Below are 230,686 nucleotides of genomic sequence, written 5' to 3'. Positions count from 1 at the left end.
TGTCAACTGATTAAAGAAAGGCAGGGAAATGGCCACAATCAACAATCCTACTATTAGTGCAGCAATTGCCAGCAGAACCGATTCAATCAAAAATTGGTGCTGTAATTGCCTTTTTACTGACCCCAATACTTTGCGTACTCCTATCTCACGTGAACGCCGCACTGCCGTGGCTGTTGACAGGTTCATGAAGTTCACGCAGGCAATCAGCAACATAAAAGCCGCAATGGCCATAAGTACGTATACATATAGAATATTTCCACCCGGGGTTAACTCTGTTCCGCCGAATGTGGAATATAAATGTATTTTAGTGAGTGGCTGAAGAAAAATCCCAAAGTCATTACCCTTCTCACGAAACTGTTTTGGGCTAAGATGTAGAAATTCCTGTAATTCACCTCCAATTTGCCTTTCAGCGAGCCGCGTAACTTTAGCCTCCAACTGTTTATAATTGAATTTCTCAGGCAGCACCACGTAGGTGTAATAGTTTATGCTATACATCCATCCTATATGTTGCTCGTCATCATCAGGTGAGGAAACCAGCATATCAAACCGAAAATGGGCATTTGTAGGCACATTTCTGACCACACCTGTAATTCGATGAGGTATTTTTTCACGGCTGAATAATAACACCTTTCCAACCGGATCCTGATTGCCAAAGTATTTCTGTGCAGTTTCTTCTGTCAATACTACCGTGTTTGGCTCTGTCAGTGCCCGCTTGGGATCTCCTTTCAGAAATGGAATGGTAAATACCTCACAAAAGTTTGAGTCGGCATATAACAGATTATCTTCTTTAAATGAACTGGTCCCGTTGCTGACAAACTCACCTCCCTTCAGAATGCGCGTTGCTTTTAATATTTCCGGAATTTCCTGTTGTAAGTCGCGGGCAGCATTCGGGCCTAACATAGGACCACCCACATCCTCACCGTTTAGCTTCGCCATAAGCCCGACACGGAAAATCCGATCTGCCTTCTCATTATAGCGATCATAGGATAATTCATCCTGAATATAAAGCATGATCAGTATGCAGGTAGCCAATCCGATAGCTAAACCAATTACATTAATGCTGGTCGCAACTTTTTGTCGTTTCAAACTCCGAAATGCGATTTTGAGGTAATTCTGGATCATCGTGGATTTTAAACTTAAAGTGGGCCGGTAATCCGGTTGTTGATAATATTGTTTATCCGTGTTTCTTCTGCGTACAAATGGAGGGATCACCGACACTACATTCAGGAGATAACGTAGTGTGGCCTGCGTTTTACCTGAACGCTTATACCAGTACGTATATAACTCATCCAGATCACCAGTTACTTCTTCCAGCGTATTGTCAGGATGTAGTCTGCTGAGTAGCCATCGTGCCCAGCGGGGCGGTTGAACAGGGGATTTCATACGTTACCAGGTTGAAGCATGTCAGGCGGTAATAACAACCATAGATTTTTGCGTAGTTGTTGGATTTCCTGAAGCGCCTGATTTCCCAGGGCAGTGATCCGGAATATCCGTTTACGTCGTCCTCCGCGTTCGGCCGTGGCCCCACCCAGTTCAGATGTCACAAACCCTTTCTCTTCCAAACGGATCAGCGTATTATGCACCGTACCAAATGTGACGATACGTCCTGTATGCTCTGCCAGGGCCTCACTTATCGTCACACCATACCCTTCTCCGTTCAGGATGGCGACCATCAGTAAAATCATTTCTTCAAATTCACCCAAATATGTTCTACGCATATGTCTAGGTATTAGTTTCTATTTTATCGAACAAAGGGGGTGCCAACTCAACAAACAGCCTGTTTCTCAATAAAAACGACCTGTTTATGTGTAGTGAAAAGCTTGTAACTGTCCGCAAATGGGCGTTTTCTTGTCCGGTGCCGGACAATGTAAGGTGAGATATCTTACAGTCAAAATCAGCTGGGACATGACCGACAAATTCCATTTTACCTCCCGAATGCAAAAAGCCTTCAGATTCAACATCTGAAGGCTTCAAACTTTTGCTAACCCGTCCTTTTTATTTAACGGAATGAGGGGCAGAACTTTCGAACCAGTTTATGGAAGATGTATCTAAATTCAATTCTTTATTTTGATTTCAAGGTTGAAATCAGGTAAAGACTAAATAACTATTAAAGGCTTTGGCCGAAAAGTTTAAACTTCGGTGTGTGTCGTGAAAACGCTTACTCGCTATATGAACATAAGCGACCTAAAGGCAGATAATAGCCAACAGCAGCCTCAAAAGTCTGATTCAAAATATGAGTCAGATTGCTGTTATTTCAATGTATACATCACACCCAGTTTATCTACTTCATCGCCAGCGTTACCAAAGAAACCAGTAATTTTATAACCTGCTGGTGCGGAATAAGTAACAATATCTGAATTCTTTGTACCTGCCTCCAGCGTACGGCCTGTGCTGGTGGTAAGCTTCAGGTAGAAGATACGGGTAGTATTGTTATACTTGCCTTCACAAAGCATAATAGAACTAAGGGTTTCACCACTTTGCAAAGTCAATGTTTGCGCAGTTCCACCTGTACCGCCATGTGTCAGTGTTGTGCCGTCAGCATAAGTAGCACCCACCGCATCAATACGGTTGCCACCTCTGATAGTGAAAGACACCGCATTACTGCTTTCAGTGAGAGTAGCCATATCGTTAAATGGCGTGCCATGTGGACCACCAAACAAATCGCTCATATGGAAAGAGCTGTTCAGCTGGTAAGTGAAGTTGCAGGTAAGCGGCAGGTGATCGCTCAACTGCTTGCCATCTGCATTCACAAAAGTGCTTACTACATTGTAGTCAGCCGCAGTTAATTGAACAAACTTGCTGCCGCGGTAATAGATTTTATCAACTATTTCGCAGGTATTGGTAACATTCGGGAAATCACATACAATAGGATCTGCACCCAAAGCAGGAATATTGCCACCGCGGATCAGTTCAACCCAGGCATCTTTGGTCCCATTGGCAGTAAGCAACAAACGCAGGTTATTATCGCGTGTATAACGACCATTGGTATCCCCCATCACAATTACCGCGTTTCCTGCAGAATTAGCAGCAATGTAATTGCTTAGCTGTAACAGGTTATCGGCACGGGCATCAATGGAAGCAGCATCAGATTCTGCATTGGTATGCAGGTTATATACATCAATATATACACCTTCTGCTACGCGGTAACGGCAATAAGTAAATCCTTTAGGTGTCAATGCATTTTCATTAATGCGTTTATTCCATGTAACGCGGGTAAAATCTGTCATTGGAAAATAGGACAGTGAGTTTAAGCCATCTCCGATGCCAGCCCCACCACTGGTTGCAGAACGGTAAGGATGAACATTGCCTTTGTCGTACAGATAAGCATGATAATTAAAGTCTTCCTGCACATGTACAATATCATAGGCATTAATCAATCTGCCAATCAATGAGGTACTGGAATCTCTTGGAGTAGAAGCACTCGACAATATCTGGGGCAGGCCGGCAATATTGTATGTAAGAACATTAAAGGTGCCTCCGGTAGCGGTAGTGGTAGCAGTGGCTTTGCGGGCATCATTACCGGCTGCCAGGGTAGGCTCCGTTTGTATTGATTGTTTGCTACAACTGGCGGTAACTACAGACACAGCAAGAACAAGCAACTGAAAAAAAACATTAGGTCTTTTCATGGTTTTTTTTATTTAATAATTGCATAGAATACCTGTACGCTCAATGTGATAAAACTGAGCATTGGTAATACTTAAAAAAATTAAACATTTACTCTACACCAAAAAATCACAAGTAAAAAGCCGGCGTTCTTAACTTACATCCGATAATAATTCGTTTCAATTAGGGGAATGCCCTAGTGCTTAACAATTAGTTAATGAACGGTATTATTTCGATTGCGTTGTGGCAAAGCCCGTTAGGTGGGGAAGATAAATTACTCCAGATGTCGGTAACCCGAGTCCTGACAACAGTCTACGAGGAAATATTCTATCCGTGTTAGTTTGGTTTTAGACCGGGGAAATCTCAACATCAGGCATTGGAGGAATTATCCAGAGAAGTGAGCGTAAACCGGATGCGCTATATAATAGACGCTGACATGCAAAACTACTTTGGCGGTATCAATTATCAATGTTTGCGGGAGTTCCTTGACCTGAAGATAAAAGATAGCGTGATAAGGAAAATGATCGACAAGTGGTTAAGTTCAAAGCGCAAACCCAGCCACTATTGAGAGGAAGCAGCTTTATCATCCGCTATGCGGATGACTTTCTGTTGGGCTTTACAAACAGGGAAGATGCTTTACGGGTGATGGAAGTCCTGCCAAAGCGATTAGGGAAATTTGGCTTGACCTTACACCCTGGAAAGACCAGACAAATTGATCTGGAAGAAGAAAAGAAGGGCGGAAATCATCCAATTAAAACGTTTGACTTCCTGGGATTTATCCATTACATGAGTAAAATTCGAAAAGGAAAACCAATCCTGAAGCGCAAAACAAGCAATAAGAAACTGAACCAGGCTTTGAAACGCTTAAGCGACTGGATCAAGTGCTATCGGCATAAGTTACCGATAAGGGAACTTATCGAAGAGCTGAACCAAAAGCTGCGTGGCCATTATGCTTACTAGTCTGAACAGGGAATAAGATTGCAAAGCTGACTACAGAGTGGATGCCACTTATACGACCAAAGATCTATCACAGTTATCAATTAGCGAAACCGTAAATAGAGCAACCGTGTGCAGGAAATCTGCTCGCACGGGTCTGTGGGGAAGCGGGGGTGGTAATGAACCGCTCTACCCGTAACCGGTTTTTGGACGATTTGTCTAAAATTCATGTTTTTATTAGTGAAATTTCTTATTAAACAATTATAGAAGATTGTACTGTACTCATATATTCTCCTATCACTAAAACTCAGAAACTAGATCGTCTTCTGCTTCGATTGACCAGAATTAATGCTATCAATGGGGCCTTATGTCTTACTTTAACATATATATTAATGATGAATATTTTCGCCAAATTATAAGCTTTTGCGGGTTATAACACTCAGTGTTGTCCTCTTGTTGAATTAAATAATAAACCGAAGCTCGGAATATTATCACCAATATTTGTATTTTTGGTGAAAATATGCATCAAAATGAGGTCAAAAAAGCATATTCTTTTCCCTAAGCAACAGGTTCTACTTGAAGAGTTTGGTAATAGGATAGCGCTTGCAAGGAAACGTCGGAGGTTAACTGCTACTCAAGTTGCAGAGCGTGCAGCTATTGATAGGGGGACACTAAGAGCGATAGAGCAAGGCAGCCCCTCTGTTTCCATTGGCGCGTTTATCAATGTATTAAAAGTGCTAGGTCTTCAGAATGAAATAACAAAATTGCTTGAAGAGGATCCTGTTGGAAGAAAATTACAGGATTTGAGATTAATGAATAAGAACTAATTGAAATGGCCAAAACTGACATTTGGGTATATGCACATTGGAAAGGCATGGCTCAACCTAAGCTCATTGGTTCGCTTTCCGCAGATTTAAGTAAAATGGGGCAACAATTCAGTTTTAAATACCATAAGGACTGGCTTGAGTCTGCAGAGCAGTTGTTGCTGGATCCTGAAATAGGATGGTATACAGGCACACAATATCCAATCGAAAAGGAGAACTTTGGTGTGTTTGTAGATTCTATGCCAGACACCTGGGGTAGAAGATTAATGCAGAGAAAAGCAGCACAATCAGCAAGAGAAAAAAATGAGCACCGACCACGTTTAACCGATTTGGACTATCTCCTCCAGGTTAGTGACTTTACAAGAATGGGAGCATTGCGCTTCAAACTTCATCCTGATGGTCCTTTTTTGAACAACAATAATGAAAAGCCCATTCCCCCATGGGCACATATTCGTGAGCTGCAGAAAAGTGCAGAAAAATTTGAGGCAGATGAAGAAGTTAGTAATGAATGGCTTGAATTATTAATTGCTCCTGGTTCTTCATTAGGTGGTGCAAGGCCCAAAGCCAATATCATTGATGAAAAAGGGCAACTCTGGATAGCTAAATTCCCGGCAAAGAATGATACAATTGATAAAGCAGCCTGGGAATATCTTACATACCGTCTAGCTGTGAAAGCTGGTATAAAAATGTCAGATTGCAAAGTAGAACATGTTTATGGACCATTTAAGACATTCCTAACAAAACGATTTGATCGGGAAGGTGCTGATCGCATTCATTTTACTTCGGCAATGACAATGTTGGGATATACAGAACAGCTACTTCGCGACAAAACTCCCAGTTACCTTGAAATTGCAGAGTTTATTCAATATCAGGGAGCCGCTCCGGTAGAGGATCTTCATCAACTTTGGCGCAGAATTGTTTTCAATATGAGTGTATCTAATACGGATGATCATCTGCGCAATCATGGTTTCATTTTGACTGAAGCAGGGTGGCGGCTATCGCCGGCTTATGACTTAAATCCATCAATCGATAAAAATGGTCTTGCATTGAATGTCGATTTGGATGATAACGCATTGAACTATAAACTTGCTTTTCAAGTCGGGGATTATTTTCAATTAGGGCAAACTGAAATGACCAGAATTTTAACAGAGGTAACCAACGTTGTTAATGATTGGGAACAGGATGCAAAGGAAATTGGAATACCCCGAGCGCAGATACAACAGATGGTGCAAGCGTTTATTACCGAATTAATTTAAGCTTATAATTAATAAAATCTTCATATTCGATCTTTAAATACAAGTCTTACCTACCTATAAGATAGAGCATATATTCAGCCAATCGCCATGATGGTATACCTTAAATACCGGAAAAACCCCCTCTTTCAAACTAATAGTAACCCCATAACTTCGTGTCAGAAAACGCTCGAATTTTTTAAATCGAAAATTTAATTTTATGGCCGATGCTCTGGTTACTTGTATTAACAAAAATCCCCGGGACAATACCCATGAAGGAATTACTCATTTAGGTGGTTATAAATGGAAATGGACAAGAAGCGAAGTAATTAAGTCTATTGAAGAAGGAACTAATACCTTTTATACCTTTGTAAAAGGTAAAAGGGCTGATATTGGTGTTGTAAAAGGTACATATGGGAAGTATTTGAGAACATATGCGGATGGCCAATGGAACGATAATTTATTAGCTTTGCCGGAATGCTCTTAAGAGCATAATACCCCAATTATATTGTATCTACAAAAAGTGCCATTAGCAGCACCTCTTGGTTGCTAATTCTAAAAGCAAAAAACATTATATAATGTTCCGTCACTTCACAATGCGTATCTATCTTATAAGCATTATTGCATTCATATTAATGTCATGTAATACCAATTATTCCCCCAATTTATCTGTTACCCAAAAGTCAAATCAGTCTAAATTATACACGCTAACTGAAAATGGAATTATTCTGAGAGCTGGTCCTGGAGAACAATATGAAAAGATAATAAATGAAAAGGCTAGTCAGATAATAAAGGATACAGAATATGCAGAAGTAGATAAGAGCGTATTAGTAAATGTTGAAGAAGTGAATCAACAATGGTCAAAAATAAGAGTAGTTCGACCTGATTGGTTGACAGATTCTCATGTAGGCTGGGTGCAAACTAAATACCTTATAGATCCAGAAAATGTGCCGAAGCCGGCAACAATACCAAGGAAGCTAAATATTTTTAATAATATCAATGTCATGCGCCAAAAACTATCAGGAAACGATATTGGAAATCTTCATGACTGGATAAATGATGATTTGGGTTATATGAGTGCAACTGATTATTACAGGTTTGGAAACTCCAATATTCAAAATGGAATGTATAATGATCTAGCCTATTATTTAGAAAGTGAGAATGAGAATTATGTAGAGACCCTAAGTTTGGTTCTAAACATTTTTAATGATGCAGAAGAAAAGCTAGCAATGGAAAAGTTTAATCAAATAGCGGAGAAAACATTCTTTTCACTAGGAATTAAGGCTCCACCAGGTCTTCGGATGGCTATTTTAAATAAGAAGGAATTTTCAAACAAAGGTAATATGTTTAATACAGAACTGATACTTAAAAAAAGTAAAATTGATACGTGGGAATTAACAATCTCCGCTAAGTGATGTTAAAGATATCGATATAATTATTGAATAAATGTTTAACTAATGAGCACAGTTACCAACACATTCCCTTGGATAGATCAATTGAATGAAATAGATCTGGCTTTGTCTAATGAAGCCGGCAGGCTAGGCCAATTAGCCGATAAACTTATTTTTGAGTATATAACGGAGTTTGAACTCAATAATGATGTACCTCCTATTCCTCGTGCAGTAACACGTAAGCAGGGAGTTTATTTATTTGAGATACAAAATAATAATCTTTCCCTTGATAAAGATAGTTGGGCTGCTGCATTTGAGGAATTATGGAAGAATACTGATGTAATTTGGGTGCCTGGCATGAAAAAATCGCGTATTCATGCACATAGTCATTTTAATGAATGGATACCCTTATATATAGGAAAATCCAGAGATATTGGTGGCAGAATTACAGAACATATTCATCAAGTGAAAGACCGTAGGACATTTTCAATGAAGTTAAAAGCGAGAACTAATTTGCACGGAAATGTATTGAGAGTAAGTTGGATCCCGCTAGATGTTGTAAACTATGATATGATAGCACCTGCAATTGAAAGCATGTTAAGGGATCGAATTAATCCTATTTTAGGAAGACAATAAGAAACGCCATGTGATGATGGGCTCATTTCCACCAATTGTTGATAAAAATAGCAAAATTCTTATTCCGGGCACTATGTCTTGTAAAAGATCATTACAATTACAGCAATACTATGAACATAAAGGGAACCAGTTTTGGAAGTTGATTTTTGCGATAATTGGCAAACCTTTTTGTAACGACTACGATGGGAAAAGAAAATTATTATTAGATAATGGTATTGCTTTATAGGACATTTTTCAGCATTGTGAACGTTTCGGTAGTGCGGATAGCGCAATTAAGAATGAATGTTCAAATAATTTTAATGCCTTCTATCAGGAGTACCCAGATACACAGCAGGTTTTCTTTACCAGCGGCAAAGCGCGAGAGCTATATCTGAAGCATGTAATCAGACATGAGACTTTAGTGTACCACCGATTACCATTACCTGGCAGTGCTAATACATGGAAGACATTTGATGAAAAATTTGGCTGAATGGAAGGATTTATTGACTTATTTATAATTATGCCAATCAAAAAAGCCTCCAAATCTTTCGACTTGAAGGCTTTTAAAGCTTGCGGAGAAGAAGGGATTCGAACCCTTGAAACCCTTTCGAGTTTACACACTTTCCAGGCGTGCCAGTTCAACCACTCCTGCACTTCTCCTTGGTTGAAGGTTGAATTTTATTTCGGATGGCAAAGGTAGCCATTTCAACCACATTTCCAAAATATTCTCAAAAGAATAAACCTGATCTTCGTCACCACTCATGATTTATCGGTGTCAGCTCCCCTCTCAACGATGTCTCTATCATCTCCCTGGTAGCCGCCGCATCCAGGTTCTGCCCCAACACAAACATCAATTTCGTAATCGCCGCCTCAAATGTCATATCATGCCCACTTATCACCCCTATCTGCGCCAGCAGCGAGCTCGTCTCATACTTACCCAACTCTACCGATCCCCCATCACACTGCGTGATATCCACTATCACCACCCCCTTATCGATCGCCTTCTTCAAACAATCTATAAACCATGGCTGCGTATTCGTATTCCCACTCCCAAACGTCTCCATAATCACCCCTTTCAGCCCCTGTACCCCCAATATCGCTTCCACCGCCTTCCTCGTAATCCCCGGAAACATCTTCAGCACCGTCACATTATCATCCATATGCTTATGCACCTTCAATGGTGCCGTAGGCAATGGCAATACCGCCTGCGTCTTATACTTGATATCAATCCCTGCCTCCGCCAGCGGCACATAGTTCATAGAATAAAACGCCTCAAATTTCTCCGCATTATACTTCTTGGAACGATTCCCCCTGAACAAAGAAAAGTCAAAATAAATACATACCTCCGGTACCACCACATGACCATTATGACGGGTAGAAGCTATCTCCATCGCCGTAATAATGTTCTCCTTAGCATCCGTCCTGATCTTACCTATCGGCAACTGCGATCCTGTCAAAATCACCGGCTTCGCCAGGTTCTCCAACATAAAACTCAACGCCGATGCCGTAAATGACATAGTATCCGACCCATGCAGGATCACAAAACCATCATACCGGTCATACCTGTCCTCAATAATAGAAGCCAGTTCTACCCATATTTCCGGCTGCATATCAGACGAATCAATAGGTGGATTGAATGCATACACGTAAAAGTCTATGCCCATGCGGTATAGTTCGGGCAAGTTGTTCCTGATCTCGTTAAAGCCAATCGGCCGCAAAGCCTTTGTCTTTTCATCGTAGATCATACCCACTGTTCCGCCCGTGTAAATAATCAGGATTTTACTCATTGCAAGCTGCTGTATCTGCTGTATCTAAAATGCCTGCAAATTTACCGCGTAATCAGTTAGTTAGTTTTGAATAATTTCAAGGCATTGCTTGTCGTTATTGCAGCCACATCTTCAATTTTTAGATTTTTTATATCTGCAATTTTTTCCCCGATCAATGGAATATACGAGCTCTCATTCCTCTTCCCCCTATATGGAACAGGTGCCAGGTAAGGCGCATCTGTCTCTAATACAATGTGTTCTAAGTCTATCTGCGCAAGCGTTACATCCAATCCAGACTTCTTAAAAGTCACTACTCCACCAATACCCAGGTAAAAGCCTAGATCGATGATCTCCTTCGCCTCCTCTACCGTACCCCCAAAACAATGAAACACACCACTCAACCTGCCATCCTGTAATGCACGCACCTCATCTATACACTCCCTCGTGCTCTCCCGGCTATGAATCGCCACCGGAATCCCATATTGCCGCGCCAGGTCCAATTGCCGCCTGAATGCCTTGTACTGCTGCGCTGTAAACGTCTTGTCCCAGTAAAAATCCAGCCCAATCTCCCCAATCGCCTTAAAAGACCGCTGCTCCAGCCAGCTTTCCACCACGCCCAATTCCACATCCACATTATCATTCACATAACAGGGATGTACCCCCATCATAGGTATACACACCCCCGGAAACTGCCGCTCCAATGCCAGCATCCCATCAATCGACTGACTGTCAATATTGGGCAATATTAACTGATATACGCCCGCCTGTATAGCACGCTCAATAGTCGCCGTCCTGTCATCCGAAAAATCTTCCCCATACAAATGGGCATGTGTATCAATCCATTGCATTTTATCAGAAATATTAATTTTTTCTAAGAGATTACTAAAAATATTATATTTGTATTTATTAAATATATCAGCGATCTCCCGTACAAAAGTACGGCCGCAAAACCTCATTAAAAATTATACTTATCCTATGAGAAGCTATTTTTGCTTTAACCGTATCCTTGCAGGTGTTGTGTGCCTTTTATTGACAGCCACTTTATTTTATGCTTGTTCCAAAAGCACTACCGATGTAAAAACAAGTAATACAAACGATAACCTGACTATTTCCGCCGCCGGCGATCAGGCTGTTGTATACGGCTATTTCGATGATCTCTTCGCAGTTGCGCTCGAAGTATGCCAGGATGCCGGTTATAACCAGACTGGCCGTAAAGCCGCAAATAATGAAATAGCTTCCAAACTGGGCTCCTGCTATAGCTACTCTGTTGATAACGTACAAAATGACAGCTGGCCTAAAACTATATTAGTAAGCTTCGGTGCTGGTACTAACAACTGTGCTGATTCCGATGGCCGTGTACGCGCAGGCAACATCCAGATTACCATGTCCGGCTACTTCTATTACACTGGTTCCGTAATCACCATCAAACCACTCACTTACACCGTAAATGGCAAGAGCGTAACCGGTACACAGACCATCACCAATACCAGCAATAACAGCACTTATAAATACCTCTCCGTTATCTCCGGCGGCTCTGTAACCCTGGATACTACAATCGTAGGCTTCGGTGGTACGGGTACTTATACCCAAATTTCCGGTACTGCAACCCTGGGTAATGTAAGTGATGATATCTTTACGTATGTAGGTACTGACTCCCTGGTGTATACAACAGGTAAAGCTGCTTATATCACCGTGTCAGATTCTTCCGCACTGGAAAGAAAACTGAATTGCGCTTATATCGGCAAGGGTAAAGCTGCTGTTTCATTCAACTCGCTGACTGCTGTGCTGGATTATGGTAACGGGGTATGTGACGACTCTTTAACAGTATCAGTAGGCGATAAAGTGAAGACTATCAAACTGCCTTTGTAATAAAATTTGATTATGGTAACGGGGTATGTGATGACTCTTTAACAGTATCAGTAGGTGATCAAGTAAAGACTATCAAACTGCCTTTGTAATAAAATTAAATCTGACTGCCCAGGTTTCTGATTGCCCGAAAGCGCGAATGCCACTAGGGGAGCAAGGAACCTGGTTTTTTTATTTTAGCCCTATTATACCGGTATCGCCTCCATCCCCAGCCCCTTCTTCTTAAAATACTCCATCACCCTCGGCAATGAATACTCCAGCCTGTCCCAGGCCTTCGTACTGTCATGAAACACTATGATCGACCCCGGCTTTGACTTAAACACCACATTCTGCACACACGCCTCTCCATTAATCTCCGTATCAAAATCCGCACTCAATACATCCCACATCACAATCTGCGCCCCCGGCACCAGCCGCTTAATCTGCTTAATCTGGAATGGCGTAATCCGCCCATAAGGTGGCCTGAACAAGGTAGAATTAATATACTTCCTCGCCTCCATCACATTCTCCACATACTTATCCGTCCCAGTTTTCCACCCATTCAGGTGATTATGCGTATGATTCCCCGTCGTATGCCCCTCCTCCAATATCCGCTGATAAATCTCCGGATGCTCCACCACATTCTTGCCAATACAAAAGAAAGTGCCCTTTGCATTATACTTCTTCAATAAATCCAGGATAAAAGGTGTAGCTGTAGGATGCGGACCATCATCAAAAGTCAGGTACACCGATGGCTTTGCCGGAGAAAGACTCCAGGTACAGCTACTATAAATGGCTTTCAGGATAGCCGGTGTCTTGGTCAGATAAAACATGGATGGGTTCGGATTTAATTTTAAAGGTAGCATAAATTGAACCGTAATTCGTAATTCCATTTTACCTTTGCGGCATGCAACAACAGAAAGTTCGGGTACGATTTGCGCCCAGTCCTACCGGCGGATTACACCTGGGTGGTGTACGCACGGTCTTATTCAATTACTTATTTGCAAAACAGCACAATGGTGATTTTGTGCTCCGTATTGAGGATACCGACCAGACACGTTATGTTCCCGGTGCAGAGGAATATATCATGGAATGCCTGAAATGGTGCGGCCTGAATGCAGATGAAAGCCCGCTCGTAGGTGGCCCTTATGCCCCTTACCGCCAGAGCGAACGTAAACCTATCTACCGTGAGTATGCAGAACAACTGGTAAAAGCAGGCTATGCTTACTATGCCTTTGATACGCCTGAAGAACTGGAAGAGATGCGCACCCGTCTCAAAACTGAAGAAAATCCGTCGCCACAATATAATCATGCCGCCCGCGCACAGATGAAGAACTCCATTTCTTTGTCCGAAGCCGAAACGGCAGCACTGCTGAAGAATGGCACCCGCCACGTCATCCGTATAAAAATGCCGGATAACGAAGAAGTAAGCTTTACCGACCTGATTCGTGGTCATGTACAGTTCAATACCAGCACTGTCGATGATAAGGTACTGCTCAAAGCCGATGGTATGCCTACCTATCACCTCGCCGTGGTAGTAGATGACTATCTCATGAAGATCACCCACGCTTTCCGTGGTGAAGAATGGCTGCCTTCTGCCCCCGTACACCTCCTGCTCTGGAAATACCTGGGCTGGGAAGCAGACATGCCGCAATGGGCGCACCTGCCACTGATCCTGAAACCTGATGGCAATGGTAAATTGTCTAAGCGCGATGGCGACAGACTCGGTTTCCCGGTTTATGCCATGAACTGGACCGATCCTAAAACCGGCGACCTCACCAAAGGCTTCCGTGAAAACGGTTTCCTGCCTGAAGCTTTTGTCAACATGCTGGCCATGCTGGGTTGGAATGACGGTTCCGGCCAGGAAATCTTCTCTATGGATGAACTGATTGCCCGCTTCTCCCTCGATCGCGTAAGCAAGTCAGGTGCTAAATTCGATTATGAAAAAGCAAAATGGTTCAACCACCAATACCTGCTGAATGCGGATAATAACAAACTGGCTACCTTGTTCGAACCTGTGCTGAAAGAAAAAGGTATCACTGCTGCGCCTGAATACGTAGCCACCATCGCTGGTTTGGTAAAAGACCGTTGCGATTTCGTAAATGATATCTGGAACCACGGTTTCTTCTTCTTCCAGGCTCCTGAAACATGGGATGTAACTGCGGTGAAACCCAAGTGGAATGCTGATAAAACACAGTTCTTTATGGACTGGGCTTCCGTACTGGAAACATTGTCCGATTTCTCACTGGCATCTGTAGAAGAAAGCTTCAAAACACTCGCTACTTCTATGAACATTAAAGTAGGTGAACTGCAATTGCCCTTCCGCATTATGCTGACAGGTGGTAAATTCGGTCCTCCTGTCTTCAATATCGCTGAGACATTGGGTAAACATGAAACGATTCAAAGAATCATGAATGGCCTGAAAGCCATCAACGCATAAAGTAGTCAATAAAAAAAACGCTTCTGCCAACCAGCAGAAGCGTTTTTTTTATTTAAAAGTCAGCTTATTTCTTTGCCTCCTTCGCCCAGGTATCCTTCAGGGTAACCGTTCTGTTAAACACCATCTTCTCCGCAGTACTATCAGGATCCACAGTAAAATACCCCTTCCTCAGGAACTGCAACTTATCTCCCGGCTTCGCATCTACCAATGATGGCTCAATCAGCGCATTCGGAATCACCGTGAGTGAATCAGGATTGATATAAGACTTGAAATCACCTTCCTCATTACCAGGATCCGGCGTATTGAACAGGCGGTCATACAGTCTCACCTCTGCAGTCTTTGCATGCGCTGCACTCACCCAGTGGATGGTACCTTTTACATTCAGACCAGAAGTATCACCACCACTCTTGCTCTCAGGATAGTGAGTCGCATAGATAGTAGTGATGTTGCCATTCTCATCCTTGTCAAAACTTTCTCCCTTGATGATATATGCATTCTTCAAACGCACTACCAGACCAGGTCCCAGACGGAAGAACTTCTTAGGAGGCTCCTCCATAAAGTCTTCTCTCTCTATATACAAGGTCTTGCTGAAAAGTATAGTACGTGTGCCGGATGCAGGATCTTCCGGGTTATTGTCTGCCGTCATTTCCTCCACCTTGTCATCCGGATAATCAGTGATCACCAGTTTCACTGGGTCCAATACGGCCATTACACGATTCGCTGTTTTGTTCAGCTCATCACGTACCAGGAATTCCAGCAGACTTACATCAATCACATTCTCACGCTTCTGCACCCCGATTCTTTCGCAGAACTCACGGATGCTTGCAGGCGTAAAACCTCTTCTGCGAAGACCGCTGATAGTAGGCATACGAGGGTCATCCCATCCACTTACATGCTTTTCATTTACCAGCTGCAGCAATTTACGTTTACTCATCACAGTGTATGTCAGGTTTAACCTGGCAAACTCATACTGACGGGAAGGGAAAATGCCCAGCTGTGCAATGAACCAGTTGTACAGCGCACGGTGAGGAATGAACTCCAGCGTACAGATGGAATGGGTGATTCCTTCAATGCTGTCACTCTGGCCATGGGCAAAGTCATACATCGGGTAAATACACCATTTGTCACCGGTACGGTGGTGATGTGCATGCTTGATGCGGTACATCAACGGGTCACGCATATGCATATTGGAACGCTCCGGAGAGCCTTCCTCAAATTGTTCGGTCTCTATTTTTGCACGCAGTACTTTTTCACCATCCTTGAATTCTCCGTTTTTCATACGCTCAAAGAGATCCAGGTTCTCTTCAATGCTACGGCTACGGTAAGGAGTAGGTGTACCGATCTGGGTGGGTGTGCCTTTGGATGCAGCGATCTCCTCCGGAGTAGAATCATCCACGTAAGCCAGGCCTTTTTTGATCAGTTGTACAGCGAAATTGTAGATCTGCTCGAAATAATCGGACGCATAGAGTTCCTGTGCCCATTGGAAGCCCAACCATTGGATGTCGGCTTTAATAGACTCCACATATTCAGTGTCTTCGGTTACCGGATTGGTATCGTCGAACCGAAGATTGGTCTGGCCACCATATTTCTTTGCCAGTCCAAAGTTCAGGCAGATGCTTTTAGCATGCCCGATGTGCAGGTAGCCATTGGGTTCAGGTGGGAAACGGGTGAGTACCCTTCCGTCATTGACACCGTTGGCAATATCCTCTTCGATGATTTGTTCAAGGAAGTTCAAGGACCTTTCTTCGCTCATAAGGTTTAAATTATTTCGGACGACAAATGTAACGAAATCTGCCAAGCTGACCGCAGAACACCGCTATTTAAGATAGAGTTATCCTGCCTCAGGGGAAAGAATTTTCTCTTTTTAAGCGAATACTCTTTTTCAGAGAATCGTACATTTAGGAAATAAATTCACGGAAAAACTACAAAATACAATGGTCACCCCTCCGCAACGCCCTATCCGGGTACTCGTGGCTAAAGTTGGCCTCGATGGCCATGATCGCGGCGCTAAAGTAATCGCCGCCGCTCTCCGCGATGCCGGTATGGAAGTCATTTACACCGGCCTGCGCCAAACCCCTGAGATGGTGGTCAGCGCCGCCCTCCAGGAAGATGTAGATGCTATCGGTGTCAGCATCCTCTCAGGTGCTCATATGACCGTATTCCCCCGCATCATGGCCATTATGAAAGAAAAAGGTATGGACGATGTACTGCTAACCGGCGGCGGCATCATTCCCGAAACAGATATGCACACACTCCATGAGATCGGGGTCGGCAAACTGTTCCCTCCCGGCACCCGCACAGCAGATATCGCTACTTATATCAACGAATGGGTAGCCACCCACAGAAATTTCTAAAATTGCTGTAACCTTTTGTTCACTCACTCGTCTTTTCCTGAAAAAGAAGCAAGAATGAATATAAAGACATCCCTGTTTACCCTCGTATGCTGCCTGTGCCAATTGGCTGTTTTTGCCCAGGATACCACTGCTCAAAAACCAACCAAACTCCACCAGCACGTATATCCATCCATTGGTGGAGACGGGCCGATTCTCACGTTTGGCGATGTAAAATATGGTGGCGAACATGTAAGCACCGCCCCCCGCTTTACCCTCTTCTTCAATATGGGCCGTAATTACAATTACGACTTCTCTAAGTGGATGGGTGTCTTTTCGGGCATCAACATCAAAAATATAGGTATCATCACCAAGGGTAGCGATACCCTCGATATAAAGCTAAAGCGCCGCGTTTACACCCTGGGTGTACCTTTCGGTATTAAAATTGGCGATGTAAGAGGACAGAATTTCTTCTTCTTCCTGGGTGGTCAGTATGACCTGGCCTTTAACTATAAAGAGAAGCAATTCGTAGATGGCAAAAAAGTAAAGAAATTCAATGAATGGTTCAGTGACCGCACTCCCCTGCTCATGCCCTCACTGTTCGCTGGTTTCCGCTTCTACCCCGGTATTGGACTGAAAGTACAGTACTATCCCAATGACTTTTTCAACAAAAATTATAAAGAAACGATAGCAGGAGTAGCCACCTACCCTTACCGTAATGTGGCATCCAAAATGTTCCTGGTGACACTGACCTACGATTTCAGGGATCCCTTCATAAAAAACTATGGGCATTTTAAAATGATCAGGAATTAAACTGGTATTATTTTCACGTGTTCGATGCTCTGCCGTTGCTTCTTCGACGCGAATTCGACGCTAGTTCGACGCTTCTATAAGCTCATACCTTTTGCTGAGTAATAAATTTGTAAATCCTTCTTTGTCAATAACTAAGAAGGATTTTTTTGTGAGTAGTAGTAAGATATTATCTAATAATTAAATGTTAAAATCCTATCAGCGGCGGGCCGTAAAAATTCCTTACATTAGATATCCAAACCGAAAAACCATGTACCAGACGATCAATACTACCATAGAAAACAATACCTTGTTCATCTACATCAACCGCCCGGATAAAATGAATGCCCTGAACCAGCAGGTGATGGCAGAACTGGCGCTTGCCATAGATGAGGTATACAAAAATCAGGAAATAAAAAGTGCGGTCATCACTGGTACTGGAGAAAAAGCATTTGTAGCCGGCGCAGATATCTCGGAATTTCTGCGTTTATCTCCTCAACAGGCCGTAGAACTGGCCAATAAAGGACACATGATCTTCAAGCGCATCGAAGACAGCCCTAAACCCATCATCGCAGCTGTAAATGGTTTTGCACTGGGTGGCGGTTGTGAACTCGCCATGGCTTGTCACTTTCGAATCGCTGCGACCAATGCAAAATTCGGTCAGCCCGAAGTAAACCTCGGCATCATCCCGGGATATGGTGGTACCCAACGTCTCACCGCTCTCATAGGCAAAGGTAAAGCTATGGAACTGATGATGACTGCCGATATGATCAATGCTCAGGACGCATTGCAATGGGGACTCGTGAACCATGTTGTAGCACCAGAAGAACTACTCACAAAAGCCAAAGAAATATTAGCAAAAATTCATGCAAAAGCACCGCTGGCAATTGCCAGGGTGATCAAATGTACGAATGGTGCAATCGACAAGGATATAGATGGATATGAGCTGGAAATCAATGAATTCGGTGCCTGCTTTTCTACAAAAGATATGCAGGAAGGCGCTGCCGCATTCATTGAAAAACGACCTGCTTCATTCATTGGTGAATAAGCAACATCTGTACTTTAAATGCCAATATCCGTGTATAAAAATTGATGAGAGTAACCCGTTGCGATAACTTCATGTGCATATTTACCAATATAACCATAAAAGCCTACTCATGAAGAAAACAACCCTTGCCCTCAAAACATCAAAAAAGCTGAAATTGGGAAAAATAACAATTTCAAAACTGAACACACCTCACTTATCACCCATTCTTGTTGAAGGCCCCTCTTCACACCCCGTGTGTGAGTTCACACAAACGCCGACGGTGATTGAAGTGCTGACCCTTTAATTCATTTCACACTATCAGGGAAACCGGTTTCCCTGATAGTTATGTTGACCATGTATGATGACACGCTACTTAATAACCATTTTTCTAAGCCTGGCTGTATGCCCCGCTATAGCACAGGACTGTGCCTGTAAGGCAAACCTGCAATTCCTCATCGATAAAGTAGAGAAGAATTATATCGGCTTCCCCGACAAAGTCACTGCTGCAAATAATAAACAATACCATGCACTGACTGATAGCTTACTACTGGTAGCAGATACCGCCACTATGCCCGTCTGCCTTAGACTATTGCAGCAATGGACAGGCTTTTTTCATGATAAACATTTAGTAGTTGTCGTCAACCGTGGAGGTAAACATCCTCTACTGGATACTTATTTCCCTAAAACACCGCTACCCCCCGTAGCAGCTCCCTCTTTTAAAATATTGAATGATCAAACCTGTCTGCTCACCATTCCCAGTGCCCGTTTGCAATTCAAAGGCATCATTGATAGCCTGCTTGCACTACACAAAGAACGGCTGAACAAAACACCACATTTCATCATCGATCTTAGGGAAAACAAAGGAGGATCCACCATCTGTTTTGATAGTCTCTTACCCTATTTATACACAAACCCCATCATCTCAGAAGGGGCCACTGTACTGGCTACAGAAGAGAATATCCGCAACCTCTACGATGTCACGGACTATCCGAATATAAGTGATAGCATGAAAGCCGTTTTCCGGAAAGAAGCCGCTGCACTACGGGCACATCTGGGCACAGCATACCAGTTATGGAACAATGATACAATCAGGATGAACCAGGTCTTCCCTTATCCGCAAAAAGTATCACTCATCATCAATCAGAATGTAGGGAGCAGCACAGAAATGTTTGTATTGAAAGCCCGGCAGAGTAAAAAGGTACAACTGTTCGGTACCCATACTGCTGGCGCAGTAGACTATTCGGATGTAGTGCCGTATAAGATGCCCTGCACATTATTCGCGCTGGGTATACCCAGTTCCCGCACACTTCGCATGCCTGCAGAAGTGATAGACAATATTGGCATTGCTCCCGGCGTTGAAATCCCTGAAAGCTGCACTGACTGGGTGCAGTACGTAATGGAACATCGCTGATTAATTTGTTTATCTTTAGACAATAATGGAATCGTCGAAGAAAACCCGGACCCTTTTTAGATTAATAATCTATCACCTCTTAGCATGGTCGATTTATATCACTATTGGATTATCCCGAAAATTTTTAAAATCTGATTATACTTTCGATCTGTTGGACTTCGTGTTCACAGAGATTCCGGTTGTGTACATATTTTACGGCAACTACTACGTCCTCAAAAAATTCCTTAGCACAAAAAGATATATTTTACTGATTGCTGCTGAGATCTTCCTGTATTTTTCTGCTGCAGGTTTATACTGGGCATGTGGTACCCTCATCAGGCCCTATGAACCACCCGGTACCATACCGCCTTATATATTCTCAGAGCTGATAGTAGATCTGCTGTGGATCTTCCTGATCTACGAGTTTTTCTCCTTTGGCTATTACTTCGCCATGGAGTCCGTCAGCAAGGAAAAACGACTACGTGCTATGGAACTGGAAAAGGCCCGTATTGAAGCCGATCGCCTTAAATCAGAATATGCTTTTCTACGGGCACAGATCAATCCCCACTTCCTGCACAATACCCTGAATCTCTTTTATGCCAAATCCTTACCAGTGAGCGAAGAATTGTCAGAAGGCATCCTGACCCTCTGCGAAATCATGCGCTATTCCATGCATACCGGTGAGCAGGATGTAGATACCGTGCTCCTGTCAAGAGAAATTGAACACGTACAGAACGTGATCAAGATCAACCAACTCCGGTTTAGTAACCGGCTGCAGGTCGTATTTGATATCAGTGGCGATATCAATGAAATCCGGATTATCCCCCTGGTCATCATTACCCTGGTAGAAAACGCTTTTAAACATGGAGAACTGAATAATGACCAGCACCCCCTGGTCATGCAACTGAAAGTGTCAGAGGAGGACGGAACCATTTACTTTTCCACGCACAACCGTAAGAAAACAGGCCCAAAAGAGTTGTCCAACGGTATAGGCATGGATAACATCAGGAGAAGGCTGGAAGCTACCTATAAAAACAACTATTCCCTTACTACCACTGAGGAAGCGGACAATTATACCGCCTCCCTATGGATCACCGTATCCTGATCCCCGAATTTTAAAAATACCTGCAATCCTGCTATCCGTACCTTGAAAAGATGGATCGGTGTAATGTATTTCCTGCACCTGGCAGGCATCCTTACCTTTGATTCATCGATTCCTTTAACCCCTATACCGAAAGTCACATTACAAGTTGGGGGGACAACCCAACAAGCCCCCCTCCCGGGAAGTGCGCCAGCGGAATTAACCGCACCGGGAGGGAAGGCTGACCTTAACAAGGTTGATTAGTCTCAGCCGTTTGTATGACCCCAAATGATATTAAAGGCAGGTTTTCGTCCATTAGATAAACCCGGAAGCTTCCTGTCAACTTTATTTCATCCGTTCGCCCCCGAAAAAACAGCTGGTACTGGCGCTCATTGACACTTTTTCGTCCATTCGCCCCCGAAATATTAGCCGGTACCAGCACTCATTCATCCATTCGCCCCCGAAAGTTATTGCCTGCAAAAGGCATCTATTCATCCATTCGCCCCCGAAAGTTATTGCCTGCAAAAGGCATCTATTCATCCATTCGCCCCCGAAAATCATTGCCTGCAAAAGGCCTGTTTCATTCATTCGCCCCCAAAGATTTTTTGCCGGTCCGGCCATCCATTAACCTGTTTTCATTCATTTGCCCCCAAGCCCTTAGGCCCTAACAGGGCCTTTTTTATCCATTCACCCCTACCTTTTTAGACCTATCCTATACCTGACCATTGTCCCCAGAGCCCGCTTGTACAGGCCATCCATTGTCTACACCCCATTGGCCTCTTTTCATTCATTCACCCCAATTTTATAGCCTGTACAAGCATTTTTTTACTGACATTTAGTACGTTTGTACCGCAAAAAATCAAGCATTATGGAATATAGAATAGAGAAGGATACGATGGGCGAGGTACAAGTACCAGTAGACGCTTATTATGGTGCTCAAACCCAACGTTCTATCGACAATTTCAGGATAGCACAGGATATTAATAAAATGCCTAAAGAAATCATCCAGGCATTTGCATACCTCAAGAAAGCCGCAGCACTGACCAACCTGGATGCCGGCGTTCTCTCCCAGGAAAAAGCCACCCTCATCAGCAATGCCTGCGATGAAATTCTCGCTGGTAAACTGGATGACCAATTCCCACTGGTAGTATGGCAAACCGGTTCCGGTACCCAGTCTAACATGAACGTAAATGAAGTGATCGCCTACCGTGCCCATGTCAACAATGGCGGTAAGCTCACCGATAAGGATAAAGCAATACACCCGAATGACGATGTGAATAAGTCACAATCATCCAACGATACTTTCCCGACTGCAATGCACATTGCAGCTTATAAAATGCTGATCGAGGTAACCATCCCGGGCATTAAGAAGCTCCGCAATACCCTGGCTGAAAAGGCTGAAGCCTTTAAGCATGTCGTGAAAATAGGTCGTACCCACTTCATGGATGCTACCCCACTCACCCTGGGTCAGGAGATCAGCGGTTACGTATCTCAGCTGGACCACGGTCTGAGAGCGATCAACAATACCCTGGCTCACCTGAGCGAACTGGCATTGGGCGGTACTGCCGTAGGTACCGGTATCAATACCCCTAAAGGCTATTCTGAGAACGTAGCAAAACACATTGCAAACCTCACCGGCCTGCCTTTCATCACTGCTGAAAACAAATTTGAAGCCCTGGCCGCTCACGATGCAATCGTAGAAGCACACGGTGCGCTCAAAACCGTAGCAGTAAGCCTGATGAAAATCGCAAACGATATCCGCATGCTCAGCTCCGGCCCACGCTCCGGTATCGGCGAACTCCACATCCCTGACAATGAACCAGGTTCTTCCATCATGCCAGGCAAAGTGAATCCTACACAGTGTGAAGCTCTCACCATGATCGCAGCACAGGTAATGGGTAACGACGTAGCTATCAACATCGGTGGTGCTACCGGTCACTTCGAACTGAACGTGTTCAAGCCTGTAATGATTTACAACTTCCTGCACTCTGCACGCCTGATCGGTGATGGCTGTGTAAGCTTCAATGATAAATGTGCGACTGGTCTCGAGCCAATCGAAGCAAATATCAAAAAGCACGTAGACAACTCCCTGATGCTGGTAACCGCACTGAACACAAAGATTGGTTACTACAAAGCTGCTGAGATTGCGCAAAAAGCACATAAAGAAGGTACTACCCTCAAAGAAATGGCAGTGAAACTGGGTTACGTAAAACCAGAAGAATTTGATGCCTGGGTGAATCCTATCGATATGGTGGGAGAGATTAAATAATCAGTCTCAATAAAGGATAAAAAAAGAGGTTGTAATTACTACAACCTCTTTCTTTTAAAATGATGCATTAACTTTTTTTAATGATGCATTAAAGCCATTATGATCGTTCGTAAACTGGTCAGGATAATTAGTATTCCTACCATAATCATCAGCGGCTTGCGCTTGATCTTCCTCACCAGCAAGGCTGCAAAAGGAGAAGCAATCACCCCCCCGATAATCAGTCCGATGATCACCGGCCAACCGGTAATAGCACCAAACAGCAGGAAAGTACCCGCACTGCTCAAAGAAATAAAGAACTCCGCAGCATTTACAGACCCAATGGTATAATGTGCTGAACGGCCTTTACTCAACAAGGTAGATGTCACAACCGGACCCCAGCCCCCACCGCCGATGGCATCCATAAAGCCACCAAACAAGGCCAGCAGCCCCAGTCGCTTGGTTTTGCTCTTACCTTTTTTATGCTGAAATGCTTTGCGCAATACGATGATACCTAAGATCAACAGGTAGGCACTCATAAATGGCTTGATGATGTCGCCATTGATCACCTTGGATAATAAGAACGCACCCGTTACTGCGCCAATGATACCAGGTACCAAAAGACCCAGGAACAGTTTCTTATTCACATTACCAAACCTGAAGTGAGAGATGCCCGAGGCACCCGTGGTAAATACCTCTGCCACATGCACACTCGCACTGGCAATAGCCGGAGGAATACCCAAACCCAGCAGTAAGGAGGTAGACGTAGCACCATAGGCCATACCTAAAGCACCATCCACCATCTGAGCTGCCAGACCTACACAAATGTAGAACAGCACCTCCCTGGTGAATATAGAAGCCGTAAACTCATAGATGCGGGTATGCTCAGCCTCAGAAGTATTGAAATAATACAATATCCCTGCTCCAGCAAGTACCGCTACCGCAATGAGGCCGATCAGCAGCCATAAACCTGGCTTCTTACGGTTGTCATCATTGACAAGGTCAATAAGGACCTCCTGGCGTTCAGGACTGGCCACTTGATTCTCTAATTGCTCTATCTCCTCGTTATGCGACATTATTCTCTGGTTATATAGTCTATAGATAAGATAGACTAAGTTAGGGTGAATAAACGGTTTATCCAAGTAGCAAACCTTAAAAAGTTATTAGAAAAGGAAAAATATAGGAAGTTTAATGGGTGCGGCGGCCGGCAGGCCATTGTCCTAAACAAAAAAGCGTTTGCCATTGGCAAACGCTTTTTTGTTTAGCTCTTATATTATTTCTTCGCAAAAGGCAAATCGTAAGTAATCGCCACATAATACAATCCCTTGATCGTCGGCCCGCCTACATACTGGAAGTAAGCCGTATTAAAGATGTTCGATCCTCCCACTTTCACAGAAGTATGAATCTTAGGCATACCATAAGTAACCTGGGCATCCACCGTACTATAAGCAGGTACATCCCCATTACCAAACAGGTTCTGCCAGTAGAATGTATCCTGCCAGTGCCATACCACATTGAAACCTACATTCTTCAACACCTGCCTGTTACCAAAGCTCACATTCGTAAAGTACTTCGGCGTGTTGAAACCCGGAATCAACGCATCGTCCTTCGTTTTATCCTGCGTCAGGTTATTATAATTAAGGTTACCACTCAGCGTATAGCCTTTCTCGAAATTGTAAGTAACTCCCAGCGCAAAACCATAGTTCTGTACGGTAGACTTACTGTTCGTCCACACCCTGTACCTGTTCTGGTACTGCTTATCATACATCTGATCCAATACTGCCTGTGTCAGGTCATTCACACTACCCGTCTTCGGTACCGCAACCTCCACCTGGCCGATGAAGTTCTTGTAACTGTTAAAGTAAGCATCTACATCGATAAACACTTTATTATCAAACAATACACTCTTATATCCAGCCTCAAAAGAATGAATCTGCTCTGGTTTAATCGGATCCAGGTTCGCTACTTTCAGCACACCTGCACTCCGTTGCTCTGCCTCTGCCCTGGTCACAGATGCATCTGCATTTGTAATCTTATTCACAGCTGTAGTAAACGCGGTTGCACTGGAAGTAAGGAATGAATTCTTGAAATAACCCAGGCCTTCTTCAATAAATGCGAGACCACCTACACGGCGCACCCCACCATTATTCACGAAAGAATATGCCTCAAACAGGGATGGGAACCTAAAGCCATTCTGCCAGCTGGCCCTGAAGTTATGACGCTGATTAGGCGTAGTATACACCGCAGCCACACGTGGGTTGAACTTACCATCAAACTGCTGACTCTTATCATATCTCACAGATGCTGTCAGTTTCAGCTGATCGTGAAAGAAAGTCTTGCTTCCCTGCACAAAGCCACCCACCTTACCATACCAGATATGCTTACCCCCCGGGGTATTACGGTCAGCCAGTGCTTTCGTGAAATCCACAAAGTTGTTACCATCAGGAATGATCTCGTAAGTACGATAATCAGCACCTACCAGCACATCCGCAAAATGAATATACTTACGCAGGTTCCAGGTACCTTCCGCATGATAGAAATGGCTCATCTGCAACAGGGCAGCTCCCCCACTCTTGTTCGTACTATCCTTGGAAGTTGGGTAAATATCCCAGTCATTAATACTCTTGATCAAAGCTACCTGCTTGTCAAAAGCAGCAGTACCCGGTGTCCATCTGCCATTATCAGCAGCCGCACGGGCAGCACGGTGCGCAGCAGCAATATCATTACCCGCATCCAGTGCACTGTTCAGTGCCTTGGTATAATCCGCCTGCCAAACCTTATCAGTTTTGAAAGACTTCTCCAGGTTATCAGCCAGCGGGTTCATATTATAGGAGTCACCGGTATTTTCGAGAGACATATAAGAACGGATGGTGAAATCCTGTCCCTGCAACTCGACTTTATGATTCTGCACCACTACGTTTTTCAAACCAATGCGGTTACCACGCTGGAAGAAACCATCCATCTGGCCCACACGGTAATTATAGGAAACCTGCAGTTTAGGCGTGATCTTATAATAAAGACCTCCATCAAATTTCAGGTTACGTACAGTATAATCACCTACCAGGTCTTTTTCCCAGTAACCGGTACGGGATACATTATAAGACTTACCATTTTTATCGGTAATCGGGAAAGTACTCTGGTCAGCATATTTATTCCATGCATCGTTAGCCACGTTATTCACTCCCACGAGTGTAGGGAAGTCAGGATTGGCTTTGGTACCGGGGTTGAAGTCATTATGACTGTCAGCATACCAGTCAGTACCCTGCATGTAAGAGAAGTTGATCTTGAAAGCAAATTTGTCCTTGAAAGCCTGCGCATATCTCACAGAAGTTTCAGTCAGTGCCTTAGGTGAGCCACCACTACCATCAAAGTGGTTAGCACCTATTTTCTGATAGACGCTGATACCCTGGTATTGGAAAGGGTTCTTGGTAATCAGGTTCGACATCCCGTTAATCGCATTCATACCATACAAGGCAGATGATGCACCGGGTGTGACTTCTATGCTCTGGATGTCCAGCTCAGTAGGTCCGATGGCGTTACCCAGAGGTACCCCGAGGGTGGCTGCCTGGTTATCCACACCGTCTACCAGCTGCATAAAGCGGAAGTTGTTCGGTACATTGAAACCACGGGTGTTGAATACCTTGAAGGTCAAACCTGCAGTAGTCATCTGTACTCCTTTCAGGTTCCCGATCGCATCGTAGAAAGAGGCGGCGGGCGTTTCTTTCAGTGCTTTCACATCCAGTTTTTCAATCGCCACCGGTGATTTCATCAGTTTCTCCTGTTGACGGGAGGCGGATACCACCACTTCGTTCACCAGCAGGTTCTGTGTCACCAGTTGTATCTGTAAGCGGCTATCGCTGTTCTTCACGTCGAACTCCTGGGGTTGATAACCCAGGAGACGGACCACCAATTTGAAAGGGAATTTTGTGTTAGCGGTGAGTTGGAAAGCACCGGTACTGTCAGTAATGGCGCCGAAGGAGGTACCTTTAATCTGCACGGAAGCACCTGCCAGCGGTTCCCTCGCATCACCGGTGATCTTCCCGGAAATAATGTAGGAACCATTTAATTGTGCCTGCGCCATAAGTGGCAGGAGGATGGTCAGGAGCCACAGGTAGATTACACGTACGGGGCGTCTGGTGTTTTGCATATAATTTATATGTATTAGTAAAAAGACTTCAGTCGCGGTGAATGTTTAATTAATTACAGGTCAGTATTTTATCTCTAGCGTCCTTTATTACGTCTATTAGTCTATAGAATTTGTGGACAAATGTAATGAGGGGATTTAGTATTTCAAAATTTTTAATCAAACCCGGCATAAAAAAAGCTCCGGTCATATGACCGGAGCTTTTCTATATAAATAATATTAAACGCTTATTTGCTTACAGCTACATGTTCTCTTTCTTTCTCCGCTCTTTCTTTTTCATGGTGTGCCGCAAAAAATTTCTTCTGGAATACCAGGATGGTGATCACCCCTACTGAAATCGCAGCATCAGCCACATTGAAAATAGGTCTGAAGAACACGAAAGATTCACCGGCATTGATTGGGAACCAGGTAGGGAAGTGTCCTCTCAGGATCGGGAAGTACAGCATATCTACCACGTTACCATGCAGGAAAGAACCATATCCACCACCTGGAGGCATGAACTGTGCTACATCAGCATAATTGGAAGAAGAGAAAATCATTCCGTAAAACAGACTATCGATCAGGTTACCGGCAGCACCTGCCAGGATGAGGGAACCGCAGATCAGCAGACCCTTGCTGTAATCCTGCTTCACCAGTTTCTTCATATATCTGAAACCAATGACTACCGCAAATAAGCGGAATAAGGTCAGGATTATCTTGCCAAAATCACCACCAAACTTCATTCCGTAGGCCATGCCATCATTTTCTATGAAATGAATCCTAAACCAGTTAGGGAAGACAATGATCTCATCAGAGAAATTCATATGGGTTTTGATCCATACTTTTAATGCCTGATCTACTACCAGCACCAGAACTACAATCAATATTACGTGACGATATTTCAAAGGGTATAATTTTTATCAAAATTAATAATAATGTGCAAAATCGGAATTTCCAATCATTCCTGGAAATATACCCGCTTCACACGCTGCGAAATTCCTGTTAATATTTCATAGGGAATAGTACCTGCCCAGGCCGCCAATTGCTGTACAGGTAAGGACTCGCCAAATACTATCACCTCATCGCCTTCTGTTATATCCGGAATATGTGTTACATCCAGCATCACCATATCCATCGCAACCACACCTGCTACCGGGGCCAGCTGCCCTCTCACAAGCATCTTGCCTACTCCATTGCTGAGCCTGCGTGGATAACCGTCTGCATACCCGATTCTCACTGTTGCCGTTATAGCAGGACCTTTCGCCCGCCACTTAGCACCATAGCCCACGAAATCGCCGTCATTCAGGTGCTTTACCTGTGAAACGGTAGTTTTCAATGTGCTCACCGGTTTCAGCTGGGCCTGCATTTCCTCACTGCTGTCCACACCGTACATCCCGATTCCTAAGCGTACCATATCCAGCTGCAGGTCAGGATGACGTAAAATCGCCGCACTGTTGGAAATATGTCTGATCACCGCATAGCCGAGTGCCTTTTGCAACTCATAGCTCATTTCATAGAAAAGCTTACCCTGTTGCCTGGTCAGCTCATCCAGTTCCGGATCTTCACTGCCAGCCAGGTGGCTGAACATAGATTTGACTGTAAGGTAATTATTATCTGTCAGCATAGCGGCCAGCTCCGGAATGTCTTTCTTCTCAAATCCGAGCCTGTGCATACCGGTATCCAGTTTTATATGCACCGGGAAACCGGTCTTGCCTGCTATCTGGACTTCTTCTTCAAACTGCTGTAACAAATGCAGGGAGTAGATCTCGGGTTCAAGGTTCCACTGCAGGATCGCATCGAATGAACTAGGTTCGGGGTTCATGACCATGATCGGCATGGTAATACCTGTCCTTCTCAACTCAACACCTTCATCAGCATAAGCAACGGCAAGGTAATCTACGCCATGGAACTGCAACAGGTTTGCAATCTCAAAACTTCCACTGCCATAGGAAAATGCTTTCACCATCGCCATCAGCTTAGTCGTAGGTTTCAGCAATGCCTGGTATTGCCTGATGTTGTGCGCTACCGAACTGAGATTGATTTCGAGAATGGTCTGATGCACTTTTTGCTCCAGCAACTTGCCAATACGCTCAAACTCAAATACCCGGGCCCCCTTCAGCAGAATGGTTTCATGCTGAAAATCCTGCTGGTTAAATTGCTGAATAAACTCCTCAGTAGTGAGGAAAAATGAACTCTTCAATCCCTCTACCTGCTGGAAACACTTCTTTTCACGGAAGATGTTTTTTCCGATACCAATCAGTTTGTCGATCTTCTTTTGTCGCATCAGGCTGGCCACTTCTTCATAAAGAGAGGCATCGCTCTTACCGCTTTGCAGAATATCGCTGAGGATCACGGTACGGGTAGGGTGCTGTTGCTGCTGTTGCAGAAAATCCAGTGCTATATTGAGAGAACCTAAATCTGAATTGTAACTGTCATTGATCACCGAGCAGTTGTTAATACCCTGTTTCAGCTCCAGTCGCATCGCGATATTACCCAGCTGATCCATGCGTTGCTGAATCACCTCCTGTGGGATCTTCAGGTGCAGCATCAGTACCCAGCAGTGAATGGCATTCTCAATAGAACCCTCATCCACAAAAGGAATGGTAATACTCAGGGTCTCATTTTTGTGCAAAGCCTCGATACGGGAATGGGTGCCGGTCTTCTCCACACTCATTACCCTGAAATCGGCCTCCGTCTTCCGGGACCAGGTACACAGCTGTAATCCGCCTTCCTGGTTTTCCTTCTTCCCTACAAGGCTGTTGAACTGGAGCACACACTCGTTCAATACAGGATAATCCTTGCAGTAAATGAGAATTTCGCTCTTGGAAAACAACACCAGTTTTTCATTGATCTTCTGGCGGATGTTCAGGAAACCCTCATTATGGGCTTCACCAATATTTGTAAAAATGCCAATAGTAGGACGGATAATCTTTTCCAGGTGCTCCATTTCTCCCGGTTGGGAAATGCCTGCTTCGAAGATGGCCAGCTGGTGCTCGGGTTTCATTTGCCAAACCGAGAGGGGTACCCCTATCTGTGAGTTGTAGCTCTTAGGACTACGTACAATATTGTAATCTTTTTCCAGCAGCTGGTACAACCACTCTTTTACGATGGTTTTACCATTACTCCCCGTAATACCGATCACCGGAATATGGAATTGTTGTCTGTGCCAGGCCACCAATGAATGGAGCGCCGACATTGTGTCTTTTACTAATATGAAGTTGGCCGCAGGATATTGGGCCAGTTCCGGTGCTTCACTTACAATGAAGTTGCTGACCCCCTTTTCGTACAGTTCTTTAATATATTGGTGAGCGTTCCTGCGTTGACTTACTAAAGGAATGAAGACAGAGGTGGCCGGATATATCACCTTCCGGCTATCCAGCAGCACATGTTCAATCTCCGGGTTCCCTGTTTGCTGTAATAGTTCACCTTTCAGCACCTTGCTGATACTTTCTGCGTTGTACACTTGTGGTTAATTTATTTTGCCGGAACAATGACCTGCGGACAGTCTCATTGTTCCACTTCCCTTAATAGAATTAAATAAAACAAAGTTGACGTCTACTGCTAATGTGGGGTCATGGTTACCGCAATTTTAAAATGAATGAATGGCAAATATATGGGAATAACCGTTAGCACATTGTTATAAATGTGTGCTTCCCGGTGGTAACCACGCTATTACTAATGGCCTTATCGTTCGAACTTCCGCTGCCTGATGAACTGGAAAATCACCCTGAACAAGAGTATCAGCAGAACGGGAACAATGACGCAAATAGCCTGCCATACAGACTTGTTTTGTTTGATCTTTTCAGCATCCAGGAGGCGCAGTGTCAATTCTTTGTTACGCGCTTCCATTATTCCGGCATTGTTAGTCAGGTATCCCAGCGAGTTGAGCAGGAACTCCTTGTTGGCATACACCATCGAGGGGTCGAATAGGTTAACGCCCATTTGCATAGGACCGTTTTTCTGGGAAATCGCATTGGTGAGGAGATCGCCATCACTTACGACGATCATTTTATTAAATTCACTTTGTTCTTTAAAAGGTTTACGGGTTACCTGTGCTATCAGCTGCTGCTCATCGGCACTCAGCCGGTTGCGGAACAGGGAGGTGAACTGCCCCTCCAGCAATACTGCCACCGGCAGATCATGCTGGCGGAACTGGCGTGGATTTGGTTTTACACGCAGGTCATTCCAGCTCAGCTGCACAGGAGCCCGCTCTGTTTTAGAGTTGGCAGAAGATGCAAGTAAGACTGTTTTGCTGATGTCTCCACCTTTTACCGTATCGATAGAGCTGGCAAAATGGCTCAGTACCAGGTCCATATTTTTAACAATCGGATGGGCACCAGTGGGTGAAAGCAATGGGAAATAAGGGAAGGGCAACAGGTCAAACTGTGGTTTATCCCCAACATGGCCCACTACCTGTGGAAGGCGATCACATTGCAGATCCTGGATCAGGTCCTGGTTGATCCTCACCCCATAGCGAAACAGGATGTCTTCCAGGTTCAGGTCACGATCCATGGCTACATAGGTATCATGCTTCTGCAGACTATCCATGCCTACATTCAGCTCATCTACAAACCAGAGCACTTTACCCCCGTTCATCACATACTGGTCAATCTTCAGCTTGTCTTCATCGCTAAAGCGGTCCAGGGGCTTGGCAAATACGATGGCGGCAAAGTCCTGCGGAATGTGAGAAACGTATTGTAAGGTAATGGTGTCAAGAAGATAGCTGCTTTGCATGCTGGTAAGGGCATCCAGTACTTCGGCCCCCAACAGTTCATGATGGCCGAGCATGTAGCCTACCAGTGGCAGGTGGTTTTGTTTTAACTGGTAGATCGCGTTGGCAAACTGGAATTCCAGCAAGGCTTCGGAGTTGTTCATTGTTTGCATCGGATCCTGGCCACCCTGGTTTTTCAGGAGATTGATGCCAAGGGTTTTGCTGCCATAATGTACCAGGGCACCCGGGAAGATCAGTTTTTCTGAATATCCCTGGTTCGCATCTTCCTGTACCTGCATATTGAATGGCATGATCCCCTGCTCAGCCAGTGACTGCTGGAAAGCCAGGCGGTCGGAGTCATTCATGCCCTGACCGGGGTTGAGGAAGGAAAACTGCACACGGCTACCGCCTACTTCCCGGAATTCCTCCAGCATTTCCTGGGTAGACTGCGCCAGTTGACGGAAGGAAGCAGGGTAATCACCCTTGAGGAATACCTCGATGGTGACAGTGCTATCCAGGCCCTTGAGCAGCTGGCGGGTACTGGGAGTAAGGGTAAATCTCTTTTCGGCGGTAAGGTCCCATCTTGTATGAATGTACATGGCCAGGATGTTAACGCCTATCAGTATAGCTATGACGAGTATTGCCCGTTGCAGGTATTTTTTCTTACTGTTAACCACAATATGATTAATTACTTAGTATGACAGTCTTATTTTCAATCCCAGATTCTTCTTTGTAATGACAACCTCGTTAAATAGAGCATCAATGCAATAATACTGAAGAAGTAAACTACATCCCGGCTATCAATGACACCCCTGCTGATAGAGGTGTAATGGAAGCGGATACCGGCCATTTGCAGGTAGTAGTCCGCCGAACCGCTGAAGGCAGGCAACTTACTCAGTGAATCGAATCCATAATAGAATATAAAACAGGTGAAAATTGCGGTAAGGAAAGCAACCACAGAGTTTGTGGTAAGAGAGGATGCCCACACACCAATGGCGGTGAAAACGGCTCCCAATAGGAAAAGACCGATGTAGGAACCGGCAATGCCACCGTTGTCCAGCACCGTATTTTGAGCGCTGAGCTTGCGGATAGCAATATAATAAACGAAAGTAGGGATCAGTGAAATCAATACGATCAGCAAGCCTGCAAAGAATTTCCCGTTCACGATCTGCCACCAGCTGAGGGGTTTGGTACTCAGGAGCTCCATAGTGCCTGATTTGAATTCATCGGCAAAGGAACGCATGGTGATAGCGGGAATAAGGAGCAGGTAAATAATCGGTGCCAGGTTGAAGAGTGGATCCAGGTTAGCATAACCATAGTCCAGCAGACTGGTGTCCGGGAATACGAATAGCAATAAGCCATTTGCCAGCAGGAAGAGGATAATAGCGATATACCCTGTGATGCTGCTGAAAAACTGATGGATTTCCTTTCTGAATATTGCTAGCATAGTAATTTGACTGAAAGTACAAATATATATATTATTTAAGCTGCAAGCGTTAGAATATAATTGATCCGTTCCGGGCAATGCATTTTACCTGCCGCAGGCCAAATAATAAATCCCCTATATAGCGCAGAATTCAGAAAAATATTGCAGAGAGTAAACCTTATCAACCGGGGGGAGCCCCCGGATGTATACAAAAGACAATCTTGAAAAAAAATCAATCAATCCCTTTCGTCATAATAGTCGGCTGGTTCTTCATACTCTTCCTCCGCAGGCTCCATTCCATTCTTCACCCGATAATCATTAATTGCAGCCCGCACAGCATCCTCAGTCAAAATCGCACTATGAATTTTTGAAGGCGGTAAACTTAAGGCTTCCACAATCTCCATGTGATCTAAACGGAAAGCCTCTTCAATTGTCTTCCCCTTAATCCATTCAGTAACGATAGAAGAACACGCGATAGCTGAACCACAGCCAAAGGTCTTGAATCGCGCGTCCCTGATTACGTGAGTGACAGGGTTTACTTCCACCTGAAACCTCACCACATCAACGTATTCCGAGACATGTACCAACCCCGTACCTACATGCTGGGAACTTTTATCCAGCGTGCCGGCATTCCTGGGGTTGTTGTAGTACTCCAGTACTCTTTCAGCGTAAGACATAAGCATAAGTATAAAGCATCAAATAATCCAGAGACCCGTTTCTCTGTCGGCCGTTTATAGTTGGTTTATGCAATCATTCGGCCAGATTTTTCCGTATTGTCAATGATGCGACCATTCGATCGCGTTCATGTCCACTCCCTCCTTGAACATTTCCCACAGGGGACTGATTTCGCGCAGTCTGTTCACGGTTGCTGTTACAGCATTGATGGTATAGTCTATTTCTTCTTCAGTAGTGAATCTCCCCAACCCAAAGCGCAGTGAAGAATGAGCAAGGTCATCCCCCAGGCCCAATGCTTTCAGTACATAGCTGGGTTCCGGCGAAGCAGATGTACAGGCAGAGCCGGAAGACAATGCGACTTCCTTGCCAAAGCCCATCAGCAGGGCCTCTCCTTCTACATACCTGAAGGATATATTGCTTACATGTGGCAGGCGATGTGTACGACTACCATTTACATAAGTCTCTTCCAGTTGTAATAACGCATTTTCCAGCTTATCCCGCATAGCAGCCAACCTTTTTCCTTCCTCCTCCATTTCCTGCAAAGCCAGCTCACAGGCCTTACCAAACCCTGCAATAGCAGGCACATTCAGGGTGCCGGAGCGCATACCACGTTCATGTCCCCCGCCATCCATTTGCGCAGTTACCTTTACCCTGGGTGATTTACGCCGAACATATAATGCCCCGATCCCCTTAGGACCATATAATTTGTGTGCACTAAAGGCAGCCAGGTCAATCCCATCTTTATTTACATTCACAGGAATCTTACCTGCAGCCTGGGTGATATCGCTCATCATCAGTACACCGTGACGCTTGGCAACGGCACTGATTTCGCGGATAGGATTGATGGAACCAATCTCGTTATTAGCGTACATTACAGCTACGAGAATCGTTTTAGCAGTTATAGCAGATTCAAGCTCTTTCAGGTCAATCATACCCTCATGATTCACTTTCAGGTAGGTCACAGATGCGCCCAACTTTTCAAGATGCCTGCAGGTATCAAGTATAGCTTTATGTTCTATTTCGGTAGTAATAATATGGTTTCCCTTGTCAGCGTACATTTCAAATACACCTTTGAGGGCGAGGTTGTCAGCTTCAGTAGCACCGGAAGTGAAGATGATTTCTTTAGGATCCGCGCCTATCAGGGCAGCTACCTGCTCCCTTGCCAGATCTACCGCAGCTTCTGCAGCCCATCCATAAGCATGATGACGGCTGCTGGCGTTGCCAAAGTGCTGTGTAAAGTACGGAAGCATCGTCTCCAGCACCCTTGGATCCAGGGGCGTAGTAGCATTGTTATCTAAATACACAGGCAGTTGCAACATACACAAGATTTTATACTACAAATTTAACGAATTGCTATCATCAAGGTACGAATTCATGGCGAACAGGATTTAGCCATTTTGTGTTAATTTGCTAACATGTTGAAAGTAGAACATATAGGTATTGCTGTACAGTCATTACAAAATTCAATTCCCCTGTTTGAAGCACTGCTCAACACTTCCTGCTATAAACAGGAGCAGGTAGACAGTGAAGCAGTCCGGACCGCTTTCTTCAGGAAAGGTGAAACAAAAGTGGAATTACTTGAACCAACAAGCCCCGAAAGTGTGATAGCGCGTTTTTTGGAAAAGAAAGGAGAAGGAATGCATCATATCGCTTTCGATGTCGCTGATATTCATGCTGAAATGGCTCGCCTCGCTGCCGCCGGATTTACCCTGCTTCACCCGGAACCAAAGAAGGGGGCAGACAATAAGTTAGTGTGTTTTTTACACCCCAAGGGTACCAATGGCGTACTTGTAGAACTATGCCAGGAAATATTTTAAAAATTTCCAGTTTTTTTAAATCCACCTTTTATCTGGTTACGTAGATATATCAGACTCTGTAGCAGACACGTTAATTATAAATTGAAAAACATTTTTTAAACAATAGTCATTATTATTTGTTAAGACTTGTAGCTTGGGAATGTTCGGGAAATGCAAATTATCATTATCGATATACCTAAGAATTTAAATTACACAACCAAAAGCAACTAAACACTACTAATAATCACCTTAAAAATATTGTATCTCCCCTCATTCATTGAAAAATGAAGACGGGCATGGTATATAAAAATACTCTAAAGTTGGCATAGGTTATGAACACCTGCGGGCTTTTTAGCTTGCAGGTCTCTTTTTTTATAGAGAGATCTATTCCCGCCTGAAGCAGGAATAGATCTATAAAGAACTTACTGAATCACCTTCTCCATACCCATACTTCTCGATCCCTTGATTAATATATACGTATCCGTAAACTCCTGCTGCTTCAGCCATTCAGCTGCCGCTGCTGCGTTTTCCATATATATATACGGGTGCTTTACCTTACTGAAGTCGCCACCTACCAATACTACTGCATGCCAATGAGTTCGCTGGAGTAAATCTACCAGCGCCTGGTGCTCAGCAATACTGTCAGGCCCTAATTCCATCATACCGCCGAGCAACAATACTTTCTGTGCTGCTTCAATCCCGGCAAAGTTTTCGATTGCCGCTTTCATACTGGATGGGTTGGCATTGTATGCATCCATAATCACAGTATTACTTCCCTGCTTAATTACCTGCGAACGGTTGTTCGAAGGAATATATCCCGCAATGGCTTCACGAATAGTTTCGCCCGGAATATTGAAGTATAGACCTACCGCCACAGCGGCCATAACATTCGGAAAATTATAAGCACCTACCAGTTGTGTAGGAATCAATCCTGCCGCTTCATTACTCGTTACTTTCACACTCAGCAATGCACTGTCAGCAATTGGCTCACCTGTATAGGTAGCATCTTTCTGCCCATAAGTAATAACCTGTGGAATACCCTTGCTCATCTCAAGCAGGTAAGGATATTCATTGCATAAGAATACCGTGCCTTCGTTCGCTCTCAGGAAATCATACAACTCACCCTTTGCACGACGCACCCCTTCCGGACTACCAAAGCCTTCCAGGTGAGCCTTCCCGATATTGGTAATAATTCCATGAGTAGGCAGTGCTATTTTGCAATATGCTTCTATTTCATGTTCATGATTCGCACCCATTTCAATCACTGCAATCTCAGCATCTGCAGGAATACGCAGAATAGTCAGCGGCACACCAATATGATTGTTGAAATTACCAATAGTAGCAGTTGTTTTGAACTCCGCTGCCAGTACAGTACTTACCAGCTCTTTGGTAGTAGTTTTACCATTCGTACCAGTGATCGCAAGAAATGGAATCTTCAATTGCCTGCGATGATGTAATGCCAGCTGCTGCAGCGTAGACAGCACATCAGTAGTCAACATCATTTTGTCCGGCTGAGTATTATATTCAGCTTCATCTATAACTGCGAGTACAGCACCTGCTTCCAGTGCCGCTGCTGCATAGGCATTCCCGTTAAAATTGGGGCCTTTCAAAGCAAAGAAAATGTCGCCCTGCTTAAGCTGGCGCGTATCAGTCTGGATAGATGGATGATTGCGGTAAACTTCGTATAACTGCGCTATGTTCATAAAAACAAATGTAACATATAATGAAATATCTTGGTAAGCGGAATACAGCACTTTTGCATGCGATCAGGAAACTGAAATGACTGTAAGTGAAGTACAGTTTTTTCAGGTATTTCCCTCAAATAAGGAGTAATCCACACTTTTTACACCGCAAAAATCCCCCCAAATTTCCCGTGAAAAATAAAATATTATTTATAAATATATCTTCTATATTTGTTCCAACATATAACCATATCGCGACTCAAATAACCATCACTCGACCATATTAAAAGACCTGGCTGGACAAAACCAGCTATAGCATGACCAAATGAATAAACCTATGCAAACACTTGCGCTGGCAGTGTTATTTCTTAGCCTGCTCGTCTACGGATGTACTGCTGAAAAAGCGCCAGCCCCTGACTCAGGAATCACTGTTACTGCCTGCGACACCGCCGTTATCACCTCTGCTTACATTCTGACTGCCGTTTCAGATAAATGTACAAGCAGGGGATGTCACAAAGGAACCGGTTCTACCGCATCTACGAATTTCACTACCTACGCAGGGATCAAAGGTTACATTACCAGCAATGAAGCCCTCTGGAAATCACGCGTTACAGGTGCTGATGCCGACATGCCTCCCGGTTCTACAAAATTGACCCAGGGCATGAAAGATTCCATTGACTGCTGGATCTCTCATGGAATGCCCGAATAAGTTACTATTCAAAAAATCCTAAAAAAGTAAAACAATGAAACATTGCATTGTGCTGTTGACAACCTTGCTCTTGTTACAGCTGCGCACGATCGCCCAGGACATCTATTCCTGCAAAAACACAACCCTGTCTTTCTTTTCTGCTACTCCTATGGAAGACATAGATGCTGTAACCAACAAAGCCGTATCTGCTATCAATGGAAAAACAGGCGCTGTCTACTTTAAAGTCGCCATCAACACTTTTAAATTCAAAAAGTCACTGATGGAAGAACACTTCAATGAAAACTACCTGGAGAGCGACAAGTATCCTACTGCGGAATTCAAAGGTAAAATCCTGGAAGTACCAGACCTGCACAAGGATGGCACCTATCCTGTAACAGTAGAAGGCACCATGAACATGCACGGTGTGGATAAAGTGTATCGCGAAAAAGGAACCATCACCGTCAAAGACGGCAAACCAACCCTCGATGCCAAATTCAATGTAAAGTTGGTAGATCACAAAATTAAAGTACCTACACTCGTAGTAAAGAACATTGCAGAAGTAATAGAAGTCACTGTAAAAGGTGCCTACCTGCCCGCTTCCTGAACCATTTAAAAACACACAACACACAACTCTTCTATGAAGCAAATATATTTGTTATTGCTGGCCTGTTGCTGCAGCCTGAGCTCTTTTGCGCAGGATGAACTGGCAAACATGTTTCAGGATAGTACTAAGCAGCATGAACCTGTTATTGCAACATTCAAATCAACCCGTATCATTCAGGGCAATTCTATCGAGACCCTCAAAAAGCATGAACTGGATTTCCGCGTAGATCATCGCTTTGGCGACATCGGCGGTGAATTCGGTGGCGGAAAAACAGCCTTTGGACTTGATAACTCTTCCGATATCCGTATCGCTTTTGAATATGGGATTACAGATCGCCTGATGGCAGGCATTTCCCGCTCTAAAGGCTCTGGTGGACTGACACAGCTCTATGAAGGATTAGCGAAGTACCAGCTGATCACGCAAACCACTGATGATCATATACCTGTCACGGTTACACTTTTTGGTAATGCTGTGGCAAGTGGTGCCACATCCAGCACCGTAAAATCCGATGCTGCATATTTTGATAAATTCAGTGACCGTGTATCTTATACCGGCCAGGTGATCATCGGGCGCAAATTCAATCGCAGTCTGTCGCTGGCACTATTGCCAACATTAGTACACCGTAACCGCGTGACCTATATGGACGAGAATGACATCTTTGCATTAGGCGGTGGCGGCCGTCTGAAATTCAGTAACCGCATGGCACTGCTGGTAGAATATTTCTATCCTTTCCGCAGTCAGGAATCGAAAGATTATTTTAAATCCAAAGGCCGCGAACTGTACAATCCACTCTCCGTAGGATTGGAAATAGAAACCGGCGGACACGTATTCCATATCAACTTCACCAACTCTACTGCCATCCTGGAAAACCAGTTCATACCTGAAACCACCACTTCCTGGTTACAAGGTCAGTTCAGATGGGGATTCAACATATCCAGAAGATTTTCATTATAGAAGTATAGCTGCGTGCCGGATCCAAAAGAGGCTCTATCAAAAGTAATCTGAAGGCATTGAGAATTACAAAAACGAAAATTCTCTCCATCAGATACCCGGATTAACCCCCGGGAATTTTACTTTTGATAGAGCCTCTTTTGTGCTTATAAAGCCTGTGCACGATTTTTGCCCCTGCGACTGGTATAAAGAATAGATTCGTATTTTTATAAGGTAATGGAAAAGCTTGTTTGCCATATCAAAGAAGGTTCATTCATAGCCCGTCTGGCTGCCCGCCGGATGAAAAGCCCGAATATGGCCATGGTGATTGGAAAAACTATTCATCTTTATGGAGTGAGCCGCAAGGAATTTTTGCGTCAACCCTGGTGGGTTCGCCACGAAGTGTGTCATATTATGCAATACCAGGAGCTGGGACTGATCCCCTTTCTCTGGCGTTACCTCTGGGAATGCAAAAAAGTAGGCTACTATGCGAACCGTTTTGAAGTAGCTGCCCGGGCCGCCGAAAACAATGCCAGCATCACTAACAGGGTGGTTTTTAGTTAAGTACTTGAAAAACAGGGATTTGTTGAATTCGCAAGAAAGTGTTAAAGTCTGAACTCATATTAATTTTTTGATAACACTGGATTTATTTTGCTTATTTTTACGTGAAACGGAGGTGTTCTATGGTAAAAAAAGTAACAGACGGAATCACCATCAGCGTGGAAACATTTTATCAACCGGATTATTCTAATCCGATTGGTAGTGAATTTATGTTCGCCTACCGTATCACTATTGAAAACAATAATACCTTTCCCATAAAGTTATTGCGCCGTCACTGGTACATCATTGACTCCAACGGTACACACCGCGAAGTAGAAGGAGAAGGTGTAGTAGGTGTACAACCACTGCTTGCCCCTACTGAGAGCTATCAGTACGTATCAGGCTCTAACCTGCGTACAGAGATCGGAAAGATGTATGGTACCTACCAGATGGAGAATCAACTTAACAAGAAACTTTTCGAGGTGAAAATCCCGGAGTTTCAAATGATTGTGCCCTTTAAGCTAAATTGATTTACTGATTTATACAGGTCTTATTGGTCATGGCAACAGATTGCCATGATATCTCATTTTTTGAAAAGTTCAAACCATTAATGACTGAAAATAGGTTTCATACCCAATATGAATGCCCTTTTTCATGAATAATTTGTTCGCACAGGTCTACCAAAATCAAGATATCATGTCTCGTACCTTCCTCATGCTCCTGCTGGTACTAAGCCAGTGTAAACCATCTCCTGTACATACCATATTACCTACTCCTGATCCCGATAATGGAGGACTCATTTTACCTGATAGTTTTGCTGCCGTAACAGTTACCCAGGGCATAGGGCCCGCCCGCCACCTGGCTGTAAATGAAAATGGAGACATCTATGTGAAACTTGCCTACAATGAGCAGCTCGAAGGGCGTGGTGGCACCGTAGCCCTCAGGGACAAAAACGGTGATGGCAAAGCCGATATAGTGGCCTATTTTGGTGACTACCAGGATGAAGGAGGACTGCCCGCGGGTATGAATATTTACAAGGGATACCTGTATTTCTCAACAGTGAAATATGTATTGCGAACCAAACTCACACCAGGACAATTAATTCCTGATGCCCCCACAGATACTATCATTACCGATACAGATACCGCACTTTTCAAACACTGGCATAGCGCAAAGCCCCTGGTCTTTGATCATGATGGCCATATCTATGTACCATTCGGCGCACCTACAGATGCTGCACAGGATATCAATACCGCAGGTCCGGGTGGTATGCCCGGCGGCAAAGGCGTAGATCCTGCGCCAGACCTGCAAAGGCATGGAGGTATATGGCGCTTCGATGCCAACAAAAAGGGGCAGACACAGGATGACGGAGAACTGTATGCTACAGGTATCCGAAGTGCATTAGGCCTTGCCTGGAGCCCTTTTGACAATACATTGTATATCGCCATGAATGGTATGGATAACTTTCATAACCGCTATCCCGGCATCTTTTCTGCCTGGCAGGCAGCCGTATTGCCTTCGGAACCTTTATTGAAAGTAACACCGCATTCCAACTTCGGTTGGCCCTACGCTTACTACGATCATATACAAGGCAGAAACATACTCTCCCCCGGCTATGGCGGCGATGGTAAGATCACAGCCAGAGCTGATAGTTTTGATGTGCCGGTAATGGGCTTCCCGGGCCACTGGGCACCGATGGATCTCCTGTTCTACGAAGGCAACCAGTTTCCGGATCGATATAAGAATGGTTGCTTCGTTGCCTTCCATGGTTCTACTGACAGGGCACCCTATCCGCAGGCAGGTTACATCGTTTGCTTCGTTCCTTTTGACAAAGGTAAACCTACCGGCAAGTGGGAAGTATTCGCAGATGGCTTCACTGACACCGATACCGTATTCAATACCAGCGATGCCCGCTATCGCCCTATGGGCCTGGCTACAGGTCCGGATGGCTCCCTGTACATAGCAGAATCCAACAAAGGGAAAATATGGAGGGTGATGTATAGAGGTGACAAACAATCATTCAATCCGTCTCAACTCACGGCGATGGAAGCACGAAAGTCACGCACTTATATCAAAACCCCGGATCCTGTTTTGGATATGGTGGGCAAAGGCAATGAAATGCATGGCCGGATGCTGTACAATTCATACTGCGCTACCTGTCACCAGCGTGATGGGAAAGGAGATAATAACCGCTATCCACCCTTAGCCGGCTCACCCTATCTCGCAGGTACAAAAGAACAGTTGATCAATATCGTGCTGAATGGATTAAAAGGAAAGATCTCTGTGAATGGAAAAACTTTTGATGGAATAATGCCGGCGCATGGCGCATTTCTGGATGACCAGTCGGTGGCATCCATCGTAGCATATATCAAGGACCGCTTCAATAATGAGGAAACAAGCGTAACTGCAGAAATGGTAAAGAAAGTAAGAGGTAAATAAGCCGTTTATTCCGACCTTGTAACAGTAAATCCTTCCGCAAAAAATTCCTGCGGTGTCATTTCGAGTCCATCAATGATCTTCAGGAGGGTGCTGAGGCGGATATCATCAAACTTCCCTGATTCGTACCTTGACATTCCAACACGGGAAATGTCGATATCATAGGCAAATGTTTCGTAAGACCTGAATCCCCGGTCTTTTCTTAAAAATTTTATGCGTTTTCCTAATTCTTCGAGGAAAATGTCGTGATCAAAATGACCAAGAACCGCCTTCTTTTTAGGTTCCTTCTTTTCTTTACCCATGTTGCAATTAACAAACTAAGTTTACTACAATCAACTCAACAATACAAGTGGTATTGTGATATGTATATTATATTGTACATTTTTCAGAAATAGTATTTATATTTGTATCGTAATCGTTAGATACACAATCAAATCATTATAAGCAATAAGAGGGTATACGTTTATAGAACATTTTGGGGTTAACTGATATGCTACAGGCGCTGAAATTTTTATTTCAGCCCTCTTCTTTCAAATGGAATTGCATTGGTGATTAGGCAAAAGGTATTTCCAATGCATCGTAGCTTCGCCGGAAGGCTGAATCTTCCCAATCCGGCTTCTATTTTTACGTTGAGCCAGATACGGTGGCCTGATTTTTCAGAGCCACCGTTTTTTATTTAGGTCTATATTTGGATTGCTGGAAGATGCTCATCGCATCTTTATTCTCCATCAGCTGTTGTAAAGTCACATCAGGGTGCGATTTCATATATGCCTGCACGATTCTCCAACCTACAAAAGAGCCAATTCTGCCAGGAGAGCCTTCCGGCATTCCCTGTGTAGAAGGGCCATCGTTCATAAAGTGCATATTGTTTTGCCAGTCAGATTTATACAACAAATCCTGCTGTACAAAATACTGCCAGATCATCTGCTCATTGTCAAAGCACCACTTCACCTGCTCCCCGGTATAACCCAGTCTCAGGCTATCATCTGTATAAGGCATCACCTGCTCCATAAAGTATTGGTGCTTACCTGCATTCACCAGCTGTATCACCAGTTTATCGCCTGGCTGGCCACCAGGATATAATTGCTGCGCCAGTACCTGTATACAGTTAGGCACCAGGTATTCAGAAGAAAACTTCCTCACCATATACCCCGGGTAATCAGGCAACATCCCATAAATCGGGAAATCCGCTCCCAGGTACATATCCAGTCCGATCCCTAAAGTAGAGTCTATCGTCACCGCACCATAATTACTGATCATAGAACTGAAAGTGACAACCCTGGTAGGCGGCTGGAACTTTGGGAAATAGTATTTGATGTACTTAAAGCTCTGCGCCAGATCGTCTTCAATCTGCTTTACATCCTTGTAATGCGCGTTGATAGAATCCTGCAAAAGACGGAAATCCTTGTTGCCTACCAGCATTTTTGTTTGCAATAAAACCATCTGGCTGGTATCGGAATAAGGGCCGAAATTCATAATATGCTCAATATAACCAGGCAGGAAGGTAGGATATTGCTGATCCAGTTTTTGTAAGGCAAACGTGATGTTCGCCGTATCCAACTTGTCCAGCGCCTGATCAAAACGGTCAATATGTACACTGATGGCAATTTTACTGACATCTGGCACGTTTTTATGTGTACATGCTGTCAGGCAGAACAATAAGAGAACATAGGGCAATAGCTGCTGACAAATACCGGTTAATTTATTAGTCTTATTTTGCATACTTCTACTAAACTACTGAGCGGTAAAAATATTATATACCTTGTATTAAAAAAAAGATAAAATTATCATGAGAAAGGCATTTTTGGTGATCCTGTTTTTAAAAATTGCATTGATAAGCAACGCACAACGCGGTTATTATGTAAAGGAGCACCGGGTAAGGCTGGGATTTAGGCTGGATCCTACAGTATCACTGCTGGTGCCACAGGAGTCAGGTATTGATAGAAATGCAGGTCGCCTGGGAATAAGTTTTGGGGTAATGGCGGACTTCCTCCTGGATGAGGCAGGGCATTATGCCTTTGCAACAGGTTTACAGATCACCACCGCAGGTAGCAAACTGAAATACGATGCCGGCAAAGGCCTGGATGACTATAAAGCAAATCCCGCTGAATATAATATCAAGGCAACTTATGTAGAAGTACCCCTGGCATTGAAACTCAAGGCAGAAACTGCCCCGGGAATGAATATCTTTGGCCAGTTCGGTACCTATTTAGGATTCCCGGTAAGAGGTCGCGCTGACGTAGTGAGCCTGACCCAATCTTATGACAAAGTAAATGTGCTGAGAGATTTACAGCCCGTAAACATTGGTTTGCTGGTAGGTGCAGGGGTAGAATATCCCCTTGGAGAAAACCTGACAGGCCTGGTAGGACTGGATTACAGAAACGGATTCATTGACGTGACCAGGAATGCAAAGTGGAATGATGGCAAGGTGAATATGAATAGTATAGCACTGAAATTGGGATTATTCTTTTAATAAGGATAGGGCATTTGCCCATAAAAAAACGCTCCTGCCAAAAGGTAGGAGCGTTTTTTGTTATAAAATTCAGGAAATTTGTGTCAGTCCAACGCTATTACAGATGAAAATTATCCTGGCTCAACAAAATTATCACATAGGCAATTTCGAATGGAACACCCAGCAGATCCTGAACGGGATCAAGACGGCTGAAGCGCAGGGCGCAGACCTCGTAGTCTTCTCTGAACTTTGTGTAAGTGGCTATCCTCCCAGGGATTTTCTGGAATTCGAGGACTTCATACAACAATGTTATGCTGCTATTGACAAGATCAGGGCATATACTCAAAATATAGCAGTGCTGGTAGGTGGCCCCTGCCGTAACCCTGCACCGGAAGGCAAAGACCTGTTCAATGCCGCCTGGTTCCTCTACGAAGGTGAGGTAAAGCAGATCATCCACAAAACCCTGCTACCTACCTACGATGTATTTGACGAATACCGTTATTTCGAGCCATCATTCGCCTGGAATGTCATCCCATTCAAAGGAAAGAAACTGGCTGTTACCGTTTGCGAAGATATCTGGAACCTGGGCGATAACCCACTCTATCGGATCTGTCCAATGGATCAGCTCATGGAACAACAGCCGGATGTAATGATCAATCTTTCTGCATCTCCGTTTGATTACGATCATGACGAAGACCGCAAAGAGATCATCCGCGCCAATGTACGCAAGTACAAACTGCCTATGTTCTACTGTAATACAGTCGGTTCTCAAACAGAAATCGTATTCGATGGAGGTTCCCTCATCTTCGATGCACAGGGCAATATCGTAAAGGAATTCCCTTACTTCACAGAAGCCATCGACGGCCTGGAACTGGAGCCTTTGCAGAATGCAACGAACACCGTTGCCGTAAAACCATATGTACCTGTTACAGAACTACTCTTCGATCACAACATAGATCGCATTCACCAGGCCATCCTGCTGGGTATCAAAGACTATTTTGGTAAGATGGGGTTCAAAAAGGCCATCCTGGGCTCTTCCGGTGGTATTGACAGCGCAGTGGTGCTGGCCCTTGCCGTAGAAGCCCTGGGCAAGGAAAATGTGCGTGCCATCTTAATGCCTTCTCCTTATTCAACCGAGCATTCCGTAGATGATGCCGTGGCTTTATCTAAAAACTTAGATAACCCATACGACATCATTCGCATCAATGATATTTATGAAAGCTTCCTGCAAACCCTGCAGCCATATTTCCAGGGCCTGCCATTCAACGTAGCGGAAGAAAACACACAATCCCGTATCCGCGGCAACCTGCTGATGGGATTGTCTAATAAATTCGGCTATATTCTGCTGAATACTTCCAATAAGAGTGAGCTGTCCACAGGCTATGGTACCCTGTATGGTGATATGGCTGGTGGCCTTTCTGTATTGGGAGACGTGTACAAGATGCAGGTCTATGCACTGGCAAGGTACATCAACCGCAATGGTGAAATCATTCCGCAGAACATTATTGACAAAGCTCCTTCAGCCGAATTACGTCCTAACCAGAAGGATAGTGATAGTCTGCCTGACTATGCGGTACTGGACAAAATACTTTACCAATACATAGAGCGCAGACAAGGGCCTAAGGAGATCATCGCACAGGGATTTGACCCAGCCCTGGTAGCGCGTACACTCAAATTGGTAAACAATAATGAGTATAAGAGGAACCAGTTTTGTCCTATTATTAGGGTGTCATCGAAGGCATTTGGCGTAGGCAGAAGGGTTCCGATCGTAGGGAAATATTTAAGCTAAATCTTTAAAAGCCGGCCGCCGGCCCCGCGATACTCAAAGAAACCTCTTCTGCTGAAGGCGGAAGAGGTTTTTTCATGCTTTCTCTTATCTTTGGCAAAATTTAATTGATCGTACAATGTTACAAGTTCCGTTCATTCGTCAAAACAAAGAACTGGTACTGGAACGTCTGGCTTTGAAAAACTTCAAAGAAATCCAGCTCGTTGATGAAGTACTGGCACTGGATGACAAGCGCAAAAAGCTGACGCTGGAATATGATGAAACCCAAGCCCAGGTAAACTCCGCTTCAAAAGAAATCGGTAAACTGATGGCTCAGGGTCAGAAAGATACTGCTGATCTGCGCAAATCGGAAGTAGCATCATTAAAAGAGAAATTACAGCCTATCAATGAAGAACTGATTGCCACTGAGAAGTTGCTGCACGATACATTGGTACAACTCCCTAACCTCCCCGCTGCCATCGTGCCTCCCGGAAAAACCCCGGAAGAAAACCTGGAAGTAGGTAAAGGTGGTGACATCCCTACCCTCTACGAAGGTGCGGTGCCTCACTGGGACCTGGTTAAAAAATACGACCTCATCGACTTTGAACTCGGTAATAAAATCACCGGTAGCGGTTTCCCTGTTTACAAAAACAAAGGTGCCCGTTTACAGCGCGCTATGATCCAGTACTTCCTGGATTACAACATCAGCAAGGGTTACACCGAATACCAGGTGCCTCACATGGTAAACGAAGCCTCTGCTTATGGTACCGGCCAGTTGCCAGACAAAGAAGGACAGATGTACCACATCGGCGAAGACGGGTTCTACATGATCCCAACTGCCGAAGTACCACTCACCAACATCTACCGCGACGAGATCCTGAAAGATACAGACCTGCCTGTACGCATGACAGGGTATACCCCTTGTTTCCGCCGCGAAGCAGGTTCTTATGGTAAAGATGTGCGTGGTCTGAACCGCCTGCACCAGTTTGACAAAGTAGAACTGGTACAGCTCGTTCACCCTGATAAATCTTACGAAGTACTGGACGAAATGGTAGCACATGTAGAAGGCCTGATTCAGTCCCTGCAACTGCCCTACCGCATTCTGCGCCTTTGTGGTGGCGATATGAGCTTTACCTCTGCCCTCACTTACGACTTCGAAGTATACAGCACCGCACAGCAGAAATGGCTGGAAGTGAGCTCTGTATCCAACTTCGAATCTTATCAGACTAACCGCGCCAAGATCCGCTTCAAAGATGGTGGTGGAAAACCTCAGCTGGTTCACTCCCTGAATGGTAGCTCCCTGGCCCTGCCACGTATCCTGGCATGTATCCTGGAAAATAACCAGACGGCAGAAGGTATCCTGATTCCGGAAGTGCTGCGGCCATATTTCGGCAGCGACAAAATCGCATAATGTAAGATCTCATTATAATGAAAAGGCTATCTCAGCAATGAGATGGCCTTTTTTTATGAGTAGAAATATCTTAGCCCCATTTCTTATTACATTTGTATCTAATATGCAGCATTTTCTTCCCAATGGCCAAACCCTGGAAATCCGCCAGGCCGTACCGGACGATGCGCCCGTACTCCTATCCTATTTTCGCCAGTTGATCAGCGAAACGGATTTCCTGCTCTATACCCGCGAGGATGCAGCCTCCTGGACAGTGGAAGATGAAAGAGATTTCATTCATTCTTTTTCTAATCACACAAAAGACCTGCTGCTTTTAGCCTTTGCCGGCCATCAACCCGTAGGCACCCTCTCTATCCGCCAGAACACCTTCTCAAAAGAAGCCCATCTTTGCAATTTAGGAATCGGTGTACTCCATAGCTATTGGAACATGGGCATTGGCAGACGAATGATGACTGCGGCTACCCGCTGGGCGGAACAACATCCACAATTAGAAATTATTCAGCTGAGTGTACTTGCTAATAATGAAAGAGCAATTCAGTTATACCGTAACTTTGGCTTTATGGAATATGGTCGTATGCAAAAAGGTATACGCCAGCCAGATGGATCTTATGTAGATAATATCCTGATGTCGAAACGAGTAAAGCCATTGTAACATGAGGTATGACAGACATTTGAAACTGGAAGGATTTGGTCCTGCCAAACAAGAATTATTAAACAACGCAGCTATATTAGTAATCGGAGCCGGTGGATTAGGTGTGCCTGTATTACAGTACCTAACAGCAATGGGTATAGGTAAAATCGGAATTGTAGAACACGATACAATTTCTATCACCAACCTGCAAAGACAGGTCTTATACCATACCGCCGAACAAGGCCAGCCTAAGCTCTTTACAGCCATCAAACGCTTACAGCAACTCAATCCCGAAGTACAGTTCATACCGCACGATACCTGGCTCTCGCGGGATAACGCGCTGGAAATTTTAAAAGCCTACGATGTCATCGTCGATTGCTCTGACAACTTCGGTACGCGCTACCTGGTAAACGATGCCTGTGTACTGTTGAACAAACCATTTGTATACGGCGCTATTCATAAATACGAAGGACAGGTAAGCGTTTTCAACTATAAAGAAAGCGCTACTTATCGTTGCCTCTTCCCTGAACCACCGGCACCCGGTACTATGCAGAACTGCAGTGATATCGGTGTATTAGGCGTATTGCCCGGCATCATTGGTACCTATCAGGCCAATGAAGTCGTGAAGATCGTGTGTGGAATAGGAGAACCATTGAGCAATCAGTTACTGACCATCGATACATTAAGTAATATTCACCAGGTATTTCAGTTCAAACCTGTCAGACAACCCATCACAGCACTTATGGAAGAATACGATATCCCCTGCGATACAGGTGGTGTGCAGGCACTCAGCGTGCAGGAATTACATCAATGGTTGGAAGCAGGAAAAGAGGTACAGTTAATCGATGTGAGAGAACCTGATGAATGGGAGATTTGTAAACTGCCGCAGGCCGTCTTCATCCCTATGCGCATGGTAGGTGGGATGCTCCCCCAGCTGAGAAGAGACATTCCTACAGCCGTATTATGCCATCATGGAATGAGGAGTATGATGATCGCACAACAACTGGATGCTGCCGGCTTCCCTAAAGTATACAATGTAACGGGTGGTATACATGCATGGGCTTACGATATAGACGAAAATATGAACACGTACTAAATGAAAGAGGGATTGCAAAAGTAATTTGATGGTATTCTGTATTCAATAAAAGAAAATGCCCTCCATCAGGCATCCGCATAATGCCGGAAATTTTACTTTTGATACAAGCTCTTATTATTGCATTTAAGCGACGACAGATTTTTGTCTGGTTTGTTTTTTTACTATAGGTTTCTTGTGCTTCTTCCCCCACCAGATCAGGAATCCCGTCACCGGCAGCGATGCAGCTACGAGTGCACATATAAAAGCAAGGATCTTAGTAGGCCAGCCAAACAATCCTCCTGTATGTATAGGGTAAACCAGTCTTCTCGCCTGCGTGCCCCTGGTATCATTGGCAAATAATTTATCGCCTACAAAGGTACCGCTGCCTGGCTGGAAATAAAGTACATCTACAATGTGCGTAGTAATCCTGTCTGTATTCTCTTTACCTACAGTAATAGCCTGGTCCTTCTTTTCAGGGAAGCGAATATTTACAATACCATTGTAAGTAAGTCTTTGGTTGGTAGCAGCAAAGATCTTATCTAACCATGCAACGTCATTAATTTTTTCAGCCTTGCTTACAGGTGCTTCCACCTTGGATTGCGGCTTGCCATCAAATGCATAGAACAGCAGGTTATTCACCCATTTGTAACTCCAAATCAAACCAGTAATGGCGGTAATGAAAATAACCACATGAATGTAAAAACCAAAGACCGCATGCAAATCCCAGTTCAATCTTTTAAAACTGGCATTCCACTTTACTTTCATTCGCTGCTTACGGGCATTCTTCTTAGGCCACCATAGAATCAATCCACTGATGATGAGGAGGGTAAAAATGCTACAGGAAATACCTGTAATCATCTTACCGGTTTCACCCATGCACAGGTATCTGTGCAGGTTCTTTACCACTACAAAAAAGCGCTTTTGCTGCTCGCCGGAATAAATAATCTTGCCGGTATACGGGTCCATTACTACCATCAGCAAATCACCCTTGGCCTTCCCTTTTTTCAGGTAAAAAGTGACGGTGCTATTTGCTGCAGGTTGAATTTCAATATTATTAAGCTTGTTCTTTGGGTATGTATCCCGGATGGTCGCCGCGAGGGCATCCAGCGACATCCTTTCTGCACCTGCCGGTGCCTGTACACTAAAAAGAGAAGGTTCAAAAAGGTGTTCCAGTTCATCTTCAAACACCAAGAGGCTGCCACTCAGTGCAACCACGATAACCACCAGACCCGAGGCAAGCCCCAGCCAGAGATGTAACCAGCCAATTAATCGCTTCATTATCAATATGATCCCATATCAGACCTTACACAAGGTACAGCAGGAAAAGAAAGAGGGTTACTCGAATCGGGAAATTATATTTATCCGCCAATCACAGACATACTATCCCAGTGTTGGTTTTGGCGTTCAGCTTCAAATCCATCGGCTGCCCTGTTCCCCAGCGCGTTACGGATCTCGTTCATAATGAATGCATTGCTGGCTCCGCTACGCAGCAGATCCCTTACGTTCAATACATCACTTCCATACAGACAGGTTTTTAATCCTCCTGTAGGTGTAATCCTGAGCCGGTTGCAGGTACCGCAAAATGTTCTGCTGTAAGCGGGGATGACTCCTATCTGCCCCAGATAACCGGGTATCTGGTAATTAATACTTGTACTTTGTGGCGTACCAGGCAAGTGTTCCAGGGCATAGTATTCCCGTAATGAATCGAGAATGCGCAGGTAATTCCATTGATGGCCTGAGAAATCATGTCCCTGCCCGTTGAACGGCATTTCTTCGATGAACCGTACAGATACAGGTGTTTGCTTAGTCAGCTCTGCAAAGGCTTTTAGCTCATCCGTATTCACCCCACCCATGATCACCACATTCAATTTTACCAGCATATCATGTTCCAGCAGACTATACAAAGTCTGCATCACAGCCGGAAACTGGTCTCTTCGCGTGATTTCCAGGAAGCGCTCCCGCTGCAGGGTATCCAGGCTGAGGTTGATTTTCCGGATCCCTAAGGCTTTTAATTGAGAAATATAGGGCTGGGTAAGCACCCCATTAGTAGTGATAGAGATTTCAGGTATGAATGCTGTCAGTTCCGTCAATAAGGGCATCAGGTCTTTCCGGAGGAAAGGTTCACCTCCCGTAATCCGTAATTTATCAATCCCTGCAGCAGCCAGTGGTTTTAGCAGGGTGAGGATCTCCTCGTTCGTGAGCAGTTCCCTCCTTTGCAGAAACTGCATCTGCTCCGGCATGCAATAGGTACAGCGCAGGTTACAGCGATCAGTCACTGCCAGCCTGATGTAATTAATAATACGGTTATGTGCGTCTGTCAACATATCTTAGCAACGCTGAGCGGGATTCTCGAAAGCCTGGCTTTCGTCCTCATCTCTTTCGGTCAGACATTTAAAATCTTTTTCTATCAGCAGGTGCAATACAGATCCATCTGCATTTGGCAATTCATGTTTAAAACCTACCTGCTCAGTTGTGATCCAGGCAGCAACCTGTTCCACAGGCAGGAATAATTGTACACCATTTGGCTCCAGCTTAATAGCCGGAACGCCTGCCCTGGCGTGTATAGAAAAGTGCAGGGTACCAGCGCCAATCGTTGTAACTTCTGCTACCTGCTGCTGTTCCTGCAGGGTAGCGATATCAGCCTTATCCAACCGGTAGCGGATACTATTCCCGCGAATTCTTATTTTCATCCCGTAAAAAGTTTGACGTATGTAAATTACTACATTATCGTAGCTTTATCTATAACTATGCGTGTGTTATTATTTGGTATTGCAAAAGATATTGCGGGAACACCGGCTATCACCACTACGGCAGTTGCAGATGTAGCAGCCCTGAAAGAATGGCTGTATACACAATATCCTGCATTACGGCAACTAAGATCGCTGATGATAGCTGTGAACAAAGTATATGCAAACGATGAGCAATCATTACTGCCCGGTGATGAGATTGCCGTAATACCTCCCGTAAGCGGAGGCTGAAAAATGTAAGTATGAACGTCCTCGTAAAAATCGCAGCTGATATCAATGTGCAGGAGGCACTGAACTTTGTAGAATCACCGGATTGTGGTGGTGTAGTACTCTTTGTAGGTAATGTGCGCAATGAAACACAAGGGAGGAAAGTAGTGAAGTTATTCTTTGAATGCTACGAACCTATGGCCATTGCCGAAATGGAGAAAATCGCGCAACATACTATTGCTACAATGGGCATCAGCCGCATCGCCATCCTGCACATCACAGGTGAAAAATTTCCCGGCGAAACGGTTGTAGTCATTGCCGCTGCCGCTCCACACAGGGGTGTAGCCTTTGAAGCATGTGAATATGCCATCGATACGTTGAAACAAACAGTCCCTATCTGGAAAAAAGAATTCTTTGAAGATGGGGCTATCTGGGTAGCTGCGCATCCATAATCGTTTTCAGCGCTTCCTCTCTTTCCGAAGGTGTATTTGCATTAAACTGCTCTATCGCAAATGGATTTTCAATCAATGCGATATCCGCTTTCAGCAGGGTTTTGCGTGGGCAGCCTCTTTCCTCATCCAACCTTTTCAATCCCTTCGTTTCCCAAATCGTCATCAATGGTTCCGGTGATTGCCTGAAAGAACTGATGAAGGCAGTCGCTTCTTTGCTAACATCTCTTGAAGCTATCAGCAAGGATAAACTTTGTGCACTGACTAAAGGCAGATCACAGGCCAGCACCAGCCAGGCCCTCTCCGGAAATGCCTTGTATGCACTCAGGATCCCTGTAGCCGGACCAGCATCGCCTACACTATCAGTGATCACAGTTAACTCCGTATTTAATTGCTGATCTTCACGACAGGATAGAAATACCTGCTCTGTTAGTGGTGCCAGTAACTGCGCTAAATATTGCCATTGCGGCAAACCATGGTAATTCAGCTGGCTCTTATCCTGCTGCATGCGCAGGCTTCGCCCGCCACATAATATCAATCCATATAAAGCTGACATCAGAAATCGCGTTTACCGCCTGTTTTGCTGATTAATTTTGTTTGCCTGATCTCCATTTCATGAGAGAATGCCTTGCACATATCATAGATGGTCAAAGCTGCAATGCTGGCCCCCGTCAATGCTTCCATCTCCACACCTGTTCTGCCCGTGGTTTTGATCGTACATCTCACCACAGCCTCTTCTCCTTCCAGTTCAATATCTACCTTACAACCGTCCAGCAATAATGTATGACAAAGCGGAATCAGATCTGGCGTTTTTTTTGCAGCCATGATCCCAGCCAGGATCGCTGTCTGAAACACTGCTCCTTTTGCCGTATGAATATCCGATCCACTGAATTGTTGCCGGATGATCGCCGGCAAAAAGACCCTGCTTTCCGCTACCGCCATTCTTTCTGTCACCATTTTACCGCTTACATCTACCATGGTTGGTTGATCGGCTGCATTCAGGTGAGAAAAACCTTGTTTACTTGAATCATTGCTCATAATAGAATAAATTTACAAAGAAAGCTGTTAACATATGCTAATGGATGTCATAGCTGCCTATGCTGCCGTCATGGGAGTAGCCAGAGACTTCGGCATGGAGCAGGTACCATTTACTGCCGCTACAGGAAGAGTCCTGCGCGAACCCGTATTATCCGATCGTGATTTCCCTCCTTACGACCGCGTTACGATGGATGGGATTGCCATCAATTTCGAAACCTATGCCAAAGGGCAAATCGTATTTGGCGTAGAAGACATTCAGGCCGCAGGTATGCCGCGTAAACAACTTGGTAGCATGGCCGATTGTATAGAAGTGATGACTGGTGCTATCCTTCCGGAACTAACAGATACCGTGATCCAGTATGAACATCTTGAAGTTTCGGAGCATGATGGCTTTCGCCGCTTTACCATCAAAGCGGGTGTAGAACAGGGCCAACATATTCACCGTCAGGGTGCCGATGCTGCCGCAGGTCAGGTATTGATCGCAGCAGGTACCCGTATTTCTGCTGCGGAAACAGGGGTACTGGCATCCGTTGGCAAAACGATGGTCAGCGTAAGCCGTCTGCCCAAAGTGGCCATCATCACCACCGGCGATGAGCTGGTACCTGTATCAGAAACTCCTGACATCCACCAGGTACGTACTTCCAACTCTTATACACTCGCCGCTGCATTGCAGGCTGAACTGGGTATTCAAGCCTCCTGCTATCATGTCAGCGATGATTTAACAGCAATACAACAGTTATTAGGATCGTTATTAGACCAGGACGTATTAATTTGCACAGGAGCCGTTTCCGCAGGTAAATACGATCATCTGCCGCAGGCATTGGAAGAGCTGGGCATGCAGCTGGTATTTCATAAAGTACAACAGCGCCCCGGCAAACCCTTCCTGTTCGGCCATTTTGAAAATGGCCCGGTCGTATTTGCATTGCCCGGTAACCCGGTTTCCGGGTTCATGTGTTGTTATCGATATGTGCTGCCATGGCTCAAGGCATCTTTGCAAATTACTGCTGCACCTGAGCCATATGCCGTGCTGGGTACCGATGTCCACTTCAAACCACCATTGACCTATTTCATGCCTGTGCGTTTGCACCCTGTAGCCGGTGGTCAGCTCATTGCCTTGCCACCTCCCTATCACGGTTCCGGAGATCTGGCAGCTTTATTGCAGGCAGATGGATTTCTGGAATTGCCATCAGAAAAGGAAATCTTTGAGAAAGGTAGTAGTTATCCCGTGTGGAGATTCAGATCCTGATCTAAAAATAAAACTATGGTCCCTGAGAAATTACAGATGCAGCACCTTGCCTGGAGGGCTGGCTTTGGAGAACGCTATCCCGTAATAGCTGATTGGACCCACAAGCGCCGTAAACAAATTGTAAGCAAGATCCTCATTGGTCCTGCTAAAGATGAGACTACGCCAATTAAGATCATTGACCAGTCCGACCTTCCTGACTACAGGAAGAAAAAAGACCTGGACGCGGAAACCCGCAAGATGGTGCAGCAAATGAATACACAGGGCATCAAAGACCTGAACGTATCCTGGGTAGACGAAATGGTGCGCAGCGCACATCCCCTCCGTGAAAAAATGGCCCTCTTCTGGCATGGACATTTTGCCTGCCGCACACAGAATGTGCTCTTCAACCAGCAATTGCTGGATGTGATCAGGATCAATGCCCTGGGCAATTTCGGCGACTTACTTACCGCCGTTTCCAAGACACCTGCCATGTTACAGTTCCTGAATAATCAGCAAAATAAAAAAGCACATCCCAACGAAAACTTCGCCCGCGAAGTAATGGAACTCTTCACCATGGGACGTGGTAACTATACTGAAAAGGATATCAAAGAAGCCGCCAGAGCCTTTACCGGTTGGGCATTTGATGAAGATGGCAATTTTGTATTCAAAGAAAAGACACATGATGAAGGTGTGAAAAACCTACTCGGCAAACAAGGCAATTTCAATGGCGACGATGTATTGAAAATACTCCTGGAGAAAAAGGCGACCGCACAATTCATCACGGCTAAAGTGTATAAATTCTTTGTGGACGAAGAAACACCCGACACTGAAAAAATCAACACACTCGCTGATAAATTCTATAACTCCGGATACGACATCAAAGAACTGATGCGCAACATCTTCATGGCGGACTGGTTCTACGATAGTCAACTCATCGGCACTCATATCAAATCACCGATAGAATTACTCGTCGGTTTTCGCAGGACAATCCCTGTTGATTTTGAAAGGGAAGAAGTGATGATCTCTTTTCAACAAGTTCTTGGGCAGACTTTATTCTACCCGCCAAACGTAGCAGGGTGGCCCGGTGGTCGCAACTGGATAGATAGTTCTAGCCTCATGTACCGTATGCAGTTGCCCTCCATGATCCTCTATGAAAAGGATTTCAATATCCAACCCAAAGAGATCACTCCTGAAATGGGAATGGGTAGTTACAAAGTCACACAACAGGTAAACGAGGCAGCAAAAAAACAATACGCAAAAAAGATAAAAGGCGTAATTCACTGGGATGATTACCTGCAGGATTACAAAGATGTAACGCGCGATGAACTGGCTGCTACCATTGCCAACACACTCCTGCAAAACAGTAAAAATGTAAGCAGACAAATCCTGGAAAACTATGCTGACATCACATCCAGGGAGCAATTCATAAAGACAGTCACCATCGCTGTGATGAGTACACCCGAATATCAATTGTGTTAAAACTTATTGTATGTTAATATTAAACAGACGGCGTTTTTTACAGGCGGGTTCACTGGCCTCGGCATCCTTGTTCGTGCCGAAGTTCCTGAAGGCATTGGAGAATCCTACAGCTGCCATGGTGCCGCCGGGCAATAAGGTGCTTGTGATTATCCAGTTGTCCGGTGGTAATGATGGCCTTAATACCGTGATTCCATATCGCAATGATATCTACTATAAACTTCGTCCCAGCTTAGGTATACAAAGAGAAAAGGCACTGTCTCTCACCGACGAAACAGGGCTGCATCCTGCGATGGTAGGTATGAAAGCATTGTACGATGACGGGGGAATGGGCATCCTGCAAAACGTAGGCTATCCTAATCCCGATCGCTCCCATTTTCGCTCCATGGATATCTGGCAATCTGCCAGTACTTCATCCGACTACTGGGGCAATGGCTGGGTAGGCCGCTACCTGGATGCGCAATGCAGGGATTGCGATAAACCCGTGCAGGGACTGGAAATAGATGATACGCTCAGTCTCGCCATGAAGGGTGAATTTCAAAAAGGACTCGCCTTCAATGACCCCGGCAGATTAAGCAGTGGTATGAATGCAGGACTTTACCGTGACCTGATGCACCAGCACCGTGATGAGGAGCCAAATGTAGATTACCTGTACAAAACACTGGGATCTACATTGTCATCAGCCAATTACATCCAGCAGCAATTTAAAACATACGATACTAAAGAAAATTACCCTTCCACACATCTTGGTAAGAGTCTGCGTACGATTTCAAAACTCATCATGTCCGACATCAGTACCAAAGTATACTATGTTTCTCATGGCAGTTTTGATACCCACGTCAATCAACAGGCGCAGCAACAAAACCTGTTCAAACAACTGGATGATGCCGTAACAGTATTTACGCGGGACCTGAAGAACAATAACCGTTTCCAGGATGTGGTAGTCATGACCTTCTCTGAATTTGGCAGAAGAGTGGCGCAGAATGCCAGCAATGGTACAGACCATGGCACGGCAAATAACATGTTCCTGATCGGTGGCGGGTTAAAACAACAAGGCTTACTGAATGAAGGTCCTGACCTGCTGAACCTGAAAGACGGAGACCTGCAATATAAAGTCGATTTCAAGCGTGTATATGCCACACTGCTCAACAAATGGTTGGGTGCAGATGACAAGACGATCTTAAAACAACACTACGATTATTTATCTTTTATTTAGAGTGTATCTCTCACATAAACTGCCCTGAGATAACCTTTTTCCATTGGTTTGGGAGAGATGGTGCCGGTGGTATCAATCAGCTCACCATCAAAGGTGGCTTCGATCAGCGTATCAATAACGCTGGTAATATGAAAGTTCAGGGTACCATAGTTGTAATTCGCCTGCAGATTGTAGTCAAGACCTGCAAAACCCAGGCGAAAGCCATTGCCCTGGATAGTAGAAGAGTAATCACCGGTTCGGATCGTTTCTGATTCAGAGATCAGGGAGATCTTCACCGTTTCACCATGATTGCCGGTAGCGAGAATATTGAGAACGGGGTAATCATTCGTAGCGTCATCGTCAGTGAGATTAGCTGGAGAAAGCACAGCAGTGGGGTTTTCAGCAATTACAATCAGACTGTCTACCTGGAAGGAGGTAAATTTTCTGATGGGTTCGTTATCATCGTGCTTGCAGGCGCTAATCAACAACAGAACTCCGGCTATGGCAAATAATGGGCGCATGTGATTTTGGGTTTATATAGCTAACGAAAATGTAAGGGTCTAATTGTCAATCGATAACTAAAAATAAATAAAAAAGCGTTTTTGACCATCGGCCAAAAACGCTTTTTATATTTTAATAGAAACTTTACGCCTCTTTATTCCTTGTCGCGATGCGATACAGCACCCATCCCATGAAGATAAATCCTACTACTCCAAGTATATAATACCCTTCTTCACCCAATGAGCCAGAGAGTGCATTCTCCATATTCATCGCATTCAGGGCATTAGCAGTACTATTGAAACCTGCGAGGATCGCAATGATTACCCCAGCGACGGCCCCACCGGCTACCAGGCCGGTAGCAAACAGATTACCTTTGCCCAGCTCCTCTTCTTCAGCGGAAACTTTAATATTCTTCTTCTTGTTTTTCATTTCTACCAAACCACGAATCGCACCACCAATGGCAATTGGTAAGGTGGTAGATAATGGCAGGTAAGCACCTACTGCGAAAGACAATGATTTAATACCACAGAGCTCCATTACGATAGACAGGAATACACCTACCAGTACGAACTGCCAGTCAAGGTTCTTAGACAAGATACCCTTAGCCAGTGTCGCCATCAGTGTACCCTGTGGAGCAGGGAAATAAGTACTACCAATAGCGTGATCAGTAACTCCATTCGCAATCATGACAGCAGTGGGCTTATCGAGGAATTTAACAGTCAGACCAATGACGATAGAAGACACGATCGCACCAATGAAGAGTGATAATTGCTGGTACATAGGCGTAGCACCTACAATGTAACCCGACTTCAGATCCTGCGATGTACCACCTGCATTTGCAGCAGCGATACAGATCATACCACCTACTACCAGTGCCATTGGTTCATAAAGTTTACCACTCCAACCCACAGCGATAAATACCAGACAGGTACCCATCAGGGTAGCGATGGTCATACCTGAAATAGGGTTGTTGGAAGAACCGATCAAACCTACGATACGGCTGGATACAGTTACGAAAAATGCACCAAATATTACTACCAGCAAACCTACCAGCAGTTTCTGGCCAATAGACTGACCCGGCAGCTGAGGCAGGAATGCCATCAGGATGATCAGGGCAATGCTACCGAACAATACCAGTTTTACATTCAGGTCTCTTTCAGTACGTGGTACTTCCGCATTGCTAGTTGCAGCACCTTCACCCTTCTTCAGAGACCCCAGGCTACCTTTGAAAGAAGATATAATAGTAGGAATTGTTTTGATCAGGGTAATGAAACCACCGGCAGCTACAGCGCCAGCACCTATCTGACGTACATAGGCAAAGTAGATAGCGGCAGAGTAATCAGTGAAAGTGTGTGTAGTTGGGTTCCAGTTTCCTTTGCCACCAGGCGTAGCGAGATCAGCCAGGTAACCCAGTTTTACCAGTTGGGTAGCAATCAGGTCACCGGGCAGCAAACTTGCCAGCAAGGGAATCAGTACCAGCCAGGACAATACACCACCCGCTACCAGTACACCGGCAATGCGGGGGCCAATGATATAACCTACACCCAGGTATTCAGGCGTAATGTCAGCACTTATTTTGGCAGATGGGAAGAACTTATTGACCTGTTTGGTCATATAGGCAGGTGTTTCCGAAATAACATGGAAAACCTTTTGGAACAGTGCATACACCACTGCGAAGCCCAGGCCATAGAAAGCAGTTTTAGCAAAGTCACCCCCTTTTTCACCTGCTATCAGTACATCACCACAGGCAGTACCTTCAGGGTAAGGCAGGGTGTCATGCTCTTTCACAATCAGTGAGCGGCGAAGGGGAATCATCATCAGGGTACCCAGGATGCCACCAAAGATGGCGAGAATAAGGATCGTGATGTAATTAAAATACTGGTCACCATTCTTGTCAGACAGGAACAAAAAGCCCGGTAACGTAAATACCACACCTGCAGCAATAGATTCACCAGCTGAACCGGTGGTCTGGATAATATTGTTTTCCAGAATAGTGGTTTTGAAGAATCTCCGGCCAAGCGTAATAGCAATAACGGCAATCGGAATAGACGCGGAAACCGTTAAACCCGCTTTCAGTGCAAGATACACCGTTGCGGCACCGAATATAATACCAAACATGCAGCCCAGTAAAATGGACTTGACCGTAAATTCCTTCATCTTCACCTCTGGTGAGACAAAAGGCTTAAAATTATCTGCCATAGTAAGTGTTGGTGGGTATAGTTAGATTTTGTTCGGGGGGCAATATAGCATTATATGCCCTTTTATCCATAAAAAAACGCTTCTGCCGGCCGACAGAAGCGTTTTTTCCACAAAAGTGGACCTATTTTTTAAATCTTTAAATCCCGCCAGTCTTCTCTTTCACAACACCGGCAATCCATTTGCTGATCATCATCATGACCACAAAGGCAATTGCTGCAGCTACGGTCAGAATCATGAAGTATACTTTCTTGTCAATAAAGCTATCCCAGAAAGTACCCATCATACCAGCTACCTTACCGGCAATGGAGTTCACCAGGTACCAGCCACCCATCATCAGCGCGGTGAGGCGTGGAGGTGACAGTTTGGATACCATTGATAACCCGATCGGGCTTACGAGGATTTCACCCACGGTGAAGATGGCGTAAGTTCCTACCAGGAAGGCCATAGAGCTCTTATCCACGTATACATTCGTCATTGCCGCGGCAAAAATCATCAGCAGGGAAGATAAACCGGCAATAAAGATCCCCATTGCCACCTTTACAGGAGTCGTTGGTTCCTTGCCTCTCTTCGCCAGCCATCCGAACAATCCGAGGACTAAGAGTGTGAATAACACAATGAATCCCGGGTTGGCAGATTGGAAAATCTCTGTAGAAATCAGTTTCATTTTCCCGCTGGCAGGCCATTTATCCCTGGGCAGATTCTGGAAGTAAGGATCCGGACCCTGTACGGTAATCGTATTACCCTGGCCATCAGTCACTGCACGGAATTGTGCATCGATTTGTGTTACAGGATGTGGATCAGTGGTTACTGTTTGCAGCATCCCCATTGGTTTGGCGATCTTTTCCACAGCTGGAGACATAGAGCGGTCAGTATACTGATCTGCCCAGATAGTAAGACCTGTACTGTTCTGGTTGTAGATCACCCAGAACACGATTGCTACCACAAAGAAAGCCAGCAGGGCACCCAGGCCGCGCTTATCTTCCTTATTAGCAGTGGTATACAAACGGATATAAAATATAATAATCGGTACACAGGCAAACATGAATGCATCGATGGAGGAGGTACCGAATAAAGGATGTCCAATGAATTTGTGCATGAAATAACCGAGTACGGCAGCGAGAAAAGCAGGCAGCAATACGAGCCCGAGGATCCTGCTCATCGGCATATCATCTTTCTGTACAGGCTTGCGGATATCACCTTCGGCAATCACATTGGATTTGACAATGAAGATGATTAACCCAATCAGCATACCTACACCGGCAGCAGCGAAGGCATAGCCCCATCCCAGTGAGTTACGGAGGTAGGCAGCAACGAAATTGCAGATGAAGGCCCCGATATTCACACCCATGTAAAAGATGTTGTAGGCAATGTCTTTCTTAGGTTTCAGGTCTTCCCTGTTGTAGATGTTACCCAGAATGGTACCTATATTAGGTTTGAAGAAGCCATTCCCGATAATGATCAGGGTCAGGGCAATGTACATCGCTAATTCTCCTGGAAAAGCCAATGTAAAATAACCGGCTGCCAGGAGGGTGCCCCCCAGGATGACCGCTTTGCGATAGCCGAGATACCTGTCGGCCATTAAGCCCCCGATGAACGGCGAGAGGTAAACCAATGCAATGTAGGTACCCACGAGGTCAGAAGCATGGCTGTTAGAAAAGCCTTTACCGCCATTGGCAGTAGGATCTATCAGGTATAGGAAAAAGATCCCAATCATCAGGTAATACCCGAAGCGCTCCCACATCTCAGTAAAAAAAAGAACATAAAGGCCTTTATGATGGCCGCCATTCTGTTTTGGTGTAATTACAGGCTGCTCAACAGCAGTTTGAGTCATAATTGGTCAGTTTTGTTGATAAGTAAGTCCTATGAATGCGGCAAGATAAATAAATTAGGCTTTTTATCTAGAAAAATGGTGTTTTTGGTTAAATTTTGGCCTTTCTTTGCAAAAAATTTGGAAGAACGGGGCAGAAATGGCTGAATTCGCTCAAATTACACACTGAACATACAATATGAAGATTTTACTATTAGGAAGTGGTGGCCGGGAACACGCCCTGGCCTGGAAAATGACTCAAAGCACTTTATGCGAGCAGTTGTTCATCGCCCCCGGGAATGCCGGTACTGCCCAACATGGACAGAATGTAGACATCGCGGTGTCCGACTTTGAAAAGATAAAGGCTTTTTGTCTTGAAAACGCCATTACCCTGGTAGTACCTGGTTCTGAGGAACCACTGGTAAAAGGGATCTACGATTTCTTCCAGCAGGACGAAGCGCTGAAACACATCCCTGTTATGGGGCCTTCTGCATATGCCGCTCAACTGGAGGGCAGCAAGGCATTTGCGAAGCAGTTCATGAGCCGTCACAATATTCCAACTGCCGCCTACAGGGAGTTTGACGAAAGTACCTATGAAGAAGGGGTAGCTTACCTGCGTCAGCACACCACACCAATCGTACTCAAGGCCGATGGCCTGGCTGCCGGTAAGGGTGTAGTGATCCTGGAAGACCGCGAAGCTGCGGTGACTGAGTTCACCCAGATGATCCGCGAGGCGAAGTTTGGTGATGCCAGCAAAAAAGTTGTCGTGGAACAATTCCTTTCTGGCATAGAATTATCTGTATTTGTGCTCACGGATGGCAAAAGCTACCAGCTGCTGCCTTCCGCGAAAGACTATAAACGTATTGGCGAAGGCGATACCGGCCTGAATACCGGTGGTATGGGAGCTGTATCCCCTGTTCCATTTGCTGACAAAGTATTCATGGATCAGGTGATCGAACAGGTTGTCAAACCTACGGTAGACGGGTTGGCCAAAGAGAATATAGTTTACAACGGCTTTATTTTCTTTGGATTGATCAACGTAGATGGTGCTCCATTTGTGATAGAATACAACTGTCGTATGGGAGATCCTGAAACTGAGGTGGTGATGCCACGCCTGCAAAATGACCTGCTGGAGCTGTTTCAGTCAGTGATAGACGGTAAACTGTCTGCACAAAAAATTTACGAGGATAGCCGCGTAGCCACCACAGTAATGCTGGTAGCCGGGGGGTATCCGGAAGCATATGAGAAGGGTAAGGTCATTACCAATATTCCTGCCCCTACGCAGGATCAGCTGGTATTCCAGGCAGGTACAAAGGCATCCGGTGGTGAGATCCTCACCAATGGGGGCCGGGTACTCACCATCACTTCACTGGCTTCTGATCTGGGTATTGCGTTGTCGCATAGCCGGCAAACCGCAGAATCTATTGATTTTGAAGGCAAATATTACAGGAGGGATATTGGATTCGAGTTCGTGTAAGCCCAGCAGGAGGTGGCCTGTGGCTATGCAGGCACCGCTACTGTCGCATAACTCATTCATTCATAGAGAGCAATACCATACTAACAAACGAGGGATCGTTTAAGCGTTTTCGAGAGTCATTACTATACCGGCAAACAAGTTGTTTTTAACTGTTACAACTACTAACCGGCTCATCAAATACAATAAATAACATTTTTTAATATTATAGTTGTATTATTGAGAAAACATACAATTTTAAGATTGTATATTCGTTGGAATTATTCATTTTTGCACACAATAATATTTTGACCATATTAAGCAATGGGGTTCTTTAATTTTTTAACTCAGGAAATAGCGATTGACTTAGGTACAGCTAATACGCTGATCATTCACAATGACCAGGTGGTGGTGGATGAACCTTCCATTGTTGCTATAGAACGCGCTAGCGGAAAAATCGTGGCTGTTGGTAAAAAAGCCATGATGATGCACGAGAAGACGCATGAGTACCTCCGTACCATTCGTCCCTTGAAAGATGGTGTGATCGCGGACTTTAACGCAGCAGAAGGTATGCTTCGTGAAATGATCAAACTGGTGTATCCAAAGAAACCTTTGTTCTCTCCTAGCTGGCGTATGGTAATCTGTATTCCATCCAGCATTACAGAAGTAGAAAAACGCGCCGTACGCGACTCTGCTGAACAGGCAGGCGCTAAGGAAGTGTTCTTAATACATGAACCGATGGCCGCTGCGCTGGGTATCGGTATTGACGTAGAAGAGCCGGTAGGTAACATGATCATCGATATCGGAGGTGGTACCACCGGTATTAGCGTGATCGCCCTCGCTGGTATTGTGTGCGACCAGAGTATCCGTATCGCCGGTGACGAATTCACTGCCGATATCATGGAAGCCCTGCGCCGCTATCATAGCCTGCTGATCGGTGAAAGAACTGCTGAGCAGATCAAGATCCAGATCGGTTCTGCACTGAAAGAACTGGACAATCCACCAGATGATGTAGCGGTAAATGGACGTGACCTCGTAACCGGTATTCCTAAACAAATCATGGTATCTTACCAGGAAGTAGCCGAAGCACTGGACAAATCCATCTTCAAGATCGAAGAAGCCATCCTCAAAGCACTGGAAACAACTCCTCCTGAACTGGCTGCCGATATCTACCGCAGAGGTTTATACCTGACCGGTGGTGGTGCCCTGTTACGCGGTCTGGACAAACGTCTGACCCAGAAGATCAAATTGCCTGTACACGTGGCAGATGATCCACTGCGCGCCGTAGTAAGAGGTACCGGTATCGCACTGAAACACGTAGGTAAGTATCCGTTCCTAATGCAATAAAACAGAGAGGCCTGCAAGGCAGAAAGTGAATCAACAACTCAGCGCTTTGCAGGCTTCTTTATAGAAATAAAATCCTGTGCGTAATCTCATCATTTTCTTAAGGCGCTACTTTAATTTTTTTCTGTTCTTGCTGCTGGAAGTGATCTGTTTAGTGCTGGTCTTCCAGAACAACGATTTTCAGAAAACAGCTTACCTCAATTCCGCCAATAACATTAGCGCCAGGTTATACGAACGTTACAACAACGTAGAATACTACTTTCACCTGAAAGCTACAAATGACAGTCTGGTAAAAGAGAATGCCCGCCTGCACAATATGCTGCGCACAAGTTTCGACACTGTTATCCTCGACAATATTGTAAAAAATGATACGATGCGCCAGTATAGTACTGATACCGCCCGCAAGGTGATCAGCACTTCTGTACGCCGCTACCTTTACAAAGCCGCCAAGGTTGTCAACAACTCCGTTACAAATCCGATTAACTATATCACCATTCACCGTGGTAGTGCCGATGGCATTCGTCCAAATATGGGCGTTGTCGGCCCAAGCGGTGTTGTAGGTATCGTACGCAGCGTAAATGAACATTACGCAGTAGTGCTCTCCCTCCTCTCCAAAGGTCGTAACTTCGGTACCAGCGCCCGCCTTAGCCATAGCAAGGAAATGGGCATGGTTCGCTGGCACGGCGGTGAAGCCGGCTATGCCACCATGGAAGACGTGCCTAAAAGCGTACACCTCGTAAAAGGGGATACCGTAGTCACCAGCGGTTACTCCGCCTTCTTCCCTGAAAATATCCCGATCGGTTACGTAGAATCAACCGAAGAGGTAGACAAAGCCAGCACCTCCTTTAACATCAGGATCCGCCTGGCTACTAACTTCTACAACCTGCAATATGTGTATGTAATTGACAACCTCTTGCAGGATGAACAAAAATCTTTGGAGGATTCAACTTACAAGCTGATCAAACAATGAGCATACTGTTAAGAAATATAATCCGTTTTGTGCTTTTGCTGTTGTTGCAGGTTTTTGTTTTAAACAAGATATTGCTGCATCAATCGGTTAGCTTCAACATCTACATGCTTTTCGTGTTGCTGCTGCCCTTTAACCTGCCCCGCCCGGCACTCATGCTGCTGGCACTGCTCATGGGCCTTACTCACGACATGTTTATGAATACCATGGGTATGCACGCCGCTGCCTGCGTATTCATTGCTTACCTGCGACCTTTTATTATTAACATCCTTTCACCACAGGGTGGTTTTGAAACTACACAGAAGACCCCTTCTATGACTAGTATGGGCGTATCCCAGTTTCTGATCTATGCTGCTATTCTGGTATTCCTTCACAATCTGGTCTTCTTTTCGCTGGAGGTGTTCAATGTAGGCAGCTTTTTGTATCTGCTGTTAAAGATCATCTTCTCTACCGCCGCGAGCATTTTCCTGATCGTGCTGTATGAGCTGTTGTTCTTTTCGAGGAAGTAAAATGTATAGTATCTTTATAAAGAAGGATACTTTTTTTAATAATGCATCTCCGGGGAAATGTCTGTCTATAATCAACCCAGAAAACGGGTCATACAATTTATATTCCTTGGCATGGTCGTATTGATCATGACAAGGCTTTTCTTTTTACAAGTTGTCGAAAAAAAATACTCTAAGCTGGCAGATGCCAATGCGGTACTCCGCAAAGTAGTTTACCCCAGCCGGGGTATCATCTTCGACCGCAAAGGTCGTAGTATCCTCAGCAACGATATTATGTACGACCTGGTCGTGACCCCTATCAATGTCAAAAACATCGATACGGCCTACATGTGCCAGATCCTGAATATCACCAAAGAAGAATTCAGAAAACGTATCACCGCCTCCATCCTCAAAAATGGTAGCCGCCGTGTATCCGTATTCGCTCCCCTGCTATCCCCCGAAGCCTTCGGAAAACTGCAGGAAAGCATGTATATGTTCCAGCCCGGATTTGAACTGGTACCCAGACAAATCCGTTCTTATCCCTTCGCTGCCGCAGCAAATATCTTAGGATATATCGGTGAGATCTCCCCCCAGATGATGCAACGCCCGCAGTATGCCGACTATAACCAGGGTGATTACCTGGGTATGACCGGCCTGGAAAGAACCTACGAAGAAGTGCTGATGGGACAACGTGGTATTCAATACCTCGTAAAAGATAACCTGAACCGCCCCCAGGGCCCTTACGAACACGGGGAATTCGATACCGCCGCCATCGCCGGTAAGAACCTCCGCCTCTCTCTCGACGTTGACCTGCAGGTACTCGGCGAGCACCTCATGCGTAACAAAATCGGTAGCGTAGTTGCCATCGACCCTCAGACAGGTGGTATCCTCTCTATGGTAAGTGCACCTACCTTCGACCCGAACCTGCTGACAGGTTCTTTCAGAGCACGCAACTTTAGCCGCCTCTTTACTGATACAACCAAACCACTCTTTAACCGTGCTATCCAGGCTGGATACCCACCGGGATCTTCTATGAAACCGCTGACAGCACTGATCGCACTGGATGAAGGCGTAATTACTCCCAGCTATGGTTTCCCATGCTTCGGTGCATATACGTACTGCGGCCGCCCGATAGCCTGTACCCACCACAATGCTGGGCACGCAGCCAACCTGCGACTGGCCATCGCCAACTCCTGCAACGCCTACTTCGTACACCTTTACAGGCTGGAGGTAGACGCGCCTAAGTGGGGCGGTGTGAAAAAAGGACACCAGAAATGGCATGACTATATCTCCTCCTTCGGCCTGGGACACAGACTGGGTATTGATATTCCAAGTGAATCAGGTGGTAAAGCCATCGATACCGCTGGTATGAATAAACTCTATCGCGGTCAGTGGAACTCCTGTTCAGAGCTGTATGTAGGTATGGGCCAGGGCCAGGTGGTAGCCACACCATTACAGATGGCAAATGCGATGTGTATCATCGCCAACCACGGGTCCTACTATGTACCTCACTTCGTGAGCAGCATAGACAATGATAATACACACCTGCTGGATAAATACAAGGAAAAACACGTGGTAGCCCACGTATCAGATACTTCTTATCGTTCAGTAATATATGGTATGGAGGATGTGGTGGAGAAAGGTACTGGTATGATTGCCCGTATCGACAACATCATCGTGTGTGGTAAAACAGGTACTGCGGAAAACAATGCCATTGTAAACGGTAAGCTCACCAAACTGAAAAACCACTCCGTATTCGTAGCATTTGCACCTAGAGACAATCCTAAGATTGCCATTGCCGTGATCGTGGAGAATGCAGGTTTCGGGGCCACTTACGCTGCCCCTATCGCCAGCTTAATGATTGAGAAATACCTGAATGATACCATATCATTGAAACGCAAACCACAGATGATGAAGACACTGAACGATGTGACCATTGACCCTGTGGTAAGAGAAAAATCCAAGCTGGATTCCCTGAACGGAGCTTCAGCTAAAATGACGACAGAACAAATACTTAAACTCTATTTCCCGAATAACTAATGATGAACCGCCGGCAGCAATTAAAGCTTACAGAAGGTATTGACTGGCCTATCATGGGTCTCTACCTGGCATTGGTGTTCGTTGGCCTGTTATCGATCTTTGCTGCTGAGTACAGAGAGGGCGATAATATATGGAACGATATCATTCACCTGAATAAGAACTATTCCCGTCAGATCATGTGGCTGGGTGTATCCGCTATCCTGGCGACCATCATCTGGCTCACGGATAGTAAGTTCTTTACTGCCACGGCAAACCTGCTGTATGCAGGCGGTATACTCTTATTGCTGTTGGTAATAGCCATTGGTAAAGACGTAAAAGGATCGCATTCCTGGTTAGTGATAGGTGGCTTCCAGTTCCAGCCTGCAGAGCTGACCAAGCTATGTACCAACCTGGCACTGGCCAAGTATCTGTCTTCATTGGAAACAGATTTTACCAAACTAAGGTCGCGGTTAATTGCAGCTGCCCTGGCTTTGATTCCCTGCGCCATCATCATCCTGCAGGATGAAACGGGTCTGGCACTCGTGTACTTCTCTTTCTTCCTGGTCATGTACAGGGAAGGTTTGCCGGCAGTACTCCTGGTGATTGCATTCTCGGGAATCGTGCTGGTATTGTCAGCATTATTGGTGGATAAGAATATTCTCTTTTACATCTTCACAGGTATTACAGCACTGGTCATTTATTTCATGCGCCGTGATATCAGAAGACATCGTTCCAAACTGGCGCTGATCCTGGGTGTCTATGCATTCTGCTCGGTATTCGTCATGTTCATCGTGCCCTTTGCATTTACCAAGGTGCTGAAAGATTACCAGGTAAAGCGTATCAACGTAATGCTGGGTAAAGAGAACGACCCGAAAGCTACTTACAATACAAGACAGAGTATGATCGCCATCGGTTCCGGTGGTGTGATCGGAAAAGGATACCTGAAAGGAACCCAGACGAGATATGATTTCGTACCGGAACAAAGTACTGACTTCATCTTCTGTACCGTGGGGGAAGACTTTGGCTTCCTGGGCTCACTGATATTTATAGGCTTATACGTCGCCCTGCTCTTACGGATTATTTTTGTCGCGGAGCGACAGCGATCGACGTTTAGCAGGGTGTATGCTTATGGGGTGGCCAGCATCATCTTCTTCCACATGGCCATCAATATATCGATGACGATAGGTCTGGCACCGGTAATTGGTATTCCACTGCCCCTGGTGAGTTATGGTGGTTCCTCCCTGATGACGTTTACGATGTTGATCTTTATAATGCTGAGACTGGATGCCGACAGGCAGATGGTACTGAGATAAGACCGGCCGCAGGCCGCTCTAAAAAAAGAACGCTCCCGCCTGAGGCAGGAGCGTTCTTTTTTTATTTCGTACCTTTGCATCCTCACTTTGGCACTAGAAACTATGGCACGTATTATTCCATTATCAGAAGGGTCTTTCACTGTAGATGCTACAAAAAAGTTCGTACCTTATAATCCATCAGTAGACACTATGCAGCAGAGAACTGGTGGTTCATTACTGGTAGAGATCCAACCTTTTCTCGTTATTACCAATCAGGACTTCATCCTTTTTGACACAGGTCTGGGTCTTCGCAATAAGGACGGCGTACTGCAACTACACCAACACCTCATCGATAATGGCGTGAACCCCATGGAAATCACCAAAGTACTGATGAGCCACCTGCACAATGATCACTCTGGTGGAGTTTCTTCTGTTGATCCCATCACCGGCCAGCGGGAGCTTACATTTCCTCACGCTACCTATTATGTGAACAGGCAGGAATTCCAATATGCACTGGAACACAATGGTAAATCATACAATGCTGAGTATATCTCCCTGCTCCAGAATTATGACAACGTTATCTTTACAGAAGGCAATGGCACCATCGACGATTATATCTCTTACGAGGTAACCGGTGGGCACTGCCCTTATCACCAGGTCTTCCTGATCGATGATGAAGATGGTAAGATCTTCTTCGGTGGTGATGAAGCCCCTCAGATGTCTTATATGCTCCGCCGCTTTGCAGCCAAGTATGACTATGATGGTAAGCGTGGCCTGGAACTCCGCGAGCAGTTCAAGCAACGTGGCATTGCCGGTGACTGGACATTCCTCTTCTATCACGATACAAAAACACCTTTCAACCAATTCAAATAAATGTATACCGCGTATGATAATCTCTGTTTTTCCGGTCATGCACACATGCAGGCCTGGGGACAGGGATCATACAACTGGGCTGCTTACAGCGAATACAATCGCAAAACAGATCATGAAGTATACACACCTGTCAGCATCCTCAACCTGGTGATACAGGGGCAAAAGCGCATGTATGATGGGCAGCGTATTCACCATCTGCATGCAGGCGACGTATTCCTTATCCCGGCAGGTACATTGCTCTGCTCTGAAATCCTGGGCAGGAAAGAGGGTTATGCGAGTATCAATGTGGTATTGCCGAATGAAATAATTGAACAATTACCCCTGCCCTCCTCAGCAATGGAAGTGGCTAGCTGCCAGCTACAAAAACAAGCTCACTGGGAGGATTTCTCCTTAGAAATATTCAATGCATTTAAAAAATCATCTCCCTTAGATCCTGAATATATCATATCAAAGGCAGTTGACCACTTACCTCTGGCAGCCTTGCAAATGCTCCGCCAGTCCTTATCCAGCGATCTCCCTGTGCAAACTATCGGCCGGGAACTCGCTGCTCCTTTACAAATAGAAGACCTGGCCCGCCAGAGTTACATGAGCAAGGCCACGCTGAAGAGGCGTTTTCAGCAACGCTATCTCAAAAGTCCCATGCACTGGGTATGGGAAAAACGCCTGGAGAGAAGCAGTTTCCTGTTAAGGACTACCACGCTTTCCATTCAGGAAATCGCTTACAGCAATGGCTTTGAAAACATTCCTCACTTTTATCGCCTGTTTCGCCGAACATATGGAATGACACCCAAAGAATGGCGAACGATAAAATGAGCTTTTCAGCAAATAGTCGGCGCATCCCGCTAGCTATCTTGTTTTTAAAAAAGTAATTATGAGCAATTTCGCGCAGGAATGGCTGCAGGCCTGGAACTCCCATCAGCTGGAAGCTATCATGTCTCACTATGCAGAAGATGTGGTTTTCTACTCTCCTTTTATCATCAAAATCAACAATGACCCTGCCGGCAATCTCCGTGGTAGGACTGCCTTGCAGGCCTATTTCTCAAAAGCATTGACTGCTTACCCCGACTTGCATTTCGACCTGATACAGGTATTGGAAGGTGTGAATTCAGTGGTATTGTATTACCGGAGTGTGGGCAACCGGCTTGCTGCTGAAATGATGGTATTAAACAAGGAAGGGAAGGTAGTAGAGGTAAAAGCGCATTACGCCTAAAAAACAAAGCCTCCCAGGTCGGGAGGCTTTGTTGACTTATTCCTTATATAACATCTATAGTTATCAGTTTCTCCATCTACGTGGGCCGGGACCACCCATATTTCTGACTTGTCTCTCTTTCAGCTGCTGCAATAATACTTTTCTGAATTCTCTTTCTGACCTGAACACCGACCCTGCTTTATTTGCTGGCAGTACTTTCTGAAATTCCTTATCGTAATGGTTTTTGATATCCAGCATGCGCTGGTCGTATTTTAATTCCTGATCCGGGGCGGAGACTTTATCATCCGTTTTTTGCGCTTTGGTAGCGGTTGCACGGTTATTTCTTTCAGCGATCAGGATTTCTACTTCTTTAGTATACTGGTTATACACCGGCCAGAATTTCTGAGCTTCATCTGGTGTAAGGTCGAGCTTCTGAGCCAGGTAGGCAATTTCTGCCGCCCGGATCTTGTCTTTTATCTCAGCATCGCTGCCGCCGGTCTGCGCCATACCCGGTGAGGGGCGACACAGCAGGGAGGTGATAAAAAGTAAGCACAGTATGTAAAAATGTTTCATTTAGTTTGTAATTGGACTTTCTTCTTTTAAAGAACCAGTGTTTTCCAGGTAGCTTTCGATGTCCTGGGTAGAGAGTTCACCAGGCAAAGGTGTACTTTCCGTAGCTGTCGTCGTCGTTTTCGGAGTGCCTGCTGTTAATCCCATGAGTTCTTCCTTATCAAAAGCATCCATGTGGTTCTGCAGGTATTCCAGGATTTCCTGATCACTTACATCTGATAAACTAGCTTCGGCCAGGTTGATGGTCGAAGCAGACGCTGGCCTTTGTTGGGTGTGTAACATGTAATATAAGCCGCTGGTGCCTACCAGTGCAATCATACAGGCGGCAGCCGCCCATTTGTAGAACTGCATTCTGCGTGGGCGCATGTTCACCACTTTGGTTGCTTGCTGTGCAATGGCGGCTACCTGTGTATCCAGCTGATTGAAGTAATCAGTTGGTACAGAGAAAGGCATTGCTTTTGGTGCGCCTGCCAGCAGTGGAGATATTTCAGCCAGTTCATCAGCCACTTCCTCACTTCTTACCTTTTGCATCACCTGGGCAGACAGCTGCTCAAAGTAGCCTTCAGGCATAGAGAAAGGCGCTGTTTTGGTCAGCTCGGCAAAAGGTGATATGCTTTCCTCTTCCTGGATCTGCTGGAGTAAGCGGGCAGGGAGCTGCTCAAAATACCCTTCAGGCAGGGAGAAAGGTGTCGTCTTCGACAAAGATGCCAGCAATGGAGAGATCGCTGCCAGTTCGCTGGCGGCTTCTTCCATTTTTATCTTTTGCATTACCTGTGCGGACAGTTGCCCAAAGTAGCCGTTTGGAGGAGGGGTAAGGGCAGATATCCGGGAAAAACCAGTCAGTTCCGGCTCCTGGATCCGTGCAAGGATCGCCGCCGGTAATTGCTCAAAATACCCTTGAGGCACAGCCATCGGGAACGTCTTTGGTGCAGTAGCCAGCATGAGAGAAATGCCTTGCAGCTCTTCCTTCACATCTACCTGATGCACTTTATCAAGGATGATCGCCGGCAGCGACTCAAAGTAACCAGCCGGAACCCCAGACAGGGGAGCCTTTTGTGGCCATTGAGCGCCAGGAATAATCTCCTGAAGTTCGTTCGCAATATCGTGACCTTTGGGTATCATTATGGTAATTAGACAGCAGAAGATATGAATAGTTTAAAGACTTACACGTTTCGTCTTTAAATTTTTCATTTTCATCTCAAAAATTAACGCTTTCACCTCAAAAATTCAGCAAATGTCGCAATTTTAGCTGTTCTTAATAAATTCTTCAATTTTTTTTACGGCGTGATGGTAGGAGGCTTTCAGGGCACCTTCTGAGGTATCCAAAACACGGCTCATTTCTTCATAGGGCATCTCGTCATAGTATCGCAGGTTAAAAACGATCCTTTGTTTTTCGGGTAGTCCCAGGATAGCTCTCTGCAGTTTCCATTCCAGTTTATTTGCATCGAACTGACTATCAGCTTTCAGCGTATTACTGAGTCCTGTTTCTACATCGGACAGGGACACAGATGTATTCTTCTTTTGTTTTTCCAGGAAGGTCAGGCACTCGTTAGTCGCTATCTTATAGAGCCATGTGTATAACTGGGCATCTTCCCGGAAGCCTTCGAGGTTTTTCCACACTTTTACAAATACGTTTTGTAATACATCGTTCGCATCGTCATGATCCAGCACCAATCGTCTCACATGCCAATATAAGCGCTCCTGGTATTTCTGAATGATATACGTGAATCCCTTTTCCCTTGTGGCAGGATCCCGGTACAAACTCAGCAATGTCTTATCATCCTGGATAATGGCCATACTAAGGTTAAATGGTTAAAGAATGGAATTTAATTAAAAACCACTTATTAAGATTGTTTTTTCCTGCGAAAGTTTAATACTGTCAGCAGGGGGAATGAGCAATTTTTTAATCCAAAGCCTTAGCCTCAAAAAAATAGGCTGACCTTATCAGTCAGCCTACAGTCTTATAAAAAGCTTGTTAATATCTCTTACTTAGCCTTTTTTCTGGCGATTGCCTTTTCAGCAGCAGCTACGATATGGTCTGCATCCAGGCCATATTTCTTCAGCAGTTCCAGTGGTTTACCACTTTCACCGAAGGTATCTTCCGTACCTACATATTCGATAGGCACTACATGGTTACGTGCAGCTACCTGTGCGATGCTGTCACCCAGACCACCCAGTACGTTGTGTTCTTCAGCAGTTACAGCACAACCGGTCTTCTTAATAGAAGCCAGTACAGCTGCTTCATCCAGCGGCTTGATAGTGTGGATATTGATGATTTCCACGCTATAACCTCTTTCTTCCAGGATCTTACCTGCTTCGATAGAGAGCCATACCATGTGACCACAAGCGAAGAGGGTAACGTCAGTACCTTCGTGCAGGATCTGCGCTTTACCTACTTCAAATTTCTGATCTTCAGGGGTGAAATTAGGCCATTTTGGACGACCAAAACGCAGGTACACAGGACCATGATGTTCTGCAATTGCGATAGTGGCAGCCTTGGTCTGGTTGAAATCGCAAGGTACGATCACAGTCATACCAGGCAGCATTTTCATCATACCTATATCTTCGAGGATCTGGTGAGTAGCACCATCTTCACCCAGGGTTAAACCTGCATGGGATGCACAGATCTTCACATTCTTGTCAGAATAAGCAACGGACTGACGAATCTGATCGTATACGCGTCCGGTTGAAAAGTTGGCAAACGTGGTAGTGTAAGGGATTTTACCGCCGATGGTCATACCAGCAGCGATGCCTATCATGTTGGCTTCTGCAATACCGACTTGTACAAAACGATCCGGAAATTCCTTAATAAAGGCGTTCAGTTTCATAGAGCCCAGCAAATCAGCAGTCAGTGCTACTACATTTGGATTTCTACGGCCAGCCTCCAGGATTCCTTCTCCAAATCCTGCGCGGGTTTCCTTCTCATTTAACGGTTTAATATCTTTTACCATAGCCTTTATTATAAGTATTGAGCCTTAAAAGTAATAAAAAAGATGAGCATGTTATACCTTTTTATTAAAGGCAAGGACATGCTCATTTTAATTGTCTGGACTACATTAATTATTAAGTACCCTGTCTCTCAGTGCTACTTCCCATTGCCATGCAGTTCTCATCATATCCTCAATGCCTGTTTTAGGCTCCCAGCCCAGTTTGGATTTGGCTTTGGTATTATTTGCATAGATGGCTATTACATCACCCGGACGATCAGGTCCCAGTTCGTAATTGAGTTTCACGCCAGAGATCTTTTCGAATGCCTTGATGGCTTCCAGCACGGTAACCCCATTGCCGGTACCCAGGTTGAAGACCTCACAATTGGTCGTATTTTTCTTATCGATCAGGTATTGTAATGCTCTGGTATGTGCATTTGCGATATCCATTACATAGATATAGTCACGGATACAGCTACCATCGCGGGTATCATAATTATGACCGAATACAGTCAGCTTAGGGATTTTACCAATTGCTGTCTGGGTGATCACTGGCACCAGGTTATCTGGTTTACCCAGTGGCAGTTCGCCGATCAGGGCAGAAGGGTGTGCACCAACCGGGTTGAAATAACGGAGCAGGATAGACTGGGTGCTGTTTACACGGCTATAGTCTTCAATGATCTGTTCACCCATTTGTTTGGTACGTGCATATGGAGACTGTGCCTCTCCCAGCGGAGTTTCTTCTACTACGGGCAGTGCAGTGGTATTACCATACACAGAGCAGGAAGAAGAGAACACCAGATTAGGAATGTTGAATTCCTTTACACATTTCAGTACGTTAGTCAGTGAAGTGAGGTTGTTGTGGAAATATAACAGGGGCTCTGCCACCGATTCTGGTACTGTTTTCAGGGCTGCGAAGTGAATGACACCTACGATGTCACGGTTTTCGTGGAATACGGCGTGGGTATCTTCCAGATTGCAGAGGTCAACTTTGTAATTGCGGACTTTTTTACCTGTGATTTTTTCTACGCCTTCCAGCAATTGTGTACTACTGCGGATATTGCTGTCTACAGAGACTACGTCAAATCCATTGTTAATCAGATCTACGATAGTGTGAGAGCCAATATAGCCACAACCGCCGGTAACAAGAACCTTCATATGATTTGTTTTTAGAGTTGGTATCAAAGTAACAAAAAGCGAATTACGAATTTATGTCGTAAATACCATATTCTCAAAATATTGGTCAGCCGGGTAGTGTAACATTTTCATTTTCCTTCACAAAACAGTTGCATTCTCTCAAAAAAATTACATGCTCTTCCATTCCTTTACCCCCTTTATCGCAAAAAATCGCTTTTACCTGGCGGCAAAAGCGATTTTTTGGTGTATGATCTCAATATTATTGTTTCAATAAAGACTCCAGGTAGTTGCCATAACCGCTTTTCAGCAGCGGAGTAGCCAGTTTATGCAACTGCTCTATGTCAATAAACCCTTGTCTGTAGGCGATTTCCTCGATACAGGCGATCTTAATCCCTTGCCTCTGCTCTATCACCTGTACAAACTGGGATGCCTGCATCATAGAGTCGAAGGTACCTGTATCCAGCCATGCGGTGCCACGTGGCAGGATAGATACTTTCAGTTTACCCGCTTCCAGGTAAGCTTTATTCACATCTGTGATTTCGTATTCGCCACGTGCACTTGGTTTCAGGTTAGTGGCAATCTCCACCACATTGTTGTCATAGAAGTACAGACCAGGTACAGCATAGTTACTCTTTGGCTTAGCCGGCTTTTCTTCGATAGATACAGCCTGCATTTTGTCATCGAACTCCACTACACCATATCTTTCAGGGTCTGATACCTGGTAGGCATAAACGATACCACCCTGCACATTTACGTTGTTGGCCAGCTGGGTACCCAGACCTGCGCCATAGAATATATTATCACCTAATACCAGTGCGACATTGTCATTTCCAATAAAGTCCTTTCCGATCACAAATGCCTGGGCCAGACCATTTGGTTCCGGTTGTTCAGCATAGGCAATATCCAGTCCCAGTTGCTTACCATCACCAAAGAGGCGCTTGAAAGCCGGCAGGTCATGAGGGGTAGAAATGATGAGAATTTCCCTGATACCAGCCAACATCAGCGTAGACAATGGATAATAGATCATCGGTTTATCATACACCGGCATGATCTGTTTACTGATGGCATAAGTAATGGGGTGTAAACGGGTGCCGGAGCCCCCGGCTAAGATAATACCTTTCATTGCGGTTTATTATATGATAAACAATCGTCAATAAGAGCTTGCCTCAAAAGCGAGAGTACCTGATGGAGAGAATGATTACATGCCGGCCTTCAGGTGACGCTTGTGGAAACCTCCTTATTGACATAATAGGATACTGGGTCTTCCAAAAGCCTTACAAAAATAGGGGTATGGGGGAGAAAAAAAAGCGGCAGTGGGAAAATATCCATAAAAAAAGCCGGCGTGAGAAATATCCTTAATATTCCCACGCCGGCCCGGATATATCGATCCGAAGATCGCTTACATAAACAGATTCACTATGAAATACACAACAGCAGCCAGTAAAGCACTGATCGGAATAGTCAGGATCCATGCCCAGAGCAGGCTCACTGTTACCCCCCAGCGTACTGCTGAAAGACGTTTTGTAGCACCTACCCCGATAATAGAACCGGTAATAGTGTGTGTGGTACTTACAGGAATGGCCAGTGCTTCAGTGAGGTAAAGCGTAATGGCACCTGCGGTTTCTGCGGCTACGCCTTCCAGAGGAGTTACTTTCGTGATACGGGAGCCCATGGTCTTTACGATCTTCCAGCCACCACTCATGGTACCCAGACCAATCGCAGCGAAACAGGAGAATGGCACCCAGTTGGGTATATGCATCAGATCGGGGATGATACCATGCGCAACCAGGGCCGCTGCTATGATACCCATTACTTTCTGGGCATCGTTACCACCGTGGGCAAGGCTCAGCGCACCTGAAGATACCAGCTGCAGGCGTTTGAACCAGCTTTCTGCCCTGTATGGGTTGGCCTTGCGGCAAACGTTCATAATTATAATGGTAATCACAAAGGCGACGGCCATGCCTATGAAAGGAGCCAGCGCAATAAAGTAAATGATTGGCATTACTTTACCATAGTTGATTACATCAAAGTTACCATGAGCAGCAGCTACGGCAGAACCAATAAAACCACCGATCAGGGTATGCGACGAGCTGGATGGAATACCATACCACCAGGTAAGCAGGTTCCAGATGATAGCAGCTACCAGGCCGGAAAAAATCACTTTCAGGGTGATAAACTGCTCAAATATTGATTTGGCAATCGTATTACCTACCTTAAATTCCCCGTAAACGTACTTTGAAATAAAAAAAGCGGCAAAGTTGAATATAGCAGCCCACAATACGGCCTGAAACGGAGTCAGCACTTTTGTGGATACGATCGTAGCTATAGAGTTGGCAGCATCATGAAACCCGTTGATAAAGTCAAAGATGAAGGCCAGTATAATGATTGTGACAAGTAAGATCATTAGAATAAAGTTTGCATTGAGCCATTACATGACCGGGCTACTATGCATATTTAATGATGATGGATTCGATCACATTCGCACAGTCTTCGCATTTATCGGTAGCGATTTCCAGTGCCTGATACAATTCACGCATTTTCAGCAGTTCACCTGCATTGTTGGATTCCTTCTCGAACAGATCCGCAATAGCCATGTCATAAATGTCATCAGCATGGTTTTCCAGGCTGTTGATTCTAACACAGGCATCAGTGATATTACGCATATTGGACATGGTTCTCAGTTCAGGGATCGCTTTATGCAGCTCCAGGGTACCCTGATAAATCAGGTCAGCCAGTTTACGAACGCTATCATTGATCTCCACTACTTTGTACAGATCAAGCCGCTTTGCAGAACCATGAATGTAATCTGCTACGTCATCCAGGGTAGCTGCCAGGTGGTGAATATCTTCACGGTCAAAGGGAGTAATGAAGTTCTGGCCCAGTTCTACGAATATACGATGGGTAAAATCGTCATTTTTGTGTTCTAATCGCTCGATCAAATGCGTCTTATCCTTCCTTACAGCAGGGTCTGTAGCATTTACCAATTCAATCAGTACCTTCCCCATTTCTACCAGATTGGCAGCTACATCTTCAAATAATGAATAGAATACCCTGTCCTTAGGAATAAACAATTTTACAAAGGAATTAAAGCCTCCCATACGCTATATAGTTTGAATTTGCCGCAAAAATAGCTTTCCGCGACCAATACCTCCAAGAAATAATTTTTCTTAATGATTCCTTAACACTGGATTAATATAAAAGTAATATAGCAATTTTTTCTTTGTATTGTTAAAATCTGCATTGTATGAGCCTGGTTTTCAAGGATCTTCTGTCCCGAAAGCGCCCAGCCACGCAGTGCAGATCCACCTACAGCGAGCGAACATCTTTTTTTTATCACCATTAGAACAACGAACCTGGCTTTCCGGTTCACCAGCGTAAACAATGTCCGATAAACGCCCACTTGATATAGTCGTTATTTCCGATGTACACCTCGGAATATACGGCTGTCACGCTAAAGAGCTTGTCCAATACCTAGATAGCATCGATCCTAAGATCTTGATTCTCAATGGCGATATTATCGACATCTGGCAGTTCAGCAAACGCTATTTTCCTAAAGCCCATACTAAAGTGATTCGCAGAATCCTGAAAATGACAGGAAAGGGCACAGACGTTTATTATCTCACCGGCAACCACGACGAAGCGCTCCGCAAATTTGCAGGGTTCGGCCTGGGCAACCTCACCATCGATAATAAACTCATCCTGGACGTAGACGGCAAAAAGCACTGGTTCTTCCATGGAGACGTTTATGACGTGACCATGAAAAATTCCAAATGGCTCGCGAAACTGGGGGGTAAGGGCTATGACCTGCTCATTATTATCAATCGCCTGGTGAATAATATCCTGGAAAGCATGGGACGGGAAAAGATGAGCTTTTCCAAAAAGGTCAAACATGGTGTAAAACAAGCAGTGAAATTCATCTCCGATTTTGAACAGATCGTAGCTGAGATCGCTGTGGACAAGGGATTCGATGTAGTAGCCTGTGGACACATCCACCAGCCAATTATTAAGGAAATGGTGCACAACGGTAAATCCGTCACCTACCTGAACTCCGGCGACTGGGTGGAAAGCCTTACCTCTCTCGAATATGTAAATAAAGAATGGACCCTCTACCAGTACCCAGTCACCAAAACTAAAGTGATACTGCCGGAAGAAGAGGAAGATCAGCAAATATGGGGGGATCTCGATCTGTCAAAAGCGGTGACTTTCCCAAATTCATAAAAATTAGTTTTTACCTATTGCCTGGAAAGGCAATAGGTAAAATTCTTATACTTATATATGTTATACTTTAACATATATTTATGATTATATAACACGCCCTTAATATTCACTTAATACGCAGGAACTAAGTTTGCAAACAATTCAGTAAGACTGGAAATAATAATCCAAACGTGAAATGAAAGTATTGAAGTTACATCCTTTAATGACAGTATCCCTTTTGCAGATGCAGTTCCAACGGTTACTCTCGTGTAACATTGCTGTTTATATGCGGAACTCCCCGGCGAATGCTTTCGATACATTGCAGGAAGCCGGCTTTCTGGAAAATATGCTCATTGAATACCCCATTGACGAAACCCTGAGTCTTCGCGAATTCGAAGAAGAGCTGGAAGACAGATTCAACTTCACCCTCGAACTCTGTAACAAAGACAATAAACCGTTTACCAACAAAAGCATGCACCTATTCCAACTGATCAAAGGTATCAGTGATCACGCAAGACCAGGTTATACTAACGGTAACGAATATAATATCCAGCTCGAGAAATTAATTAACCTCCATAATAATAACAGACAAGGACCACAACCTTTCTCCTGTTAATTATTATATACAACATCTGTGTAACCTTTATATTCCTATACCTATAACGCACCTACGTAAAACTGTTAACATACAGGTAACCCTCAGTTAACATTGAGGTTATATACCCCCTCTACTTTTGCCCTACTATCAATCTATATAACGAACGAACAATTCTACTGTGAAGCAACTTTTTGAGTCCGCACGCTTGTGTGTATACCTGTTATTTTGCATTGTCATGCCATCCTTTGCCTTCGATAATGGAAGAATTACTGGTAAAGTAACCGACCTGAAGACAGGTGAACCATTGATTGGTGTAACTGTGTTAATCCAGGGGACCTCGCAGGGGACGGTGACTGATGTAACGGGCAACTATACACTAAATATTGCACCAGGTACTTATACAATCGAGTTCAAATACATGGGGTATCAGACCAAAGCAGTCACTGAGGTGATTGTGAAGGGAAGCAATGCTACCAGCCTGCCCGTGGTGATGGATGAACCCACTTCCAAGAACCTTGCGGAAGTAGTCATCAAAGGCTCTTTCAGACAGGAAACTATCAACGCATTATATACATTGCAGAAAAATAACGCCGCTGTATCAGACGGTATCTCTGCCGATGTAATTAAGAAATCACCGGACCGCAGCACTGGCGAAGTATTGAAACGTGTAAGCGGTACTACTATCCAGGATAATAAATTCGTTATTGTACGTGGTCTCAGCGATCGTTACAACGTAGCACTGGTGGACAATGCAAGTTTGCCAAGTACAGAGCCGAACCGTAAGGCATTCTCCTTCGATATTATCCCTGCGAATATGATCGATAACATTGTTATCACCAAATCTGCTACACCTGAATTACCCGGTGACTTTGCAGGTGGTGTGATCAATGTACAGACCAAAGAAATCCCTGCACAGCAGTTCTTCGATATCTCATTGGGTACCGGCTTCAATACCGTTTCTACTTTCCAGCCTTTCAAAACTGGTTACAAGACAAGCACCGATATCTTAGGATTTGACAATGGTGGTCGTCAGCTACCATCAGCTTTCCCTTCTACTACCGCTATCAAAAATGGCCAATTGAGCCTGGAACAGACACGCGCCGCTGAAAAATCCCTGAACAATGACTACCGTGTAAGAGAACGAAACGGTGCACCATCCATCAACTTCCAGGGTAGCTGGGGTAATCACTGGGATACAAAGAAACATGGCAGCCTGGGTATGATCGCAGGTGTGACTTATTCACACAATGAGACGGTGGCGAAAGACATGATAAGACACTATGACAACTTCGATTATATCGATAATGTTTATAAGTATTCTTCTAACCTGGGTGCAGTAGTAAACGTAGGTTACACTACTGGCAAAAGCAAACTGGTTTGGAGAAATATCTATAACAAGATCTTTGATGATAACTTCCTGTACAGAACGGGTGATAACATTGGTAGCTCCAAATACGTGAACTACTATGCCTTTGACCTGATCCAGAAATCATTGTTCAAAACTTCTGTAGAAGGTGATCACCAGGTAGGACAGGGCCAGAGCAAAATCAACTGGTTATTGTCTTACAACAAAGTAACCAACAACCAGCCTGACCAGCGTAAAGTTTCTTATGGCAGAGGTATCAACGATGTAACCAGTCCAATGATCGCTGATATAGGTTCCGTTGGTAAAGCAAACAGCAGACTGTTCTCCGACCTGGATGAAAATATTTATATCGCCAGCGCAAACTATACACATCCTTTCCGCTTCCTGGATAACAAGAGCAGCTTTAAAGCTGGTGTTTTAGGCCAGTATCGTTCCAGGGATTTTCATGCACGGTATATCGGTTTGAAACTGGATGCGATCAAGGATGGCGGTAATGAGGTGGCACAACGTCCTATCAACACCCTGTTTGGCAATGATGTAATTGACCAGGATTATTACCTGCTGGATGATATCACTGCTACAGCTGATGAATACAGGGCGACAACACTGACTACTGCCGGTTATGCACAACTCGATAACCGTATTTCAGATAAGCTGCGTATCGTATGGGGGGTGCGTGTAGAATCATTTAATATGAAATTGAAATCACCCATTCAGAATGCGTCTGTAAACCTGGATAACAACTGGTTGGATGTACTGCCTTCAGCAAACATTACCTATGCACTGAACGAGCGTTCCAATCTGCGCGGTTCTTATTACAGAACCGTTGCCAGACCTGAACTGCGTGAAATAGCACCTTTATCTTATTACGATTATGAGATGTCTTCTCTCATCAATGGTAATATCAACCTGAAACGCAGCCAGATCGATAATGCAGACCTGCGTTATGAGATCTATCCTTCAGCAGGTGAGATTGTTTCAGGATCTGTGTTCTACAAGCACTTCAACAACCCGATAGAAAGCAGGGTAACATCTTCAGGTCTGAGCCAGTATGATGTAACGCCTTACAACTATCCTAAAGCATCTAACATAGGTGTGGAAGTAGAACTGAGAAAGAACCTCGGATTCCTTGCCTCACATAGCTTCCTGGACAATGTGACTTTCTATGCGAACGTAGCCTATATTAAATCTGTAGTAACTGACAATACCACTACTACTGCGAAAGACAGGCCATTATCCGGTCAATCTAACTATGTAGTGAATACAAGCCTTGGTTATACACTGCCTAACGATAAGGTAAGTTTCAACTTATTGTACAACAGAATCGGCCAGCGTCTGTACCTGGTAGGTGAAGGTGGAGGGGCAGATGGCTCCGGCAGACTCGGTAACATTTATGAAAGCCCGAGAGACCTGCTTGATTTTCAGGCTAACCTGAATGTGAGCAAGCGCAGTGGATTCCGCCTGAACATCAAAGACCTGTTAAATGCACGTTACCAGTTCTACTACGATCAGAACGGTAACAACAAATTTGATCATCCTGTATTCAAAAAAGGAAGTATCAATTCCGGCGAAGACTACCTGTTACAGCAGTACCGCCCTGGCACCTCATTCACATTGACTTTTACATATCATTTATCAAAGTAGATTAATTTTTTCTGAACCTAAATTCAATTCGACAATCCATGAAAAGGTATCTTTTAGGCTTGCTGGTAGTGGCATCAATTGGGGCAATGACCTCTTGTAGTAAAGATGATAATACTACAACTCAACCTACTACTGATTCTACGTACGTTACACTGTCTGGTGATATCACCACTAACACAACATTATCTGCCAGCAAAAAGTACTTCCTGAAAGGGTTTGTATATGTAATGAGCGGCGCTACCCTGACGATCGAGCCAGGTACTGTGATCACTGGTGACAAGGTGACTAATGGTACACTGATCGTAACCCGTGGTGGTAAAATTAATGCAACCGGTACTGTAGACAAACCAATTGTATTCACTTCCGCACAAGCTGCAGGTTCACGTAGAGAAGGTGACTGGGGTGGTATTATCCTGCTGGGTAAAGCTCCTGTAAATGCTGCTGGTGGCGAAGCCAAGATCGAAGGTGGTCTGACTCCAACCAACGGTGGTAACGAGAAAACTTATATTTATTACGGTGGTACCGATGCTGCTGACAACTCTGGTACACTGAAATATGTACGTATCGAGTTCGCGGGTGTTGCTTACTCTCCAGATAACGAAATCAACGGTCTGACTATGGGCGGTGTTGGTAGTGGTACTACTATCAGCTATGTACAGGTTTACCGTTCCGGTGACGATGCTTTCGAATGGTTCGGTGGTACTGTAAACTGTGATCACCTGATCGCCACTTATTCATGGGATGACGACTTCGATACTGACAATGGTTTCTCCGGCCGTGTGCAGTTTGGTCTTTCTCAGCGTTACAGAACTATTGCTGACCAATCCGGTTCCAATGGTTTTGAGTCTGATAACGATGCTACTGGTTCTACCAATGCTCCACAGACGAAAGCTGTATTCTCTAACATGACCATCGTAGGTCCTGGTGGTACCGGTTCTGTAAACGCAAACTATCAGAACGGTGTTCAGATCCGTCGTAACTCTGCGATGAGCCTGTACAACTCCCTGATCATTGGTTTCCCTTACGGTTTCTACCTGGATGATAGCAAAGTAGTATCTCACAAAACTTCTGCTAATGCTGCTGAAGGTCTGCTGGTATTCTCTCATAATATCATCGCTGGCAGCACCCAGGCTGCCACCAAGAGTGAGTGGGCTACTGCCGATGCTACTGCATATGCAGCATGGTGGGGTGCCACCAACACGACTATCCTGCCAACTGCTACCGAAGTATTGCTGGATAATCCTTATCAGTTCTCTGCTGGTGTTTCTTCTACAAACGTTGGTACACCCAGCTTCCTGCTAAAAACAGGTTCACCTGCGCTGAGTGGTGCGGATTTCACTAAGCTGACTACCGGTTTTACAGCAACTACCTACATTGGTGCATTTGATGGTACTAATGACTGGACTAAAACCTGGACTACTGCTGGTGCAGAAAAAACAGTTTATTAATAGCTATTTTATTCAGATATACAAAAAGCGCTTTGGCATAATGCTAAAGTGCTTTTTGTTTTTTAGCAGTTTTGTTTTGTATCCCGCATCCATGGCCCTTTTGTCTTATGAAAATTTTAACAGTTATCAGAGATAAAGTTAATATTAGGGTAACAATGCCTTAACATTGACCCTGTATTTTTGAACATATTGCGAACTAAGAGAATAACCTATTGCGAACTGACAATTCTTTTTATCCGCACCTATGTGATGGCTTGCCATTCACACCTTTTTTTGATTTATTTTTCATAGATTATCATCGATTACATTCGTAAGTCGTTGGTACATAGTGCTACATGCGCTCGTTAACATTAATTTAATATTGTGTTAACACACGCGTAATGTTGTCGAAATACGTTTGCGTCAAATTTAACAGACGTGAATAAGATTTACTCTTCACTAATTTTTCTTTTTAGCATCCTTGTACTTGCAACCAACGTAGAGGCGCAGATTACTACATCCACACTTACTGGTAAGGTCGTAAGCGCAAAAGGTGAAGCTTTGCCTGGTGTAACTGTACTTGCTGTAAACACGGGTACCGGTACTAAATACGGTGGACAAACCAACGCAGAAGGCCGTTTCCTGATCAACAACCTGAATCCTGGTGGTCCTTATACCATCACCGTTACTTTCATTGGATTTAAGAAGGAAGAAAGAAATGATATTAACTTATCACTGGGTAGCGTAACTTTCAACTTCCAGCTGCAGGATGAATCTACTGCACTGAGCGAAGTAGTTGTAAAGGGCAATAACACTGGTAAACCAGGTGGTTTCCGTGTAGGTCAGAATGCGTTGAAAACATTGCCTTCTCTGAACCGTAGCTTCCAGGACTTCACCCGTGGTACTCCACAAAGTAATAACAACTCCTTCCTTGGTTCTAACTTCCGTTATAACAACGTAACCCTGGATGGTGCTATCAATAACGATGCGATTGGCTTTAGCCCTTCACTGGGTGGTCAGACTAACAGCTCCGGACAGCCTGGTAGCTCTACCCGTACTAACCCGGTTTCTCTGGATGCCGTTCAGGATATCCAGGTATACCTGGCTCCTTACGATGTGAAGATTGGTAACTTCCTCGGTGGTAGTATCAATGCTGTAACACGTAGTGGTACAAACGAAGTACATGCTTCCGTTTATGCTTTCGGTCGTAATGCATCTATGATTGGTAAGAACAATGCAGGTGATGGTTCTAAAGAACCTTCCAGCTTCCATGAATATCAGACAGGTGTTCGTGTAGGTTTCCCAATCATCAAAGACAAATTATTCTTCTTTACCAACGAAGAAATCACCCGTCGCCAGGATCCGGTGATCCTCGCTGCAGGTTCCTCTGACATGACATTGCTGACTGCTGATCAGGCAAAACAAATCGCTGATCACATGGCAGCACTGGACGTGGATAAGACTGGTAAATACAATTCCGGTACTTACGGTAACTATAATATCTATTCCAACTCTACTAAGTTCTTTAACCGTTTAGACTGGAATATCAACGATAAGCATCAGCTGTCTATCCGTAACAATACCATCCTCTCTGAGGCTACTAACCTGGAGCGTGACCAGCAGAACTTCCGTTTCAGCGGTATTGACTACAAGCAGACCAACAACCAGACATCTACTGTTGCTGAATTAAAAAGCCATTTCAACAACACGGTATCCAACAGCCTGATCCTGGGTTATTCCAGCATTCATGACTATCGTGATCCACTGTCTGATCCTTCACTGCCTCAGATCCAGATTGCGAGCAATGGTGGTACTATCTTCCTGGGTACTGACCGTGAAGCTGCCATCTTCAACATGAAACAAAAGACCTTTGAATTCACTGACAACGTGAATATCTTCAAAGGTAGACATAACATCAACATCGGTACACACAACGAGTTTTACAACATCACTTATGGTTTCGTAAACTCCTGGAACGGTCGTGTTGACTACGGCAGTATTGCTTCTTTCCTGGCTGACCAGCCTAGCCGTGTACGTGGTAACTTCAACTACACTGACAATAGCCGTGATTATATCATGTCTCACCCACCGGCAGCCTTCAAGATCAACCTGTACTCCCTGTATGCACAGGATGAGATCCAGGTGACTGATCGTTTCAAACTGACTCCTGGTGTGCGTTTAGACTATACCAGCCTGCCTGACAAGCAGCCACTGAGTGCTAAAACTACAGGCGCTCCAACTGACGCAAACTACGGTACTACTTATACATATACTAAACCAAGCGATATTAAGAACAAGTACCTGAATAATGTACAGATCTCTCCACGCTTAGGTTTCAACTTCGACATCAATGGCGACCAGAGCCTGGTATTGCGTGGTGGTACTGGTATCTTCACCGGTCGTATTCCTTTCGCATGGTTAGGTTATGCTTACTACAACAACGGTGTAACTTATGGTGCATATGATAAGAAGTTTGGTTATACAAGCGCTGCTGATGCTCCTGCTGCCGGTTCTAATCCTGTAAATGTAAACAGCCAGGGTGCTGCACAGTTTGTATCTAAACAAGGCGTAGATGTACATGATGCATCTGGTGCTACACAGGTAGATATGATCGATAACAACTTTAAGATGCCGTCTATGTGGAGAAGCAGCTTAGCGCTGGATTATTCTACACAGAACCAATGGCGCTTTACTGTAGAAGGTATTTATACCAAGACTATCAAGGATCTGAAATTCCAGCAGGTAAACCTGGTAGATAATCCTTACTACATGCCATATGATACTAAACACCAGCAGCCTATTTACACTGGTGCGAAGATCAACTCTAAATATACCAATGCTTACCTGTTATCTAATACAAACAAAGGTTACCGTTACAGCATCACTGGTCAGGCAAGCAAAACATGGAAGTTTGGTCTGAATGCAAGTGTAGCGTATACCTATGGTCAGTCTAAAGATATCACCAATGGTATCCGTAACTCTATGGAGTCTAACTGGCAGCTGAACCAGGCACTGAATCCTAACAATCCTGGTCTGGCTTATTCTAACTTTGATATTCGTCATCGTGTAGTGGCAACAGCTTCTTACAAGGTTGACTGGACTAAGCAGAATCGTTGGGTAGCTAACTTCGCAGTGTTCTTCAATACATCTTCTGGTGTTCCTTTCACATATGGTTTTGTGAACAGCACAATCCAAGGTACGCCACAGCAGGTAAGCCTGGTGTATATTCCAAAGGATCAGACGGAAGCACGTTCCTTCTTTACAGCAGCTAATGAGAGCCAGGCAGATGCGTTCTGGGCTTATGTAGAAGGAAATAAATACCTGAAGACACGTAAGGGTGAGTTTACAGAGCGTAATGGTGGTCGTACACCCTGGAATACTTCAGCTGATTTCCGTTTCACACAGGATTTCAATTTCAAGAGTGGAAAGACATTGCATACACTCACGCTTACTTATGATATCGTGAATGTGACGAATTTGATTAATAAGAATTGGGGTGTTCAGTACTTCTCACCGAATACATTTAACTCAACGGCGAGTGTAGGTTTGAAGACTGCTACTGCGGGTTCTGCGACTACGAATCCGGTGTATACCTGGACTAATCCTGGTACTCCGTATTCAAAGGATTTCTTTGCGAGCAGACATCAGATGCAGTTAGGTTTGAGATATAGTTTCTAGTTAGATAAAGTATGTAAAAGTCGAAGGGCGTATCGTGAGATACGCCCTTTTTTTTGTAGGAGGAATATGAATGAAATAAAAAAACCGTCCCGGTTTTTAGTTATCCTGGACGGTCTCACCAAATTGGTCGAATTCGGCTTAAAACTAATAGCACTTTGGAAAATTTTTTTCTAAACTGCTCACAAAGCCAGGTGTTCCAGGCACCTGGTTTTTTAATTTATACAAAAAAAAATCAATTTCTTTAATCCGGTATCCTCTCCTCCACCATCACCTCCCCATCCACATCAAAATATACACACTTCATCTCCCCCATACTCACTACCCACTTCTCCACCCCACTCCCAGCACACATCCTGCAAAATCCCATATAATCACTCTTCCCCTCCTGATGCTCCTTCAATCCCCTCCTGAACTCCTCCAAACTACTCACTCTTTTCACCTCCAAAAAATCATACTTTTCTTCAGAAATAACCGTCCTCCCATTCTCACCATAATACTTCGTATGTCCATCTGATACATAGGTCTCATACCTTAGCACACCCAGCCCCTTCAAATCCTTTATATACCCCGGAAAATCAGCTCCTGATTTTACCTTCGCATGCGCGTTTTGAATCTCCTGAATTGTAAACATTGTTATCAGTTTTATACAAAGATCCTCTTCACCTAAAAATCCAGATTGTAAAAAATCGTTTATTTAAACCCCTCCGGTGTTTTCCCTGTAAACTGCTTAAAATCTTTTATGAAATGTGCCTGGTCAAAATACCCATACTCATAGCACAATTCTGTCAATGACCGCGCCTTCCCCAAATCCCCCATCACCGCATTAAACCGTACTATCGATGCAAACTTCTTCGGCGATGTACCCACCAGGCTCCTAAACCGCTTTTCAAACGGACTTTGACTAATAAACAGTTCTTCCTGCAAGGCCTTGATCTTAATCACCCCCTTCGCCGCATAGATCCTTCTCACCGCTTCCACTATCAATCTGTCGAGCACTACCTCCTTCAGCAATGACAAGAAGAACCGATCCATCACCGCCACCCGCTCGGCATCATTAGCCGCCAAAGCAAGCCTTTCCTCCGCCTCCCTTACCTTCGCTAAAGGAAAGATGTAATCAATCCCCACACTCTGGTTAAACAGCTCATGCGCCGGATTCGCCGTAAAATGTATCAGGCCCGTCTCAGTGAAATAAACTAACACTGTCCCGATATCAGGAGAATTTCTGAATACTTTAAAGGAATTGGAAAGTCCGGTAATACCGGAAATGGATAAGGGGCTCACAAAAGCATCTTTCACCTGCGCCAAAGATCCGCTATACTGGAACCCTATCACCAGGCTTGTAGAAGGAAATACTGTATACTGCTCAGCCTGTGCATTCTCAGCGATCACGTAATACTTAATATAAGGAGCAAGGGCGGCTGTTGGTGAAACCTTGTCAAATCTCATATATGTCGCTACAACTAATTGTTAATACGTTGGTAATCCTCCGGTAACACTGTCATAATATTAACTGCCGAACTTCAGGTTAATAATCTGAACGTAAGCGTAGATTTTCATAAGCTGTTTAACTGACCGTCCCGGGAATTATCCCGGGATGTTTCTTTTAAAAATCCGGGAGTAGCTGAATGCAAAATAAGAAAGCCCTAAAAAAATACATTAGCTGAATGCCTCAAAAATAACTCTTCTTAAAAAAGAAAGAGCCTCATTGCAAATGAAGCCCTCAATTATTTTATACTCTCCCGCATTAATTAATCTACTCTTACAAACCGCTTACTCGTATATCCCTTATTCACCGCCTTCAGCCAATCATCCACCCGTATCGTACTATCACTCGTCTTCTCCACCTCCAGGTACTGAGACAATGAATCGGTACTAATTATCAACTTCACCTTGCTCCCATCCGCGATCACCTTATAACTCCCCTTTGTCCTCCATGCCTTTGTCGAGTAAACCACCTCTCCGTTCCCATCAAAAGAATACGTCGCGGAATCCGCAGCACTTACCGCCTGCCAGGTAGTATCCGGCAGTTTCATACTGGCGGCCAGTTCCCAGGAACCGGTCACATCTACTGAAGGCGTTGCCTCCGTATCATTTTTCTCACAGCTGCAGATTAACATGAGGAGCAGCAGCCACGTAAATATAGATCTCATGCGCACGTATTTGTATGATCAATTAGAACGCGAAATACTATAAGAAGTTACATCAGGTTGGAGACGAAAAAAGGCGGTTGGTCGATTCGGAAATGTTAAAGCCTGATTGACAATCAGTGCGTTATGCTCAAAAATGCTTATGTACCTCAAGGGAGTTCACTCCCATGATCTTCAAAAGGGGCTTTATGACATCTCACTCCGCCGGAAATAATTCCCAACGTTGCTATACTAGATGATATACTTTGGTTTCTTACAGACCCAGTTTAGCTGCAAATTTCTCCGGATTCTTATCGAATACCCGCTTACAGGTTGGAGAACAAAAATGCACCGTATCATTCTTATAAACGCTAAATTCATGGAACATAGTATCATAAGGCATGCCACATACCGGATCTCCCATTTTTCCTGCTATTGGCTGTAAAGCTGTCGTATCCCCAGCTGGCTGAGTGACAGAACTCATCGCAGAGTCTGCCTTTGCGGCAGCCTTCTCTGTGGAATGTTGATTACAGGCCGCAAAGGCACCTGCTGCTAACGTGGCGAATACTATGTAAAGCGTCTTTTTCATCAAATGTTAGTTTTCTTTGGTAATGCGCAACACTAAAATGCGGAAGTAAAGCTTCACAACCATGGCCAGTACAAAACTCCCCATGATGGCAGCTGAGAAAATTAAACCCTTGGCAGTCAATGCCAGACCAGCAAAAGCGGGAAGGTAAGGTACAGCGAGTAGAATCAATGCTAAGATGAAGATGTTGCGTAATTCCGTGCGGTATTGTCTGATAATGCCTGTCATATCGAACTTTTTTACATCTGGTGAAAGGATACACAAATTTACATAAAAAATGTATTGACCTGCCCCATAAAATCAAAACGCTTTTGTCCGAAGACAAAAGCGTTCTGAAAAAATCGAATCCGGGTTTCAGCAATGAATGTCCTGCTGCTGGATTTTAACCCTTGTCGCGGCAGACCCCGAATCTAAATTATCTTACCAGATGACTACTCTCGCAGTATCTGCCAGTACCATTTTACCACTAGTGCACCCAAACGCATCGTTAAATTCTTTCAGGTGTGCCAGCGGGCCATCAATACGGCTGCTAGCCGGAGAGTGTGGATCTTTCTGAATCTGGTTGCGCAGTGCAGCTTCTGTACTGTTGCCATGCCATACCTGTGCCCAACCCAGGAAGAAACGTTGCTGCCAGGTAAAGCCATCAATCTTCGCAGGTGCCGGTTTACCCTTCAGGGATTTCTCCAGTGCATGGTAAGCCAGTGTCAGACCACCCAGATCCGCAATGTTCTCACCGATAGTCAGTGCACCATTGATATGGAAACCAGGTAATACTTCGATACCGTTGAAATAACGGATATACCTGTTCGCCAATGTCATGAAGTTCTTACGATCTTCAGGTGTCCACCAGTTAACCAGGTTCCCTGCTGCATCAAATTGTGAACCCTGATCATCAAAGCCATGGGTAAATTCATGCCCGATTACCGCAATGATACCACCATAGTTGATCGCATCGTCCGCATCCGCATTGAAGAAAGGAGGTTGGAGAATACCAGCGGGGAATACAACCTCGTTGTTCAACGGATTGTAGTAAGCATTCACTGTCTGAGGGGTCATTTCCCACTCTGACTTATCTACAGGCTTACCGATCTTATCGATTTCTTCCTTGTGTTTGTAGTTGATAGCTGACACAACATTTTCGATCAGGGTACCAGGCTTCACATCGATGCTGGAATAATCCTTCCATTTGTCAGGATAACCGATCTTGTATGTAAATGATTTCAGCTTTTTGTGCGCCATTTCTTTGGTCGCAGGACTCATCCATTTCAGGCTGTCAATTCTTTCGCCATATACTGCACGTACATTTTCGATCATTTCTGATACCTTCTGCTTGGAGCTTTCAGGGAAATACTGTTTTACAAACAGTTTACCCAGCGGATAGCCCATAGTCGCGTCGGTCACACGGATAGAGCGCTCCAGACGGGGTTTTTGTGCTTTGGTACCCAGCATTACGGTTGCAAAGAAATGGAAGTTCTCCTGGTCAAATGCCTTAGGCAGGTAACCTGCAAAGTGAGACAGGGTCTGCCAGCGTGCATAGGTCTTCAGGGTTTCCAGCGGAGTTGCTTTCACCAGTTTAGCTGAATTGGTAACATACGCCTTGTTTTCCAGGATGATGGTATCGGTTTTCACCTGCTGTACATCAGCATAACCTTCCCAGTTAAACTCAGGAGCCAGTTTTTTCAGTTCGGCAAAAGCCACTTTATTGTAAGTAGCTACCGGATCACGCAGCTGAACATTGGTCAGTTGCAGTTTTGCCAGTTTTGTTTCAAAGTCCAGGATAGTCTGACCTGGATGTACATCTTTGAAACCTGCCTGTGCGAATTGCTTATCCACATGCTTTACGAATTCATCACGTACCGCTTTGGTAGCGCTGTCTGTTCTGTCGTAATAGCTTCTTTCGCCGAGGCTGAGGCCGCCCTGGTTCTCATATACAGCATTCATCTTGCTGTTACGTGAGTCAGCGCCAATGTAGAAACCAGCGATTGTGCTGATACCCAGGTTCTGGAGTTCACCGGATACTTTGGTCCAGTCATCCAGGGTTTGGATGGCATTAATCTTATCGAGGTAAGGCTGTAATGGCGTAATACCCAGTTTTTCGATGGTTGCAGTATCATAGAAGGAGCGGTAGAAATCAGCAATCTGTTGCTCTTCAGTACCTTTTTTCAGGTCTTTTTTGCTGGCCAGATCCAGGATAATACCTTTCAGTCTTACTTCTTTGTTCTGTTTATCAAGAACATTGAAAGCGCCCCAACGGCTTTCTGTAGAAGGAACGGGATTATTTTTCTTCCAATTGCCATTTACGTACTGGTCGAAATCTTCGCAGGGGTTTACAGTACTGTCAATGGAACTCACGTCAAACGCGGGAATTTTTAATGTGTCCTTAGGTGTCCCCGCCTGCTCTGTTGTAGTGCTGTTGTTGCATGCAGACCATGAGATTGAGATGGCAGCCAACAACGATAGTTGTAAAGCGTAAATGCTCTTCATAAATTAAACAGGTTTAGTATTTAAAGATAGCTAAATCAAGGATTGTGAAAGCAACGGATTTTTACAGACGGCGGTTTTTATCTTGCTAAAAGGGAAGATTTAGTAGGTTTGTACCTCGATAAACCGGAGATCAATGACTTTTAAGTTTAAATTATTCAGAGGACTCACTGCGATTAACATCATGTTCTCGACTTTCTTCCTCATGGCACTCGTTATCATGTTGTTTACCACGGGTAGCCTGCAGGTGCTCTCATTGGGAATCTTTTTAGGGGCTATTTTAATTCATGCTATATTATCACTCCATTTGCAAAAAGCACTGTTAGATAGTAATATGGTATTAAAAGAAAGCACACCAGGTGGTATTCGGATCATAGGTGGTATCTGCATCTTTGTAGGTGGATATATGGCGCTGTCTGGCTTATCCCTGTTTATGATGCTCAAAACCGGTAACCTGGGGCCCCTGGAAGAGGTGATAAAACAATTTCCGGCCGATCAGCAGTCTGCCATGACAGCGATGCTGAAACCTATGGCCATTTTCTTCATCATCGTTGGAGCGGTAATTGTAACGAATGTAACGCTCTCTTACACCTTCCTGAAAGAATGGAAGAACAGGCAGGATAAGGAGCCTTTATTTTAATCCCTTAAGATCTTTTATATGGAACCATTAGCAGAGCGGTTACGGCCTCAGACACTGGATGAGCTGGTGGGACAGGAACACCTGACCGGAAAAGATAGCATTTTACGCAAAGCCATACAGCAGGGTAAAATTCCCTCCATGATCCTGTGGGGCCCACCCGGTGTAGGTAAGACGACCATTGCCAACATCATTGCTCATACCCTGGAAGTGCCCTTTTATACCCTCAGCGCCATTGCTGCCGGTGTAAAAGAAGTTCGGGAAGTCATCGAGATTGCCCGCCGGCAGGGATATGCCGTATTGTTCATCGATGAAATTCATCGGTTCAATAAAAGTCAGCAGGATGCCCTCTTAGGTGCTGTGGAAAAAGGAATCATTACCCTGATCGGTGCCACTACCGAAAATCCCAGCTTTGAAGTGAATGCGGCCTTGCTGAGCAGAAGCCAGGTATATGTACTCAAACCATTGGGTGAAGAACAGCTGCTACAGCTCCTGCAGCAGGCCATGGAAAAGGATGAATGGTTAGGCAGCAGGAAGATTGAACTGAAAGAAACACGTGCACTGTTTAATATATCAGGTGGAGATGCCCGTAAATTGCTGAACCTATTTGAACTGGTGGTGAATACCCTGCAACAGGAGTCGCCCATCGTAATCACAGATCAGAAGGTGATGGACATTGCACAACAACGGGTAGCTATCTACGATAAGTCCGGCGAACAACACTACGATATCATCTCCGCATTTATTAAATCTATCAGGGGCAGTGACCCGAACGCAGCAGTCTATTACCTCGCCAGGATGATTGAAGGAGGTGAGGATGTAAAGTTCATCGCAAGGAGACTTCTCATATCTGCATCTGAAGATATTGGCAATGCGAATCCCAATGCATTATTATTAGCCACCAGTTGTTTTCAGGCGGTGACGATGATTGGGTATCCGGAAGCAAGGATTATCTTATCGCAGTGTACTACTTATCTCGCTTCGTCTGCGAAAAGTAATGCTTCTTACATGGCGATCAACAATGCCTTGTCAGTCGTGAATAAAACAGGGGATCTGCCGGTGCCGATGAATATCAGGAATGCGCCGACGAAGATGATGAAGGACATGGGGTATAACAAAGGATATGAATACTCTCATGACTATGAAGGCAACTTTTCTCCGCAGGAATACCTGCCGGAACAGATCAAAGGTATGAAGCTGTATGATCCGGGTAAGAACCCCAGAGAAGATGAATTGAGGAAGCACCTGAGAAGCTTGTGGAAAGAAAAATATGGCTATTAATAAGATCGCCGGTTCATCTGAACCGGCGATCTGTTTTATTGTTTAATATATAACCTGTAATAGGTACCGTCATCCGTATCTCCATCACTGACCATTCCTGAAATCACCATACGTGTATTCGTCAGCTCATTTAAATAAAATGTTTCATATGCCAGTGAGGTATTGGATTTATTGGACTCTTCATGCACCATGGTCAGTCTTTTGCTAACCGGGTCATATGAATAGCCTCCCATACCTCTCAAACCACTTTCTGCAACGGATGCCAGGTTGTATACATAGTTGCTGCAGGAAGAGCTATCCAGGTTCAGGTCCTTGTAGATATTTTGATAATTACTGGACCATCCATATTTTTCGATCTTATAAATTTCGCGGTATACATAATATGTGGCAGGCAGGTAATAAGCGCCTCCATCCATCTGCTTCAGCTTGTTGTTCGTACAGGAATAGTACCCGTTTTTCGTAGCAGTCGCCGTATCCAGATTAAAACCATCGTGGGAAGTAGTGCCATTTGAATATAAATTAAAATTGCCTGCATATCGCCAGCTGCCAACTAATGAATCAGTAAACTGATCATTCCCTTCCGGTAAGATCAGGGCCTGTGCAGTAACAGGTTTGCTTACACGATTCAGGCTATCATAAGCTGCATACTTTACATAAAATGTATCGCCACTGATTATAGCAGGTAATTTAAATACGATCGTAGAATCGTAATAACCTGATACCTCACCACGTGCATTCGCCTGCTGCGCTTTTCTCAGATTGTATGCCTGGGTATAATCTATTTTGAAATAAGATTTTGCCCCTGCAATCTGCACATAATAACCTGCAATATGGCCTGAGGTAACAGGCGGATAGATCACCAGGTAACGGCTTTTTATCACCTTGTACACCTTGTTGTAAAGCGTATCCAGTGTAGGTGCTGCGGCATCCGCGGATGCAGTTGGGAACTCCCCTGTTATACGGGAGCCGTAGCCTACTTTGATACCGGCTGAGAGTGTATCTGCATTGACAACACCGGGTACAATGGTATTAATGAGGGTTGTATCGCGTATAATATTTGTAACTGTTGTGGTGGTACCTTCTTTTGTACAGGCGAATAAACCTGTGAAGCAGGCTAACACTGCGGGTATGATAAATTTCTGCATAAGAATTTAATTATTTAGTGTATTCATACTGGTAGGTGTACTGGGCATCGCTATTGTCATCATATCTATTATATGCCAGTATGAGCTGGTGTTCAGTTAATGCTATTACATCGTAAGAGATATAGCTGAGAGCTGTATTTGAACTGTTTTCAGTGATCATCGTGAGCCTGTGGATGCTGGGGTCGTATGAGATCGACCCTGTTTCTGAAGCATCATAAGACGGTATATAGGTGTATGTATAACTGGTACAGGAAGAATTAACCAGGTCGAGCGTTCTGTAAGCGCTATTACTTTTTATTGAATAGTTGTACCTGCTAAATGTAAGGTACCTATGCTCCACGAATCCGTAATATGTAAGACTGAGTTCCGTCTTAGCACTTGATTCTACCAGCTTCCCGTTATTACAGGTGTAATATTTCTGAGAATAAGACTTCAGCGTATCCTGTGCCCAGACCTCGTTATTATAGCCATCGCCGTAAGATCTGAATGAGGCATAAGACCAGGTACCACTGAGTGAATCATTGAATGCTGCACTTCCCTGTGGCATCACCGTCACATTCGCTGTAATGGGCAGGCTTACCCTGTTCTGTGGATCGTATGCGGCATATATTAAATTGAACCTATTGCCCTTGATTTCGATGGGCATTTTAATAACGATGGTGGAATCAACATAACCGGTGGCATCGCCATAGTTGCGTGCCCCTGCTGTGTTACGCAGGCCTTTTTCCTTTGTGTAATCTATCTTGAAATAAGAAGTAGCCCCTGCAATTTGCACATAATAACCGGCTACATTCCCGGAAAGATTGGGTGGATAGATCACCAGGTAATTGCCTTCTACCACCTTATATAACCGGCGGTAAGAGGTATCTATTACAGGCCCGTCTGCGCTTGCTGCCGGGAATGTCGCATCGGCTACCCTGCTGCCGTACCCGACTGTGATGCCGGCACTCAGATCATCCGGGTTTACAGCATTGTCAATAGGAATAGGATTGTAAATAGTGTCATGCACCGTTTCTGTTACTGTGACGGTTTTGTCCTCCTTCTTACAGGCAAACAAACAGATCACAAGGGCAACAACCATGTAATGTGATTTCATTAATATAGGTATTAGATTAACAATGAATTTTACTTTTCTTTTTCTTTCGCCAGGATCTCAAATGGTACATGGATTTCTGCTCCTGTTTCATCTACCAGTGTCAACATATGTTTGCCCGGTGCCGGGTGCATAGGCATTTGATGAAACTCTTCTGTCGTACCCATAAAGTTATTATCCAGGTGCCAGAAGATTTTTGCTTTCGTATCCCTGTGCGTGGCTGTAAACACCGCTTCTCCCGGCGTGCCATCTATTTCTATCGGTACATAGATACGTGCATTCGGTCTTGGGTAAATCACTTCCATCGTTGGTTTATCTGCTGATAAAGTGGCGATACAATCAGGCCGATAAGGAGGTAATGCGGCGTAGTTATGTTTGGTACGATAGTAAAACTCCATAGCCGGTGGCAATACAAACCAGGGTACATGCTGCATGAGTGAGGGAGATTCACAGTTCGCCGTAACACGGTATTGCCCTGTATGATCCAGGTGTATTAACTGGTGATAGGGGCAGATACCTGAGCGCAATCCACTCACCGGTACCCACAGCGAATCCTTGTCAGGACAGAGATCGCCGGCCCTGTATCCACTCTGCTTACATACTTCTATCTTCCTCAGCTTACTGTAAGGTGTGGTAAACCAGCCGCTGGTATGCAACAACCTGAAGATGTCGAACATTACGGGGGCTGCTGTCGCTACACCCAATAAACCTGGTCTGCCTTCCCCATCGGCATTACCTACCCATACACCTACTACATATTGTGGCGTTACACCTATGGCCCAGCCATCTCTGAAGCCAAAGCTGGTACCTGTTTTCCAGGCTATTCTTTGAGAAGAAGAAAACTGTTGCCAGAGCATTTCTTCACCGGGTCTCATCACTTCTTCCATGGCCTGAAAAGTATACCAGATGGCACCTGCATCCAGCACCCCATAATCAGCAGGTGAATGTTCAGAAGGTCTTCTGAAGTCATGAATATAGTTAGGGGCATGTATATCATCTGCATCATACTTCCCATTATATTGATCCAGGTGCAATATGGTACGGGCCATGCTTGCATACATGCCTGACATCTCCCAGAGGTTGGTTTCCCCACCACCTAAGATCAGGGATAAACCATAGTGATCTGCGGGTTGCTTCAGGGTAGTGATTCCCATTTTCTTCAGCAATGCATGAAAACGTTCGTAGCGATATTGCTGTAACATGCGCACTGCAGGAATATTCAGTGACCTTGCCAGCGCCCTGCTGGCGGGCACTGCGCCATCATAACCCAGGTCAAAATTCTGCGGCGTGTAGCCTGCTATCTGTGTTGGAATGTCAGGGACTAGACTATGTGGTAGGAGCATGCCGTCTGTCATCATGGCTGCATACAACACCGGCTTCAATGTACTCCCCGGACTGCGTGGACTCTGGATGATATCCACGTGGCTTTCCATTTCTGCATCTTCGGGATGATAGATGTTGCCTACATATGCCAGTGTATTTCCTGTCTCTACATCTAGTACGATGGCAGCTGCGTTGTTGATACCATTCGATTTGTAAATGTTGTGGTAGCGCTCAACGATGTTGGCTACATTCCTTTGTAGATCTCCTTCCAGGGTGGTTTTGATGCGGGTAGTGCCGGAGCGGTAATCTTTCCGGAACCGGTCTAATAAGTGAGGTGCATCCTGTGGTAATGCCTGTGGCTGATCTGGCAAAGGCTCTAATTTAGAGAGTGCACAGGTGACGCTGTCAATAGTTTTATTCTTCCAGAGCCTGTTTAAAAGCTGGTTTCTTTTGGTGAGTAAGATTTGCCTGTTACGCCCGGGATGTACTAAAGCAGGGCTGTTTGGCAACACTGCGAGTGCAGCTGTTTCTCCCCATGACAATTGTTCTGCACTACGGCCATAATAGCGCCAGGATGCGGCTTCCAGGCCCACTACGTTTCCACCGAAAGGGGCATTGCCTGCATATAGTTGTAAGATGCTCTTTTTAGAATAGGAGAATTCAAGACGTGTAGCCAGCAGGGCTTCAATCATCTTTTGAAAGATGGTACGGGGTTTATTGCGCGAGAGCCGGATGACCTGCATAGAGAGGGTGCTACCTCCGCTGATCACGGACCGGTGTTGTAAGTTTTGTTTTATAGCACGTGCCAGGGCAATAGGATCCACCCCCCAGTGGTACTTAAAACGTTTGTCTTCGTAAGCAATAATGCATTTGGCAAATTTATCGGGAACAGGTTTGTCAACCGGGAAACGCCATTGGCCATCGCTGGCAATGGTAGCGCTGAGTAGTCTGCCGTTATTGTCTTCTATGACAAAGGAGGTTGGGGCCGTAAATAAACGGGAGGGGAGACAAAAGATATAAATTATCAATAAGGTGGCAGCAGCAATCAGCCACCATTTTCTTTTACGCAACCACATAGCATTGTTTTCAGAAAAAACCTCGCTTCCGCCGCAGCAGAAGCGAGGTCTCGCAAAAATAGGTAAGAATTGTTTACTTAGTTGAAATATCCACCCATTTACCCGGCAGAAAGGCCTGTATGGTATGATCATACATCGCCTCACAATTCACTGCAGGCAGGTAATAGTGCCCTAAGTAAGCTGCATTCAGCAACACATTGTAAGTATGTGTTTTATTCTCTTCAAGATTGAAATAAGTATACACCCTGTCATCACGTACATCCATATATGTAAATGGTGAATTATGGAATGCACTATCACTTTCCATCAGCCTGGTATTGATCACCTCCCATCCACTCGGGAAGATCTGTGTCAATGCCATCTGCTCATAATATCCGCGCTTACCCGGATTTGTAATCTTCACAGTGGCCATAAAGTCTGTACCCTGGCGCAGGTTCGTTACATCCAGCGGATGACCATCGCGGGTGCTGTAGGTGACAGCGATGCCCAGCACTTCAGGATTATTAGGCACAGTAGGCTCCTGTCCTGCATCCGGACGACCCTGCAGGATCAGTCTTGCATAGAGGATATTGGCACCTGTATTCTGTACGCTTACATTACCACCTGCATTGGTCGCAACAGGAATTTGTGTGATATAGGAAGTGGCGTTGATGCTTGTCGCTTTACCATTCAGCTTGTAAGTGAAAATAGCTTTCGCTCCGCTCTTATTTGTACCACAGTATTTCGCGATTGCAATCAAAGTATATGCGGTGGTCTGTGTACTGTAGTAATCATCTTTCGACATATCGGCAGCCAGTTCTTTCACCAGTTCATTTGCACGGGCATTCTGACCCAGGATGGTGAGCGTTTCCAGGATCATGGCCTTATCGCGGGTATCAGAGCCAAAGGTGCCACCTAATTGCTTATATGCTTTCACACTTGTTGGCAGGCCTCTCACCAGTGAAGCGGCTACTTCAGGTTGACCGGCGAGTTTGTAAGCTGCTGCCAGTCTCCATTTCGCTGCATCAGAGAGGTATGTGAATTCTTTCAGTCTGTTCATTGCTCCCAGCTCAGGTACTTTTGCAAGTGCCAGCAGGTACAGGCGATAAGCCTGTATCAGGTCTCCACCATAGAAGTTAGTGCTGCGGGGAGTCCAGGAAGCAGCTTTGTTACGTTGGTACTTCTTCCATTGATCCAGCATGCTGGCAGGCAGTTCATAGCCCCTGGCCTGTGCTTCGAGCAGGAAGTGACCAGCATAGTTAGTACCCCATTCATCAGCATCTGCATTGCCCGGCCAGTAAGCCAGACCTCCATCGGAAGTCTGGAAGCCTTTCAGTCTGTTGATCGCTGCTTTGATGTTATGATCAGCATTGGCAGCTTCACTGCTCTTCAGGTCCACCAGTTGGTTCAGCACCAGTTGAGGGAAGGCGGCAGAAGTTGTTTGTTCAACACAACCATGTGGATATTGTACCAGGTAGTTCAGGCGTTTTGCCAGGTTCATTGGCGGCACGGTAGAGATTTCCAACACACCGGTATTGGTACCTGCCATACCTGCTGGTTTGTAATCAGCACTCCAGTTTTGGCCGCCCGCTACAGTTGCATCCTGCACAGTCGTGATCACCGGATTCGGATTGCGCACTTCCAGTTCCGTTTGTTCTTCTGCTTTCGCAGCACCGCTGGTAGCGGTTACTTTTACTTTGGCTACACCTACGGCAGCTTTCACTTTCACATCGAAGTATACCAGTTGTTCACCTGGCTGATTGAAAGTTACTGTTTTGGTGTTTTCGCCGACTACTTCCAGCAGGGAGCTGGTAGCGAGTGTTACTTTCGCAGATTTGATATTGTTTTCCAGGCCGAATACGGTTACCGGCAATTGTATGGTTTCAGAAGGGCCTAATACACGCGGCAATGAAGTGAGCAGCATCAATGGTTTCTTCACGGCTACAGTTTTTTCAGCAGTGCCATAAGCACCATCCTGGCCTGCTACAACCATTGCTTTCACGGAACCGATGTATGGAGGTAGTTTAAATTCATGTGTTTTCTTCTCACCGCCTTTCAGGGTGAATGGGCCCATATATAATACGACAGGTTTAAAGCGGTTTGCTTTTGCAGCACCGGCATTCCTGTTCAGTCCTTCGTCACCACCAATGCTGAGAATGCGTTCCATATCACCACCATAAGCACCGATTACAAAGTCGAAGATATCCCAGGTTTTTACACCCAGTGCTTCTCTTGCATAGAAGGCGCTATGAGGATCAGGGGTTTTGAAGCGTGTCAGATCCAGCAGTCCTTCATCAACGATGGCGATGGTGTAGGTCATGGATTTACCTTTGGCTTCGGATACGGTGATGCTGGCTTTTTGTTCAGGCTCCAGTTTGTCGGCCATGGAGATCACCGGACTTAAGATGGTGTTGGCATCTTCGATGGTGAGTGGGATAATGCCGTACATACGAATCGGCAGGTCGTTTACAGTTTGTGCATGTGGCTGTAGCAGACTCACGTTGACGTATATATTAGGGGCCATGGATTTGTCGGCCTTGAAGCTGAAGGTAGTCTGCCCTTTTTTGGTGTTCACCCAGAAGGACTTCAGCACCTTACTGCCTGATTCAATGCTGATGAGACCGCGGCCACCTTCGCTGCTTGGAATAGTGAGGTTGATGTCTTCGCCTACATTATATTTACTCTTATCAGAGGTGAATACGAGCATGGATGCTTCAGAAGGATTTTCTTTCTGCACTCTTTCATACCAGCCCGGGTAGTCGATGTATACAGCTTGACCGGTGGTATGGCCGCTCTTCAGGTCTTTTACCCTTACGAGGTAACGGCCCCAGTCAGGAGAGTTGATCTGCAGGTTCCAGGTACCTTTACCATTATTCAGGGCGATGGTTTCTTTCTTCAGCAGTTGGTTATAGCTATCCTGTGTGAAGTTGGTAAACTCATCTTCCCCATCTTCATCCCACCACCAGCGCCAGCGAACTTTGTAGAGTTCTACCTGTACGTTGCTGGAGCCACGTACCAGGTTGCCGTTGTTATCTACATTTACGATGCTGATAGCATGAGGTTGGTCGGTGAGCAGCATGCCTGTGGTACGATCGCCTTCGGGCATGCGGATACCGGCATAGGTAGAGAATGGATTGTAGGGCATGGAGAAGTGGTCGATACTGAAATCGCCACCTGGCTCAAATACTTTTATTTCGAAGTTAGCCTTCAGCTGGCCCGGCGCAAGTTTGCCCAGAGGCAGATTTACTTTCACGGGAGCGGTACCATTTTCACTCAGGGCGCTTTCGAAGATGGTTTTGTCTTCAGCGTCAAAGTGGGTAACGGGGTCATCGAAGGTGTAATTAGCGAAGTTTTTAAAGCTGGTAGTTTGCTGTGTGAGAGACACATCTACTTTCGCTTTCAGGTGTTGGGCGGTAGCGCCGAAGAGCCATTGGGCACTCAGGGTACCATCGGAGGCATCGTCTTTAGACAGGGTTGTTCTTGACCCGAAGTCCAGTTTTACTTTCAGCCTGTTTGGCTTTACAGTTTCGATGCGAAGATTTTTAGTAAAGAGGGCACCGCCCACTTTTACTTTCGCTGTCCAGTTACCTGTAATGTCGTCAGGGTTGGTAGCGGTGATAAAGTTGTAGAAGCCATTTACGGATTGCAGTGAGTTGATGCGTTTGTACAGCTGGCCTTTCGGGTTGTACAGTTCTAAGGTTACCGGGTGATCGGCTGGCAGTTTCTGTTGTTTATCTTCCAGGATGAAGGTCAGGTAGAGGGTATCACCTGGCCGCCATACACCACGTTCGCCGTAGAGGAAGCCTTTGATACCGCTTTGTACTTCTTCACCTTTTACATCGAAGCGGCTCAGGGGCAGGGAGTTGCCGTCATCCAGTTTCAGGTAGCCTCTTTCATCACCTTTTTTAGCAATCAGCAGGTAAGGCCGGCGTTTCAGGTCGAAGGTGGCGAGACCATCGCCATCGCTTTTGGTTTTGAAGATCACCTGGTTCTGGTAGTCGAGTAGTTCCAGTTCCACGCCCATCAGCGGTTTGGTATCGCGGATGTCGGTAACGGCAATGAGCATACTGTTGTCATTACCTCTCTTGGCGGTGAGGCCGATATTGGAGGAGAATACGTTGCGGGATGCCCATTTGTCTTTGTTATAATAAGAGTTGGAGCAGGCATCATCGCGGGTCTCCCAGTTATAGCCGTATGGATAGTAGCTATCGTAGCGGGACCAGAAGTCATCGTCTTCATCGATCTTTTCGCCGTAGCTGTCACTGTAGTAGTCTTCTTCAGACTGTTCTTCAGATTTTTTGGTATCGTCTTCTTTAGCAGCACAACCCATGAGGGAGTAGGCTTTGCGGAAGCCGATGGTAACGCGGTAGATCGCGCCTGGTTCGGTACGGAGTAGTTTGTCCAGGTCCAGGTAGAATCGGTTACGTTTATGGAGGTTGAGTGACTTGTCGGTATCGAGGCGAATGGTTTTTTCAACCACCGGGCGGCCTACGCGGCGCAGGTCCTGGGTACCGTTCAGGTCATTCCTTTGCAGGTATTGCGGAATGTTGTTTTCGTAGATCTTGATGATGGTCACATCTACGGCGCTGAGGTTCACGGCTTCGAAGGGGAACACCAGTTTATTGCTTTCCGGTAGGATGACCCCTTTGCCGGGGATGGATACGGAAGGCTGGATATTTTCGAAATTGATGTTGGCGGAGAAGCTTTGCAGCAGTTTGTCGTCAAAGGAATTGAGGATGCCTTCGTTGATGACAACGGAGAAGTTACCTTCCAGGCGTTTAGGTGCAAATACTTTTACTTCACTGCCTTCGATGGTATAGCGCAGGTCGCTGATACCGCTGATGCCGATGAGGCCATCGAGGTTCTGGGCAATGCTGATAGGGTCGGAGAATTGTACGAGTACATATTGTTCCGGGTCAACGATTGCTTTCACATCGAGGACTTTGAATTCGCCGATGGCGGGGACTTCGATTTGTTTTTTGCCGGCGGTTTCTACTTTGATAGGTGCGCCGTCCCAGGCGAGGTCTATGTTGTAGCCATCGGTACCGCGGGTAATGTTTTCGATGGTGAATTTCGATGTTCTTTCGGCGGCGTTATGTTCCCATTTGATAGGGAATGATTTGCTGCCGGCTTTCGCGGTTACGATCTTTTCGATCTGTTGAGGATCTTCGGCATCAGCAGTCACGATCGCGCCGGTATAGACCATTTTTTCGCGGGAGGTGGTGCTGGCTGATTTGAGTCCATAGTCTTCGATTTCGTACGATGGGTTCATGATACGGAATTCGAAGTCGAAGGAGCGAAGTTCTTTTTCGACTTTCAGGACTTTACCGAGTTTGAAAGTGGCGGTATAGGTTTTGCCGGGAGTCAGATTGGCATCCGGGCGAAACTCGATGGTGGTGGCATCCACCCAAAAGGCTTTCCCTTTGATGGAGGGGCTGAAATCGAAAAGTTCTTCGCTGACAGGCTCGTTTTGGGTGTGGGTGACGTTTACGTTACTGGTGAGCTGTACCCTGATGGTGCTTTGTTTGGAAATCACACCGGCGGTATAGGCATCGATGTATTTCGCCAGGGCAGGGTTCATCGCTTTTCTGGATTGTTTGCAAGCGGAAAAACATGACAATAACAGACAGAAAATACCAGTAAGTATGGCAATGTTTCTTTTGGGATGCATGTGGATATGCTGGTTTAAGATATAAAGGTATGTTAAAATATATTTTAAAAATTAATATGGTGGAGCCGGGGTTGGGTTAAAAAATCCATTTACGAACACAAACAGGTAGCATTTATATTTTAAAGTCCTCCCCTTTTTCCTGCCTTTTGGGTCTTCGTGGCCACGGGGGTACGAAGGGATGTCAGGTGTATGAACCGGTGCATTGTATCAGCTATAGGTATACTTTTCTCTGACAAGGCTGGTCAAAGATAAGGTGTTATTGGTAGAAATTTGGTTTTGTTTGGTGGGAGGTTGGGGACAGATTTAAATTTGCCTGTGCTGGTTGTGGGGTGTGGGGAGTGTTGTTTATGGCAGCTGTGTGGGGATGGGGTGTTTTTTTAATTGATGTACGGGTGGTAGAGGTAATAAGGATTAAGGGAGTGAGTATTTGAAAAAAAGGTCCTTGTTAGCTGAGGGCAAGCTGCTAAATTTGTTGTTATGATACAATGGTTTACTAAATCTTTTGAGGAATTAACGAATAAAGAATTGTATGCGATTATGCAGGTTCGGTTCAATGTATTTATCGTTGAGCAGAATTGTATGGCGGAGGATCTGGATGATTATGACCAGAAGGCCTTGCATTTGTTTGGGGTAGATGAAAGTGGGAAAGTGGTGGCGTATACCCGGATATTTGGTCCGGGGGATAAGTATGAGGAGGCGGCGTTTGGCAGGGTGCTAACGGCGAAGGAGCTACGTGGGCAGGGTGCAGGTAAGGAGTTGATGAGGCGGACGCTGGAGGTGATAGCGGAGCGGTTTGGGAAGGTGCCGGTGAAGATCAGTGCGCAGAGTTATTTGTTGAAATTTTATGGGGAGTTGGGGTTTGAGCAGGTGAGTGAGGAGTATGATGACCATGGGTTGGCGCATATTGATATGATACGGCCTTAAGGTAAGTTATTGATTTTAAACAGGAGGAGGGGAGTTGGCCGACTCCCCTCTTCCTGTTTAATTACTTCTTTTTATCCGGTGGCACATGCACTTTTACCTTGTAAAGTGGGATCATGTAGGAGACGGTATAAGTCATATCGAATTGTGATCTTTTGGTACCGCTGCCGTATCCCGGGATCACGATAGGCGGGTGTGAGTCATCTGCGCCGCTGGAAAGCATAATTTTCTCTCTGACACCCCAACCCAGGAAGAGGTTTTTGGCAGCTTCCACTCTCAATCCAAATACCAGTTCAATCCAGTGGGAGGTGATGGTTGTTTTTGGATAACTCCCTTTGGTATTTGCATCCCAGTAATCGTTTTTTATAGTATAAAAAGGGATTTCGTAGGTATTGCGGGCGATGCCGTACCGGATACCGCCATAGAGCATATTTTGTTCGGTCGTTTCCTTTTTCTTCATGAAGTCATAGTCGATACCGATGGTACTGTAAATCCCGCTGCCTTTGTAGGAGTAGGTGGTGTCGGTATTATGGGAGGTGCGGTTCCAGCCTGTTTCGATGGCACCATAGATTTTTTGTCCCAGGCGTACATCTGCCTGTACGGTGACATCGGTTCTGTAGGGTTGGAAATAGAGGAGGGCGAAGCGGCTGATGTCGAGGCCGATACGGATCCCGGCGTTTGACAGGTAAGTGCTGTCTACTATTTTAGCGGGTGCCGGTTTGGCTTTGAGTGCGGCAGAATCTTTGGCAGATTTTGCTTTTGGGCTGGTGGTATCTTTGGCTGCCTGGGCTTTGAAGGTGGTAGCCTGGCGAATTTTGAGCCCGGCATTTGACGGACTCTTTTGAGTAGAATCTTTAACAGGAGCCGGAATGGTATCCTTTTTCACCTGTGCCTGCGCGGCGACCGCGAACAGACTAATAAATAAAGTATAAAGTAATGTTCTGAGTATTATCACTTGTTACCTCCCGGTTATTAATTTTTAAAGCATCGATAGTATGAAAGGTGCAGAGCACAGTATCCAGTGTGGAAAAAGTAGCGAAGCCACAACCCGGTGATACAAAGTGAGGCTTGCGTGTATACCTGAAGGTCAGGGTATCTGCTACGGCGGCAGAGTCGAGTTTCAGGTAATACCGGCAGGTGTCTGTCAGTGGGTCGAGCGCGAAATATACACTGGATCTGGCTTGTTGACTGATGATGGTGTCCTTGTCGAGGGCACACAGGGTGACCTTGGGCCATATGGTATCTTTGTCGATGTAGCCGTTCAGAGAGTCTTTTTTAAAGTTAATACCAATATCTGCGAGCAAGGATTGATCACAGGTTTTGGTTTCATCCTCACAAGCCGCAAATACTGCCATGAGCAGGAGGGCTATAATGCCGGGAATATATTTCATGCCTGTTGGTTATAACAATTCTGGAGGCGAAGATAAATATAAAAACCCCGAAACAATCACCCAAGTCTGCGACTTGGATGATTGTTTCGGGGAGGTGTTATTGGGAATAAGATTAAATTTTCAGGTGTTTTTTGGGAAGGAATTGCTGGATTTTAGGCTTTTTTTGAGATTAATTTTACGTTTTTAAAGAATGTGAAATCATCTCTTGGTTAGTCATTTCAGGAAGTACTGGCTTTTTATTCGTTGCGAATCATCATTTGTCCAGTTATTTCAGGAAGTACTAGCTTTTTATTCGTTGCAAAATCATCATTTGTCCAGTCATTTCAGGAAGTACTGGCTTTTTATTCGTTGCAAAATCATCATTTGTCCAGTCATTTCAGGAAGTACTAGCTTTTTATTCGTTGCAAAATCATCATTTGTCCAGTCATTTCAGGAAGTACTGGCTTTTTATTCGTTGCAAAATCATCATTTGTCCAGTCATTTCAGGAAGTACTAGCTTTTTATTCGTTGCAAAATCATCATTTGTCCAGTCATTTCAGGAAGTACTGGCTTTTTATTCGTTGCAAAATCATCATTTGTCCAGTCATTTCAGGAAGTACTAGCTTTTTATTCGTTGCAAAATCATCATTTGTCCAGTCATTTCAGGAAGTACTGGCTTTTTATCCCTTGCGAAATCATCTCTTATCCAGCCCTCTTTACCCTTTTAGTTCCTGCTTCAGGAACCTTGCCGTATGACTATCCTTACACTCACTCACCTGCTCCGGCGTACCGGTACACAAAATCGTACCCCCGCCGGCACCACCTTCCGGTCCCAGGTCTATAATATGATCTGCCATCTTTATCACATCCAGGTTATGCTCTATCACGAGCACTGTATTCCCCCTATCCACCAGTTTGTTCAGTACATTCAGCAACAACTGGATATCCTGGAAGTGCAAACCGGTAGTTGGTTCATCTAAGATATAGATGGTCTTCCCGGTATCTTTTTTGGATAACTCTGTCGCCAGTTTCACGCGTTGTGCTTCGCCTCCTGACAGTGTCACTGCAGATTGACCCAGTGTGATATATCCCAGGCCCACATCCTGCAATGTCTTGATTTTCCGGTAGATATAACTTACAGGTTGGAAGAATTCCACTGCTTCATCTACTGTCATATCCAGTACATCAGAGATAGATTTGCCTTTATACCTGATTTCCAGCGTTTCACGATTATACCTGCGGCCATTACATTTCTCACAATGTACATATACATCAGGGAGGAAGTTCATTTCAATCACTCTCATCCCCCCTCCTTCACAAACATCACAGCGACCGCTTTTCACGTTGAAGGAGAACCGGCCTGCATTATATCCCCTGATTTTCGCCTCTGGCACCTGTGAAAACAGTGTACGGATATCCGTAAAGAACCCGCAATAGGTAGCCGGGTTACTACGTGGTGTTCTACCGATTGGAGACTGATCGATTTCGATCACTTTGTCTATATTTTCCAGGCCCTTGATGCTCTTATAGGGCATTGGATCCTGTTTGGAATCGTAAGCATGCTGACTCAGGATAGGGTACAGTGTTTCATTGATGAGGGTAGACTTACCGCTACCTGATACTCCTGTCACACAGATAAAGGTGCCGAGTGGGAATTTTACACTTACGTTTTTCAGGTTATTGCCGGTAGCGCCTTTCAGCTCCAGTGATTTACCGTTACCCTTACGTCTTTCCTCAGGAAGTGCGCCTGCTGCTTTCCCGTTCAGGTAGCCGGCGGTAGGGGTATTGAGTTTCAGGATCTGTTTGGGAGTACCCTGGGCAATGATCTGCCCTCCATGTACACCAGCACCCGGGCCTACATCAATGAGGTGGTCGGCATGGAGCATGATATCTTTATCGTGTTCCACTACTATTACGGTATTCCCCATTTCACGCAGGTTGCGAAGGGCATCGATCAGCTGCATATTATCACGCTGGTGCAAACCGATGCTGGGTTCATCCAGGATATAAGTGATACCCATGAGCTGGGAGCCGATTTGGGTAGCGAGGCGTATACGTTGACTTTCACCGCCGCTCAGGGTGCGGGTAGCACGGTTGAGGGTGAGGTAGGTCAGGCCTACATTGAGCAGGAAGCCTAGTCGTTCTCTGATTTCTTTGAGGATATCTTTGGCGATGGTATTTTGTTTCTTGTCCAGTCGCTTTTCGATGTCTTTGAACCAGATGGCCAGTTTATCAAGGTCCATGTTCCCCAGTTCGGAGATATTCTTTTCATCTACCTTGAAGAAGAGGCTTTCCTTTTTGAGGCGGGAGCCATTACATTCAGGGCAGGTATGTAGTTTCATGAAGCTTTCGGCCCAGTTGCGTACAGCGTCAGACGAGGTGTCGTTGAAGTAACGGCGTACGGTGTTGATCACTCCTTCGAAGTCAGCGTTGTAGCCATTTTCCCCATTTTCTCCGAATTCCATATCCATTTCCAGGCTACCATTTTCATCTCCGAAAAGCAGGAGGTTCAATGTTTTCTGGGGCAGATTGCCGATAGGTGTAGTCAGGGAGAATTTGTGTTTTTTGGCAAGTTGCTGTACCTGTTTGAAGGTGTAGGTATCTCTGGCTTCGCCGAGTGGGGCAAGGCCGCCGTCATTGATAGAGATGTTCTGATCGGGGATCACGGCATCCATATCTATCTGGTAGATGGTACCGAGACCTTTACAACGGGGGCAGGCACCATAAGGGGAATTAAAGGAGAAAGTGTTTGGAGAGGGCTCTTCGTAGGAGAGGCCGGTATCTTCACACATGAGTTGTTTGGAGTACTGGCTGACTTTATTGGTGTCGTTGTCCATGATGAAGAGGAGGCCTTTCCCCATCTGCAGGGCTTTTTGAATGCTCTGGCTGATGCGGGTGCGGGCATCGTCCTGCACTTGTACTCTGTCTACTACCAGTTCGATGTCGTGGATTTTGTAGCGATCCACCTGCATCCTTTCTTTCAGGTCCAGGATTTCTCCGTTCACGCGTACTTTGAGGTAGCCCTGTTTGCGGAGTTGTTCGAAGAGTTCGCGGTAGTGACCTTTACGCCCACGGATGAGGGGGGCGAGGATGACGAGTTTCTTTTTCGGGTAGTTTTTAAATACGTGGTCCATGATTTCTTCTTCGGAGAAGCGCGTCATGCGTTTACCAGTATTATAGGAGTATGCGATACCTACGCGTGCATAGAGCAGGCGGAGGAAGTCATAAATTTCGGTGATGGTCCCTACAGTAGAGCGGGGATTTTTGTTGGTGGTTTTTTGTTCGATGGAGATAACCGGCGATAGTCCGGTGATTTTATCCACATCGGGGCGTTCCATATCGCCGATGAACTGGCGGGCGTAAGCAGAAAAGCTTTCCATGTAGCGGCGTTGGCCTTCTGCATAGATGGTATCGAATGCCAGGGAGGATTTTCCGCTGCCACTGATGCCGGTGATGACAACCAGTTTGTTTTTAGGTAATGTGAGGTCCAGGTTTTTGAGATTGTGAACCCGGGCACCAAACACAGCTATTTGATCATCTGCCGTAGCCGGTGTGAGGACCGGCGTTGATGCATTCTCTTTCTTCTTTGCCATATTTGAATTGCGAGTATCCATGGTTCATTGGAGGGGAACCATGGGGTGTTATTTTACTACTAAGCTACGTCATAATTGGTGATTTTGCTAAAAATTTTAGTGAAGAGTTTGGAGATTGGGGGGAAATTTCGGGGTTGATTCTGGGAAGATTCGGTACTAATTCGACATTATAAGGGTGCTAAAAGGGTACTAGAAGGTCACTTGTATATCCGGGGGATATTGAGGTGATGTTTTGGTGTAGGTATGGTGAGCTTTTGGAGGGGAATTGGTATTAGAGAGGCGAAGAAGGGTCGAAGAAGGGTCGAAGAAGAGTCAAAGGAGCGTCGAAGAAGCGTCGAGGAAGCGTCGAAGGAGCGTCGAAGGAGCGTCGAAGGAGTGTCGAAGAAGGGTCGAAGGAGCGTCGAAGGAGTGTCGAAGAAGGGTCGAAGGAGCGTCGAAGAAGGGTCGAAGAAGGGTCGAAGAAGGATCGAAGAAGGTTCGAAGCGCATTTGAATAAGCGGGCCATAAAAAAGGGCCGCATCGTAAATGCAGCCCTTTTCATAATAATATATAAGTAAAACTTACGCCTTGTATTTCTTAAACACAACAATCGCATTGTGACCACCGAAACCGAAGGTATTACTCATTGCTACATTCACTTCACGTTCCTGTGCTTTACCGATAGTCAGGTTCAGGTTGGTAGGAATACCTTCACCCAGGTTAGTGGTATTGATGGTAGGCGGAACCAGGTTATGCTGGGTTGCTTTGATACTTGCGATGGCTTCGATAGCGCCGGCAGCACCGAGCAGGTGACCAGTCATAGACTTGGTAGCACTGATATTCAGTTTGGTAACGTGATCGCCGAATACGCCGATGATACCTTTCAGTTCGCTTGCGTCGCCCAGTGGAGTTGAAGTTGCGTGTGCGTTGATATAATCAACATCTTCAGGTTTCAGTTCAGCATCTTCGAGGGCGCGGGTCATACCCAGACGTGCACCCAGGCCTTCAGGGTGAGTAGCAGTCAGGTGATATGCATCTGCAGACATGGCACCACCTACCATTTCAGCGTAGATCTTAGCACCTCTTGCGATAGCGTGTTCGTATTCTTCGAGGATGATAGCGCCAGCGCCTTCGCCCATTACGAAACCATCGCGGTCAGCGTCGAAAGGACGGGAAGCGGAGGTAGGATCGTCATTGCGGGTAGAGAGGGCTTTCAGCGCATTGAAACCTGCGATACCAGCGCGGGTAACAGGGGCTTCAGAACCACCGGCTACGATAGCGTTGGCTTTACCCAGACGGATAAAGTTGAAGGCATCAACCAAGGCACTGCTGGAAGAAGCACAAGCAGATACCGTACAATAGTTTACGCCCATGAACCCATATTTCATGGAGATCTGGCCGGCAGCGATGTCGGAGATCAGCTTGGGAATGAAGAAAGGATTGAACTTAGGTACGAAGTTGGCCTGAGCGAATTCCACGATCTGGTCTTCGAAGGTCTGCATACCACCGTTACCGGAAGCCCAGATAACACCGACCATGGTTTTATCAACGCCTTCAGCGTTCAGGCCGGCATCTTCGACAGCTTCCTGAGCTGCAACCATTGCGTACTGGGTGAACATGTCCATTTTACGGGCATCTTTCTTATCCATGTACTTTTCTATGTCAAAACCTTTCAGTTCGCATGCGAATTTGGTTTTAAACTCTGTAGTGTCGAATCGTGTAATAGGACCGGCACCGCTGGTCCCTGTTTTAAGGCTATTCCAGAAAGTGTTTACATCATTTCCGATAGGCGTCAAGGCCCCAAGCCCGGTAACCACAACCCTTTTTAACGTAACAGTGCGCATATTGCTTTTGAACTTTAAAATCGAAAGTTAGAGCGCAAATTTAGGCACTTATTCTTATGTTTATGCATAATCATAAGAATTATATAATATAATGCAGAAAGAATGGGGGAAAGTTGGGGGGTGGGAGGCGTTGGAGGGCCTCCCGTATTGAGTTTGTCGGGAATGATTTGATAAAAATTTGTCGGGTGGATGATGAGTATCAGGCTGTTCAGGCTGGTAGTAAAAAGGGTTTTGAGGGAGGAACAGGGTATTTTTGTGATTTTATTAGGCGTATGAGGGGGCGGTGAGATCCCCTGTTTATGGACACCTCCTTTTATTTGTGATACCTTCTTTTATTTGTGATGCCTACTGTTATTTGAGATACCTCCTTTTATTTGTGATACCTTTATTAATTGACCACCTTCTTTTTATTGACATACTTCTTTTATTGAAGACCCTGCTTCTCTTTTTTCAATCCCCTTGCACCATTTTCAGGCCTTTTTCCTCATTTACCCCATTGTTCCTATTATTAAAAAGTAAACAGCCATTTATCAAATAGCCGTTCCTTTTATTATTTATTATGCAGCCGCTACCGAAGCCGCCGGTATGTTTGCCAGGTCAATTTTCTTCGTCCGCTGTTTCAGGAAAGCCATCACTTCCTCATCTGAACTAAACCGGTTCCCAATATTGACATAATGTTTTGCCAGCAGGTCATACCGCTTGGTCATGAGCCATAGCCATACATGAAGGAAGTGGATGCCATCGAATACGATCGCTTCATTCTCAATATATTCATGCAGGGTCTTTCTGAAATAATGGGGATGTTCGGTCCAATGCATGCTGGGTTTAATGTGGTGGCTGATGTGGTAACCATCGTTCCAGCACTTGTGATTATACTTTGTATTGATACAGGTGATACTGTTTTTATAGGAATTGTCCGGGTCGCCGGCACAGATGAACGCGTGTTGGGCCCAATTACCGAGCATCATAATGATCCTGGAAATCACAAATGGCAGGATAAATACTACCAGTGTAGCCGGGAAGTTAACAAAAGAGAGACCTATACACATTAATATATACAGCATCTCCCCTCTTACGGAGCGTACCAGGAGTTTTTTACGGTTCTTTTTAATGAAATACATGGCCAGGTGTACGACACCGGCAAAGAAAAAGCTGCCCAGGTAGCGGCTGAAGCCCCGGATGGAGTCGCGCTGATAGGGCATGGTACAGCTGTCATCATCAGGCATGTTATTTTCCGGGTGGTGCATACCGATGTGGTGACTATAATATGTTTCAGGTGTCTGGCCAAAGAGAGGGCCGATCACCCAGGGGAGGTAATGATTGAGGAGCTGGTATTTTTTTACAAAGAACACCCGGTGACTGGTGCAGTGAAGCATGAGGCCAAAAGGGCCTTTATACCTGAAGTTGTTCAAAACCGTAAAGGCAGCGGCTGCGGTCCACCAGAGCCATGTGGGTAATGGCAGGAATAAGAGGATGGCCAGGGGGAGCAGTGTGAAGGTGAGCTCGATAGTGAGGTAGAGAAATGGAAGGTCGCGTTCGTCACGGATCATCGATTTCAGGAATTTCCGGAATGCGGAATCGGGTTTGTGTGATTGGATGTAAACAGGGTCAGTAAGTACGTCAGTGAATACTTTCATCAGTTTGTAGGTTTTAAGTAAGTGGCTGGCAGAATTAGTTCGCAAATGGTATTAACAAGGTAACGGATTAATCCGGGATAAAAATGGGGGTGTGATAATTTGTGATAATGATAACGAATAGGGATTTTTATAATTTTTTTTAATTGCTTTTGGAGAATTAAGAAATATTATTATTTTTGCAACCCCTAACGGGGAAGTTTCGGTGAGATGCCTGAGTGGCCGAAAGGAACGGTTTGCTAAACCGTCGTACGGGTTAAACTGTACCGAGGGTTCGAATCCCTCTCTCACCGCAAGTAATTAGAAAGTGCTCATAGATTAAAATCTATGGGCATTTTTGTTTTAGGGGGAATTCTCTGCTAGAAGGTTTTTGCTCCTATTCGCTATTTAGGGGATATCTTGCCTTACGAGGTATCACAGCAGGTAGTGATACTCTTTTTGTAGAAATATTTTCACTTCCTTAGAACAAGTTTAAAAGTTTATATCCATTTTTCACTTTTTATATTATTCAACATAGCTTGGTGCAAAGAAAGAATAAAATTTAGATCATGAAACCCCAAAGGAAATTATTCTATACTTTCTTCTTCATAATATTGGCAAGTATATATTCATTTTTGCTTCCAACAGGTATACTTTTCTATTCTATATGGGTAGATGTAATAAACATTAACAATTGGATTAAATATCCAGCTTCATTTTATTTAGGACATAAACTGGTTAGAGTAATTGTTACTTATATCCCTTATTTGTTGTACCAGCTGCCATATCAAAAACAGATGGCCAAATATTTTATAATATTTACTTGCTGGTTTTTCGCTATAACCTTTACATGGGAGGTTTGGTCAAGGTTTTATCGAGGAGAGGAAAATGAAATGAGTAGTATATTTATTCCAATTCTAAGCACATATCTTTGTGGATTTATGGCTATAGCAACTAATATATGGGCAAATGCTAAATTTAGATTAGAATTATTGGCTCGATCCTAATACTCTCTTTAACCACAAATTACATTAAGCAATTAGCCTTGCCTCTGCTACTTTTATATGTCACGATTATAAACTTAAGCCTTAGAAATAATATTTTCAAAGATACTTTTAATTTTAAGGTCAGGCATCATAAGTATATTAATGTCAAGATTAAATCTGGTGGGTTTATTGGCTTGAATTCTTTGAAGTATATAATCCATATTGAAAGTAACCATAATATTCCCATCATTTAAATTTTCCACTCTGAAAGTTTGCCAGTTTATTAGAACATTAGCTTGGATGATTTTATATTTATCAAAATATTCGCTGGCATTAATGATTGCTTTTTGTTGAGGGAGGTTAAAATAAGTATAGTATCTTTCTAAGGTAGGAGCATAAAAACTTGCTAATCTATTATAATTCTTTTTTGAAAGGCACTCATAATAGGCAGCAATAATTGTTTTTACTTGATCGAATGAAACATTCTTATTTGTAATAGTTTCATTATTTGATTCATTTAGATAACTCGAATATGGAATAGCATTAAGTTCAATAGCAAAATTAAGATTGGCTTCATCTAATCCCATAGTGGTTATGCCTATTACATCTCCATGCTTGTCAAACAATGGGCCGCCACTGCTTCCATGTGTGATTTCTGCTGTAGTTTGAATATAATGTTGGTTATTGTTATTTCTATATCCTGATATATTACCAATAGAAAGAGTTTGACTTAATCCTTTGGGGTTACCAATTGCAAAACAGGATTCTCCTATGTCTGGCAGTCTATTAGATATATTTAAAGGGAAATATTTTTCATCATCCCCGAGCCCCACCTTAAAAATTACATAATCAAGTTCCTTATTTGTATAGATAATTTTTGTAATCATCTCCTTCTCTCCATTATCTAATATAACAATTCCCTTTTGAGCATTTTCAAATACATGATAGTTACTAATTGCTACACCTTTTTTATCCAGAAAAAATCCTGAACCTATTGCATCAGTATTATTCCCTAACACATATACCAAGAACACTCCCTGTTTTACCCTTTTATATAATTCAGAAACAGGTATGTCTGGTTCTGTATGTGTTAATTTTTTTGCAGCTTCTTTTTCTAAATTCAGTTCCTCCTGCTTAATATTCAATTCCCTCTTTAATAATTCATTTTCTTTTAAAAGTATGGAATCACTTGAGGGATTTTTATTTTGTGTGTTACATGCGTTAAATATCATGGAAATAATTATCCATGTAATAAGTATATAATTTTTCATTTTAGGTAAATTTCATCTCTGTTAAGTTACCAATTATATAATTACATAGTGGCTTCAATCATAATATTACTGTGCTGGTTGATTGATAGTAAAAGTTCCTGTTACGTTCTTAGTTCCAGATGTATTTTAATGTGTGATACAAACGTACCTAGATGTTCACATCAGCATCAATTATATCATAACCTTCACCACCAAAATATTTGTCCTTTATCCAGCGAAAAGATACATCATTAAAATGACCTATGGCATTTAAAGGTCCATCAATACTTGTGTACATTTCAAAAGGGAGGTTTGATCCTTCTACATCAAGGTTAAAAGAAGTGAAGTTTGATCCTTTGTAGATATAGGAATCCACAAAAGCTGATTCTTAACCTGTTACTCTCTTGGATTCATTGACAGTATAAGTTTTCCCATTTTGTTGTAGTAGATGCCTCAGTGGTATTATCTTTCTTCCTGGCATAAAGGCTACTATAGGTCCAGAAGACCCAGAACAAACTTTGTCCAAAAATAAGAGAGAGTTTAAGACTGAAAAAAGGGAATATTATAATATTAGGCAAATTTGCTCTAATTTATCAGCATAGAAAATATTCTCTTTGACTCTGTGAGTAGTAAATACCATAGAGATGAAAATTTTATCAAGGAATTTGGGTTGAGATTTGAACTTCCTAAATATTGACTATCAACGGTACGTTGTAATGTACGGCTATTCCAATTGCCGTCAATAGCGTGACTAACCAGAAGCATCCTAAAGACTGGTTCTCAATTTTGCTTATAATTCGATAATGAGTTCAACTCAATTCAGGACCCACCGCGTCCCAAATCTGAAATGCCAGAAAAAAATGCCGCATATTCCTTAAGTTACTCTCATCAAAACCCTTTCCGAATCAAGGGTTAGTTGAGCAGCAAGGTTTTTCAGAACTGCTCCCCCGTATTCCGCCTGGTTTTTACCATTTGCTCATCCTCAATAATGAGCATACCTATTTCCCAATACGTTTCTAACAATATCGTATTAAACTTTTCTCCTTGCCTGGGCTATTACCTTAGCAATGGAATCGGACAAAGAGGAATTGAAATTTCAATAACATGACTCATCTATTACAAAATTTTTAGCCCTACCTCTTAGGTTAAACATTATAATGTCTTGCAAAATTATTTTAATTATTATTTTAATTATCGACAACTATTAAGTTAAATAAAAATTATTAAAATTATAAATTGTTGATTATCAAAAATAACGGGATAAATTAAGTATTAACATTGTCTTTGCAAATCTATTGAGCGACTTTGGATAGGCCCCTTTCGTTTAGGGTGAGACCGATAGATAATAAACAATAAAATAAGTTATGAAAACATTTTATTGACATTTGTCACAGTGCTTTATTATCAAATGTCCTTTCTGGCAGATGCCGAAATCTTCAACTTTGCATGGTAATAAATACTTCAAAAAATGAAATTAAAAAACAAAGTAGCCGTAATTACCGGAGGTAATAGTGGTATAGGTTTCGGCATAGCAGAAGCATTAAAAAATGAAGGTGCTATGGGTGTGATCACAGGAAGAAACCAGGCAACACTGGATAGTTCCGCCAAAGCACTTGGTGAGGCATTTATAGGTATTAAAGGAGATGTAACCAAGCTGAGTGACCTGGAAACTATATTCAAGCTCACTTATGAAAAATTTGGCAAGATCGATACACTCGTGGTAAATGCAGGAGGAATTGTTGATGGGGTGCCAATGGCTGGCATTGAAGATGTGACAGAGGAAAGTTTTGACCTGTATATGGACCTGAACCTTAAAAGCACATATTTCACTGTTAAAAAACATTGCCCTATCTAAATGATGGCGCATCCATCATTCTGATCGGTTCAAGCGCTGCTCATCGCGCAGTTCCCGGCATGACCATTTACGGTGCTGCAAAAGCGGCTGTTATTTCTCTTGCTAAAGGTTTATCACTTGATCTTTTATCAAGAAAGATAAGAGTAAACACTTTATCTCCCGGCTCTATAGACACGCCTGTGTTTGGAAAGATTGTGCCGGAAGAACAAGTTGAAAGTGTCAAAAAAATCTGGACTGATATTACGCCAGTAGGACGACAAGGGATACCTGCTGATATCGGGAAAGCTGCAGCATTTCTTGCATCTGATGATTCAGCTTTCATTGTAGGTACAGAGATCTTGTCTGATGGAGGCCTGACTAATTTAAGTTTAATGAAATAGGCACACTACGGGCGGCTATTGATTTGCAGCATACTTATTTTATCCGAAATAAACTGTTTGCGGACTTTTGAATAAATTTGTCAAAAGCCGTCTAACATGTTTGAGTTTTTCGCAAAATACCTTGTTGAAAAGGGAGGATTCACGGAAAGTGAGCTGGAGCTTGTAAGACAAGTCACGGTGTCAAAAAAAATCCGAAAAAGTCACTACCTGCTTGAAGAAGGTAAGGTGAGTGACTTTATTGGCTTTGTTACAAAAGGAGCTTTCCGTTTGTTCCGCAAAGGAGAAGATGGGCAGGAATACACCATGAAATTTGCTGTAGAGAACTGGTGGATATCTGATTTTACAAGTTTCTTGTCTGGTGAGCAAAGTAATTGTTACATCGAAGCCCTTGAGAATAGTGAGTTGATGTGGTTTTCCAGGGAAACATGGGATCATCTTATTGCGACTATCCCAAATTTTCGTAGAATGATCGATAAACTGACAGCAAGAAACTTTGAAGCGCATCAGAACAGGATTTTCAGCAACATCAGTGAACCAGCGGATACCAGGTATGAGAATTTTGTAAACAGCTATCCTACACTTTATAACCGGATACCTTTGTATATGATTGCTTCGTTTTTGGGCATCACAAGGGAAACGCTGAGCCGTATTAGAAAACAGGCAGCACAAAGGAAGACTACAAATTGATAATCGTTATCAGAAAAGGTATCTGATAAATCTATTGACAATTGTCACATTCCGTTTTTATCAAACATCATTTCTGTTTACAAACGGGCGATCTAATTTTGACATAACAAAAACTAAAAAAAATGAAAAGAATAGTTTTAATGTCAGGATTGGCCTTAATGGCAATAGCTTCTTTGAGTAACAATATAAAAGTTACTACCCTAAGCGGTACAGCAGGAAACCACCAATCAAACAATATACTTTTTGAAGCGGATGCAAAGTTTGTTGCTCAGGACTCAACTGCCTTAGCAGTTGTGACTGCATTTTTTGAAAAATTCAAATCAGGTGCAACTCCGGAAGAACTGGCCAAAAGTTTCGACGAAAAAGCGGAATTGTTCATTCCCGGCGATACGAAGAACGTTCCCTGGATTGGTAAAAGGATAGGACGCGTAGCGATCACAGAACACTTCAGACTGCTAAGAGAAAACATTACACCGGAAAAGCTGGAGTTTACAGATATATTAAGCAAAGGGAATAGAGTTGTCATCCTGGGTTATCTTGAATCCCGCATGAAAAAGAATAACAAAGTAATGAAGTCTGAGTTCAGTATTGATATCGTTGTCGAAAACGGCCTGCTCACTCGCTATCATTTGCTGGAAGACTCTTTTGAGGTTGCTGGGAAAGCCAAACTTTGATGATTGATATTAGATGTTTATTCAGGTATGATGTGAGCTAAATAGTCGATCGGATCTTAGACTAGCAGGATAGCCGTACGGGGTCTCCGCGTCTTTATCCCAGCTTGTGATGATCCTGGCAAGGTCGATTGTTACTATAGAATCCTTAGACGATTTAATAATTGAAGAAGTAGATATTGTTATTTTGGAGTTCGTATTATTTACAAGTTATGATGAAGTAATGAACGGACATTAGGTTGTCACAGTCTATGTAGCGAGTAAAAAACAAAAAAGCCTTTAGATCAATAGATTTGAGGGCTTTTTAGTTTGGATTGTCTTATCATTGTTAATCATTTGTAAGGTTGAAATACGTATTCAATTCCTACCCTCAATTTAAATCAATGAGAGGTATTGCTGAGGGATATTCCGCAAAATCTTACTATTAGGTGAAAATATTTAACACAACATTCTCTTAAGTCACTCATGAGCCCTAAAATTGATAGCTTTATTTTCGTCATTCGAGGCAGGAAGTAACCTCGTTTTGAAGTTTGAGTAATATCAGAAAAGATGGGTCCAGTACAATTTTTTATAATTGTTTTAATAAAATATTTCGCTAATATAATCATAGGTTTTGGATAAAATCAGCCTTAAATTGGTTCGACATTTGTTCCCCACAGTCCGCCGAAATTTTTTGAAAGCCTGCATTGTGCGTACTTTTTTATTTATACTCGTATAAGATTGTTTGTCCGGCTTCACCTCATTTGCCTTTAAATTTGTAATTTTAGGATAAGAGCTACATAAAATCTTAATGAAATGCCAAATCCAAAAAGAAGAGGGAAAAGGACTCATGGTATGTACCCTGGTTTCATCCGGAGACACAGGCATGATAGTGCATGGCCTTACAGAACATTGAGTGAAGTAGAAGATATCAATGACAGAAACTTTCTTGCTGCTATTGCCAGGGCTGCAGCTGCTAATGCCATTAATGAAAATAAAGCAATGAATATTCCAGTAACGGTTATTGAAGATGGCTGGGTAGTCAAAAAATCGATAGACGGTACTGTTGTAAAAATAGCTCCCGTTGATCGTAAGCCCGCAACTGTCAGAACAAGAGTTTTAACGAAAGGGGTTGTGCTGCATGTCAAAGGCCATTAAAAAAGATGCGTGTTTTTGCTGGTCCAAATGGATCCGGTAGGAGTACCATTATCAAGGAAATTCAGAAGTTTGTAACAACAGGGCCATATATAAATGCAGACGATATTGAAAAATCCTGTCGGGAAAAAGGGTTTGTTAACCTGGCAGACTATGGCCTGGAGGCAAATCAAGATCATTTTCAATTCATTTATAGCCCAATCTTCTTTAAACCAGAAGGCAGTTGCCGATGGCTATCAGTTGAATCTTTCCTTTGCTAATAATGTAATAAAGGTGCCGTTGCCTACAAATTCTTATACAGCGGCATTAATCGCGGATTTACTCAGAAATTTATTGTTGGAAAAAGGTGCAACGTTTTCTTTTGAAACGGTAATGTCTCATCCATCCAAGCTGGAGATGTTACAGCGTGCGCATGCAAATGGATTTAGAAACTATCTCTACTTCATTTCTACAGAATCTGAAAGCATAAATATCAATAGAGTTGCAGCAAGGGTCAATAAGGGAGGGCATCCCGTGGATGAACAAAAAATCAAAGAACGATATTTCCGGTCAATGGATTTACTATCTGCTATGATCCCTTATTGTTATCGTTGTTTTATTCTGGATAACTCGGGTGAACAATATCGTCTGATCCTTGAAATAGTAGAAGGAAAGGAAATTAAAGTAATGGACGATGACATACCAGGTTGGGTAGAAGAATATGTTTTAGAGAAGTTGTTAGTTTGATTAAATTAATATTTCCCTTTCTAATATTAACTCAAATTGGATTCTTCAGACCCTTTCCTCCTCAATAATTTTCATACCACTGTTCACGAATTTATTTTCTGTGCATTAATAAGATTATAACTTGCATTCCGGCATTTATACGGATTATATTTTTGCACTATGATAAGTTTCAAAAACGACTACAGCGAAGGAGCCTTGCCTGCCATCCTCCACGCTTTAGCTATAACCAACGAGATCCAACAGGGAGGTTATGGCGAAGACGACTACACTCAGGAGGCCATTGAACTCATTCGTGAAAAGCTTAATAGCCCCCATGCTGCTATACACCTGGTATCAGGAGGCACACAGGCGAATCTGACTTTTATTTCTTCTGTATTACGGCCTTATGAATCCGTAATCGCTGTAACCACAGGACACATCTTTCACCATGAAACAGGCGCTATTGAGGCCACCGGACATAAAATAGAAACAGTATTTGCAAAAGATGGCAAGCTCTCGCCTTCACTGCTTGCCTCTTTTATAGACCAGGTAGAGGTTGTGCATATGCCACTTCCCCGCCTGGTATATATTTCAAATTCTACGGAGTTAGGCACGCATTATCTCAGAGCAGAATTGATTGCGTTGTATGAATGTTGTCAAAGTAAAGGGCTACTGCTTTACCTGGATGGAGCCAGGCTGGCCTCAGGAATGCAGGCAGGAGATATCAGGTATGAAGACCTGGCAAGGTATACGGATGCATTTTATATCGGGGGGACGAAAAATGGAGCCTTAATTGGTGAAGCAATTGTTATTAACAATCCAGGCCTGCAGGAATACTTTTCTTATAATTTGAAAATGAGAGGTGCCTTGTTGGCAAAAGGGAGATTGTTGGGGCTTCAGTTCAGGGAATTGTTTAAAGGAGATACCTATTTGTCAATAGGGGCTTATATGAATGAGATGGCTATGAAGTTGGCAGCGGGAATCAGAGAGGCTGGTTATGAGTTTTTGATTGAGTCAAAGACGAATCAGATTTTCCCTGTTTTACCATGGAAGGTGATAAAGAAGATGGAAGAAAAGTATGGTTTTTATGTATGGCAGCGAGTGGATGAGGAGTGTGCGGCGATTCGGTTAGTGACTAGTTGGAATACGCGGCTAGAGGCAGTAGAGCAGTTCGTAGCGGATTTGAAAACCTGTAGCTAATGGATAGGGTGTGTATTTGGGACTGTGGCGCGGTGGCTCGCAGCAGGGAGAGAGCCTCCCACTCACTTGTTGGCTCTTTGGGATGTAACCGGAATATTGAAGGGAGGATGTGAGGGGGAAAGGTGAGGGCTGAGACCTGGCAATTGACTTGGGGGTGGAGAATGATTGGTGGCAGGGACTAGCCAGATAGAATAGAATTTGTAGGGGATTTTTTTCCTTTCTGAGGAGTATGACTGACTGCTAAAAGATCATGCAGATTTGGCCACCGACTTAGATGGGGAAAGCATTTTCGTTGATTTTTTTTGAATGACAGACATGAGAATGGATGGTTGCAGGTGGGGAGGGATTTGAATGTCAGGAAAAAAATCTATGATATTACAGGTATGGAAATTTGGTAATTCAAATGATTTATGTACATTCGCGTCCCGAACAGTAAAAAACGGATCAGTAGTTCAGTTGGTTAGAATGCCGCCCTGTCACGGCGGAGGTCGCGGGTTCGAGTCCCGTCTGGTCCGCAAAAGGGGACAAGTCATCAAAAAAAATGACTGTCCCCTTTTTCGTTTTCTGTCCAATCCCTTTGCAGTCGCACAATCCGGGCAAAAACAAAATTCACTTTTTCGGTTCGATATTGCCCTTTTTCGCGGCCATAGACAATTCCGTCAGGAAACACCAGCTTTTGTATTTTTTCCTTCATGCCCGTATCGCTGGAATGCCATACTATAGCCAGTTGCGAGGAAAAATTGACCACATAATCTATCTTTTCTTCGAGGTTCGATATAGTGAAGCTACATTTTTCCAGCTCGTCCACGATCCCGCCTCTTTCGTTGTCATACCGGCCAAACAGTTCCAGAAACTTTTCTTTGGTCATTTCATCCAGCGCATAGTGTAATAAGTATCGCTGATAAACTTCCAACACGAGAAATGTTAGTTTCAGAATCATCATTTTCTCGGGAACGGTCAGTTCCTCTACAATTTTGTCTTTCGGATTCCTGTTCTGCATTTTTCTAAACATTACGACAACAGACCAGTCCATCTCCGCCATCAATAATTTCATCCAGAAATAGGGAAAGTTGAATGCACGTTTGTTGATGTCGTCCAACAGATTTTCAGACAATGGCTCTGGCGGGAATAGTTCTCTGATACCCTTTGTGTCCAGCTCATTAAAAAATGAGAAATAGGGATCAGTTTTCTATTATTTAGGTTACAAATAGCGTTGGATATACACATGTTTTGAGGCCATTTTGAGAGAATGTATTCATTCTAATCCTTCAATTCTGAACTGCTAAGAATCTGCAATAAAGGCGGCACTACTACATAGGCAGCATCCATAAACTCCCCCATACGTGAATAGAAGAACATCACATTGCTGCGGTCGTTAGCACTCCATGTATCAGCATTTGGGCTGGCCATAGCAGCTTCCAGCAAATTCCATATGACTGTTTTAACCTCCCCGGCCTCGGGGTACCAGTCCATAAACTGTTTTATTTTTTCGATGGATTGCGACATGATGAATGATTTTAAGAAGTAGATTAGTTTTACCGTTGGGCAATAGGATGCCTAACCGGATTAAAGATTCGGTTGCAGTTTACATATGTAACCTATGGTTACACCACTACGGATGCAAGCTTGTAAGTAAAATGGCGTTTCCCGTTCAGCTATGTAATGCAGTAAGACCGTGGCAAAATCTTGGAACATTGTCTTGCAACAAATATGTTGCGACTTTTTTCGGGTTTGGGCAGCCTGCTTAGCTCTTTTATAATTTTTGCGGCTATATGTGAGCAATGAGGTAACAGGAAATCCGCAAAAAAAGCGCGGGTCTGCTTGCCGCCAGGAGGGCCGTAGGAAGCCCAGGGTACGGACAAGAAGCCCACGCTATGGCATGAGCCTCCCATCCTCATCTTCATACCCTTGAAAATTTCCTACGTTTTCCTGGCGATATGAGAATAAGACGCGCTATATCGGTATTGGGGCGGGCAAATATAATAATATGCCTCTTAACCCAATCGGATAGCATTCAACATGACAAACATAATTAAAATATCGTTTTGTCTGCTTATTCTAATACAAAATATTTTAAGAATTATCCCAAATTGCCAGGCATGGTGCCCATTGATGATAAAATAGTATATATACATCTTGGAGAAAGGATAAAGAAGGCAAGAACCGACAAAGGACTAAGCCTCAGAGAACTGGCAGCCATCTGTGATGTAGAGCATAACACCATCCACGAAATCGAAAAAGGGACACTGAATTTTAGATTTTCTACGATTATTAAAATTTCAAAGGGATTAGAAATTCCTTTGTTTGAATTGTTGAGGCCACATTGATAATCTTTACTCAGCTTCTTATTATATAAAAAGGTATATTGTGTACTATCGATATAATGTATAGGTGACGCGTTAAACTATCTATTAACTATGAATGTTTGGTTTGAAGAACTCCCTGCCCCCAGCCCCCTTTGGCGGGCCGATAACCCCGAAGGTCTGCTATTTTATAGGCTCGTTACTGAGCCTGAGCCAACCTGAGCAAGACTTCTTATCTCAAAAAGCTATTTGTCCATTTTAATCTGTATGGGGCGTATTACTCATTCACTATCTGTCAGTGAGATGAGAGGTAACCCGAGTAAGACTTACAAAAATGTAAAATGGGAAAACAGTTTTGAGATGGTGATTTGCCGGCATTAGCTAAACTTTCCAACAGTGCAAAATACTGAGTCGCATACATTCCATTTCCTTTCAGAAATATCAAAGGAAAATACATATCGCCTGCTGTTCCCCGATTCGAAAGCTGGAATGGCAATTATATGGCTATATGAAAAGCTGGAAAGCGGCTATTTCCCTGATGGTTTTTTTAAAGAATCTGATATACACGATGCATTATTAGATGTTTCCTCGGTCGATTTAGACAATGGAAAGTATCATTTAAAAGAGCACTATAACGCCATTATCGGCGATTTGCAAGAATATTTCTTAAGGTACGATGACGAAAAACAACATTATAGTTTTAAAGAGTATGCCTTTAGTTTTTGCAAACATGCAAAGGATACACTTAAATCATTTTTTGACCCTACACAGATTGAGATAATATGCAGTAATCTTCGAGATAAATTGACTAGCTGCGACAATGAACAGAAATTGTTAGAGTGGTTTTCTTTGGAGTTTTCAACTTTCAAACCACGGTTGAAAAGTCAATTGGATTATTTGGATAAACAAATCGACCAATCTGTTGCAGATCTTCGCGAGAACAGAAAGTTAAATTTACAGGAAGGAACAATTTTAGATACACTGCGTCAAATTGATGAACGTTTTGAAATAATACGCACACAGAACAAAGAATTACGAACTGCTTTCAGGGTAACGGAAGAAATTAGAAGATCGCTCAATAATTATTCAGAGCAATATGACAATGATGAAATAAGTAAGAACACACATAATGCAATCACATTTTTCCAAGAAATGCGCTATGTATTGCTATTAATCGATAAAAGACTGGACCGCATACAGCCTCGAATAAAACAACTATTCAGCAATTTAAATAAACCTCTGTTCAATATCAAAATCGAAAAATTCATCGGGTTTTTAATTCGGAACAGCACTGAAATTAACATCGTAGGCAGCAGAGAACTGTCTTTGCCCCAGGGAATTCATCAAGTAGCAATAAACAGAGAACTTTCAGATTTTATAATTGTGGAGCGAAAATCAGATTTGTTCCCTACAAAACCTAAAAAACGAATAGTAGTAACTGAGAACCCCGAACTAAAACAAAAAGCATTTGCCTCGACAATAAATCAAGTATTTCAGCAAGATGAAGTAGCAAGATGGCTAAATACACTAGCCAATAGATTACAGGAAGAAAAAATGGTTGATCTATCAGACTTCTTTTTTAAGATTCTTGAAGAAGAAAAAAGAGAAAATGCATTGAGCTTGGCCATCTCAGTCGTCTATAGATCAATAAAACTATACGAACAACAGAGTCAATATGAAGTATTAATTAATCCTAACGTTGTAAAGAGTAAAAAAGGAACAAAAACAACATTATGGCAGATAATAATACACCAGAAATAACGCCTTGGTCATTCCTTTTGGATAGCGAAGCGGAAAACTACTTTGCTAAAATAGATTATGCTCTAAAAAATGGAAAGCATATACAACAGTGGAAAGAGCAAACCTGGTGGTTCCGATTTATTGCTAATAATGAAGATAGCTTGAAGCAATACTACCGTAGTTATTTCGGAGTTAGGTTGGAGTATGGCGGAGAAACTGACCAAAAGTACTATTATCTCGATTTTATGCCTGATTCAAGAGGAAATATACCGTTAGATAATAGGCATTTTCTTCAAAATGAGTTTGTAATCGTTGGGTTCATGCTGTATAAGACGATATACATAGATAACTATATAGAGTTAGCATCTATAAAAGCATTTCAACGCATGCTTAGACAGGACTATGAAGAACTAAAGGAGGGATTATTTAGGGTACTTGCAAAGGCTAAAAATATTAATGTCACCCAAATGAATGAACATAAGATGGATAGCGTAGTGTTGAGTGCAATGAAAGCGTTTGAAAAACTAGGATGGGTCGAATTACAAGAAGACACCTTTGAGGTATTACCCTCTTTTCAGAGATTGCCTAGATTATATGCGGACTACATTAGTAATATTAATGACTGGCTTAAAACAGAATCTGTAAAATGAAGCAATACCCCAGAATATATTCACTATCTACTCTCGGATTAATACATCACCAAGAGTTTGACTATTTATTTCATCCTTTTCGTACAGATTTTATAGGAGAAAGTGGTTCCGGTAAAAGTATGATAGCTGATTTGATACAACTCATTTTTGTGGGTTCGGACGCTTTTGAGTCAGCGACAAAAGCAACGGGAAAAAGAGAGCCGGAAGGAATGGTGCTTAGTGAAGGAGGGCATGGTAAAACAATGGGATATGCCTTTTTGAACATAGAAATGGAGCCGCGCAAATACTTTGTTGTAGGTTCTTATATTGAAACTGGAAATAAAAATGTTCAGGCATTTGTTGTTCAACAGGGATTTGAAAAGGATAATATTGTTTATCTGGACAACCCAATATCTCATAAAGATTTTACGCTGAATGAAGAAATTCAGCCATTAGATAAATTAAAGGATATACTAATTGAAAAAGGACTGTTTTGCCAATCATGGTCAAGGCTAAAAAAATATCATGAGCTGTTATATAAACAAAATATAGTTCCAATAAACATTACGGCCAACGACAGACAAATGAGGGACTATGCAGAGATTCTTCAATCTTTTTCGCGGGGCAAACTTTTGGACACACAAAAGAGCAGTAGCCTCAAAGATTTTTTATTCGGCAAAGATGCTGCCAACAAAATTCACGAAGGGTATAAAGCCGCCGTTAAGGACATGGAAGCTTCTATAGGCGAATATGGATCCAATTTAAAAGAAATCAGCCGTGTAACTGAAAAGCAAGCAGCAATATTAGAATTAAAAGCAAATCGGGATGAACGAGATTATTATCAAAAGGACTGGATTGAAAAACATTTATTATATACCAATCAGGAAACGGGAAAATTCCATAGAGAAATCATTGATACAATTACCGAATTTATAACAGCCAAGCAGCACTACTTAATTCTTCATGAATTACTTGGTGCTGAAATCATACTTCTTGAATCAATATTACCTGGATTAGAACTCGAAAAGAAATCCGCAAGTAACAAATATGAGGACAGTTTTGTGAGTTATAAGGAAGTTGAAAGAGTTCAGTACTGGCTAAAAGAATGCAGTTGTACATTTGAGAAACTGAAAGAAAAATATGTTGAGAACAGCCAAATGCGTTCAAAAAGGACAAGCCTTACAAATTTTATCCAGGTACTAAAATCACAGAATCTTGAAACGGTGTTTGATAATATTGAAATGAAAGACACCATCGATTCTATTAATCAGTTCTTAAGTGATGAGATCACAAATTTGAAAATCCAGATCGAGACTAAAGAAATGCTTAGGCGATTTTCAAATCTGACTGACCCCGATTCTTTCGCTTATTGGGCGATCCAACAAAACCGGGCATTTTCTTTAGAAGAAGAAAGCGTAATTCTCGAGTTCCAAAAGCTACCAAGGCAAAAGCCAGCAAATAAGAGCGGCGACTATTTGCCATCGCCAGATGAATTCATGAATGCCTTGCAAATCATAGAAAAAGAGGGTACTGGTTTCTGGGTAAATTTAAAAGGAGTAAGAAGATTTGTTGCGTATACACCTAAGCAAGTATTTAATACTACGGATACCCAATCTATCGCTTCATACTTTTCTTCTTATTCGGACTCTCTTGAACAAGAGATCGTTAAATGTAAGAAGGCAATAACTGATTATTCCGCCATTCAGAAACTGCTATTAAACTTATCAAACCCTACAGAATCACTTTCCGCTTACAATAACAAAGAAAAAATTACTAGTTACAAATTGGTAAACTCATTGAATGTTGGAGAAGTTGAGTTTGATAAGGCGCTTGAGGCTTATGAAAATAAATTTGAAATAGAACAGATATACACTGAGGCAAGGCAGAATCTGGATGATGTTCAGACCAAAATTACAGAAGGCAAAACAATGCTGAATGTCTACAAATCGTTTCAAGAAGCTGCACCTAAAGTGCGTGAGGGTTTTATAGACCTACTATCAGGCGCTGATGAATTCGCTAATATAGCAGAAGAAATAAACGGGAATTATGGATTTATTAAAAATAATGTTCAGCTTACTTTTTCGCAATCAAAAGACAAGATTGCATTTATAAAGAAGAGTCAGGATGAGATTCAACCTAAACTGTCCGGTATTTTAGGATTACAAGCTAAAATCAGGGTGTACCAAGAATGGAAAGAGAAATTTGCAAATGCAAAACAGCAATACCTGCAACTCTACAATACCTTGCCTGATAATTTGACTTCTAAAGGTTACATTTCAAATCCCGAGAAAGAACATAACCGCTATCTCGTAGCTGAAACAACTTATGTAAAAAGCTATAAAGATGCTCTACAAAAATATATTCCAACCGAAGCATACCGGCTGGAAGAAGAAGATAATTTGAGTGAGCTTGCAAAAAATTTACTGCCTGAGGCGTTTCATGATGCAATACTTTCTGATCAATCTGAAAAGACTATAATAGAAACGATTGCAAACTATCTGCATCGCATTAACGATAAGAATAGGCAATTAAACAATAGGAAAATACAAAAAATAAAAGATCTCTTGCATGAAGTGGACCTTGCTATTTCAGACCAGGAGAACACGATTCGTAGAATTGATAATTTTCTCAAAAACGAAACAAGTATTACGGGTGGATATAAAGCTCGGTTAAAAAAAACAACATCCACATTATTCCCGAAAGAATGGATGAGTCGGTTTCAGGAAAACTTAGAAGACTCGACGAATAATTTCACCGCCAAACTAGCTGAAAAAATAGACTTGGAGAATATGATAATAACTGCATTTTTGGATTGTGGCGGGTATCATAGTGCGCAGGTAACTACTCAAAAGTTACTAGATCCATCTGTTTATTATGAAGTAGAGTTCAATATGGAATCTGAAACAGGTAGGATAAATAAAGGCAGTACCGGGCAAACATATGCAGCTATAGCATTACTTTGTATCGCCAGGCTCTCTGTTATGGATAAAGAGGAGGGTAAAAAGCAACAGCCAGCAATAAGGGTAATGCCCATTGATGAAGCAGAGGGATTGGGTTCAAACTACGATATGCTTCATAACATTGCCAAAGCTTACGATTATCAAATTATATCGCTCTCAATTGGGCCAGTGGGTAAATTTAAAGATGGCGAGCAATACCTTTATATGCTGCACAAAAATATGGAGTCAGACGCTGCAGTAAATTACACACCAATTGCAATTTTAAGTGAAGTAGATAAATCCAAAATCGGGAATGATATTGAGATATGAAAAGAGAGCTACAGTGGCGGCATTTCAAGGCGTTGAACCAATTATATATTAATCAGTACACAAACGCTAAAATTACCGACAACGGTTATATAGCAAACGTGTTGATTACGCAAAAGAAACTATTGAAGTTTAAGTCAGGGAATAACAAAATAATTGAGGCAACGCCAAAATATCTTTCATTTTACGACCAAAACTTCAAACAAGACTTTGAACAGTATACCCGGTTCTTGCAGGCTATGGATTTGGAGGATGACGCTAGAAGAAAATATACAGAATACGATATTCAAACGCTTATGTTTATATCGGAGTATAAAGACGAGTTACTGAAAAATCTAACGACCATAAGAATTTTTTCGTCCGAAGTATTTAAAACTCATGGTTCCAAATATTTGGAAAACAAACCAGGATTAAAAAGTGCTGTCTGCAAAATATTAGGAATAGATGATTTTCCAGATAAAGATCCTAAAAATCATCAATGGCGTTTGGTGATTGACAGTCCGGCGCCTACTGCAATTATTCTATGTGAAAATATTGCGCACCTTAAAAGCCCCTGGAAAATCCGTGAAACAGGTCTGGAGCTCTGGTATGTGGGAGGGAACAATATCGGTATTATTGATTTTATAAGTCCGGACAAGTTGAAATTTCCTATTTATTATTCTTGTGATTGGGATTTTCATGGACTATCTATCTATTCTAGAATTAAATACAAGATGAAGCAGAAGTCTGTGGAGATAAATTTGCTATATCCATATGTGCTTGACCTAGCCATTCCGGTAAATTCTGACCATCACAATAGTAATTGGAACTTCAACATCCCTCTATCAGGACTAAATCAAGCAGACTACAAGGAAAGAGAAGCTAAACTTATCAATCAGCTTATAAAGGAGAATAAATGGATAGAAGAGGAGTCAATGGATATTCTCGAATTATTTAAATATAATACTTCTAGTTGATTTTTATAAAATTGAGACCATTGTTAAGGGCGTCATGATCAAAAAAGCAAGTCACTCTATTATAAATTATCGGGGACCGCAACTTTTTTTCGTTTTTTCACTTATTCCCAAATAGCTGACGTTTTTCATAAATATATTTTAAATAATTATAAACATATGAGTTCTGTGACACATTTTTCAGCACGACTAAGTTGGCATGACAATGGTTGGAATGGTCATATTTGCGAAGAGCCTCTTAAGAACGTTTACTGTACAGGAACTTATTCATATCCTGGTGGCATGACGGGGAAGAAGCCCTTTGTTCAAAAAGAACAAGCAGAATATGCTGGTTGCAATTGTGCCTCTATTAAGAACAATTATATACCTCCTTGTTGTTTTAGCATTAATGCATTTGGAACTGAAACAATAGCGGCCTACGCCGAACCTCCAGAATGGTATAAACATAAAGACGGCATTACTAAATGGAACATGCCACCAAGCACTATTAGTGTATGGCCTTATGAGGAGATGTACTTTGAAGACGACAAAAATGAGGATGGTACATTCAATTATGACAATCGGTTGAACAATGTAAAAGATTTTCTCAAGCAATTAGAGAGAAACAGAAGCCTAATATTCTATTACAGTAATTACAGTAATCCATTTAGTGAAGATGAAAACAAACGATATGCTATTATTGGCATAAGCAGACTTAAAGATTTCCCAAAAGAATTTATCGAATACGAAAAGGCAACTGCACAAGAAAAAGAAGATTATGCAGGCGCTTTTGTGTGGCAATTGCCTGTTACATCTCATTACCCTGATCAGGGTTTCAGAATCCCTTATCATTTATACAAAAACAAACCAGAAGTTTTAGAAAAGATTGCACTATTTCCTGATAATGAAAGACCATTTAAGTATGCAATGCGTCAAATGACAGATGATGACGCACTAGAAGTGATAGAAAATGCATTAGGAATTGTTGATGTTCTTCAAAATGAAGTAGGCGACACGTCAGAAAACTGGAATGAGAGAAAGAAATGGTTGCAATTACTCGTTGGGGAATTATGGGCAAACAGAGGACGTTATCCGGGTTTATCCAAAGTGCTTTCTTACATCAAAATACCCGCATTGATTACTTGGTTTAAACTTCAAACAGTAAACAGAAAAGAGGAAGAAGCATATCAGACAATAAGGAACTCTCTATTAAATAACATTCCCATAGATGAAGCTAATATTAATAAGGCTGAATGGGAAGAACTACAGGATTGGCTAGCAGGCTGTGAAAAAGACGAATTGACATTAATGCTTGACATACTCCCGAGATTTGATTTGAAGCAAGAGCATATAAAGAATATATTAGCTACTAACAGAGAAAAAAACAATATATATGCTTCTCTAAGCGAAATTATATCTAATCCTTACATCCTTTGTGAATCATATGTTGGCAACAACTCTGATGACAAAATTACCTTCAGTAAAATAGATCATGGTGTGTTGCCATCTCCAGAGTTAGGGCTAGACAGATTAACCACTCGGGGAAGTGCAATTCGCTTTCGTGCGTTGTGTGTTAATGAACTAAAAAAGATAGCAGCACATACGTTTACTAATGGAGAAATTATCTTGGCTAGAGTAAACAAGTATCTCTCCTATAAACAAGAATGGCGGCAATATGAGTTTAAGAAGCGAAACTTTGACTCATATGAACCAGAGCTAAGCAAAGTCATATTTAAAAGACCCGACAGTATAGGAAATCACTATTTATATCTCAAGAATATTTTCGATGATGAAAGATTCATTGAGGAGAAAATCAAACATCTAGCGAAACAAAAAATTAGTTCGATTAGAAGTCCTGTTACTGAAAAGAACTGGCACGATTTCTTATATAAATCAACATCGAAACTCGCAAAGCTTAATCCTACTAAATATGAAGAAGCTGTACAGGGTCAGATCGAGGTTTGCCAGAAGATTTTTACAAAAGCACTAAGTATAATTATAGGAGGTGCTGGAACAGGCAAAACGACTATTGTCAGCTCAATAATAGAAGCAATAGAAAAGGGGCATGGCACAGGAACGTCCTTTCTCCTTCTGGCCCCAACAGGGAAAGCAGCTGATAGGCTTAGAGAAAGAACCAAAAAAGAAGCCAAAACGATTCATTCCTTTTTGGCTGAAAAATCTTGGCTAAATGAAAATTATACGTTTAAAAGACTTGGAGGACGCGAAGAAGAGGATATAAAAATTTTCATCATCGATGAATGCTCCATGATAGATCAAAGTTTATTTGCAACTCTTTTTAAAGCAATAAACTGGAATACTGTTCAAAGGGTCATATTGGTTGGGGATCCCAACCAATTACCAGCTATTGGAGTAGGTAAAGTGTTTTCGGATATAATTGACTGGATCGACGAAGACAATAAAGGCGTTCTGAAAGTGAATTTAAGACAGATGGAGAATCGCGTTACAAATAGAGGAACAGGTATTTTGGATTTGGCCCGAATATTTATTAATAAGGATTATGGGCAGGCGGTGTCATTAGAGGATGTAGCAAAAAGTAAGGCAGAAAATATTGATTTATTAAAGCGAGTTCAGGAAGGTGATTTTACTGACAATTTAAAAGATTTAAATGTTTTGTTTTGGGATAGCGAAGATGAACTTAAGGATTTAATGTTTGAAACACTTATAGCAGATTTAGAAGGACGAAGCTCAACAAAATACTATGAAGAACGTCCATATGAATTACTGAATAAAGCATTTGAAGATACAGGAAATGACAATGAAAAGCGTGCAGATTACTTTCAGGTCATATCTCCTTATCGGGGAGAAGAATATGGCACAGATGATTTAAATGTTTTTTTGCAGAGAAAATTCAATAAACAAAAAGTAGAACGTAATCAATTTTTGGATGGCATATCCCTATTTGATAAGGTTATACAGACACGGAATCGGCCTAAGTCCAACCCAATATTTGCATTTGTAAATGGAGAGAACACAAGAATACAAATTCACAATGGTGAACTAGGTTTTACCGCACCACACCCTTTTGATAATAAAAAATTTAAAGATGAAGATACAGGTAGGTGGTACAGTTACAGGTGGCTATTCCCTCATTTCAGACCAAGCCGATTTATTGTAAATTTCGAGGGAAGAAAAGGGTATGTTCCGTTCGGGAAGAAAAACACTTTGGGCAAGTACAAGCATCCAAACGGAAAGCTTTATTATTTACCAGAAGAGAAACCTGAGGGCAACTTGGAACTCGCTTATGCAATTTCTGTTCATAAATCACAAGGCAGTGAGTTTGATTATGTGTATTTGGTTTTACCCAAATCTAAAAAAGCCCTGCTTTCTAAAGAACTAATCTATACCGCAATCACAAGAGCGAAGACAAAATTGACAATATTCGCCGAGAGGGACATTAGCGCTTTTCTTTCTCTAAGTAGACCGGAAGCAAGTGTAATCTCAAAAATAAACTCTTCCTTATTTGAATTTAAACCACTGAGTAAAGAACTGCTAATTATGAACGAGTGGTATAACGAGGGGAAAATTCATGAAACATTATCTGCATATATGGTGCGATCAAAATCTGAAGTAATTATAGCCAACATGCTCTTTGAGAGGAAAATCCCATTTAAGTATGAATATCCGTTATTTGCTGAGCTAGATGGCTCATTCTATTTGCCTGATTTTACAATTACAATAAAGGGAGAAGACTATTACTTAGAGCATCTAGGCCGATTAGACGACCCTAGCTATAATGCGCATTGGAGCACCAAGGAAAAATGGTACAATAAGCATTTTCCTGGAAAGCTCTTAACAACAAAAGAAAATGGAAGGCTTAGTACTGATGTAAATCAAATCATAAACAATCTTTTATCTTAAGAAAGTAACCTTTATACTCAAATTTAATCTTTGCTATAGGCATATGAGTATGGGAAATCTATATTACTTGAGGTTATGAATAAAGCAGATAGAATTCATAAAGAACTAATGCATGAGCCTGCCAACATCTGGTACATTAGCGATGAATACGGTTCAAAGATCGTGATAAAGGTACCTACAAACAGTATAAAATCCTTACTTAAAGGGTGCAAAATTGAGTTTCTTTTTGGTCGGAATGAAAGCAGTATTCCTAATATTTTTCATACTGGTCTTAAAATATAGGATGACCCGTTAAATTACCAAATGCTTTTTTGCACACATCGATATTTAGATGAGCATTTCTCTATTGCTAAAATATTAGCCTTAGAAAAAGTACAAATCCAACTTTACAATGAATTAAATGTTTGTCAGGCTTTGGTGAGCTCGTAATAAGTGAGGGAGATAGGCATAATATTTGGCCCTTTTAACTAATGCTAGCAAATTGACTCATTAAGAAAATTCTCTTTTTTTGATCTATTCTTAACAGCTCTAGCGTCGGGCCAGAAAAAGTCACGGAATCTGAGACTAACAATGCCATGCTCATTAATTATCACTTTTCCATAATTTGTTTCGCAAGTCGATAGATTTGCTCTAAATCCTGAGCAAATTGGTTCGATAATTGTCCCTCGCAGCCCGCAAAATAAATCGACCGATTTGCAAAAATTTTAAGCCTTCAGATGTGAAATCTGGAGGCTTTTTTGCGTTTGGGGGCGAATCGTTTTTTCTTAGGTAAGTAAACTGAACGGGGTTAGTAAAAGGTTGAAGGCTTTAAATATGATCTGGAGACCTTTTGCGTTTAAGACGTTTGAGAGCGGGTTAGCCCCGTCATGTTTTAATAATTTTAACTGAACCGATCATAGTTATCCTCTCAAAAGTTAAGAAGATTCCTGGAACAATTATTCCCGGAATACCGGGTTTGCCAATATTCAATCCGTTTTTCTGCAGAAGAGAAACCCAATTATTTTCGTGACTTATTGAATTACTTTGATGATATTACTGATCATTTATCAACCTTTAATTGAAAGGACAATTACCGTTCTGCACTATATGATACTGTTGTTATTCTTCAATTCATGTTTACAAAAAAGGACCTTATAGACTTTTGACGAAAATAGTAAACCTCTTTATAATTTTAGCTACCTGTACAACTTGTCGAAAAATAGGTTGCTTCTTATTCATTTGCATCTATATTACCCGGCTGGTTCGCAATCATCTCGAAAACAAATTTAATCGGAGGAATTCCCCCAGCTCGCAGAAAAATTAGAACGCCTTCAAATCGTTGAATTTGAAGGCGTTTTTATGTTCGAAATATTGCCAGGGGGTGAATGCCTTTCTAAGGCTTAATTATACTTAGCGCATTTGAATTGTATAAATGATTGTTAATAATTAAACCCTGATACCAGCCACTTCTGAGGCTTTTATCTTTTTAAGTTTTAGGCAACTCATTGGTTCATTTTGATTGAAGGTAACTGCTTTTTGGGAGTAAGTATTATTCAATTTTAAGTCCTGTCAAAGAGAAATTTTTTTCGTTACCTATCTGAACCTGCTCCATCAAAATGCGTGTGTCTTTGCGGTTCAAATATGTTACACGGACAGTAAAAAACGCATTGGCCGTATCATTGATGAAATACTTTTTTGTAACAATTCCTTTTAAGATCAGGTCTTTCTTTTCGTTAAATACCCATTCAGTTGTTGGACAGTTATAGAGAATTGCGTTGCGATTTCCTTCCGATGTGTCAACTGGCATGTATAGCGTTATGTTATCACCTACCTTAAACTTTTTGTAGGTAGATACCGCCTGGATTTTCTGTTTCTCCCTGCAGTCTATTATAGGCTGCCAATATGCTTTGTAAGTTTCAACCTGTTTCTCAAGTTCAATTTCCTTTTTATTTAAGGTCCGATGCAGAGATGTCAGGATGATTGACGAGATATCGTCAGGAGCATAAATGCCTAACGCTTTAAAATAGTTTTTCAGGGCGGTGTCTCTGTCACCGTAGACCCAATTGTTTCTTATCCATTGTCCAGTGCTTTGGTGCAACTCTATTACCGCATCGCTTTCCGGCTTGTTTTTGAAACTGTCAAGTTCTGCCGGTGTCAATTGTTGTTGAAAATACAAAATTGATTCATCCAAATTTTTAGGCAATTTGATTTGTACCTTGCAAGCTGTAAGAAGAAACAAGCAGGTTAAGAAAAATGTCAATTTAGGTATAGTCATTTCGGATTTAAAAGGTCTTTTAAATTTTACAGCGGACAACTAAGCTTGTTGTCCGCTTAAAAATGGCTGTTTGGCCAATTGACCATGGTAGTTAGTTTTCCTAAATAATGGGATTAATATACAGATTAAGTCCGGAAGAATGAAACTGATCTTCATTACTCCAGGGGCCTGCCGCTTATATAATATCCATGAAGGAAAGAGCCTTCATTAACCCAAACAGGTATCACAATCCAGATTTGTAAGGACTTAACCCTATCCGTTGTTTACTGGTATTACCAGGTTGTGCAGGATGTGAGGATAACTCAGGACGACGCGGGCTATTATCACCGCATTCACCTTTTAACTGGCAGATAGCGTAGAACATCATGTCTAATGTCATCGCAAGGTTTTTTCGTATCCAGTTCGACTGACCCTTCTTGTCGATTGGATTCAGGGCCGCTTTTAAACCTTCGTAAATATTTTCATTCACTGCTGTCTCGTCTATGTATTTATCCATCTCGGGAGGGTTTTTCATGTCCTCATACTCCTTAACATAATCACGGTATTCATTATACCTGTCTACCCATTCTTTTGTACGTTTATACCTCGCCTTTATTTCCTGCCATGTAGGATTGCCTTCAGACCCTGAGGCATATGATACTGATGGACCTCCCTGCGGGATATTGACTGCCATCCCCGGAGAATTAACCAGGGTACTGAAATCAGCCATTTTCCCACGGTAAACCCATTGATTGGCCGGAACCTGAAGTGACTGTCCGGCCCCAGGTCCTTTTAGGTTGTAGGATTTTATTATCCACACCGGTATCGTGTGATTGTCAACAATGATCTGGTCCCTGCCTGGCTGGTCATCATAAACAATCTCCACACTATAACCATTATACATATATTTACTGATCCTCTCTTTTGAATCATATTTAAGCTCCGGACTGGATGGGCGATAGATCTCAATATCGGTACGCTTATACCCATATGGAGATGCTTTGAGGAAAAAGCCATTACCAATATATGACCATACGTCTGTATTGATAACCTTACTACCAATCCCTAAGGGTGGGGCACCTGTCTTAACAGCAATTGCCTCAATTTCATCATATTTTACCTGTGAAGCTTGCATTTTATAACGGAGCGACTCATAAGTTTGTGCAATTTCTTTCAGCTCGGCAGGCACAGCTCTCTTTGCCAGGTCTGCTACATTCACTTCCATACCGGCAATTTCTGCCGGTGTAAGAAGAGGTTTGACGGCAACCTGAAATGATGGGGAATAGGAACTAAACTTCGCCCCTGCTTCTATACCCCAGATCAGGGTCTGCACATCTTCCTGACTAATTTCGGGATGTTCTGCCGAGCGATCCAGGAGATTGCGTACCAGGTTTGATTTGGCACCTTTTAATTTCGCAATCTGGTAACCATCGCCCTTTGAGGGACCATACACACCTGCATGTAAACAATAGGACCGGATACTTGCCTTGTAATGTCCGGGTGCCAGATCGAAACTTTGAATGGTGTCAGTTTCATCTGACAAATAATTCAATTCATTCTCCAACCAGGTAAATCCATAAAGCGTATCATTAATAGAGGTGGTGATAGCTCCCCCAGGTACCCAGGAATCAGGACGGACTTTCCCCAGGGCATTTTTTGCTTTCCCCAAAACATCACCAATTTTATTTATTTGAGCATGGGAAATACTGACAACAAAAACGAAAAAGATATTTAAAAGTAATTTCACTGCGTTAGCTACAGTCATAATAGGTAGATTAATTTAAACAATGAAGTCAAAAATATTTATTGTCATCCAGACGGTAAAATAATGGAATTCACAAAAAGCAAACCAATACTTTCATCAGCACCTGACTTCTGTTTTATTTCTGTTACACTTTGTTTAAAGATATTCGAAGGATCAACGAATTTGTCGGGTGGGGTTAGACGGGCAGCAACGGCTGCCTGCAGTTCCTGAGGGTTTGACAACCGGCTACAGAAGCAAGGTTTCGAAAGCTGATGAAGTTTCCTGGCTCCATGTAGCCTGCCGGTAAGTATCTGGAAGATATTAGAAGAAATCAGTTGAATAAATATCCTGGCAGCTAAATGATCTGCATTCCTGATTTCAAATAGAGTCTGATCGCCGGTGTATTTCCTTCTTCAACTTTCAGGTCAACGGTGCTGGCCCCCCGATGATAAAAAGCCGCATATGCATGTAAAAGAAGCGATACACCAATTCCTTCCTTGCGCCTGCGCGGGTGAACGACCAGGTCTTTCACAAATGCACTTGTCCAGCATTGCGCAACCCCAACAATACCTTGTTTATCCCGTGCTAAAAAGCAGAGAGAGGGATCGAATTCAGAATCAGATAAAAGAGCTGACCACCAGGCCGAAAATGGTGCTACTGATCCGCCACCATTTTGATACCCAAGGATAAGAAGATCGTGAACCTCCCTTGCCAGATCCGGATCTAGTTCCGTGAGGTAAACATCTGCCGGCCAGGCCGGAGAATCGAAAGGCTCTTCGAGCAGCTTCCGCATGCGGAATATTTTAGTACCAGGCGCAGGCATTTGAGGTGCTTATTTTATAATAAAAATTCTAATTTCTCAGGGGTCAAAACTACTCATTTTTGAGAATATCCGCCACTAATGCAGGTCTTCTGTGGTCAATCCTGAAGGGCGGTCGTAAATTTGATTACCGGTAAGCTGGGAGTTTTTCAATTATTAAGGATACAAAAGGTCACAAATTCCTGAAAATGATTAATACCACCAGCATTAAAATCATTGAGTGCTAAAGGTTCGACACCTGTCCTTTTGCCCTATAAGTGTAAAGCCTTCAAGTCTTTCAACCTGAAGGCTTTTTTATGTGTTAATATATCAGATCCGTTTTACTCTGTACGCAAAGCCTTTACAGGATTCATCAATGCTGCGCGAAAAGACAATACACTTACTGTCAGCAGTGCTGTTACAACTGCCAATAACCCGGCAGGTATAATCATCCACCATTGAATGGAAATGCGATAGGCATACCCTGCCAGCCATTGCTGCATTGCCCACCATATTAATGGTGTGGCAATTAAGATAGCAATTCCAATTAATTTAACTATGTCAGACGAAAGCAAGGTAACGATGCTAAAAGCAGATGCACCTAATGTTTTGCGGATACCGATTTCTTTTATTCTTTGTTCTGTTGTATAAGTAGCAAGGCCTAATAATCCCAGGCAGGCAATGAAGATGGTGAGCATAGCGAAGGCAGCAAAGAGCTTCCCAAAACGCTCATCCTGTGTATATTGTTCATTAAAAGATTCATCGAGGAAAGTATAGAGGAATGGACGATTGGGTACCAGTGCATTCCAGGTTTGTTCCAGTTGATGAATCGTTTTGGACATATCTGCGGTTTTTATTCTGAGTGAGAATTTGTTCAGACTACTTAGTGGTGCCATCCTCATTACCAGTGGTTCCACCTTTTTGTGCAGGGAGATATAGTTAAAATCCTGTACGACTCCTACTACAATTCCTTTGTTCCCCCACAACTCAAAGCGTTTCCCGATTATTTTGTTTGGATCAGCATAACCAAATTGCCTTGCGGCTGCTTCGTTCATTACAAGGGCCTGAGTGGTATCTGATGGGAATGCGGCGGAATAAGCTCTGCCGGCTACCATTTTCATTTCATATGTAGGAATGAAGTCATCATCGATTTCATACAATGCAGGTGTCTCCACTTTTACATCACCGGTTTGTGATTCGATTACCGTAGTCGCATTTGGAAAGAAATCGCCCGGGACTGCCCTGGAGGCTGCAATACCGGTGACTGCGCTATTTTTAGCCAATGAGGCCTTGATGGAGGCAAGGGACATATTTATACTATTGTCTCCACCATAATCAATGATGAGCACCTGGTCCTGCCTGTATCCTAATGTATGTTTCCGCAGGTGCTTCAGCTGAGAATATACAACAATAGTCCCTGCTATCAGTCCAATAGAAAGGCTGAACTGCACAACGACAAGTGACCTTCTTAACAGGATACCTTTGCCGCTAGAACGGAACTGACCGGTAAGTACTTCTACCGGTTTGAAGCTGGCCAATACCCATGCAGGGTAGCTGCCTGCCAGTAAGCCTAGCACGAAAGGCAGCAGGATGAGAGTGGGTAATAATGGCAGGGATAGCAGTGTGGTATAGTGAAAATTCTTACCGGAAATTTCACGCATCATTGGTAAGAGCAGTACAGAAAGCAGTACGGCAATAATAACTGCGATCCAGGCAATCAATATTGCTTCTGTGAGGAACTGGTAAATTAATCCCTGCTGATAAGCACCTACTGCTTTTCTGACCCCGACTTCTCTGGCTCGTTCCATAGAACGGGCTGTTGAGAGGTTGACGAAATTGATACAGGCAATCAGCAGAATAAAAATACCAATGACAGAGAAAATATAAATATCAGACAGACTTCCTGTATTTCCGGGTTGACGCTGGGCAACTGAATGGAGGTAAGCGGATGATAAAGGTTCGAATGCGATGGTGTATGCTCCACGATTTTTAGGATAGTATTTATCTACGAAAGAAGGAATGCGTGTTGTCAGGTGATTTATATCTGTATTTTCCGGCAACAGGAAATAGGTATAGAAATCAATATAGCCCCATTCAGGGAATATTTCCGGGCGCCATTTTACCATGGAGCTCATGGATATCAGCACATTGAAATTAAGGTGTGTGTTGGGTGGCAGGTCTTCCATTACACCAGTTATGAGCAAGGATTCCTGGTGATCTGCAAGTAGATATTGGCCTAGTGGATCTTTGTTACCAAAGTATTTTCTGGCAGTACTTTGGGTGATAACGATACTATTAGGTGCTGTGAGCGCAGTATGAGGATTGCCGGAAAGCATTTTCCAGCTGAAGATATCGAAGGTGGTGGAGTCGGCAAAGACTACTCCCTTTTCCTGGAAACGTACGCCATGGTTATCCAGTAAGACGGAGCCAGAGCTGGTAAAGCGTGTCAGCTTTTTTATTTCCGGGAAGTATTCCTGCAGGGCAGGGGCGACGGGCGCATTGCCCCATACCTGGTATTCTTCCGGTGCAGGTGGTTTACTTTTATCTATTTCTTTTTCGTTTTTGTAAGCATGCAATACCCGATAAATTTCATTGTAATGGACATTGTACTGGTCATAGGACAGCTCATCTGTTACATACATGGCTATCATAATACAGCAGGTGATGCCTACGGCGAGGCCTGTGATATTAATAGCGGAATAAGCTTTCTTTCTGAGCAGGCTTCTCCAGGCAATCTTAAGGTAGTTTTTAAGCATAATCGGATGCAATAAGGATTGAAAGGTTGGTGCAAAAAGATTGCCATATAGGGAAAGGTGGTGCTATGGCTGATTGGGAACTTGTGGGGTGTTCATATATGTACGGTTTGGTGCCCGAAAATGGACATTCATTTTGGGGTTGAAGGTTTTTTTGAGGGATATTTTTTGCTACGCAGAAAGCTTGCGCATGTGGCTGGTATCTTTGTTATATCAAACAAAAGGGATAGAAAAGCTACCCTTTGCAATTTGGATCGATTGTTTGTTAACCCCGTTTTGTTATCCCTAAAGTTTTTATCTGTTGTTTGTTAACCCTAAGGTTTGTTGACCTGGAAGTTGTTAATCCCAGGTTTGTTGATCCCGGAAAGGACTAGTAGTTCAGGTGGTTAGAATAATGGATTGTCGATCCATAGGTCACGGGTTCGAATCCCGTCTGGTCCGCAGAGAATCAAGGCCCGCTCATAGAGCGGGTCTTGATTTTTAATATATTTTGATGCCTTCCCAAGGCATTTGTTATCGACGTATATATGTTCGAAATCGATGGCTGGTCTTACTGATCGGCGGCGGCAAATTTTTCTTCTTTCTGCATTACTCTGTTCTCAGGCTTTTTACCGGATTAACCATCGCCGCCTTAAGCGACTGGTAACTGATTGTCAGCAGGGTGATTATCACTACCAGCAGCGCTGTCAATACGAAGATCATCGGACTCAGCTCAATACGATAGGCAAAACTTTGCAGCCAATGATAACAAGCCCACCAACCAAGAGGCATGGCAATCACCAGCGCCAGACATACTAACCTAAGAAAATCTTTGGATAGCATGGTGACCAACTGGGCGGATGATGCGCCGATCACTTTGCGGATGCCGATCTCCTTCTGCCGTTTTTGCGCGGTGAAAGCGGCCAGCCCAAATAAGCCCAGGCAGGAAATCAGGATCGCCATACCCGCGAAATAACGGGTCAGTACCTCTACCCGCTGCTCCGAGGCATAGAGCCTGTTGTAGCTGTCGTCTACATATGTATAGGCGAAGTCCAATCCCGGATGATATTGGTGGTATAGGTTTTGAACCGCTGCCAGTGCTACCTGCTGCCGGTGAGGGTCGACCCGCACCAGGATATTTTTGTTGTCTGTAGAGAATGTAAAGAAGGCCGGGCCGATCTTTTTATACAGCGATTGAAAATGGTAATCTTTGACAACCCCGATGATCTGCATAGGCTTTCCCCAAAGGCTGACCATTTTGCCGACCGGGTCTTTGATGCCCATTGCCCGGATGGCAGTTTCGTTGAACAGTACACTGGTACTATCTGCAAACGAGCGGGGAAAAGTCCGGCCTGCCGCCAATTTCAGGCCAAGGGTTTCCATGAAATCATAATCGACACTGTTGCCGTAATACTCCAGCTTTAGGTTAGGATCCTTGCCGGGCCAGCTAATGCCGCCACCGGAATGGCTGGAATTGCCCAGCAGATCGCCTTCCATAGCCGTGGCATTCATAACACCGGGAATCTGTTTCACTTCGGCTAAAAAGGCCGACTGTTTATGGGAGTCGTCCTCGCCGCCAAAACGGATGATGTTGTTTTTATCATAACCCAAATTGATCGACCGTACAGGATAGGATGCCGACGGAAATTGTAATGACAATGACTCTGAATGAAATCGGAAATCAATTGAACAACTGAATTCGATCATACCGAAATGAGCTTGATGTCGCAATAAAGAAAAATCATTTCCTAACTCCAATATGAATGTATTAAACACCACCCTCTTTGTACAAGATAGCAAGACTACTTTTTGTTATCGTTGTGAATAACCTTTATTGGCTTGTTCCTCAGTATTGTTGACCCAAACCGATACAGTGCATTAAAGCTACTTATGAGCAGTTATTCCCATTACATTTCAACTAACATCTTACCTTCGTTTTTGCCATTGAAAAGTCCTATGAAAGCCGCTGGAAGTTGCTCAAAGCCCTTCACGATCGTTTCTCTGTAATTCAGACTTCCGTCAATCAGCCATTGTTTTAGCTGCGCCCGGCCTTCATGAAAGCGCTCTTTGTAATCACTGATGAGGAACCCTTGAATTAATAATTTTTTGTAAACCACAAGCGGTAATAATCTTGGCCCAACAGCTCCCTTTTCATCATTGTAATCAGCGATGGTACCACAGACCACTATCCGTCCATAATCATTCATCTTACTGATTACAGCATCCGATATGTTGCCGCCAACATTATCGAAATATACATCTATTCCTTCAGGACAAAGCTTGTCCAGGACGGCTCCGATGTCAGCAGTGGTCTTATAGTTAATAGCAGCGTCAAACCTTAGTTCGTTTTTTATAAAGTCGGCTTTATCATCGCTTCCAACAATACCTATGACCTTACAACCGAACAATTTACCAATTTGACCTGCAATGCTTCCTACCGCACCAGCCGCACCCGAAACAACGATCGTCTCACCTTTTTTCGGCTTACCGATTTCATTAAGCGCAAAGTAAGCGGATAAACCAGTAGTCCCTAATACACTCAGATAGGAACTCAATGGCATATTCTTATCCTCTAATACAACCAGATCAGCGCCATCACGTAGTAAAAGATCCCGCCATTCCATATAACCCATTACCAGGTCACCCGTTTTGAAATCTTTATGAGCGGAAGTCACCACCGCTGCAATGCCACGTGAAATAATAATATCTCCTACATTTAAAGCGGGGGGATGTCCACCACTCATGGCGACTCTCAGGTATGGGTCGACGGAAATAAATAGTGGCTTTAATAATAGCTGACCATCAGTAATCGATTGAAGTTCCTCCTCTTCGAGCAGGAAGTCATCGATTTGCGGCATACCTGACGGCATATTCACCAATCTGATTAATTTGGATTTCATTTTTTAAGCATTTAATCAAATACCATAACTGCCGGTAAGGGCTTTCTTTTCGATGCTTTTTGCAAACAGGGGTGTTTCTTCATGATTGTGAGCATCCGATGCAACCTGGCGGTCATGAGCAGCCTGGGCCAGAGAAATATTGTGCAGTTTCATAAATTCAAAAAACTCCGGGGTTGCTGTTGCATGAATTTCGTTGGTATATTCACAGGTGTGATCGTCCAATTTTGTGGCTCTCAGTTCCCATAGCACCTGGACTTTGCTGCGCCCGTTGGCAGTAATCGTATCAGAAACCGATAACATACGGCAATAATCTGCACCGTATTCAGTAGCAACATAATGTTGAATGACAAGCGCGTTACCGATAGTCTCTACATTGATTGACATAGGTTCGCCAGCTAAAGTGCGTGTAAAGCCAGCTGCGATATGAGCTGTAGAGCATCTTTGATATTCTTCATCGGGGAGATTGAATAACCAGTCAGCAATGTTTACTTTTTCAATTGGCGCGTTAATGATCGCTTTTACAGTTGAGTGAGAAAGCGCGTTTTCGGTTGTTTGTTTGATTTCCATGATATTTTTTGTTTAATAATTCAAAGGTCACCGAAATTTATTAATCGTTAAAACTGTTATTTTAGATTTACTTGATCGGAAAAAGCGATTATTTTTTTATATTTTTAAAACATGGAACTCCGTCAATTAAAATACTTTATAAAGGCCGCCGAATTACAAAATTTTACTGATGCTTCGGGTGCATTATTTATTACGCAAAGCACGCTGTCTCAACAGATCAAACAATTGGAAGATGAACTGGGAATCCCCTTGTTTGACAGGATCGCAAAGCGGGTGCGACTCACAGAGGCGGGTAGAACGTTTTTGCCTTATGCTCTCAAGACAACGAAAGATGCACAGGACGGAAAAGACATGTTGAAGGATTTGATGAATCTGAATACAGGAATGCTGTCGATCGGCGTGACCTATGGACTAATGGCCTTGTTAAGGAAAGCTATATTGGACTTTTCACGAGAGTGTCCAAAAATCAGCATAAAAATCAACTTTGGTACCACTGAGGATCTACTATACAAGCTTGATCAGGGTCATATTGATATGATGTTGTCATTTTCTCAGGGTGAGAAAGGCGAAGGATTTGAAATTGAACGTTTGTTTTCTTCCTGCCTGGCACTTGTAGTTCACAAGAGCCATCCGTTGGGCAGTAGAAAGCAGATCAACATTAAGCAATTAGATGGTCTGCCTTTGCTGTTGCCTTCAAAAGGATATAGTATCCGAAATTACCTCGATCTTTTATTGGAAGAGCATCATCTAATACCTGATATCAAAATGGAAGTAAATGATATCAATATGCTTTTACAACTAGTAGATAGTGGTCAGTGGGCTACCATATTAATGGGGTCGTCGATCTTTAACTATCCTGAATTAAAAGCCCTGAAAATTACAGGTGAGGGTATGACCCGACTGGCCACTATTTCCTGGCCGGCAGGTCAATATCGCAAAAAAGCAGCGCGAATACTGGCGCAGCTATTAGTACGTCACGCGAAAGACTACCATGTCCAACAGGCAAAATAAAAGACCGGTTGAATGGAGGCGCTTTTTTATCGGGAAATCTTTTAGAGATGCTAACTTTTCATTTTCTGCCATTACTGAATATTTAACAGTCGTTTCATTCTTTTTGTGCAAAGAATTATACCAAATCCCTTTTCAGAAAACCCTCCAGGATTCCAATCAATTCCTCCGCCTGCTCTTCTGGTACATAATGCCCACAATCATCAACCTCCCTAAAGTACCAATTATCGGACAATGCCCCGGCAACAGCTTGCATCTTGTCCCCCACTGCATACCTGCCCCCAATAGTTAACACTGGAATCGGCAGTTTGCGCAGCAAGCGCCGGTTGATCGACACACTTTCCTCGTATTGCCGGTAATAGTCAAACCCGCTTGTCAGCTTGTTTTCATATTGCTTTGTGTAATTATTGATTTGGTCTGCCGTGATCGCATCTTTGACAAAGCTTTTGTTCTCAAAAAACCAGGTTAAATACTCCTTCAATTGCCCTTTGACTAAAAATTCAGGTAGTCCAGGTACCGCATGGAAATAGAAGTGCCATGCTTTCTGTGCATTGGCCAGGGAGAAAAAGGCATCGGGAAGGATGCCCGGAATGCCTGCATCGATCAATACCAAAGATTCGAGATCTTCGGGAAACAGGAGGGCATAGGTACTCGCCACCCAGCTACCGATATCATGTGAGATCAGGTTGAATTGAGTCAGGTCCAAGGCCCTGGTAATTTTCGATATCCAGTTTGCCACTGTTCCGGTGTCATGTTGCGCTATCGCATCACTATCCCCTAGCCCAGGGAGGTCAATTGCCAGAACATAGTAAGATTTAGTGAGTGCCGGAATTATCTTTTCCCACATACTTGAGTTTTCCGGCCAGCCATGTAACAGTACTATAGCCGGATTAATTTTTTGTCCTTCCTCATAATAGGCAAAGGATTTACCCTCCACCTTCAAAAATTGCATTTCCATTGCTTTCCCTGTATTTGTTTATGTAAAATTCGGCCCCTGGCTTTATTAAAGAGATGTAGATTTATTTCTTTCTGATGTAATTATCTTTGTTTTTACAATTTAGGGGAGCTAATGAAATTAAAGCAATTTTCGGCACTGGAAGTGGTGGATTATGAAGACGAGGTTCCTCACTATTCGGTTCATAGTCATACCTATTATGAGATTGTCTACATTCATAGTGGCACAGGAAGACATATGCTGAATGGAAGGGAAATCTACTATGGCAGCGGAGATGTGTACCTGATCTCACCTGCGGATACCCATTCCTTTGACCCTGCTGTCGCTACTCATTTTACGGTCGTTAAGTTTACACCGGATTTTATCACTATGCACTCGGGGGACCTGAAAGCTTTAGACCGGACTAAACAACTGATGCATCATGCCTGGGTGAAGGAAAATAAAATACAGGTTATAGCACCCTATGACCAGATCCTGAAACGTACGATGACTAATTTGGCGGAGTCCTACCTGGCCGGGCGACCGGTTAATGAAGTATGGTTTTACCACCAATTTTTATCTTTGATCGAATTGTGCAGGATGTGCATAGATCATTCTAAGATGAAGGATTTTCAGGAGGTTGATACCGATCATCTGATAGATTACCTGCATGAAAATATTTACCAGCCAGAACTACTGAAGATAGAGCATATCGCCAGGCGCTTTCATATCTCGGAGAGCTATTTTAGTAATTTCTTTAAGAAAACATATGGACAGTCATTTCGTAGTTATTGCAATGCGTATAAAATAGCGTTGATTGAAACAAGGCTTTCTTCGTCGGATAAGTCTGTGAAAAAAATAGCGGAAGAGTTTGGGTTTCATGATAGCAGTCACTTTTATCATTTTTATAAGACGATCCGGGGGGTGAGTCCGGAGCAGTATAGAATGCGAAATTTGAATAATTCATAGCGTTAGATCGACTTGTTTTTGGGTAGATAAGAAGGGCAATTTTTCGTAGGACTGCTGCGGGAAAAGTAGGTGTTAAGTTTAGAGGCATTAAGAAAATAGCTGCAGATCCTGGTATACTGATACAACAAGGGTGATACCAGTAATAGCCGATTAATAGCAAACAGCTCCAGCTATTCTGATACAAGAAAGTGATACATGTAATAATCCCTTAATAGAAAACATCCCAACCCAGGCATTAGCACCAGCTATTCCGATACGAGAAAAGTGATCCCTGTAATAACCCCTTAATAGAAAACATCCCAGGCTAGGCATTCCTATACTGTGACGGCGACACCTGTAATTGCCGCTTAATAAATGTGCTGAAATGCGTAGGTCCTTCAAAACCCAAAGCATAGGCAATGTCTGAAATTGGCCATGAAGTATGTTTTAACATAATCTTTGCCTCCTGCAGGAGCCGCTGCATGATAATACCGGTAGTCGTTTTATTGGTAATTTCCTTCACCGATTTGTTCAGGTGATTGACATGCACAGCCATTTGGTTCGCGAAATCTGCCGGGGTACGCAGTTGTACTTCTGATGAAGTGCTGTCAAGTGGAAACTGACGTTCCAGCAATTCTAAAAATAAGGAAGTGATCCTGCTTGCTGCACTTACTTTTTCCGGTGAGGTGATTATAGCCGGCCGTATCTTGATTGCATTATGAATGAGTTGCAGCACCAGTGTCCTGATCGCATCCTCTTTAAATGTGAATTCACTGTTCTTTTCCACCATTATTTGTTCAAAGATGCCTTTTATCGCCGACAGCTCCCCTTCTGTCAACTCATATACAGGGAAGCCACCCGGCTTAAAAACAGGGTATTCTTTTATCCTGCCAAAGTGTTCGAAAAATGCTTCGTTGAAGATACAGCTAAATCCCTGCTGCTTGCTGGATAAGGGCTCCCAGTTGTAAGGGATCTGTGGGTTGGCAAAAAGTATTCCATGCTCCCTGACCTCAAATGTTCTATCTGCATAATGTATAAGGCTATTGCCTGAAATAATGCAGATCTTAAAGAAGTTTTTCCGGCCAAATTGAACAGGGACATCTTCGATATCAGGATCACCTATGCGGAAGATATTAAAATGTGCAATATTGTCTCCCGCTCCCCTGGCTGACAGGAAAGGCCTGCTTGCATAATATTCTTCTATTGTTTCCGGTTTGGCCATATTCTTAGTACGCGTCTGTTTCGGAAAAATAAAATTACGCAAAAATTTCATCTGTGGTAATTTGGAAATGACCGCAAGCAGGAGCTTGCGGTCATGATGGGTTGAAGGTTTAAGATACGAAGCTGGCAAGTGGTTGATTGATAGATTCCATTGCTGTCAGTGGGTTCCAGAAATCTACATATTTCACAATTTTGCCCTCATCATTTGTGGTCACTACTGAGATGTATTTTTGATTGTAGGGCTTGCCTGTTGAAATGGCATGCCCACGGCTGGTAAATTCCGCGATCACAAGGGTCGGATCTTCTGTGCCATGGAAATGCAGGTTTTCGAATTCAACCTTAAAGTGTTCAGGGAAATTCTTCATGTAGTCATACAACGCGGTTTTCCCGGCTACATGGTTGGGAAAATCTGCAGGGCCGTAGGGGAATTCAAGTATACCGTCTGCTGTGAAAAGGTCTACCCACTCACTGATCCGGCCGGCAGATAAATAGGTAAGATGGTTCTTGAATGCCTGTTGTGCAAGGGTCCTGATCTGATCTTTTGTTTTCATGGTATTGTGTTTTTGTTTTGTTATTGTTTGTGATACAAAAGTACTTTTGAAGCAGCCCCTCGTGTTACAATAAATCAAACCAATACTTCAAAAATTCAATCAATTTTTCCGGGGCTGGGGTATTTAATTATTATGACTGAAATGTAAATTCATGAGGCGGCCGCAACAGGCGATTTTTTATGCTACCTCATTTTTGCCTACAATAAAAGTTGATTTGGCTTCATGCGTCCCTGTATTGTTACTGACTTTTGCATTAACAAAAAATATAAGTTATGGAACAGAAAGTATGGTTTATTACAGGATCATCAAAGGGGTTTGGCAATGAATGGGCAAAAGCAGCATTACAACGGGGCGATAAAGTTGTTGCTACAGCCCGTACCATTGATAACCTGAAAGATTTGCAGGCGGCATATAAGGAGAATGTATTGCTGCTGCCGCTGGATGTTACGCAACGCGAAGCCTGTTTTAATGCTATTGATAAGGCACATCAGCATTTTGGGAGAATAGATGTCGTCGTGAATAATGCCGGATATGGTTTATTTGGTATGGTTGAAGAAATTTCAGAGGCTGAAGCAAGGGCTCAAATGGAAACGAACTTCTTCGGTGCTCTGTGGGTTACACAAGCTGTATTGCCAATTATGCGTAAACAACAAAGCGGCCATATTATGCAGGTGTCAAGTATCGGAGGGATTATTGCAAATATCAGTCTTGGCCTTTATCACGCATCTAAATGGGCATTGGAAGCATTCTCTGAATCCTTAAGCAAGGAAGTGGGTGGTATGGGCATTCATGTTACCATTATCGAACCGGGTGGTTATAAAACAGACTGGGGTGGCAGCTCTGCAGTACATACCAGTGCTAATGCTGATTATAGCAAGGTAAGGGAAGAGCATGCGAAAGTACGTGGCTTATTCAAGTTGGGCGATCCTGCCGCTACGGCAGATGTAATTATGAAAATTGCTGACCTGGCCAATCCTCCGCTGAGAATTTTCCTGGGTGAGCAATCTCTTAAGTGGGCGAAAGATCTTTATCAGGCCAGAATAGAGACCTGGGAACAATGGCAGCATTTATCACTGCAGGCGCAAGGTAAATAACCAACTGTATTGTGGTGTTTTTTGCTACTAAGACCTGGGTAATCATTGTAATTAAAATTATTTTTGTAGTATGGCCCATATAAAACCTCATAGGATAAAAACAATCAGTGAATTTCACAGGTATAATGGTTTGCCTAATCCTGAACATCCGCTTATCAGCATTGTAGATTATTCGACAATGTATCAAAATACAAGTGAAGATTCAGACACCTTGCTATTGGGATACTATGCGATTTCGCTAAAACGCGGTGTGAGCAAAATGTTTTATGGCCAACAGCAATATGATTTTGATGAAGGTTTATTATGCTTTATGGCACCCAACCAGATACTGAGAACTAACAACAACCCGAATGAAAATAAAAAGCGTTCGGGTTGGTTGTTGCTCTTTCATCCCGATTTTTTATGGGCTACGTCATTGGCCCAAAAGATAAAACAGTATGAATTTTTCAATTACTCCGTTAGCGAAGCCCTGTTTCTGTCAGAAAAAGAAGAGGATATTTTGAATAATATTATCCGGAATATCCGGCAGGAGTATCATACCAACATTGATAAATTCAGCCAGGACATTATCATTTCTCAAATTGAGACATTGCTGAACTATTCTGAACGGTTTTATCAACGACAATTTATTACCCGTAAAATAACCAATCATCAAATCCTTGACCGATTAGAAAAATTACTTACCCATTATTTTGAAAATGATGATTTAATAAAAAAGGGTTTGCCGAGCGTGCAATACATTGCTGACACCTTAAATATCTCAGTAAGTTACCTGAGCGGGTTGCTGAAAGCGCTTACGGGACAAAGTACACAACAACACATTCACGACAAACTGATTGAAAAGGCAAAAGAGAAATTATCGACCACAGATTTGTCGGTAAGTGAGATTGCTTATGAATTGGGATTTGGACATCCCCAATCGTTCAGTAAACTTTTTAAGACCAAAACCCGGCTTTCGCCTTTGGAGTTTAGACAGTCTTTTAGCTAGCGGAGGGGATCTCGTGCAGTCATGCTTATACGGTGTCATCATCACCTGCTCAATTTCCAAAGCCTTACCTGATTCTCCGGGAAATTGACTATAACCCAGCCATTAGATTACATATCTTTGCCTGGACTATTCAACGGATGTAATGACCAATAAACAAGCGCTGGCAGATTATATACAAAGAATTATACCACTTTCTGAAGAAGAAGTACTGGATTTTATTTCGTGTTTTAAGCCTTTTAAAGCAAAGCGCCGCCAGTTTTTGGTACAGCCTGGCTTTGTCGCACATCATCGTTATTTCGTCCTAAAAGGGGCTTTGAGGGCCTATGTTATTGGCGACCAGGGGCAGGAGCATACTATTCAGCTCGCTATTGAGGATTGGTGGATTTCGGATTACAATAGCTATATGAACCAGCTGCCGGCCACTATGTTTGTGATGGCGATGGAGGACTGTGAACTATTGCAGATCAGTCATGAGGATGAAAAGAGATTAAAAGCAGCATCCCATCATTTTGAGACGTTTTTCCGTATGCTGGCTGAGCGATCAGCGGCTTATATGCAACGCAGGATTATTACAAGCCTTACACAATCTGCCGAGGAACGTTATGAAGACTTCCTCACCAGGTACCCCTTGCTCAATGCGCGGATGCCCCAATATGTCATAGCATCTTATCTGGGTATGAGCACGGAATTCCTATCTAAAATCCGGAATAATAAGCTAGGGCGTAAATCTTGAACTGGTTCAAGTATTTTTCCTAATCTACTTCATTTTATGAGGGTTGCTGCTATCGCATCTTTGCATTGTCAATAACGACATAAATGCAAAAACGAAAGCAATCATGAACACAACAGCACAAAAATCATTCAGCGTTCCCACAAGATCAGATGTCTCTGCTAATAACCAGGCTATTTTTGACAAGCTACAAAAAGGTCTGGGCTTTGTTCCCAATCTCTACGCATATTTTGGTAAGAATGAAACGGCCCTGGGGGATTACCTCAGTTTACAAAACCGTAAAAGTACGCTAACGGCAAAGGAAAGAGAAGTGATTAACCTGGTGACCAGCCAGATCAATGGCTGCCGTTATTGTCAGTCGGCACATACGGTATTGGGAAAGATGAATGGATTTTCAGATGAGCAGGTGCTGGAGATAAGATCCGGCAAGGCATCATTTGATGCCAAACTGGATGCATTGGCCCGGTTTACATCGTCCGTAGTGGAGAATCGTGGTAAAGCTACAGCTGAAGCAATAGAAGCCTTTTACCTGGCTGGATATAGCGAAGCGAATATGATTGACGTGGTAATGGTGATAGGTGATAAAATCATCAGCAATTATATCCATAACCTTACACATCTGGATATTGATTTTCCATTGGCAGCTGAACTTTAAAGGAAACTATTAAAAATGAAGATCATGGAGACAATTGATAGGAATCTACTATTGGCGCATAAGCTGGAAAAGTTGCGTGAATTCTGGGGAAAGCGGGTTTCTCCTGAAGATGAGGAATTAATGGAGCGGCATATTCATTACCTGAGAGAATCGGGGGCCATGGAGGGGATACTGAAACCCGGAGATCAGGCACCGGTGTTTCAGTTAAGCAATCAGCGGAATGAAATCATCAGTTCAACTGATTTGTTAAATAAAGGGCCGCTGGTAGTGAGTTTTTATAGGGGAAGCTGGTGCCCTTATTGTGTAGAAGAAGTGAAGGTGTTGAATAATGTATATAACCAGATCAGGGATGCAGGAGCTGATCTGGTGGTGATTTCTCCGCAGCAGTTTTCAAGAACGGAAAAACAGGCGAATGAAATTCAGCTGCAATATAATATGCTGGTAGATGTGGATAATAAAACAGGGAAGGCATTTGGGCTGGTGTATGAATTTCCTGATTATTTAAAGCAACTTTATATGAAGCGATTTGGGAATGATATTCAGCAGATCAATGAAGGCTCGGCCTGGGAGTTGCCTGTTCCTGCGCGCTTTGTGATTGGGCAGAATGGGATAATCCTGGATGTAAAAGCAGATGCTGATTATAGGTATCGCCCTGAGCCATTGGATACAGTGGCGTTATTGAAAAGGCTATAAGTATTGACCTGATGATTGATAAGTAGCAGGCAATTGACTAAAGAATATAAAAACCAAAGAGGGTGTATTAAAGGGGACCCGAATAAAATCCGGGATAATTTTCTTTTGAATGCACCCTCTTTTGTATACAATCATGTAAGAAATTAATAAAATAAAATATATTAGCAGCGCTAAAATTCCCAATCAAACCATATCTGATGTAAATGGTATTCCCTCAGGACTATTATTAACAATAACCATAGTCTGCCCTGTTTATAACCATTATTAGTAAATCAACATCCTATGATGAAAACCCGGTATTTAAGATGGGTACTAATTGCAAGCTGCTGCTTTTTAGGTGTATCTGCCCATGCCCAATGTAGCCTTGTCGGCTGGGCCAGCCAAAATGGAGGCGTTACAGGCGGTGGAACTGCCACCCCTACTGTTGTAAGCACTTATGATGCGCTGAAGACAGCCATTACCTCCTCCAATGTAAAAGTCGTACACATTTCAGGCACGATCACCATCCCTTCCGGAGGCAGGATTAATTTCCAGGACCAGTCGGCCAAGACGATTTATGGATTACCTGGTTCCAGGCTGGTATCCAGTGACCTGACGAAAGACGGTTCAGGAATCATCTACGTCAAACGGGTATCGAATGTAATATTCAGGAACATCACCTTTGAAGGTCCTGCTGCATATGATACCGATGGATGGGATAACATGACAATCGATAACAGTACAAATGTTTGGGTAGATCATTGTGACTTCCGGGACGGCATGGATGGGAACCTTGATATCAAGTCTGCTGCCGACTATATTTCAGTGACCTGGTGTAAGTTTTCTTACAATAAGACACCGGTGGCAGGTGGCTCAGGAGGTTCTGATGATCATCGATTCTCAAACCTGTTTGGCTCCAGTGATGGGGCGACCGGTGACCGAGGGCATCTTCGTATTACAATGGCCAATTGCTGGTGGGCACAGGGTTGTAAGGAACGTATGCCAAGAGTACGATTTGGTCAGGTACACCTGGTGAATAACTATTTTAACTCCACGGTATCTTCAAAATGTATTATGGCAGGTTTTGAAGCTAACCTGTTGATTGAAGGGAATGTGTTTGAAAATGTGAAAAATCCGATTGACCTGATGAATAATGACTTTACGGCCATCACGCAGAAGGATAATATCTTCACGAATACTTCCGGTAATACTTCAGGAAGTGGAACTGCATTCACGCCTCCTTATACCCTGAACGCCGTTCCTGCCAGTGCTGTTAAGGCGCTGGTAAGTGCAGGTGCCGGCGCGACCCTGAGCAGCCCGGATTGCGGTAGTACAGGTACTACAGAATATACGCTTTCGACAACAAGTGTTCCTGCTGCAGGAGGCACCATCACCGGTGCTGGCACTTATGCTTCCGGTACGGTAGTGACGCTGACGGCCAGTCCTGCTTCAGGATATACGTTTACGGGTTGGAGCGGAGATGTGTCAGGTACTGCAAGTGCTGTTACCGTTACCATGAATGCGGCTAAATCAGTGACAGCTAATTTCCAGGCAAGCAGTACTGGCAGTAATGCTACTATCCGGATAGAGGATAATTCGACAACAGGGCTTTGTAGTTATGATGGAGCTATCAGCAATAACAGCGGTGCGAATAACGGGTATGTGGTGAATCTTTCCAATAGTGCAGGTAAAGGCGTGACATGGCTTGTGAATGCTGCTGCTGAAGGAACTTATAGCCTCAACTGGCGCTATGTAAACAGTGGTAGCAGCAATGCATCTACAATGGCGCTGATCGTGAATGGAAGCACTGTTAATAATGGACTTTCTTTTGCGAAGACCAGCAGCAGTACTACTTTCTCCAATACTACCACAACTGTAGCGCTGAATGCAGGGAACAATACAATCCGGTTGGAGTCTACTGCTTCCGCTGCTACTGCGGATATAGACTGGATGGAAGTAACAGGCAACTCACCTGCAGCCGGTGCTTGTAGTTCATCTGCAAGGATAGGGGTTGTGGAGGAGAAGTTGACGACAGAAAAGCTGAAGAATATTTATCCAAATCCAACACATGGTCATACTACGATCAATGTGGCACTTGCTGAGAATGAGCAGGGAGTGATCCGCCTGTTCGATGCGCAGGGGAAGCTGGTGAAAGATTTGGGAGTGGTGAGGGCGAATTCTGGTGGTGTACAACAGCTTAGTTATAATTTCAGTGAACAGACACCGGGGTTATACTTTGTGACCTTTATAAATAATAGAGGTGAAAAGGCAAGTTATAAACTGGTGATAGAATAATATATTGAATAACTGGCAGGGCAGATATTGTTGAGAGCCTGTATCTTTTGATACAGGTTTTTTTTATTTATACGAGCTCAATTTTTTTGTGTTTTCGCACATGTAAAATGCAATAATGAAATAAGCCTGATTGCATTGATTTAAGAAAAGTAATACTCAAAAATGGAATATTTTTAATAAAATTTTTTCAAGATTAATACTGCGACTATTTTTTGTTAAACTGCTGTTAACTCATGATTTTTTCCGTTTCACTATGAAATAAATAATTTTAATTGTGCCGTTTTTTTAAAAGACGATAAAATTCAAAACAATTTTCCCTTATGAAAAAATATCTTAACCTTTCAGACATTGAACTATTAACCCTGATGAATAGTTCCAATCATGCAGCTTTTGAAGTGTTATACCAACGTTACTGGAAATACATTAAGACGATCGCTTTAAAGATGACGAATAACGACGACACAGTTGCAAAAGACCTGGTGCAGGATACTTTTCTTTCGTTGTATGAGATGAAAAAGGTACCGGATCCAGGCTTTTTTCTAAAGGGATATTTATATAAGATTGTAAGAAATAAGGCGATTAATTACATAAGGGAGAATAAGCGGGCGGATGAATACTATAATAGCTTTGCTGTTAGTGCAGATGAATCGACACCTGGAGCAGATTCTGAACTTCTCACAAAGGAATTAAATGCGTTGATCCAGCATGAAATAGACCAGTTGTCAGAGGAAATCAAAAAAGTATTCTCATTGAGCCGGGAAATGGAGCTGTCGCGGCAGGAAATAGCCACGCGGCTTAATAAAAGTGAAGAAACGGTGAAAAATCAAATTCATAAAGCATTGGTACGGATCCGTTCAGTAATAAAGCTATTCCTGATCTTGTATTTAATCCTGTTTTTATCCCAGTTGATTAAAAATTTTTTTTCCTAGCCGATAACCCTAAGCCATTTATTTCACGTTATATTATTGTAGGCATCTCTAATCAAACGATGCAACATCTATAGAATGCAAAATCAAAGAATTATTCTACCCCGATTATAACTCATATAAAGGTTAAAACCAGCCCCAGAGTTACCAGCCGTGAATTGGGTGGCAGGGAATGCTATGCGTATTATTAAAATTAAAATGCACAAATTCAAAAATATTTTATGAAAGACTTATGGCCAAAAGGCATTTTCTGGATGGCAATCATGTTTGCTACCACCTACATGGTGATGATGATGGTGAATGGACATTTTAGTTGGTATCACTATGTTTTCATTTTGACCTTACTTCCAGGTTTGCTGGTTATCATCAGCAGTATTATAATGGTTCGCCCTGAAACCTTAAGCGGGCGTGACTTTATTGGATTGATAAAGCATACATCAAAACTAATATACGGTTCGATTCTGACGATTGTTAGCAGGAAAGACCGCGAACAACCTTAATCATGTGTTTTACTTATCCAAAATAGAAACTAATAAAAATCCTCAAAGATGACCCCTCAAGAAGCAAAAGATTTACTCTCAAGGTATGTTGCCAGGCAATGCACCGAGGAGGAAGAGAACCTGGTTGATGCCTGGTTCAATAAATTGCTCAAAGAAGCACCGCGTGCAAATATCGCTTTTTTGAGCCCTCATGCGATGGCTGAAGAGTGGAAGGAGATAAAGGCTGAAATAGAACAACGCATGCCCGGGCATACTGCTAAGACCCGCAGTCTCCTTCGCCCAATGGCGGCGGCTGTAGCCGCTGTAGCAATTGGCGTGGTCGCCATCTTGTATTACAGACCTGGTACCAGGGTTAATGATGTCAGCATCGCTGCCGTCCAGGATACGATTACCAGCCATCATAGCAGGAACTTTAAAAACACTTTGCCAGATGGCTCGATTGCGTACCTGAATGACGGCAGTCAGCTTCGGTTCGCTGAAGGCCTGAAGGGAAAAACAAGACAGGTCTTCCTGGATGGGGAAGCTTATTTTGAAGTGAAGCCGGATGTAAACCATCCCTTTATTGTAAGCAGCAGCGGACAAAAAATACAGGTAATAGGTACTCATTTCAATGTAAGAAGTTATGCCGGGGAGCGACCAAAGACGACCCTCCTGGAAGGCGCTGTAATCTTAACTTCTACTGTAGGTGGTAAACATGAAGAACGCCTGCGGCCCGGAGAACAGGCTTCACAAAGTGCTAAAGGATTTGAGATAAAGGAGGTAGATCTTAACAGTGTTACTTCCTGGAAAGATGATTGGGTTTTTGAGCATACTCCATTGAAAGATGTACTTAAAGAACTGGGAGAATGGTACGAGGTAGATATCGATACCAGCAAAATAAGTAATACTACACTGGACGCAATATATAGTAAGAGCGACTCGCTTCCGAACCTGTTAAAACAAATCTCAATTTCTAAAGGAATTAAATTGGTGATGAAGAACAATGCCATAACTGTAGAGTAAGCGGTCTTTTCCATTGTCTTTTACTTCCATCCCTCATCGACAAATAGCCATGTGCAATCCTGCGTTGTGCTGGTTGGTTGGTGAGGGATTTTTTAATGTTTATTGTTTTTAAAACATCCTCCATCCATGAAATCATTTTTAATATTATTTTTTACTTTATTAATAAGCACTAATCGTTTAAAAGCTCAATTAATAGACCTGAACATCAAAGGGAAAAACCTATTCCAGGTATCGAAAATACTGCACAAGCAAACAGGTTATAATTTCACTATTCAGGATGGTATTGTTAATGAAAGAGGGCCTATTTATTTCCACTGTTCTAAAATGGAACTGCAAGCTGTTTTAAAAGCAATCCTGAATCCACAAATTTATTCTTTCGAGATTACGCCAGCAGAGAAGTCCGTACAAATCCTATACAAACCTGCTTCTAATAAGGCTGTTGCCGCTAAGAAAGTGGATAGTCTGCCGATTTATGACCTATTAGGTATCGTTGTTGATACTGCCAACAAGCCTCTTGGTAATGCTACCATTATCCTGAAAGGACGTGGTCTGTCGATTGTCTCCGACGGAAAAGGTAAATTCAGGATACCAGGGATCAATAAGGAGAACACTTTTATTATTAGTTATCTGGGGTATAAGACCAGGGAGTTTACGTGTGGTGACAGTTCGTTCATCAAATGTATTATGTCACCCCAAGAGCAACAATTAGATTCCTTTGTCAGTAAGGGGTATTACAGTGTGCCTTCTGATGTAAATCCAGGTAGGATTGGGATCCTGCGTGCCAGTGATATTGCAGGACAGCCTGTTTCAGATCCTTTAATGGCATTAGCCGGAAGGTTTGCTGGTGTGACTGTCAGGCAGCAATCCGGGATAAGCGGGGCTGCTATTGTTGTCAATATTGAGGGCAGCAACAGCTTAGCGAATGGGAATGCGCCATTATACATCGTAGATGGTGTACCCCTGGCCATGTCCGTACTGAACCAACTGCAAAATGCTGCAGGCGATATCAGCTCCATGCAATTACCACAACCTGAAAATATAGAAAGTATAGAGGTCCTGAAAGATGCAGATGCTTCTGCTATTTACGGTGCGAGAGGTGCGAATGGTATTGTACTGATCAAAACTAAAAGGCCTGCTGCGGGTAAAGGTGGGTTGAATGTATCTGTCTATTCCGGACAGGGCAGAGTGACCAGCCGCCTGAAGCTGATGAATACACAGCAGTACCTGGCCATGAGACATGAGGGCATCAACAATGATAAAATGGAAGTTGGGGATGGTGATTATGATTTGGTGAATTGGGATACAACAAGGTATACTAACTGGCAGAAACAATTTTTGGGCGGACATGCAGCTATTACCAATGCCCGCGCCAGTTTTTCCGGAGGAGATGCGCAAACCCGTTTCAGCATCGGTGGTGCTTACAGACGCGAAAGCGCTGTGTTCTCGCCGAATTTTGCCAGTACTACCTTGTCAGCAGATCTGTCACTGCTTCATTCTTCTGACAGCAACAAATTGAATATTGACATTGGTTTACATTATATGAAGAATGATAACCAGCTTCCTGTAAATGACCTCACTCCGAATATCCTGCTTGCTCCCAATGCTCCATCTTTATTCACAACAGCCGGTGATCTGAACTGGGAGAATAACACATTCCTGAATCCTTATGGGGAATTGCTTCAACGTTATCGTGCTGTGTTCAGTCATTTTCTGGGAAGTATGAAGCTGACATATGAATTGAAACCGGGTTTAAAGCTGAGTGCAAATCTGGGTACCAACTACATCAGGCTGGATGAGAGTGCTGTGGTGCCGTTAAGTTCTATGACTCCTCTGTTAAGCACCTTTTCATGGCTTAGATCACATAGCGAGGGCTTAAATGCGATTAGCTCCTGGATTGTAGAGCCGCAGGTGAGTTACAATTTTAAATTGAATGCTGTACATGCAATTGATGTGCTGACGGGGATTACATTCCAGGAAAGCAGGCAACATCAGCACCTGATGGTGGGAACGGATTTTGAAAGCGATGAGCTGATTGGAAATATTTCGATGGCGGATGTTAAAAATTTAAATCTGGATACGAATGTGTATCGTTATAAAGGGATCTATGCACGCTTAGGTTATAATTACAAAGAGCAGCTCTATCTGAACCTGACAGGGAGGAATGATGGTAGCAGCAGGTTTAGCAATGATACCAGGAACGAGTATTTTGGTAGTGCAGCGATTGGATGGCTATTTTCAAGGACACCGGGATTTCTGAAGATCCCATCGCTTAGTTTCGGGAAGATCTATGCCAGCATTGGCAGAACTGGAAATGATCAATTTTCTGATTACCAGTTTTATGATACTTATACGGTCTCGACAGGTTATCAGGGTGTATTGGGGCTTCAGCGCACGCAGCTGACGAATTATAAGTACAAATGGGAGATCCTGATTAAATCAGCAGCGGGTTTTGAATTGCGTTTTAATGAACGGTATACGATAGCGGTAAATTTCTTCCGCAATCGAACAAGGAACCAGTTAGTCAAATATGAATTGCCTGCTATTACAGGGTATAAGTATACGACTGATAATTTACCGGCGATTGTTCAGAACCATGGGTGGGAACTGGAATTTGCCATCAACCAGATTAAGCGAAGATACTTCTCATGGATGAGTACTTTTAACGTCACTATTCCTTATAACAAGTTGATATCCTTTCCGAATATTTCGTCTTCCCTGTATTCTTCTATTTATGCTGTGGGCAAGCCGCTTGATATCCGGAACGTTTATAAATTCAAATGGATTAATCCGGCTACAGGGATTGCGGAGTTTGTGGATTTCAATGGAGATAACAAAATAGATAAGCAGGATAGATACCCGGTAAATATTGGTCCTACATTATATGCCGGCTGGGGGAATACTTTTAAATATAAGGGATTGACTTTATCCCTGTTTCTTCAGTTAGTGAAACAATCAGGATATTATGTGGCGAGTATGGACATGCCGGGAAGTTTTGTGCCATCAGGCGGGAATCAGCCCTTGTCGGATAAAGTAAGGTGGAGACAGGCAGGGGATATAGCTGATGTGCAAAGGTATTCGGCAAGCGATATGAATGCAAAGCAGGCGACAGATTTATTTGCGCAAAGTGATGCCAGTATTGTAGATGCTTCCTATATCAGATTGAAGAATGTATCCCTATCCTGGGATCTGCCACAATTATGGAGTACCCGTGTGAAAATTAAAGCGGCGAGTTTATTCCTGAATTCGCAAAATTTATTTACGTGGACGCGATTTAAAGGGCTGGATCCTGAGACGCAGGATTTTCTTGTGAGGTTCCATCAGCCAACACAACAAGTTATTGTGGTAGGAGCCCGGATCAGTTTGTAATTATTAAATTATGCAACAATGAGTGATCGCCAATTGCGATGTTTGATCTTAATATTTTTGTTTGTCGGGAATATGAGCTGTCGCAAATTTTTGGATGTGGAGGTTTCCGGGTCAAAAATAGAAGCGAAAAAGGTATTTAAGGATAATACCACCGCCACGAATACACTATTGGGGATTTATGGAGGTATGCATAACGCAGATGCATCGCCGGCGAGACTTGCCCGCTCAACAGGATTGAGTGGTGATGAACTGATGCTTACCTGGACTTCGGATATGGAGGCAATTTACAAGAACATGCTTGCTCCTAATAATGTAATTGGAACCAATCTATGGACTGCCGGTTATTATTACATTCGTGTTGCAAATGAGGTGTATTGGGGCTGTTATAGTTCTGAAACGCTGGACCCTGCTATTAAAAAACAGTTAATGGCGGAAGCGCTTTTTATCCGGGCGTACTGGTTCTTTTATCTGACGAATTTATATGGTGATATCCCAATAACGGTTACGACAGATGTCAATGTAACTGCATTACTTTCAAGAACTGCACAGAGAGACGTTTATCAACAGATTATTGCGGATCTGATGCTTGCTCAAACGGACATTGATGAGCATTACAAAGGTGTCAATAGTAAAGATAACAGTGATGAGCGTGTTCGTCCTAACAGGGCCACGGTATCTGCCTTATTAGCCAGGGTATATCTTTATACCGAAAATTATGCGGAAGCCGAACAACAGGCAAGTGCTATTATTGCAATGAATGATACTTATACCCTTGTAGCGCTTGACCAGGTATTTTTAAAGAATAGTAAAGAAACGATCTGGCAGCTGATGCCGGGTACGCCCAATACGGCCAAGATCAATACTACTGAAGGCAATGAATTCATTATAACGCAGTCTCTCAAGACAGACGGACAACAGGCTATTAGCAGTTCTTTGTTGAAAGCTTTTGAGGTAGGTGATCAAAGACGGAAGCGTTGGATTAGTACTTATACAGATAGTGGCGTTTCACCTGCTGTTACTTATTATTTTCCATATAAGTATAAAGTGAAATCGGGTGAAGATATAAAGGAGTATTCTATGATTTTCAGACTGGCAGAGATCTATTTGATAAGGGCAGAATGCGAGGCACATCTTGGTCAGTTATCTGATGCACTTGCAGATTTGAATAAGATCAGGCAAAGAGCCGGCTTAGCCGCAATACCTGAAGGTGTATTGAACAAAGACCAGTTGCTAAACACCATTTTCAGGGAGCGGCAGGTAGAGTTGTTTACAGAGCAATGTCACCGCTGGTTTGACCTGAAACGAACAGGGAAGGTGGAGGTTGTAATGGCGACTGAAACTCCTGCCAAGGGTGGAGGTGCCTGGAATGCAAGCAAACAGTTGTGGCCTATTCCTTCGTCGGAAATCAGCCGTGCTCCCAATCTGGTACAGAATCCAGGATACCAGTGAAATATTAAATTGAGGTTGTATCAAAAGTAAAATTTAGGGGATTTAATCCGGATGCCCGATGACACGCATTTGCTGTTATTGAATGCTGGTGCCATCCAATTCCTTTTGATACAACCTCTGTTTTTGATTACGGTTTAAGTGGATAGAATGTTATTCCTGACTGGAGATAAATTTGATAAACAACGCCATTATGGGGGTAGGTACAACCCCATCCATTATACGGACACTCGTAGGGAATGTAAATTTGTGTCCATGCCCCATTGAGATAAATATACCCATAAAAATCTCTGGCCTTTGTAGCCCGGGCTGCGCCAGCAGCACCCAGAATCAAAAAGAGTGCAATCAGTAGTTTTCTCTTTTTCATAAGGATCAATTAAAGATGGATAATAGTGCCTACTCTAATGGTTTTCGGCGTCCCCCGTGTGAATAAAAGAAGCTATAGGCCTCCGCTGTAAAAAGAGGCCCAGAATGGAAAGCAGTAAAAAGAAGATGTTAAATACCAGGTGTTGCGGCCAGGTCAGTTCGCGGATGATCCCCCCGCAGGTACATGGTCTGTTAGATGCATACATTAGCACATATCCCACATAAATCGTAAACAGGACCATGAGGACCAGGGAACCCAGTAGACCTCCTTTAATGGTTTTCTCAATTAATAAAAGTCCTGCTACCAGCAGCTCTAATGTGGGAATGAGAATAGATATAATGATGGCATAATTGCCTAACAAAGGAGATCTTTTCAGATCATACAGATAGTAATCAAAAGCCATCAGCTTATTAAAGCTCGTATAAAGAAATAGAAAACATAATGCATACCTGATCCAGGACAGCGCGATTCTGCTTTTCATGGTTGAAAAGATTTTATTTTGAGGAGAATGGTTTTTTGAGAACATTAATTTGCCCGCCGGTAACGCCTGCAACCGGATATAAATTCACAATAACACACATCATATCTACTTGGTAGTATGTATTAAGTACCCATGGTTATTTTCATAAATAAGGCAGATTTAGTGACAATCTTGTTGTTGTAACCTTTTACGCTCTGATGATTTTGGTTAGTGTCCCCTGAAATAAAAAGGATAATTCTTTGGAATTTGATTCAAACGTGCTTGTACTAAGATAAGGAAATCTTTCACAAAAATAATATTGTCCTGAAAGAGAAAAAAATTCTCTCTCTACAATTCATTAAACAAACTCTCTGTACTATAGTAGATCGTTTGGTCAAATCTCCTCTCCGGACTTAGTTTCTTCTCTCCCCCATTCAATATTAATTCCGTCAGTATTTTTGGTGGTAAGATAGGATGTACTCTTCTTGGAGAATTCATATAATGCCTGGTGATCTTTCCGCTCAATGCAAATTCCTTGTCGCTTTGCAGGCCATAAGTCAATGCGGAGTAGATCTTTTCCAAATGTGCTTTGCCTGTGCTGGAGAGGTCGTATAAGACTTTTGCTAACCGGGCGGAACTTCTCATAAACCGGTTTACTTCTGTCTGCGGACTGGTAGACCGATCTATAAATGTTCTGCAGAGTGCAAAGTCACTCCACACAAAAATATCGAATGCATTGTCGGCTAACAAGGGGGATTTCCCTTTCGTTTTCCAGATTGGTTGCATCAAAAAGGGTTTCTGCTTTTGACAGAACCTTCGCTGAAAGATGTCCAGTACCGTGATCAGGTTCCCCTGGATGCTGGAGATTTCCAACTTGCTATCCCAGTGCTGAATACCGTAGCATACCGGTTCGAAGATGTCCCTGATTTCACGGAGGTCGTTCTCACAGGATTCTGCGATGCCCAGGGCGCAATAGGAGGTAGATGCGGGTCTGATTACCAATTCAGCGCCCCAGTTGGCCTCTATCTCGTTGTAGGTCGTCTGGTCAGGCACTACTGTGAGTTTGACTTCCAGGGGCCGGCACCATTCTTCTCCGTGTTTGATGACCAGGTCTATGCCTTTGATATCGTCAAAGGCGAATTTCTGATAGGGCTGATATTTGCTCTCGAAAGAAAAGGTGATTTCCTCATTAGGCGCTGTTGTATTGAATAGGTCATCGATTGAAATTTCTTCTGCCACCACCTGCAGTTGCTCATTCACTTTCAGGTAAACAGCTTTGATATCCTTGTCCCGCATGTAGCAGGCCAGGGAAGCAGGGAACGTGCTATTGAACTGATTCTTACCCCACAAATCGTTGCCCTTTCTGTTCGTTTTATGAATACCGTATAATGATGGCTCCAGCATAATTCAGATTGTTTTAGGTCAGCAAATCTGGCGGTGTATCAATGTAGGGTATTTAGTATGGGCCTGTGGCCGGCTTCATTAATTCAGTATGATACACTAGCCCGGGATGTCAGTATTTTGATGTCTCGGCTTTTTCAAGTAGCTTAACAGCTAAAATATGTTTTAAAAACTATTTTAAAAAATTGTTATGCAAATAGATTACGCAGCGATTGGGTAGTTTCGCAGATCGATTTTTAGCTATACCGAATAAATATTTTTGATATGAGAACTGTTGATTTGTTTGCAGGCTGTGGGGGAATGAGTTTAGGATTCCAAAAAGCAGGATTTGAGATAATCAGTGCATTTGATAATTGGAAAGAAGCGGTGGCATGCTATTCTTCAAATTTCGATCATAATATTGAGCAGATTGATCTTGCTGATGCGCAAGTGATTATCAATAAACTGAATAACACCAGGATCGATATCATCATAGGTGGTCCTCCCTGTCAGGACTTCTCACATGCTGGTAAGAGAACAGAAGGTAGCAGAGCAGATCTGACGGATTCTTTTGCAGAGATCGTTATCGGCCTGAAACCGCAAATGTATGTGATGGAAAATGTGGACCGGGCCCAGAAAAGTAAGGCCTATAAGAGTGCGAGAAAGAAATTGGCGGAAAGTGGATATGGGATTACGGAGGTGATTTTAGATGCCAGTTACTGTGGAGTGCCTCAGAAGCGCAAGCGCTTCTTCTCCATCGGGAAACTGGAGCAGGAAGACAACTTTTTGCTCCCTGTGATCAAGGATATGCTCTCAGAGCGTCCGACTACCCTCAGAGATTACTTTGGAGACAGGTTAGGCCTGGAGTATTACTACAGGCATCCCAGGAATTATAGCAGAAGAGGGATTTTCTCTATAGACGAACCTGCTCCGACCATCAGGGGGGTGAACAGACCAGTGCCTGCCGGCTATGTAGGCCATCCGGGTGACCCGATTCCCCTGAATGATGCACTCAGGCCCCTGACTTTCAGGGAAAGGGCGCAGATCCAGACTTTCCCCGAAGATTTTGTATTTAACGGGTCTAAGACATCGGTGGAACAGATGATTGGGAATGCGGTACCGGTAGATCTGGCCATGTTTGTGGGAAATGCGATCAGGAGATACAATACTGAAAGCGCGAAGGAAAAGAAAACGAAGGGAAAGGAAGTAGCAGCGATATAAAGCATTTAAAGAGAAGGGCTTTCAGATACTATCTGAAGGCCCTTTGTCATTGTGTTTAATAGTGTTGATAATTCAATATTGCTTTCTAAATAAAAACCGCCCTCCTGCACAATAATTTTCCCCCTTCTTTTTTCAAAAAACAGATAAACAATTTTGGCATAAACCACAGGAGCTTGTAACTTTAGAGCCAACGTAAAGAAAAACGGTTATATCACTATCCCGGAAAGAATGAAATAGCTGAGTTAGATATGAATTATTAATGTAGCCCACATGAGCGTCCGGTTTGGGCCAATATTTAATTTCCGTTTAAAGTTTATTTAAAGACACCGCGTGATGTTCAATCTGAAGGCAAAGCCGGAAGGATTAACAATGAAAGATTGTTGAATGGATAAAAGGAATGAATGTTCCTGCAGCTGATGTAGTACCCTGGCATACGGCCACTTACCCGGACAATACGTTTACTCAGTCGAAAAGAGCTATTCACCAGACCAATACCTGTATTGTTCCTCACACAGCTTGTCCTCGCATCACCCATACTCAGACAATACCTTTTGGGGGCTATATACAAACGCATAATAAAAATTACTGAATGAAACGTCTTTGTCTGCTGGCACTAATGATATTCGTTGGGTGCAAATCGGAGTTTGATGAATTTAAGCAAAAGGTGATCGAAGATGCTAAAAGCGATCAACGGATTGACCAGAAGGAATATGAGGACCTTGCCGCCCTGGCTGGCAGTTCTAAGGAAGGGGCCTTTAAGACCTTTAAGGACCAGGATGGCAGGATCGACAATGAGAAGCTGGTGACCTATTTAAGAAAGTTCCTGGATAGTAAAAAGCTATCTGCTGTTGAGATTAGTACCGGAGATGCTCCCCCTACCCAGGTAGCCGCTTTCAATATGAATGTGTTCCTGGAGAACTCCGCCAGTATGGATGGCTATGTAAAGGGAGTGACCAATTTTGAAACTGCTATATACAACCTCTTAGGCGATATCAAGATCAGCGGCATCTGTGATAGCCTCAACCTCAGTTATATCAACAAGACCATCCCTTACCAGAAGAAGAATGCTGTGAGTCCTGAGATCCAGGATTTCATTGAAAAACTCGAGCCGGCTACCTTCAGGCTCAGAGGTGGAGATCGCAGTGTATCCGATCTTAAAAGCATCCTGAATACTGTATTGCATACTGTGGACAACAGGAATGCTGCTATCCTGATCTCTGACTTCGTATTCAGTCCGGGGAATAAGGCGGATGCCCAGGACTATCTGAACAACCAGAGTGTGGGTATTAAGATCGACTTTGCTGAGAAATTACATGCCTTAGACCTGGCAGCTATCATCCTACACCTGGAATCGAACTTTGATGGCCTGTATTATGATAAGACGGACAAACCTATTCAACTAAGTGCCAAAAGGCCCTATTATATCTGGATCATCGGTACCAGGGCCCAGGTACAGGAAATACTGCAAAAGAAGATCGTTGACAATATAAAGGGGGGGTATCAGCATAAACTGGTATTGCAGTCTATCAAAGACGCACAGACTCCTGCTTTCAAAATTATGTATAAACCCCAGACCGGGCATTTCGATGCTAAAGAATTGCCCCAGGGGGTTATTACCAATGCCTCCGCATCGGCTGATGGGGAATTCGGTTTTGATGTAGCTGTAGATTTCTCGAATGGCTTGCAGGATGCCAGTTATTTCATCGATCCGGCCAATTATGTACTGAGTAATAAGCATTACCACCTTACGGCAGAATTGATCCAGGATAAGAATAACCCTGCTTTGAAAGGGTTTACTCACCTGCTGCATATCACTACTGATCAGCTGAGAGATGAGAATGTAGAGGTGAGTGTGGTTGGTAAATCTCCATCCTGGGTAGATACACTCAGTTCTGAAGATGATGTGAACATTGCTGCTGACAATGCCGAGAAGCAACGCACATTCGGATTTAAGTACCTCCTGGATGGTGTATGTGAGGCTTTCTATCCCCCTAATACTACTAACACGATCAGCAAATTTAATATTCAGATTAAAAAATAGTTCTTATGAAGGATCTCTTCGCTAGTTTGTACGAATGGTTTGGACTGATACCTCTGTATTCAACCGATCTGGGAGATATGTTGAGAGGGTATGACGTGACCTGTACGGATTATATCAACACACCATGGTATTTATATATCGGCTGGATCATGGTGGGCGTGACTGCGTTTGTATATGCTTTACAATATCATATTATTGACAGCGCCCGCTGGAATAAAAAGCAGCATTGGTGGTTGTTTGCATTAGTTATTGTACTGATCAATTTCATAGCTGCGTTTTCAATTTCCTTTAACGAGATGAATGCGGGGGATTATTGTAAGGACCTGCATCCTACTACAGCGGATTGCCTGATGTTCGGATTGTCTAATGCTATCTGGAGTTTCATCTTCTTCCTGCTGATCACTTCTATTCCTTTTATCAGGAAGGCCAGCACTAATTGCAGACATACTACTTTCTGGAAACCTTAAAATTATCACATGGCTCGTTTGTTCATATTCGCAATCGGAGGGACTGGTTCGAGGGTATTGAAATCACTGACGATGTTACTCGCTGCCGGTGTCCGTGCAAATTCAAAACAGGAATTTGAGATCGTTCCTATTATCATCGATCCACATAAATCTAATGAAGACCTGAAGCGGACGGAACGATTACTGGGCAATTACCAGTCTATCGTAGATTATACAGGTTTAGGGAATGGGTTCTTCAATACAAAGATCGTTACGCTCAATAAGCTGGTGAGTTCTGAAAACAGGATGTCCGGCAGTTTTACATTTAGTCTGCAGCAGGTAGCGGGTCAGAAGTTCCGGGACTATATCGATTTTAATCAGCTGGATCCGGCTAACAAGGCCTTGACAGATATTCTCTTCTCTGGTCAGTCGATTAATAAACGGCATGAGCAGATAGACCTGTTGGATATTGAAATGGATATTGGTTTCGTGGGCAACCCGAATATCGGGAGTGTGGTGCTGAACCAGTTTAAGGATTCGGAGGAGTTCAAGGAGTTTGCCTCCAACTTCAACGCGGAAGACAGGGTATTCATCATCAGTTCGATCTTTGGTGGCACGGGGGCGGCGGGTTTCCCTACCATCCTGAAGAATATCAGGGATGCCATGAATAACAGGAACATTGACGGCAAGGGTTTCCTGCAGGATGCAAAGATCGGTGCGCTGACGGCGATGCCTTATTTCAATATTGAAAAGGAGGCGGATAGTCCGATTCAGAAATCTGATTTCATTGCAAAAACGAAGGCTGCTTTATACTACTATAAAGACAATGTAACGGGCAATAACTCTGTGAATGCGCTTTACTACATAGGCGATGATTACAGTGGAAAGCCTTATAAAAATGACCCGGGTGATAATGGGCAGCAGAATGATGCGCACTTTGTGGAGTTTGCCTCTGCGCTGGCTATTATTGACTTTATGGAAATTCCGGATTCAGACCTGGAATGCGATAATGGAAAAGCGATCCGCCCGATTTATAAAGAGTTTGCCATCAGGAATGATGCGACTGATATTACTTTCTCTGATTTTGAAGATTATACCCAGCGGAAGACGGAGTTACGTCTTTCCCAGTTTGTGTTGTTCAAGCGTTTCCTGGATGAACATATTGCGGCTGCTGCCGGTAAGGAAGCCTGGAGTAATGATGCACCTGAACTGGATCAGAAATTCCTGGATGACCGTTTTTACAGGACAAATATTTCCGAGTTTCTGCATGCTTTTGGAGAATGGCTGAGGGAGATGGGCACCAACAAAAGAGGGTTTGCACCCTTCAACCTGAATGCACCGCTGGATGCACTGATCAAAAACAGGAGTGTGAATAGTGGATGGTTTAGCGGCAAGGTGGATTATGCTTTTTATGATGGCAGGCTGAGTAAGCTCTCTAAAGGAAAGAGTTATAGTTCTGCACCGCAGAAGTTTGTACAGCTCTTTTTTGAAACTACAGAGGATATACTGACCTCAAAATTCGGTTTGAAAAACTAAAGACATGAACAAGAATTTCGGATATACAAAAAAAGGCGGAAAGGACTGGTTCCCTTCAGATGCCTATTCTGATAAAGAAATTGAATCGATCAAGGATCCGGAGGGTGGTAGTGAGATAAGTCTGCCAACGGCTATCCCAAGTCCTTTTGCGAGGATTGACCTGGTGAAGACGGCCTTCCGCAATATTGTGAAATCACCTGATTTGAAGGCGTATATGAAAGATGGCGATGTGCTGGCGGGAAAGGATGATGAGAAGCTGGTATCTGATGCATTGGATCTGGCTGAGATGCTGTTCAATATTGATAGTGTGAAGGACAAGGTAAAGATCATTGTATGGGATAGAGAGGTGGAGCTGGGGAAGATGAAACGGGGTGCTGATTCGCACAGAAGACTGGCGGAGACCCTGGAACTGTACCTTGAGCAGGATAAGGCATCTTACAATTTTGACCTGATGAAACGCTTGTACCTGATTGAGTATAATCACAAGATCATCGGTTGTACGTCGCCAGCTACCCTGTTCTTTGCCACTGCCAATGATCTGACGCATGCGCAGATCAAGCTCACGAAGAACCAGGTAACTTTTAGCGATCATTTTACCCCGCTTTACCTGAGGGATCCGGATTTTCAGAAATATTTGTATTTGCTCTTCAAGGCGAATCCAAGACTTTCTGAGCGCATGAAAGTGTTTGCAGAATATTTGGATAAGAACCTGAAGATCCTGGATAAGACGAATGGGAAATTGTACCAGGAGATCAAAGAGCTGAAGGAGGGTGATTTCAGAACGAATTATTCAGAGCTGGATACGGGTATTGGTGGAGAGGTAATAGAGGTGATTGATGTGCCATTGAGGAAGCGGAAGAAGGAGGATATCATCGGGTCTATCCAGACGAGTGATTTTATGATTAGTTCTGCGAAGTACAGGGAGGCCTTGAAGCCGCTGGTGTTGCAGAATAACCTGAATAAGCCATTCAGGTATATTAATGATAACTGGGATAATTCAATTGCGGTTCCGTATGTAGATACGGAGACGGTGATGGATAGAAGGTGGCTACCAGGGGTGAAGATCCAGTATCCTTACCTGACGGTGAGTGATTTCCTGGAGCCTTACCTGATAAGGTTAGTGTATCCTATTAATAAGGAGAAGTTCTTTGATGGCAATGTGGTGACAGATATAGGAGATGATTCAAAGGGGTATTTGTTGCCCTTGACGAAGACCTTCTTTGAATATTTTGATTCAGGGGATTTGCTGAATGCATTGCCTGATAAGCCGGCGATTGAGATGAGGCAGGGCGCTGCGGGTTCGGTGAAGGTGGTGCTGAGGATCCCTGTGGCGAAGGCGGGTGAGTATATTACGTTTGAGCGTATTTATTACCAGGGGAATGAGTCGCAGCAGACTAAGCCGGATACGGAGAAGAACAAGGGGGTGATCGTGCAGCATGAGTTTGGGGTGACGCTGTTCCCTTTTATTAAGCTTAATAACCCGGATGTAGAGGCGTATTATAGGGTGCAACTGGTAGATAGAGATGTGGCGGGTGCTTTGAGAGGTACGGAGTATGATTTGCAATTTTTTGAGAATAATTCGGCTACTGCAATAGACAGGAGGGCGAAGAAGGTCAGGAGCAGGAAGCGGATAGAGGCATTGGAACCAGGTACGCAGTATTATGTGCTCAATAAAGAGTTTGATTACATACAGGTAAGTAATATTATTGCCGGCGGTGCGGCTGGTATTATTATTCCTCACTGGCCGCATTATAGTCCGGGGAATGAGCTGTTTAGTTTTGCAGTGGATTTTGGTACGACCAATACCCATATAGAATACAAGGTAGGCAGCGGCTCACCTAAGCCTTTTGATATTACGATCGATGATGTGCAGATTGCTACCTTATTCCATCCTACAAAGACACGCAATGACTTTGGTGGTACCGGTGCGGGTGCGATCAGGGAGTTGATCAATCATGAATTTGTGCCGCAATACCTGGGACCGAATGCAGAATTCAGGTTCCCTCATAGAACGGTGATAGCGGAAAGTCATGCGTTGAATATTGAAACGGAAACTTTCTCCCTGGCGGATTTCAATATACCGTTCATTTATGAAAGGGTACCGGAGAGAGATAAGGTATTGTCCAACCTGAAATGGGCACGTAAGGAGAAGGGAAATGAGAAGCGCATCAGGGCCTACTTTGAGAAGCTGATCATGTTACTGCGGAATAAGGTGGTGCTGAACAGGGGGAATTTATCCCAGACCAAGCTGGTATGGTTCTATCCTTCCAGTATGAAACCTGCCCGCAGATCATCGTTGGAGAGTACCTGGAATGAGCTGTTCCAGAAATACTTCCATCCTGTAAATAAGACCATTGGTATTGCAGAGTCACTGGCTCCTTTCTATTATTTTAAAGCGTCGAATAAATTGCAGGGAGGTGCTTACAAACCAGTCGTTTCAATTGATATTGGTGGTGGTACTACGGACATTGTAGTGTTCCAGGGCAATAAGCCGCTGAAAATGACTTCCTTTAAATTTGCGGCCAATACCCTGTTTGGAGACGGATTTAGTGAATATGGTGCAGCTACTTCAAATGGTATTATCATCAAGTACCTGCCTTATTATGAAAACCTTTTGTCTGCGAATAAGCTGTATGATCTGTCGAAGGTATTGACTTCTATAAAAGATAAGAATAAGACGGAAGATATCAATGCTTTCTTCTTTTCTATAGAAAACAATCCGAGTATTACTGATAAGAAGCTGTTTTCTTATAACCAGATTCTTTCGAATGATGAGGACCTGAAGATCCTGGTGCTTTATTTCTATGCAGCTATTGTATACCAGATAGCGCAGATGATGAAGAATGAGCAGCTGATATTGCCAAAGCACATCGTGTTTAGTGGTACGGGTTCTAAGGTGTTAAATATTATTACATCCAACCAAAAGATCCTGGCGGCTTTCTCAAAACTGATCTTTGAAGAAGTGTATGGAGAGGCGTATGATGCAGATGGGCTGACGATTGAAACGGAGAAGGAAATGCCGAAGGAGGTGACCTGTAAGGGGGGCCTGATGTCCAATGCGGAAGACCTGGAAATGGAGACGAAGGGGATTAAGACAATTGTTACCTGTCTGGAAGATAAGGGGATTAGCAAGTTGACTTATGATCAGCTGACAGAGGAGAATAAGGCGGGGATTGCTGATTATGTGAAGAGCTTCAACAACTTTTTCCTGAGTCTGAATGGGAAGTATAACTTCAATGATTATTTCAATGTATCAGAGCGCTCGCTGGAGATCTTCAGGGAGGAGTTAAATAAGCATCTGAGGGATTATCTGGAAGAAGGGCTGGAATATAACAGGCAACTGGATGAAGGGGGAACAGGTGATAAGGAGCTGGAGGAGACCCTTTTCTTCTATCCTATTATTGGTACGATCAATCATCTTGCATCACCATTATCACAACTCACTCCGATTAATAACTAATGAAAATGAAAGTAATCTATATTTTACTGGTTAGCCTTGTTTGGGTACAGATAGCAGGAGCGCAGACAGTGACAAAACCATCGTATGACAGTGCGGTGGATTATTTGAATTGCAGGGCAGTAGCGCAATCATTGAAGGGGAATGTGCATGAGCGGGATTTTAACGCAGCATGTCACTGTGGAGAGACTAATTATGCAGGTATCAAGTCATTTCTTGATAATGCACAGGATCTGGATGCTACGGGTAAGCTGGCATCAGAAATAGACAAGTTAAAAGGCGAGTACAATAAAGACCTCAATAAAGGGAAGACGGTGGTGTTCCTTTCAAATACTGTATTTTCCGATAAGGACGGGCATCCCAAATTATTTGCTTTTGCAGAGAAAAGAAAGGGAGATGAAATGAAGAAGTTCAAGACATCTCTTGAGAATGATCTGTTAGCAAGATTGACTGTTACAGCTCCTGCCAGTTCTCCTGATACTCCTCATAATGAAGGCGTTCATAATGATGATTCTCAAAAGCTGCCTAAGCCTGACCAGGAGCATACCTCTAAGAACACCGTGGATGGAGTGAGCATGCCTTTCATTATTTATTCCCTGATCTTCGCTCTTATACTGGCGGGTATTACCTTGTATCTGGCGTTGAAGATGGCGCGTAGTGCGAGAGAAAATGACCTGAGAAATATGGCCAGGGAATTGAAGGAGTATGTGCAGTTTGAAATAGGCAAATTGAATAGTGGTAATGAGCCGCCTGCTAATAATAAGAAGCAGCCTAAAGACCTGCCTGCTACCAGGAATGAAGTACAGGACCTGTTTAGCAGGTTAAATACCCTGGAATCATTAGTGGAAAAGCTCCGTCAAAAGAGCGAGACTCCCGTAGCTCCAGTGCCGCCGGCTCCAGGCCCGCAAAAGGCAGTGACCCCTGTGCCAGAGACGCAGCCAGTAGTGGAAACTAAAAAGGAAGTTTTCTTTCTTTCCACTCCCAATTCAAATGGCTCGTTCAATGACAGCTCTGCTACCACCACTTTCAGGGAGGGGGCTTCCATTTACAGGTTTACAAAAGAATCTTTCAATAAGGCGACTTTCTGTATTGATGAGAGAGAAGCGTCTATCAAGCTGGCGCTGCAATATCCTGATAAGAGTATAGATCCGGTGTGTGAAGCATTGAATGCGTATAATCCAAAGGCGAGCAGAATCGTCACCAAGAGCCCTGGAACGGCAGAATTACACGGTGAGAACTGGGTGCTAAAGACTAAAGCGAAAATCAGTTATGAAGGTTGAAAATTTTGAGATTTTTTTAGTCTGTATTATCGTTTGTATCCAGCTGTACGTCTTTTGGCGTACCATGATGCAAATAAAACTATTCAGACATATTATCCCTGCAGAAAATGCATTGTCTGTAACGAAGTTGCTGGTGCCTGTTGTTGATCTTGAAAGGTTATCGCCGAAAGAGATCCTGGCAAACAGGAATAAATATAAGGCGGAGAATCTGACCCTGGACCGGTTCCCGGAGGATGATGAAGATGACTATGAATATGAAGAAGATGAAGATGAAGAGGATCCCGCGGAAGATATAGATGCCGCGTACGAAAGGATGAAGCTGATTGAAAAGATCAAAGCTTCAGATGTACCACGGAAAGAGATCAGCATTATTGAAAGCGGTGCCTATAATAATGTCGTCTTTGTAAAGATCCTTTATTCGATCAACAATTACCTGATCCGCAACAGTGGTGCATCATCCGATTTCAACCTGATCAAGGATGTGGTAGAACGTAATACCAGTGTGGTAGAAGAAGATATCAATCTCTCTATCGGTGTGCCTCTTTACCTGGGGCTGATGGGTACTATGCTGGGTATCGTAATTGCCTTGTTCAACATGCCTGAACTGAATGCCAGTGTAAAACTGGATATTGGTATTGAGTCATTGATCGGTGGTGTAAAGATTGCGATGATCGCAAGTTTCGTAGGATTGCTGTGTACGATTGTTCATTCGGGCTGGTTATTCAAAGGAGCCAGGAGTTTTAATGAAGCACGGAAGAATGAATTGTATACATTTATCCAGATCCAGTTGCTGCCGATCATTAACCAGGGATTAGCGAATACACTGGATTCCCTGCAAAGGAACCTGATGAAGTTTAACTCGGAGTTTACCACAAACCTGAATAAACTGAATGGCATCTTTGATACGAACAGGCAAGCCATCCTGGAACAGAAAGAGGTGCTGCAGATGCTGGATGAAGGCAAAGTAGCCGATATGGCTAAATTCAATGTACATGTATTGAAGCAGCTGACTCTCTCTGTGGAACAGTTTGAGAAGTTCAATAAATACCTCACGAACGTCAATGAGTTTGTGGATAACTCGCAGCAGATGGTGCGGAAAACGAATGAATTGCTTGAAAGAACCGGTGACTTCAAAGTAGTTGCTGATACGATTGATAATCGTTTGCATCAAAGCTCACAACTCCTGAATTTCCTTTCTGAGCATTTCAATAAACTGGAACAGCAGAAGGAATTTGCAGCGAATGCGGTGGCGGATGTTAGTTATCATATTACTGACACTTTCCAGGAGTTGAAGCAGCACATTATCAGTTCCAGTGAGGCTGTGAAGCAATTTACGGTTGATGAAACAGAGGTCTTGAAAGCAGCCATGTCTGAAAGTAAGATGAACCTGGGGAATCTTGAACATTTACAGACCCTGAAGACGGATGTGATCCAGTTTAAGAACAGCTCTGCATCGCAGGGTGAAAGACTGAAACAGGCGCTGGATGATATGAACAGGAACATGGCGAAAACGCTGGTGGTGCTTGAACAAATTCAGAAGAACAGTGAAAAGGGAATTGTAAATTCTATAAAAAAACTCTTCGGATCCGGAAAATCATAGTCTATGAAGGGAAAAGGAGCAGGGTTTTTCTGGCCTAGTTTTACAGACCTGATGACCAGTTTGTTTTTTATCATGCTGGTACTATACGTACTTACATTTCTGAAACTTACTTATCAGCAAAAGGCCACAGAAGAACAATTAAAGAAGATCAAGGAGATCCAGGCGGCTGTGACGGAATTACCCAGGGAGTATTTTGCCTATGATTCTACTTACAAGCGGTTTTCGTTGGTACAGAATATTGAGTTTGACAGGGGGAAAGATGTTATTAAGCCGGATGACGAGGTGTACCTGAGCAAAGTAGGAGAGTCTATCAGTAAGCTGATCAAAGACCTGGCAGCAAAGTATGCGGGCCAGGACATTAAGTATGTGGTGATTATAGAAGGGATGGCCTCTAATGATAATTACAGCGATAATTTTCCTTTAAGTTACAAGCGTGCCTGGGCGGTGTTGAAGTTATGGCAGCGGGAGAACATAGTGCCTGATCCGAAGGTGTGTGAAGTGCAGGTGGCGGGTTCCGGTACTGGTGGCATTGGTCGGTATGCTCCTAAAGATGAAATAAAGAATCAGCGTATTTTGATTCAGATAGTCCCAAAAATCGGTGAAATAAAAATCGAATGAAACAGTTATTTATAATGTTGAGTGTCGTCCTCTTCCTGTCCGGATGTTCCGGTTTTTCACAATCAGGAAGACGGAAAGGTCATAAACATCCTGCCACAGACACGGTGGCGCAGGCACCTGCTACAACAATAGACGCGCCCAACCCGGAAGGTAGAACAGTGGTGAAAATGGAGAAGATTAATGGTGTATACCAGGTGCCTATTGAGGTGAATGATGTACGAATGCATTTCATCTTTGATACGGGTGCAGGCATGATTTCTATCTCGGAAACGGAAGCACTTTTCTTATATAAACAGGGCACTTTAACGAAAGAAGATATCCTGGGCAACGCAAGTTTTTCAGATGCAAACGGGGATATCTCAGAAGGTACAGTGGTGAACCTGCGTACGGTGAAGATTGGTGACCGGGTGCTGAGAAATGTACAGGCATCTGTGGTGCATAACCTGGACGCGCCTTTGTTGCTTGGGCAGAGTGCATTGGGGGGATTTATGAAGATCTCTATTGATTATAAAAGGGGAGAAATTATTTTTGAATAAAAATGAAAGTGGCGATGGTAATACCATCGCCGCTTTCATTTTATGTTTGCGGATAATAAGGGTTATCCTTAAAACTACTGTCATCCAGTCCCATTATTTTTACCACGGCGGCCACATCCCAGGCCCAGTACCCACTATACCCCCTGTCACGTGTATGTGAATTATACCAGGCGGATTGCTTTCTTAGCTGATACCAGTCTTCAAGATATTCCTTTACAGCTTCTTCAGCTTCTGATTTCGGGAGTTTAGTCAGGTCAAAAAGACGCTGGTCTATTTCAGGCGACATCGTGGTGTTTACATTCTCATTCGTATTCACTTTCATCTTCCCTCTGATCAGGTACCAGGCCAGTGCATCCGGTTTCCATCCTTCAGGGGCATCTTTATCGGCTTGTTCAAGGTATTTGACCAGGCGTTGAAATTCAGCATCCGGAATATCCAATAAGACACCTTTGGCTAAGAGGTTGAGGAAATCTTCGTAGGTAGGATCTTCTTTGTTCCATCCTTTCACCAGGTTGTCAAGCGCACGCAGATAGATATCTTTCAGGCTAGCAAAAGGCTTTCCCAAAGAATATTCCAGGTCCATGAGGATGTTTAGTTTGCTGGCCCGGGACCAGTAGTGAAATGGTCTGGTAGGTTCAGGGGAGGCCGCAATGATCTGTTCGAAGCGTTCTATTTCCTTCTGGAAATACTTTGCATCTTTGTATTGAGCTCTCACCCTGAAGTTGTCCGTATCTTTGGTGCCACCAAAAAGTTTACCGAATATTCCCATAATATTTCAATTGATGCTAAAATAATTTAAAATAACCAATCGACTAGTTTTGAACCAGCACTACTGCCTGCCAGGCCTCCTATGATACCTCCTACAACCCCACCAATCACCGTACCAATTCCAGGGCAGATGGCGGTACCAATTACCGCACCTATTTCAGCACCTGCCCATGCACCTGCTGCACCACCGATGGCGCTACCTGTGGCTTGCTGGGTTTTGTCGCCAAAGCCACCTTCTTCATTATAGGCTTTATAAATGAAGGCGGCATCGATGGCGATACCTACTACTATCAGGCCTCTGCCTACCACTTTCCCGGTTGTTTTGAGGACGGGTGTAGACTCCATGAACTGGGCTCCTTTCCACAGTGCTTTATTGGCTCTTATAGCAGCGCTGCTCTCCTGCACGCCCTTTGCAAAGTTGGATGCCGCCAGTGCCTTTATGGGTCTGGAATTACGTAGAGAAGAGCGGGCTGAGTTGATCATCCGGCTGGCCATCGATTGGGGCTTCATCTCCAGTGTTTCAAACTGGCCGCGGGTCGCCTTGGCACCTGTGGAGGTGTGTGTTTCGGAGGATAAGCCTTCGCGGATCACTCCCTTTTCATTTTTATCAGTATAGATCACTTCCCGCTCTAAGGTGCCATTCTGATTGGCTGTGCGCATGGCCTGTTCATCGGCCGGATTGGCGATTGCGCCGCGATCCAGGTGATTCTCTACCCAGGATTCACTCAGTTCCTTGCCATTACGCACTGTATTTTCAATTCTTGCCGTTCCATATTTACCATCTGTGGTTCTCATCACACCTGATTTCTCATAGGCACCATCGATACCGCTGGCAGTGGGTTTATCAATATCGATTACAGGATGTTCCTCCCTGATATCCCTCCAGCCATTCTCCCTATGGTAAACGTTATCATTCATTTCACCATAGTTACCTTTCCGGGCATGGTTGCCGGTTTCTGTGGTGAGTGAAATAAGACCATTCTTTACATCATAGATTACGCCACGCTGGTTATAGTCAATGACACCTTTATAGTTGGCCCACTGTGCGGTGAGGCCAAGGCCTGTAAAGCCAAAATCAAAATAGCTGCCCTGTGGTACAGTGAAATCTACTTTGATTTTGCCGCCGGCTTTGCACAGCAGGTTGGCATCTTCAAATACCATTTTGAAAGAGTTCACTTTCACGCCCTGGTTACACTTATCCCAGTAGAGGGGATCAAATTTGCAGGGGCCGCCGGTGACGCTACAGCGACCAAAGGGTTTTATATTTTCGCCCGGCACCATGTCTGCCTCACTGACCATCTTCTCTCCATACAACTTAGAGTTGTTATCATGTGTAACGCTTATTTGCGTGGGTAATTGTCCTTTATCGCAGGTCAGCCAGGATTTGTCCGGGATGTATTTTTTACTCATAATTTCGGGTTTAATGGGGCAGAACTCATTGGATAATACAATGTGAAATGAGTCACGACCGGTTTAATGGATGAATCTTAAAAGGGGAGTGCGACTTCCTTTTTAAGATTTTCAAGTTCGATGCGTTGTTCCTGGAACGCTGCTTTGGTGAGTTTTTTCAGCTGGTGTGCGGAACTTACATTGTACCAGATGCCAACACCTGTGGACAGATAGAGTTCGGCGTTTTCCAGACTGCCATCTTCAGAGAACTGGTACTGCTCTTCCAGTGTCAGGTCCAGTGTAGCATCGATATTGTATTTATGGGTTAAGTCTTTTAGCATTCTGGAAAAAGCATTGCGGTCAAAGGCCGGTTCATTTAAACTGCCGGTGGTTGTAATTAGATTACCTATTACTTTTCGCTGTAGCTGTAGTGGCAGATCGATGTGGCCGAAGTAATGTCTGAGTGTTAGTAACTCGTTTTCTTCTTCATTGAAATTTCGAAACCAGTTCTGGAAAAAGAACCGCCAGGAGCTGTATCCCTTAAAGGAGTCAACCAGTTTAGGTTTATCTTCCAGCAGTTTTGTGGTTTCTTCCAGCAAGGGGGAGATGAATTCTTTTGGATATTTCTTTTTCAGGTTTTTCTCAAAGCCGGTCTGCCATTTCAATTTCAGGTTATTGAGTTGGAGCAGGTCGGAGAGATGGCCTTCGGGCGTAGTTTTGAACAGCAGTTCTGATTGCAGTTCATCCATATCACCACTATAATAATGCAGCAGGGAGCTTCCCTGCATGACCTGTTCATAGAGTTTGTATTCGAAGACAAGATGTGTAGCTTGCTGATCAACCAGTGTAAAGCTGATCAGTTTATCCTGTACAAACTCCAGTTTCTTTTGGCCAATAGTGGTTTTATTGGCAGTGGTGACGAGATAATATTCTTTTACGTGTTTTGGGGGAATTACTCTTTTCATGATCAGGCCTGGTTTATTTCTACAGAATCGCTTCCAATCACAAATGTGTTGGTGCCACCGCCAAGATTTGTCTTCACACTGCCTTTGAACTTAGCTTCGCCGCTTTCACTTTCGATGTTCACATCACCTGTTTTAGCAATGGTATGGATCTTACCGTCACTGGCAGTTGTAAAGATGCCTTCTTTGGAGATTTCGATCTTATTTTCACCGACCTGGATCAGGATCTTGGTCTTACCATCCAATATGATAGTGCCATCCGCGTCCATAGATAAAACGCTGGTGGGTGGGGCATCTTTTGTACCACCTACATTGATTACATTGGTGCTACCTGCATTGATCAGGTTATTGGTACCAGCGTTGAGGGTACTGTTTTTACTGGCATTGGTTACAGCATTGCCTGCACCATCAAACTTCATATCGGCACCACCTTTATCTGTCAGGTGTACACTTCCTTCCTGGTCATTCAGGATGAGTTTATTGCCGCTACGGCTTTGCAGGGCTTTGATATCGTTGCCTGCATTGCTATAGGTATTACCTGCACTCCTGTGGTAGACGGCACCGATTACAAAAGGTTTGGTTGCTACATCGCCTTCAAAGCCGATGATGGTTTCTTCACCTTTTTCGGGAATGAAGAACTGGCCTTTGCCGCCGCCGGCGTGAGGTGTGGTCACTCTTATCCAGGGGCTTTTCTCCGTTTCTTTCATCCAGTGAAACCTGACCTGTATTCGACCGAGGCCCAGTGGATCATGGTTGTCAGTGACGATGGCACTCTGTGTTTCGCAAACGGGTTCTGCCGGCACTTCGACTGGTGGCAGGATAACAGATGCAGGTATGGCGGTGAAGTCATTATCATAGTTACCTTTTCCATTCACCCTGTGATTGATGCTGGTAATGCGGTATTGACCATATCCCTCTGTTTCTCCGCTTCCATAGAGATTGTTGCCACTGATATCTACAGTGTCACCAAGGGCTACCTGTGGATTGCCGCTATAGCCAGTAAACCGGACCATTCTGCTGGCTTCTAAAGCGCTGCGTAGGGTGGCCAGTTTGTCCTGCTGGCTTTTGTTATTGGCAAAGCGATAGTTCCATTGTTTGGGTTGAGTGCTATATAGTTTGTTTGAAGAATTATATACGGTTTGGCCGAGTTGATTCAGTCCGGCTCTTTGTTCTACGCCATCGGGAGAGCTGACATACACCTGGCTGCTCTGGTAATCCCAGGTTACGTATTTATGTTGAGAGCTGATGGCTTTCAGGCTGATGGCGAATTGACTGAGGTTACTGCCATACACCAGGGATGCCTTGCTTTTATCTTTTGGTGGGCCAATTACAAGGCTGCTTCCGTTCCAGTACAACCATTCCCCGTAGGAGGCAGCCATGCGTTGCAGGAACTCCCAGGCAGTTTCTTTATACTGTACGGTATAGCCCAGCACATCGGCATAAACGGGGTTTATGTCAGGTGCAAGCTGATCAGCGGGAAAGACTGCTATTACATCGTTCAGGATGGCTTTCAGGTCCTTCTTTTTCCAGCTTTTGCAATGTGGTCCACTATCGAGAATAATGGTGGGGCTATAGCCTGTAAGCATGACTTCTTCCGTTCTGCCAGTAAGGCGAATGCTTTCTACATCCGTAATTACACCACGAAACAGGAGCGGATTGCCTGTAGCTGCTTCAGCGCTAATGGCTGATATGTGGGCTTCGAAAGTTGCGCCAATCAGGTCTTTGGACTTTGTGAGTAAGCCTGCCTGGCCATCAATAGCTTCGGAAGGGCAAACCAGGGTAAACGTGTGATGAGAAAAGATGTGCTGGGTTAAAGTAAAGGAACTGAAAAGGGTTACGGGTTTTTCGTCAATGCGAAATATGGTTTCGGTGAGCTGGGACATAACAACAATTTTATGAATCTTAAAAATACGAAATTTTTAAGAGGGTGGGAATAGCGGATTTTAGGTATTCTGTAATGGTGAATGATTGAATAATACCGCTATTCCCACTTGATTTTACCGGATCATACTCACATATTTCAAGGGCAGTTCTGTAGCCTGAAAGCCGGTTTTTGTTAAGGTAAATCCTTTGCTTTCGAAATAAAGTATCAGGGGATTTTGGGCATATTCAGTGATCCAGATACCGTCTACCCCCTGGCAGACACTGAGGCATTTTTCGAAGAGGGAATCGATGACGGCTGGTGTAGCATACTTGTGTAGTACCCCGAAATCAGCAATACACATGGCCCGTTTTCCAGCTAATAGAGCCGGTCTTTCGCCTTTGGATGTAATGCAGGCATAACCGGCAGGAGTATCGTCTACATAGACCACCAGCCATTGGTTGGACATATCGTTGGTTTCGGCAATAAGTGTTGCTTTGTTGAAATGTTTGTGAATATAGTCAGTGAGTATTTGCTCATCTACCAGGGAAGAGAATTTTTCAATCGCCAGTTCTCTTGTGAGGTGTGACAGTATATCTCTACCCTGCTGCGAACCCAGGGTGAATTTTGTATTGATCTTCATGACAGCAAAACTATAGGGATTGCCTGAAGCATACATCGTACAGAAATTGAAATTCTAAGCAGTACAGCTATTAGCGGAATTGCCTGCCGGCGAGTTGTAGCGCCTCGATTCTTTTAGGTGAAAATTTATCAGCAAAGACGAGTCTGAAATGTTTGCTGAAAGCACCTGAAAATGAGAAGGTGTAGCCGGGAGTAAAGCGTACGCCAATCTTTTCGCAGTGCTCATAGAACGCTGTCATATCAATATGATCAGGCATTTTTACCCAGAGGTTGTAGCCTCCTGAGGGTGTTTGGAGTGTAGTGCCTTCGGGGAAGTAGGTTGAAATGAGTTGTGTGGCGAGATAGGCATTTCTTGCCAGTTGCATTCTGAAAGTGCGGAGGTGGCGATCGTAGCTGTTGCCGGATAAGAGGCTGTTGACGGTTTCCTGGTAGAGTGGGGAAACAGTGCTGCCGAGTGCAAACTTAATTTGCTCTGCCCGCTGCATAAATTTGCCCGCCGATAGCCAACCCAGGCGTATGCCGGGAGCGAGTGTTTTTGAGAAGGAGGAATAGGTAAGTACGAGTCCGCTATCATCAAACTTCTTGATGGTCGGGGGACGGGGACCGTGGAAATTCAGGTCACCGTAGATGTCGTTTTCTATGATTGCCATATGGTATTGGTGGGCGATGGCCAGTAAGGCGAGTCTTTGCTCATAGGAGAGCAGGGTGCCGGTAGGGTTCTGAAAATTAGGAGTGACGATGACGGCCTTTACAGTATTGGCCTGACAGGCTTTTTTCAGGAAGTCAACGTCAAAACCGGCGGGGATTTCGATTACCTTGAGATTGAGCATCCTGATGACTTCTAATACAGAGAAGACGCAGGGGCTTTCGATAGCGATGACATCGCCTGTATTGCATATGGCAGCAAGTGCGATATACAGGGCTTGTAAGGCACCGTCAGTGATGAGGAGTTCTTCGGGGTTGAGGATGGTTTGATGGGTGCCGGCGCGTTTTACGATATTTTCTATCAGGGCTGGAGAGCCATTGGAAGGATAATATCTCAGGAGGTTGGCACCTTGTTCCCTGATCACCTGTTGCATGGTGCGGAGCACCAGTTTTTGTGGCATGAGGAGGTCACCGGGGGCGGCTACATTGAATTCAGAGAGTTTTCTGCCGGCCCTCAGGGAGGTGGTGAGGCCCAGGTGATGTTTGAAAACAGGATCTCTGACTACGGGCGTGTGTTTGGTTTTGGGTGCTTGTTTGGTGATGATGGGTTTGCTGCTGACGTAGTAACCAGATTTGGGGATGCTTTCAACCAGTCCACGGATCATGAGGTATTCGTACCCATTTTGAATGGTGCTGATGCTTGTTTGGTATTGTTCTTTCAGTTCACGGACAGAGGGAAGTTTGTGGCCGGGTTTGAAGATGCCGTCCATGATATTTTTTTCAATATCTCTGGTAAATACTTCGAATTTGTATGTTTTCACCTCTGTATTGCTAACTTTTACAAAATTTTGGATCTGTACTGCAAAGCTAGGGAAAACACACTTATGGTTTTAGTATCTTAAGGTGCTAATTGATATTGTATGTTTAAATATTTAAGCCTTTTGGTATGGCTTACTTGTTATCGGCCGGGTATTGATGGTGTATATCACCGGGAAATGTTGAATAGCGGGATGGATGGAGATGATGACAGGTGGGAATTGATATTAAAGCCGGATTCCAGTTTTACGTATTCGTTTCGTCACAAGCCCGCAATGATTCTTGAAGAGGATACCTTTAAAATGAGGGGTTGGTGGAGTGTTAAAAATGATACTTTGACCTTGAAATCATTTAGCCGTCCTTTTGTCGTTGATTTGTTAGTAAGGAAAGATAGTTTGCGCTTAGCGGCAAATAATGTATCCAACTTAGGCAGTGCGTTTTATTTTGGTGCATTGGCGAAAAGATAATATGGAGTAAGATGAAGCGCGTGTACTAGCAAGCGCTTCATCTGAATGATTATCCAAGGGTTTTTATAATCTTCACCGGGCAGGCTGCTGCCACAACTTTCGTTTCTTTTATCAGCAGGTTATTCACCACCAGGACATCGGTTTCTCTTTTCTCTTCTGCGCCCAGCAATACGGCTTTGCCGTCTTTACGGCTCATCCTCCACAATTCCGGTTGCATTTCAAAACAAATACCGCAACCAATACATTTATCTCTATAATGTATAATCTTAGGCATTTACCAGTTTATATAATTTATCTGTTGCGGTGACTTTGTGCGGGAATGGGAAGGTAATGCTATCCCCTTTTACGGCTTTATCCTTTTTCTCACCATTCACCAGCACTGTATCAAAACTGATCTTTTCCATTCCAAAGGCATTGCCTGTCAATAGCAATTCATCGCCCTGCTGCAGGGTGCCTTTTTCAATAAAGAATTCCCCGACATTAATTTTAGGATAGAAGCGCACGCCTTTGCCTGCATAGATCTTCTTTTCTGTAGCAATAGAATCGGGCTTAGTGGTCCATTGGCCCATTTCCCTGCCAAGGTAATAACCTTCCCAGAATCCACGGTTATATACAGTGGATAAGCGGTTCATCCAGTCTTCAATAAGCGCAGCATTGTATGTGCCATTTTGGATAGCGGTGATTGCTTCGCGATAGCAGGTAGTCACGGTATGTACATAATCCGCCCCTTTACTGCGACCTTCTATTTTCAAAACAGTTACGCCCGATTGTAGAACTTCGTCCAGTATATTGATGGTACAAAGGTCTTGTGGAGACATGATGTATTCATTGTCTATTTCCAGTGCCTCTCCTGTTTCAGCATCTGATACCTTGTATTTACGGCGGCAGTTTTGCAGACATGCTCCCCGGTTGGCAGATGCATTTTTGCTATGCAGACTTAGGTAGCATTTTCCTGAAATGGCCATGCATAATGCACCGTGTACAAAGATTTCGATTTTTACCAGTTCACCATTCGGACCTTTGATCTGCTTGCGTTTGATCTCGTTGCAGATGAAGGCAATCTGTTTAAGGGTGAGTTCGCGTGCCAGTACAATGGTATCTGCAAAGCGGGCGAAGAACTGTACTGACTCCAGGTTACTCACATTGGCCTGTGTGGAAATGTGCAGTGTGATCCCCATCATGGTGCATGACTGAATCACGGCAAAGTCGGACGCAATTACAGCATCTACATGATGTTCCTTCACTGCTTTCAGTACCGACTGCAATAATTGCATGTCATATTCATACATCACCGTGTTCAGCGTGAGATAGCATTTTACCCCTGCTGCATGGCAACGTTCACTTACTTCTGCGATGTCACTGATGGTAAAACCGCCGGAGGAGCGGCTGCGCATGTTGAGTTGTTCTACACCAAAATAAATGGCGTTTGCACCGGCATTGATGGCAGCCTGCATAGCCTCGAATGAGCCAGCAGGCGATAATAGTTCTATGTCCATATGTGTGTGTCCCGTTGGCATGACGGGCACGCAAAGGTACTTTTTCCCATCAAGGCGAAGACTGACCAGGATCAGGTCTGATCGTCCGGAATGCTGACGAAGATCAGTTTTGTAAACCAGTAATAATTTGTGGGTTTCCTAAAATGGCTTATTATTGCTTCTGTGCGAAGCGTTATGATTAAGCATGCCGTTTAAGTTGAAATTTTGCGCTCTTTTTAGGGAGAAGCGGCACTCCGTTTTAAATACTGATGTTATGAAAAAACACTTACCAAAATATACAGGTACCTGGTCCCCCAGCACCTGGAGTGCAATTAATCCGGCCAGTTTGTAATAACGGAGCATATAGGACTGAAAGGCGACTCCTTGCACTGCAGACTTTAATTTATCCTATTAAAACAGGAAAGGAAACTCGTCAGGCCAGACATTGCATCTAAAAAACAGTGCTGCGCCTGCAGTCCTGGGATGTATAATTTTTGAGAACTATTAAATAAGTGATATATGAAAAAAATCTTGCTAAGCGGGATGGTGGCATTTGCAGCGATCAGCTGGAAGCCCGCACCCCCCATCATTACTATTGATGGCTATACCTTCAGGGATCTGAATGGCAATGGAAAACTGGACAGGTATGAAGATGAGCGTTTATCGATGGATGACCGGGTGGATGACCTGATCAGTAAAATGACGGATGATGAAAAAGCAAGTATGTTAATAGGCACAGGGATGCCGGGTTTTAATGGGTTGACACCTGTAGCAGGTGCGATTGAAGGAAAAGTGCCGGGTGCTGCGGGAGGCACCTATGGAATTCCAAGGCTGGGTATACCGGAGGTAATTGTAGCGGATGGTCCTGCGGGCTTGCGCATCAAGCCAATCAGAAAGGATACGAAAGCGACTTTTTATTGTACCGCATTCCCTGTAGGCACTGCATTGGCATCTACCTGGAATACTGCCTTATTGCAGGACGTAGGTAAGGCGATGGGACAGGAAGTGAAGGAATATGGTGTAGATGCATTATTGGCACCAGCGCTGAACATTATGCGGAACCCATTGTGTGGGCGTAATTTTGAATACTACTCAGAAGATCCGTTGATAGCAGGTAAGATGGCTGCTGCTATTGTGAATGGGGTACAGTCCAACGGAGTTGGTACGAGCATCAAGCATTTTGCGGCTAATAACAAGGAGACGAATCGTCTTTCTATCAATGAGCATATAGATGAAAGAACCATGCGGGAAATTTACCTGAGAGGTTTTGAAATAGCGGTGAAAGAATCTCAACCATGGACGGTGATGTCATCTTACAACCTGATTAATGGCACCTATACTTCTGCAAGAAAAGACCTGCTTACAGATATTCTGCGTGATGAATGGGGATTCAAAGGGATGGTGATGACTGACTGGTTTGGCGGCTATGCTGGTTTTAGGGACATCCAGGGTGGTACTAGCAATGTGGTGCAGCAGCTCAGTGCGGGCAATGACCTGCTGATGCCGGGATTACCAGCGCAGAAGCAGGCGATCCTGGAAGGTATGAAGAATGGGAGTCTGCCGAAAGAAGTGGTGAATACTGACCTGAAAAGGATCCTGACTTTCGTACTCCGCTCCCCTGCTATGTCGAAGTATGCTTACAGTAATAAGCCGGATCTGAAAGCTCATGCGGCTATTACCCGCCAGGCAGCAGCAGAAGGTATGGTGCTTTTAAAGAATGATCAGCAATTACTGCCTTATACCAATAAGACCGGGGAGATTGCGGCATTTGGCGTGACTTCTTACAATTTCATTGCAGGTGGTACGGGCAGTGGTGATGTGAATGAGGCCTATACTGTATCATTGATAGAAGGGCTGACGAATGCAGGTTATAAGGTAGACCAGGAACTGAAGCGACTATATGTGCCTTTTGTAAAGCATGCGAACTCCCAGGATTCACTTCGTAAGGTAAAAGAGGGATTACTGGCACTGCCACAGCGAATGAAAGAGATGGATGTGGATAAAGCGTTGATTGATAAAAAGGCGGCTACTGATGCATTGGCGATTTTCACGATTGGGCGTAACTCAGGAGAAGGAGGAGACAGGAAAGTGAATGAAGACTTCAACCTGGCGGCTGATGAAGTAGCGCTGATAGAAAATGTGACTGCAGCTTTTCATGCAAAAGGTAAGAAGGTAGTGGTGATCCTGAACATTGGAGGTGTGATTGAGACGGCTAGCTGGAAAGACAAGCCGGATGCTATTCTCCTGAGCTGGCAACCTGGCCAGGAAGGGGGTAATTCTGTTGCAGACATCATCGGTGGAAAAGTAAATCCCAGTGGCAGATTGACCATGACTTTCCCTGTGAAATATGAGGAAACACCTTCTGCGAAGAACTGGCTGGGTACACCGGCAGATAATCCTACTGACGTGACTTATGAAGAAGGTATTTATGTAGGCTACCGTTATTTCAACACGAAGAATATAAAGGTGTCTTATCCTTTTGGCTTTGGGGGTTCTTATACCACCTTTGCTTACAGTGATTTGAGGGTGGATAAAGATAAGCTGACGGTAAGTGTAACTGTAACGAATACTGGCAAGGTAGCGGGTAAGGAAGTGGTGCAGGTATACCTGGCGGCTCCGCATAATACCATTGACAAGCCGGCTGAGGAACTGAGGGCGTTTGCCAAGACGAAGGTGTTGAAACCTGGTGAGCGGGAAGTGGTGACACTGCAGTTGCATACAAAGGATTTGGCATCCTTTATTGAGGCAAAGCAAGCCTGGGTTGCGGAAGCGGGGAGATATACGGTGAAGGTGGGGAGTTCTTCACTGGATATTCGTCAGCAGGGTGAATTTATTTTGGATGATGAGTTGATAGTTGAAAAGGTGCATAGGGCTTTTGGGAAATAATAGTGAGGCCTTCAGGTCATTTGATCTGGAGGCTTTTGGTTAGGGGGTATTGAAATTGCGCAGCAACCTGCTGCGCAATTGAGTAGGTGGGTTATAATTGCGCAGCAGGTTGCTGCGTAATTATAAAAGTGTACTTTCTAATTGTGCAACAAGCTGTTGCACAATTGGAAGAATAGTGGATTATTTTTCTTCGTTTAGTTCGTTTTCTAAATCAGCTATTTCCGGCAATTGAGATTTGAGCTCTTCCGGAATGGCTTTGGCCAGTTGGTATTCAGCTACGCCGATTGGATGGCCAATGCCTTTTAAGGCGTATTCTGCCATTACTTCATTTTTCCCTTTGCAGAGCAGCATGCCTATAGTGTCAGTATCTCCGGGGCCTTTCAGGCGATCATTGACAACGTTGATGTAGAAATTGAGTTTGCCAGTGTCTTCGGGTTGGAAGTCCCTGGCTTTTAGTTCTACTACTACGTAGGCATGGAGGCGTATGTGATAGAGGAGCAGGTCGATGTAGAAATCCTGTCCTCCAATTTCAAGATGCACTTGTTTGCCGATGAATGCGAATCCTTTGCCTAATTCGAGCAGGAATTTGGTGATGTGATCTGTGAGTTGTTGTTCAATGTTTCTTTCATCGGCTTTTTCTTTTGCTTGTACAAAATCAAAGATGTAGGGATCTTTCATGATGTAGGTGGCAAATTCGGTGTCAGGTTCGGGAAGGGTCTTTGAGAAATTGGTGATCTTTTTGGCGGTGACCTGGCGTTCGAAAAGGTTGCTGTCGATTTGAGAGGCGAGAATGTTGCGGCTGTTGCCGTGTTCGATGGTGTTTAACATGTACCAGAAGCGTTTGCCCGGATCGGTAAGTTTATTTAATAAAATTACATGGTGTGACCAGGTGACTTTTGATACAATTGATTTTAAGAAGGTTTCTTCCTGTAATTGCGCAACAGGTTGTTGCGTAATTATAATTGATTGTTTTTCAATTGATATTAATTTATTGCTCCATTCGTAAGTGAAAGTTTTTCCTTCCCTGATTTCTTCTTCTAACTGATTGAAAGTTTGCAATATTGCTATTGGATATGCCTCAGCAAATTGCTTCATATAAAGCAGATTTCTGGAGGAAAACCCTTTAATAGCCGGAAATGCTTTTTTCAAATCAGCTTCTAAAAGAGAAATTATCTTCGCCCCCCAACCCTTCTCATGTTGGTGCTTAAGAATATAATTCCCCATGTCCCAGTAAAGATACAGCATATGCTTGTTGGCCGCTATTACCGTCTTTAATTGTGCTTGTTGGACTTTCTTTTTAATCTCATTTAATACTGTCATGTACTCTTGCATAGAAACAAACAATTTTAGTTGGTCTTTTAATAAATTGTTTGTTGCAGAGGCCGTAGCAAGGTAACAACTAATTTTTTATTACAATGGATACCAAAAGGCTCCCCCACCCCGGTTGGAGACACCTCTCAACATTCCTTTTTAGATCTCTCTATCCGAACCACAACATAGACTCCACTTTGTCAGGATGCGCTGCCCGCATCATCGCAAAAGCCAGCCCCGCACTTCCAGTGAATAATGCAGGCATCAAATTCGAATAGTGACTATCAGGTGTATGAGCTATTATTAAACGGGTAGCTTGTGAAATGTGTGATTGTAATTTTTCAGAAGGGTAATATTCCCGGATTTTTAATAAAGTATCCAATGCTCCCGCAGTGCCGCAACACAGCCCGGGAGCTGATTCATCAAGAATATCAGTATGCGGGGCGCATAATGCATGTTGTGAATAATCATCTATAAACGGCGTACCTATTGCCTGTGATACCGCCAGTCTGGAGAGCAATCCACCACTACGTCCATTACACCATGTCCAGGTTGTTTTTTGATTATCCTGTAATCCTGCTACCCGCATATCCATCCACCCACTTTCCCCTGCATCCCAGAACGAATTATCGTATTCCATGGCTCCCAGTAAAACATTTTTAGCTTGTGCATCGCCGGATAATTCATACCAGCGGGCTAATGCCATTGCCATACCTGAAGTACCATGACTGATATTAGGCAGGGAATGACCATCCATTACTTTCCAGCAGGTGCCCCTGTCGTGTGTTACAGAGCGATTGATGAGGGTATTAGCGGTAGTTTCTATGATTGTTTCAAGCAGCGAATCTGGTTGCCTTTTATAGAGTGCTATCATCGCTAATAAGAATCCTGCACGACCATGCAATATTTCATCCAGCTCTTCTTTTGCAAATACATCCTTGTAATATTTGATCGCAATTGATTTCGCCAGCTGCATATTTTCGGGAGTATTGGTGGCTGCTGCAATCCTGATGATGCCGTAGATCACACCGCCCAGGCCTCTCGCCAGGCCACCTCCTCTCCCTACACTGATAGGTGCAGAAAGCGGACGAATCGCTTTCAGCGCGGTATCCATCCATTCCTGGTTGTTGTATAATCTGCCCGCCTCTGCGATGGCCACTGCGGTGCCTAACACCCCATCATACAAAGCTTCCGGATCTGAGTGCACCATGGTACAGCCAAAACCCGGTGCATAAGCCGTATATGCCCATGATGGCACATCATCTTTCCAGATGGCTGCATTCACTATTGATTCGATTATTGCAAATGCAGACTGACCTTTTTGAGGCTGTTCGGTGATTTTTTCTTTTATAGTAGCTACCTGTAATTCTAATTCTTTTTCATTGATGCGCTCAAAACGTTGTTTCGCCATCTCAAGGGGAGAATATAATAAGGTAGTATTGTAAGCACTCGCACCATCTGCCAATACATCGAACCTGGGAATATCTCCATCCATGATACCTGCAACTTCCTCCATTTCTATATTGTCAATGGCATCGATGCGCAATTGACCTAAGATCCTTAAATCCTGCAGGATCTTTTGTCGCCGTTGTTCGGATGATTTAAGTAATTGCAAACTGATACTCCGGATAAACACTACTCCATATTGCAGTGTAGGCCTTAATAACAGCCGTAATTTTAAATGGCGTAATTGATGCAACAGTCCATCCTTGTATAAGATCTGCTCCCTGTTTTTTAGCAGGAACTGATGTGCTATACGGAATCCTCTTTCTATCTCTGCTAAATAGTCTTTGGGCAATTGGGGTGCATGCTGTAATGAAGGTAGGTTAGGAATGGTGGCCGCGGTAAACTGCTTTTCCAACAATTGCAGATTGTCAGACCCTCTCCCGCAAAACACATACTCCTTCATCGGCTCATTCCCAAATGCATGCAGGGCCCCGGCTATAAATTCCACATGTTTATTCCCATCTTTATCCAACTGGCTCAAAATCGTATGTGGCAACATCCCAATATCCATCACGGATTCACTGGACTCTATATTTTCCAGCGATATGTTTTTATCCAGTTGTAATCGCTTCTCTCCACTTTCTGAATTCGCCAGCAGGCATCTGAAGAGCGGCTCTGCATCTATCACTACCGGACTATCACCCTGTACGATGATGTTCTCATGATGTAAATCGTATGTGCCAAAGGCATGTGCAATTGCTAAAATTGCTCCATACTTTTCATAGCAATTAGCTACCTCATTAGCGTGATGACAGGTAGAGGGTTCTACAAACTCCATAAAACCATAGCCATCGAAGTTTAATACCGCAGGCAGAAAGAAATCATAATTTAATCCTTGTTCCATCAGGTAATCCAGTATATAATTCCATCCATATTCACCATCCATTGACCGGGGTTTATATACCATCTTCACGTCTTCAAAAACCAGGATTGCTGCTGTTCTCCCATGATCATGGGGGTCAGAAATACCAAAATGAATAGCTGTTAACTTTTCCAATGCCGGGATCCCATCCGGGCGATGGCGCTGTATTCTATCAAATAGTTCTTCAATGACTGTCAGCCAGTTTTGTTGTGCGAGTGTAAGCAGGCGGGTGAGTTCCGGGTAATTTTCATTGCCGGAAAATAAGTATTGTTCACTTTCCCATATAATGTATTCATCCAGTTTTTCTCTGGATGCGCCCGGCGTACAATCTCCGGGTTCGGTATTCCTGGGTCTCCAGAAAGGATAGACTGACAGGAAGAAACTGGAATATCTTTGTATCAGCAGGTTGTTTGTCAACCTGGCAATGATCTTTCCATACCAGTCTGTCAGGTTGAGGAATACGCCGGGGTAGATGTTAATTCCTTTTGACAGTAGCCGGTTTTTTAATAATAGCGCTGCCTGCTGGCAGAGCGGTTCAGTTAGTTCGGGTATAATGGGTTCACTATTGATTCTGGATGCCAGGCTGATATCGTATACAGGTTGTTGCGCAAGGACAGCACTCATAATGGTGTATTTCGGATAAGGGAAAAAAGTAAACCGGGTAGTGATACCCGGTTTGGAATAGTATTAAGCACAAGTCAATGATGCCAGAGAACCGGCACAAATTGGAGTAGTCGCTGTACATGTAGTACACCATGTGGTACCATTGCTACTTGCTGCAGCTGATTTCAGAGAAGCTTCTGATAAATCATTGCCACGGAAAGGAGGAATGCTGATGTTGTAAGTGCTGGGGGTATCCTGCACGACATTGATTTTTACATCAGCTGGTACTTCAATACCATGTGCTTTTAACACTCCGGCTGGATCAGCGATAAATTTTTTTCTGAAGTCTTCATCGATACCGCATTCGATGCGAATTGTGTCAAGGGCGGATAGTGGAGCGGTCTTGCTCCATTTGCTTGCTTTGAGGGTTGCTGTGCTCATAATGAGGGTGTTTTGAAATTGTGAATACTAACGCAAAACAAAACACCCTTTAATTGATTATTGTTTAAAAAAAATTACTGAGCGCCTGCTGTTATATGTTGCTATTGCTCGTATGTTGCTAAGTTGTGTTGATTAACTGCATTTGTTAAGTGAATACTCTTTTACTCTAAAAATAGCTGTAGTGGAGGTTCTATAATATTTATCAATTCCGTGATTGCATCACATGTATTAGTAGTATCTCCCCTTTCTATGTGAGCAAATCGATTTTATAATTGCTGTGTCATTTCTTTTTATACATCCATAGGTGAGCTATGTACTGCTGATATTGTACCCCAATCAGTAGAATAATATGTGGGTATAATTAGTGTTACTTTAAGTCCAGATCCTGCTGCTTCATGTGAGCATGACTCACATAAATCATCAATCGCCTACCAGGTTGCACGGGAGTGTTCAGACATAAAGTCGGTATGACTCTTAATGATTATTAAACCTTACACTAATTGTTTTATTTTTGCGGCGCAATGATACATCGAAAATTACGCCGGCACATGCGCAAGGCCGGGCTGATCATCTACCACGAAACACTGATCGATCTTAAAGAACATATCTGGACGTTTATTGGGGCCTTTTTCGGAATAGGCGCTATTGGTTTGCTTAATAGTAAGTTTTTGCCCGTCTCCGACAATCTCTTTTTAATTGGCTCCTTTGGTGCCTCTGCTGTATTGGTATACGGTATTATTAACAGTCCGCTCGCACAACCCCGTAACCTGATTGGTGGCCATGTTGTCAGTGCCCTGGTGGGGGTTACTATTTATAAACTGGTTCCCGGGGAGCTATGGTTGACAGCTGCCCTCTCCGTTTCTCTCGCTATTGTGATGATGCAGATTACTAAAACTTTGCATCCTCCTGGAGGGGCTACTGCCCTGATTGCAAATATTGGTACTGCCAAGGTAAAGGCACTGGGATATTTGTATGTATTAAGTCCGGTACTGTCCGGAGTGCTGATCTTATTGCTGGTGGCTATTGTGTGTAATAATGCGACCTCTCACAGGAGCTATCCCAAAAATAAGACCTGGTATAAGTTCTGGGAACGCAATTATAAGGTACGCTATTAAGACAGGTCTATTGAGTGCAGATGTAGTGGGCGGGCATTTTTGATAAATGAATCGGAGTGCTATCTTTGCTTCAAAGTATAGCAATCTTTAATATGAATCGATTACTCTTTGCATTGTGTTTCATTTGTTTAAATACTTATGGTCAGAAAAAATACGGGGATCCGGACTTCGCGCTCACATTTAGCGACAGTGTCCAGGTACACTCCTCGGATACAAATGTTGCAAGGGTTTTCCTGGAGGATCATAAATGGATGGTGCAGATTATGAAGGCGGGGGAAGTGGATATTACTACTGATAGCACGGTTGAAAAACTGGTGATTGACAAGGCACCGCTTACTATTACTGCGAATAATGTGGCCAGGTGTTATGGAGCACCGGATCCTGTATTTACGGTGACGTACAAAGGGTGGGTATACGATGAATCGGATAGTGTGCTGGAGACAAAACCTACTGTAAGTGTGAATGCTGCCAATGAGCTGATTCCGGCTGGTGCCAGTGCAGAGAATTATGATATTACTTATGTAAATGGAATATTGACGATCTATCAGTTGCCTGTTACTACCATCAGTGCTGATAAGGGTACGGTGATATGCGGGGCGAAGGAGATGCCATTGAGTGCAACCGGGAAATATACTTTTACCTGGATGCGGCAGGATTCTATTGTAGGGAAAGGCAGTTCGCTGAAGGTTTCAGCACCGGGAGATTATAAGGTGCTGGCAGTGGATGGAAACGGATGTTCCAATACTTCTAATGTGATCACTATGACACAGGTATTGCTGCCTTCTGTTGATTTTGCTTATGCGAGTGGGTGTACGGGTACGTCTGTTTATTTTACCAATAAGACGAAGGCCACCGGCCCTGTGGATTACAGCTGGCATAGTGGGGATGGGCAGAGCAGTGAAAATAACAGTGCGAGTTTTACTTATAATAAAGCGGGTACTTATACGGTGGTGTTGACGGCTACCCCGCCCAGTTGTCCATCGATGGGGGGAACAAGTATTCATGATATTACGATTACGGAGCCGATAGCGGCCAGGTCATTGCCTGCGGTAAAAGCAGAACCTGGGAAGCCTGTGCAACTGAATGCAAGAAAGATGGAAGGTGCTACTTATGAATGGCTGCCGAATAATGGATTGACTGATGCGAAGGTGAGTGATCCGAAGGCGACGCTAAAGGCACCGGAAACATTCTTTATCAGGATGACTATGAAGAATGGGTGTACGACTACAGATACATTGAAGGTGAGTGTAGCTAATCCCAAAGCATTTATGGTGCAGGAGGAGTTTTCACCAAACGGGGATAAGCAGAATGATTTGTTGCAGGTGTATGCAAAAACGATTAAGACGATTTCTTCATTTGATATATTAGACAGTATGGGGAACCAGGTGTATCAGAAACCTAAGAAAGGGGAGGTAGCCTGGGATGGTAAAAATATGAAGGGTAAGAAAGTGCCGGAAGGAATTTATATTTGGATGGCCGTGGGAACAGATTATTATGGCAAGGTGGTGAGAGAGCAGGGCACTGTAAAATTAACAAGATAGATACCCGGGTGTGCCTGGAAGCAGGCACACCCAAAACATAATCCCCCCAAAATTTGATAATATTACCTTAATATACCCACTCTCCTTCTTTTTATACTTTTGCTTTTTCTAAAAACTCCTTTCCATAACTATGTGCCAGCGTTATACCGTAGCAGACATTAAGGAGGGTAATGAAAAAGCCTTTGCGTCTGTTTATGAAGAGTATAAGGATAAGTTGTATTTTCTCCTGCTGGGCAGGACGAAATCAGCATACCTGGCGCAGGAAGTAGTGCAAAAGACCTTTGTAAAGGTTTGGACCCACCGCGATACGCTTAATCCTGTTATTAATATAGATGTTCAAATTTTCCGCATTGCCCGCTCACTCATGATCGATGAGTTGCGTAAACTGGCTGTAGAGAAAAAACGCATGGGCGTTGTGGAAACAAACGAATCTGAGGACAGTGTCAATAACCAATTCCAGGCCCGCGAAACCCGTATTAAAATTGAACAGATCCTTAGTACTATACCGGAACAGGGCAGGCTCGTATTCCGCCTCAGCAGGGAGGAAGGAATGACCTATAATGAGATCGCCCAACAGCTGTCCATTTCCCCAAAAACAGTTGAATATCACATCTCCCGGATATTGAGTGTACTGCGCAAAACACTCATCCTGTTCCTCCTAATGTTAACAAATTATTAAGCGCCAGGGTATTCCCAATTTACAAACGAATAGTAGTTAGAAACAGTTCAAATGAAGATCACCAGCGAACAGATTGCACGTTTTATTACAAACAATTGTAGTCCGGAAGAAGCGGAAATGCTCGCTGCGTGGTTTGCAGAACACCCAGAAGATCTGATCAGTACACCGGCCTGGGAGGAGTTTGTAGCGCAGCAGCGTATCCCTGAAGAAACGGATGACGCTATGTGGCAATACATTTCCCGGCACACGAAGCGTAAGCCGAAACTCTACTATTTCCGCCGTATAGCTGCTGCAGCTGCTATTGCCGGAATGATAGGGGGCAGTGTACTCCTGTGGAAACCACAGCATACAACTCATTTCCAGGCTAACCTAAAAGACACAACAAGCATTAGGTATACTGTAATCAGTAACGACAAAAAACATGATCAGACTTACCAACTGGAAGATGGTACTACAGTCGTACTTTCTTCCGGTAGTAAGCTGACACATGTTTTGCACTTCGATGCGCAACAACGTTATATCATGCTGGAAGGGAAAGCCTTCTTTGATGTAGCAAAAGACAAAGACAAGCCTTTTACTGTGGAAGCGGGTGGATTGACCACGACTGCCTTGGGTACATCCTTCCGTATTACCGCTTTAAAAGGAGAAGTGCAGGTACAGCTGATCACTGGTAAAGTAGTGGTGAGAAAGGCCAGCGCCACTTTCAAACCGGTATACCTAAACCCGGGACAACAACTGGTATTTAACACGCAGCAGGAGAAAGCGATTGTGTCTGACAACAAGCTGCCTGTGCTGAAAACCACACCTGCAACGATTGCCGCTAATGAGACTACAGGACACGCATTTCACCAGGAACCGCTGAAGAATGTGTTCCTTACTTTACAAAGTTATTATCATACCAGTATCACCTTCGACGAACAAGTGTTGAAGAATATGAAATTCTCCGGTACATACGGGGACACTGACAGTGTAGAAGATCTGCTCGCTGTCATTACACTGGTAAACGGATTAAAATTCGAAAAAACAGCTACAGGGTACAACATCACCCGATAACAGGATCATACATAAATACAGAATAACATGACATTTAGAGGAAAAAGACCGTTTCCGCGATATGCGGTGCTGCTCTTATTTGCCGTATTGCTGCATTTAAAAGTTTTTGCCCAAACGGGAGATATCAAAGGTTTGATCAGGACGGAGAAGGGAGAACCCCTTCCCGGTGCTACTGTCATCCTGACCCGCAATGCTTCTTCATTTTCTAAAGTAACGCGTACAGATTCTATTGGTTTATTCCGCTTTGCAAAGGTACCTGCGGATACCGGGTATGTGATCAAAGCAAGCTATATAGGTTATACGACTCACGTGAGCGAACGCTATAGTGTAAAAGCCAATGACCAGCTTTCACTTGCATTTAAGATGCAGGAAAACAATGGTCAGCTCAGTGATGTGGTGGTAATTGGTTATGGTAGCAGAAGCCGGAGTGAAATGGTAGGTGCCGTGACCTCCGTCAGGAAAGAAGATTTTAATGTAGGTGTGTATAGTGATCCGGTGCAGATGCTGCAGGGTAAGGTCGCAGGTCTGAATATTTCCAGGAGTGGTAACCCGAATGAAAATGCCGCTGTAATACTCCGTGGTCCTTCTTCTTTCAGGTCTGGTACGGATGCCTATGAGCCTTTTTATGTAATCGATGGGGTGCCGGGAGCATCTATTTATAGTGTGGCTCCTGGGGATATCGAAAGCATGGAAGTACTGAAAGACGCGGTGTCCACATCTATTTACGGTTCCCGTGCAGCGAATGGTGTGATCATTATTACCACCCGCAAGGTACGTTCGGGGGAATCACATCTTTCTTATAGTACCTATGGGGCAGTTGAACGAATTTCTAACACCATTAAAATGGCATCTGCATCACAGCTCCGTTCTTACCTGGATGCGAATAACGTTACCATTGATGCCATCAATGATGATGGGGTGAGTAATACAGACTGGCAGAAAGAAGTGACGCGTACCGGTTTTTCTCACAACCATAATGTTGCTTTCAATGGCAGCAACCAAAACTCTGCTTATGGGGTGAGTGTGAACTACCTGAACAATGAAGGTATTATTAAAGGTTCTGCCATGGATCGTTTTGTAGTACGTACCAATTTACAGCACCGCGCTTTTAACAATCGCCTGAAGCTGGATATGAATGTGACGAACAGCATCACGAATGGTAAGCAAATTCCCGGCCAGGTGCTGAGCAATATGCTTACTTATATGCCTACTGTTCCTGTGAAAAATGCGGATGGCAGTTATTATGAAGACAGGACCCGTACTACAGGCACGAGTGGTTATTACAACCCGGTTGCTTTGATCAACGACAATACGATTCACAGTAAATCCAATATTCTCCTGGTAAATGGTATTGCTACTGTGAATATCCTGAAAGGCCTGGACTTCACCACCTCTGTCTCCTATCAGCGACAGCGCAATGATACAGACCTGTATTATAACAGTTCTTCTATGCTGGCCCAGGATTATACCGGTTATGCACAGCGTACAAATGTTTCCAATACCAAGAAAGTACTGGAATCTTTTGCTACCTACGAAAGAAGGTTCGATAAGCACAACATCAAGTTGCTGGGTGGTTATAGCTGGCAGGAAGATCGTAATGGCGATGGGTACCAGGTAAGCGGATATAACTTTGTATCCGATGACCTGAAATGGAATAACCTGGGTCAGGGGAATGGAACGACTGTTAACTATGGTGATATCTATGTATCTACCCTGCGACTGATCTCTTTTTATGGCAGGGCATTTTATGATTATGATGGTCGCTTCCTGTTCCAGGGATCACTGCGTCGTGATGGTTCTTCAGCTTTTGGTGCGAATAACCGCTGGGGTTATTTCCCATCTGTATCGCTGGGTTGGAATATTCACAATGAGCGTTTTATGAAGGGGGTAAACTTCGTAAATGTATTGAAGGTACGGGCGGGGTATGGTGTGGTAGGTAACTCCACCGGCTTCAATGCTTATACTTCCCGACTGATTTATGGTAGCGGGTCTTCTTACTTCTATTATAACGGGGAGTGGATCAATTCTCTCACTCCTATTCAAAATGATAATCCTGACCTGAGATGGGAGCGTACTGCAACGACTAACGTAGGTGTGGATTTCGTATTGTTCAATAACAAATTGAGTGGTAGTGTGGATGTGTATAACAAGCATACGACTGACCTGATTGGCGACTATACGGTATCTACCACGCAGTATCCGTACAATACTATGACAGCGAATGTGGGTGCAATGAGTAACAAAGGTATTGAATTGGCATTGAGTACTACTCCTGTAAAGACAGGAAAGTTCAGCTGGACCTCCGCTGTTATCCTTGCACACAATGTGAATAAGATTACCTCTATTTCAAATGAGCTGTTCAGTGCATCACAGTTTTACACAGCTGCCTTCAGTGCCCGTGGACAATCAGGTATTAATGGTTACCAGATCATCAAAGAGGGGATGCCATTGGGCTCCTTTTATACCCTGGAGTATGCAGGCAAAAATGCAGCTGGTAAGTCTACATTCGTTGCTGCTGATGGTACCATTTCTACTGATAGTACCGCATTTAGCAATTTCCGTGTCACTGGTTCCGCACAACCTAAGTTGATCTATGGCTGGAACAATACTTTCCGTTACGGACAGTTTGACCTCAACATCTTTGTACGCGGGGTATATGGCAACCAGATTCTGAATGCCACCCGTGCTGATATGAATGCTCCTATTTATGCCAATACCACCAATGTGCCCGTAAGCACATTATCTGAATCAATCAATGACGATAAGGATCATTTCATATCCAGCCGTTATGTGGAGAGTGGTTCTTACCTAAGACTGGATAATGCGACATTGGGGTACTCATTTGCTACTAAAAAGAATTATCAGCTGCGTGTGTATGCTTCGGGTAATAACCTGTTCATCATCACAAAATATAAGGGTATTGATCCGGAAATCAATGTATCTGGTCAGACTCCGGGTATTGATAACCGCAGTTATTATCCTAAGACCCGTACGTTCCTGCTGGGATTGAATGTTACATTTTAAAACTGAACTGAAGAATGAAAGCATTATTATATATCGCTATTTCCGCAACACTTATGATGGCGGCAGCAGGATGTACCAAGCTGGATGTGCCTGTTGAATCACAGCTGACCACTATTCCCAATACACAGGAAGGCTATGTGGCGGCAACTGGTTCTGTATACCAGAAGATGTCGAGCCAGAGTTTTGCAGTTGATTTCTGGAGAGTGATAGAATTGTCTACTGATGAGGCGATGATTCCTAACAGGAATGGTAGCTATTATGACAATGGATCGTACATAAAGTGGCATAAGCATACCTGGACTTCTTCGGACCTGGATGCTCCCTGGAACTGGGGTTATAGTAGTATCTCTGAGTGTAACAGGGTATTGAACCTGTTGTCGAAAGCTGATTCCAGTGCACTGCGTACACAGTTTACAGCGGAGATCCGTACCATGCGTGCATTGTTTTATTTCTATATGATGGACCTGTATGGTAATGTGCCTATCACGACTTATGGCAGCACGGCAAGTCCTACCCAGTCTACCCGTGCGGAAATATTTAACTATATAGAAAGTGAATTGCTGGCAGCGGCACCTGGATTGGGTGCACCGTCTACTGTTACGCTGGAATATTATGGTCGTCCTACCTTATGGATGGCGTATGCATTGTTACAGAAGTTGTACCTGAATGCTGAGTACTACACAGGTACTGCCAGGTATGATGATGCCGTGACCTATGGCAAAAAGATCATGGATGAATCGGGCTTATCGCTGGAGAAGAGCTATATGAATTTGTTTAGTCCTGATAACACGGCTAACAATGAAACTATCTTTGTTGCCGTGTTTGATGCCAATAAGGCAACGGGCAACTATTTTACCCGTTATACACTGCATGGAACACTGAAGGCAAAATACGGGCTTAATTTCAGTCCCAGTAATGCGATGTGTACATCTCCTGAATTCTTTGACCTGTTTAGCCTGGCGGGCGATGCGAGAGATACGACCTGGTTATCCGGCTTGCAATATGACTTTGCCGGTAACAAAATTATGAATGGTAGTTATCAGCTGAACCTGACCCGTGAGATTACATTGACGGATGCTGCCACGATGAATGTGGGTGCGGAGGTGAATGGCGTTTCCTGTGGTGCAAGGTCGATCAAGTTCTATCCTGATCCCAATGCTGTGAACCGTTATCAGAACAATGACATTCCTGTACTTCGGCTGGCGGATGTATACCTGATGCAGGCGGAGGCTTTGTTGCGCAATGGGGGGAGTACTGCTACTGCGGTGGAATTATTTAATAAAGTACGTTCAAGGGTGAATGCGCCAACGGTGACATCACTCACATTGCAGGATATCCTGGACGAAAGAGGTCGTGAGCTGGCATGGGAAGGTTGGAGAAGGAATGACCTGATCCGTTTTGGTAAGTGGGAAGGCAGCTGGGGCTTTAAGACAGGTGGTGAGGCGACTACCAGAAGATTGTTCCCTATTCCGGCTACTGAGATAGTATTAAATGCAAATCTTGTTCAGAACGAAGGTTATTAATTGGATAGAGGTTGTATCAAAAGTAATATGATGGTACTTAGCATTCAATAAAAGAAAACGCTCTTTAACAGGGAGCCTGATTAAATCCCGGGAATTTTACTTTTGCTACAGCCTCTATAAATAGGATGCATGGAAAGAAGGACTTTTTTTAAACAGACAGCTTTTAGTGTTTTAAGCACTTCCGTTTTATCATCTCTCAGCGCTTACGCAGCACCATCTGCCCCGGTAGAAAGTTATCCCTTACAGTTTCTCGCTATTGGCGACTGGGGCCGCAATGGTGCCGATCATCAATTACATGTAGCCCGGCAAATGGGCAAGTGGGCGAGCGAGCACCCTAATCAGTTTATTATATCCACAGGTGATAATTTCTATCCTTCTGGTGTGATTAGTGAACACGATCCCTTGTTTCACTATTCCTTTGAAAACATCTATACTGATTTTTCCCTGCAATGGGATTGGTATCCGATCCTGGGCAATCATGATTATAAGTCTGATCCCGATGCCCAGGTACGCTACAGCACTATCAGCCGCCGCTGGAAGATGCCGGCGCGTTATTATTCCAAGGAGTTTTCTCTGGGAAAGGATGGCAGGGTGCTGATGCTTTTTATTGATACGAACCCTATGTTGCCTGAGTTTTATGACAATCCGGAGTACGGTCCGCATGTAAAAGGGCAGCATCCTGAAAAGCAGCTGGAGTGGATTGACAAAACCCTGGCTGCCGCAGGCAAGGATGTGCGCTGGAAGATGGTAGTTGGTCATCATCCAATGTATACTGCTGGTCCCCGTACTACGAATTATGATACACTTGGCATTAGAAAGATTTTAGAAGATGTGTTGGAGAAGCACCAGGTGAATGTCTATCTATCAGGTCATGATCACTCGCTTCAGCACCTGAAGAGCAGTGGGGTGACCCTTCACTTTATTTCGGGAGCTGGCTCAGAAGTTACCCCGGTGAAGGAGGGATTGTCATACAGCCGTTTCCAGGCGGCAGATTATGGTTTTATGTATTTTTCTGTGGCCAAAGAGCAGTTAAATATTAAGGTGATCAACTATGAGGGGAAGCTGCTGTATGAGACCATCATTTCCCCGGTTTAGTAAAGCTTTATTGCTCTTATGGCGTATTATGGCAGTTTGGCTAAAATATTGTTAAATAAGGGTGGTAGCTAAAATGTCATGCAATCTTGTTTGGTCCGAAATTCGTTACTATTATTATAATACTATTATAATGAGAAACGCAATATACCTGAGCATGCTGCTATGTATGCTTTTCAGCTGCACCGGCCGCGCTCAGCAAAGTAAAACCAAATCAGATATGCATAACCCATACTATTCACGCACAGACACGACCCATCTGAACGTCAGCAATGCAGAATGGAAGAAAATTCTGCCGGCTGACCTCTATGCGGTAGCCAGAGAACAGGCAACAGAAAGGGCTTTTACCGGTAAATACTGGGATGCAGATACCAAAGGCACTTACTACTGCGCTGTATGCGGCAATAAACTTTTCCGCTCTGATGCCAAGTTTGCCAGCAGCTGCGGTTGGCCCAGCTTCTTTGAAGCAGATCGTCCAAACAGTGTAATCTATAAAGAGGATAACTCTTATGGTATGCAACGGATAGAGGTGGAATGTGCAAGATGTAACTCACATTTAGGTCATATTTTTGACGATGGTCCTCCACCTACAGGTAAGCGGTTCTGTATGAACTCAGTTTCCCTGGATTTTGAACCGGATGGTCACTGACAAATGGTCAGTTAAAATAGTCATCGCTCCTGCCTCAGGCAGGAGCGATTTTTTTTGCCCCTTGAAAAAACGGTGCTTATCAGTTAATATCCCTTATGGTATACCGGTGGACTTCACCCATGAAAGGATCAGGAGGTATGTCATGGCCAGGCTACTTCATTTCCGGCACCATGTGGGCAGGAAGCGAACTGGGATAAAAACACGATTTACAATATTGGGGTAGAAGGAAGCTATCGCATTAGGATACACGCATATTTATTCTCCCTATACCTGATAACGTACCGGATTCTCGTTGGGGCCGTGCAGGAAGTGAGTTTTATATGGGGAAAGCATGAACTGAGAGTGTGAGATATCAATGATCTTTTAGCAGAAGTATTTTTTTTGTAGTTTAGTTATATGTACCCGATATTATTCTGCCTATACCTGCTGATGCCCAAAACAACAAATATATGGGTCTCCCATATTGCTCCTGAACTGTTTATCAACGGAGCAGATACCACTACGCTTTATTATTATCCTTTTGATTACCTGGACAAAAAGGAAGCAGACCGGTTTCAGCATGCCCTGGACTTATATGGCAAGACGGTGAAGCCTGATGATCTGACTGCAGGTAGCCGCTACTGGGAGGTGATTGATGGGAAATTATATCTCACCGGTATGAAGTACATCAAGAATAGTGATAAGGTGCTTCAGGCAGCATTCCCGGATTATTATAAAGATGGTAAGGTAGCGGCGTATTGGTTTTCTGGATTGCTGGCGGTTAATAAGGGTGGAGATGTAATGAGAGATAAGATCGACAGGAAGGAATTTACCAGGGAAGAACTGTTTAGATGTAAGAAAGGTATAGTAACACGCCATGAGCTTGTGAATAACTATACTCCCATAGTGAATGGTATAGAAAGGCCATGTGATTTCAATGTAAATGTTTATGATACGCTTTTTGCTAGCCTGGGCCATTTAAACTGGAAGGAATTGTTCCCAATGAATCAGAAATATGTGGTGAAAGTGACGATCGATGAAAATGGGAAAGCCAGCTGTAAAGAAATTAATAAGCGGATGAGTGGAACGAATCCTGATGAGGCAATGCAGCTGGATGCCGACGTAATGGATAAGATCAATAATGAATTGGGGCTGCTACAGTTTGATATAGTGAGGAAGCATGGTGTACCTGAAACAGAAGAATATGAAGTACTGGTAGATTTATTACCGGGCGGACAGTTAATGCATCAGAGACCTCATGAGGGGGGATCGCGATGGTAGTATGATTAATTTATATATTAAATTACCCCAAAAGCTTCTCCTTTTTCTTAATAAAAAGAAAAAATGATTGATAATCATTTTTATCTGAGAAAATGTAAATTGTCATCAAGTTCGTAAAGCTATCCTTAATGACATCCAGAGAAGAATTACAATCAGCCATAGACCTTCAGCTCCGGGTAGTACTGGAGAAATATCATTGTGTACGGGGAAGTATCCGGTTTCAGGCTCCAGCCTTATTGTCCATGAACGGGATTAGAACTGACGGAAAGCCTGTTTTGATTTGGCCGACAGACAAAAAGCTCGATTCTTTGGTATCCAGATATGTATTCCAGGAGCCGGAACTGGGTGGGTTAATCGTGCAGGCGGACCTGGTCATGGACCAGTTTGTGTATAAGCAGGTGAGCAAGGGCCGGCTCCAGATGGAGGCCCAGCAGGTTCAGAGACAAAGAGAGCAGGAAGCTCGTAAACAGCAGGAGAACTGGCGGCGCTTACTGGAAAGCAAAACAGAGCTATATGGGTTGGAGTTAGCCCGGCAGGTAGCGGACCGCCTGCAATCCCGGAGCTTTGGATTTGGTCATCGCGACTATTGCGGCATGGGACTGGAATACCGTAATGGCGCTTATTATTATGGTGGATTGTGGGATGGGGTGATGGATGATAAGGTGCAGGTTTTCTCTTCCAAAGAGGAATTTGTGGGGTGGCTGGCGAGTCAGTCAGATGCCTCCATGGCGAGGTTGGATGAAATGGATGCTTTTTATTGGGGGAACCAGACGGTGACGAGACAACGATTATTGGAATTTATTATATAAAGAAGGAGGTGTAGCAAAAGTAATTTGATGGCATTATTACTTTTGCTACCCCCCTCTTCTTTTACCTGGTTAAGGAAGGATCGTCCAGTACGGGATCCTTTACATTATTTAATATGATCAGTGGCCTGGAGGCTGCCTTATTAATCTTCACTTTTTCTAATTTCAATCCATTTACATCATCAAAAATGCAGGCTGTACGGAATTCTTCGCCGGTGTAGCTCAGCTTTACATTTTTGAAAGTAATGCCACTTGCATGTCTGACATAGAAACCCCATGCCGGCAGTTCCCTGAACATAGAAAATTCGGGATAGTCGCTGATGGCTTCAGGGATACGGTGCAATGAATCCACGTTCATATTGGCTATTGCCATTTTAGATTTCTCTGCATAGGTGATGTCTATATTTTCAAGGGTCACATCCTGGATGATATGGCCCGGGATACCATAAATGCCTGCCGGGAAAGTATTGTGTTCAAATAGTTCACGGGGCCCTTCCATGTTATAGCCTGCATCGGGCTTGGTAGCTGGGATCTCTGCCTTTACATTAGAGATCCGCACTTTGCTGAGGGTACCTGGTTCGCGGCGTGCCTGGCGCTTGCCTAAACGAAGGAAGATGGCATTACCGGTATTTTTTGCTGTTATATTGCTAATGTCAATGTTTTCCACAATTCCGCCATCCACTGTTTCAATGGCGATGGCAGAGCGGAAGGTGTTGTAGACATAGATATTTTTAACGATAATGTTTTTGAAGCCACCCCATGAAGCGGTGCCCATTTTGAAACCGCTGGCACTGGAACGTACTTTACAATCTGCAATGTAGATGTTCTCGCAAAGGCCGGCTGTGTCGTGTGATTTAAGGCAAATACCGTCGTCGGCTACATCAAAACTGCTGTTAGTGAGTTTTACGTTTTTGCAATCTACCAGGTCTATACCATCGTTGTTCAGGAAGGTGTTGCTAATGACCTTAATGCTGTCAAACACCATGTCTGTACAGCTTACATAGTCCTGGATCCAGCAGAGGCCATCTTTGATAGTCACATTTTTCACTGTTACCTGCTGGCAATTGGTGAATGCAATCAGTTTGGGACGATTGTTTTCTTCTGGTCGCATTTGGCCCCATTCGTTATAGTGCTGCCATTCCTTATCTTTTAAGGTTCCTTTTTTGAGCATATCGAAGATATCTTTCAGCAGGAGTTCTCCCTGGCCATCGATCGTACCTTTCCCGGTGATACCTATATTATGCTGGTTGTCCGCCACGATCAGGGCAGAGGCTTTGCCCGGGCCATAGTCTTTACGGCTGGTAGTAGCGAGGAGGAAGGCATTGGGAGCGAGGTGCAGGGTCACGCCTGATTTCAGGGCGATGACACCGGTCACGAATTTCCCGGCGGGGATGACTACTGTTCCACCGCCTGCAGCAGCTGCTTTGTCGATGGCTTCCTGGATAGCGGTCGTATTGTTGGTTTTGCCATCACCTTTAGCGCCGTAGCTGGTAATGGGGAAGTTCTTTTGTTGTGCGGAAAGTTGAATACAGTTAAAACATAACAGTAGAATCAATGCCCTCATCATATCTTGTTGGTTTTAAGTGTCAACAAGATAATAAATCGCTTGCGAAAAAAACAGCTTCCATTTTTTGCGGAGCCTTTTTTTTCATGTGGGCGTGTTTAGCGCTTTGGGAGCCATGTGAAAAGGGGACATATTATTGGTGGTTCCCTTTGCTGACTACAGCCACTTTATCCTGTAATTCGCGGATTTGTGGATGAGGGGAGGCGGGTCCTGTTCAAATCGCAAGTGGGAGTGTTTCCACTGTACTAGCGGCGAAAGAAGAGAGGTGTAATTGAATGCTAAAACTATCAGTTGATTCCTTAATTTCCAGGCTATATTCATTCGGATATAAAAGGTCCAGTCTTCTCTTTACATTTTGTAGGCCAATGCCGCTATACTCCGTGGAGACCTTGCCTGTGGTACTATTGCTGACAATAAAGATCAGGTTTTCTTCTTCCAGTTCCAGGTAAATATTGATCCAGTTAGCCTCGTTGCCTGATACATGCTTGAATGCATTCTCGATGAACGTCATCAGGATGAAAGGTGCGATAGACAGATGGGATACGGGTTTGTCAGTGAAATGTACCTGTATACGTGTATTTTTATTCTGTCGAAGTTTTTCCAGTTCGATGAAGTTTTCAAGGAAGTTAATTTCCTTGTCGAGGGGAATGTGGTGATCATTGCACTCGTACAACTGATGTCGTAGTAACTCGGAGAATTTAGCGAGTGAGGCGCTTGCAACATCCGGGTTTTTATGAATGAGGAAGAAGATTGAATTAATGCTGTTGAACAGAAAGTGTGGATTAAACTGGTTGCGGAGGAATCTTAGTTCTGTTTCCAGTTTTTCTTTTTCCAGCAGTTGCTGCCGTTCTTTTGTTTTCATCCAGTGTTTGGCCAGTTTGATACTCATAGCCAGGGTCATACTGGCGATGGTGCTGGGCAGGGCCTTGCCTACAAAACCAAAGAAGCAGAGATCCCTGGGGGTGGGTATGAGATAATAGCCTCCTACAATACACAGGGTTGCAGCGACCAGGGTGAGGGCCAGGTAGCCGATGTAAGCCAGGTTTCGTCCCTTCTGGAGAAAATGGGGAATTAGGTAATACAGATTGAAGTACACCGCCACTGCCTGGAATACCACGTAGAAGGCAAACTCCACTGCATGTGGAGTAAAGAGGATAGAATTGGCCGCCCTGAGCGGATCGCCATAAGACACTACCCACCAGGCGTAATGATACATTACCCAGAATGGCAGATGGTAGAGCCTGTAACGAAATAACCAATGCTTTTCCATATCCCTAATTTACGAAAAACCTACATGGGGGCTGGGGTTATTATATGAAATAACCGGGATAAATGGTCAAATGCAGTTGCTTATACATGAATGGAAGTATAGCGTTTCATCAATTATTTATAGCGGGTGGTCATACGCTTTTTTCGGAGGGAAGGATTTTAAATTCTTTTGCTGAAAACATGCATTATGAAACGTCTTTTTCTGATATGCTATATCATCGCAAGTTACTCGTCTGCCATGGCGCAGGTAAGTGGTAAACTACAGGATGTGCAAGGGATGCCGGTTCCTTATGCAAATGTTGTTTTGATGAAAGCTGCTGACAGCAGCATTTTCAAGGGGGCTGTCTCCGATGAACAGGGGGCGTTTCAGATGGCAGGTGTACCTGCGGCACAATATTTACTGAGGGTGAATGCTATCGGATACCAGGTATTATATGTACCGGTAGCGGGTGCTGGAAATTTGGGTGTTCAGGTCTTGCAACCCAATCGCCGGCAATTGGGAGAAGTAGTAGTACGTGGCAGTAAACCGCTTTACCAGCAACAGGAACAGGGCATGGTAGTGAATGTGGAAAGCAGTATTATCTCTAAAGGCAGTGCGGCGTTGGAGGTATTGGAGCGTGCGCCGGGTATCATGATTGATCATAGGAACAATAGTATCTCTATGAATGGTAAGAGTGGGGTGATGGTCATGTTGAACGGGAAATTGTTAAGGATGCCTGTTACCCAGGTAGTCGCATTGTTGAGCGGTATGCGTGCAGACGATGTTGAAAAGATTGAACTGCTTACTACACCGGGGGCGAAGTATGATGCTGAAGGTGATGCGGGCCTTATCAATATCGTTTTAAAGAAAAACAGTCATGTTGGTTTCAATGGCAATGCCAGTGCAACGGCTGGTTATGGCTGGGGTGAAAAAGCAGGCACCAGTGTGCAATTAGGGTTTAATAAATGGTATGGTTCTTACAGTTATAATCACAACAGGAGTAATGCGGACTGGCATGCTATAGGCACTGCGGTGGAACCTTTGTATGGTGGATTAACTTATTCTGATGTAACAGGCGTGATGCAACCTGTGGAAAACAGTCATACAGCCAGGGTAGGGTTTGACTCAAAACATATGGGTGCCAGTTTGCTGTACGGGTATAGTCATACGCATATACATAATATCAATAGTGGCTTGTTCAATGTATTGCCTGATTCAATTTTGTACAATCATGTAGATGTCAATGAATTTATGAAATGGAAGAATACGATTGCAGATTTTTATGTTGAGGGAAAGCACCTGACACTGAACCTGGATTACCTGCGCTATACACTGGACAGGCCCAGTAAAGCAGTGAATTCTTTTGTAAACCTGAAGGGACAGGAGATTGGGAATAACGATACCCTTTTTGCGCCTATGCAGGAAGGATATGCCAATTCATTGATCCAGGTGGGTGTAGTGAAACTGGATTATGTAAAGCAGTTGAATGATCAACTGAAACTGGATGCTGGTGTGAAAGGAAGTTATAATCGTACAGAGAGTGCATCGGGGATCAGGAGCCTGGTGAATGGTGAATATGTGACTGGTGCCAATGCAACGAATGAGGGTGTGATGAAAGAGTTCATCAGTGCAGCATATGCTTCCTTTAAATGGCAGCTGGATTCTACGACTGCATTGACGTTAGGCAGCAGGTATGAGTATGCAGATACGCGATTATCTTCGACGACGCGTAAGATGGGAAAGCTGTTCCCGGTAGTATCTTTTAGTAAACAATTGCCTGGTGGGCATGAATTGTTCTTTTCTTATAATAAGCGGATTACCAGGCCTGCTTATACTGATTTGGCTTCGTATAAATCTTATACCGGTCCCAATTCTTATGAATCAGGCAATCCTGCATTACTGCCCACTATTACGAATATCTTCAAGATAGGATATAATTACAAAGGTTATTCGTTTACCCTCCTGGCCAGCAGGGATGATCACCCTATAGTACGCTGGCAGATGACGGAGACTCCGGATAGTGCAGTGTTGATTGTGTCTTCGCAGAATATGTTGTGGCAGAATAACCTGGTGTTCCAGGCAAGCATACCAGTGAAAGTGACTGAGTGGTGGAGCATGAGTTACTCTCTGTTGGCGGCATACAGGAAGTTTAAGCTGGATTATACACGTACGCCGGCAGAGAAAGGATACTACACAGGGAGTGTGAATTTCAGTGAACAATTTAAATTTCAAAAAGGATGGTCCGGAGAATTATCCGGGTTCTACTGGGGCCCTTCTTATGATGGTTCGAAGAAAGTAGATGGTTTTGGTGAGGTGAATATAGGAGTGAAGAAAGAACTGGGTAAGGGTACCATACAATTTGCAGTAGAGGACATTTTTGCCAGCATGCATATCCCTTTTTATTTTGGAAAGGTGGCGGAGGAAGCACATGATTTAAAAACGAAGGTCGTGTATAGTGCAGAATCTTCTTACTTTCCTGTCATGAAACTTACGTATAGCAGGTCATTTGGCGGGGCGAAATTAACGCATAAGGAAGGTGGCGCGAAGGAGGAGCGGGAAAGGATCAATTAGAATAAATTGTTATTTTTGTCATATTATGACAGCGTATACTACATACCGTATTTTCGAATCCCGCGAAGAGGCTGCTGCTATGCAGGCCCTGTTATCGAAGAACGGCATCCCTAACTCTATGGAAGAAGGTAAAGCGATTTTTGATACACCGATTGTAGGTGCTATGAACATGCAGCAATACTTCGTAAAGATTCCGCAAGACAAATTTCTGACTGCAAATGCCATACTGGAAGCAGCTGTAGACCTGAATGCACTGGAGGTAGAAGACGATTATTATCTGTTATCATTTACAGATGGGGAATTGCTGGACCTGGTGAAGAGAAGGGATGAATGGGGAGAGTTTGATTATGCGCTGGCCAAAAAATTATTGGCAGAAAGAGGTATTTCGCTGAACGATTCACAGTTGAAAGAGATGCAGGAGAAAAGGATCGCGGAATTGAAGACAACTGAAAGTCCGGGTATTGGCTACATCTGCGGTGGATATCTTGCTGCGCTGCTTGTTGCGATGGCCGGTGTAGGAATTGGGCTCTATCTACGATCTGCTTACAGGAAGTTGCCCGATGGCACGACCGTGCATAAATTTGAAGAAAGTGCCCGTCAGCATGGTCTGTGGATTATAGTGATGAGTGTAGCTTTAAAGCTGGGGCAAATAGCCTATCTTTTCTATTATGGCATTCCATTTAGTCCTGTCAGAGTACTCTTCTGGGGTTTTGGGAGGAAGTTCTTTTAATGCCTTACGACTATCACAGTTCACGCTGATCCGCATCATCAGCCAGTGATAAACAATATTTTATCTTAGTGATAACATTCTTCTAAATGCTATAGGGCAGGAATTAGGTATGCATAAAATAAAACTCCTTATAAAGATGGTAAATTGGAAGAGTGATGAAATGCGGCCCCGGACTGATTACCCGGGGCTTTTTTATGCCGGTGTTTTTTTTACATAGCGACTTCCAGCAGCAGGATGATGGCATCATTGGACAGGGCTTCTATTTCTACTTCATCTACTTCCCACAATCCAAGTCCATCGCCGTTATGCAGCAACCTGTACTGCACTTCAAAGGCTCCTTCTATATTAAACACAAATACACCTTTGTTTTTATCTTTTAAGTGATAGGAACCTTCTGCCCTCCCATTGAATTTGCCGATAGATAAGGTATAGGTATCATTATTCACGAGCGTGTAAAGCTGATCTTTATGACTGAGGTCGAAAGTGGTCAATGTAGCTGACTTTGTGGCCGCTGCTTTGATCCATAGTTGCAGGAACTTCACCAGGTCATTTTCGTATGGATTCCGTACTTCGAATGCAGTGCCGGGTGTGAGGTGTAAGACCTGTACCTGGCCCGCTTCCAGCAAGCCATTGTGGCCGTCATCAGTAGAGAAGGTGATGGCACCAACTATTGGTAAGAGGAGAATGTCAGAAGGTGTTTCTACTTCCATACGAAAGCCTTTGCCGCCGGCAAGCACATCTTCATTCAGTACATAGAGTGCACCGAAGGCTTGTTTGTGTTCGTTGTAATACCTGCCAAAGTTGAAAGTATTGTAAGTACGGAACCAGGGCATTTCATTATACCCCCGTTCATCGGACAGGTACATCTTTCCTTTTGATTGTGGTATCATGATTGAATAGAATAAATGCTTAGGAATGGTTGCAGGCTGAACATCTCAGTGAGTGTTTCACTATTTTCCGGTTCATTGTTAATTGTGACCAGCAGTTGGTTGCCGATGGTATCATGCCAGGTGAGTGGTTCAGAAATGAAGTTGACGGCTACCTGGTGTTTGCTTTTGTCGGTGATATCAGCGTTGACAATTTCAAATTTGAAATTCTTAAAGGGCAGGAATGTTTTGCCAATATTGTTGGTGATATCGGGTATTTTTCCATTCAGTTGTTTGAGGTAGCCGATGATGGCGGGAGTGACAAGGAAATGAAGCCTGTCAGCATTAGGGACATGGGCCATCAGTTCTGCGAAGGTGTTATATTTTTTCTCCGGATTGAATGTTTGTGCCTGTAGCAGGTATTCGTACCAGGAGCCTTCGAGGAGCATTTGATCCCATGGTTTGGTGTTGGATGCATCGATGAGTTTACGGTATATGAGGCGGATATTCTTCATTGTTACTGTAATTAAGAGAGGGTGTATTAAAAGTAAAATTCCGGAATTTAACCCGGATCTCTGATGGTGGGAATTTGCTTTTATTAATTACCATCAAATTACTTTTGATACAACCTCTCTATATGAATTTATGCGGCGACGTAGATGGTATGTGTCAGTGTATAGCCAGCGGATACGCTGCCTGTTACGGTAGCGAGTTCATTGCTTAGTGAGTCACTGAAAACCATATCTGAAGAGTTGGAGGTATCCTGCGTGCCATGTGCTTTATAGTCGGTAGCAGTAGTGTAAACAGTATTACAAACGTCAGTAGGGAATGCGATTTGAGTAATGAGTAGTGAGGTACCGCTGCTATTATATACATGCACATGGATGTGTGGCGCTCTGCCTGAATACCAGCCGGGGAAGATACTGGTGAAAGTAACCAGGCCGCTGGAATCGGTAGTTTGCCGGCCTCTGAGGAAGTGTGAGGAGGTATAGTCTACGCTGGTGTAGCCGCCGCCCGGGTTTACTACATATTCAGAGTAGTAGCCTACGGCGGTACAATGCCAGATGTCTACCAGTGCACCTGAGAGTGCAGCACAACTGTTCTTTGTATTAGCAATGGTGATTTTCACTGTGAGTGGTACACCGGATTGTCCGTCAACGATGTTGCTTCTGACATAGGAAGATGGGGATTTGGTAGGATATGGCCCTGCTGTTTCTGTGCTGGTGAGGGTGCAGGAGGAAGCTGTGCTTCCTGTAGTGGTGCTGTCTGTAGTAGTGCCGTCAGTAGTACTGGTGGTAGTATCGGTATCTTTTCCGCACGACGATACTGCCAGTGGGGCAACGGCTGCTAAACCTAAAGCAGCGAGGGTGTTTTTCAAGAAGATTTTTCTTTCCATGGCACGATGTTTAATGAAATATTTATGTTGGTCGCTGTTGTAAATGTATCTTAGAATCGTGATTGGAAGCGGGTTTTGTCGGTAAAGGATAGAATTGTTGCGGTGAATTGAAAGGTCTTTTTTACACTAAAAAAAAGAAACCGGTTAAGATTAAACTTTGGAATTCTTAACCGGTCTAAGTGGGGTTTTATATAAAATAAGTCTTTATAAATCGCAGTGCATTATCTGAAAAAATGCGGGTTATGATTTCATGTGGTGAAATCTGATTATAAGTTTGTAATACTGTACTTCCCCTTCCCTGCATATAATTATAAGCATGTCTTTCTAAGTAATCAGCGAGGAAAGGAATTTCTTCTTCTGTCCAGAATGCATTTAGTGGGTCGATGATGCCATCGAAGTCGCTGCCGATCGCGATGTTGTTCCATGCAAATAAGCCGTGAGCATTGAGTAGTTCAGCGATGTGTTGTACCTGGTTCCATAGTAATGCGGAGCGATAGTGCATGATCTTATTCCTGAATAGAGAATGTGGAGTATCATGTAGAGTAGCGGCACTGGCTATGCGGCGTTCATCGAGTTGTAAACCGATGATACCATCGGATTGTACGAGGTAGAGAATTTCTTCATCGTAGAAGTTGATGTCTTCCTGGAGGAGTTTGTACCCTGTTTCCAGGATATCTACTACGGGTTCAGTTCTGGAGCGCAGGCCATTGGCTGCGGCATGACTCATGATGAGGGGGACTTTGAGATTGTTGGCTTTTAGGTAGTCGATGTATTCACTGCGGGCGAGTGCACTCATATGTTTGATGTCGATGAGGATGCGTTTGTTGTCCGTGTTGTCGAGCAGGATACTTAGGACTTGTTTTCCCAGATCGGTAAAACCTGTATTGATTCCTTTGCTTTGGTCGGTGGCATCTGCAACGAGGCCGCTGAGGCTTTTGGCATGACCGCACAGGTGGTTCCAGAAATGATGGGCGAAGGTGACGAAGAAGGGTTTGAATTCCCAGTTTTTTAATTCGGTAGCGTGAGCGAGTACTTCATCAGGGTTGGGATCCGTTTCAAGTCCGGTATTGAGTACGTGCAGCCCTTCGATCGTGAGGAGGAAGCAGATGGTGGTGATGCCGTCATTGCGGGACTGCCAGTATTCTATTTCAGTATAGTTTTTAACAAGTACATAGCGGTATTGGCCTTTGACGACGGTGTTGTGCAGCTGGCGGTAGAAGTTATATTCATCTTTCAGATCTGAATAGTAATCGGTGATCTGTTGGATAAAGTTAATGCGTTCCTTGCCGATGCCGAGGGCAAAGTCATTGATGACATCGGACACGCTGCCGGTACCTAGTTTGTTGTTCACAAACCATTTCTCCAGGGGATAAAGGGAGGGGCATACAATGTGGACATTGCCATAGGCCAGGGCGGTGGCATTGGCCTGGGAGAATTTTGTGAGTCCGCCGATGTAGTTGAGTAGCTTATCGGTCAGTGATGGTGGGTCATAGTACCATAGGCTATTCGGTTTGGCTGGATCGGGACTGTTACTGCGTGTGGGCGAAACGCTGAAGCTCTTGCCATAGGGTTTCAATGCGGGATGGCAATGGAGGTCGATGTAGGGTGTTTCCATCTTGGAAGAATTTGGGTGGTAAAAAAAAGATGGATTTATTGGTGGGGTGGTCAATAAAGATAAGAAATTAGAGAGAAGCCACGAAAAGTACAACAGATAATATGTTTTATCAATTGACAGCAGCAGCTAAGGGACTTAGCTTTGTTTGATTGAAATTATGTTCATTCCTTCCTTTATTCATACAGTGGAGCTTGATTACAATTGGCCGTTTCTGTTAAGAAGCGGCCTTCTGTGTTTGAACAAAAATGCTTAATATAGCATACTGTTTGAAAAGAAGAATCCCCTGTTCCTACGGAAGAATGTACACTCACTTAGTAAAAGACCTGATTATGGAACACCAATTGCATTATGATACCGTTTCCAATGCTATTGCCGCTTTGAGGAAAAGAGGTTTTACCATTGATTTTAATCTGGAGGACAATTATATCATTTCACAACAGGAGAAGATTCATGTGAATGATTTCAGTATTGTGGATGTGTATAGGTATGAGGGCAATTCTGATCCATCGGACGAGGCGGCGGTATATGCCATTGAGTGTAAAAATGGTTTAAAGGGGATCCTGGTATCGGGTTATGGCCCGTCGGCGGATCCTTTGACTACCGAAATGCTTGAAAAATTGAAGATTAAGTAAATAATAAACAATTTTGATATGAAAGCTAATATTGGAATCAGCGAAAAGAACACGCAGGCTGTTGCCCTTATCTTGAATCAATTACTGGCAGATGAACAGGTGTTATTTGCCAAGACCCGCAATTACCACTGGAATATTGAAAGTCCAAGTTTTATGGAGCTGCATAAGTTGTACGAAAGACTGTACACAGAGTTAGCTGAAACGATTGATGAGATAGCGGAGCGTGTGCGTAAGATCGGACATTATGCGGAAGGCCGTCTGGCGGATTACCTGAAACTGACTAATCTGCAGGAAGGAGAATACACGAATGACCAGACTACTCAAATCAAAAGTTTGCTGGATGACCATGAGACCATCATTCGTGGTGTGCGTGCGAACATAGAGAAGGTGGAAGATGAGCATAAGGACACGGGTACAGCTGATTTCCTGACAGGTGTGCTGAAAGAGCATGAGGAGTGGGCGTGGTTCCTGCGTTCCTATTTGAAATAATTGAAGTGCTTTAGCATAGAAAAAGGCCCTTGCTTTCCGCAGGGGCTTTTTTAATTCCCCCAACTTGTGGAAAAGCTTCTCCCCTAACTTATGACATTTTATCTTTATTTGTTATATTGGTACATAAATTGTGTTAATATTTCACTTGAACTGTCTTGGTTTGAAAATTGATTGATTTTAATTTTTATACATATGTACCATGATTGAGTTACAGCAGATAAAGGAGCGAATAGCGGCAGAACATTACCGTGATACAAACAGTTGTTTCGAATTGCGGATGATGTTAATGGATGTTGCATCTACACTCACTACAAAGCATATTTCCAACCTTCGCCAGGACAAGGATCCACAGATTTCGCTCACTTTATTGCGGGCATTCAGAAGTGTAAGGCAGCATTATTTCTCGCTGGAGAAGGCCCGGGAGGGCGACCTGGAATGTTATAATAATACGAGGGATGCGGTTGTTAGGGAGCTGACCGGTTTATGTCATCAGTTAAAAGGAAATGTGATCTCTTTGCCTTTGGGTAATCCCGCTGAGTTAAAAATTGCACAATAAATGAATGCCGCAGTAATTTGCGGCAATTTCTTTTTTAAATCGGATATATGAAAATAGGATGGGCAGGACTCGGCAACATGGGGAAACCTATGGTGAAGAACCTGGTAAAGGCAGGCTTTGATGTGACGGTGTATAACCGCACGGTATCTAAAGCGGAAGAATTTGCAAAGGAAGTGGGGGTGAAAGTAGCTGTTACGCCTGCGGATTTGGTGAAGGAGATAGATTGTGTCATTACGATGGTATCGGATGATGCGGCATTGCAGGAGATCTGGGATCAGTTGCTGGCGGCACCCTTGCCAGCGGGTTTGCTGGCGATTGATATGAGTACGGTGTCGCCGGATACAACGAAGGCGATGGCGGCGCGTGTGGGAGAGAAAGGGATTGCTTACCTGGATGCCCCGGTATCCGGTAGTGTAAAACCTGCGGAAGACAGACAGCTGATCATATTAGTAGGTGGTAAGGAGGCGGATTTTGAGAGGGCGAAGCCGGTGTTTGATAGTCTGGGGAAATCGGCGACCTTGTTAGGTGAGAATGGTGCGGGGAATTATGCGAAGCTGGCCATTAATGCATTTTTAGGAATAACGGTGCAGGGGCTGGCGGAGGCTGTGATCTTTGCACAGAAGCATGGGATCGGGCCTGATAAGTTGTTGCCATTGATTAATGAAGGTGGTGTAGGAAGTGGGATTACGAAGATAAAGACACCGGGAATCATCAATGGGAACTATGCACCTGCGTTTGCATTGAAGTTGCTGGCGAAGGATATCAGGCTGGCGAGGGAGCAGGGAATGGATACGCCGGCGGGCGTGACCTTGAGTGAGGCGCTGAATGGGGCGGTGAAGGAGGGATTGGGTGATGAGGATATGATTGCGATATTGAAGTATTTATCATAGGTTTTAAAAAGGCTGTCATGGGTACGACAGCCTTTTTTGTTTTTGTTGGGATTACAAATCTTCCCATGATTTGTGGCGTTTGGGTTTGTACCTAACATTTAACAGGATTTAGTCGTAACTCATTGGCCTATATTTATATGTGGCAGGGTGAACAATATCATTTCCGGTGATGTTAACTTTGACTAAATTACACCCCGACATGAAAACCTTTCGCAATTTAGTGCTCATAGCTGTTCTGGCAGCTGCCTGTAAAACCACACAGCATGGGTATGACAGCAATGAACCTTTGGACAAAGTTTATAACAGGTCCATTAACCAGGCGATGATCGCAGACACCACTAAAACTATCGACACCTTGCAGGCTATAGTGGCCGGTAATCCTGTATTACAATGGAAGACGATTAACGGGCAGCAATACGTGCTGATGGGTACATTTATGAAGTATCCGAATAGTTTCCCTCCTGGTGATTCGATTAATAATAGCTGGGGAGAGATGTGGCTTTTCATTCCCAACCAGATGAAGTACAGGTTGGGGAATCAGTTTGGGCCGACATCGGATACTTTATTGCGGTTGAGTCAGATGCTGGGTTTGCCGCCGGTGAATGGGAATAAGTATATTGCGCAGGTATGGGTACCGGCGAATAAGTTGTATCGCCCTGCGGGGAGTCCGGATGTAACGACTACGCATGCGAGTCCGGTGTTATCGGCGGGCGTGTCGGAGGAATATAAGGCCTGGTTCAACGGGTATATTATTTCTTCTTATTTTCAGCCATTGCCGGCCGGGGCAGCGCATTATCCCTGGACGAGGATGGGGTACACGTATGATTGGAATCCGCGGGTGAACAGGGTAGGTGTAAGTGAGTTTGTGTTGCCGAAAGGATGTGGGATCTGGGTGGAAAAGATGACAACGGCAGGAGGATTCTTTAAGTAAGAAAATATATTTTTTCATTTGATAGGAGCTTTTGCAATATTGCAAAAGCTTTTTTATTGAGAGTAATTTAATAAAAGTGCGTTTTCGATGAAAGGAGATTATTTTCGTGATTTAATTACGAGCTATGCAAACATTGGACTCCTCGTCGCGCGGGAAATCCCTTCTTATTTTTATTTTAGGTGCATTGACAGCACTAGGCCCATTCTCTATTGACATGTATTTGCCGGGTTTTGATTCCATTGCAAAAGATCTGGGTGTGACTACAGCAGAAGTTGGTCTTTCCTTATCGAGTTATTTCATTGGTATTTCAGCTGGCCAGTTATTATATGGTCCTTTGTTGGATCGTTTTGGCCGGAAGAAGCCACTTTACATTGGTTTGTGTTTGTATATACTGACTTCGGGAGGCTGTGCGATGGTGCATAGTTTACAGGGTTTGGTGATCTTGCGTTTCTTCCAGGCGATAGGAAGTTGTGCTGCTGCGGTCGCCGCTATTGCGATGGTCAGGGATTTATTTCCGGTGCAGGAAAATGCAAGGGTGTTTGCTTTGCTGATGCTGGTGGTAGGGGCTTCGCCTATGATAGCGCCTACAGTGGGGGGATATGTAACGCTGGCTTTAGGGTGGCATTCAGTGTTTATTATCTTAGGTGTATTAGGGGTGATGATTTTGCTGGCGAGTGTATTTTTATTGCCGGAGAGTTATGAGCCGGATGTGAATATGTCTCTGAAGCCGGGGCCAATCATCAGCAATTTTGTGGCGGTGGTGAAGGAGCCACAGTTTTATACTTATACGTTGGCGGGGTCTTTTGCTTTTGCAGGTTTGTTTGCTTATGTGTCGGGGTCGCCGATGGTGTTTATGGAGATCTTTCACCTGGATAAAACGGTGTATGGGTGGATCTTTGCAGGTTTGTCGGTGGGATTGATCGGGTCCAGCCAGGTGAATAGTTGGGTATTGCGCCGTTACAGGAGTGACCAGGTAGTGAAGGTGGCGGTGGTAGCGCAGGCATTGACGGGAATATTGTTTGTGGTGGGGGAATACCAGGGATGGTACCAGTTGCCGCAGGTGATTGTGTTGTTGTTTGTATTCCTGAGTTGTGTAGGATTTGCGAATCCTAATACGTCGGCGTTGTCAATAGCGCCATTTAAGAAGCATGCGGGTAGTGCAGCTGCGTTGATGGGTGCTACACAAATGGGAATAGGTGCCCTGGCATCAGTGGGGGTGAGTTTGTTTGATAGTCATACGGCATTGCCTATGGCGATGATTATGGCAGGGACGGCGATTATGTCCGTGTTATTGCTGGTGATTGGGCACAGGCAGATCAAGCACCCGATAGTGATGCATGATGGGGATGATGCGATCGTGGTACATTAAGGAATTTTCAGCCCTTGTCATTTAAAGACATGGTGATTATTGAAATCCGGATTACATCCTTGGGATTTCTCTTTTGATACAAGCTTTTTTTACCTGTTTTATTTTGCTTTGATGGAGATGTGACCTGTCTTCAGGTTTTCTCCGCTTACTTCTACTTTAATCTTTCCTGCATGGCCGGTATTCCGCAGAATGATCAAGCCTTTTCCCCTGAAGGTGGTCAGTTTTAACTGCTGAAAACTGGCCATGCGATTTGGACAGCCACTCCCCGCTCCTGCCAGCGTGGCGGGTCCGGAGATGTTGATTTGTAAGGGCAGGTCAGCATAAGGGACTACATTGCCTTCGGCATCCATTATATCTACGTTGATATATGACAGTGATTCGGGGTCTGCTGTAATCATGCTTGTATCTGCACGTAATGCAATCGCTGCCGGTTCAGATGTAGATACCAGGTATCTCACGCCTATTGGCTTTTTATTCCTATCCAGGGCATTGGCTACAATTGTTCCTGGTTTTACCTTTACTTCAAAAGTAGCTGTCAGATCGGTAGCTGTTTCCTGGGTAGCCAGTACTTCTCCGTTCTGTTCCAGTTTTACATATTTAGCCCTTGTGAACACTCTTACTTTCATGGGTCTTTTCAACTGATCAGGATATGACCACCTGGGTAGTTCATCCGGCCAGCCCCAGTAGCTGGTTTTTTCATTGGCAGCATCTGGTGCGTGCACCATGATTTCAATAGGACTTCTTCTCCACACGACATCTCTGTAATAAGATTGCGGCTTTTTCTCGCCGGTAATATCGAGGTCGCCACACCATGCGTTGAACCAGGGCCAGGTGAGGCGTGAGCTATCGTTTTCTGCGTGAATGGAATGCCCGATGCCGGCTTCTCCAAGGTAGTCCATGCCGGACCAGACAAAATCGCCGAGTACGAAGTTGAGTCCTTCTACATGGTTCCAGGCATTTTGTAAATCCTGGGCGGTGGTTTCGGTACCCATCATGACCCTGTCTTTCACTCTTTTTTTGTCCAGGAAGTAATGGTCCCACATGTAGTTATATCCTGCTACGTCCAGGAGGGCGAGGGAGGGATCTGCATCTTCCCATTTCGTGGGGGTGCCGGGAGGAAAATTATTGAACGCGGCGGTGATGGGGCGGGTGGTATCTAAATTTCTGATGGTGGCAATGAGCTCTTTGGTAATGAGCATGCCTCTGAATTCTGCTCTTTCAGGGATTTCATTGCCGATACTCCACATGATAACGGAGGGGTGATTTCTATCGCGGCGCACGATGGCTTCGAGGTCGGAGATGTGGTGTTCGCGGAAGAAATGGGAGTAGTCGGCGGGTGTTTTTTCATCATCCCAGGTATCGAAGGCTTCGTCGATGACGAGCAAACCGAGGCTGTCGCACACTTCGAGGAACCTGGGAGAGGGAGGATTGTGGCTGGTGCGGATGGCATTGAAGCCATTTTCTTTGAGGAGTACTATTTTGCGTTCTTCGGCGCGGTCGAAGGCGGCGGCACCGAGGAGGCCGTTGTCGTGGTGTATGTTGGCACCTTTGAGGAGGGTGCGGGTACCGTTGATGAAAAGGCCGGTTTTAGGGCCAATTTTGATGTCTCTGATGCCGGTTGGGATAATTACTTTATCGAGGGTGATATTGTCTTTAATGAGGCTTATTTCGGTTTTATAAAGGTATGGGTGGTCGGGGGACCAGGGAATAGGGTTTGGGATATGGAGGGAATTGGAATTAGACTCAGCGATGATGTTATTGCTGGAATCGAGGAGGCGGAGGTGCAGGCTGGTATTTTGGGGGATGGGGGTGTTGACGGAGATGGTATCTGATTTTGAGGTGATGGCTATATCGGCAACATTCAGGTGTAGTTCTGGCAGATTGACCAGGAATACATGGCGGTAGATGCCGGAACCTGTATACCAGCGGGATGTAATTCCTTCATTTTTAACCTTTACGGTGATGGTGTTGACTTTCCCGGCAGGTAAGAGGTAGGGAGTGAGGTCGTAGGTGAAGGGAGTGTAGCCATAGGGGTGATTGCCGAGGTGGTGGCCATTGATCCATACATCGCTGTTCATGTAAACGCCGTCGAAGCGGATGTGGAGGTGGTGGTTTTGTAGTTCGGGCAGGGTAAAGGATTTTTTGTACCAGGCGGTACCGCCGAGGGTATAGGCACCTTGTTCTTTAGCCGGGCTGTATTTGTAGAAGGGGCCGATGATGGTGCTGTCGTTTTGGTTAGGGAGGTCTTCGATACTCCAGTCGTGGGGGAGTTGGACGATGCGGGCGTTGGTGAGCAGGGAGTCTTTTTGGAAGAGCCAGTTATCGTCGAAGCGGATTTCGCGTTGGTTGAGGGGGATGTGGGTAGGTTTGGGAGATTTTTGTGCGATGGAGGTAAGGGCTGTCAGCAGACAGGTGCTTAGGAATAGTTGGCGGAGGAATGTTTTGACGATCATTTTTTCACAGGATTGGGGTAAAAATATAAATTTTTGGGAAATGGGGGAGTCGAAGAAGCATCGAAGAAGCGTCGAAGAAGCATCGAAGGAGCGTCGAAGGAGCGTCGAAGAAGTATCGAAGGAGCGTCGAAGGAGCGTCGAAGAAGCGTCGAAGGAGCGTCGAAGAAGCGTCGAAGAAGCGTCGAAGAAGAAGGATGGAAAGAAGTTTTTCGGAATTTTTTAAAAATTATTTGGAATGAATGTAACAATTCCTATCTTTGCATCCCCAACGACGAAGAATGGTACTGAGGAAAGAGAAAAGAAGGGAGCACGGGGCGTAGCGTAGCCCGGTTATCGCGCCTGCTTTGGGAGCAGGAGGTCGCAAGTTCGAATCTTGCCGCCCCGACACTAAAGACGATAACGTCAAACAAAAGCTTGCAGAAGTCAATATCTGCAAGCTTTTTTTGTTTTAAGAGACTATAAAATATATTGTGTAAACACATAGTCAACTGATCAAATCCGACATCTGTTTTCAAAAATAGTCAAATATTGATGGAGCACCAGTCCCCAGTTATGTAGTGGCATGCTCCATTTTTTTTCAATGTTCATAATAGCCAGGTAAACGGCCTTCTGAGCCGAAGCATCGTCCGTAAATTGAACTTTGGTCTTAGTATACTTGCGGATGCCCCTGTTTAGATTTTCGATGGTATTCGTGGTATACATGATCTTGCGGATTTCCATTGGGAAGTCAAAGTAGCTGGTAAGATTATCCCAGTTGTTCTCCCATGATTGAATGGCATGTCTGTATTTGGCCCCCCATTTATCAGAACAGGCTGCTAATGCATGCTCCGCCGCTGCCCGATTTGGTGCTCCATAAACCTCCTTCAGCTCAGCACAAAACTCTTTTCTGTCTTTCCACACTACATATTTACAGCTATTGCGTATCTGATGAACAACACAAAGCTG

At 43.8% G+C, this 230,686-nt stretch carries 186 protein-coding genes, 5 tRNA genes and 1 pseudogene (1 of these 192 cut by a window edge); 107 read left to right on the top strand and 85 right to left on the bottom strand.

The annotated features are described in order from the left end of the window. The 3 genes from DXN04_RS07030 to DXN04_RS07020 all read right to left on the bottom strand — a co-directional run. On the bottom strand, positions 1-1,383 hold the 5' portion of the coding sequence (locus tag DXN04_RS07030; protein WP_199414998.1) for an ABC transporter permease. Its footprint begins 1,302 nt before the window's first position; only the first 1,383 of its 2,685 coding nucleotides appear in the window; the start codon lies at positions 1,381-1,383; the stop codon falls past the left edge of the window. Then, entirely contained in the window at positions 1,380-1,718 is a 339-nt protein-coding gene (locus DXN04_RS07025; RefSeq protein WP_116852624.1) for a PadR family transcriptional regulator, read from the bottom strand. The genes DXN04_RS07030 and DXN04_RS07025 overlap by 4 nt, the downstream gene beginning before the upstream one ends. Positions 1,719-2,249: 531 nt before the next feature. Beyond that, positions 2,250-3,626, bottom strand: a complete 1,377-nt coding sequence (locus DXN04_RS07020) for a jacalin-like lectin (RefSeq protein WP_116852623.1) — start codon at positions 3,624-3,626, stop codon at positions 2,250-2,252. Between the two features lie 508 nt (positions 3,627-4,134). Between DXN04_RS07020 and DXN04_RS07015 the strand changes: the two genes are divergently transcribed. From DXN04_RS07015 to DXN04_RS06990, 6 genes are all read left to right on the top strand, one after another. Then, a complete protein-coding gene (locus DXN04_RS07015; RefSeq protein WP_116852622.1) occupies positions 4,135-4,563 on the top strand; it encodes a reverse transcriptase domain-containing protein in 429 nt (142 codons plus the stop codon). A 506-nt stretch (positions 4,564-5,069) separates the two neighbouring features. Then, positions 5,070-5,366, top strand: coding sequence for a helix-turn-helix domain-containing protein (locus DXN04_RS07010; RefSeq protein WP_116852621.1), 297 nt, complete (start codon positions 5,070-5,072; stop codon positions 5,364-5,366). 5 nt (positions 5,367-5,371) lie between these two features. Further along, positions 5,372-6,619 (top strand): type II toxin-antitoxin system HipA family toxin, encoded by a 1,248-nt coding sequence (locus DXN04_RS07005; protein ID WP_116852620.1) that lies wholly within the window; start codon positions 5,372-5,374, stop codon positions 6,617-6,619. Between the two features lie 196 nt (positions 6,620-6,815). Then, positions 6,816-7,082, top strand: coding sequence for a DUF3892 domain-containing protein (locus DXN04_RS07000; RefSeq protein ID WP_116852619.1), 267 nt, complete (start codon positions 6,816-6,818; stop codon positions 7,080-7,082). A 91-nt stretch (positions 7,083-7,173) separates the two neighbouring features. Further along, positions 7,174-8,010 carry an SH3 domain-containing protein gene (locus tag DXN04_RS06995; protein ID WP_147319863.1) on the top strand — a complete coding sequence of 279 codons (837 nt, stop codon included), beginning with the start codon at positions 7,174-7,176 and terminating at the stop codon, positions 8,008-8,010. A 42-nt stretch (positions 8,011-8,052) separates the two neighbouring features. Further along, a complete protein-coding gene (locus DXN04_RS06990; RefSeq protein WP_116852617.1) occupies positions 8,053-8,622 on the top strand; it encodes a GIY-YIG nuclease family protein in 570 nt (189 codons plus the stop codon). A 552-nt stretch (positions 8,623-9,174) separates the two neighbouring features. Here the strand turns inward: DXN04_RS06990 and DXN04_RS06980 are convergent. The 3 genes from DXN04_RS06980 to DXN04_RS06970 all read right to left on the bottom strand — a co-directional run bounded on the left by DXN04_RS06980 (position 9,175) and on the right by DXN04_RS06970 (position 11,215). After that, positions 9,175-9,261 (bottom strand) — tRNA-Ser (locus DXN04_RS06980). 92 nt (positions 9,262-9,353) lie between these two features. Further along, complete coding sequence (locus tag DXN04_RS06975) at positions 9,354-10,388, bottom strand: asparaginase (protein ID WP_116852615.1); 1,035 nt, start codon at positions 10,386-10,388, stop codon at positions 9,354-9,356. 56 nt (positions 10,389-10,444) lie between these two features. Next, complete coding sequence (locus tag DXN04_RS06970) at positions 10,445-11,215, bottom strand: TatD family hydrolase (RefSeq protein ID WP_116853374.1); 771 nt, start codon at positions 11,213-11,215, stop codon at positions 10,445-10,447. Between the two features lie 127 nt (positions 11,216-11,342). On the opposite strand from DXN04_RS06970, the gene DXN04_RS06965 reads away from it, so the two are divergent. Continuing rightward, on the top strand, positions 11,343-12,236 hold the full coding sequence (locus DXN04_RS06965) for a hypothetical protein (protein ID WP_116852614.1): 894 nt from the start codon (positions 11,343-11,345) through the stop codon (positions 12,234-12,236). A 182-nt stretch (positions 12,237-12,418) separates the two neighbouring features. On the opposite strand, the gene DXN04_RS06960 is transcribed toward DXN04_RS06965, so the two are convergent. Next, on the bottom strand, positions 12,419-13,045 hold the full coding sequence (locus DXN04_RS06960) for a polysaccharide deacetylase family protein (protein ID WP_116852613.1): 627 nt from the start codon (positions 13,043-13,045) through the stop codon (positions 12,419-12,421). 74 nt (positions 13,046-13,119) lie between these two features. Here DXN04_RS06960 and gltX point away from each other — a divergent pair, with 74 nt between their 5' ends. Continuing rightward, positions 13,120-14,652, top strand: coding sequence for a glutamate--tRNA ligase (gene gltX / locus DXN04_RS06955; RefSeq protein ID WP_116852612.1), 1,533 nt, complete (start codon positions 13,120-13,122; stop codon positions 14,650-14,652). Between the two features lie 64 nt (positions 14,653-14,716). Here the strand turns inward: gltX and DXN04_RS06950 are convergent, their stop codons facing one another. Then, positions 14,717-16,405, bottom strand: coding sequence for a glutamine--tRNA ligase/YqeY domain fusion protein (locus tag DXN04_RS06950; RefSeq protein WP_116852611.1), 1,689 nt, complete (start codon positions 16,403-16,405; stop codon positions 14,717-14,719). A 181-nt stretch (positions 16,406-16,586) separates the two neighbouring features. Here DXN04_RS06950 and DXN04_RS06945 point away from each other — a divergent pair, with 181 nt between their 5' ends. From DXN04_RS06945 to fumC, 7 genes are all read left to right on the top strand, one after another. Then, entirely contained in the window at positions 16,587-17,006 is a 420-nt protein-coding gene (locus DXN04_RS06945; protein WP_116852610.1) for a cobalamin B12-binding domain-containing protein, read from the top strand. Positions 17,007-17,060: 54 nt separating this feature from the next. Next, positions 17,061-17,795 carry a hypothetical protein gene (locus DXN04_RS06940; protein ID WP_116852609.1) on the top strand — a complete coding sequence of 245 codons (735 nt, stop codon included), beginning with the start codon at positions 17,061-17,063 and terminating at the stop codon, positions 17,793-17,795. A gap of 247 nt (positions 17,796-18,042) precedes the next feature. Continuing rightward, on the top strand, positions 18,043-18,819 hold the full coding sequence (locus DXN04_RS06935) for an enoyl-CoA hydratase/isomerase family protein (RefSeq protein WP_116853373.1): 777 nt from the start codon (positions 18,043-18,045) through the stop codon (positions 18,817-18,819). 109 nt (positions 18,820-18,928) lie between these two features. Beyond that, the gene (locus DXN04_RS34735) at positions 18,929-19,102 is read left to right on the top strand and encodes a hypothetical protein (protein ID WP_158568888.1); all 174 of its coding nucleotides are present in this window, start codon (positions 18,929-18,931) and stop codon (positions 19,100-19,102) included. A 54-nt stretch (positions 19,103-19,156) separates the two neighbouring features. Continuing rightward, a complete protein-coding gene (locus DXN04_RS06930) occupies positions 19,157-20,209 on the top strand; it encodes a S41 family peptidase (protein WP_116852608.1) in 1,053 nt (350 codons plus the stop codon). Between the two features lie 160 nt (positions 20,210-20,369). After that, complete coding sequence (locus tag DXN04_RS06925; RefSeq protein WP_233525562.1) at positions 20,370-21,293, top strand: sensor histidine kinase; 924 nt, start codon at positions 20,370-20,372, stop codon at positions 21,291-21,293. 844 nt (positions 21,294-22,137) lie between these two features. Beyond that, the gene (gene fumC / locus DXN04_RS06910; RefSeq protein WP_116852604.1) at positions 22,138-23,538 is read left to right on the top strand and encodes a class II fumarate hydratase; all 1,401 of its coding nucleotides are present in this window, start codon (positions 22,138-22,140) and stop codon (positions 23,536-23,538) included. 77 nt (positions 23,539-23,615) lie between these two features. Here fumC and DXN04_RS06905 read toward each other — a convergent pair whose 3' ends face one another. From DXN04_RS06905 to DXN04_RS06870, 8 genes are all read right to left on the bottom strand, one after another. After that, on the bottom strand, positions 23,616-24,590 hold the full coding sequence (locus tag DXN04_RS06905; protein ID WP_116852603.1) for a sulfite exporter TauE/SafE family protein: 975 nt from the start codon (positions 24,588-24,590) through the stop codon (positions 23,616-23,618). A 197-nt stretch (positions 24,591-24,787) separates the two neighbouring features. Then, positions 24,788-27,661 (bottom strand): TonB-dependent receptor, encoded by a 2,874-nt coding sequence (locus DXN04_RS06900; protein WP_116852602.1) that lies wholly within the window; start codon positions 27,659-27,661, stop codon positions 24,788-24,790. 224 nt (positions 27,662-27,885) lie between these two features. Further along, positions 27,886-28,542 (bottom strand): lipoprotein signal peptidase, encoded by a 657-nt coding sequence (locus tag DXN04_RS06895; RefSeq protein WP_116852601.1) that lies wholly within the window; start codon positions 28,540-28,542, stop codon positions 27,886-27,888. A 53-nt stretch (positions 28,543-28,595) separates the two neighbouring features. After that, on the bottom strand, positions 28,596-31,100 hold the full coding sequence (locus tag DXN04_RS06890; protein ID WP_116852600.1) for a bifunctional UDP-N-acetylmuramoyl-tripeptide:D-alanyl-D-alanine ligase/alanine racemase: 2,505 nt from the start codon (positions 31,098-31,100) through the stop codon (positions 28,596-28,598). Between the two features lie 221 nt (positions 31,101-31,321). Next, positions 31,322-33,025, bottom strand: coding sequence for a gliding motility-associated ABC transporter substrate-binding protein GldG (gene gldG / locus DXN04_RS06885; RefSeq protein WP_158568884.1), 1,704 nt, complete (start codon positions 33,023-33,025; stop codon positions 31,322-31,324). A gap of 35 nt (positions 33,026-33,060) precedes the next feature. Continuing rightward, positions 33,061-33,795 (bottom strand): gliding motility-associated ABC transporter permease subunit GldF, encoded by a 735-nt coding sequence (gene gldF / locus DXN04_RS06880; RefSeq protein ID WP_116852598.1) that lies wholly within the window; start codon positions 33,793-33,795, stop codon positions 33,061-33,063. Between the two features lie 215 nt (positions 33,796-34,010). Further along, positions 34,011-34,451, bottom strand: coding sequence for an iron-sulfur cluster assembly scaffold protein (locus tag DXN04_RS06875; protein WP_116852597.1), 441 nt, complete (start codon positions 34,449-34,451; stop codon positions 34,011-34,013). A gap of 99 nt (positions 34,452-34,550) precedes the next feature. Then, a complete protein-coding gene (locus DXN04_RS06870; RefSeq protein WP_317128894.1) occupies positions 34,551-35,768 on the bottom strand; it encodes an IscS subfamily cysteine desulfurase in 1,218 nt (405 codons plus the stop codon). Positions 35,769-35,864: 96 nt separating this feature from the next. On the opposite strand from DXN04_RS06870, the gene mce reads away from it, so the two are divergent. Beyond that, entirely contained in the window at positions 35,865-36,266 is a 402-nt protein-coding gene (gene mce, locus DXN04_RS06865) for a methylmalonyl-CoA epimerase (protein ID WP_116852596.1), read from the top strand. Between the two features lie 401 nt (positions 36,267-36,667). Here the strand turns inward: mce and DXN04_RS06860 are convergent, their stop codons facing one another. Further along, on the bottom strand, positions 36,668-37,948 hold the full coding sequence (locus DXN04_RS06860; RefSeq protein ID WP_116852595.1) for a UDP-N-acetylmuramoyl-tripeptide--D-alanyl-D-alanine ligase: 1,281 nt from the start codon (positions 37,946-37,948) through the stop codon (positions 36,668-36,670). A gap of 316 nt (positions 37,949-38,264) precedes the next feature. On the opposite strand from DXN04_RS06860, the gene DXN04_RS06855 reads away from it, so the two are divergent. The 6 genes from DXN04_RS06855 (at position 38,265) to DXN04_RS06830 (ending at position 43,128) form a co-directional block, all read left to right on the top strand. Then, on the top strand, positions 38,265-38,636 hold the full coding sequence (locus tag DXN04_RS06855; protein ID WP_147319862.1) for a hypothetical protein: 372 nt from the start codon (positions 38,265-38,267) through the stop codon (positions 38,634-38,636). Positions 38,637-38,670: 34 nt separating this feature from the next. Next, on the top strand, positions 38,671-39,219 hold the full coding sequence (locus tag DXN04_RS06850) for a YceI family protein (protein ID WP_116852593.1): 549 nt from the start codon (positions 38,671-38,673) through the stop codon (positions 39,217-39,219). Between the two features lie 33 nt (positions 39,220-39,252). Beyond that, the gene (locus DXN04_RS06845; protein WP_116852592.1) at positions 39,253-40,173 is read left to right on the top strand and encodes a DUF5777 family beta-barrel protein; all 921 of its coding nucleotides are present in this window, start codon (positions 39,253-39,255) and stop codon (positions 40,171-40,173) included. A 213-nt stretch (positions 40,174-40,386) separates the two neighbouring features. Continuing rightward, positions 40,387-40,713: a DUF4157 domain-containing protein gene (locus DXN04_RS06840; RefSeq protein ID WP_116852591.1), complete on the top strand. Its 327-nt coding sequence runs from the start codon at positions 40,387-40,389 to the stop codon at positions 40,711-40,713. 119 nt (positions 40,714-40,832) lie between these two features. After that, a complete protein-coding gene (gene apaG, locus DXN04_RS06835) occupies positions 40,833-41,219 on the top strand; it encodes a Co2+/Mg2+ efflux protein ApaG (RefSeq protein ID WP_072364286.1) in 387 nt (128 codons plus the stop codon). Positions 41,220-41,385: 166 nt separating this feature from the next. Beyond that, positions 41,386-43,128, top strand: a complete 1,743-nt coding sequence (locus DXN04_RS06830; RefSeq protein ID WP_116853371.1) for a c-type cytochrome — start codon at positions 41,386-41,388, stop codon at positions 43,126-43,128. 5 nt (positions 43,129-43,133) lie between these two features. Here the strand turns inward: DXN04_RS06830 and DXN04_RS06825 are convergent, their stop codons facing one another. Further along, on the bottom strand, positions 43,134-43,427 hold the full coding sequence (locus tag DXN04_RS06825) for a helix-turn-helix domain-containing protein (protein WP_116852590.1): 294 nt from the start codon (positions 43,425-43,427) through the stop codon (positions 43,134-43,136). A 370-nt stretch (positions 43,428-43,797) separates the two neighbouring features. Then, a complete protein-coding gene (gene gldB, locus DXN04_RS06820; RefSeq protein WP_116852589.1) occupies positions 43,798-44,847 on the bottom strand; it encodes a gliding motility lipoprotein GldB in 1,050 nt (349 codons plus the stop codon). A gap of 67 nt (positions 44,848-44,914) precedes the next feature. On the opposite strand from gldB, the gene DXN04_RS06815 reads away from it, so the two are divergent. From DXN04_RS06815 to DXN04_RS06795, 5 genes are all read left to right on the top strand, one after another. After that, on the top strand, positions 44,915-45,598 hold the full coding sequence (locus DXN04_RS06815; protein ID WP_116852588.1) for a porin family protein: 684 nt from the start codon (positions 44,915-44,917) through the stop codon (positions 45,596-45,598). 103 nt (positions 45,599-45,701) lie between these two features. Then, positions 45,702-47,366, top strand: coding sequence for an NAD+ synthase (locus DXN04_RS06810; protein WP_116852587.1), 1,665 nt, complete (start codon positions 45,702-45,704; stop codon positions 47,364-47,366). Positions 47,367-47,481: 115 nt separating this feature from the next. Then, positions 47,482-48,753 carry a serine--tRNA ligase gene (gene serS / locus DXN04_RS06805; protein WP_116852586.1) on the top strand — a complete coding sequence of 424 codons (1,272 nt, stop codon included), beginning with the start codon at positions 47,482-47,484 and terminating at the stop codon, positions 48,751-48,753. Positions 48,754-48,856: 103 nt separating this feature from the next. Then, on the top strand, positions 48,857-49,402 hold the full coding sequence (locus tag DXN04_RS06800; protein ID WP_158568882.1) for a GNAT family N-acetyltransferase: 546 nt from the start codon (positions 48,857-48,859) through the stop codon (positions 49,400-49,402). Between the two features lies 1 nt (position 49,403). After that, on the top strand, positions 49,404-50,477 hold the full coding sequence (locus DXN04_RS06795) for a HesA/MoeB/ThiF family protein (RefSeq protein WP_116852584.1): 1,074 nt from the start codon (positions 49,404-49,406) through the stop codon (positions 50,475-50,477). Between the two features lie 123 nt (positions 50,478-50,600). Here DXN04_RS06795 and DXN04_RS06790 read toward each other — a convergent pair whose 3' ends face one another. The 3 genes from DXN04_RS06790 to DXN04_RS06780 form a co-directional block, all read right to left on the bottom strand. Further along, positions 50,601-51,734 (bottom strand): PepSY-associated TM helix domain-containing protein, encoded by a 1,134-nt coding sequence (locus DXN04_RS06790; protein ID WP_116852583.1) that lies wholly within the window; start codon positions 51,732-51,734, stop codon positions 50,601-50,603. 80 nt (positions 51,735-51,814) lie between these two features. Beyond that, a complete protein-coding gene (gene moaA, locus DXN04_RS06785; protein WP_116852582.1) occupies positions 51,815-52,780 on the bottom strand; it encodes a GTP 3',8-cyclase MoaA in 966 nt (321 codons plus the stop codon). Between the two features lie 3 nt (positions 52,781-52,783). Then, positions 52,784-53,146, bottom strand: a complete 363-nt coding sequence (locus DXN04_RS06780; protein ID WP_116852581.1) for a DUF7009 family protein — start codon at positions 53,144-53,146, stop codon at positions 52,784-52,786. Positions 53,147-53,203: 57 nt separating this feature from the next. Between DXN04_RS06780 and moaD the strand changes: the two genes are divergently transcribed. Both moaD and DXN04_RS06770 read left to right on the top strand, forming a co-directional pair. Beyond that, on the top strand, positions 53,204-53,434 hold the full coding sequence (gene moaD / locus DXN04_RS06775; RefSeq protein WP_116852580.1) for a molybdopterin converting factor subunit 1: 231 nt from the start codon (positions 53,204-53,206) through the stop codon (positions 53,432-53,434). An 11-nt stretch (positions 53,435-53,445) separates the two neighbouring features. Further along, positions 53,446-53,862: a molybdenum cofactor biosynthesis protein MoaE gene (locus tag DXN04_RS06770; protein WP_116852579.1), complete on the top strand. Its 417-nt coding sequence runs from the start codon at positions 53,446-53,448 to the stop codon at positions 53,860-53,862. Here DXN04_RS06770 and DXN04_RS06765 read toward each other — a convergent pair. Both DXN04_RS06765 and moaC read right to left on the bottom strand, forming a co-directional pair. Beyond that, positions 53,837-54,415: an NTP transferase domain-containing protein gene (locus DXN04_RS06765; RefSeq protein ID WP_233525528.1), complete on the bottom strand. Its 579-nt coding sequence runs from the start codon at positions 54,413-54,415 to the stop codon at positions 53,837-53,839. The two genes, DXN04_RS06770 and DXN04_RS06765, sit on opposite strands and share 26 nt — an antisense overlap. Then, complete coding sequence (gene moaC / locus DXN04_RS06760) at positions 54,415-54,897, bottom strand: cyclic pyranopterin monophosphate synthase MoaC (protein WP_116852577.1); 483 nt, start codon at positions 54,895-54,897, stop codon at positions 54,415-54,417. Before moaC ends, DXN04_RS06765 begins: the two co-directional genes overlap by 1 nt. A gap of 40 nt (positions 54,898-54,937) precedes the next feature. Here moaC and DXN04_RS06755 point away from each other — a divergent pair, with 40 nt between their 5' ends. The 3 genes from DXN04_RS06755 to DXN04_RS06745 are packed head-to-tail and all read left to right on the top strand — an operon-like array spanning position 54,938 to position 58,814. After that, the gene (locus DXN04_RS06755) at positions 54,938-56,143 is read left to right on the top strand and encodes a molybdopterin molybdotransferase MoeA (RefSeq protein ID WP_116852576.1); all 1,206 of its coding nucleotides are present in this window, start codon (positions 54,938-54,940) and stop codon (positions 56,141-56,143) included. Positions 56,144-56,158: 15 nt separating this feature from the next. Further along, complete coding sequence (locus DXN04_RS06750; RefSeq protein ID WP_233525527.1) at positions 56,159-57,601, top strand: DUF1800 domain-containing protein; 1,443 nt, start codon at positions 56,159-56,161, stop codon at positions 57,599-57,601. A gap of 10 nt (positions 57,602-57,611) precedes the next feature. Beyond that, a complete protein-coding gene (locus tag DXN04_RS06745; RefSeq protein WP_116852574.1) occupies positions 57,612-58,814 on the top strand; it encodes a DUF1501 domain-containing protein in 1,203 nt (400 codons plus the stop codon). On the opposite strand, the gene DXN04_RS06740 is transcribed toward DXN04_RS06745, so the two are convergent. The 3 genes from DXN04_RS06740 to DXN04_RS06730 form a co-directional block, all read right to left on the bottom strand. Further along, complete coding sequence (locus DXN04_RS06740) at positions 58,811-59,314, bottom strand: hypothetical protein (protein ID WP_116852573.1); 504 nt, start codon at positions 59,312-59,314, stop codon at positions 58,811-58,813. The two genes, DXN04_RS06745 and DXN04_RS06740, sit on opposite strands and share 4 nt — an antisense overlap. Before the next feature lie 124 nt (positions 59,315-59,438). Continuing rightward, positions 59,439-61,493: an OPT family oligopeptide transporter gene (locus DXN04_RS06735; RefSeq protein ID WP_116852572.1), complete on the bottom strand. Its 2,055-nt coding sequence runs from the start codon at positions 61,491-61,493 to the stop codon at positions 59,439-59,441. 136 nt (positions 61,494-61,629) lie between these two features. Then, on the bottom strand, positions 61,630-63,324 hold the full coding sequence (locus DXN04_RS06730) for a peptide MFS transporter (protein WP_116852571.1): 1,695 nt from the start codon (positions 63,322-63,324) through the stop codon (positions 61,630-61,632). A 175-nt stretch (positions 63,325-63,499) separates the two neighbouring features. Between DXN04_RS06730 and purD the strand changes: the two genes are divergently transcribed. From purD to DXN04_RS06685, 9 genes are all read left to right on the top strand, one after another. Beyond that, entirely contained in the window at positions 63,500-64,777 is a 1,278-nt protein-coding gene (purD, locus tag DXN04_RS06725) for a phosphoribosylamine--glycine ligase (RefSeq protein ID WP_116852570.1), read from the top strand. Positions 64,778-65,077: 300 nt separating this feature from the next. Continuing rightward, positions 65,078-66,100 carry a rod shape-determining protein gene (locus tag DXN04_RS06720; protein WP_012787871.1) on the top strand — a complete coding sequence of 341 codons (1,023 nt, stop codon included), beginning with the start codon at positions 65,078-65,080 and terminating at the stop codon, positions 66,098-66,100. Between the two features lie 76 nt (positions 66,101-66,176). Then, the gene (gene mreC, locus DXN04_RS06715; protein ID WP_116852569.1) at positions 66,177-67,067 is read left to right on the top strand and encodes a rod shape-determining protein MreC; all 891 of its coding nucleotides are present in this window, start codon (positions 66,177-66,179) and stop codon (positions 67,065-67,067) included. Continuing rightward, positions 67,064-67,573 carry a rod shape-determining protein MreD gene (locus DXN04_RS06710; protein WP_116852568.1) on the top strand — a complete coding sequence of 170 codons (510 nt, stop codon included), beginning with the start codon at positions 67,064-67,066 and terminating at the stop codon, positions 67,571-67,573. Before mreC ends, DXN04_RS06710 begins: the two co-directional genes overlap by 4 nt. Positions 67,574-67,630: 57 nt before the next feature. Next, positions 67,631-69,589 carry a penicillin-binding protein 2 gene (gene mrdA / locus DXN04_RS06705; protein ID WP_116852567.1) on the top strand — a complete coding sequence of 653 codons (1,959 nt, stop codon included), beginning with the start codon at positions 67,631-67,633 and terminating at the stop codon, positions 69,587-69,589. Then, entirely contained in the window at positions 69,589-70,881 is a 1,293-nt protein-coding gene (gene rodA, locus DXN04_RS06700; protein ID WP_233525525.1) for a rod shape-determining protein RodA, read from the top strand. The genes mrdA and rodA overlap by 1 nt, the downstream gene beginning before the upstream one ends. 102 nt (positions 70,882-70,983) lie before the next feature. Continuing rightward, complete coding sequence (locus tag DXN04_RS06695) at positions 70,984-71,733, top strand: MBL fold metallo-hydrolase (protein WP_233525524.1); 750 nt, start codon at positions 70,984-70,986, stop codon at positions 71,731-71,733. Continuing rightward, positions 71,734-72,546, top strand: a complete 813-nt coding sequence (locus tag DXN04_RS06690; RefSeq protein WP_116852566.1) for an AraC family transcriptional regulator — start codon at positions 71,734-71,736, stop codon at positions 72,544-72,546. It begins immediately after the preceding gene. Positions 72,547-72,604: 58 nt separating this feature from the next. Beyond that, the gene (locus DXN04_RS06685; protein WP_116852565.1) at positions 72,605-72,943 is read left to right on the top strand and encodes a nuclear transport factor 2 family protein; all 339 of its coding nucleotides are present in this window, start codon (positions 72,605-72,607) and stop codon (positions 72,941-72,943) included. A gap of 63 nt (positions 72,944-73,006) precedes the next feature. Here the strand turns inward: DXN04_RS06685 and DXN04_RS06680 are convergent, their stop codons facing one another. The 8 genes from DXN04_RS06680 to DXN04_RS06640 form a co-directional block, all read right to left on the bottom strand. Beyond that, positions 73,007-73,495 (bottom strand): hypothetical protein, encoded by a 489-nt coding sequence (locus DXN04_RS06680; RefSeq protein ID WP_147319861.1) that lies wholly within the window; start codon positions 73,493-73,495, stop codon positions 73,007-73,009. After that, entirely contained in the window at positions 73,496-74,614 is a 1,119-nt protein-coding gene (locus DXN04_RS06675) for a hypothetical protein (protein WP_116852563.1), read from the bottom strand. Between the two features lie 123 nt (positions 74,615-74,737). Further along, a complete protein-coding gene (locus DXN04_RS06670; RefSeq protein ID WP_116852562.1) occupies positions 74,738-75,289 on the bottom strand; it encodes an RNA polymerase sigma factor in 552 nt (183 codons plus the stop codon). Between the two features lie 188 nt (positions 75,290-75,477). Next, positions 75,478-76,443 (bottom strand): transketolase family protein, encoded by a 966-nt coding sequence (locus DXN04_RS06665; protein WP_072364258.1) that lies wholly within the window; start codon positions 76,441-76,443, stop codon positions 75,478-75,480. A gap of 105 nt (positions 76,444-76,548) precedes the next feature. Next, positions 76,549-77,577 carry a UDP-glucose 4-epimerase GalE gene (galE, locus tag DXN04_RS06660; protein WP_116852561.1) on the bottom strand — a complete coding sequence of 343 codons (1,029 nt, stop codon included), beginning with the start codon at positions 77,575-77,577 and terminating at the stop codon, positions 76,549-76,551. A gap of 238 nt (positions 77,578-77,815) precedes the next feature. Next, on the bottom strand, positions 77,816-78,679 hold the full coding sequence (rfbA, locus tag DXN04_RS06655) for a glucose-1-phosphate thymidylyltransferase RfbA (RefSeq protein WP_116852560.1): 864 nt from the start codon (positions 78,677-78,679) through the stop codon (positions 77,816-77,818). Positions 78,680-78,955: 276 nt separating this feature from the next. Beyond that, entirely contained in the window at positions 78,956-79,960 is a 1,005-nt protein-coding gene (locus DXN04_RS06645) for an inorganic phosphate transporter (protein ID WP_116852558.1), read from the bottom strand. A 40-nt stretch (positions 79,961-80,000) separates the two neighbouring features. After that, complete coding sequence (locus DXN04_RS06640; protein WP_116852557.1) at positions 80,001-80,654, bottom strand: DUF47 domain-containing protein; 654 nt, start codon at positions 80,652-80,654, stop codon at positions 80,001-80,003. Positions 80,655-80,937: 283 nt separating this feature from the next. Here DXN04_RS06640 and DXN04_RS06635 point away from each other — a divergent pair, with 283 nt between their 5' ends. The 5 genes from DXN04_RS06635 (at position 80,938) to DXN04_RS06615 (ending at position 90,466) form a co-directional block, all read left to right on the top strand. Next, positions 80,938-81,774, top strand: coding sequence for a UDP-2,3-diacylglucosamine diphosphatase (locus tag DXN04_RS06635; RefSeq protein WP_116852556.1), 837 nt, complete (start codon positions 80,938-80,940; stop codon positions 81,772-81,774). A gap of 265 nt (positions 81,775-82,039) precedes the next feature. Continuing rightward, entirely contained in the window at positions 82,040-82,369 is a 330-nt protein-coding gene (locus DXN04_RS06630) for a hypothetical protein (RefSeq protein ID WP_116852555.1), read from the top strand. Between the two features lie 160 nt (positions 82,370-82,529). Beyond that, positions 82,530-85,361 (top strand): TonB-dependent receptor, encoded by a 2,832-nt coding sequence (locus DXN04_RS06625; protein ID WP_147319860.1) that lies wholly within the window; start codon positions 82,530-82,532, stop codon positions 85,359-85,361. A gap of 38 nt (positions 85,362-85,399) precedes the next feature. Beyond that, on the top strand, positions 85,400-86,809 hold the full coding sequence (locus DXN04_RS06620) for a hypothetical protein (RefSeq protein WP_116852553.1): 1,410 nt from the start codon (positions 85,400-85,402) through the stop codon (positions 86,807-86,809). 417 nt (positions 86,810-87,226) lie between these two features. Then, positions 87,227-90,466: a TonB-dependent receptor gene (locus DXN04_RS06615; protein ID WP_116852552.1), complete on the top strand. Its 3,240-nt coding sequence runs from the start codon at positions 87,227-87,229 to the stop codon at positions 90,464-90,466. 241 nt (positions 90,467-90,707) lie between these two features. Here the strand turns inward: DXN04_RS06615 and DXN04_RS06610 are convergent, their stop codons facing one another. The 6 genes from DXN04_RS06610 to DXN04_RS06585 form a co-directional block, all read right to left on the bottom strand. Further along, positions 90,708-91,097, bottom strand: a complete 390-nt coding sequence (locus tag DXN04_RS06610) for a DUF1398 domain-containing protein (protein ID WP_116852551.1) — start codon at positions 91,095-91,097, stop codon at positions 90,708-90,710. Between the two features lie 59 nt (positions 91,098-91,156). Next, the gene (locus DXN04_RS06605; protein ID WP_116852550.1) at positions 91,157-91,912 is read right to left on the bottom strand and encodes a helix-turn-helix domain-containing protein; all 756 of its coding nucleotides are present in this window, start codon (positions 91,910-91,912) and stop codon (positions 91,157-91,159) included. Between the two features lie 302 nt (positions 91,913-92,214). Then, the gene (locus DXN04_RS06600; RefSeq protein ID WP_147319859.1) at positions 92,215-92,616 is read right to left on the bottom strand and encodes a hypothetical protein; all 402 of its coding nucleotides are present in this window, start codon (positions 92,614-92,616) and stop codon (positions 92,215-92,217) included. A 250-nt stretch (positions 92,617-92,866) separates the two neighbouring features. Beyond that, complete coding sequence (locus DXN04_RS35175) at positions 92,867-93,181, bottom strand: YHS domain-containing protein (RefSeq protein WP_199414997.1); 315 nt, start codon at positions 93,179-93,181, stop codon at positions 92,867-92,869. Positions 93,182-93,187: 6 nt separating this feature from the next. Then, positions 93,188-93,406 (bottom strand): hypothetical protein, encoded by a 219-nt coding sequence (locus tag DXN04_RS06590; RefSeq protein ID WP_116852548.1) that lies wholly within the window; start codon positions 93,404-93,406, stop codon positions 93,188-93,190. A 192-nt stretch (positions 93,407-93,598) separates the two neighbouring features. After that, positions 93,599-95,662 (bottom strand): M13 family metallopeptidase, encoded by a 2,064-nt coding sequence (locus DXN04_RS06585; protein WP_116852547.1) that lies wholly within the window; start codon positions 95,660-95,662, stop codon positions 93,599-93,601. A gap of 133 nt (positions 95,663-95,795) precedes the next feature. Between DXN04_RS06585 and DXN04_RS06580 the strand changes: the two genes are divergently transcribed. Then, entirely contained in the window at positions 95,796-96,299 is a 504-nt protein-coding gene (locus DXN04_RS06580) for a hypothetical protein (protein ID WP_116852546.1), read from the top strand. 18 nt (positions 96,300-96,317) lie between these two features. Further along, positions 96,318-97,577: a replication-associated recombination protein A gene (locus DXN04_RS06575; RefSeq protein ID WP_116852545.1), complete on the top strand. Its 1,260-nt coding sequence runs from the start codon at positions 96,318-96,320 to the stop codon at positions 97,575-97,577. 35 nt (positions 97,578-97,612) lie between these two features. Here the strand turns inward: DXN04_RS06575 and DXN04_RS06570 are convergent, their stop codons facing one another. The 4 genes from DXN04_RS06570 to DXN04_RS06555 all read right to left on the bottom strand — a co-directional run bounded on the left by DXN04_RS06570 (position 97,613) and on the right by DXN04_RS06555 (position 107,774). After that, a complete protein-coding gene (locus tag DXN04_RS06570; RefSeq protein ID WP_116852544.1) occupies positions 97,613-98,722 on the bottom strand; it encodes a hypothetical protein in 1,110 nt (369 codons plus the stop codon). A 10-nt stretch (positions 98,723-98,732) separates the two neighbouring features. Beyond that, positions 98,733-99,818 carry a hypothetical protein gene (locus DXN04_RS06565; protein ID WP_116852543.1) on the bottom strand — a complete coding sequence of 362 codons (1,086 nt, stop codon included), beginning with the start codon at positions 99,816-99,818 and terminating at the stop codon, positions 98,733-98,735. Between the two features lie 29 nt (positions 99,819-99,847). Then, complete coding sequence (pbpC, locus tag DXN04_RS06560) at positions 99,848-102,214, bottom strand: penicillin-binding protein 1C (protein ID WP_116852542.1); 2,367 nt, start codon at positions 102,212-102,214, stop codon at positions 99,848-99,850. A gap of 73 nt (positions 102,215-102,287) precedes the next feature. Then, the gene (locus DXN04_RS06555) at positions 102,288-107,774 is read right to left on the bottom strand and encodes an alpha-2-macroglobulin family protein (protein WP_233525523.1); all 5,487 of its coding nucleotides are present in this window, start codon (positions 107,772-107,774) and stop codon (positions 102,288-102,290) included. 567 nt (positions 107,775-108,341) lie between these two features. On the opposite strand from DXN04_RS06555, the gene DXN04_RS06550 reads away from it, so the two are divergent. Beyond that, complete coding sequence (locus DXN04_RS06550) at positions 108,342-108,788, top strand: GNAT family N-acetyltransferase (protein ID WP_116852540.1); 447 nt, start codon at positions 108,342-108,344, stop codon at positions 108,786-108,788. Between the two features lie 61 nt (positions 108,789-108,849). On the opposite strand, the gene DXN04_RS06545 is transcribed toward DXN04_RS06550, so the two are convergent. The 5 genes from DXN04_RS06545 to DXN04_RS06515 form a co-directional block, all read right to left on the bottom strand. Next, positions 108,850-109,740 carry a DUF6048 family protein gene (locus DXN04_RS06545; RefSeq protein ID WP_147319858.1) on the bottom strand — a complete coding sequence of 297 codons (891 nt, stop codon included), beginning with the start codon at positions 109,738-109,740 and terminating at the stop codon, positions 108,850-108,852. Further along, positions 109,700-110,176 carry a DUF6452 family protein gene (locus DXN04_RS06540; protein WP_116852538.1) on the bottom strand — a complete coding sequence of 159 codons (477 nt, stop codon included), beginning with the start codon at positions 110,174-110,176 and terminating at the stop codon, positions 109,700-109,702. Before DXN04_RS06540 ends, DXN04_RS06545 begins: the two co-directional genes overlap by 41 nt. Positions 110,177-110,871: 695 nt before the next feature. Next, a complete protein-coding gene (uvrA, locus tag DXN04_RS06530; RefSeq protein WP_116852536.1) occupies positions 110,872-113,748 on the bottom strand; it encodes an excinuclease ABC subunit UvrA in 2,877 nt (958 codons plus the stop codon). A gap of 560 nt (positions 113,749-114,308) precedes the next feature. Next, positions 114,309-115,571, bottom strand: coding sequence for a beta-ketoacyl-ACP synthase II (gene fabF / locus DXN04_RS06520; RefSeq protein WP_116852534.1), 1,263 nt, complete (start codon positions 115,569-115,571; stop codon positions 114,309-114,311). Positions 115,572-116,128: 557 nt separating this feature from the next. Beyond that, the gene (locus tag DXN04_RS06515) at positions 116,129-117,208 is read right to left on the bottom strand and encodes a fatty acid desaturase family protein (protein WP_116852533.1); all 1,080 of its coding nucleotides are present in this window, start codon (positions 117,206-117,208) and stop codon (positions 116,129-116,131) included. Positions 117,209-117,409: 201 nt separating this feature from the next. Between DXN04_RS06515 and DXN04_RS06510 the strand changes: the two genes are divergently transcribed. Further along, positions 117,410-117,498, top strand: a tRNA-Ser gene (locus tag DXN04_RS06510). A 767-nt stretch (positions 117,499-118,265) separates the two neighbouring features. Here DXN04_RS06510 and DXN04_RS06500 read toward each other — a convergent pair. Further along, a complete protein-coding gene (locus tag DXN04_RS06500; RefSeq protein ID WP_116852531.1) occupies positions 118,266-119,441 on the bottom strand; it encodes a S1C family serine protease in 1,176 nt (391 codons plus the stop codon). Between the two features lie 1,447 nt (positions 119,442-120,888). Here DXN04_RS06500 and DXN04_RS06490 point away from each other — a divergent pair. The 7 genes and pseudogenes from DXN04_RS06490 to DXN04_RS06460 all read left to right on the top strand — a co-directional run bounded on the left by DXN04_RS06490 (position 120,889) and on the right by DXN04_RS06460 (position 126,567). Continuing rightward, positions 120,889-121,655: pseudogene (locus DXN04_RS06490) on the top strand (SDR family oxidoreductase). A gap of 96 nt (positions 121,656-121,751) precedes the next feature. Beyond that, a complete protein-coding gene (locus DXN04_RS06485) occupies positions 121,752-122,342 on the top strand; it encodes a Crp/Fnr family transcriptional regulator (protein ID WP_116852529.1) in 591 nt (196 codons plus the stop codon). Between the two features lie 122 nt (positions 122,343-122,464). Then, positions 122,465-123,016 (top strand): nuclear transport factor 2 family protein, encoded by a 552-nt coding sequence (locus DXN04_RS06480; protein ID WP_116852528.1) that lies wholly within the window; start codon positions 122,465-122,467, stop codon positions 123,014-123,016. A gap of 792 nt (positions 123,017-123,808) precedes the next feature. Continuing rightward, positions 123,809-124,150 carry a hypothetical protein gene (locus DXN04_RS06475; RefSeq protein WP_116852527.1) on the top strand — a complete coding sequence of 114 codons (342 nt, stop codon included), beginning with the start codon at positions 123,809-123,811 and terminating at the stop codon, positions 124,148-124,150. Between the two features lie 93 nt (positions 124,151-124,243). Next, complete coding sequence (locus DXN04_RS06470; protein ID WP_116852526.1) at positions 124,244-124,873, top strand: toxin; 630 nt, start codon at positions 124,244-124,246, stop codon at positions 124,871-124,873. A gap of 159 nt (positions 124,874-125,032) precedes the next feature. After that, positions 125,033-126,052, top strand: a complete 1,020-nt coding sequence (locus tag DXN04_RS06465) for a threonine aldolase family protein (protein WP_116852525.1) — start codon at positions 125,033-125,035, stop codon at positions 126,050-126,052. 441 nt (positions 126,053-126,493) lie between these two features. Then, positions 126,494-126,567: transfer RNA gene (locus DXN04_RS06460), tRNA-Asp, on the top strand. A gap of 17 nt (positions 126,568-126,584) precedes the next feature. On the opposite strand, the gene DXN04_RS06455 is transcribed toward DXN04_RS06460, so the two are convergent. Beyond that, on the bottom strand, positions 126,585-127,166 hold the full coding sequence (locus DXN04_RS06455; RefSeq protein ID WP_147319857.1) for a hypothetical protein: 582 nt from the start codon (positions 127,164-127,166) through the stop codon (positions 126,585-126,587). A 146-nt stretch (positions 127,167-127,312) separates the two neighbouring features. Further along, on the bottom strand, positions 127,313-127,558 hold the full coding sequence (locus tag DXN04_RS06450) for a hypothetical protein (RefSeq protein ID WP_116852523.1): 246 nt from the start codon (positions 127,556-127,558) through the stop codon (positions 127,313-127,315). A gap of 593 nt (positions 127,559-128,151) precedes the next feature. Here DXN04_RS06450 and DXN04_RS06445 point away from each other — a divergent pair. The 6 genes from DXN04_RS06445 to DXN04_RS06420 all read left to right on the top strand — a co-directional run bounded on the left by DXN04_RS06445 (position 128,152) and on the right by DXN04_RS06420 (position 138,801). Next, a complete protein-coding gene (locus tag DXN04_RS06445) occupies positions 128,152-128,379 on the top strand; it encodes a helix-turn-helix domain-containing protein (protein ID WP_116852522.1) in 228 nt (75 codons plus the stop codon). 372 nt (positions 128,380-128,751) lie between these two features. Next, positions 128,752-130,116: a hypothetical protein gene (locus tag DXN04_RS06440; RefSeq protein WP_116852521.1), complete on the top strand. Its 1,365-nt coding sequence runs from the start codon at positions 128,752-128,754 to the stop codon at positions 130,114-130,116. Continuing rightward, positions 130,089-130,745 (top strand): condensin complex protein MksE, encoded by a 657-nt coding sequence (locus DXN04_RS06435; protein WP_116852520.1) that lies wholly within the window; start codon positions 130,089-130,091, stop codon positions 130,743-130,745. Before DXN04_RS06440 ends, DXN04_RS06435 begins: the two co-directional genes overlap by 28 nt. After that, the gene (locus tag DXN04_RS06430; RefSeq protein WP_116852519.1) at positions 130,742-133,993 is read left to right on the top strand and encodes a synaptonemal complex protein 1; all 3,252 of its coding nucleotides are present in this window, start codon (positions 130,742-130,744) and stop codon (positions 133,991-133,993) included. The genes DXN04_RS06435 and DXN04_RS06430 overlap by 4 nt, the downstream gene beginning before the upstream one ends. Further along, positions 133,990-134,946 carry a toprim domain-containing protein gene (locus DXN04_RS06425; protein ID WP_116852518.1) on the top strand — a complete coding sequence of 319 codons (957 nt, stop codon included), beginning with the start codon at positions 133,990-133,992 and terminating at the stop codon, positions 134,944-134,946. The genes DXN04_RS06430 and DXN04_RS06425 overlap by 4 nt, the downstream gene beginning before the upstream one ends. 156 nt (positions 134,947-135,102) lie before the next feature. Beyond that, positions 135,103-138,801, top strand: coding sequence for an AAA family ATPase (locus tag DXN04_RS06420; RefSeq protein ID WP_116852517.1), 3,699 nt, complete (start codon positions 135,103-135,105; stop codon positions 138,799-138,801). Between the two features lie 1,528 nt (positions 138,802-140,329). Here DXN04_RS06420 and DXN04_RS06410 read toward each other — a convergent pair. The 4 genes from DXN04_RS06410 to DXN04_RS06395 all read right to left on the bottom strand — a co-directional run bounded on the left by DXN04_RS06410 (position 140,330) and on the right by DXN04_RS06395 (position 146,333). Beyond that, positions 140,330-140,971, bottom strand: coding sequence for a DUF6794 domain-containing protein (locus tag DXN04_RS06410; protein WP_158568880.1), 642 nt, complete (start codon positions 140,969-140,971; stop codon positions 140,330-140,332). A gap of 307 nt (positions 140,972-141,278) precedes the next feature. Then, positions 141,279-142,703 (bottom strand): hypothetical protein, encoded by a 1,425-nt coding sequence (locus DXN04_RS06405; protein WP_147319855.1) that lies wholly within the window; start codon positions 142,701-142,703, stop codon positions 141,279-141,281. 430 nt (positions 142,704-143,133) lie between these two features. Continuing rightward, on the bottom strand, positions 143,134-143,571 hold the full coding sequence (locus DXN04_RS06400) for a GNAT family N-acetyltransferase (protein WP_116853367.1): 438 nt from the start codon (positions 143,569-143,571) through the stop codon (positions 143,134-143,136). A gap of 347 nt (positions 143,572-143,918) precedes the next feature. Beyond that, a complete protein-coding gene (locus DXN04_RS06395; RefSeq protein WP_116852513.1) occupies positions 143,919-146,333 on the bottom strand; it encodes an ABC transporter permease in 2,415 nt (804 codons plus the stop codon). A gap of 364 nt (positions 146,334-146,697) precedes the next feature. Here DXN04_RS06395 and DXN04_RS06390 point away from each other — a divergent pair. Next, a tRNA-Asp gene (locus DXN04_RS06390) sits at positions 146,698-146,771 on the top strand. A 147-nt stretch (positions 146,772-146,918) separates the two neighbouring features. On the opposite strand, the gene DXN04_RS06385 is transcribed toward DXN04_RS06390, so the two are convergent. From DXN04_RS06385 to DXN04_RS06375, 3 genes are all read right to left on the bottom strand, one after another. Beyond that, on the bottom strand, positions 146,919-147,968 hold the full coding sequence (locus tag DXN04_RS06385) for an ABC transporter permease (protein ID WP_158568878.1): 1,050 nt from the start codon (positions 147,966-147,968) through the stop codon (positions 146,919-146,921). A gap of 248 nt (positions 147,969-148,216) precedes the next feature. Continuing rightward, positions 148,217-149,209, bottom strand: a complete 993-nt coding sequence (locus DXN04_RS06380) for an NADP-dependent oxidoreductase (RefSeq protein ID WP_116852511.1) — start codon at positions 149,207-149,209, stop codon at positions 148,217-148,219. Between the two features lie 15 nt (positions 149,210-149,224). Continuing rightward, complete coding sequence (locus DXN04_RS06375; RefSeq protein WP_116852510.1) at positions 149,225-149,776, bottom strand: hypothetical protein; 552 nt, start codon at positions 149,774-149,776, stop codon at positions 149,225-149,227. Positions 149,777-149,887: 111 nt separating this feature from the next. Here DXN04_RS06375 and DXN04_RS06370 point away from each other — a divergent pair, with 111 nt between their 5' ends. Next, the gene (locus DXN04_RS06370; RefSeq protein ID WP_116852509.1) at positions 149,888-150,787 is read left to right on the top strand and encodes a LysR family transcriptional regulator; all 900 of its coding nucleotides are present in this window, start codon (positions 149,888-149,890) and stop codon (positions 150,785-150,787) included. 115 nt (positions 150,788-150,902) lie between these two features. Here DXN04_RS06370 and DXN04_RS06365 read toward each other — a convergent pair whose 3' ends face one another. Continuing rightward, positions 150,903-151,742 carry an alpha/beta fold hydrolase gene (locus DXN04_RS06365; protein ID WP_116852508.1) on the bottom strand — a complete coding sequence of 280 codons (840 nt, stop codon included), beginning with the start codon at positions 151,740-151,742 and terminating at the stop codon, positions 150,903-150,905. Positions 151,743-151,853: 111 nt separating this feature from the next. Between DXN04_RS06365 and DXN04_RS06360 the strand changes: the two genes are divergently transcribed. After that, the gene (locus DXN04_RS06360; RefSeq protein WP_116852507.1) at positions 151,854-152,687 is read left to right on the top strand and encodes a helix-turn-helix domain-containing protein; all 834 of its coding nucleotides are present in this window, start codon (positions 151,854-151,856) and stop codon (positions 152,685-152,687) included. A gap of 304 nt (positions 152,688-152,991) precedes the next feature. Here DXN04_RS06360 and DXN04_RS06355 read toward each other — a convergent pair whose 3' ends face one another. Both DXN04_RS06355 and DXN04_RS06350 read right to left on the bottom strand, forming a co-directional pair. After that, the gene (locus DXN04_RS06355) at positions 152,992-153,939 is read right to left on the bottom strand and encodes a helix-turn-helix domain-containing protein (RefSeq protein ID WP_116852506.1); all 948 of its coding nucleotides are present in this window, start codon (positions 153,937-153,939) and stop codon (positions 152,992-152,994) included. Positions 153,940-153,997: 58 nt separating this feature from the next. Beyond that, on the bottom strand, positions 153,998-154,438 hold the full coding sequence (locus DXN04_RS06350) for a nuclear transport factor 2 family protein (RefSeq protein ID WP_116852505.1): 441 nt from the start codon (positions 154,436-154,438) through the stop codon (positions 153,998-154,000). 272 nt (positions 154,439-154,710) lie between these two features. Here DXN04_RS06350 and DXN04_RS06345 point away from each other — a divergent pair, with 272 nt between their 5' ends. The 11 genes from DXN04_RS06345 to DXN04_RS06295 all read left to right on the top strand — a co-directional run bounded on the left by DXN04_RS06345 (position 154,711) and on the right by DXN04_RS06295 (position 168,115). Then, on the top strand, positions 154,711-155,532 hold the full coding sequence (locus DXN04_RS06345; RefSeq protein ID WP_116852504.1) for an SDR family oxidoreductase: 822 nt from the start codon (positions 154,711-154,713) through the stop codon (positions 155,530-155,532). A gap of 70 nt (positions 155,533-155,602) precedes the next feature. Beyond that, positions 155,603-156,520 (top strand): helix-turn-helix domain-containing protein, encoded by a 918-nt coding sequence (locus DXN04_RS06340; RefSeq protein ID WP_116852503.1) that lies wholly within the window; start codon positions 155,603-155,605, stop codon positions 156,518-156,520. Positions 156,521-156,662: 142 nt separating this feature from the next. After that, positions 156,663-157,253, top strand: a complete 591-nt coding sequence (locus DXN04_RS06335; RefSeq protein WP_116852502.1) for a Crp/Fnr family transcriptional regulator — start codon at positions 156,663-156,665, stop codon at positions 157,251-157,253. 103 nt (positions 157,254-157,356) lie between these two features. Beyond that, positions 157,357-157,905 carry a carboxymuconolactone decarboxylase family protein gene (locus DXN04_RS06330; protein WP_116852501.1) on the top strand — a complete coding sequence of 183 codons (549 nt, stop codon included), beginning with the start codon at positions 157,357-157,359 and terminating at the stop codon, positions 157,903-157,905. A 24-nt stretch (positions 157,906-157,929) separates the two neighbouring features. Continuing rightward, entirely contained in the window at positions 157,930-158,598 is a 669-nt protein-coding gene (locus DXN04_RS06325; protein WP_158568876.1) for a peroxiredoxin-like family protein, read from the top strand. 282 nt (positions 158,599-158,880) lie between these two features. Beyond that, positions 158,881-160,872, top strand: a complete 1,992-nt coding sequence (locus tag DXN04_RS06320) for a pectate lyase family protein (protein ID WP_116852499.1) — start codon at positions 158,881-158,883, stop codon at positions 160,870-160,872. A 320-nt stretch (positions 160,873-161,192) separates the two neighbouring features. Beyond that, positions 161,193-161,801 (top strand): RNA polymerase sigma factor, encoded by a 609-nt coding sequence (locus DXN04_RS06315; RefSeq protein WP_116852498.1) that lies wholly within the window; start codon positions 161,193-161,195, stop codon positions 161,799-161,801. Positions 161,802-162,019: 218 nt separating this feature from the next. Then, positions 162,020-162,298 carry a hypothetical protein gene (locus DXN04_RS06310; RefSeq protein ID WP_116852497.1) on the top strand — a complete coding sequence of 93 codons (279 nt, stop codon included), beginning with the start codon at positions 162,020-162,022 and terminating at the stop codon, positions 162,296-162,298. Between the two features lie 48 nt (positions 162,299-162,346). Next, on the top strand, positions 162,347-163,300 hold the full coding sequence (locus tag DXN04_RS06305; protein ID WP_116852496.1) for a FecR family protein: 954 nt from the start codon (positions 162,347-162,349) through the stop codon (positions 163,298-163,300). A gap of 126 nt (positions 163,301-163,426) precedes the next feature. Then, entirely contained in the window at positions 163,427-166,666 is a 3,240-nt protein-coding gene (locus tag DXN04_RS06300) for a SusC/RagA family TonB-linked outer membrane protein (protein WP_116852495.1), read from the top strand. A gap of 96 nt (positions 166,667-166,762) precedes the next feature. After that, positions 166,763-168,115 (top strand): RagB/SusD family nutrient uptake outer membrane protein, encoded by a 1,353-nt coding sequence (locus tag DXN04_RS06295; protein WP_158568874.1) that lies wholly within the window; start codon positions 166,763-166,765, stop codon positions 168,113-168,115. Between the two features lie 127 nt (positions 168,116-168,242). Here the strand turns inward: DXN04_RS06295 and DXN04_RS06290 are convergent, their stop codons facing one another. The 3 genes from DXN04_RS06290 to DXN04_RS06280 all read right to left on the bottom strand — a co-directional run bounded on the left by DXN04_RS06290 (position 168,243) and on the right by DXN04_RS06280 (position 170,343). Then, positions 168,243-168,479 (bottom strand): DUF6520 family protein, encoded by a 237-nt coding sequence (locus DXN04_RS06290; RefSeq protein ID WP_116852493.1) that lies wholly within the window; start codon positions 168,477-168,479, stop codon positions 168,243-168,245. 34 nt (positions 168,480-168,513) lie between these two features. Next, entirely contained in the window at positions 168,514-168,960 is a 447-nt protein-coding gene (locus DXN04_RS06285) for a MauE/DoxX family redox-associated membrane protein (protein WP_116852492.1), read from the bottom strand. 327 nt (positions 168,961-169,287) lie between these two features. Continuing rightward, positions 169,288-170,343, bottom strand: a complete 1,056-nt coding sequence (locus DXN04_RS06280) for a HindVP family restriction endonuclease (protein ID WP_116852491.1) — start codon at positions 170,341-170,343, stop codon at positions 169,288-169,290. Between the two features lie 261 nt (positions 170,344-170,604). On the opposite strand from DXN04_RS06280, the gene DXN04_RS06275 reads away from it, so the two are divergent. From DXN04_RS06275 to DXN04_RS06230, 9 genes are all read left to right on the top strand, one after another. Then, complete coding sequence (locus DXN04_RS06275; protein WP_116852490.1) at positions 170,605-171,540, top strand: DNA cytosine methyltransferase; 936 nt, start codon at positions 170,605-170,607, stop codon at positions 171,538-171,540. Between the two features lie 589 nt (positions 171,541-172,129). Continuing rightward, positions 172,130-173,581 carry a hypothetical protein gene (locus DXN04_RS06265; RefSeq protein ID WP_147319853.1) on the top strand — a complete coding sequence of 484 codons (1,452 nt, stop codon included), beginning with the start codon at positions 172,130-172,132 and terminating at the stop codon, positions 173,579-173,581. 5 nt (positions 173,582-173,586) lie between these two features. Beyond that, positions 173,587-174,048: a hypothetical protein gene (locus tag DXN04_RS06260; RefSeq protein ID WP_116852487.1), complete on the top strand. Its 462-nt coding sequence runs from the start codon at positions 173,587-173,589 to the stop codon at positions 174,046-174,048. Positions 174,049-174,057: 9 nt separating this feature from the next. Continuing rightward, complete coding sequence (locus DXN04_RS06255; protein ID WP_116852486.1) at positions 174,058-175,563, top strand: hypothetical protein; 1,506 nt, start codon at positions 174,058-174,060, stop codon at positions 175,561-175,563. Positions 175,564-175,567: 4 nt separating this feature from the next. Then, complete coding sequence (locus DXN04_RS06250) at positions 175,568-179,023, top strand: hypothetical protein (RefSeq protein ID WP_116852485.1); 3,456 nt, start codon at positions 175,568-175,570, stop codon at positions 179,021-179,023. Between the two features lie 5 nt (positions 179,024-179,028). Then, positions 179,029-180,300 carry a hypothetical protein gene (locus DXN04_RS06245; protein ID WP_147319852.1) on the top strand — a complete coding sequence of 424 codons (1,272 nt, stop codon included), beginning with the start codon at positions 179,029-179,031 and terminating at the stop codon, positions 180,298-180,300. 64 nt (positions 180,301-180,364) lie between these two features. Further along, positions 180,365-181,900, top strand: a complete 1,536-nt coding sequence (locus tag DXN04_RS06240; RefSeq protein ID WP_116852483.1) for a hypothetical protein — start codon at positions 180,365-180,367, stop codon at positions 181,898-181,900. Between the two features lie 3 nt (positions 181,901-181,903). Continuing rightward, the gene (locus tag DXN04_RS06235) at positions 181,904-182,518 is read left to right on the top strand and encodes an OmpA family protein (protein ID WP_116852482.1); all 615 of its coding nucleotides are present in this window, start codon (positions 181,904-181,906) and stop codon (positions 182,516-182,518) included. After that, positions 182,515-183,054, top strand: coding sequence for a retropepsin-like aspartic protease family protein (locus DXN04_RS06230; RefSeq protein ID WP_116852481.1), 540 nt, complete (start codon positions 182,515-182,517; stop codon positions 183,052-183,054). Before DXN04_RS06235 ends, DXN04_RS06230 begins: the two co-directional genes overlap by 4 nt. Before the next feature lie 40 nt (positions 183,055-183,094). On the opposite strand, the gene DXN04_RS06225 is transcribed toward DXN04_RS06230, so the two are convergent. The 6 genes from DXN04_RS06225 to DXN04_RS06200 form a co-directional block, all read right to left on the bottom strand. After that, the gene (locus DXN04_RS06225; protein WP_116852480.1) at positions 183,095-183,823 is read right to left on the bottom strand and encodes a PoNe immunity protein domain-containing protein; all 729 of its coding nucleotides are present in this window, start codon (positions 183,821-183,823) and stop codon (positions 183,095-183,097) included. Positions 183,824-183,849: 26 nt separating this feature from the next. Then, positions 183,850-185,232 carry a PAAR-like protein gene (locus DXN04_RS06220; RefSeq protein ID WP_116852479.1) on the bottom strand — a complete coding sequence of 461 codons (1,383 nt, stop codon included), beginning with the start codon at positions 185,230-185,232 and terminating at the stop codon, positions 183,850-183,852. Positions 185,233-185,309: 77 nt separating this feature from the next. Then, positions 185,310-186,176, bottom strand: coding sequence for a hypothetical protein (locus DXN04_RS06215; protein WP_116852478.1), 867 nt, complete (start codon positions 186,174-186,176; stop codon positions 185,310-185,312). Between the two features lie 2 nt (positions 186,177-186,178). Beyond that, positions 186,179-188,056 (bottom strand): type VI secretion system Vgr family protein, encoded by a 1,878-nt coding sequence (locus tag DXN04_RS06210; protein ID WP_116852477.1) that lies wholly within the window; start codon positions 188,054-188,056, stop codon positions 186,179-186,181. 114 nt (positions 188,057-188,170) lie between these two features. Beyond that, positions 188,171-188,677: an N-acetyltransferase gene (locus DXN04_RS06205; protein WP_116853366.1), complete on the bottom strand. Its 507-nt coding sequence runs from the start codon at positions 188,675-188,677 to the stop codon at positions 188,171-188,173. Positions 188,678-188,747: 70 nt separating this feature from the next. Beyond that, positions 188,748-190,142: an aminotransferase-like domain-containing protein gene (locus tag DXN04_RS06200; RefSeq protein ID WP_116852476.1), complete on the bottom strand. Its 1,395-nt coding sequence runs from the start codon at positions 190,140-190,142 to the stop codon at positions 188,748-188,750. Positions 190,143-190,241: 99 nt separating this feature from the next. On the opposite strand from DXN04_RS06200, the gene DXN04_RS06195 reads away from it, so the two are divergent. Continuing rightward, positions 190,242-190,604, top strand: coding sequence for a hypothetical protein (locus DXN04_RS06195; RefSeq protein ID WP_116852475.1), 363 nt, complete (start codon positions 190,242-190,244; stop codon positions 190,602-190,604). A 49-nt stretch (positions 190,605-190,653) separates the two neighbouring features. Here the strand turns inward: DXN04_RS06195 and DXN04_RS06190 are convergent, their stop codons facing one another. Continuing rightward, on the bottom strand, positions 190,654-190,878 hold the full coding sequence (locus DXN04_RS06190) for a ferredoxin (protein ID WP_116852474.1): 225 nt from the start codon (positions 190,876-190,878) through the stop codon (positions 190,654-190,656). Next, positions 190,871-192,100, bottom strand: coding sequence for a peptidase U32 family protein (locus DXN04_RS06185; protein ID WP_116852473.1), 1,230 nt, complete (start codon positions 192,098-192,100; stop codon positions 190,871-190,873). The genes DXN04_RS06190 and DXN04_RS06185 overlap by 8 nt, the downstream gene beginning before the upstream one ends. Before the next feature lie 498 nt (positions 192,101-192,598). Between DXN04_RS06185 and DXN04_RS06180 the strand changes: the two genes are divergently transcribed. Further along, positions 192,599-194,965, top strand: coding sequence for a glycoside hydrolase family 3 N-terminal domain-containing protein (locus DXN04_RS06180; RefSeq protein WP_199414996.1), 2,367 nt, complete (start codon positions 192,599-192,601; stop codon positions 194,963-194,965). Positions 194,966-195,145: 180 nt separating this feature from the next. Here DXN04_RS06180 and DXN04_RS06175 read toward each other — a convergent pair whose 3' ends face one another. The 3 genes from DXN04_RS06175 to DXN04_RS06165 form a co-directional block, all read right to left on the bottom strand. Then, a complete protein-coding gene (locus DXN04_RS06175) occupies positions 195,146-196,297 on the bottom strand; it encodes a PDDEXK nuclease domain-containing protein (RefSeq protein ID WP_116852472.1) in 1,152 nt (383 codons plus the stop codon). A 148-nt stretch (positions 196,298-196,445) separates the two neighbouring features. Beyond that, positions 196,446-199,268: a type 2 lanthipeptide synthetase LanM gene (lanM, locus tag DXN04_RS06170; RefSeq protein WP_116852471.1), complete on the bottom strand. Its 2,823-nt coding sequence runs from the start codon at positions 199,266-199,268 to the stop codon at positions 196,446-196,448. Between the two features lie 63 nt (positions 199,269-199,331). Then, on the bottom strand, positions 199,332-199,688 hold the full coding sequence (locus DXN04_RS06165; protein ID WP_116852470.1) for an NHLP leader peptide family RiPP precursor: 357 nt from the start codon (positions 199,686-199,688) through the stop codon (positions 199,332-199,334). A 548-nt stretch (positions 199,689-200,236) separates the two neighbouring features. Between DXN04_RS06165 and DXN04_RS06160 the strand changes: the two genes are divergently transcribed. The 10 genes from DXN04_RS06160 (at position 200,237) to DXN04_RS06115 (ending at position 212,433) form a co-directional block, all read left to right on the top strand. Beyond that, on the top strand, positions 200,237-200,803 hold the full coding sequence (locus DXN04_RS06160) for an HPP family protein (protein ID WP_199414995.1): 567 nt from the start codon (positions 200,237-200,239) through the stop codon (positions 200,801-200,803). A 92-nt stretch (positions 200,804-200,895) separates the two neighbouring features. Further along, positions 200,896-202,344: an MBG domain-containing protein gene (locus tag DXN04_RS06155; RefSeq protein ID WP_116852468.1), complete on the top strand. Its 1,449-nt coding sequence runs from the start codon at positions 200,896-200,898 to the stop codon at positions 202,342-202,344. A 130-nt stretch (positions 202,345-202,474) separates the two neighbouring features. After that, positions 202,475-203,023 carry an RNA polymerase sigma-70 factor gene (locus DXN04_RS06150; protein ID WP_116852467.1) on the top strand — a complete coding sequence of 183 codons (549 nt, stop codon included), beginning with the start codon at positions 202,475-202,477 and terminating at the stop codon, positions 203,021-203,023. Between the two features lie 51 nt (positions 203,024-203,074). Continuing rightward, a complete protein-coding gene (locus tag DXN04_RS06145; RefSeq protein ID WP_116852466.1) occupies positions 203,075-204,076 on the top strand; it encodes a FecR family protein in 1,002 nt (333 codons plus the stop codon). Positions 204,077-204,103: 27 nt separating this feature from the next. Beyond that, complete coding sequence (locus tag DXN04_RS06140; RefSeq protein WP_116852465.1) at positions 204,104-207,100, top strand: SusC/RagA family TonB-linked outer membrane protein; 2,997 nt, start codon at positions 204,104-204,106, stop codon at positions 207,098-207,100. A 14-nt stretch (positions 207,101-207,114) separates the two neighbouring features. After that, entirely contained in the window at positions 207,115-208,623 is a 1,509-nt protein-coding gene (locus tag DXN04_RS06135; protein ID WP_116852464.1) for a RagB/SusD family nutrient uptake outer membrane protein, read from the top strand. Between the two features lie 129 nt (positions 208,624-208,752). Next, the gene (locus tag DXN04_RS06130) at positions 208,753-209,718 is read left to right on the top strand and encodes a purple acid phosphatase family protein (protein WP_116852463.1); all 966 of its coding nucleotides are present in this window, start codon (positions 208,753-208,755) and stop codon (positions 209,716-209,718) included. Between the two features lie 130 nt (positions 209,719-209,848). Continuing rightward, a complete protein-coding gene (msrB, locus tag DXN04_RS06125) occupies positions 209,849-210,364 on the top strand; it encodes a peptide-methionine (R)-S-oxide reductase MsrB (RefSeq protein WP_116852462.1) in 516 nt (171 codons plus the stop codon). Positions 210,365-210,793: 429 nt separating this feature from the next. Continuing rightward, complete coding sequence (locus tag DXN04_RS06120; protein WP_147319851.1) at positions 210,794-211,624, top strand: hypothetical protein; 831 nt, start codon at positions 210,794-210,796, stop codon at positions 211,622-211,624. A 128-nt stretch (positions 211,625-211,752) separates the two neighbouring features. Further along, positions 211,753-212,433, top strand: coding sequence for a hypothetical protein (locus tag DXN04_RS06115; protein ID WP_116852460.1), 681 nt, complete (start codon positions 211,753-211,755; stop codon positions 212,431-212,433). Positions 212,434-212,494: 61 nt separating this feature from the next. Here DXN04_RS06115 and DXN04_RS06110 read toward each other — a convergent pair whose 3' ends face one another. Both DXN04_RS06110 and DXN04_RS06105 read right to left on the bottom strand, forming a co-directional pair. Next, positions 212,495-213,997, bottom strand: a complete 1,503-nt coding sequence (locus DXN04_RS06110; protein WP_116852459.1) for a glycoside hydrolase family 28 protein — start codon at positions 213,995-213,997, stop codon at positions 212,495-212,497. 211 nt (positions 213,998-214,208) lie between these two features. Continuing rightward, positions 214,209-215,264: a sensor histidine kinase gene (locus DXN04_RS06105; RefSeq protein ID WP_116852458.1), complete on the bottom strand. Its 1,056-nt coding sequence runs from the start codon at positions 215,262-215,264 to the stop codon at positions 214,209-214,211. 186 nt (positions 215,265-215,450) lie between these two features. Between DXN04_RS06105 and DXN04_RS06100 the strand changes: the two genes are divergently transcribed. Together DXN04_RS06100 and DXN04_RS06095 are read left to right on the top strand one after the other, a co-directional pair. Next, positions 215,451-217,814, top strand: a complete 2,364-nt coding sequence (locus DXN04_RS06100) for an outer membrane beta-barrel family protein (RefSeq protein ID WP_116852457.1) — start codon at positions 215,451-215,453, stop codon at positions 217,812-217,814. 25 nt (positions 217,815-217,839) lie between these two features. Further along, positions 217,840-218,544, top strand: a complete 705-nt coding sequence (locus DXN04_RS06095; protein ID WP_116852456.1) for a hypothetical protein — start codon at positions 217,840-217,842, stop codon at positions 218,542-218,544. A gap of 209 nt (positions 218,545-218,753) precedes the next feature. On the opposite strand, the gene DXN04_RS06090 is transcribed toward DXN04_RS06095, so the two are convergent. The 4 genes from DXN04_RS06090 to DXN04_RS06075 form a co-directional block, all read right to left on the bottom strand. Further along, positions 218,754-219,434: a pirin family protein gene (locus DXN04_RS06090; RefSeq protein ID WP_116852455.1), complete on the bottom strand. Its 681-nt coding sequence runs from the start codon at positions 219,432-219,434 to the stop codon at positions 218,754-218,756. Beyond that, complete coding sequence (locus DXN04_RS06085; RefSeq protein WP_116852454.1) at positions 219,431-219,925, bottom strand: hypothetical protein; 495 nt, start codon at positions 219,923-219,925, stop codon at positions 219,431-219,433. The genes DXN04_RS06090 and DXN04_RS06085 overlap by 4 nt, the downstream gene beginning before the upstream one ends. 128 nt (positions 219,926-220,053) lie before the next feature. Next, the gene (locus DXN04_RS06080; protein ID WP_116852453.1) at positions 220,054-220,806 is read right to left on the bottom strand and encodes a dioxygenase family protein; all 753 of its coding nucleotides are present in this window, start codon (positions 220,804-220,806) and stop codon (positions 220,054-220,056) included. 187 nt (positions 220,807-220,993) lie between these two features. Next, on the bottom strand, positions 220,994-222,421 hold the full coding sequence (locus DXN04_RS06075) for a membrane dipeptidase (protein ID WP_116852452.1): 1,428 nt from the start codon (positions 222,419-222,421) through the stop codon (positions 220,994-220,996). 329 nt (positions 222,422-222,750) lie between these two features. Between DXN04_RS06075 and DXN04_RS06070 the strand changes: the two genes are divergently transcribed. The 6 genes from DXN04_RS06070 (at position 222,751) to DXN04_RS06045 (ending at position 227,288) form a co-directional block, all read left to right on the top strand. Then, positions 222,751-223,053, top strand: a complete 303-nt coding sequence (locus DXN04_RS06070; protein WP_116853364.1) for a hypothetical protein — start codon at positions 222,751-222,753, stop codon at positions 223,051-223,053. 18 nt (positions 223,054-223,071) lie between these two features. After that, entirely contained in the window at positions 223,072-223,542 is a 471-nt protein-coding gene (locus DXN04_RS06065; protein ID WP_116852451.1) for a Dps family protein, read from the top strand. Between the two features lie 199 nt (positions 223,543-223,741). Beyond that, on the top strand, positions 223,742-224,098 hold the full coding sequence (locus tag DXN04_RS06060) for a hypothetical protein (protein ID WP_116852450.1): 357 nt from the start codon (positions 223,742-223,744) through the stop codon (positions 224,096-224,098). 47 nt (positions 224,099-224,145) lie between these two features. Next, a complete protein-coding gene (locus tag DXN04_RS06055; protein ID WP_116852449.1) occupies positions 224,146-224,988 on the top strand; it encodes an NAD(P)-dependent oxidoreductase in 843 nt (280 codons plus the stop codon). A 199-nt stretch (positions 224,989-225,187) separates the two neighbouring features. Further along, positions 225,188-225,919: a hypothetical protein gene (locus DXN04_RS06050; protein WP_116852448.1), complete on the top strand. Its 732-nt coding sequence runs from the start codon at positions 225,188-225,190 to the stop codon at positions 225,917-225,919. Between the two features lie 124 nt (positions 225,920-226,043). Further along, positions 226,044-227,288 (top strand): multidrug effflux MFS transporter, encoded by a 1,245-nt coding sequence (locus tag DXN04_RS06045; protein ID WP_116852447.1) that lies wholly within the window; start codon positions 226,044-226,046, stop codon positions 227,286-227,288. Between the two features lie 98 nt (positions 227,289-227,386). On the opposite strand, the gene DXN04_RS06040 is transcribed toward DXN04_RS06045, so the two are convergent. Then, positions 227,387-229,741, bottom strand: coding sequence for a glycoside hydrolase family 2 TIM barrel-domain containing protein (locus DXN04_RS06040; protein WP_116852446.1), 2,355 nt, complete (start codon positions 229,739-229,741; stop codon positions 227,387-227,389). A 310-nt stretch (positions 229,742-230,051) separates the two neighbouring features. Between DXN04_RS06040 and DXN04_RS06030 the strand changes: the two genes are divergently transcribed. After that, positions 230,052-230,126, top strand: a tRNA-Pro gene (locus DXN04_RS06030). A 107-nt stretch (positions 230,127-230,233) separates the two neighbouring features. Here the strand turns inward: DXN04_RS06030 and DXN04_RS06025 are convergent. Further along, positions 230,234-230,686: transposase (locus DXN04_RS06025; protein WP_147319850.1), on the bottom strand; the 453-nt coding region annotated here is incomplete at its 5' end.

Source organism: Chitinophaga silvisoli (genome assembly GCF_003412465.1).
GTDB classification, from domain to species: Bacteria; Bacteroidota; Bacteroidia; order Chitinophagales; family Chitinophagaceae; genus Chitinophaga; species Chitinophaga silvisoli.
Note: the sequence above shows the minus strand (reverse complement) of the source record. Positions and strands in the feature narration are given on the sequence as shown.

Excerpts from the sequence above, each read along its gene's own strand:
- DXN04_RS07025 (WP_116852624.1), bottom strand. The coding sequence starts at position 1,718 with ATGCGTAGAACATATTTGGGTGAATTTGAAGAAATGATTTTACTGATG.
- DXN04_RS07020 (WP_116852623.1), bottom strand. The coding sequence starts at position 3,626 with ATGAAAAGACCTAATGTTTTTTTTCAGTTGCTTGTTCTTGCTGTGTCT.
- DXN04_RS07010 (WP_116852621.1), top strand. The coding sequence starts at position 5,070 with ATGAGGTCAAAAAAGCATATTCTTTTCCCTAAGCAACAGGTTCTACTT.
- DXN04_RS07005 (WP_116852620.1), top strand. The coding sequence starts at position 5,372 with ATGGCCAAAACTGACATTTGGGTATATGCACATTGGAAAGGCATGGCT.
- DXN04_RS07000 (WP_116852619.1), top strand. The coding sequence starts at position 6,816 with ATGGCCGATGCTCTGGTTACTTGTATTAACAAAAATCCCCGGGACAAT.
- DXN04_RS06995 (WP_147319863.1), top strand. The coding sequence starts at position 7,174 with ATGTTCCGTCACTTCACAATGCGTATCTATCTTATAAGCATTATTGCA.
- DXN04_RS06990 (WP_116852617.1), top strand. The coding sequence starts at position 8,053 with ATGAGCACAGTTACCAACACATTCCCTTGGATAGATCAATTGAATGAA.
- DXN04_RS06975 (WP_116852615.1), bottom strand. The coding sequence starts at position 10,388 with ATGAGTAAAATCCTGATTATTTACACGGGCGGAACAGTGGGTATGATC.
- DXN04_RS06970 (WP_116853374.1), bottom strand. The coding sequence starts at position 11,215 with ATGCAATGGATTGATACACATGCCCATTTGTATGGGGAAGATTTTTCG.
- DXN04_RS06965 (WP_116852614.1), top strand. The coding sequence starts at position 11,343 with ATGAGAAGCTATTTTTGCTTTAACCGTATCCTTGCAGGTGTTGTGTGC.
- DXN04_RS06960 (WP_116852613.1), bottom strand. The coding sequence starts at position 13,045 with ATGTTTTATCTGACCAAGACACCGGCTATCCTGAAAGCCATTTATAGT.
- gltX (WP_116852612.1), top strand. The coding sequence starts at position 13,120 with ATGCAACAACAGAAAGTTCGGGTACGATTTGCGCCCAGTCCTACCGGC.
- DXN04_RS06950 (WP_116852611.1), bottom strand. The coding sequence starts at position 16,405 with ATGAGCGAAGAAAGGTCCTTGAACTTCCTTGAACAAATCATCGAAGAG.
- DXN04_RS06945 (WP_116852610.1), top strand. The coding sequence starts at position 16,587 with ATGGTCACCCCTCCGCAACGCCCTATCCGGGTACTCGTGGCTAAAGTT.
- DXN04_RS06940 (WP_116852609.1), top strand. The coding sequence starts at position 17,061 with ATGAATATAAAGACATCCCTGTTTACCCTCGTATGCTGCCTGTGCCAA.
- DXN04_RS06935 (WP_116853373.1), top strand. The coding sequence starts at position 18,043 with ATGTACCAGACGATCAATACTACCATAGAAAACAATACCTTGTTCATC.
- DXN04_RS34735 (WP_158568888.1), top strand. The coding sequence starts at position 18,929 with ATGAAGAAAACAACCCTTGCCCTCAAAACATCAAAAAAGCTGAAATTG.
- DXN04_RS06930 (WP_116852608.1), top strand. The coding sequence starts at position 19,157 with ATGATGACACGCTACTTAATAACCATTTTTCTAAGCCTGGCTGTATGC.
- fumC (WP_116852604.1), top strand. The coding sequence starts at position 22,138 with ATGGAATATAGAATAGAGAAGGATACGATGGGCGAGGTACAAGTACCA.
- DXN04_RS06905 (WP_116852603.1), bottom strand. The coding sequence starts at position 24,590 with ATGTCGCATAACGAGGAGATAGAGCAATTAGAGAATCAAGTGGCCAGT.
- DXN04_RS06900 (WP_116852602.1), bottom strand. The coding sequence starts at position 27,661 with ATGCAAAACACCAGACGCCCCGTACGTGTAATCTACCTGTGGCTCCTG.
- gldF (WP_116852598.1), bottom strand. The coding sequence starts at position 33,795 with ATGCTAGCAATATTCAGAAAGGAAATCCATCAGTTTTTCAGCAGCATC.
- DXN04_RS06875 (WP_116852597.1), bottom strand. The coding sequence starts at position 34,451 with ATGTCTTACGCTGAAAGAGTACTGGAGTACTACAACAACCCCAGGAAT.
- DXN04_RS06870 (WP_317128894.1), bottom strand. The coding sequence starts at position 35,768 with ATGTTGCAACTGCCTGTGTATTTAGATAACAATGCTACTACGCCCCTG.
- mce (WP_116852596.1), top strand. The coding sequence starts at position 35,865 with ATGTTGAAAGTAGAACATATAGGTATTGCTGTACAGTCATTACAAAAT.
- DXN04_RS06860 (WP_116852595.1), bottom strand. The coding sequence starts at position 37,948 with ATGAACATAGCGCAGTTATACGAAGTTTACCGCAATCATCCATCTATC.
- DXN04_RS06855 (WP_147319862.1), top strand. The coding sequence starts at position 38,265 with ATGCAAACACTTGCGCTGGCAGTGTTATTTCTTAGCCTGCTCGTCTAC.
- DXN04_RS06850 (WP_116852593.1), top strand. The coding sequence starts at position 38,671 with ATGAAACATTGCATTGTGCTGTTGACAACCTTGCTCTTGTTACAGCTG.
- DXN04_RS06845 (WP_116852592.1), top strand. The coding sequence starts at position 39,253 with ATGAAGCAAATATATTTGTTATTGCTGGCCTGTTGCTGCAGCCTGAGC.
- DXN04_RS06840 (WP_116852591.1), top strand. The coding sequence starts at position 40,387 with ATGGAAAAGCTTGTTTGCCATATCAAAGAAGGTTCATTCATAGCCCGT.
- apaG (WP_072364286.1), top strand. The coding sequence starts at position 40,833 with ATGGTAAAAAAAGTAACAGACGGAATCACCATCAGCGTGGAAACATTT.
- DXN04_RS06830 (WP_116853371.1), top strand. The coding sequence starts at position 41,386 with ATGTCTCGTACCTTCCTCATGCTCCTGCTGGTACTAAGCCAGTGTAAA.
- DXN04_RS06825 (WP_116852590.1), bottom strand. The coding sequence starts at position 43,427 with ATGGGTAAAGAAAAGAAGGAACCTAAAAAGAAGGCGGTTCTTGGTCAT.
- gldB (WP_116852589.1), bottom strand. The coding sequence starts at position 44,847 with ATGCAAAATAAGACTAATAAATTAACCGGTATTTGTCAGCAGCTATTG.
- DXN04_RS06815 (WP_116852588.1), top strand. The coding sequence starts at position 44,915 with ATGAGAAAGGCATTTTTGGTGATCCTGTTTTTAAAAATTGCATTGATA.
- DXN04_RS06810 (WP_116852587.1), top strand. The coding sequence starts at position 45,702 with ATGAAAATTATCCTGGCTCAACAAAATTATCACATAGGCAATTTCGAA.
- serS (WP_116852586.1), top strand. The coding sequence starts at position 47,482 with ATGTTACAAGTTCCGTTCATTCGTCAAAACAAAGAACTGGTACTGGAA.
- DXN04_RS06800 (WP_158568882.1), top strand. The coding sequence starts at position 48,857 with ATGCAGCATTTTCTTCCCAATGGCCAAACCCTGGAAATCCGCCAGGCC.
- DXN04_RS06795 (WP_116852584.1), top strand. The coding sequence starts at position 49,404 with ATGAGGTATGACAGACATTTGAAACTGGAAGGATTTGGTCCTGCCAAA.
- DXN04_RS06790 (WP_116852583.1), bottom strand. The coding sequence starts at position 51,734 with ATGAAGCGATTAATTGGCTGGTTACATCTCTGGCTGGGGCTTGCCTCG.
- moaA (WP_116852582.1), bottom strand. The coding sequence starts at position 52,780 with ATGTTGACAGACGCACATAACCGTATTATTAATTACATCAGGCTGGCA.
- DXN04_RS06780 (WP_116852581.1), bottom strand. The coding sequence starts at position 53,146 with ATGAAAATAAGAATTCGCGGGAATAGTATCCGCTACCGGTTGGATAAG.
- moaD (WP_116852580.1), top strand. The coding sequence starts at position 53,204 with ATGCGTGTGTTATTATTTGGTATTGCAAAAGATATTGCGGGAACACCG.
- DXN04_RS06770 (WP_116852579.1), top strand. The coding sequence starts at position 53,446 with ATGAACGTCCTCGTAAAAATCGCAGCTGATATCAATGTGCAGGAGGCA.
- DXN04_RS06765 (WP_233525528.1), bottom strand. The coding sequence starts at position 54,415 with ATGTCAGCTTTATATGGATTGATATTATGTGGCGGGCGAAGCCTGCGC.
- moaC (WP_116852577.1), bottom strand. The coding sequence starts at position 54,897 with ATGAGCAATGATTCAAGTAAACAAGGTTTTTCTCACCTGAATGCAGCC.
- DXN04_RS06755 (WP_116852576.1), top strand. The coding sequence starts at position 54,938 with ATGGATGTCATAGCTGCCTATGCTGCCGTCATGGGAGTAGCCAGAGAC.
- DXN04_RS06750 (WP_233525527.1), top strand. The coding sequence starts at position 56,159 with ATGGTCCCTGAGAAATTACAGATGCAGCACCTTGCCTGGAGGGCTGGC.
- DXN04_RS06745 (WP_116852574.1), top strand. The coding sequence starts at position 57,612 with ATGTTAATATTAAACAGACGGCGTTTTTTACAGGCGGGTTCACTGGCC.
- DXN04_RS06740 (WP_116852573.1), bottom strand. The coding sequence starts at position 59,314 with ATGCGCCCATTATTTGCCATAGCCGGAGTTCTGTTGTTGATTAGCGCC.
- DXN04_RS06735 (WP_116852572.1), bottom strand. The coding sequence starts at position 61,493 with ATGGCAGATAATTTTAAGCCTTTTGTCTCACCAGAGGTGAAGATGAAG.
- DXN04_RS06730 (WP_116852571.1), bottom strand. The coding sequence starts at position 63,324 with ATGACTCAAACTGCTGTTGAGCAGCCTGTAATTACACCAAAACAGAAT.
- purD (WP_116852570.1), top strand. The coding sequence starts at position 63,500 with ATGAAGATTTTACTATTAGGAAGTGGTGGCCGGGAACACGCCCTGGCC.
- DXN04_RS06720 (WP_012787871.1), top strand. The coding sequence starts at position 65,078 with ATGGGGTTCTTTAATTTTTTAACTCAGGAAATAGCGATTGACTTAGGT.
- DXN04_RS06710 (WP_116852568.1), top strand. The coding sequence starts at position 67,064 with ATGAGCATACTGTTAAGAAATATAATCCGTTTTGTGCTTTTGCTGTTG.
- mrdA (WP_116852567.1), top strand. The coding sequence starts at position 67,631 with ATGTCTGTCTATAATCAACCCAGAAAACGGGTCATACAATTTATATTC.
- rodA (WP_233525525.1), top strand. The coding sequence starts at position 69,589 with ATGATGAACCGCCGGCAGCAATTAAAGCTTACAGAAGGTATTGACTGG.
- DXN04_RS06695 (WP_233525524.1), top strand. The coding sequence starts at position 70,984 with ATGGCACGTATTATTCCATTATCAGAAGGGTCTTTCACTGTAGATGCT.
- DXN04_RS06690 (WP_116852566.1), top strand. The coding sequence starts at position 71,734 with ATGTATACCGCGTATGATAATCTCTGTTTTTCCGGTCATGCACACATG.
- DXN04_RS06685 (WP_116852565.1), top strand. The coding sequence starts at position 72,605 with ATGAGCAATTTCGCGCAGGAATGGCTGCAGGCCTGGAACTCCCATCAG.
- DXN04_RS06680 (WP_147319861.1), bottom strand. The coding sequence starts at position 73,495 with ATGAAACATTTTTACATACTGTGCTTACTTTTTATCACCTCCCTGCTG.
- DXN04_RS06675 (WP_116852563.1), bottom strand. The coding sequence starts at position 74,614 with ATGATACCCAAAGGTCACGATATTGCGAACGAACTTCAGGAGATTATT.
- DXN04_RS06670 (WP_116852562.1), bottom strand. The coding sequence starts at position 75,289 with ATGGCCATTATCCAGGATGATAAGACATTGCTGAGTTTGTACCGGGAT.
- DXN04_RS06665 (WP_072364258.1), bottom strand. The coding sequence starts at position 76,443 with ATGGTAAAAGATATTAAACCGTTAAATGAGAAGGAAACCCGCGCAGGA.
- galE (WP_116852561.1), bottom strand. The coding sequence starts at position 77,577 with ATGAAGGTTCTTGTTACCGGCGGTTGTGGCTATATTGGCTCTCACACT.
- rfbA (WP_116852560.1), bottom strand. The coding sequence starts at position 78,679 with ATGAAAGGTATTATCTTAGCCGGGGGCTCCGGCACCCGTTTACACCCC.
- DXN04_RS06645 (WP_116852558.1), bottom strand. The coding sequence starts at position 79,960 with ATGATCTTACTTGTCACAATCATTATACTGGCCTTCATCTTTGACTTT.
- DXN04_RS06640 (WP_116852557.1), bottom strand. The coding sequence starts at position 80,654 with ATGGGAGGCTTTAATTCCTTTGTAAAATTGTTTATTCCTAAGGACAGG.
- DXN04_RS06635 (WP_116852556.1), top strand. The coding sequence starts at position 80,938 with ATGTCCGATAAACGCCCACTTGATATAGTCGTTATTTCCGATGTACAC.
- DXN04_RS06630 (WP_116852555.1), top strand. The coding sequence starts at position 82,040 with ATGCGGAACTCCCCGGCGAATGCTTTCGATACATTGCAGGAAGCCGGC.
- DXN04_RS06620 (WP_116852553.1), top strand. The coding sequence starts at position 85,400 with ATGAAAAGGTATCTTTTAGGCTTGCTGGTAGTGGCATCAATTGGGGCA.
- DXN04_RS06610 (WP_116852551.1), bottom strand. The coding sequence starts at position 91,097 with ATGTTTACAATTCAGGAGATTCAAAACGCGCATGCGAAGGTAAAATCA.
- DXN04_RS06605 (WP_116852550.1), bottom strand. The coding sequence starts at position 91,912 with ATGAGATTTGACAAGGTTTCACCAACAGCCGCCCTTGCTCCTTATATT.
- DXN04_RS06600 (WP_147319859.1), bottom strand. The coding sequence starts at position 92,616 with ATGAGATCTATATTTACGTGGCTGCTGCTCCTCATGTTAATCTGCAGC.
- DXN04_RS35175 (WP_199414997.1), bottom strand. The coding sequence starts at position 93,181 with ATGAAAAAGACGCTTTACATAGTATTCGCCACGTTAGCAGCAGGTGCC.
- DXN04_RS06590 (WP_116852548.1), bottom strand. The coding sequence starts at position 93,406 with ATGACAGGCATTATCAGACAATACCGCACGGAATTACGCAACATCTTC.
- DXN04_RS06585 (WP_116852547.1), bottom strand. The coding sequence starts at position 95,662 with ATGAAGAGCATTTACGCTTTACAACTATCGTTGTTGGCTGCCATCTCA.
- DXN04_RS06580 (WP_116852546.1), top strand. The coding sequence starts at position 95,796 with ATGACTTTTAAGTTTAAATTATTCAGAGGACTCACTGCGATTAACATC.
- DXN04_RS06575 (WP_116852545.1), top strand. The coding sequence starts at position 96,318 with ATGGAACCATTAGCAGAGCGGTTACGGCCTCAGACACTGGATGAGCTG.
- DXN04_RS06570 (WP_116852544.1), bottom strand. The coding sequence starts at position 98,722 with ATGCAGAAATTTATCATACCCGCAGTGTTAGCCTGCTTCACAGGTTTA.
- DXN04_RS06565 (WP_116852543.1), bottom strand. The coding sequence starts at position 99,818 with ATGAAATCACATTACATGGTTGTTGCCCTTGTGATCTGTTTGTTTGCC.
- pbpC (WP_116852542.1), bottom strand. The coding sequence starts at position 102,214 with ATGTGGTTGCGTAAAAGAAAATGGTGGCTGATTGCTGCTGCCACCTTA.
- DXN04_RS06555 (WP_233525523.1), bottom strand. The coding sequence starts at position 107,774 with ATGAACCCTGCCCTGGCGAAATACATCGATGCCTATACCGCCGGTGTG.
- DXN04_RS06550 (WP_116852540.1), top strand. The coding sequence starts at position 108,342 with ATGATACAATGGTTTACTAAATCTTTTGAGGAATTAACGAATAAAGAA.
- DXN04_RS06540 (WP_116852538.1), bottom strand. The coding sequence starts at position 110,176 with ATGAAATATATTCCCGGCATTATAGCCCTCCTGCTCATGGCAGTATTT.
- uvrA (WP_116852536.1), bottom strand. The coding sequence starts at position 113,748 with ATGGCAAAGAAGAAAGAGAATGCATCAACGCCGGTCCTCACACCGGCT.
- fabF (WP_116852534.1), bottom strand. The coding sequence starts at position 115,571 with ATGCGCACTGTTACGTTAAAAAGGGTTGTGGTTACCGGGCTTGGGGCC.
- DXN04_RS06515 (WP_116852533.1), bottom strand. The coding sequence starts at position 117,208 with ATGAAAGTATTCACTGACGTACTTACTGACCCTGTTTACATCCAATCA.
- DXN04_RS06500 (WP_116852531.1), bottom strand. The coding sequence starts at position 119,441 with ATGAAAAATTATATACTTATTACATGGATAATTATTTCCATGATATTT.
- DXN04_RS06485 (WP_116852529.1), top strand. The coding sequence starts at position 121,752 with ATGTTTGAGTTTTTCGCAAAATACCTTGTTGAAAAGGGAGGATTCACG.
- DXN04_RS06480 (WP_116852528.1), top strand. The coding sequence starts at position 122,465 with ATGAAAAGAATAGTTTTAATGTCAGGATTGGCCTTAATGGCAATAGCT.
- DXN04_RS06475 (WP_116852527.1), top strand. The coding sequence starts at position 123,809 with ATGCCAAATCCAAAAAGAAGAGGGAAAAGGACTCATGGTATGTACCCT.
- DXN04_RS06470 (WP_116852526.1), top strand. The coding sequence starts at position 124,244 with ATGCAGACGATATTGAAAAATCCTGTCGGGAAAAAGGGTTTGTTAACC.
- DXN04_RS06465 (WP_116852525.1), top strand. The coding sequence starts at position 125,033 with ATGATAAGTTTCAAAAACGACTACAGCGAAGGAGCCTTGCCTGCCATC.
- DXN04_RS06450 (WP_116852523.1), bottom strand. The coding sequence starts at position 127,558 with ATGTCGCAATCCATCGAAAAAATAAAACAGTTTATGGACTGGTACCCC.
- DXN04_RS06445 (WP_116852522.1), top strand. The coding sequence starts at position 128,152 with ATGGTGCCCATTGATGATAAAATAGTATATATACATCTTGGAGAAAGG.
- DXN04_RS06435 (WP_116852520.1), top strand. The coding sequence starts at position 130,089 with ATGGCAGATAATAATACACCAGAAATAACGCCTTGGTCATTCCTTTTG.
- DXN04_RS06430 (WP_116852519.1), top strand. The coding sequence starts at position 130,742 with ATGAAGCAATACCCCAGAATATATTCACTATCTACTCTCGGATTAATA.
- DXN04_RS06425 (WP_116852518.1), top strand. The coding sequence starts at position 133,990 with ATGAAAAGAGAGCTACAGTGGCGGCATTTCAAGGCGTTGAACCAATTA.
- DXN04_RS06420 (WP_116852517.1), top strand. The coding sequence starts at position 135,103 with ATGAGTTCTGTGACACATTTTTCAGCACGACTAAGTTGGCATGACAAT.
- DXN04_RS06400 (WP_116853367.1), bottom strand. The coding sequence starts at position 143,571 with ATGCGGAAGCTGCTCGAAGAGCCTTTCGATTCTCCGGCCTGGCCGGCA.
- DXN04_RS06395 (WP_116852513.1), bottom strand. The coding sequence starts at position 146,333 with ATGCTTAAAAACTACCTTAAGATTGCCTGGAGAAGCCTGCTCAGAAAG.
- DXN04_RS06380 (WP_116852511.1), bottom strand. The coding sequence starts at position 149,209 with ATGAAATCCAAATTAATCAGATTGGTGAATATGCCGTCAGGTATGCCG.
- DXN04_RS06375 (WP_116852510.1), bottom strand. The coding sequence starts at position 149,776 with ATGGAAATCAAACAAACAACCGAAAACGCGCTTTCTCACTCAACTGTA.
- DXN04_RS06370 (WP_116852509.1), top strand. The coding sequence starts at position 149,888 with ATGGAACTCCGTCAATTAAAATACTTTATAAAGGCCGCCGAATTACAA.
- DXN04_RS06365 (WP_116852508.1), bottom strand. The coding sequence starts at position 151,742 with ATGGAAATGCAATTTTTGAAGGTGGAGGGTAAATCCTTTGCCTATTAT.
- DXN04_RS06360 (WP_116852507.1), top strand. The coding sequence starts at position 151,854 with ATGAAATTAAAGCAATTTTCGGCACTGGAAGTGGTGGATTATGAAGAC.
- DXN04_RS06355 (WP_116852506.1), bottom strand. The coding sequence starts at position 153,939 with ATGAAATTTTTGCGTAATTTTATTTTTCCGAAACAGACGCGTACTAAG.
- DXN04_RS06350 (WP_116852505.1), bottom strand. The coding sequence starts at position 154,438 with ATGAAAACAAAAGATCAGATCAGGACCCTTGCACAACAGGCATTCAAG.
- DXN04_RS06345 (WP_116852504.1), top strand. The coding sequence starts at position 154,711 with ATGGAACAGAAAGTATGGTTTATTACAGGATCATCAAAGGGGTTTGGC.
- DXN04_RS06340 (WP_116852503.1), top strand. The coding sequence starts at position 155,603 with ATGGCCCATATAAAACCTCATAGGATAAAAACAATCAGTGAATTTCAC.
- DXN04_RS06335 (WP_116852502.1), top strand. The coding sequence starts at position 156,663 with ATGACCAATAAACAAGCGCTGGCAGATTATATACAAAGAATTATACCA.
- DXN04_RS06330 (WP_116852501.1), top strand. The coding sequence starts at position 157,357 with ATGAACACAACAGCACAAAAATCATTCAGCGTTCCCACAAGATCAGAT.
- DXN04_RS06325 (WP_158568876.1), top strand. The coding sequence starts at position 157,930 with ATGGAGACAATTGATAGGAATCTACTATTGGCGCATAAGCTGGAAAAG.
- DXN04_RS06320 (WP_116852499.1), top strand. The coding sequence starts at position 158,881 with ATGATGAAAACCCGGTATTTAAGATGGGTACTAATTGCAAGCTGCTGC.
- DXN04_RS06315 (WP_116852498.1), top strand. The coding sequence starts at position 161,193 with ATGAAAAAATATCTTAACCTTTCAGACATTGAACTATTAACCCTGATG.
- DXN04_RS06310 (WP_116852497.1), top strand. The coding sequence starts at position 162,020 with ATGAAAGACTTATGGCCAAAAGGCATTTTCTGGATGGCAATCATGTTT.
- DXN04_RS06305 (WP_116852496.1), top strand. The coding sequence starts at position 162,347 with ATGACCCCTCAAGAAGCAAAAGATTTACTCTCAAGGTATGTTGCCAGG.
- DXN04_RS06300 (WP_116852495.1), top strand. The coding sequence starts at position 163,427 with ATGAAATCATTTTTAATATTATTTTTTACTTTATTAATAAGCACTAAT.
- DXN04_RS06290 (WP_116852493.1), bottom strand. The coding sequence starts at position 168,479 with ATGAAAAAGAGAAAACTACTGATTGCACTCTTTTTGATTCTGGGTGCT.
- DXN04_RS06285 (WP_116852492.1), bottom strand. The coding sequence starts at position 168,960 with ATGAAAAGCAGAATCGCGCTGTCCTGGATCAGGTATGCATTATGTTTT.
- DXN04_RS06280 (WP_116852491.1), bottom strand. The coding sequence starts at position 170,343 with ATGCTGGAGCCATCATTATACGGTATTCATAAAACGAACAGAAAGGGC.
- DXN04_RS06275 (WP_116852490.1), top strand. The coding sequence starts at position 170,605 with ATGAGAACTGTTGATTTGTTTGCAGGCTGTGGGGGAATGAGTTTAGGA.
- DXN04_RS06265 (WP_147319853.1), top strand. The coding sequence starts at position 172,130 with ATGAAACGTCTTTGTCTGCTGGCACTAATGATATTCGTTGGGTGCAAA.
- DXN04_RS06260 (WP_116852487.1), top strand. The coding sequence starts at position 173,587 with ATGAAGGATCTCTTCGCTAGTTTGTACGAATGGTTTGGACTGATACCT.
- DXN04_RS06255 (WP_116852486.1), top strand. The coding sequence starts at position 174,058 with ATGGCTCGTTTGTTCATATTCGCAATCGGAGGGACTGGTTCGAGGGTA.
- DXN04_RS06250 (WP_116852485.1), top strand. The coding sequence starts at position 175,568 with ATGAACAAGAATTTCGGATATACAAAAAAAGGCGGAAAGGACTGGTTC.
- DXN04_RS06245 (WP_147319852.1), top strand. The coding sequence starts at position 179,029 with ATGAAAGTAATCTATATTTTACTGGTTAGCCTTGTTTGGGTACAGATA.
- DXN04_RS06240 (WP_116852483.1), top strand. The coding sequence starts at position 180,365 with ATGATGCAAATAAAACTATTCAGACATATTATCCCTGCAGAAAATGCA.
- DXN04_RS06235 (WP_116852482.1), top strand. The coding sequence starts at position 181,904 with ATGAAGGGAAAAGGAGCAGGGTTTTTCTGGCCTAGTTTTACAGACCTG.
- DXN04_RS06230 (WP_116852481.1), top strand. The coding sequence starts at position 182,515 with ATGAAACAGTTATTTATAATGTTGAGTGTCGTCCTCTTCCTGTCCGGA.
- DXN04_RS06225 (WP_116852480.1), bottom strand. The coding sequence starts at position 183,823 with ATGGGAATATTCGGTAAACTTTTTGGTGGCACCAAAGATACGGACAAC.
- DXN04_RS06220 (WP_116852479.1), bottom strand. The coding sequence starts at position 185,232 with ATGAGTAAAAAATACATCCCGGACAAATCCTGGCTGACCTGCGATAAA.
- DXN04_RS06215 (WP_116852478.1), bottom strand. The coding sequence starts at position 186,176 with ATGAAAAGAGTAATTCCCCCAAAACACGTAAAAGAATATTATCTCGTC.
- DXN04_RS06210 (WP_116852477.1), bottom strand. The coding sequence starts at position 188,056 with ATGTCCCAGCTCACCGAAACCATATTTCGCATTGACGAAAAACCCGTA.
- DXN04_RS06205 (WP_116853366.1), bottom strand. The coding sequence starts at position 188,677 with ATGAAGATCAATACAAAATTCACCCTGGGTTCGCAGCAGGGTAGAGAT.
- DXN04_RS06195 (WP_116852475.1), top strand. The coding sequence starts at position 190,242 with ATGTTTAAATATTTAAGCCTTTTGGTATGGCTTACTTGTTATCGGCCG.
- DXN04_RS06190 (WP_116852474.1), bottom strand. The coding sequence starts at position 190,878 with ATGCCTAAGATTATACATTATAGAGATAAATGTATTGGTTGCGGTATT.
- DXN04_RS06185 (WP_116852473.1), bottom strand. The coding sequence starts at position 192,100 with ATGGACATAGAACTATTATCGCCTGCTGGCTCATTCGAGGCTATGCAG.
- DXN04_RS06180 (WP_199414996.1), top strand. The coding sequence starts at position 192,599 with ATGAAAAAAATCTTGCTAAGCGGGATGGTGGCATTTGCAGCGATCAGC.
- DXN04_RS06175 (WP_116852472.1), bottom strand. The coding sequence starts at position 196,297 with ATGCAAGAGTACATGACAGTATTAAATGAGATTAAAAAGAAAGTCCAA.
- lanM (WP_116852471.1), bottom strand. The coding sequence starts at position 199,268 with ATGAGTGCTGTCCTTGCGCAACAACCTGTATACGATATCAGCCTGGCA.
- DXN04_RS06165 (WP_116852470.1), bottom strand. The coding sequence starts at position 199,688 with ATGAGCACAGCAACCCTCAAAGCAAGCAAATGGAGCAAGACCGCTCCA.
- DXN04_RS06160 (WP_199414995.1), top strand. The coding sequence starts at position 200,237 with ATGCGCAAGGCCGGGCTGATCATCTACCACGAAACACTGATCGATCTT.
- DXN04_RS06155 (WP_116852468.1), top strand. The coding sequence starts at position 200,896 with ATGAATCGATTACTCTTTGCATTGTGTTTCATTTGTTTAAATACTTAT.
- DXN04_RS06150 (WP_116852467.1), top strand. The coding sequence starts at position 202,475 with ATGTGCCAGCGTTATACCGTAGCAGACATTAAGGAGGGTAATGAAAAA.
- DXN04_RS06145 (WP_116852466.1), top strand. The coding sequence starts at position 203,075 with ATGAAGATCACCAGCGAACAGATTGCACGTTTTATTACAAACAATTGT.
- DXN04_RS06140 (WP_116852465.1), top strand. The coding sequence starts at position 204,104 with ATGACATTTAGAGGAAAAAGACCGTTTCCGCGATATGCGGTGCTGCTC.
- DXN04_RS06135 (WP_116852464.1), top strand. The coding sequence starts at position 207,115 with ATGAAAGCATTATTATATATCGCTATTTCCGCAACACTTATGATGGCG.
- DXN04_RS06130 (WP_116852463.1), top strand. The coding sequence starts at position 208,753 with ATGGAAAGAAGGACTTTTTTTAAACAGACAGCTTTTAGTGTTTTAAGC.
- msrB (WP_116852462.1), top strand. The coding sequence starts at position 209,849 with ATGAGAAACGCAATATACCTGAGCATGCTGCTATGTATGCTTTTCAGC.
- DXN04_RS06120 (WP_147319851.1), top strand. The coding sequence starts at position 210,794 with ATGCCCAAAACAACAAATATATGGGTCTCCCATATTGCTCCTGAACTG.
- DXN04_RS06115 (WP_116852460.1), top strand. The coding sequence starts at position 211,753 with ATGACATCCAGAGAAGAATTACAATCAGCCATAGACCTTCAGCTCCGG.
- DXN04_RS06110 (WP_116852459.1), bottom strand. The coding sequence starts at position 213,997 with ATGATGAGGGCATTGATTCTACTGTTATGTTTTAACTGTATTCAACTT.
- DXN04_RS06105 (WP_116852458.1), bottom strand. The coding sequence starts at position 215,264 with ATGGAAAAGCATTGGTTATTTCGTTACAGGCTCTACCATCTGCCATTC.
- DXN04_RS06100 (WP_116852457.1), top strand. The coding sequence starts at position 215,451 with ATGAAACGTCTTTTTCTGATATGCTATATCATCGCAAGTTACTCGTCT.
- DXN04_RS06095 (WP_116852456.1), top strand. The coding sequence starts at position 217,840 with ATGACAGCGTATACTACATACCGTATTTTCGAATCCCGCGAAGAGGCT.
- DXN04_RS06090 (WP_116852455.1), bottom strand. The coding sequence starts at position 219,434 with ATGATACCACAATCAAAAGGAAAGATGTACCTGTCCGATGAACGGGGG.
- DXN04_RS06085 (WP_116852454.1), bottom strand. The coding sequence starts at position 219,925 with ATGAAGAATATCCGCCTCATATACCGTAAACTCATCGATGCATCCAAC.
- DXN04_RS06080 (WP_116852453.1), bottom strand. The coding sequence starts at position 220,806 with ATGGAAAGAAAAATCTTCTTGAAAAACACCCTCGCTGCTTTAGGTTTA.
- DXN04_RS06075 (WP_116852452.1), bottom strand. The coding sequence starts at position 222,421 with ATGGAAACACCCTACATCGACCTCCATTGCCATCCCGCATTGAAACCC.
- DXN04_RS06070 (WP_116853364.1), top strand. The coding sequence starts at position 222,751 with ATGGAACACCAATTGCATTATGATACCGTTTCCAATGCTATTGCCGCT.
- DXN04_RS06065 (WP_116852451.1), top strand. The coding sequence starts at position 223,072 with ATGAAAGCTAATATTGGAATCAGCGAAAAGAACACGCAGGCTGTTGCC.
- DXN04_RS06060 (WP_116852450.1), top strand. The coding sequence starts at position 223,742 with ATGATTGAGTTACAGCAGATAAAGGAGCGAATAGCGGCAGAACATTAC.
- DXN04_RS06055 (WP_116852449.1), top strand. The coding sequence starts at position 224,146 with ATGAAAATAGGATGGGCAGGACTCGGCAACATGGGGAAACCTATGGTG.
- DXN04_RS06050 (WP_116852448.1), top strand. The coding sequence starts at position 225,188 with ATGAAAACCTTTCGCAATTTAGTGCTCATAGCTGTTCTGGCAGCTGCC.
- DXN04_RS06045 (WP_116852447.1), top strand. The coding sequence starts at position 226,044 with ATGCAAACATTGGACTCCTCGTCGCGCGGGAAATCCCTTCTTATTTTT.
- DXN04_RS06040 (WP_116852446.1), bottom strand. The coding sequence starts at position 229,741 with ATGATCGTCAAAACATTCCTCCGCCAACTATTCCTAAGCACCTGTCTG.